This window comes from Paenibacillus sp. SER-28 (genome assembly GCF_052906305.1).
This window is the reverse complement of record NZ_JBRECM010000002.1, coordinates 173,014-403,699: the sequence shown is the minus strand read 5'-3', so window position 1 is coordinate 403,699 and position 230,686 is coordinate 173,014. Positions and strand designations below refer to the sequence as shown.

211 protein-coding genes, 1 tRNA gene, 2 pseudogenes, 1 riboswitch and 1 other annotated feature (1 of these 216 cut by a window edge) are annotated in these 230,686 nt (G+C 45.9%); of the genes and pseudogenes, 42 read left to right on the top strand and 172 right to left on the bottom strand.

Going from position 1 to position 230,686, the window contains the following annotated elements; all coding sequences use genetic code 11:
• The 4 genes from ACUYLD_RS07235 to ACUYLD_RS07220 form a co-directional block, all read right to left on the bottom strand.
• Positions 1–35, bottom strand: the 5' portion of a protein-coding gene (locus tag ACUYLD_RS07235) for a pseudouridine synthase (RefSeq protein ID WP_023989197.1). Its footprint begins 724 nt before the window's first position; 35 of the gene's 759 nt are visible here — the first part of the coding sequence; it begins with the start codon at positions 33–35; the stop codon falls past the left edge of the window.
• A gap of 78 nt (positions 36–113) precedes the next feature.
• On the bottom strand, positions 114–644 hold the full coding sequence (locus tag ACUYLD_RS07230) for a spore maturation protein (RefSeq protein WP_013310760.1): 531 nt from the start codon (positions 642–644) through the stop codon (positions 114–116).
• 7 nt (positions 645–651) lie between these two features.
• Positions 652–1,395 (bottom strand): nucleoside recognition domain-containing protein, encoded by a 744-nt coding sequence (locus ACUYLD_RS07225; RefSeq protein ID WP_446674691.1) that lies wholly within the window; start codon positions 1,393–1,395, stop codon positions 652–654.
• A 59-nt stretch (positions 1,396–1,454) separates the two neighbouring features.
• Complete coding sequence (locus ACUYLD_RS07220) at positions 1,455–2,717, bottom strand: D-alanyl-D-alanine carboxypeptidase family protein (RefSeq protein ID WP_446674690.1); 1,263 nt, start codon at positions 2,715–2,717, stop codon at positions 1,455–1,457.
• A gap of 217 nt (positions 2,718–2,934) precedes the next feature.
• Between ACUYLD_RS07220 and ACUYLD_RS07215 the strand changes: the two genes are divergently transcribed.
• On the top strand, positions 2,935–3,654 hold the full coding sequence (locus ACUYLD_RS07215) for a protein-glutamine gamma-glutamyltransferase (protein WP_250268715.1): 720 nt from the start codon (positions 2,935–2,937) through the stop codon (positions 3,652–3,654).
• A gap of 95 nt (positions 3,655–3,749) precedes the next feature.
• Here ACUYLD_RS07215 and ytfJ read toward each other — a convergent pair whose 3' ends face one another.
• The 20 genes from ytfJ to ACUYLD_RS07115 form a co-directional block, all read right to left on the bottom strand.
• Complete coding sequence (gene ytfJ / locus ACUYLD_RS07210) at positions 3,750–4,241, bottom strand: GerW family sporulation protein (protein ID WP_061829234.1); 492 nt, start codon at positions 4,239–4,241, stop codon at positions 3,750–3,752.
• Positions 4,242–4,407: 166 nt separating this feature from the next.
• Positions 4,408–5,121 (bottom strand): DUF2953 domain-containing protein, encoded by a 714-nt coding sequence (locus ACUYLD_RS07205; RefSeq protein ID WP_250268716.1) that lies wholly within the window; start codon positions 5,119–5,121, stop codon positions 4,408–4,410.
• A gap of 167 nt (positions 5,122–5,288) precedes the next feature.
• Complete coding sequence (scpB, locus tag ACUYLD_RS07200) at positions 5,289–5,900, bottom strand: SMC-Scp complex subunit ScpB (protein ID WP_013310766.1); 612 nt, start codon at positions 5,898–5,900, stop codon at positions 5,289–5,291.
• Positions 5,869–6,663: a segregation and condensation protein A gene (locus tag ACUYLD_RS07195; protein ID WP_103048712.1), complete on the bottom strand. Its 795-nt coding sequence runs from the start codon at positions 6,661–6,663 to the stop codon at positions 5,869–5,871. Before ACUYLD_RS07195 ends, scpB begins: the two co-directional genes overlap by 32 nt.
• A 173-nt stretch (positions 6,664–6,836) precedes the next feature.
• Positions 6,837–7,301: a 6,7-dimethyl-8-ribityllumazine synthase gene (gene ribH, locus ACUYLD_RS07190; protein WP_446674689.1), complete on the bottom strand. Its 465-nt coding sequence runs from the start codon at positions 7,299–7,301 to the stop codon at positions 6,837–6,839.
• A gap of 79 nt (positions 7,302–7,380) precedes the next feature.
• Positions 7,381–8,064, bottom strand: coding sequence for a 3,4-dihydroxy-2-butanone-4-phosphate synthase (ribB, locus tag ACUYLD_RS07185; protein ID WP_302057459.1), 684 nt, complete (start codon positions 8,062–8,064; stop codon positions 7,381–7,383).
• A gap of 60 nt (positions 8,065–8,124) precedes the next feature.
• Entirely contained in the window at positions 8,125–8,790 is a 666-nt protein-coding gene (gene ribE, locus ACUYLD_RS07180) for a riboflavin synthase (protein ID WP_165177259.1), read from the bottom strand.
• Between the two features lie 330 nt (positions 8,791–9,120).
• Positions 9,121–9,294: riboswitch (FMN riboswitch) on the bottom strand.
• A 68-nt stretch (positions 9,295–9,362) separates the two neighbouring features.
• Positions 9,363–9,830 carry an IDEAL domain-containing protein gene (locus ACUYLD_RS07175; protein WP_446674688.1) on the bottom strand — a complete coding sequence of 156 codons (468 nt, stop codon included), beginning with the start codon at positions 9,828–9,830 and terminating at the stop codon, positions 9,363–9,365.
• A 219-nt stretch (positions 9,831–10,049) separates the two neighbouring features.
• The gene (locus tag ACUYLD_RS07170) at positions 10,050–12,338 is read right to left on the bottom strand and encodes a thiamine pyrophosphate-dependent enzyme (protein WP_446674687.1); all 2,289 of its coding nucleotides are present in this window, start codon (positions 12,336–12,338) and stop codon (positions 10,050–10,052) included.
• Positions 12,338–13,351 carry a 2-oxoacid:acceptor oxidoreductase family protein gene (locus ACUYLD_RS07165; RefSeq protein WP_190297512.1) on the bottom strand — a complete coding sequence of 338 codons (1,014 nt, stop codon included), beginning with the start codon at positions 13,349–13,351 and terminating at the stop codon, positions 12,338–12,340. The genes ACUYLD_RS07170 and ACUYLD_RS07165 overlap by 1 nt, the downstream gene beginning before the upstream one ends.
• Positions 13,352–13,602: 251 nt before the next feature.
• Entirely contained in the window at positions 13,603–14,037 is a 435-nt protein-coding gene (locus ACUYLD_RS07160) for a peptidylprolyl isomerase (protein WP_013310775.1), read from the bottom strand.
• 161 nt (positions 14,038–14,198) lie between these two features.
• Entirely contained in the window at positions 14,199–15,566 is a 1,368-nt protein-coding gene (gene lysA, locus ACUYLD_RS07155) for a diaminopimelate decarboxylase (protein WP_254325391.1), read from the bottom strand.
• 110 nt (positions 15,567–15,676) lie between these two features.
• Positions 15,677–17,362 (bottom strand): spore germination protein, encoded by a 1,686-nt coding sequence (locus ACUYLD_RS07150; RefSeq protein WP_250268719.1) that lies wholly within the window; start codon positions 17,360–17,362, stop codon positions 15,677–15,679.
• A gap of 25 nt (positions 17,363–17,387) precedes the next feature.
• Positions 17,388–17,810, bottom strand: coding sequence for a stage V sporulation protein AB (locus ACUYLD_RS07145; RefSeq protein ID WP_039271000.1), 423 nt, complete (start codon positions 17,808–17,810; stop codon positions 17,388–17,390).
• Positions 17,807–18,460, bottom strand: a complete 654-nt coding sequence (locus ACUYLD_RS07140) for a stage V sporulation protein AA (RefSeq protein WP_039270998.1) — start codon at positions 18,458–18,460, stop codon at positions 17,807–17,809. Before ACUYLD_RS07140 ends, ACUYLD_RS07145 begins: the two co-directional genes overlap by 4 nt.
• Positions 18,461–18,636: 176 nt before the next feature.
• Positions 18,637–19,392, bottom strand: a complete 756-nt coding sequence (gene sigF / locus ACUYLD_RS07135; protein ID WP_023989213.1) for an RNA polymerase sporulation sigma factor SigF — start codon at positions 19,390–19,392, stop codon at positions 18,637–18,639.
• Positions 19,393–19,403: 11 nt separating this feature from the next.
• Positions 19,404–19,859: an anti-sigma F factor gene (gene spoIIAB, locus ACUYLD_RS07130; protein WP_039270996.1), complete on the bottom strand. Its 456-nt coding sequence runs from the start codon at positions 19,857–19,859 to the stop codon at positions 19,404–19,406.
• A complete protein-coding gene (spoIIAA, locus tag ACUYLD_RS07125; protein ID WP_013310782.1) occupies positions 19,856–20,209 on the bottom strand; it encodes an anti-sigma F factor antagonist in 354 nt (117 codons plus the stop codon). Before spoIIAA ends, spoIIAB begins: the two co-directional genes overlap by 4 nt.
• A 96-nt stretch (positions 20,210–20,305) precedes the next feature.
• Positions 20,306–21,499 (bottom strand): D-alanyl-D-alanine carboxypeptidase family protein, encoded by a 1,194-nt coding sequence (locus ACUYLD_RS07120; protein ID WP_061829243.1) that lies wholly within the window; start codon positions 21,497–21,499, stop codon positions 20,306–20,308.
• Positions 21,500–21,712: 213 nt separating this feature from the next.
• Positions 21,713–23,356 (bottom strand): glycosyl hydrolase family 28-related protein, encoded by a 1,644-nt coding sequence (locus ACUYLD_RS07115; protein WP_430151130.1) that lies wholly within the window; start codon positions 23,354–23,356, stop codon positions 21,713–21,715.
• Positions 23,357–23,560: 204 nt separating this feature from the next.
• Here ACUYLD_RS07115 and ACUYLD_RS07110 point away from each other — a divergent pair, with 204 nt between their 5' ends.
• On the top strand, positions 23,561–24,772 hold the full coding sequence (locus ACUYLD_RS07110) for an O-antigen ligase family protein (protein WP_039270991.1): 1,212 nt from the start codon (positions 23,561–23,563) through the stop codon (positions 24,770–24,772).
• Positions 24,773–24,896: 124 nt separating this feature from the next.
• Here the strand turns inward: ACUYLD_RS07110 and ACUYLD_RS07105 are convergent, their stop codons facing one another.
• The 7 genes from ACUYLD_RS07105 to ACUYLD_RS07075 all read right to left on the bottom strand — a co-directional run bounded on the left by ACUYLD_RS07105 (position 24,897) and on the right by ACUYLD_RS07075 (position 30,504).
• Positions 24,897–25,721 (bottom strand): purine-nucleoside phosphorylase, encoded by an 825-nt coding sequence (locus ACUYLD_RS07105; RefSeq protein WP_446674686.1) that lies wholly within the window; start codon positions 25,719–25,721, stop codon positions 24,897–24,899.
• Between the two features lie 72 nt (positions 25,722–25,793).
• Positions 25,794–26,738: a site-specific tyrosine recombinase XerD gene (gene xerD, locus ACUYLD_RS07100; protein WP_446674685.1), complete on the bottom strand. Its 945-nt coding sequence runs from the start codon at positions 26,736–26,738 to the stop codon at positions 25,794–25,796.
• 105 nt (positions 26,739–26,843) lie between these two features.
• Complete coding sequence (locus ACUYLD_RS07095) at positions 26,844–27,086, bottom strand: YqzK family protein (RefSeq protein WP_069289838.1); 243 nt, start codon at positions 27,084–27,086, stop codon at positions 26,844–26,846.
• Between the two features lie 166 nt (positions 27,087–27,252).
• Positions 27,253–27,750: a ferric iron uptake transcriptional regulator gene (gene fur / locus ACUYLD_RS07090; RefSeq protein WP_039270985.1), complete on the bottom strand. Its 498-nt coding sequence runs from the start codon at positions 27,748–27,750 to the stop codon at positions 27,253–27,255.
• 99 nt (positions 27,751–27,849) lie between these two features.
• Positions 27,850–28,503, bottom strand: a complete 654-nt coding sequence (gene spoIIM, locus ACUYLD_RS07085; RefSeq protein ID WP_023989222.1) for a stage II sporulation protein M — start codon at positions 28,501–28,503, stop codon at positions 27,850–27,852.
• A 188-nt stretch (positions 28,504–28,691) separates the two neighbouring features.
• Positions 28,692–29,888, bottom strand: a complete 1,197-nt coding sequence (locus ACUYLD_RS07080; protein WP_446674684.1) for an endonuclease Q family protein — start codon at positions 29,886–29,888, stop codon at positions 28,692–28,694.
• Positions 29,889–29,892: 4 nt separating this feature from the next.
• The gene (locus tag ACUYLD_RS07075) at positions 29,893–30,504 is read right to left on the bottom strand and encodes an NUDIX domain-containing protein (RefSeq protein ID WP_061829249.1); all 612 of its coding nucleotides are present in this window, start codon (positions 30,502–30,504) and stop codon (positions 29,893–29,895) included.
• A 125-nt stretch (positions 30,505–30,629) separates the two neighbouring features.
• Between ACUYLD_RS07075 and mciZ the strand changes: the two genes are divergently transcribed.
• Entirely contained in the window at positions 30,630–30,773 is a 144-nt protein-coding gene (gene mciZ / locus ACUYLD_RS07070) for a Z-ring formation inhibitor MciZ (protein WP_446674683.1), read from the top strand.
• A 71-nt stretch (positions 30,774–30,844) separates the two neighbouring features.
• On the opposite strand, the gene ACUYLD_RS07065 is transcribed toward mciZ, so the two are convergent.
• Complete coding sequence (locus tag ACUYLD_RS07065; RefSeq protein WP_446674682.1) at positions 30,845–31,978, bottom strand: tripeptidase T; 1,134 nt, start codon at positions 31,976–31,978, stop codon at positions 30,845–30,847.
• A gap of 85 nt (positions 31,979–32,063) precedes the next feature.
• Here ACUYLD_RS07065 and prli42 point away from each other — a divergent pair, with 85 nt between their 5' ends.
• The gene (gene prli42 / locus ACUYLD_RS07060) at positions 32,064–32,168 is read left to right on the top strand and encodes a stressosome-associated protein Prli42 (protein WP_023989226.1); all 105 of its coding nucleotides are present in this window, start codon (positions 32,064–32,066) and stop codon (positions 32,166–32,168) included.
• 120 nt (positions 32,169–32,288) lie between these two features.
• Here prli42 and lipB read toward each other — a convergent pair whose 3' ends face one another.
• The 6 genes from lipB to ACUYLD_RS07030 form a co-directional block, all read right to left on the bottom strand.
• A complete protein-coding gene (lipB, locus tag ACUYLD_RS07055; protein ID WP_039270978.1) occupies positions 32,289–32,987 on the bottom strand; it encodes a lipoyl(octanoyl) transferase LipB in 699 nt (232 codons plus the stop codon).
• A 45-nt stretch (positions 32,988–33,032) separates the two neighbouring features.
• Positions 33,033–34,424, bottom strand: a complete 1,392-nt coding sequence (locus ACUYLD_RS07050) for a dihydrolipoamide acetyltransferase family protein (RefSeq protein WP_446674681.1) — start codon at positions 34,422–34,424, stop codon at positions 33,033–33,035.
• An 88-nt stretch (positions 34,425–34,512) separates the two neighbouring features.
• Positions 34,513–35,499: an alpha-ketoacid dehydrogenase subunit beta gene (locus tag ACUYLD_RS07045; RefSeq protein ID WP_039270974.1), complete on the bottom strand. Its 987-nt coding sequence runs from the start codon at positions 35,497–35,499 to the stop codon at positions 34,513–34,515.
• Positions 35,500–35,501: 2 nt separating this feature from the next.
• Positions 35,502–36,530, bottom strand: a complete 1,029-nt coding sequence (locus ACUYLD_RS07040) for a thiamine pyrophosphate-dependent dehydrogenase E1 component subunit alpha (protein WP_039270972.1) — start codon at positions 36,528–36,530, stop codon at positions 35,502–35,504.
• 140 nt (positions 36,531–36,670) lie between these two features.
• Complete coding sequence (gene lpdA / locus ACUYLD_RS07035; RefSeq protein WP_134904810.1) at positions 36,671–38,092, bottom strand: dihydrolipoyl dehydrogenase; 1,422 nt, start codon at positions 38,090–38,092, stop codon at positions 36,671–36,673.
• A 126-nt stretch (positions 38,093–38,218) separates the two neighbouring features.
• The gene (locus ACUYLD_RS07030; RefSeq protein WP_013310799.1) at positions 38,219–38,452 is read right to left on the bottom strand and encodes a hypothetical protein; all 234 of its coding nucleotides are present in this window, start codon (positions 38,450–38,452) and stop codon (positions 38,219–38,221) included.
• A gap of 208 nt (positions 38,453–38,660) precedes the next feature.
• Here ACUYLD_RS07030 and ACUYLD_RS07025 point away from each other — a divergent pair, with 208 nt between their 5' ends.
• Together ACUYLD_RS07025 and ACUYLD_RS07020 are read left to right on the top strand one after the other, a co-directional pair.
• Positions 38,661–39,257, top strand: a complete 597-nt coding sequence (locus ACUYLD_RS07025) for a thymidine kinase (protein WP_254347456.1) — start codon at positions 38,661–38,663, stop codon at positions 39,255–39,257.
• Positions 39,258–39,427: 170 nt separating this feature from the next.
• Complete coding sequence (locus tag ACUYLD_RS07020) at positions 39,428–40,204, top strand: sporulation protein (protein ID WP_250268730.1); 777 nt, start codon at positions 39,428–39,430, stop codon at positions 40,202–40,204.
• 108 nt (positions 40,205–40,312) lie between these two features.
• Here the strand turns inward: ACUYLD_RS07020 and ACUYLD_RS07015 are convergent, their stop codons facing one another.
• The 33 genes from ACUYLD_RS07015 to ACUYLD_RS06855 form a co-directional block, all read right to left on the bottom strand.
• A complete protein-coding gene (locus ACUYLD_RS07015; RefSeq protein WP_446674680.1) occupies positions 40,313–40,717 on the bottom strand; it encodes a hypothetical protein in 405 nt (134 codons plus the stop codon).
• 354 nt (positions 40,718–41,071) lie between these two features.
• Complete coding sequence (locus ACUYLD_RS07010) at positions 41,072–41,626, bottom strand: hypothetical protein (RefSeq protein ID WP_446674679.1); 555 nt, start codon at positions 41,624–41,626, stop codon at positions 41,072–41,074.
• A 117-nt stretch (positions 41,627–41,743) separates the two neighbouring features.
• Positions 41,744–43,444 carry a methyl-accepting chemotaxis protein gene (locus ACUYLD_RS07005; RefSeq protein ID WP_446674678.1) on the bottom strand — a complete coding sequence of 567 codons (1,701 nt, stop codon included), beginning with the start codon at positions 43,442–43,444 and terminating at the stop codon, positions 41,744–41,746.
• A 296-nt stretch (positions 43,445–43,740) separates the two neighbouring features.
• On the bottom strand, positions 43,741–44,490 hold the full coding sequence (locus tag ACUYLD_RS07000; RefSeq protein WP_446674677.1) for a class I SAM-dependent methyltransferase: 750 nt from the start codon (positions 44,488–44,490) through the stop codon (positions 43,741–43,743).
• A gap of 348 nt (positions 44,491–44,838) precedes the next feature.
• A complete protein-coding gene (gene spo0A / locus ACUYLD_RS06995) occupies positions 44,839–45,642 on the bottom strand; it encodes a sporulation transcription factor Spo0A (protein ID WP_023989239.1) in 804 nt (267 codons plus the stop codon).
• A 216-nt stretch (positions 45,643–45,858) separates the two neighbouring features.
• Positions 45,859–47,019 (bottom strand): SpoIVB peptidase, encoded by a 1,161-nt coding sequence (gene spoIVB, locus ACUYLD_RS06990; RefSeq protein WP_446674676.1) that lies wholly within the window; start codon positions 47,017–47,019, stop codon positions 45,859–45,861.
• A gap of 123 nt (positions 47,020–47,142) precedes the next feature.
• The gene (gene recN, locus ACUYLD_RS06985) at positions 47,143–48,861 is read right to left on the bottom strand and encodes a DNA repair protein RecN (protein ID WP_028540598.1); all 1,719 of its coding nucleotides are present in this window, start codon (positions 48,859–48,861) and stop codon (positions 47,143–47,145) included.
• 58 nt (positions 48,862–48,919) lie between these two features.
• Positions 48,920–49,369, bottom strand: coding sequence for a transcriptional regulator AhrC/ArgR (gene ahrC, locus ACUYLD_RS06980; protein WP_013310809.1), 450 nt, complete (start codon positions 49,367–49,369; stop codon positions 48,920–48,922).
• A 16-nt stretch (positions 49,370–49,385) separates the two neighbouring features.
• Positions 49,386–49,862: a hypothetical protein gene (locus tag ACUYLD_RS06975; RefSeq protein WP_235309554.1), complete on the bottom strand. Its 477-nt coding sequence runs from the start codon at positions 49,860–49,862 to the stop codon at positions 49,386–49,388.
• Between the two features lie 155 nt (positions 49,863–50,017).
• The gene (locus ACUYLD_RS06970) at positions 50,018–50,869 is read right to left on the bottom strand and encodes a TlyA family RNA methyltransferase (protein WP_023989243.1); all 852 of its coding nucleotides are present in this window, start codon (positions 50,867–50,869) and stop codon (positions 50,018–50,020) included.
• 76 nt (positions 50,870–50,945) lie between these two features.
• Complete coding sequence (gene dxs / locus ACUYLD_RS06965; RefSeq protein WP_254349958.1) at positions 50,946–52,844, bottom strand: 1-deoxy-D-xylulose-5-phosphate synthase; 1,899 nt, start codon at positions 52,842–52,844, stop codon at positions 50,946–50,948.
• A 107-nt stretch (positions 52,845–52,951) separates the two neighbouring features.
• Positions 52,952–53,875, bottom strand: a complete 924-nt coding sequence (locus tag ACUYLD_RS06960; protein ID WP_254325377.1) for a polyprenyl synthetase family protein — start codon at positions 53,873–53,875, stop codon at positions 52,952–52,954.
• Positions 53,847–54,107, bottom strand: a complete 261-nt coding sequence (gene xseB, locus ACUYLD_RS06955) for an exodeoxyribonuclease VII small subunit (RefSeq protein ID WP_013310814.1) — start codon at positions 54,105–54,107, stop codon at positions 53,847–53,849. Before xseB ends, ACUYLD_RS06960 begins: the two co-directional genes overlap by 29 nt.
• Positions 54,097–55,461, bottom strand: a complete 1,365-nt coding sequence (gene xseA / locus ACUYLD_RS06950; protein ID WP_446674675.1) for an exodeoxyribonuclease VII large subunit — start codon at positions 55,459–55,461, stop codon at positions 54,097–54,099. The genes xseB and xseA overlap by 11 nt, the downstream gene beginning before the upstream one ends.
• A gap of 12 nt (positions 55,462–55,473) precedes the next feature.
• On the bottom strand, positions 55,474–56,331 hold the full coding sequence (gene folD, locus ACUYLD_RS06945; protein ID WP_446674674.1) for a bifunctional methylenetetrahydrofolate dehydrogenase/methenyltetrahydrofolate cyclohydrolase FolD: 858 nt from the start codon (positions 56,329–56,331) through the stop codon (positions 55,474–55,476).
• A 37-nt stretch (positions 56,332–56,368) separates the two neighbouring features.
• Entirely contained in the window at positions 56,369–56,818 is a 450-nt protein-coding gene (gene nusB / locus ACUYLD_RS06940) for a transcription antitermination factor NusB (protein ID WP_039270947.1), read from the bottom strand.
• A gap of 135 nt (positions 56,819–56,953) precedes the next feature.
• Entirely contained in the window at positions 56,954–57,187 is a 234-nt protein-coding gene (locus ACUYLD_RS06935; RefSeq protein WP_023989248.1) for a DUF2273 domain-containing protein, read from the bottom strand.
• Between the two features lie 15 nt (positions 57,188–57,202).
• Entirely contained in the window at positions 57,203–57,742 is a 540-nt protein-coding gene (gene amaP, locus ACUYLD_RS06930) for an alkaline shock response membrane anchor protein AmaP (RefSeq protein WP_013310819.1), read from the bottom strand.
• Between the two features lie 73 nt (positions 57,743–57,815).
• The gene (locus ACUYLD_RS06925) at positions 57,816–58,229 is read right to left on the bottom strand and encodes an Asp23/Gls24 family envelope stress response protein (protein WP_013310820.1); all 414 of its coding nucleotides are present in this window, start codon (positions 58,227–58,229) and stop codon (positions 57,816–57,818) included.
• A gap of 125 nt (positions 58,230–58,354) precedes the next feature.
• Positions 58,355–59,698, bottom strand: a complete 1,344-nt coding sequence (gene accC, locus ACUYLD_RS06920; RefSeq protein ID WP_039270945.1) for an acetyl-CoA carboxylase biotin carboxylase subunit — start codon at positions 59,696–59,698, stop codon at positions 58,355–58,357.
• A gap of 60 nt (positions 59,699–59,758) precedes the next feature.
• Complete coding sequence (gene accB, locus ACUYLD_RS06915; RefSeq protein WP_039270944.1) at positions 59,759–60,250, bottom strand: acetyl-CoA carboxylase biotin carboxyl carrier protein; 492 nt, start codon at positions 60,248–60,250, stop codon at positions 59,759–59,761.
• Positions 60,251–60,388: 138 nt separating this feature from the next.
• On the bottom strand, positions 60,389–61,213 hold the full coding sequence (locus tag ACUYLD_RS06910; RefSeq protein ID WP_446674673.1) for a SpoIIIAH-like family protein: 825 nt from the start codon (positions 61,211–61,213) through the stop codon (positions 60,389–60,391).
• Between the two features lie 62 nt (positions 61,214–61,275).
• Positions 61,276–61,917, bottom strand: a complete 642-nt coding sequence (gene spoIIIAG, locus ACUYLD_RS06905; protein WP_029517255.1) for a stage III sporulation protein AG — start codon at positions 61,915–61,917, stop codon at positions 61,276–61,278.
• A gap of 16 nt (positions 61,918–61,933) precedes the next feature.
• Positions 61,934–62,704: a stage III sporulation protein AF gene (spoIIIAF, locus tag ACUYLD_RS06900; protein WP_235309547.1), complete on the bottom strand. Its 771-nt coding sequence runs from the start codon at positions 62,702–62,704 to the stop codon at positions 61,934–61,936.
• 39 nt (positions 62,705–62,743) lie between these two features.
• Entirely contained in the window at positions 62,744–63,934 is a 1,191-nt protein-coding gene (gene spoIIIAE / locus ACUYLD_RS06895) for a stage III sporulation protein AE (protein ID WP_039270939.1), read from the bottom strand.
• A 12-nt stretch (positions 63,935–63,946) separates the two neighbouring features.
• A complete protein-coding gene (gene spoIIIAD, locus ACUYLD_RS06890) occupies positions 63,947–64,336 on the bottom strand; it encodes a stage III sporulation protein AD (RefSeq protein WP_039270937.1) in 390 nt (129 codons plus the stop codon).
• 8 nt (positions 64,337–64,344) lie between these two features.
• Positions 64,345–64,548, bottom strand: a complete 204-nt coding sequence (gene spoIIIAC / locus ACUYLD_RS06885) for a stage III sporulation protein AC (RefSeq protein ID WP_010345636.1) — start codon at positions 64,546–64,548, stop codon at positions 64,345–64,347.
• Between the two features lie 12 nt (positions 64,549–64,560).
• Entirely contained in the window at positions 64,561–65,079 is a 519-nt protein-coding gene (gene spoIIIAB / locus ACUYLD_RS06880) for a stage III sporulation protein SpoIIIAB (RefSeq protein ID WP_029517252.1), read from the bottom strand.
• Complete coding sequence (gene spoIIIAA / locus ACUYLD_RS06875) at positions 65,072–66,067, bottom strand: stage III sporulation protein AA (protein WP_446674672.1); 996 nt, start codon at positions 66,065–66,067, stop codon at positions 65,072–65,074. The genes spoIIIAB and spoIIIAA overlap by 8 nt, the downstream gene beginning before the upstream one ends.
• Before the next feature lie 411 nt (positions 66,068–66,478).
• Positions 66,479–67,732, bottom strand: coding sequence for an aspartate kinase (locus tag ACUYLD_RS06870; RefSeq protein WP_134903284.1), 1,254 nt, complete (start codon positions 67,730–67,732; stop codon positions 66,479–66,481).
• Positions 67,733–67,928: 196 nt separating this feature from the next.
• Entirely contained in the window at positions 67,929–68,486 is a 558-nt protein-coding gene (gene efp, locus ACUYLD_RS06865) for an elongation factor P (protein ID WP_029517249.1), read from the bottom strand.
• Between the two features lie 33 nt (positions 68,487–68,519).
• Positions 68,520–69,593: a M24 family metallopeptidase gene (locus ACUYLD_RS06860; protein ID WP_061829060.1), complete on the bottom strand. Its 1,074-nt coding sequence runs from the start codon at positions 69,591–69,593 to the stop codon at positions 68,520–68,522.
• An 81-nt stretch (positions 69,594–69,674) separates the two neighbouring features.
• On the bottom strand, positions 69,675–70,256 hold the full coding sequence (locus ACUYLD_RS06855; RefSeq protein WP_254349962.1) for a YqhR family membrane protein: 582 nt from the start codon (positions 70,254–70,256) through the stop codon (positions 69,675–69,677).
• Between the two features lie 271 nt (positions 70,257–70,527).
• On the opposite strand from ACUYLD_RS06855, the gene ACUYLD_RS06850 reads away from it, so the two are divergent.
• From ACUYLD_RS06850 to ACUYLD_RS06840, 3 genes are all read left to right on the top strand, one after another.
• Positions 70,528–71,529 (top strand): ABC transporter substrate-binding protein, encoded by a 1,002-nt coding sequence (locus ACUYLD_RS06850; RefSeq protein ID WP_446674671.1) that lies wholly within the window; start codon positions 70,528–70,530, stop codon positions 71,527–71,529.
• 175 nt (positions 71,530–71,704) lie between these two features.
• The gene (locus ACUYLD_RS06845; RefSeq protein WP_254325369.1) at positions 71,705–72,697 is read left to right on the top strand and encodes a DUF1385 domain-containing protein; all 993 of its coding nucleotides are present in this window, start codon (positions 71,705–71,707) and stop codon (positions 72,695–72,697) included.
• Between the two features lie 7 nt (positions 72,698–72,704).
• The gene (locus ACUYLD_RS06840) at positions 72,705–73,025 is read left to right on the top strand and encodes a hypothetical protein (RefSeq protein WP_039270926.1); all 321 of its coding nucleotides are present in this window, start codon (positions 72,705–72,707) and stop codon (positions 73,023–73,025) included.
• 117 nt (positions 73,026–73,142) lie between these two features.
• Here the strand turns inward: ACUYLD_RS06840 and ACUYLD_RS06835 are convergent, their stop codons facing one another.
• From ACUYLD_RS06835 to mntR, 3 genes are all read right to left on the bottom strand, one after another.
• Positions 73,143–74,132, bottom strand: coding sequence for a patatin-like phospholipase family protein (locus ACUYLD_RS06835; protein WP_039270925.1), 990 nt, complete (start codon positions 74,130–74,132; stop codon positions 73,143–73,145).
• 95 nt (positions 74,133–74,227) lie between these two features.
• Positions 74,228–75,970, bottom strand: coding sequence for a family 10 glycosylhydrolase (locus ACUYLD_RS06830; protein WP_446674670.1), 1,743 nt, complete (start codon positions 75,968–75,970; stop codon positions 74,228–74,230).
• A 136-nt stretch (positions 75,971–76,106) separates the two neighbouring features.
• A complete protein-coding gene (gene mntR, locus ACUYLD_RS06825; protein WP_007430946.1) occupies positions 76,107–76,532 on the bottom strand; it encodes a transcriptional regulator MntR in 426 nt (141 codons plus the stop codon).
• Between the two features lie 251 nt (positions 76,533–76,783).
• Here mntR and splB point away from each other — a divergent pair, with 251 nt between their 5' ends.
• Positions 76,784–77,848, top strand: coding sequence for a spore photoproduct lyase (gene splB, locus ACUYLD_RS06820; RefSeq protein ID WP_446674669.1), 1,065 nt, complete (start codon positions 76,784–76,786; stop codon positions 77,846–77,848).
• Here the strand turns inward: splB and ACUYLD_RS06815 are convergent.
• The 8 genes from ACUYLD_RS06815 to adhE form a co-directional block, all read right to left on the bottom strand.
• Entirely contained in the window at positions 77,841–78,557 is a 717-nt protein-coding gene (locus ACUYLD_RS06815) for a cytochrome c biogenesis CcdA family protein (protein WP_250262059.1), read from the bottom strand. The genes splB and ACUYLD_RS06815 overlap by 8 nt on opposite strands.
• Positions 78,558–78,722: 165 nt before the next feature.
• Positions 78,723–80,741, bottom strand: coding sequence for a methionine--tRNA ligase (gene metG / locus ACUYLD_RS06810; protein ID WP_250261062.1), 2,019 nt, complete (start codon positions 80,739–80,741; stop codon positions 78,723–78,725).
• Positions 80,742–81,155: 414 nt separating this feature from the next.
• The gene (yidD, locus tag ACUYLD_RS06805; protein ID WP_446674668.1) at positions 81,156–81,446 is read right to left on the bottom strand and encodes a membrane protein insertion efficiency factor YidD; all 291 of its coding nucleotides are present in this window, start codon (positions 81,444–81,446) and stop codon (positions 81,156–81,158) included.
• Between the two features lies 1 nt (position 81,447).
• Entirely contained in the window at positions 81,448–81,939 is a 492-nt protein-coding gene (locus ACUYLD_RS06800) for a Fur family transcriptional regulator (RefSeq protein ID WP_013310843.1), read from the bottom strand.
• A gap of 253 nt (positions 81,940–82,192) precedes the next feature.
• Entirely contained in the window at positions 82,193–84,415 is a 2,223-nt protein-coding gene (locus ACUYLD_RS06795; RefSeq protein WP_446674667.1) for a copper amine oxidase N-terminal domain-containing protein, read from the bottom strand.
• A gap of 219 nt (positions 84,416–84,634) precedes the next feature.
• Positions 84,635–85,393 (bottom strand): pyruvate formate-lyase-activating protein, encoded by a 759-nt coding sequence (pflA, locus tag ACUYLD_RS06790; protein WP_446674666.1) that lies wholly within the window; start codon positions 85,391–85,393, stop codon positions 84,635–84,637.
• Between the two features lie 51 nt (positions 85,394–85,444).
• A complete protein-coding gene (gene pflB / locus ACUYLD_RS06785) occupies positions 85,445–87,706 on the bottom strand; it encodes a formate C-acetyltransferase (protein WP_061829055.1) in 2,262 nt (753 codons plus the stop codon).
• A gap of 328 nt (positions 87,707–88,034) precedes the next feature.
• Positions 88,035–90,647 carry a bifunctional acetaldehyde-CoA/alcohol dehydrogenase gene (adhE, locus tag ACUYLD_RS06780; protein WP_061829054.1) on the bottom strand — a complete coding sequence of 871 codons (2,613 nt, stop codon included), beginning with the start codon at positions 90,645–90,647 and terminating at the stop codon, positions 88,035–88,037.
• Positions 90,648–90,905: 258 nt separating this feature from the next.
• Here adhE and ACUYLD_RS06775 point away from each other — a divergent pair, with 258 nt between their 5' ends.
• Positions 90,906–91,622, top strand: coding sequence for a Crp/Fnr family transcriptional regulator (locus ACUYLD_RS06775; protein ID WP_013310849.1), 717 nt, complete (start codon positions 90,906–90,908; stop codon positions 91,620–91,622).
• Positions 91,623–91,760: 138 nt separating this feature from the next.
• On the opposite strand, the gene ACUYLD_RS06770 is transcribed toward ACUYLD_RS06775, so the two are convergent.
• The 8 genes and pseudogenes from ACUYLD_RS06770 to ACUYLD_RS06735 form a co-directional block, all read right to left on the bottom strand.
• Positions 91,761–92,528 carry a dioxygenase family protein gene (locus ACUYLD_RS06770; RefSeq protein ID WP_446674665.1) on the bottom strand — a complete coding sequence of 256 codons (768 nt, stop codon included), beginning with the start codon at positions 92,526–92,528 and terminating at the stop codon, positions 91,761–91,763.
• 741 nt (positions 92,529–93,269) lie between these two features.
• A complete protein-coding gene (locus ACUYLD_RS06765) occupies positions 93,270–93,614 on the bottom strand; it encodes a winged helix-turn-helix transcriptional regulator (protein ID WP_034095058.1) in 345 nt (114 codons plus the stop codon).
• Between the two features lie 245 nt (positions 93,615–93,859).
• Positions 93,860–94,591, bottom strand: coding sequence for a ThuA domain-containing protein (locus tag ACUYLD_RS06760; RefSeq protein WP_250268741.1), 732 nt, complete (start codon positions 94,589–94,591; stop codon positions 93,860–93,862).
• 19 nt (positions 94,592–94,610) lie between these two features.
• Entirely contained in the window at positions 94,611–95,579 is a 969-nt protein-coding gene (locus ACUYLD_RS06755) for a sugar phosphate isomerase/epimerase family protein (protein ID WP_061829051.1), read from the bottom strand.
• Between the two features lie 77 nt (positions 95,580–95,656).
• On the bottom strand, positions 95,657–96,739 hold the full coding sequence (locus tag ACUYLD_RS06750) for a Gfo/Idh/MocA family protein (RefSeq protein ID WP_446674664.1): 1,083 nt from the start codon (positions 96,737–96,739) through the stop codon (positions 95,657–95,659).
• Complete coding sequence (locus tag ACUYLD_RS06745; protein ID WP_446674663.1) at positions 96,732–97,499, bottom strand: sugar phosphate isomerase/epimerase family protein; 768 nt, start codon at positions 97,497–97,499, stop codon at positions 96,732–96,734. The genes ACUYLD_RS06750 and ACUYLD_RS06745 overlap by 8 nt, the downstream gene beginning before the upstream one ends.
• 18 nt (positions 97,500–97,517) lie before the next feature.
• Positions 97,518–97,688, bottom strand: a complete 171-nt coding sequence (locus ACUYLD_RS06740; protein ID WP_233903743.1) for a hypothetical protein — start codon at positions 97,686–97,688, stop codon at positions 97,518–97,520.
• A gap of 2 nt (positions 97,689–97,690) precedes the next feature.
• Positions 97,691–97,983: pseudogene (locus ACUYLD_RS06735) on the bottom strand (Gfo/Idh/MocA family protein); the annotation flags it as partial.
• 166 nt (positions 97,984–98,149) lie between these two features.
• Between ACUYLD_RS06735 and ACUYLD_RS06730 the strand changes: the two are divergent.
• Entirely contained in the window at positions 98,150–98,968 is an 819-nt protein-coding gene (locus tag ACUYLD_RS06730) for an AraC family transcriptional regulator (RefSeq protein ID WP_061829048.1), read from the top strand.
• 84 nt (positions 98,969–99,052) lie between these two features.
• Here the strand turns inward: ACUYLD_RS06730 and ACUYLD_RS06725 are convergent, their stop codons facing one another.
• From ACUYLD_RS06725 to ACUYLD_RS06705, 5 genes are all read right to left on the bottom strand, one after another.
• A complete protein-coding gene (locus tag ACUYLD_RS06725) occupies positions 99,053–100,537 on the bottom strand; it encodes an alpha-N-arabinofuranosidase (RefSeq protein WP_446674662.1) in 1,485 nt (494 codons plus the stop codon).
• Between the two features lie 320 nt (positions 100,538–100,857).
• Positions 100,858–101,136 (bottom strand): hypothetical protein, encoded by a 279-nt coding sequence (locus ACUYLD_RS06720; protein ID WP_029517224.1) that lies wholly within the window; start codon positions 101,134–101,136, stop codon positions 100,858–100,860.
• Between the two features lie 97 nt (positions 101,137–101,233).
• Positions 101,234–101,554, bottom strand: a complete 321-nt coding sequence (locus ACUYLD_RS06715) for a hypothetical protein (protein WP_446674661.1) — start codon at positions 101,552–101,554, stop codon at positions 101,234–101,236.
• Between the two features lie 72 nt (positions 101,555–101,626).
• Positions 101,627–102,571, bottom strand: a complete 945-nt coding sequence (locus ACUYLD_RS06710; protein ID WP_446674660.1) for a Gfo/Idh/MocA family protein — start codon at positions 102,569–102,571, stop codon at positions 101,627–101,629.
• A 167-nt stretch (positions 102,572–102,738) separates the two neighbouring features.
• Positions 102,739–103,428, bottom strand: a complete 690-nt coding sequence (locus ACUYLD_RS06705; RefSeq protein ID WP_025722249.1) for a TerC family protein — start codon at positions 103,426–103,428, stop codon at positions 102,739–102,741.
• Between the two features lie 352 nt (positions 103,429–103,780).
• Here ACUYLD_RS06705 and ACUYLD_RS06700 point away from each other — a divergent pair, with 352 nt between their 5' ends.
• Together ACUYLD_RS06700 and msrA are read left to right on the top strand one after the other, a co-directional pair.
• Positions 103,781–104,398: a TVP38/TMEM64 family protein gene (locus ACUYLD_RS06700; protein ID WP_322159657.1), complete on the top strand. Its 618-nt coding sequence runs from the start codon at positions 103,781–103,783 to the stop codon at positions 104,396–104,398.
• Positions 104,399–104,576: 178 nt separating this feature from the next.
• Complete coding sequence (gene msrA / locus ACUYLD_RS06695; protein ID WP_446674659.1) at positions 104,577–105,548, top strand: peptide-methionine (S)-S-oxide reductase MsrA; 972 nt, start codon at positions 104,577–104,579, stop codon at positions 105,546–105,548.
• 104 nt (positions 105,549–105,652) lie between these two features.
• Here msrA and ACUYLD_RS06690 read toward each other — a convergent pair whose 3' ends face one another.
• Positions 105,653–106,348 carry a lipid II flippase family protein gene (locus ACUYLD_RS06690; RefSeq protein WP_446674658.1) on the bottom strand — a complete coding sequence of 232 codons (696 nt, stop codon included), beginning with the start codon at positions 106,346–106,348 and terminating at the stop codon, positions 105,653–105,655.
• Positions 106,349–106,363: 15 nt separating this feature from the next.
• Between ACUYLD_RS06690 and ACUYLD_RS06685 the strand changes: the two are divergent.
• Positions 106,364–106,493: pseudogene (locus ACUYLD_RS06685) on the top strand (DUF2188 domain-containing protein); the annotation flags it as partial.
• Positions 106,494–106,687: 194 nt separating this feature from the next.
• Here the strand turns inward: ACUYLD_RS06685 and ACUYLD_RS06680 are convergent.
• The gene (locus ACUYLD_RS06680) at positions 106,688–107,392 is read right to left on the bottom strand and encodes a YitT family protein (RefSeq protein ID WP_013310869.1); all 705 of its coding nucleotides are present in this window, start codon (positions 107,390–107,392) and stop codon (positions 106,688–106,690) included.
• A gap of 460 nt (positions 107,393–107,852) precedes the next feature.
• Positions 107,853–108,743, bottom strand: coding sequence for a DMT family transporter (locus ACUYLD_RS06675; RefSeq protein WP_322159653.1), 891 nt, complete (start codon positions 108,741–108,743; stop codon positions 107,853–107,855).
• A gap of 302 nt (positions 108,744–109,045) precedes the next feature.
• On the opposite strand from ACUYLD_RS06675, the gene ACUYLD_RS06670 reads away from it, so the two are divergent.
• The 4 genes from ACUYLD_RS06670 (at position 109,046) to ACUYLD_RS06655 (ending at position 113,328) form a co-directional block, all read left to right on the top strand.
• Positions 109,046–109,447 (top strand): hypothetical protein, encoded by a 402-nt coding sequence (locus tag ACUYLD_RS06670; protein WP_446674657.1) that lies wholly within the window; start codon positions 109,046–109,048, stop codon positions 109,445–109,447.
• A gap of 216 nt (positions 109,448–109,663) precedes the next feature.
• On the top strand, positions 109,664–111,127 hold the full coding sequence (locus ACUYLD_RS06665; RefSeq protein WP_440722616.1) for a spore germination protein: 1,464 nt from the start codon (positions 109,664–109,666) through the stop codon (positions 111,125–111,127).
• Between the two features lie 66 nt (positions 111,128–111,193).
• On the top strand, positions 111,194–112,210 hold the full coding sequence (locus tag ACUYLD_RS06660; protein ID WP_446674656.1) for a GerAB/ArcD/ProY family transporter: 1,017 nt from the start codon (positions 111,194–111,196) through the stop codon (positions 112,208–112,210).
• Positions 112,207–113,328 (top strand): Ger(x)C family spore germination protein, encoded by a 1,122-nt coding sequence (locus tag ACUYLD_RS06655; RefSeq protein ID WP_446674655.1) that lies wholly within the window; start codon positions 112,207–112,209, stop codon positions 113,326–113,328. Before ACUYLD_RS06660 ends, ACUYLD_RS06655 begins: the two co-directional genes overlap by 4 nt.
• A gap of 14 nt (positions 113,329–113,342) precedes the next feature.
• On the opposite strand, the gene ACUYLD_RS06650 is transcribed toward ACUYLD_RS06655, so the two are convergent.
• Positions 113,343–115,868 carry a transglycosylase domain-containing protein gene (locus ACUYLD_RS06650; protein ID WP_446674654.1) on the bottom strand — a complete coding sequence of 842 codons (2,526 nt, stop codon included), beginning with the start codon at positions 115,866–115,868 and terminating at the stop codon, positions 113,343–113,345.
• Between the two features lie 216 nt (positions 115,869–116,084).
• Between ACUYLD_RS06650 and ACUYLD_RS06645 the strand changes: the two genes are divergently transcribed.
• On the top strand, positions 116,085–117,353 hold the full coding sequence (locus ACUYLD_RS06645) for a DNA polymerase IV (protein ID WP_440722613.1): 1,269 nt from the start codon (positions 116,085–116,087) through the stop codon (positions 117,351–117,353).
• Positions 117,354–117,508: 155 nt separating this feature from the next.
• Here the strand turns inward: ACUYLD_RS06645 and ACUYLD_RS06640 are convergent, their stop codons facing one another.
• The 4 genes from ACUYLD_RS06640 to ACUYLD_RS06625 form a co-directional block, all read right to left on the bottom strand.
• Positions 117,509–117,796, bottom strand: coding sequence for a stage VI sporulation protein F (locus tag ACUYLD_RS06640; RefSeq protein WP_061829033.1), 288 nt, complete (start codon positions 117,794–117,796; stop codon positions 117,509–117,511).
• Positions 117,797–117,907: 111 nt separating this feature from the next.
• A complete protein-coding gene (recG, locus tag ACUYLD_RS06635; protein ID WP_069289870.1) occupies positions 117,908–119,956 on the bottom strand; it encodes an ATP-dependent DNA helicase RecG in 2,049 nt (682 codons plus the stop codon).
• Between the two features lies 1 nt (position 119,957).
• Complete coding sequence (locus tag ACUYLD_RS06630; protein ID WP_250261042.1) at positions 119,958–120,827, bottom strand: DegV family protein; 870 nt, start codon at positions 120,825–120,827, stop codon at positions 119,958–119,960.
• Between the two features lie 50 nt (positions 120,828–120,877).
• Positions 120,878–122,662, bottom strand: a complete 1,785-nt coding sequence (locus ACUYLD_RS06625) for a DAK2 domain-containing protein (protein ID WP_250261041.1) — start codon at positions 122,660–122,662, stop codon at positions 120,878–120,880.
• Positions 122,663–123,170: 508 nt separating this feature from the next.
• On the opposite strand from ACUYLD_RS06625, the gene rpmB reads away from it, so the two are divergent.
• Positions 123,171–123,359: a 50S ribosomal protein L28 gene (gene rpmB, locus ACUYLD_RS06620; RefSeq protein ID WP_013310881.1), complete on the top strand. Its 189-nt coding sequence runs from the start codon at positions 123,171–123,173 to the stop codon at positions 123,357–123,359.
• Between the two features lie 224 nt (positions 123,360–123,583).
• Here rpmB and spoVM read toward each other — a convergent pair whose 3' ends face one another.
• The 19 genes from spoVM to ACUYLD_RS06525 form a co-directional block, all read right to left on the bottom strand.
• On the bottom strand, positions 123,584–123,664 hold the full coding sequence (gene spoVM / locus ACUYLD_RS06615; protein ID WP_010345573.1) for a stage V sporulation protein SpoVM: 81 nt from the start codon (positions 123,662–123,664) through the stop codon (positions 123,584–123,586).
• Between the two features lie 392 nt (positions 123,665–124,056).
• Positions 124,057–124,725, bottom strand: a complete 669-nt coding sequence (gene rpe / locus ACUYLD_RS06610; RefSeq protein WP_446674653.1) for a ribulose-phosphate 3-epimerase — start codon at positions 124,723–124,725, stop codon at positions 124,057–124,059.
• Positions 124,726–124,729: 4 nt separating this feature from the next.
• On the bottom strand, positions 124,730–125,647 hold the full coding sequence (gene rsgA / locus ACUYLD_RS06605) for a ribosome small subunit-dependent GTPase A (protein ID WP_348620009.1): 918 nt from the start codon (positions 125,645–125,647) through the stop codon (positions 124,730–124,732).
• A gap of 73 nt (positions 125,648–125,720) precedes the next feature.
• Entirely contained in the window at positions 125,721–128,000 is a 2,280-nt protein-coding gene (pknB, locus tag ACUYLD_RS06600; protein WP_446674652.1) for a Stk1 family PASTA domain-containing Ser/Thr kinase, read from the bottom strand.
• Positions 127,997–128,773 carry a Stp1/IreP family PP2C-type Ser/Thr phosphatase gene (locus ACUYLD_RS06595; RefSeq protein ID WP_069289875.1) on the bottom strand — a complete coding sequence of 259 codons (777 nt, stop codon included), beginning with the start codon at positions 128,771–128,773 and terminating at the stop codon, positions 127,997–127,999. Before ACUYLD_RS06595 ends, pknB begins: the two co-directional genes overlap by 4 nt.
• Before the next feature lie 6 nt (positions 128,774–128,779).
• Positions 128,780–129,820, bottom strand: a complete 1,041-nt coding sequence (rlmN, locus tag ACUYLD_RS06590) for a 23S rRNA (adenine(2503)-C(2))-methyltransferase RlmN (protein ID WP_013310887.1) — start codon at positions 129,818–129,820, stop codon at positions 128,780–128,782.
• 187 nt (positions 129,821–130,007) lie between these two features.
• Positions 130,008–131,423 carry a 16S rRNA (cytosine(967)-C(5))-methyltransferase RsmB gene (rsmB, locus tag ACUYLD_RS06585; protein WP_446674651.1) on the bottom strand — a complete coding sequence of 472 codons (1,416 nt, stop codon included), beginning with the start codon at positions 131,421–131,423 and terminating at the stop codon, positions 130,008–130,010.
• Positions 131,420–132,379 carry a methionyl-tRNA formyltransferase gene (gene fmt / locus ACUYLD_RS06580; protein ID WP_250239381.1) on the bottom strand — a complete coding sequence of 320 codons (960 nt, stop codon included), beginning with the start codon at positions 132,377–132,379 and terminating at the stop codon, positions 131,420–131,422. The genes rsmB and fmt overlap by 4 nt, the downstream gene beginning before the upstream one ends.
• 6 nt (positions 132,380–132,385) lie before the next feature.
• Complete coding sequence (def, locus tag ACUYLD_RS06575; RefSeq protein WP_446674650.1) at positions 132,386–132,883, bottom strand: peptide deformylase; 498 nt, start codon at positions 132,881–132,883, stop codon at positions 132,386–132,388.
• Positions 132,884–133,015: 132 nt separating this feature from the next.
• On the bottom strand, positions 133,016–135,592 hold the full coding sequence (gene priA, locus ACUYLD_RS06570; protein WP_446674649.1) for a primosomal protein N': 2,577 nt from the start codon (positions 135,590–135,592) through the stop codon (positions 133,016–133,018).
• A complete protein-coding gene (gene coaBC, locus ACUYLD_RS06565) occupies positions 135,592–136,896 on the bottom strand; it encodes a bifunctional phosphopantothenoylcysteine decarboxylase/phosphopantothenate--cysteine ligase CoaBC (protein WP_061829022.1) in 1,305 nt (434 codons plus the stop codon). Before coaBC ends, priA begins: the two co-directional genes overlap by 1 nt.
• Before the next feature lie 90 nt (positions 136,897–136,986).
• Positions 136,987–137,190: a DNA-directed RNA polymerase subunit omega gene (rpoZ, locus tag ACUYLD_RS06560; RefSeq protein WP_013310893.1), complete on the bottom strand. Its 204-nt coding sequence runs from the start codon at positions 137,188–137,190 to the stop codon at positions 136,987–136,989.
• 122 nt (positions 137,191–137,312) lie between these two features.
• Complete coding sequence (gmk, locus tag ACUYLD_RS06555) at positions 137,313–137,885, bottom strand: guanylate kinase (protein WP_013310894.1); 573 nt, start codon at positions 137,883–137,885, stop codon at positions 137,313–137,315.
• Positions 137,886–137,899: 14 nt separating this feature from the next.
• Entirely contained in the window at positions 137,900–138,160 is a 261-nt protein-coding gene (gene remA, locus ACUYLD_RS06550; protein WP_005548256.1) for an extracellular matrix/biofilm regulator RemA, read from the bottom strand.
• Between the two features lie 56 nt (positions 138,161–138,216).
• Positions 138,217–139,104: a YicC/YloC family endoribonuclease gene (locus ACUYLD_RS06545; protein ID WP_013310895.1), complete on the bottom strand. Its 888-nt coding sequence runs from the start codon at positions 139,102–139,104 to the stop codon at positions 138,217–138,219.
• Between the two features lie 35 nt (positions 139,105–139,139).
• A complete protein-coding gene (locus tag ACUYLD_RS06540; RefSeq protein WP_446674648.1) occupies positions 139,140–141,026 on the bottom strand; it encodes a bifunctional homocysteine S-methyltransferase/methylenetetrahydrofolate reductase in 1,887 nt (628 codons plus the stop codon).
• A gap of 147 nt (positions 141,027–141,173) precedes the next feature.
• Positions 141,174–142,196, bottom strand: a complete 1,023-nt coding sequence (locus tag ACUYLD_RS06535; protein WP_250261034.1) for a hypothetical protein — start codon at positions 142,194–142,196, stop codon at positions 141,174–141,176.
• Between the two features lie 192 nt (positions 142,197–142,388).
• Entirely contained in the window at positions 142,389–143,222 is an 834-nt protein-coding gene (gene dapF / locus ACUYLD_RS06530; protein WP_250261033.1) for a diaminopimelate epimerase, read from the bottom strand.
• Between the two features lie 109 nt (positions 143,223–143,331).
• A complete protein-coding gene (locus ACUYLD_RS06525) occupies positions 143,332–146,130 on the bottom strand; it encodes a calcium-translocating P-type ATPase, SERCA-type (protein ID WP_446674647.1) in 2,799 nt (932 codons plus the stop codon).
• 229 nt (positions 146,131–146,359) lie between these two features.
• Between ACUYLD_RS06525 and ACUYLD_RS06520 the strand changes: the two genes are divergently transcribed.
• Positions 146,360–148,105 (top strand): Rqc2 family fibronectin-binding protein, encoded by a 1,746-nt coding sequence (locus ACUYLD_RS06520; RefSeq protein ID WP_446674646.1) that lies wholly within the window; start codon positions 146,360–146,362, stop codon positions 148,103–148,105.
• A 93-nt stretch (positions 148,106–148,198) separates the two neighbouring features.
• Here ACUYLD_RS06520 and ACUYLD_RS06515 read toward each other — a convergent pair whose 3' ends face one another.
• The 9 genes from ACUYLD_RS06515 to ACUYLD_RS06475 all read right to left on the bottom strand — a co-directional run bounded on the left by ACUYLD_RS06515 (position 148,199) and on the right by ACUYLD_RS06475 (position 157,499).
• Positions 148,199–149,068 carry a PHP domain-containing protein gene (locus ACUYLD_RS06515; protein ID WP_446674645.1) on the bottom strand — a complete coding sequence of 290 codons (870 nt, stop codon included), beginning with the start codon at positions 149,066–149,068 and terminating at the stop codon, positions 148,199–148,201.
• A complete protein-coding gene (locus ACUYLD_RS06510; protein WP_446674644.1) occupies positions 149,068–150,024 on the bottom strand; it encodes a selenium metabolism-associated LysR family transcriptional regulator in 957 nt (318 codons plus the stop codon). Before ACUYLD_RS06510 ends, ACUYLD_RS06515 begins: the two co-directional genes overlap by 1 nt.
• 210 nt (positions 150,025–150,234) lie before the next feature.
• Positions 150,235–150,672, bottom strand: coding sequence for a hypothetical protein (locus ACUYLD_RS06505; RefSeq protein WP_023989315.1), 438 nt, complete (start codon positions 150,670–150,672; stop codon positions 150,235–150,237).
• 230 nt (positions 150,673–150,902) lie between these two features.
• Complete coding sequence (locus ACUYLD_RS06500; RefSeq protein WP_023989316.1) at positions 150,903–151,163, bottom strand: YlbG family protein; 261 nt, start codon at positions 151,161–151,163, stop codon at positions 150,903–150,905.
• A 39-nt stretch (positions 151,164–151,202) separates the two neighbouring features.
• Entirely contained in the window at positions 151,203–151,643 is a 441-nt protein-coding gene (locus tag ACUYLD_RS06495; RefSeq protein ID WP_061829012.1) for a YlbF family regulator, read from the bottom strand.
• A gap of 108 nt (positions 151,644–151,751) precedes the next feature.
• A complete protein-coding gene (locus tag ACUYLD_RS06490) occupies positions 151,752–153,776 on the bottom strand; it encodes a helicase-associated domain-containing protein (RefSeq protein ID WP_446674643.1) in 2,025 nt (674 codons plus the stop codon).
• A gap of 6 nt (positions 153,777–153,782) precedes the next feature.
• A complete protein-coding gene (locus ACUYLD_RS06485; RefSeq protein WP_250268769.1) occupies positions 153,783–155,603 on the bottom strand; it encodes a DNA repair helicase XPB in 1,821 nt (606 codons plus the stop codon).
• Positions 155,604–155,780: 177 nt separating this feature from the next.
• Positions 155,781–156,209: a CBS domain-containing protein gene (locus ACUYLD_RS06480; RefSeq protein ID WP_023989320.1), complete on the bottom strand. Its 429-nt coding sequence runs from the start codon at positions 156,207–156,209 to the stop codon at positions 155,781–155,783.
• 84 nt (positions 156,210–156,293) lie between these two features.
• Positions 156,294–157,499, bottom strand: coding sequence for a M20 metallopeptidase family protein (locus ACUYLD_RS06475; RefSeq protein ID WP_250268770.1), 1,206 nt, complete (start codon positions 157,497–157,499; stop codon positions 156,294–156,296).
• Between the two features lie 249 nt (positions 157,500–157,748).
• Between ACUYLD_RS06475 and ftsW the strand changes: the two genes are divergently transcribed.
• The gene (ftsW, locus tag ACUYLD_RS06470; RefSeq protein WP_061829008.1) at positions 157,749–159,008 is read left to right on the top strand and encodes a putative lipid II flippase FtsW; all 1,260 of its coding nucleotides are present in this window, start codon (positions 157,749–157,751) and stop codon (positions 159,006–159,008) included.
• Positions 159,009–159,232: 224 nt separating this feature from the next.
• On the opposite strand, the gene ACUYLD_RS06465 is transcribed toward ftsW, so the two are convergent.
• Positions 159,233–159,598: an Asp23/Gls24 family envelope stress response protein gene (locus ACUYLD_RS06465; protein ID WP_013310912.1), complete on the bottom strand. Its 366-nt coding sequence runs from the start codon at positions 159,596–159,598 to the stop codon at positions 159,233–159,235.
• Positions 159,599–159,790: 192 nt separating this feature from the next.
• Between ACUYLD_RS06465 and cax the strand changes: the two genes are divergently transcribed.
• The gene (gene cax / locus ACUYLD_RS06460; protein ID WP_069289890.1) at positions 159,791–160,861 is read left to right on the top strand and encodes a calcium/proton exchanger; all 1,071 of its coding nucleotides are present in this window, start codon (positions 159,791–159,793) and stop codon (positions 160,859–160,861) included.
• Between the two features lie 141 nt (positions 160,862–161,002).
• Here cax and ACUYLD_RS06455 read toward each other — a convergent pair whose 3' ends face one another.
• The 5 genes from ACUYLD_RS06455 to ACUYLD_RS06435 form a co-directional block, all read right to left on the bottom strand.
• Positions 161,003–161,293, bottom strand: a complete 291-nt coding sequence (locus ACUYLD_RS06455; RefSeq protein WP_007431028.1) for a YlaN family protein — start codon at positions 161,291–161,293, stop codon at positions 161,003–161,005.
• 141 nt (positions 161,294–161,434) lie between these two features.
• Positions 161,435–161,677: an HPr family phosphocarrier protein gene (locus ACUYLD_RS06450; RefSeq protein ID WP_446674642.1), complete on the bottom strand. Its 243-nt coding sequence runs from the start codon at positions 161,675–161,677 to the stop codon at positions 161,435–161,437.
• A gap of 89 nt (positions 161,678–161,766) precedes the next feature.
• Positions 161,767–162,882 carry an aminopeptidase gene (locus tag ACUYLD_RS06445; RefSeq protein ID WP_013310916.1) on the bottom strand — a complete coding sequence of 372 codons (1,116 nt, stop codon included), beginning with the start codon at positions 162,880–162,882 and terminating at the stop codon, positions 161,767–161,769.
• Between the two features lie 75 nt (positions 162,883–162,957).
• On the bottom strand, positions 162,958–163,782 hold the full coding sequence (locus ACUYLD_RS06440; protein ID WP_446674922.1) for a hypothetical protein: 825 nt from the start codon (positions 163,780–163,782) through the stop codon (positions 162,958–162,960).
• Between the two features lie 218 nt (positions 163,783–164,000).
• On the bottom strand, positions 164,001–165,986 hold the full coding sequence (locus tag ACUYLD_RS06435) for a diguanylate cyclase domain-containing protein (RefSeq protein ID WP_446674641.1): 1,986 nt from the start codon (positions 165,984–165,986) through the stop codon (positions 164,001–164,003).
• Between the two features lie 436 nt (positions 165,987–166,422).
• Here ACUYLD_RS06435 and rpsD point away from each other — a divergent pair, with 436 nt between their 5' ends.
• Positions 166,423–167,022: a 30S ribosomal protein S4 gene (gene rpsD, locus ACUYLD_RS06430; RefSeq protein ID WP_061829003.1), complete on the top strand. Its 600-nt coding sequence runs from the start codon at positions 166,423–166,425 to the stop codon at positions 167,020–167,022.
• A gap of 78 nt (positions 167,023–167,100) precedes the next feature.
• On the opposite strand, the gene ACUYLD_RS06425 is transcribed toward rpsD, so the two are convergent.
• Both ACUYLD_RS06425 and tyrS read right to left on the bottom strand, forming a co-directional pair.
• Positions 167,101–167,970: an AraC family transcriptional regulator gene (locus ACUYLD_RS06425; protein ID WP_254349993.1), complete on the bottom strand. Its 870-nt coding sequence runs from the start codon at positions 167,968–167,970 to the stop codon at positions 167,101–167,103.
• Between the two features lie 201 nt (positions 167,971–168,171).
• Positions 168,172–169,425: a tyrosine--tRNA ligase gene (gene tyrS, locus ACUYLD_RS06420; protein ID WP_446674640.1), complete on the bottom strand. Its 1,254-nt coding sequence runs from the start codon at positions 169,423–169,425 to the stop codon at positions 168,172–168,174.
• Between the two features lie 66 nt (positions 169,426–169,491).
• Positions 169,492–169,758 (bottom strand) — a binding site (T-box leader).
• A 135-nt stretch (positions 169,759–169,893) separates the two neighbouring features.
• On the opposite strand from tyrS, the gene ACUYLD_RS06415 reads away from it, so the two are divergent.
• A complete protein-coding gene (locus ACUYLD_RS06415) occupies positions 169,894–172,917 on the top strand; it encodes a transglycosylase domain-containing protein (protein WP_446674639.1) in 3,024 nt (1,007 codons plus the stop codon).
• 123 nt (positions 172,918–173,040) lie between these two features.
• Here the strand turns inward: ACUYLD_RS06415 and acsA are convergent, their stop codons facing one another.
• Complete coding sequence (gene acsA, locus ACUYLD_RS06410; protein WP_446674638.1) at positions 173,041–174,756, bottom strand: acetate--CoA ligase; 1,716 nt, start codon at positions 174,754–174,756, stop codon at positions 173,041–173,043.
• Positions 174,757–174,995: 239 nt separating this feature from the next.
• Between acsA and ACUYLD_RS06405 the strand changes: the two genes are divergently transcribed.
• Entirely contained in the window at positions 174,996–175,628 is a 633-nt protein-coding gene (locus ACUYLD_RS06405; protein ID WP_061828998.1) for a GNAT family N-acetyltransferase, read from the top strand.
• Between the two features lie 12 nt (positions 175,629–175,640).
• Here the strand turns inward: ACUYLD_RS06405 and ACUYLD_RS06400 are convergent, their stop codons facing one another.
• The 4 genes from ACUYLD_RS06400 to ACUYLD_RS06385 all read right to left on the bottom strand — a co-directional run bounded on the left by ACUYLD_RS06400 (position 175,641) and on the right by ACUYLD_RS06385 (position 178,457).
• Positions 175,641–176,339: a 5'-methylthioadenosine/adenosylhomocysteine nucleosidase gene (locus ACUYLD_RS06400; RefSeq protein ID WP_061828997.1), complete on the bottom strand. Its 699-nt coding sequence runs from the start codon at positions 176,337–176,339 to the stop codon at positions 175,641–175,643.
• Between the two features lie 114 nt (positions 176,340–176,453).
• The gene (ccpA, locus tag ACUYLD_RS06395; RefSeq protein WP_061828996.1) at positions 176,454–177,461 is read right to left on the bottom strand and encodes a catabolite control protein A; all 1,008 of its coding nucleotides are present in this window, start codon (positions 177,459–177,461) and stop codon (positions 176,454–176,456) included.
• 106 nt (positions 177,462–177,567) lie between these two features.
• Positions 177,568–177,909, bottom strand: coding sequence for a bacillithiol system redox-active protein YtxJ (gene ytxJ, locus ACUYLD_RS06390; RefSeq protein WP_061828995.1), 342 nt, complete (start codon positions 177,907–177,909; stop codon positions 177,568–177,570).
• 101 nt (positions 177,910–178,010) lie between these two features.
• Entirely contained in the window at positions 178,011–178,457 is a 447-nt protein-coding gene (locus tag ACUYLD_RS06385; RefSeq protein WP_446674637.1) for a hypothetical protein, read from the bottom strand.
• Between the two features lie 338 nt (positions 178,458–178,795).
• On the opposite strand from ACUYLD_RS06385, the gene ACUYLD_RS06380 reads away from it, so the two are divergent.
• Positions 178,796–179,332, top strand: a complete 537-nt coding sequence (locus ACUYLD_RS06380; RefSeq protein ID WP_446674636.1) for a type 1 glutamine amidotransferase domain-containing protein — start codon at positions 178,796–178,798, stop codon at positions 179,330–179,332.
• A gap of 249 nt (positions 179,333–179,581) precedes the next feature.
• On the opposite strand, the gene ptsP is transcribed toward ACUYLD_RS06380, so the two are convergent.
• The 4 genes from ptsP to aroA all read right to left on the bottom strand — a co-directional run bounded on the left by ptsP (position 179,582) and on the right by aroA (position 185,271).
• Positions 179,582–181,327, bottom strand: coding sequence for a phosphoenolpyruvate--protein phosphotransferase (gene ptsP, locus ACUYLD_RS06375; RefSeq protein WP_446674635.1), 1,746 nt, complete (start codon positions 181,325–181,327; stop codon positions 179,582–179,584).
• The gene (locus ACUYLD_RS06370) at positions 181,324–183,207 is read right to left on the bottom strand and encodes a glucose PTS transporter subunit IIA (protein ID WP_023989337.1); all 1,884 of its coding nucleotides are present in this window, start codon (positions 183,205–183,207) and stop codon (positions 181,324–181,326) included. Before ACUYLD_RS06370 ends, ptsP begins: the two co-directional genes overlap by 4 nt.
• A gap of 303 nt (positions 183,208–183,510) precedes the next feature.
• Positions 183,511–183,945: a CoA-binding protein gene (locus tag ACUYLD_RS06365; RefSeq protein WP_254329785.1), complete on the bottom strand. Its 435-nt coding sequence runs from the start codon at positions 183,943–183,945 to the stop codon at positions 183,511–183,513.
• 33 nt (positions 183,946–183,978) lie between these two features.
• Complete coding sequence (gene aroA / locus ACUYLD_RS06360; RefSeq protein ID WP_061828990.1) at positions 183,979–185,271, bottom strand: 3-phosphoshikimate 1-carboxyvinyltransferase; 1,293 nt, start codon at positions 185,269–185,271, stop codon at positions 183,979–183,981.
• A 270-nt stretch (positions 185,272–185,541) separates the two neighbouring features.
• Between aroA and ACUYLD_RS06355 the strand changes: the two genes are divergently transcribed.
• Positions 185,542–185,847: a rhodanese-like domain-containing protein gene (locus ACUYLD_RS06355; protein ID WP_010345522.1), complete on the top strand. Its 306-nt coding sequence runs from the start codon at positions 185,542–185,544 to the stop codon at positions 185,845–185,847.
• Between the two features lie 248 nt (positions 185,848–186,095).
• Here ACUYLD_RS06355 and gndA read toward each other — a convergent pair whose 3' ends face one another.
• Entirely contained in the window at positions 186,096–187,502 is a 1,407-nt protein-coding gene (gndA, locus tag ACUYLD_RS06350; RefSeq protein WP_013310934.1) for an NADP-dependent phosphogluconate dehydrogenase, read from the bottom strand.
• Between the two features lie 173 nt (positions 187,503–187,675).
• Complete coding sequence (locus ACUYLD_RS06345; RefSeq protein WP_061828989.1) at positions 187,676–188,275, bottom strand: hypothetical protein; 600 nt, start codon at positions 188,273–188,275, stop codon at positions 187,676–187,678.
• 279 nt (positions 188,276–188,554) lie between these two features.
• On the opposite strand from ACUYLD_RS06345, the gene ACUYLD_RS06340 reads away from it, so the two are divergent.
• On the top strand, positions 188,555–189,187 hold the full coding sequence (locus ACUYLD_RS06340) for a YktB family protein (RefSeq protein ID WP_235309488.1): 633 nt from the start codon (positions 188,555–188,557) through the stop codon (positions 189,185–189,187).
• Between the two features lie 25 nt (positions 189,188–189,212).
• Here the strand turns inward: ACUYLD_RS06340 and ACUYLD_RS06335 are convergent, their stop codons facing one another.
• Positions 189,213–190,496: an MFS transporter gene (locus ACUYLD_RS06335; protein WP_446674634.1), complete on the bottom strand. Its 1,284-nt coding sequence runs from the start codon at positions 190,494–190,496 to the stop codon at positions 189,213–189,215.
• Between the two features lie 187 nt (positions 190,497–190,683).
• On the opposite strand from ACUYLD_RS06335, the gene ACUYLD_RS06330 reads away from it, so the two are divergent.
• Positions 190,684–192,159 carry an aminotransferase class I/II-fold pyridoxal phosphate-dependent enzyme gene (locus ACUYLD_RS06330; RefSeq protein ID WP_061828985.1) on the top strand — a complete coding sequence of 492 codons (1,476 nt, stop codon included), beginning with the start codon at positions 190,684–190,686 and terminating at the stop codon, positions 192,157–192,159.
• A gap of 107 nt (positions 192,160–192,266) precedes the next feature.
• Here the strand turns inward: ACUYLD_RS06330 and ACUYLD_RS06325 are convergent, their stop codons facing one another.
• Together ACUYLD_RS06325 and ACUYLD_RS06320 are read right to left on the bottom strand one after the other, a co-directional pair.
• A complete protein-coding gene (locus ACUYLD_RS06325) occupies positions 192,267–192,572 on the bottom strand; it encodes a DUF1292 domain-containing protein (RefSeq protein WP_061828984.1) in 306 nt (101 codons plus the stop codon).
• A gap of 79 nt (positions 192,573–192,651) precedes the next feature.
• Positions 192,652–193,209, bottom strand: coding sequence for a hypothetical protein (locus ACUYLD_RS06320; protein WP_013310940.1), 558 nt, complete (start codon positions 193,207–193,209; stop codon positions 192,652–192,654).
• A 200-nt stretch (positions 193,210–193,409) separates the two neighbouring features.
• On the opposite strand from ACUYLD_RS06320, the gene ACUYLD_RS06315 reads away from it, so the two are divergent.
• Complete coding sequence (locus ACUYLD_RS06315; protein WP_250268782.1) at positions 193,410–194,168, top strand: MBL fold metallo-hydrolase; 759 nt, start codon at positions 193,410–193,412, stop codon at positions 194,166–194,168.
• Between the two features lie 121 nt (positions 194,169–194,289).
• On the opposite strand, the gene ACUYLD_RS06310 is transcribed toward ACUYLD_RS06315, so the two are convergent.
• Together ACUYLD_RS06310 and ACUYLD_RS06305 are read right to left on the bottom strand one after the other, a co-directional pair.
• Positions 194,290–194,526, bottom strand: coding sequence for a DUF3892 domain-containing protein (locus ACUYLD_RS06310; protein WP_016822393.1), 237 nt, complete (start codon positions 194,524–194,526; stop codon positions 194,290–194,292).
• Positions 194,527–194,613: 87 nt separating this feature from the next.
• Positions 194,614–195,057, bottom strand: a complete 444-nt coding sequence (locus tag ACUYLD_RS06305; protein WP_061828982.1) for a GNAT family N-acetyltransferase — start codon at positions 195,055–195,057, stop codon at positions 194,614–194,616.
• Positions 195,058–195,198: 141 nt separating this feature from the next.
• Between ACUYLD_RS06305 and ACUYLD_RS06300 the strand changes: the two genes are divergently transcribed.
• Positions 195,199–195,270, top strand: a tRNA-Val gene (locus ACUYLD_RS06300).
• A gap of 216 nt (positions 195,271–195,486) precedes the next feature.
• On the opposite strand, the gene nirD is transcribed toward ACUYLD_RS06300, so the two are convergent.
• Together nirD and nirB (ACUYLD_RS06290) are read right to left on the bottom strand one after the other, a co-directional pair.
• Positions 195,487–195,816, bottom strand: a complete 330-nt coding sequence (nirD, locus tag ACUYLD_RS06295; protein WP_254325323.1) for a nitrite reductase small subunit NirD — start codon at positions 195,814–195,816, stop codon at positions 195,487–195,489.
• Positions 195,817–195,828: 12 nt separating this feature from the next.
• Positions 195,829–198,261, bottom strand: coding sequence for a nitrite reductase large subunit NirB (gene nirB / locus ACUYLD_RS06290; RefSeq protein ID WP_446674633.1), 2,433 nt, complete (start codon positions 198,259–198,261; stop codon positions 195,829–195,831).
• A gap of 445 nt (positions 198,262–198,706) precedes the next feature.
• Between nirB (ACUYLD_RS06290) and ACUYLD_RS06285 the strand changes: the two genes are divergently transcribed.
• The gene (locus tag ACUYLD_RS06285) at positions 198,707–199,309 is read left to right on the top strand and encodes an ANTAR domain-containing response regulator (RefSeq protein ID WP_061828979.1); all 603 of its coding nucleotides are present in this window, start codon (positions 198,707–198,709) and stop codon (positions 199,307–199,309) included.
• A gap of 19 nt (positions 199,310–199,328) precedes the next feature.
• Entirely contained in the window at positions 199,329–200,402 is a 1,074-nt protein-coding gene (locus tag ACUYLD_RS06280; RefSeq protein ID WP_061828978.1) for an anthranilate phosphoribosyltransferase, read from the top strand.
• A 123-nt stretch (positions 200,403–200,525) separates the two neighbouring features.
• Here the strand turns inward: ACUYLD_RS06280 and nasC are convergent, their stop codons facing one another.
• Together nasC and nirB (ACUYLD_RS06270) are read right to left on the bottom strand one after the other, a co-directional pair.
• On the bottom strand, positions 200,526–202,706 hold the full coding sequence (nasC, locus tag ACUYLD_RS06275; RefSeq protein WP_446674632.1) for an assimilatory nitrate reductase catalytic subunit NasC: 2,181 nt from the start codon (positions 202,704–202,706) through the stop codon (positions 200,526–200,528).
• Between the two features lie 83 nt (positions 202,707–202,789).
• Positions 202,790–204,964, bottom strand: a complete 2,175-nt coding sequence (gene nirB, locus ACUYLD_RS06270) for a nitrite reductase large subunit NirB (RefSeq protein WP_446674631.1) — start codon at positions 204,962–204,964, stop codon at positions 202,790–202,792.
• A 417-nt stretch (positions 204,965–205,381) separates the two neighbouring features.
• Between nirB (ACUYLD_RS06270) and ACUYLD_RS06265 the strand changes: the two genes are divergently transcribed.
• The 4 genes from ACUYLD_RS06265 (at position 205,382) to ACUYLD_RS06250 (ending at position 211,868) form a co-directional block, all read left to right on the top strand.
• Positions 205,382–206,623 carry a nitrate/nitrite transporter gene (locus ACUYLD_RS06265; protein WP_069289905.1) on the top strand — a complete coding sequence of 414 codons (1,242 nt, stop codon included), beginning with the start codon at positions 205,382–205,384 and terminating at the stop codon, positions 206,621–206,623.
• Between the two features lie 378 nt (positions 206,624–207,001).
• Positions 207,002–208,720, top strand: a complete 1,719-nt coding sequence (locus ACUYLD_RS06260) for an NAD-dependent malic enzyme (protein WP_023989354.1) — start codon at positions 207,002–207,004, stop codon at positions 208,718–208,720.
• 99 nt (positions 208,721–208,819) lie between these two features.
• Positions 208,820–209,779, top strand: coding sequence for an AEC family transporter (locus ACUYLD_RS06255; protein ID WP_254350004.1), 960 nt, complete (start codon positions 208,820–208,822; stop codon positions 209,777–209,779).
• Positions 209,780–210,104: 325 nt separating this feature from the next.
• Complete coding sequence (locus ACUYLD_RS06250; RefSeq protein WP_061828450.1) at positions 210,105–211,868, top strand: methyl-accepting chemotaxis protein; 1,764 nt, start codon at positions 210,105–210,107, stop codon at positions 211,866–211,868.
• 95 nt (positions 211,869–211,963) lie between these two features.
• Here the strand turns inward: ACUYLD_RS06250 and ACUYLD_RS06245 are convergent, their stop codons facing one another.
• The 7 genes from ACUYLD_RS06245 to ACUYLD_RS06215 all read right to left on the bottom strand — a co-directional run bounded on the left by ACUYLD_RS06245 (position 211,964) and on the right by ACUYLD_RS06215 (position 222,516).
• Complete coding sequence (locus ACUYLD_RS06245; protein ID WP_446674630.1) at positions 211,964–213,016, bottom strand: glycoside hydrolase family 53 protein; 1,053 nt, start codon at positions 213,014–213,016, stop codon at positions 211,964–211,966.
• A 103-nt stretch (positions 213,017–213,119) separates the two neighbouring features.
• Positions 213,120–215,207 carry a beta-galactosidase gene (locus ACUYLD_RS06240; RefSeq protein WP_446674629.1) on the bottom strand — a complete coding sequence of 696 codons (2,088 nt, stop codon included), beginning with the start codon at positions 215,205–215,207 and terminating at the stop codon, positions 213,120–213,122.
• A 28-nt stretch (positions 215,208–215,235) separates the two neighbouring features.
• On the bottom strand, positions 215,236–216,114 hold the full coding sequence (locus ACUYLD_RS06235; RefSeq protein ID WP_029517680.1) for a carbohydrate ABC transporter permease: 879 nt from the start codon (positions 216,112–216,114) through the stop codon (positions 215,236–215,238).
• A 27-nt stretch (positions 216,115–216,141) separates the two neighbouring features.
• On the bottom strand, positions 216,142–217,032 hold the full coding sequence (locus ACUYLD_RS06230) for an ABC transporter permease (protein WP_069289908.1): 891 nt from the start codon (positions 217,030–217,032) through the stop codon (positions 216,142–216,144).
• A gap of 244 nt (positions 217,033–217,276) precedes the next feature.
• Complete coding sequence (locus ACUYLD_RS06225) at positions 217,277–218,959, bottom strand: extracellular solute-binding protein (RefSeq protein WP_254350007.1); 1,683 nt, start codon at positions 218,957–218,959, stop codon at positions 217,277–217,279.
• Between the two features lie 136 nt (positions 218,960–219,095).
• Positions 219,096–220,721 carry a response regulator transcription factor gene (locus ACUYLD_RS06220; protein ID WP_446674628.1) on the bottom strand — a complete coding sequence of 542 codons (1,626 nt, stop codon included), beginning with the start codon at positions 220,719–220,721 and terminating at the stop codon, positions 219,096–219,098.
• Positions 220,696–222,516, bottom strand: coding sequence for a sensor histidine kinase (locus tag ACUYLD_RS06215; RefSeq protein WP_446674627.1), 1,821 nt, complete (start codon positions 222,514–222,516; stop codon positions 220,696–220,698). Before ACUYLD_RS06215 ends, ACUYLD_RS06220 begins: the two co-directional genes overlap by 26 nt.
• A 114-nt stretch (positions 222,517–222,630) precedes the next feature.
• Here ACUYLD_RS06215 and ACUYLD_RS06210 point away from each other — a divergent pair, with 114 nt between their 5' ends.
• A complete protein-coding gene (locus ACUYLD_RS06210; protein ID WP_172828254.1) occupies positions 222,631–222,783 on the top strand; it encodes a hypothetical protein in 153 nt (50 codons plus the stop codon).
• A 5-nt stretch (positions 222,784–222,788) separates the two neighbouring features.
• Here the strand turns inward: ACUYLD_RS06210 and ACUYLD_RS06205 are convergent, their stop codons facing one another.
• Positions 222,789–223,226, bottom strand: coding sequence for a NucA/NucB deoxyribonuclease domain-containing protein (locus tag ACUYLD_RS06205; RefSeq protein ID WP_302057298.1), 438 nt, complete (start codon positions 223,224–223,226; stop codon positions 222,789–222,791).
• 140 nt (positions 223,227–223,366) lie between these two features.
• Here ACUYLD_RS06205 and ACUYLD_RS06200 point away from each other — a divergent pair, with 140 nt between their 5' ends.
• Together ACUYLD_RS06200 and ACUYLD_RS06195 are read left to right on the top strand one after the other, a co-directional pair.
• On the top strand, positions 223,367–223,561 hold the full coding sequence (locus ACUYLD_RS06200) for a hypothetical protein (RefSeq protein ID WP_061828457.1): 195 nt from the start codon (positions 223,367–223,369) through the stop codon (positions 223,559–223,561).
• A gap of 388 nt (positions 223,562–223,949) precedes the next feature.
• Positions 223,950–224,252 (top strand): hypothetical protein, encoded by a 303-nt coding sequence (locus ACUYLD_RS06195; RefSeq protein ID WP_061828458.1) that lies wholly within the window; start codon positions 223,950–223,952, stop codon positions 224,250–224,252.
• 69 nt (positions 224,253–224,321) lie between these two features.
• Here ACUYLD_RS06195 and ACUYLD_RS06190 read toward each other — a convergent pair whose 3' ends face one another.
• The 5 genes from ACUYLD_RS06190 to ACUYLD_RS06170 all read right to left on the bottom strand — a co-directional run bounded on the left by ACUYLD_RS06190 (position 224,322) and on the right by ACUYLD_RS06170 (position 230,539).
• A complete protein-coding gene (locus tag ACUYLD_RS06190) occupies positions 224,322–226,208 on the bottom strand; it encodes an Ig-like domain-containing protein (protein ID WP_446674626.1) in 1,887 nt (628 codons plus the stop codon).
• 120 nt (positions 226,209–226,328) lie between these two features.
• Positions 226,329–226,751 carry a hypothetical protein gene (locus tag ACUYLD_RS06185; protein WP_061828460.1) on the bottom strand — a complete coding sequence of 141 codons (423 nt, stop codon included), beginning with the start codon at positions 226,749–226,751 and terminating at the stop codon, positions 226,329–226,331.
• A 16-nt stretch (positions 226,752–226,767) separates the two neighbouring features.
• The gene (locus ACUYLD_RS06180; protein WP_013310967.1) at positions 226,768–227,436 is read right to left on the bottom strand and encodes a uracil-DNA glycosylase; all 669 of its coding nucleotides are present in this window, start codon (positions 227,434–227,436) and stop codon (positions 226,768–226,770) included.
• Positions 227,437–227,695: 259 nt separating this feature from the next.
• Complete coding sequence (locus ACUYLD_RS06175; protein ID WP_446674625.1) at positions 227,696–228,358, bottom strand: S-layer homology domain-containing protein; 663 nt, start codon at positions 228,356–228,358, stop codon at positions 227,696–227,698.
• A 120-nt stretch (positions 228,359–228,478) separates the two neighbouring features.
• Positions 228,479–230,539: a glycosyl hydrolase 115 family protein gene (locus tag ACUYLD_RS06170; protein WP_446674624.1), complete on the bottom strand. Its 2,061-nt coding sequence runs from the start codon at positions 230,537–230,539 to the stop codon at positions 228,479–228,481.
• Between the last annotated feature and the right edge of the window lie 147 nt (positions 230,540–230,686).

Genomic DNA, 230,686 nt, shown 5'->3' with positions numbered 1-230,686 from the left:
CCAGCTTGGGCCAATATTTTCTGCAATCTTTCCATGTTCGCTAATTCACCTCATGCTAATGATACCCATCCATGAGCAAAATCACAACCCCCGTTCAAAAAACGATGCAGAAATTAAAATACAAGCAGGCAAATGGCAATGGCTGCCACAAAACCAACCACATCTGAAAATAGTCCTACCTTCAAAGCATACCGTCCATTGCGGATACCTACCGCACCAAAATATACAGTTAGCACATATAGCGTCGTGTCTGTGCTGCCCTGAATCGTTGAGGCGATCCGACCGATCATGGAATCCGGGCCATAAGTGCGAATTAGATCCGTCGTGAACGCAAGTGAACCGGTGCCCGTCAATGGACGAAGCAAGCCTAAAGGCAGTACCTCACCGGGTACACCCCAGTGTTTAATCCATGGGGTTACCCAGGAGATCAAATAGTCTAAAGCGCCGGATGCTCGAAAAATGCTAATCGCCACCATCATGCCTACAAGATGAGGAATAATGCTGATGGCGGTAGAAAAGCCGTCTTTGGCTCCATCTACAAAAGAATCGTAGACAGGTACCTTTTTAGCATATGCATATAAAGGAATAAAAGCGAGAATAACCGGAATGGCCCAAGTCGATACGAGGTTTATAAAATTAAGCATGCCTCCCTCATCCTTTCCAAGTGGTGTCCCTGCCCTTGGCAGCCGTGATTCCCGTTCGCGGAACGGCAGGTGAAGATGCGGGCAGCGTCGTTGAAGAGGCAGCAGATGTTGGTGCTGATGAGGTGAGTGATGCCAAGGATGTCTGGGACGGCGGAATCGCTGGAGGACGGCGGCGCAATTCTCGACTACGGTACCAACGGTCCGCCGCAATTGCGGCAAAGGTGGCTATTGCGGTCGCTACCAGTGTCGTACCGACGATTTCTGCCGGATGTGCGGAATGAAAATTAAGCCGTATCGCGATCAACGTCGTAGGAATAAGCGTAATACTGGCCGTATTCAGGGCGAGCAGCGTACACATGGCTGGTGTGGCGGTTTGCTTATCTGGATTGAGCGTCTGCAACTCTTGCATAGCCTTGATTCCCATCGGTGTGGCTGCATTCCCCAGACCCAGCAAATTGGCGCTCATATTGGACAAAATGTAACCCATAGCGGGATGATTACGCGGAACATCAGGGAAGAGAAAGGCAACCAAAGGAGAAAGCAGCTTGGATATTTTCTGTAAGAGCCCACCATCTTCAGCCAGCCTCATCATTCCCATCCAAAACACCAGCACACTTATCAGTCCAAAGCACACTGTAACCCCCGTAGTTGCCCCGTCAAAAGCTGCTTTCGTCACCACCTCAATATTTCCCTGCGCGGCGGCAAATACAAATCCAATACAAATCAAAGCCACCCATATGAGATGAATCATGGCTGATTCCTCCTTTTCCCAATGATGTGACACGTCCCAGCTCTAATTTCCTGCTTGCCCTAGGCTCCAAACAAATTTTTTAGGATTTCGTTCCATCTGCTCGTCCAACCTTGTTGCTGAGTATTGTTCGCAGGATCTTGTGCAGTTGGAGCCTCTTGCTGTGGATGTACGGTACTTTGAGCAGGCAGCTTACTACCTTTTTCATACACAGGAACAGAACCGATAAGTTTACCTTCCAATAGGAATTCGACCCGCCCTCGTAAGCCAAAAGATACGTCCGCTCTGTCTGCAGAAGCAGAATTTTTATACAACACCAGTCTTTTGTGCAACTGGGTCTTCTCACCATCATGTAAAGGATAGGCAAAGCTTGTACCTGTTAATAGTGGGTAACCATCGATAGGTTGCTGCTTGTCCGTAATCGGGATGAGCGGATAATATCGGAATCCGTAATCAAGCATACGTGCATGATCGTTCCAATCGTCCCCGTCATTCAAGGTAACGGCAGCGAGCTGGCGACCGTCCCGTGTGGCAGAGCTGACCAGACAGCGAAACGCTTTTTTGGTAAAGCCTGTTTTCACACCGTCAGCTCCCTCATACAGCCGCAGCATTTTGTTTTTGTTGTGCCATGAGTAGTCCCAAGAATCGTTGGGATTCGGTGCTTTTTTCAGTTCTGTTTTTACGATACGGGCAAAAGTTGGATTATGCAGCGCATAAGCAGTTAGCCGGGCCATATCATTGGCTGAGGAATAATGTCCCTCGGCATCCAGCCCGTGAGGATTAGCAAAATGTGTATGGCTTAGCCCAAGCTGAACCGCCTTGTCATTCATCAAATGGACAAATCCCTCTTCTGTCCCCCCCACATGCTCAGCAATGGCAGAGGCTGCATCATTACCAGAACGGAGCATTAAGCCGTACAGCATATTTTCCAGCGACATTTGTTCACCCATTTGCAGAAAAAGCGAGGAACCTTCTTTGGCATACGCGGTAGGACTCACCTTTACCCGGTCCTGCAAGCGTCCATGTTCAATGGCCACAATTGCAGTCATAATTTTGGTCAGGCTGGCAATACGTAGCTCCCGGTCACCCTCGGTAGAATATATGATTCTTCCTGATGTGACATCAATTAAAGAAGCAGCCTGTGCATGGGTTCCTAATACAGGCGGCGCTGCTTCTGTTGTTATCGCTCCCCGAACGGGCTGTGGACTCAGCAACGTAAGCGACAATGACAAAATAAGCAGAAGCACCAGCGGCAAAACAAATGCGCGTGCCTTATTCAAGAAATGGCTGTGGTCCGCGTGAATGTGTTGCTTTTTTTTAAACATTTGGATTCCTCCGGTTTTGAGCAAGTCTTGTACCATTCTATGTCCAAGCTGTTCAAAGTATGTCCACCTTTATAACAGAAAATTCCTTTACGGGACAGCCATTAGCCGCTCTCTTTTTGCTCTCTTTTTGCTTTCTTTCTGCATAAACCAAGCAACTTGCCCTCCCGAGTACATATATATTAGTTACCAAAGTTAAATATGGATCGGGGGTTACATCATGCTGCGTCTCCAGTTTGAAATGATTTTAAGATCGCGGATTGTAGAGTCCGCAGAAGCATTGCATCGAAGCGGTGTATCCTTTGCCACTTTTGCTACAGCACGTTGCAACCAGCAATTTTGGGATTTAACGGAAAAGGGTGGTTTTCAGATTAAAGCAGGTGTCACTCCGGCACAGGGGATCAGAGACATTTTTTCAAACGGTCATCAATACGCTTTTGAATGTGCAACAGCTATGGTTATTGTGCTGTACAAAGGAGTGCTGGATTCCATTCTGGAAAGTGAGTTTAATCGGATTTTTGCAGGTATGCTGCTGTATGACTGGCATTATGACAGTGACCTCAGGCTCATACAGCAGCAAGGGAGTCATAAAGCAGCTCCTGGCGATATTCTGTATTTCAACAATCCAGATGTGTCATCTGAAACATTGGAATGGAAAGGAGAAAATGTCGTTAAGCTGAAGGAAGACTTGTTTTATGGACATGGGATTGGCATCTTGCCGGCGAAGGGTATTATCGATTCCCTGAATCAACATCGTCGGCCGGAAGCCACGGTATCTGCTTATTTGACGAATGAAGTGGTCTATCCGGACTTCATCTACTTATCGCAGTTCGCTACCGAAGGAAATCGAAAAAATGAATTGTCACTGCATACTTTGTATCACCAGGAATACAGTCACCGTATACATGCTGTCATTGGGGGAAGGCAGTATATTCTGTGATAGGGCCAAGTGTAAGCAGAAAAGAAGGTATTCCTTAGCCTATACTCGGCTTTGGGATACCTTCCGGAGAGAACGCTTTTCATTTCCAATGACTTTTACAAGTAAGCCGGTCCAGAATTACTTTGATCAATATTAATATCTACAGGTACCTGTGGGGGTGGAGTCTGCACGTTGTCGCCTGCATTCCGGAAGATAGACTGAACCTTATCAATCAGGTATGGGGTGGAGTCAATGAGTTTCTCAATCAGATGCGTTTGGTTGTCCAATGGAACGATTTGTGCCCCCTGTTTGCCAACAACCAGAAAAGCAATGGGATGAATAGATACACCACCACCGCTACCGCCACCAAAAGGATGAACTTCCTTCCCGCTATGATTACCGGAAGCCGAGGAAGTATGAAGTGCCTCTTCGTCTACGTTAAAATCACTTCCCCCGGCAGCGAAACCAAATCCTACCTTACTGATTGGCAAAATAACGGAACCATCGGGTGTTTCCACCGCGTCTCCCACAATCGTATTCACGTCTACCATGGCTTTGATGTTTTCCATTGCGGTTTGCATGAGCCCTTGAATCGGGTGATCTGACATGATTAATTCCTCCTCTGCTTATCTCAAGCGTAGATTGCCTTTTCTTTCGCTATTGTGCGCAGGAGTTCAAGGAAATATGTATGTCCTCCGATTCGGTTATGCCTTAATCTGGAGGACACTGAAATCCCAAAGTTCAGAAAGATTAAGTTTCACCACATTTCAAAGTTTATCTTTCATTGTTAGCTTGAAGATCTTCATTTTTTTTGAAAAAAACCCGCTTCCATGCCTCGGGTCCACCCGGAACGCGCCATATGCGGTAAGATAAGATGAGCATGGAGAAAATTAAATAGCCGAGCGATACGTTTGCTTCACAGTTCAAAGTGGTGGTAAAACGCAAGCGATCCACCCAATACGGCACAACATACAGCTTAGGGGTACAATCCATGCGCACAAAGCTGGAAGCAAAACCGATCAAGGTCGTTTTTAATCCCCACAAAATACCGGTTGAGGTAGCTGTATAAGCCGCGTCAGCAAGACTAATGTTGGTGGACCACTCCATTTTGGACATCGTCACATGTGCCAATGTATGTCGCAACCATCGATTGAAGGATTTCGTTCCCTTGAGCAAAACCCGTATATCATATATAAATTGCTTGATTTTTTCTGTATCAATATTACCGCTATCCACGGAAGCATCCGTTTTATGTATGTTTTTGTTGCGATCAAGCCGATAGAGAAGCCCTTTTTTCAAACCTGTTATGAGAATGGCCGGAACATCGTAATTTATTTTAATCATCCCGTATAGAAATCTGATCTCTAGATGCGCCCGATCATCATTGTCATGTTTGGCAATATCCAGCTTCAATCGAATACGAGAGAGCAGAATAGCCAGCACAAGTAATATAACGACGATGATGGCGATACTGATCCATTTCCACACTGGCGAGTCCTCCCTACCTTTTTGCTATAAATATCATGGCAAAAATAGTATGACCGTTCGCCGGAAAATCATGCATCTTAAAATACCAACAGCCAGCCCCTAAATACTTGAGGACTGGCTGTCTATTTGAAATTTTACATAAGTGAGCCGCAAGATCCGGATGAACTTTATTGGGATTCAAGATCCAGATCGTTGGCTGCAGGCTGGCTGCTCTCCAGACGCTCGAACAATAATTGAGTCTCTTCCTCCAAATTGTCCGAATCTTCGAACAACTCCGGTTGTGGTAGATCTGCCAAAGAGCCCAGACCGAAATAATCCAAAAATGATTTCGTCGTTCCGTACAATATTGGCCGTCCGATGGCTTCAGCTCGACCTTTCTCTTCAATGAGCTCCTTGTTGACCAGTGTATGTATGGCCCGCTCGGATTTGACACCCCGAATCTCTTCGATTTCAACTCTTGTAATGGGCTGGCGGTAGGCCACAATGGCCAGCGTCTCCAAAGCAGCTTGAGACAGTGAGGCACGTGCCGGAGAGTATGCGAGCTTTTCAAAGTAAGGTGCATGTTCGGATAAAGTTGCAAGCTGATAATGACCGGCAATACGGACAAGTTGCAGGCCTCTTCCCCCCTGCTCCATGTCCTGCTTCATATCTTCCAGGCACTGTTCAACCAGCTCTTGCTGCTGCTCTACAATGTCGGCGATCTGCTTGGTGGACAACCCTTCCTCTCCTGCGAGAAACAGCAGTCCCTCAATAATTGATTTCAGCTTCAGATAATCCATTAACCCGTAAATCCCCTCTCCACTCCATTACAATATCATCGAAAAGCTTCTCCTGATAACAGAAAATTTGCTTCATTTTCATCAGTTCAAGGATAGCCAAAAAGGTCACAACCACTTCATGCCGATACATATCCTCATGCATCAGCTTGGAGAACAGCAGCCGTCCTCCATTCCCCACCATCTCTAAAGCTCCAATAACTTGCCGGATACGATCCTTGACTGATATTTCATCCCGATGAACACGGGTTACCGTCGTACGTCGTTCTGCTTTGCGCAAAGCACGCTGAAAGGCCGCAACCAAATCGCTTGCATGCAGCCCATGCACCGGATTTGCGGGTTCAGTGGGCAGGAATGCGCTTAGATCTTCTGGCTCCTTGCCATAAATTAGACTCCGCTCCCACTCACGTTCACTTAGATGGCGAGCAATCCCTTTATATTTACGATACTCCACCAGCTTGCGGACCAGTTCCTCACGTGGATCATAATCCTCTTCCTCATAAAAATCCAAATCGTCATATTCCATCACAGGTGGCTTGGGAAGCAACAATTTACTCTTAATAGATAAGAGCGTCGCCGCCATCACCAGAAACTCGCTCGTAATGTCCAGTTCCAGCTCCTGCATACTGTGCAAAAAAGCCATATACTGATCAGTAATATCGCTAATCGGGATATCCTGAATGTCGATCTCGGCTTTATCAATCAGATGCAACAGTAGATCCAGCGGACCCTCGAATGTTTCCAGCTTGTAATTTACGACTGTCAATGTGCTTCCCCCTGCCTTACTCCAATCATCATTCAACAATACCTTTCCCTATAGCACTTATGCTCTACGTTATCAATCCCTCTTTCTGTAGTATATACGTCATCGCCTTGCTTAACAATCCAATCCCTTTTTCACCTTGCAGTTTATAGCGTTCTATTCAGCTATTCCTATCATTAAAATTGCTTGCCGAGATTGGCCATTTCAATCGCAGCCAGTGCAGAATCCCAACCTTTATTACCAGCCTTTGTACCTGCTCGTTCAATAGCCTGTTCAATGTTTTCTGTAGTCACTACACCAAAAATAACGGGCACTCCCGTTTTCAGGTTGCTCGCTGCCACACCCTTGGCCACTTCATTGCAGACGATATCATAATGTGAAGTAGAACCACGGATGACCGTACCCAGCGTAATTACGGCATCATATTTGCCGCTTGCAGCCATTTTTTGTGCAATCAGTGAAATTTCAAATGCACCCGGTACCCAGGCTACATCAATTTCATCTTCCTGTGCACCATGTCGTTGAAGTGCGTCAATTGCGCCGCTTAACAGCTTGGTCGTAATAAACTCATTAAATCTGCCTACCACAATACCATATTTTAAACCGTTCGATATGAGATTACCTTCTAGAAAACGTGCCATGTTTAATCAACCTCTCTTAGTTTAATTATTTAGGGACTTCGGACAATACTTCAGATTTACTTGGAACCAAGATGTATTTTTACAATGACAAACGACGACGGTAGTCCACCAAATGCTGAATACTGATCAGCTTCAATTGATGTCGCTTGGCGACCACTGCCAGATCAGGCAGGCGGGCCATTGAGCCATCTTCCTTTATAATTTCGCAAATGACCCCAGCAGGCTTGAAGCCACTGAGTCGGGCCAGATCAACAGCCGCTTCAGTGTGACCAGCACGCTGCAAGACACCACCATCGCGAGCAATCAGCGGAAACATGTGACCAGGCTTGCGGAAATCACTGCCTGTGACTGCTTCGTCTGCCAAGGCGCGTACAGTCAAGGAGCGCTCGGCCGCTGAAATACCCGTTGTTGTCTTCATATGATCTACCGATACCGTAAAGGCAGTACCGTGGAAATCTGTATTTTGCTCTACCATAGGATGCAATTCCAAGGCCTCGGCTCTTTGTCGTGTGATTGGTACACAGACCAACCCGCGACCTTCTGTAATCATAAAATTAATGACCTCAGGCGACGCTTTTTCAGCCAAAGCGATAAAATCGCCTTCATTTTCGCGCTGTTCATCATCCACTACAATAACAACTTTACCGTTTTTCAAGTCCTCCAACGCTGCTTCGATGGAATCCAAACGAATCTCTTCGTCATGTTCCAACTCGCCATGCTCTATGACGTTTGCCATTGCACTTGTTTGGCTACCTCTATCCATAACACTTTCCTCCTTATGTCTTGTGCCACGAATGCTCCTAAACAGGCTTACCCTTCAATATCAGGCAAAGCCGTGTTTCGCCAAATAGTCCAAACTGAGAGGAGCTTCTTCTACCCTCTCCGCCTCCGCTGCACCTCTGTAATTTAAAAGCTGTTCTACATATTTGCCCAAAATATCGCATTCGATATTGACGGTATCTCCCTCACGTTTGGCTTGTAAGGCCGTTTCGGATAAGGTATGGGGAATAATGGATACGGCAAAGGTATCTCTCGTACGCTGTGCGACTGTGAGGCTGATACCATCAATTGTGATTGACCCTTTGAGAAGAATATATTTAAATAATGTTTGATTTTTAGGCTCAATTTCGAACACAACTGCATTCTGATCTGATGTTACCCCGCGAATCGTTCCCGTCCCGTCCACATGTCCTTGCACGATATGTCCTCCGAACCTTCCGCTCGCCGCCATCGCTCGCTCCAGGTTGACTCGGCTGCCTGATCTCAACTCTTTCAGATTACTGCTGCGAAAGGTTTCCGGCATCACATCAACCTTAAAGTCTTTCGTACCGATCTGTATCGCCGTCAGGCAAACGCCATTCACTGAGACACTGTCTCCTATTTTCAAATCGCCCAACACCACGGAACCCGAAATCCCCAGCACCATCGCTTCACCGCTTTTGGAAATCGTTTGAATGCGACCCACTTCCTCGACCAATCCGGTAAACATGCCTTCACTCCTTTCCACTACATTTCAGTTTATCCCTAATTCATCAGCTATAAGCGCAAAAAACCCCCAGTTCGGATTCAATCCGTCATGGGGGTGATGAGAGTCACATTTGTAGTATACAAGCGCAGTTCATATGCATCTTAAGACGACATGAAATCATAGGTTTGCCAATAGAAAGCATGACTGAGGATACAACCAAATACGCTCTGAACATCATCAAAAAGAAAGCTTAAGCAAGCTATCGCCCGATGCTGTCCTACAACGAAATAAGCCGTACGCACAATTGGGTATGCTAAAAATCGGCACATGTCACGTCATGCACATGCGCTTCGTATCCTTCTCCCATCCAGACTATACTGTCGGTCCCGGATTTGCACCAGGTCCACCTTCTGCCGATCATTCAGCATCCGGGTCACGGACTAAGCCATGCTGTTTCTCACAAAAACGATCCACAAACATGTCATCACCGCCGGTGGGGAATTTCGCCCCGCCCCGAAGGATCTTGCTCTTATTTAATTGAATTAACATTAAACTTGTTACGTATATTAGCACCGACTTCTAAAAAAAGCAAGTTATCTAATAGAAGCTCCTGCTTTGGTTTTGACATATTGGCTGGAGAGTTCTTCAAACCAGGTTTTATCATTCATATGAAGCGCCAAGTCAATCAGATCGGCCAGTTCCTCGACCCCCAACTCTGTTGCATGATCAAAGGTAATTACGGCTGAAGCAACCGGTCCCCGTCCTTCCTCAGAACATGCTTCATAATCCAGTCGCACATCAACATGTCCGTCAATAAACTCGCATTTCAGAAAATAAATAATTTCGCACATTAAAATGGGGCGTACCTGTGTTTCTAACACGCAATCCATCACCTTGGCAGAATAATGCTGGTTCGTCAGCGTGAATTTGTGTTCTGTCGCTGCCAGCGTAGCCCGTCCAAAATCATCCGTAAACTTTAGCTCCACTGGCTTGATGTTCATAACCTTAGGGATCTGCTTCTTTATAATTTCGATTATTTCAACTGTATTCAGCTTAATCATTACCTGCACCTCATTGCATCTTAAAATTCAGAAGAAAACTTTTTAACGTGCCTCTTATAGGCCTCCACTCCTATATCGGAAATCATTACCTGTTTTTTTATGCTTCAACCCATAAACGACAAAAAAGATTCTTTGCGCAATAAACGCAAAGAATCTTGATTGAACCACTACAGTAACAGCGGCTAACAATGTTAATCGATGATTATGCAAAAAACGTAATTATAGCTCTGAAATTTCATGTTTCTTTTTCAGGATAGTCCAGCGACGCTCAATCTCCTGCTCAAAGGTAGCCAGCGTAGCCTCCTCCTTGAGAAGATGCTTCGTTTTACCCATTAATTTCAACCATTCAGCAGCTGGAATCCGTTTTCCCTTGTCTTCCGGATTGTACGTAATCGTTGTACTGCCTTGCTCTATTTCGTACAAAGGAAAGAAACAAGACTCGACTGCAGCGCCCACAATGCTGGTGCCCAGTCTATCTTCGGATTTCCAATTCAGCGGGCAGGCGCACAGGATCTTACCATAGGCCGTACCCACGTTGTTCGCATACCATTGAGCCTTGGCTGCTTTGCGCAGCATATCCTGCGGATGACTTTCAGCTGCTGTAAAAGCATACGGAATATTACAAGCAGCCATGATTTGCACGGTATCCTTGTGATGTCCTTGCTTTCCTTTTTGCATTTTCCCTACACCCGACGTACTGGTCATGTGACCAACCGGAGTGGAGTATGATTGCTGTGAACCTGTATTCATGTACCCTTCGTTATCATATTCCAGCATGATCAGCTTATGATTACGCAGAGCCGCGCCAATCGCAGAACCCATACCTATATCCATCCCACCGTCACCACTGATCATGATAAAGGTTGGATCGTCCGACATTTCAATTTCATTACGGCGCTTCATTTCCATATAAGCTTCCAGCGCTCCTGAAAGTGTAGCGGCCCCGTTTTGAAAAAGATTGTGGATCATCGGTTGTTTGTGTGATGTATATGGATACCCTGTCGTCGTCACATAAACGCAGCCTGTCTGGAACAACACGACAATATCCCCTTCAATACCTTTGAAAAACAGTTCCAGCGCAGACAATGCCCCACATCCTGGGCAAGCCCCGTGACCTGGTGTAAGACGGCGTGGTTTGGTTGTCAACGACCGCAGGGGTGGCACCTTGACTTTGAGCTTCCCGGTCGCCTCGTCCGGCGTAACCTGAATCAGGCCCGTACGGTATGCATTGCCACGTGGCGGCTGCATAACTTGCGGCATCACCTTGTCCGGTGAACCCGGATTAATACCGTAATAATCAAAGGGCTTCTCCGCTCGTCCGGCCTCTGCCGCCTCAATCGCAAGCTGGAAGAACGCCTCTGCATCTTCCGCATAAAAATCCTTGCCGCCCAAGCCAAAAATACGGCTCAACACGAGTGTCCGATTCAGTGGGTCCTCCTGCAAGGCCGCCTTAATTTCATGCGTTAAATTCCCGCCGTCTGCCCCATATGAGTCTGCACGTTCACCTACCAGCAGCGCCTTGACATCACGTAAGGCTTCCCGCAGATGTTCGGCTGGGAACGGTCGGATGATATTCGGACGTATCACACCAGCTTTAATCCCGCGCGCACGGAGTTGATCCGCCACATCCTTAGCCGATTCAGCCGCCGAATTCAACAGGAATACCGCGACCTCAGCATCCTCCATTTGATACAGATCTAAGATCGGGTATTCCCGACCGGATAAAGCAGCATATTCTGCTGCTACCTGCTCATATACTCCTTCTGACAGCTTCAGTGCTTCGGACAGCTGAACATGATTATTCGTCAGGTCATCACCGTTCATATGCGCACCTACGGTAACAGGATGATCAAAATCAGTAATATTCGGATAATTTAAGTTCGGGTTAGGACCTACAAAACCGCGCACGGTCTCAGCATCTTCAAAATATTGCACTTTACGTTTTTGATGGGACGTATAAAAACCGTCATATGCAACCATTACAGGTAGCCGAACATCGCTATGCTCTGCGATTTTTAGTGCCATGATGTTCATATCATACACAGCCTGTGGTGTACTTGCCGTCAAAATGACCCAGCCTGTATTCAAACCATAGTACAGATCCGAATGATCCCCACGAATATCCAGGGGACCACTGACAGCTCGTGTCACCAGATTCATAACCATTGGAAAACGGGTACCTGACTGAACAGGTAACTGCTCCAGCATGTACAGGAAACCTTGCGAACTAGTGGCGTTCACAACCCTCGCTCCCGCTGCGGCAGCTCCATAACAAATCCCTGCCGATCCGTGTTCTCCGTCTGCTGCAACCAGCTTAATATTATGCTGACCTCTCGTTCTCATCTGATCCAAATACTGCGCTACCTCAGTAGATGGAGTAATCGGGAAATATCCCATCATATGATAATTAATCTGCGCAGCCGCCGTAGCTGCCATTTCATTACCGGATTCGAACGTTGTCACTTGCGCGGCGCCTGTCTGTTTGAGTTCTTCCTCTAGTTTTGCCATTACGCACGCCCTCCTTCATATACCGGAAATTGGTGGGCAACTCGATTCTGTTCCGCCCATCCCCATTGCTCACGGCGCGAGCTTAATGCCCCCGATGGGCAAATATCTACACATTTCAGACATCCTTTGCAATACTGGTAATCAATCCCTTGCAAAAATGGCATCATTCTTCCGCGTTTGTCAGCTTGTTCTTCCCATACAAAACAGTAATCGGGGCAAATCGAATCACACTTGGCACAATGGGTACATTTATCAGCTTCATATTCAGGCACATACCCCTGGCGTGAACCACTAACATCTCTCGTCATGCTGTTGCCCTGAGTTGCAATAACGCCCCCCAGTAGTTGCGTTTCGTATCCCAGCAGTGGCTGCGGACGTTCAAAGACCCGATCCTCTGCGTCATCAGTAACTGGATATACGTGCAGTTCCATTTCCTCATACCCCCGGTTAAACGTACGGAGATTAGGTTCCACTAACAGTGGATTTTTCTTTTCAAAGGTACTGCGTATAACCGATCTCATCGCTTCCGGGTCCAGGAAATCACAGACACGGAACAAGGCACCGAGCATGGACGTATTTAGTTTGGTCCGCTCTTCCAGTGCGATGCCCATCGCATCCACCACCGCTAGTGTACCGGATACCAGTCCCAAATCAGCCCGTATTTCTTCTGCTGGACGCGTGGAATTAACCACTACAATCCCATCCGCTGGCAGTCCGCTGATTACATTTACCGTTTTGTATAACGTTTCATGGAAAATGCCTACCACATGCGGTTGCTCAATCGGACTGTGATCCCGAATATCGACCTCCGGCTCACAGAAGCGGACGAAGCTTTTAACCGGAGTTCCCTTTTTTTCCGAACCGTAGGACGAAAAATTTGAAGCATTCAGCCCCAGACCAAGCACCCCGGTTTCGGCCAACATTTTGCCAGCCAGATTAGCGCCGAGTCCACCAATGGATTCCAGCCGGATTTCAAAAAATCCGAGTCGATTTGTGCGCGTTAAAATAGACAATGTGATAAGCCCCCTTCTTTTCCAATCCTTACTGAGTTTGAATACTCATATAAAATAAATGGAAAATGCATTCTTATCGAAAGGCTATCACAACACTTACTTTTCGAATGTGATCTTACGCACTGTAACGCCTACGTGATTGCGAAAATCAATAAACCGTCAAACAAAAGACAACAAAAGCCGCCCTGTCCAAAGACAGAACGGCTTAGGTGCAACGCTATTTGAAAAAGATCATGTAATTAACGGTAAAATTACACGTCAAATACTTTAACCTCTTTCATTTTGTCGCCTTGTTTTACAGCATCAATGAATTCCATACCTTTGGTTACTTTACCAAATACAGTATGTACTCCATCTAAATGTGGTTGTGGAGCGTAGCAGATAAAGAATTGGCTGCCACCTGTGTTGCGACCTGCATGAGCCATGGACAGAACGCCTTTGGCATGCTTTGTTGTATTCGTAGCTGTTTCACAGTCAATCGTGTAACCAGGACCGCCTGTACCGTTACCGATTGGACAACCACCTTGAGCAACAAAGCCCGGAATGACACGGTGGAAGCTCAAACCGTTGTAGTAACCGCTGTTTGCCAGCTTTTCAAAGTTAGCAACGGTGTTTGGAGCTTCTTCTGGGAAAAAGTCAATTTCAACGATACCGCCGTTTTCAAGATCTATTCTACCTTTTTTCATTGTTTGTATCTCCTTTTCAACCTGTTTTGAGAACTAAATAACATCAAGTTCCAGTTTACTATGAATTGCCGCGCTTAGCAAAGTCTTGTCCAAAAAAAGAGCCATTGTCCCCGGTGTATTATTACCGACTCAATGGCCTGCTTGATCTTACAATTCTAAAATCAGGACGAAACGGTAATCTTGGCGTTGGGCTGAACCACTGGACTAGCTTGATCACGAATCAAGCGCTGTGGCACAACATCGTTGCGTACGATATCTTCGTAGGTTTCCCGACGCACTACCAACTCGGCCTCACCGTTGCTGACAAATACAACTGCTGGTCGACGTATTCGGTTATAATTACTCGCCATGGAGTAATTGTAGGCTCCGGTTGAGGCAACAGCGAGCAAATCGCCGCTATTTATACGAGGCAGCTCTACATCCCAAATCAGCATATCGCCGCTTTCACAGCATTTGCCCGCAATGGACACCGTTTCTTCGTTCGTATCCTGCGCTCGATTAGCCAGCATCGCTTCATACTTGGCCTGATACAGTGCAGGACGTGGATTATCTGTCATCCCGCCATCTACCGAGACATATTTGCGTACCTGCGGGATATCCTTGATGCTTCCTACCGTATATAAGGTCGTGCCTGAATCGCCTACAATACTGCGTCCCGGCTCAATCCAAATTTCTGGAAGTTCATCGTAAAGTCCTGAAAAATAAGTTTTCACCGCTTCGCCGATAGCCTGTACATAGGTTGATACTTTCAGTGGTGTGTCCTCTTCTGTGTAGCGAATGCCAAATCCCCCACCCAGATTAATCACTTTGAAAGAAAACTGAAGCTGTTCCTTAATTTCTCTGGAAAAAGCTGCAACCCGTTCAGCAGCCATTTGGAAGCCATTCACTTCGAATATTTGCGAACCGATATGAGAATGTACCCCCAGCAGGTTAAGATGGTCTAGCTTGATAGCCTGTTCCACTGCTTGGCGTGCTGTACCGTTTCCAATGTCAAAGCCAAATTTCGAATCTTCTTGACCTGTGGCCATATATTCATGCGTATGCGCCTCAACCCCTGGTGTAACCCGCAGTAAGATATTCACCTGCTGTTCTTTCTCGGAGGCAAGGGCCTGCAACAAATGCAACTCCATTTCGCTATCGACGACGAAGCAGCCAATTTGCGCATCTAACGCCATTTCAATTTCTTCCGGTGTTTTGTTATTGCCGTGGAAATGGATTCGCTCTGCCGGGAACCCTGCTTGTAGCGCAGTAAACAATTCTCCACTGGAAACTACGTCAAGTGACATCCCTTCTTCAGCAGCTAAAGCGCACATCGCCATAACACAAAACGCTTTGCTTGCATAAGCGACTTGAAACTTCAATCCGGTTTCACGAAAAGCTTCTATATACTCCCGGCAGCGCCGGCGGACTAACTGTTCGTCAACAATATATAGCGGTGTGCCAAAACGCTCTTTCAAAAGTGTTGTATCACAACCGCCGATTTCCAAATGTCCATTGCTGTTAATTTTACTGCTTCCATGCAAATACATGTTCTGGCGCCTCTCTTTCTGGAACAAGCTAGTCATATTCCATCGAATGTTTACACCAGTATAGCAAAAAAAACATCAAGAACAATGGATTTTTATGCAGATCATTTATATTAATGCTCTTGTCCATTGCCTGAGTTCGAATCTGTGTCGGCATCCGTATGGGGCATACGCGTATTGTCCCTCGTTTTGTTAGATGACGGGCGGTTAGGTGCATCTAGTACAGGCATGCGGAACAAGATGGAAGCTAACGCTTTGGCATTAAAAGGAATGAACGGCCACAAATACGAAGAATTATATGACCGATGCAGCGTCAGCATCAAAATGATCAGTGTCGTACCCACGACAAAGCCCGGTACGTGAAAAATTGCAACAGCAACCAGCAGGAATAGTCGAATCAGTCTATTCGCCAGCCCTAGCTCGTAGCTCGGTGTTGCGAACATTCCTATGGCAGCGACAGCCATATACAGCACGACCTCATTCACGAAAAGTCCCGTCTGAACCGCTATGTCACCGACTAGAATGGCTGCGATCAAGCCCATAGCGGAAGCCAGTGGTGTCGGAGTATGCACAGCCGCCATTCGCATAAGATCGACCCCTAGTTCCACGATGATAAACTGTGCAATCAGCGGAAGATGTGCTTCCTTTTGAGGACCGATAAAATCGAGAAACGCCGGTTTTAATTCGGGATTGATGACCATTAGCAGCCACATGGGAAGCAGAAACATCGAGGCAAATATGCCTAAAAAACGTACCCAGCGCAAATAACTTCCCATAAAAGCAGTTTGCCGATTCTCTTCTGCATGCTGACACAAGTCAAAAAAAGTGGTAGGCAAGATCATCACGCTGGGTGAGGTATCGACGAAAATAACGAGCCTTCCTTCCATAATATGCGAAGCCACGACATCTGGTCGCTCCGAATATCGTACTAATGGATATGGATTCCAACCTTTATTGATAATCGTCTCCTCTAATTGCTTATCGGCCAGAGGAATACCATCCAAATTAACATTTTTAATTTTGTCTCGTACAGTATCCACCATCACCTTATCCACAATATCGTCAATGTAGCCCAAACATACGTCTGTTCGGGTTCGACGTCCGACCTGCATTGCCTCAAATTTAAGTCCTGGATCCCGCAAACGTCGGCGCACCAAACCTACATTTGTAAGCATTGTTTCAGTAAACCCGTCGCGGGCACCGCGCACAACCCGCTCCAAAGAAGGTTCCTCCGGACTACGCACCGGATAATTACGAGTATCCAGAATAAGGGAAAATCGTTCGCCTTCCATGAAAAAGGCACTCATCCCTGTCAGCACCTTGTTAATGACGACAGACATCTTATCTGTCTTCTCCACCTGAATATGTGGAATAAAATTTTCGAAATACGCTTGTAGTCCATCCGAAGAGAGATTATCCGGCGTCAGATAGGTAAGACGCTTTAGCACTTCAAGCATGATCTGATCTTTCGCAAAGGTATTTAGGAACAGATATCCGGTATGACGCCCACCCAGTGTCATTTCCCTGAATACCACATCAAAGGTCTCCCCCAAACCTAATACTGTTTCAAGTGTATTCTTATTATCCTTCATCCTCGGCGATATATCATCTTCGTTCTGCCAGTAGCGAACGGACTCCTCTACGTTATCAGACCGCTCACTCTCTTTTTTGTGTTTAAAACGTGCGGATTCCTGCGCCTGCTTTTCCTTCCATGGACTCAACTCTTCTCCGTCAGTATGATATTCCTTTCCGATTCCCCCGTCTTCTTGATGTTGCTCTTGATCCGCTCTGTGATCCATATTCCTTGCCCCCTCGCTTTCGTTGTTAACGGTTGTATACAAACCAGTCAAATAAGGAACCCGTCACCTTGCCAAGCACCATTGCCATTAATAGGCCAAACATATACACGGTCATGTGGAGTCGCTTGGCGAGTATAGGCAGGAGATTCAACACCTCCGTTAAAGCCGCGGCGAGCAAACCAATAAACACTCCGCAAAACAACCCAGGTATCCATGTAAATATGCCCGGTAGTGGCAAGCAAATGTTCCAAAAATCGACCACAGTCCCCAGCACTGAACCTATAATCATTGCCTTTTCGTATGCACGTGATTTTTTATACGTACGGGTGAGTTGTGCTAATCGCGGCATGATATCCAGCACAATAAAAAAAGCAATTACACCGCTACCCACCGCAAGGCCCCCAGCAATACCTAAAATAATCTGAAGTGCAGCCTGTACAAATATCATGGTTTCTTATCCTTTGTGTGCAAACGGGCCATCTTTTCATACTCCTCTGCCACAACATACTGATCCACATTTTCCTGGTACAGATACATTTCCACCTCCAGCGGCGTCGGCTCCTCGTTCCAATTTTTCTTGAACAAGTGATTAAAAAAAACGATCATGCCAAAGCCGATGCCGATCGAGTAAGCAATTTGAAACAGGTACGGATGTTCATCTTTATGTCCCGTAATCATCTCCACAATCCGAACCTGTACCTCCATCATGCTAACGTCGGCATGAAAATTCATAATTGTCAGCGCAGAACCAAAAAACAGAAGCACCCATACCAAAACAAACAGTATTTTGGACGGCTTACGGGGTTTCTCCACGAGTTCCACAAGTACATGTGGCTTCCCGAGAGATTCAACTACGACCCCCGGAATATGATCTCTAATTTTTGCTATGATCTGCAGCATGTCTATCAGTATCAGATTACCGTCCTGGTGCTGCGGCCGCTTGAGAACAAGCTCAAGCAGATCCTTTTCCCATTCAGGATTAGTCAGCAGATGGGCTACATCACCCAAATGTAAATCCTGCCCTTGTATCATGCGAACACGGCTGCGGAGCCGCAAGTAGACAATAGGAGCTACTGTAGGAGCCGGACTATGAGTCATCCGATCCCCTCCTTATCCTCGTAATTATCGATTAGTATGGAACGAAGCGAGGAAACCTATTCTGTGTATTGTCTTTTATCCCACGCAAAAAAGAGTACCCCTGGCCATTAAAATGGCTTTGGAATACCCTTTTTAAATACGTAAGCATAAAGATTTCACTAAGATCCTGACTGTTATTATTGGGCAATCTGATCGCGGATCAGTTGTAAAATCTTTTTTTCCAGCCGTGATACCTGTACCTGAGAAATACCAAGCCGACTTGCAACCTCTGATTGAGTCTGATCCCGGTAATAGCGCAGGTACACAATCAACCGCTCCCGCTCAGATAGTCCGCCAATGGCTTCATTGAGTGCCAGCTTGTCGAACCACCTTTCCTGTGATTCGTCAGCAATCTGATCCATAAGTGTAATTGGATCACCGTCATTTTCGAACACCGTTTCGTGAATGGAGGTAGGCGGCTTATTGGCCTCCTGCGCAAAAACAACATCCTCCGGTGTCACTCCCAGCTCATCAGCAACTTCCTTGACTGTAGGCAGACGGTTGAGCCGTTTGGATAGCTCGTCTTTCATTTTGCGGACCTTATTGGCCGTTTCCTTCAAGGAACGGCTAACTTTGAGTGTACCGTCATCACGCAGGAACCGTTGAATCTCACCGATAATCATCGGTACTGCATATGTTGAAAATTTGACTTCGTAGCTGAGATCGAATTTATCCACCGATTTTAACAAGCCGATGCAACCAATTTGAAAAAGATCGTCAGGTTCATACCCCCGGTTCATAAAGCGCTGCACGACAGACCAGACGAGCCGGATATTACTATTGACCAGTGTCTCACGAGCCTCATTATCACCGGATTGACTCAGTGCAATAAGCCGCTTGACTTCCGCATCCTCCAAATAGCTGTGCGAAGTTTTTTTTCCTCCTGCTTCCATAGGATCAACTCCTAATTATATAAAGCTTTCTTGGATTCAATCCTTTTCTTCATCCGGACCGACGTGCCTCCGCCCGGCTCACTGACTGCTTCAAACTCATCCATGAAATTTTCCATAATCGTAAAGCCCATGCCGGAGCGTTCCAATTCAGGTTTGGACGTATATAGAGGTTGCTTGGCAAGTTCCAGATCTTCAATTCCTCGGCCTGCGTCCTCAACAACCAACGTAATCACGTCCGCTTCAATCCTGACTTTGATCGTTACGACACCTGACGGGTCGCTGTCATAACCGTGAATAATGCTGTTTGTCACCGCTTCAGACACCACGGTTTTCAAATCACTTAGCTCATCCATTGTGGGATCAAGCCTAGAAATAAATGCCGCGACAGCCACACGAGCAAATGCTTCATTCTCCGATTTGGCAGCAAACTGCAAGCTCATGAAATTGTTACCCGTGCCTTCTCTCATGACACTACCTCCAGTTCCGTGAGCGCATTTCCCTCGTTGTCATATATGGGCATGATTTTGAACAGCCCGGACATATCCAGCAGTCGGTGTACTGGCGGATTGACATCACAGACTGCCATTTTCCCGCCCTTTTGCTTGATCAATTTGTACCGTCCCAAGATAACGCCAAGGCCGGAGCTATCCATAAACTGAAGATTCTTCAGGCTGAGCACAATATGCTCGCATTGCCGACGCTGAATCGCCTCATCCATTTGCATACGGACCATGTCCGACGTATGGTGATCAAGCTCACCAGACAGCCTTACAATCAGTACCCCCCGGTGATGCTCCATTTCAATTTGCAGGTTCATGCTTACTCACTCTCCTCCCGGTCATGGACAAGGATTTCTACGTAGCCGCAGACGATTCCTGCCCTCCGACAAAACTAGAAGAAAACCCCGTAAAATCTACAAAGAAAATAGGTTCGACATGGTACGTTTAAACAATTTCCACCATCCGGCCTTTTCAATAGCCACAGGCGAAGTGATATTAAACTCCTTAAGACGTTGTCCATCCTGATAGACGACCAGCTTACCGATTGGGTCACCAGCCCGGACAGGAGCTTTGAGGCTTGGGGCCAGTTGTAATTCATGACGCAACGTTTGTTTGTTGCCACCTTTTTTCACCAACACGCTGTAAGAACGCTCAGCCTGAATTTTCAGCTCTGGCAATACGCCTTTTTCAACTTTTACACTACCCAGCAATTCACCCGGCTTGTATATGGATTTCATTGTATATTGAGAAAACGCATAGTCGAACATGGAAGATACTTCATTGTTGCGTATCTTCGTATTCGGCTCCCCAAGCACGACAGCTACGACACGCAAGCCATCACGCTTCGCAGTAGCGGAAAGACAGAACTTTGCTTCTCCCGTATAGCCTGTTTTCAGCCCGTCTGCTCCAGTATAGAAACGGACAAGCTTATTCGTATTCACCAGCCAAAAGGGTTTTACCGAGGATTTGCGCAAATAGTCCTGATAGGCTCCCGTATATTTCGTAATTTGCGGGTATTTCAACAACTCCCGGCTCATAACCGCAATATCATGCGCAGAAGAATAGTGATTCTCGACAGGCAAACCGTTGCAATTGGCAAAATGGGTATCCTTAAGCCCGAGCTGCTGCACCTTGGCGTTCATCATGTCGACAAAAGCCTGCTCAGACCCTGCAATTTTCTCAGCCATCGCCACAGAAGCGTCGTTGCCGGAAGCCATCGCGATTCCCTTCAGCATCTCATCGACCGTCATTTCTTCTCCCGGCTCCAAGAAAATTTGCGAGCCCCCCATTGAAGATGCATATTCGCTGGCACGAACTTTATCGGTCAGCTTAAGCTTGCCATCCTGAATGGCCTCCATGGTCAGCAACATCGTCATAATCTTGGTGATGCTCGCTGGAGGAAGCTTTTCACGACTGTTTTTTTCATAGATGACTGTGCCCGTATCTGCATCCATCAGGATCGCCGAGAGAGCCTGGGGAGCTAGCTCAGCCGCTGATCCCTCTTTGGTTTTGCTTTCAGGTATGCTTTCTTCGGCCCAACCGCCGACAGGGACGGCAGTCAAGGCTACCAGGCAAGCCAGGATGAACGCCACCACTTTTTTCTTCACAATCGGTTCCCTCCTCAACATATTGGCGTAAAGCACCGGAGCCCATTTACTTAACCCTCCGGCCTATTCGCGTGCTGCTAACCATTGTCGTCAGAATGAAAGAAAAATATTCCATATGGATAAAAACATCAAATAGCACCAAGCTGAGTCAGCATGGTGCACATTTTCCAATATATAAAAAGACAGAACATCTATCGTCTGTGAAATAATGGTTTAAATTCGGCTTACGGTGAGATATGTGATACCGCCACCCGGTAAAATATCCATTGTATATTGACTAAACACCCGTATATCAATAAAAGAATTCGCTTCCAGCCTAAGTTCCATTGCTCCACTCAATGCACTATAGTTCAGTCCGCCGATAACCCTATCATCGAGATAGGCATAGGCGGAGCTCCCGGCAAGCTGCTCATCATTCAGGTGAAGTGCCAGCCGTGTGCGATTACCATCCACTTGAGGATCGGTCGAAATGTAGACTTGTATTCTGTATTTCCCAGCTCGCTTGGCTCGCCATCGGCTATTCGCCGCGTCGAATTCAATCAGCTCATCATGGTTGATTTGATTGAACTTTACCTTCTGCCAGCTACCTGCGGGGAGATTTTGCCTTGCTCCCAGGTAGGCTTTAACAAAGGTTTCGTCCAAATGCTCAATTCCGTTGTTCGAGTATTTCTCGACCAGCAGCAAAGCCTGCCCTGTCCCATTGTTCTCGTCATAACGATTATTGCTATAGCTAAAATCCAAATGTGAGCGAAGTGTCACCTGCTGTGTGGAAGAGCTGCCAGAGAAAGAAATAAGCTGCTTTAGATTACGGGGATACCCTCCCACCTCGTCCACCAAAACTTTTTTGCCAATGACCACATCCACAAAATAGTTACATACGGATTGGGTGTCATCGAATTTGTCCGCTATCGCTAAAATGGAGTCACGCAAGGCCACATTTTTCGTTTCTTTGGTAGCACCAATTTGAATAAAAGAAGGCACTGTCATCTTATGCTCTCTGCTTAGTCCCTCAAACCAGCAGCCTATAAATTCAGCGTTCATAAAATCATTAATTAGAATGGGAATATCATTGGAACTTCCATCCTTAATGTGCTGGCTAGCCAAAAATCTGGCTCCGTTGGAGCTGTTCAGATCCAATGCCGTATCGTTCCCCAATGTAAAAAGCGCTATGCTAGTAAACTGTGAACTTCTATTCTGTAAGTGAATCCCTGTTTTATTGTAATTAATCTCCGTGCATTTAAATAAATTCACATCACTTTCGTAGCCCCAAAAAGCCGTTTCAAAATGCTCAATTAGGACGTTATCTAGGGCAACTCCGCCGCCCTTCCAATCCTGAATACCTAAAGTACCTTTGCCATAATATCCACGCTTCACTGACTGCGAAAACGGATTATTTAATGTGGATCTGTCAGCCCCCTCGTACCGGATCGATAAGTCATGAAACTGCACATTTTGAAATCCGCTAAACGATGGTAGACTTTCATCTCCAATTTGAAAACAAGGACCCGTACCATAATATTCAATCGACGTAACACCTTTGCCTTGTCGGTATCTGCCCTTATGAATGCCAAAAATGCGCACACCCTGCTTGCGAATCTGTAGGGTAGAGGTTATTTTGTACCGTCCACTGGGGATGTGAAGAATGGAATAATCGGGGGTCTTATTAATCAACTCCTGCAAAGCTGCCGTGTCATCCTGAATACCATCACCAGCAGCTCCAAACCAACTTACGTTTACACTGCGTTCAATGAATTCTTTTTCAATGGTTTTAAAATTTTCATTTAATTGCTGCGGCGTTAAGTCTTTGCCTGTACCACTCAAATTCAACTTCAAACGGTCTGTAAAATGATCCGCCACCCGAACACCCCCAGGTTTAAAAACGTAAAAAGTTCCTTTTCAACCAAGCCGAAGAATTCTTCATTTTCTTAGCATGGACTGAGTATATGCACAATAGGGCTTGCTCTAGGCTTGAGAAAAATGAAAATAAATATTTTATTATTATTGTACAAGAAGATACGTTTTGTATATTATAGATACATAATGTATCTAGGTGGTGAAATCGTGAAACATGTACTTACCGTAGCTGGTTTACTGGCTTTTTCGATTCCTTATGCTTGTCAGGGTTTGTCCCCCAGAGTTATCACGATTTCCCTGCTTATTCTGTTGTTCAGCTATACCATGCTACTACCTTCACTCAAGTCATTGATCGCAACCTTAGTCGACAATCCGTTGCTGACTTTACTCATGCTGTACATCGCTGCCTCCTGTTTATGGGCTGAACAAGAGCAGACCTCTTCCTTGCTGATGGTTCTCAAATTTCTTGCCTTCTCTACCTTTGGACTCTATTTGGTCACTCATTATACAACACAGGGCTGCATTCGCCTCTTAGTCGTTACGTTAAGTATTTTGAGCATACTCAATCTACTCGCCGTTTTGCTCGTTCCCTCCTTTGCTATTCATGGTGGCGTAGAACATACTGGGCTATGGAAGGGCATCTCTGGTCATAAAAATACACTTGGAACTCTCTCTCTGTTAAGTTTTGTTTCACATGTTATTTACTTTTTCAGGGGTAAACATAAAGTTTTGCATATTGGCTTCATCTTACTCAATGCCTTATTGCTCATCGAGTGCCAATCTACCACCTCTTTGGTGCTGACATCTTCGCTCTTCGTATTTATATTGTTTATATTGCTATTCAAGAGAATCCGAAGCATTGCATTACGCGGTTTCTTCATTAGCTGTTCCTGCTTGTTCGTTCTTTTGGGTTTGGTATTCATCTTTACTTATGGAGATGCGATTGCGTCGGAATTTGGAAAAACAACGACCTTAACTGGAAGAACGGAAATCTGGCAGGGGATTGGTGGTGCTATTCAGAGCCATTACTGGTTCGGACATGGTTACGGCTCCTACTGGGCAGCCCGGCCCAGTATCTATGCGAATGGAATTCGATTTGATCTGACAAGCAGCCATAGCGGTTTCCGAGATCTGTGGATCGATGTGGGCCTTACAGGACTACTGGCAACCATTACACTCGCCATAACCACTTTATTTAAATTCAGAATTGGTAAAGCAGATATGTATACATGGCTAACGGCAGCGGTTTTTTTCCTTTTTATCGTATTGAATAATATAACGGACAGCCGTTTCCTGAACTCGCTATCTATTTACTGGATTATTTTTATGGTTATTGTGATCAAGGTGCAAGAACGACATAAACTGGCTGTAGCAGAAAAAGCGAATTCAACTGCATTGAGCACACAGCCTCTTCATTAGGAGATCATACTCAGCTCAACCGCTGTATGTGAAAAAGAACCCCGTACCCACGCCAACAAAAGGCGTTCGGATACGGGGTTCTTGGGATATATGTCCACCGCTTCGGTTGAACATGATCCCCAATCTACATTTGTGGAATAATCGCTAGTACAAGTTTTAAAAATTGCTCACGTACCTTCTCTGCCGTCTCCATCACTTCACCATGGGACAAAGGTTGATCCAGAATGCCTGCGGCCATATTCGTGATACAGGAGAAGCCCAGTACCTCAATACCTGCATGACGGGCTACAATAACCTCAGATACGGTCGACATACCCACCGCATCTGCGCCCAGTGTACGCAGCATAACGATTTCAGCAGGCGTTTCATAGTTAGGGCCCAGCAATCCAGCATATACACCTTCTTGCAGGCTGAAGCCCTGTTGGTTAGCCGTTTGCTTAGCAATTTCACGCAAGCGGCGGCTGTACGCCTCCGACATGTCTGGAAAACGAACGCCCAGACCGGCATCGTTCGGTCCGATCAGCGGATTTTGTCCTGTCAGATTAAGATGATCCGAGATGACCATCAGATCGCCTGGTTCGTAGGAAGTATTTACACCACCTGCTGCATTCGTCACCAGCAGACTTTGAATCCCCAATTGCTTCATCACCCGAACTGGGAAAGCCGTCAGTTGCGGGCCATAGCCCTCATACATATGGAAGCGCCCTTTCATCATGACGACAGCGCGACCTTCAATTGTGCCTAACAGTAATTCTCCCTCATGACCTTCTACTGTCGATACAGGAAAATGGGGAATATCCTGATAAGGAATACTAATTCCATCCTGAATTAAATCGGCCAGAATACCGAGACCCGATCCCAGAATAAGACCAATCTCTGGACGTATTCCGCTTTTGGCACGGATATATTCTGCTGCTTCCTGAATTGTAGCTTGGTTGGCTGTTGACATTAGTATCTCTCCTGACTTGTACAATCGTAAAGTTATAGTCATTATCACATTTTCTATGAAAGTAAAGTATCGTTACGTTCGATCTTTGCTTTCATGAGAAGTGCGGTTGCCGCCGTGCGGGTGATGCTTCTCATATACTTCCTTCATATTCCGTCTGGCCGTCTGCGCATATACCTGCGTCGTTGACAGATCAGCATAACCCAGCATTTCCTGTACAGAGCGTAAGTCCGCTCCGCCCTCCAGCATATGTACCGCAAAGGAATGCCGCAGCGTGTGGGGCGTGATATCCTCGCTTATGCCTGCTTCCTGGCCGTACTTCTTAATCATTTTCCAGAAGCCCTGTCTACTGAGACGCTGTCCAGATACGTTCAGGAACATGGCTTCCTGCTCTACCTGAGCTTCTTCACCCTGCCCGGATCTCAGCAATAATAGACGCTGCTCATCCATGTAGGCTTGTGCCCACTGTGATGCCTCACGGCTGATCGGTACAACACGCTCCTTGCCTGCCTCGCCGCCACAGTGCACAAAGCGCAGATCGGTGCGCACATCACGCACGTTAAGGGCAATCAGCTCCGATACGCGAATGCCCGTCGCATATAACAACTCCAGCATCGCCTTGTCTCGCACCCCTTGCGGGGCAGTCACATCTGGCGCGGCCAGCAAACGCTCTACCTCATCCTGCGTTAGCACCGAGGGCTTCTTTTTAGTCGCTTTAGGCAGCTCCAGCAGAACGGACGGATCATGGATCGTAATTCCCTCCCGAATAAGAAAATGAAAAAAGGAGCGAATGGAGGCGACACTACGTGATATCGTCGCCGCAGCTTTTCCCTGTTCCTTCAAACGGCCCAAATACAGTACCAGATGTGACCGTTGGACGTTATCCGGCTGCTCAATTCCACAGCTTTCTGCGAACTCGACAAACTGCTGTACGTCTCGTTGATACGCTTCCAAAGTGCTGCGCGACAAACCCTTTTCCTCTTCCATATATTGAGCGAAAGGTTGAATGTACATTTTCATGAGTTCCAAAAGTCTCCTTGTTCTACATACAGCGGTTCAGTCTCAGCGTCTGCTTCTTCGTGTGCTGCCTTCATTTCATAAGCTCATCAAGACCGATTACTTAGACTATTCACCATACCAGTAAAAGAAACGTAAACGTTCCAACACTGCTATTCGATGCTCGGACCCTTCATTTACTTTTTGTCCGCCAAATACCTTAACTGCATGTCCTTCCGGTATTCGGTAATGATCTACAGGTGTTATCCAATCTGTAAAGAGCCTGAGGCTAAAAAAGAGCATACATGCCAGCACCCCGAACAAGATTACCAAACGCAGCCATTTTAGTCCTCTCCGCAACGATAGTACCATGTGAATCAGCCGCCTTTTCCCCAGAATATGGCCCTAATTAGGACTCTCTATGGAAGGGTATGACAAGCTATTCCTTTTTATACCGCTTAATCCCGAACAACAGATCCCGAACCAAAAAAGCTCTCCCGAACGCATCTTCGTCGGTGAGAGCTTGGGTAGTCAGCTTTTAGTCCTGAGATTTGTTTTTTTTGGATTTGCCCAAAGATTTCTGAGCGGTCGTATCGTTCTTCGCCTTACAACGATAACAAATACCGTGGAAGTCCAAACGATGATCCACTACGGTAAAATTATATTCCCGTTCCAGGCGCTCCTCCAATGGTCCAAGCCAATCTTCCAGTATTTCATCTACACTGCCACACTGCACACATATCAAATGGTGATGGTGATGTTTGGTTGTATCGCCGCGCAAATCATAACGCGCAACGCCATCACCAAAATTAATTTTCTCCACGACATGCAGTTCACTTAGCAGTTCTAGGGTACGGTATACGGTTGCCAGACCGATTTCGGGAGCTTTCTCTTTGACGAGCATAAATACATCTTCCGCACTCAGATGATCATCTTCGTTCTCAAGTAAAACTCTGACGGTGGCTTCCCGCTGAGGCGTTAGTTTGTAGCCCTGGGATTGTAGTTGCTGCTTAATTTTTTCGATCCGTGCTTCCATGTGTCTCCCTCCCCCTGCAAAGCTACTGCCTACTGCACTTTTTTCACTCCTATTATTATAGGGGGTCTATACAAATAAAGTCAAACATTTTGAAACGGATTAAGATGACACGGAAGCTGTCAGCATAGGAGTGACCCATTGCATCATAACCGGGGTGATCCAAGTTTCAAAGGACGCGCTACCAATAAGAAGCACCATCATCACAGCAGTCAATCCTGCGTAAGACAGCAACGGACGCAGCATTCCGTCTGACGGCCGGGTAGCGAGTATTTTGGTTTTGATCATATGGATGGAAAAAGTCATCGCAGCCACGCTGCAGACGAGCAGTACCGGAATCACGAGCAGGTTATGGGGAGCAACTGAAACCAAAGAAAATAGCAGTCCTTTCCACGAATATTGCCCCACCATATAACCTACTGAAAATCCGATTAGCACACCCTTGAGGAAATTCAATACAAGAATGCCCGGTAGACCAATAACCGAAAGGCCACACACCCAAATTAGGCCGACCCATTTCAGATGTAAAGATACGCTATCCCAAAAGGTCGAGGCCGCCTGCGAATCAGCGAAGCCCTGTTCGTTTTGATTGACCGTTACAAAAAAATCCTTCAGGTAACGGGACAAATCCTGTAACTGCTCCAGCGAGAGCGCGTTTACCATAAGTGCACCAAAGACGACTCCCACCAGAAACAGCACAGCCAAGAAAACATAATACGGCGTCTGATCCTTTAACGTATGACGAAACCATTGCATCGGCGTCCTGCCCCTTTCATCTGCTTGTTTGTCCAAAAAACAACCGTAATCCGACGGCTGATGGCTAGAAGTGGGGCAGCTTTCGCTGCAGATCAAACATCACGAATGATGTGCCAAGCCAGCGGCATAGATAATTTATGGTTATGAACAAGCAGACGCTGATATGCCTTTAGAGGGACAAGACTTTACTAGGACTTAGCTATTTTGCCGTATGTTCCACCACCACCGGATACAAGCGACAGTCGCCCCTCGCGTGAAAGCACAATTTGCTCTGCCAGCACTTTTCCGACGACTGCTACTAACTCCTCCTGTGTAACCTCATGTAAAATATTCATTTCTGTTCCAAATGCAGCCAGTAGCTGGTTCAGCTTGGCTTTGCCCAGACCTGGAATAAACTCCAGTGGAATCTGGTAAATGTACGGCGGACGATGGGACGGAATCATGGGTTGCTCACGGTCGGCAATGCTCCATATTCGATCCAACACACCTCGCACAAGCTTGGTATGACCACAGTCAGGACAACGTTCATCCGCCATCTGTTGCTCGTCAATAATCGTACCGCAGCTTTGACAGTAAGAACGATGGTATTTGCCCAGTTTCGGATTTAATCCGTAATTGGCACGCACCCGTCGTCCTTCCCGCCGCTCCAAAGCCATTCTAAATTCATCAAAACACGGCTTTGCCAGTGATAATTTATTGTATTCTCGTCCGATTTTCCCAAGTGAATGGGCATCTGAATTTGTGAGAAAGCTGAAGCGATCCAGTTCCGAAATCAAACCGGCCATAGATGAATCTGCGCTCAGCCCCAGCTCCACCCCACTAATGAGCTCCATATCCAGCAGTTCTTCCATACGAGCCGCTGAACTGCCGTATATGCCCTTATGAGGAGTAAAGACGTGCGCAGGCACCATAATGCCTCCACGTCCGTAAATTTGCTGCTGCAACTCGCGTGGCGGTGCATAGATTCGTTGTGAGCTGAGATTAACATTTTTCATATGCCGAGCCAGCCATTGGGTAAAATCCTCCATCGCCGCCAGATCTGGAAAATAGGCCAGTACGTGCGCCTCAGGACGACCTTCAGCACGTATTTCCAGCTCCGTGCCAAGGAGAATGACCGTATCCCGGTATGCGATACCTCCGCCGCTGATTTCCTTCATTTCACCCGTATGTAAATAGGTACGAATATCCTCCTGTACATTAGGTGCATGGCAGTCAATGATACCGATCAGCCCAATTCCTTTGCGACCGGAGGCTTCCTTAGCTATGTTGGCAAAGGTCAGATCGCGACTGCCACTAATTTTGACCGGATTTCCCTTCTCTGTTCTGCCAATATGAATATGCAAGTCTGCAAAGTAGTCGTTAAGTTCTACTATATTTTCATCCATACGCTCAGAAGCTCCCTGTAAGTTGGCGGAGTTGCCATGCATAGACGGCCAGAATCGTTTTAGCATCACTAATCCGTCCTTCACGAATGAGCGTCTGTGCTTCTTCCAGCGTCACCTCAAACAGCTCCAGAAATTCATCCTCATCCGGTTCCATCTCACCTAACTCCAGTTCTTCGGCCACATACAGATGAATGATTTCATCCGCAAAGCCAGGAGAGGTATAAAAGGAGTGCAGCAGCTTCAACGACTTAGCAGTATAACCTGTCTCTTCTCTCAGCTCACGCCCCGCTGCTTCCATCGGGTCTTCACCCCGCTCTAGCTTACCTGCAGGAATTTCTACCTCACAGCGCCCCATCGCCTGTCTGTACTGGTCCACGACCAGCATTTTCCCTTCATGTAGAGCCAAAACAGCCACCGCACCTGGATGCTTTACGATCTCTCGCTTGCCAGTGGAGCCGTCGGGAAGCTCTACCGTGTCTACCTGTAATGTAATGACCTTTCCCTCAAAGATAGGCTGTGTGGACACGGTCTTTTCCTCCAGCGCAGGATTGGAATAAGGCTTGCGATGTGCATCGTTTGTTGGATTGTTCAATTGTCCGTTCGTTTGCTCGTTCATCGGTAAGTTTCCTCCTTCATATCTATCTTTCTTTATTAATTATCACCAAAGTTAGTCTAACTTGTCCACTTTGTACATATGCTGGTGGTAGAATAACAAACTTCCTGTCCTGAGGAGATACAGAAATGAAAAGCTACCGTACTGAAAGCACCCTCCATATCGTTGGTAAAGCCTGGCAAATTCAAGCACTCTTGCGTCAATGGCAAAAGGAACATGGACCTAAAGCCACCATCGCTTCGCTAGCTGTTCCAAAAAAGGTTCAGGTCTAAAGACGAAGGAACGCTGTTCCTGTCTTTAACCTGAACCTTTTTTCAGTATGTTGCAAGTGTATAATACAAATTTATTTTGTGGTTTCTTGAATCAGAGCTACGACAACTTCAGCAACCTTCACCAGGTCATCGGCCTTAATCTTTTCCTCTGTTGTATGGATGTTCTGGTAGCCCACAGCCAAATTCACCGTTGGAATTCCAAGCCCGTTGAATACATTAGCATCTGAGCCACCACCGGAATGGAAGGTTGGCGTTTCCAGTCCCAGTCTTTGAATCGCACGCTGAGCAACCTGTACAACTTCATCATGCTCCGTAAAGCTGAATGCCGGATAGATGACTTCACTGCGGAACTCTCCCTGTGCACCAAATTCACGTGTGGTGGTTTCCAGTGCTTCACGCATATGCTGGATTTGATGATTAACCTTTTCTTGCACAATACTACGTGCCTCTGCACGGATCAATACAAAATCGCAGACCACATTTGTCGCACCGCCGCCCTCGAAACTGCCAATGTTAGCGGTCGTTTCCTTATCAATCCGTCCTAGTTTCATTTTAGAAATTGCTTTAGAAGCGACCTGAATGGCACTAATGCCATCTTCGGGATTTACCCCCGCATGAGCGGACTTCCCAGTTATCTTCATTTCAATACGTGCCTGCGTTGGGGCAGCTATACAAATAGAGCCGACCTCACCATTTGAATCCAAAGCATATCCGAAATCAGAATCTAGCACTTCCGGCTTCATCGCCCGTGCACCCATTAATCCAGATTCCTCGCCAGCCGTAATCACGAACTGGATTTGACCATGTTGAATATTCTGCTCGCGCACGACACGAATCGCCTCGAACAAAGCAGCAATTCCCGCCTTGTCGTCAGACCCCAGAATCGTTGAACCGTCACTACGAATCCAGCCATCCTCACCCAACTGCGGCTTAATGCCTTTACCCGGAGTAACGGTATCCATGTGGCAGGTAAAAAACAATTTGGGTGCTTGCTCCACACCTTCCGCTTTCCAGGTGACGATCAGATTGCCTGAACCATGTCCGGTTCTTTCACGAGAATCGTCTTCCATTACTTCCAGCCCGAGTGCATTAAACTTTTCTTTTAGAACACGTGATATTTCCTGCTCATTTTTCGTTTCGCTATCCACCTGTACGAGTTCCATAAATTCCTGTACGATTCGGTCTTTTACTACTTTTACTGTCATTAAACTTTCCTCTCTTTCCCGATTACGCTACAATACGGATAGATGTTCTTATCTATGACTTAAACCTATCCTAAAGGAGTTACACATGTCGAACAAAAAATGGGTTCGTTTTTTCGTCTACATTATGCTCGCAGCTATGATTGGTTCTACGCTGTTCATGGTAATTGAGCCGTTTATTATGCCACTATAATAAATTACCGCTCAAGGTATCCGGCTGCTCTAAGGCACTATTGAAGCCTTGAAGTGGACGAGCTGTTACGTAAAGCAAACAGGCGGGCTTCCGTGTAGATACACAATAGCCCGCCTTACTTTATTGGAAAGAATGCGTTTGCCATTGCGCAACAAATGAAAATTGCTGTTCAAAGTACGGTACAATTTCCTTCGCAATCTGCTCCACCGATATAGGCTTCTGTATGCAGTCCTCCAATGATGTCACACCGTATTCCTGAATTCCGCACGGGACAATACCCTCAAAGCCCTCATGCTGTATCCCTGATTTGATGTTAAAGGCAAAGCCATGGCTGGTTACGAAGCCCCGACGGTGCTTACACTTGTTGAATTTGACACCAATGGCCGCAATTTTAAGATTCCCGATCCATACCCCCGTATATTCAGGCTTACGGCTTCCCTCAACTCCATAAGATGCCAACAACCGGATGATCACTTCTTCCAGACTTCGAAGGTATCCGTGCAGATTCAACGCCTCCCGGTTGCCGAGCATAAGTAGAGGATATCCGACAAGCTGCCCCGGCCCATGATATGTAATATCTCCCCCACGGTCAATCTGAAAGACGCTGATTCCCTGCTCCTTCAGTTGCTCTGGTGTGAGGAGCAGATGTTCAGGATGCCGCTGAGAACCAATCGTATAGGTCGGCGGATGCTGGAGAAGCATAAGCGTTTCTCTTGCCTCTCCTGCATCCAGCTTTCCCACGATCTCCTTCTGGACATCCCATGCATGGGCATATTCCATCCTATTCGTATAGGTTACATCAAGCGGTCGTCTGTTCACGGCCTGTCACTTCCTCTCCGTACATTTCCCCCACTGTTCGGATGATTAGTACAGCTTCGTATCTAAGGTGTAGCCTTCTAGATTTTCTTTAACCCGTTGCAAGAATCGTCCGCAAATCACCCCGTCCAAAATGCGATGATCCAGCGACAAGCACAAATTAGCCATCGAGCGGACCGCAATCATATCATCAATAACCACGGGTCTTTTGACAATGGATTCAAAGGTAAGAATTGCAGCCTGCGGATAATTAATCACCGGATAAGATAAAATTGAACCAAAGGAGCCTGTGTTGTTTACAGTGAACGTTCCGCCTTGCATGTCGTCCAGTTTGAGCGTGCCTTCCCGGGTTTTACGTGCCAAATCGTCAATTTCACGAGCTAATCCAGCAATATTTTTCTGATCCGCTTTTTTAATAACAGGGGTAAGAACGGAGTCCTCCGTACCTACGGCTAGCGAAATATTGATGTCTCTTTTGACGATAATTTTGTCCACTGCCCAGACCGAATTCATAATCGGATATTCCTTGATTGCATTCACGACTGCTTTCATGAGGAAAGCCAGATACGTAATGTTAATGCCTTCTTTTTGCTTAAATTCGTTTTTGATCTTGTTGCGGAGCATCACCAGGTTGGTCACATCCACCTCAATCGTCGTCCAAGCATGTGGAATTTCGGAAACGCTTTGTCGCATATTGCGAGCAATTGCACTGCGAATGGGTGTAACATCAATAAAATACTCGGATCTGTTATTGTTGCCACCCTCAACTTCGATCACAGGGGCTTTTGGAGCCTCCGTCAAATGAATCCCACTGTTACGAACCGGAATAGCAGGGTCCATATTTTGAATCGGTGTACCTTGCTGAGTGGCAGACTGCTGTCTTCCTGCAAAAGGAGAGCCTTGTCCTGATGTCGCCGCAGTCGGCTGTCCAGATACTCCAGTGGGAGCAGAACCGCCCTGCTGCACATAATTCAGCACGTCTTTGCGGGTAATTCTTCCCCCCATGCCCGTGCCTGGTACTTGGCTTAAGTCCACATTATGCTCAGCAGCCAGGGTTTGCACCGCTGGGGAAAAACGTCCTCTCATGGACTGATCCGATCCAGCACTCTGCTGAGATTGTGTTTGTACGGTACTTTGAGATGCTGGTGCAACAGGTGTCGCCCCTGATGCCGCCGCAGGTGCAGCCGACTTCGTCTGGATACGGCAAATCAACTCTCCTACCGCTACTGTCTGACCTTCCTCTGCCAACAGATCACCCATAATGCCGTCCAACGTGGATGGGATTTCTGCATTCACTTTATCTGTAATAACCTCGCAAATCGGCTCGAATTGCTCTACCGTTTCACCAGGTTGTTTGAGCCATTTGGCAATTGTCGCCGATACGAGCGATTCTGCCAATTGTGGCATGGTCACGTCGTTCCATTGTGTTTGGTCTGACATTTTTTCAACTCCTTAACATCATAGGAGGGCGCGTTTTACCGCTACCCCCGCTATACTTTTGGAATGCTTTCGTCCAATCTTCCCTATATTAATACATTGCAAGACGGCGCATGGCTTCCTTAACTTTATCCTTGTTTAACATATAAAACTTCTCCATCGGTGGACTGATCGGCATGGCTGGTACATCAGGAGCACATAGACGCTCAATCGGCGCATCCAGCTCGAATAGACATTCCTCATTAATAATAGCCGATACCTCGGCACCGATGCCGCCCGTTTTGTTGTCCTCATGCACGATTAATACCTTACCTGTATGTCGTGCAGCCTCAACAATGGCTTCGCGGTCTAGCGGTTGGAGTGTGCGCAAATCCACAACATGTGCGGTAATGCCCTCTTCCTTCTCCAATTCCTCAGCAGCCTGCATGACAAAATGCAAAGGCTGGCTATAACCGATGACCGTAATATCGTCACCCTCACGTAATAGATTAGCCTTGCCAATTGGAACGATATAATCATCCTCAGGCACTTCACCCTTGATCAGCTTGTAGGATTTTTTATTTTCAAAAAACAGCACCGGATCAGGGTCACGAATGGCTGCTTTCAGCAATCCTTTTGCGTCATAAGGGGTAAATGGAGCAACAATTTTCAAACCCGGCGTACCAAAAAAGATCGATTCTGGACACTGAGAGTGATACAAACCGCCAAAGATCCCACCACCGATTGGCGCGCGGATTACCACAGGACAGTTCCAATCGTTGTTAGAGCGGTAGCGGATTTTAGCAGCTTCACTAATAATCTGATTGGTCGCCGGAAGCATGAAGTCCGAATATTGCATTTCGGCAATCGGCTTCATTCCGTACATGGCCGCACCAATCGCAACCCCGGCAATAGCCGACTCAGCCAATGGCGTATCCATGACACGTTGCTCACCGAATTGGTCCATAAGCCCCTTTGTCGTTGTAAAGACGCCGCCCTTCACCCCGACATCCTCACCTAATACAAAAACCGTTTCATCCTGCTCCATCTCTTCTTTCATAGCAAGACGAATCGCATCAATATATTCCATAATCGCCATCGTTACCGGCCCTCCCCATCGCTATCTGCATACACATGCAGCAGCGTATCTTCGGGCTTTGGAAAAGGCGCTTGATCTGCATATTCAATCGCTTCCTTGACTTCGAGCAGCAGCTCAGCCGACAGATCCGCATCCTTGGCCTCATCCCAAATGCCGCATTCGATCAAGTAGCTTTTCATACGGGCTACGCCATCCTTGGCCCAGTTCTCATCCACTTCCTCCTTGGTCCGGTAAGCCAGATCATTATCCGAGGTGGAGTGAGGAGACAGTCGGTACATCATGGCTTCGATCAGCGTAGGACCTTCGCCGCGGACAGCACGTTCGCGTGCTTCCTTCACCGCAGCATATACGGCCAATGCATCATTACCATCGACTCGAATCCCTGGAAATCCATATCCCAAAGCACGGTCGCTTACCTTGCCTGCCAACTGTTTATGAATCGGAACCGATATCGCATATTGATTGTTCTCGCACATAATAATGACTGGCAGCTTTTGTACACCAGCAAAATTACAGCCTTCGTGAAAATCTCCCTGATTGCTGGAGCCTTCTCCAAACGTAACAAACGATACAAAATCCTTTTTCTGCATTTTGGCAGCCAAAGCTACACCTACTGCATGCGGAACCTGTGTTGTTACTGGGCTGGAGCCTGTCACAATACGCAGCCGTTTACTACCAAAATGTCCTGGCATCTGGCGACCACCGCTATTGGGATCATCTGCCTTAGCAAATGCCGACAGCATCAGTTCGCGCGGCGTCATTCCTACCGCAAGCACGAATCCATAATCCCGATAATAGGGAAGAAAATAGTCCTTTTCCCGGTCAAGGCCGAAAGCTGCACCTACTTGTGCCGCCTCTTGTCCAATGCCGGAAACGTGGAAATTAATTTTCCCTGCCCGTTGTAGGAGCATGTTGCGCTCGTCAAATCTTCTTGCAAGCAACATATATCTGTACATATCAATAACTTGTCCGTGAGTAAGTCCCAGCTGTTCATGTCTGAAGCCAGCGTCTACAGCGCCTTTAGAACTCATTGAGGCACCTCCTTAAGTGTCAAACATCCTACTTCCAGTACCTAGTACCATCTTGTCTTAAAACCTGGTACTAAACTTTGACTAACTCCATTATAATCCTTTTCTCCCCAAAAAGAAAAGCACCGATTTATTTGAAACGTTTATATGCCAATCGCCTGTCCATCAACGGCCAACATCGCTTCTCCCAAAATCTCCGACAATGTCGGATGCGGGTGAATAAGCTGTCCGACTTCCCACGGCGTAGCATCCAGCAGTTGCGCAAGAGCCGCCTCGCTGATCAGGTCCGTCACATGCGTACCGATCATATGTACACCGAGAATATCATTGGTCTTCTCGTCGGCCACTACTTTGACGAAGCCGTCCCGACTGCCGTATACTAGCGATTTTCCGATAGCTTGAAAAGGGAACTTCCCTGTCTTCACCTGATGTCCACGCTCGCGGGCTTCTTGCTCCGTTAAGCCGACGCTTGCGGCTTCAGGACGTGTATAAATACACCGCGGAATCAGATGGTTAGGTACACTGTGAAAATCTTCGCCCGCCAGATGATGAACCGCCTGCAAACCTTCATGGCTCGCTGCATGCGCCAGTTGTAAGCCGCCGATGCAATCCCCAATGGCGTAAATATGTGGTTCATTCGTCTGCAAATGTTCATTAACTGAGATAAAGCCACGCTCTACGCGGATATCCGTATTTTCCAGCCCGATATTTTCCACATTTGCCTGACGCCCTACAGAAATGAGCAGTTTGGAAGCGCTGAGGGTTTCGGTTTCTTCCCCTTTTTGCACGTCAATCTGCACACCTTCCTCATCTTTGCCGTATGTTTTAGCCAGCACTTGTGAACCCGTCAGCACCTTGACACCACGTTTGGTTAACAAGCGCTGCATTTCACGCGAAACGTCTTCGTCTTCAGTGGGAATAAGTCGATTCGCAGCTTCAACCACCGTAACCTCCACGCCAAAATCATTTAGCATGGAAGCCCACTCCACGCCAATAACACCACCGCCCACGATAATCAGGGATGCTGGCAGCTCTTCCATCGTTAACGCTTCGTCACTGCTCAGAATAAATTCGCCATCTGGCTCTAGTCCGGACAGCACACGCGGGCGTGATCCTGTTGCAATAATGAGATGTGCAGGAACAATCGTTTCCATCTCACCATCTTCTAGTTCCACGGCAACTGCCCCGCTTTTTGGAGAAAATATAGACGGACCAATCACGCGTCCCTTACCGCTCAGTACCGTAATTTTATTTTTACGCATCAAAAATTGAACGCCCTGATGCAGCTGTTCCACAACGGCTTCCTTACGTTCCTGAACCTTGGGAAATACAAGCTGTGCTCCCGATGTCTCGATACCGTATTGTGCACTTTCTTTAATCGTGGCATATACTTCCGCACTGCGTAGCAAGGCCTTACTCGGAATGCAACCACGGTGCAGACAGGTTCCGCCAAGCTTGTCCTTTTCGATGATAACCACTTCTTTGCCTAGCTGGGCGGCACGAATGGCTGCTACATACCCCCCGGTTCCTCCACCCAAAATAGCGACATCACAATGTATAGTCATGTTTCTCCTCCAATAACAATTGATTATATATAGCTTATTGTACTCTCTTTATTTCACTGTACAAAATATAGCGTTTAGGCATAGGCTACAAAAAAGCTAACCCTTTAATCCAGATTTCTTTCCATATCATTCATACAGCGCATCTCGTAATTTGGTAGACATCCTTGGACTTTGTGCTGATTTGGCTCGCAGCGCCTTGCGAAATGATTCATTTTGCTTGCGCAGAAAGTTCAGCTCTGTCTCCAGCTCCGTGATGAGTTCTAGAGCTTGCGGGCTGATCAGCCCTTGCTCCAGTAATGCTCCTTTTTTGGCACTATAATCCGTATTTTTTTCGTCCATGCCTTTCACTCTTCCCTTCATTCCACTACGCTTCACCATATCATGCCCGCGGCGGCAGAGCAATGACGACCACATTTACGTTTTAGGAATGGACATACAAAAACATGTCGAAAATCAATATATTTTCTCTAGTCTGTATACGGCTGGTTATGGTAATCTATAATGGCGTTTTCTTTCGGAGAAGAAGATTTACAGTGTTATGTACATGTTACAGAGAGGGGAATTCGCTTTGCCTACAGGACGAATTACGATTATTACAGGCCCCATGTTCAGTGAAAAATCCGGCGAATTGATTCGCCGCTGTCAAAAACTAATCCAATACGGGCATCGTAAAGTGATAGCTTACAAACCCGCTGAAGATAACCGCTATGCCGAGGACGAAATAGTAAGCCGGATCGGATATCGGCTGCCCGCTATCTCTATCCCAAGAAAACTTACAGATGAGCTCGTTCAGCGTATTTTGCAAGAAACAAAAGATGCCGACGTGGTTGCCTTTGACGAAGTCCAGTTTTTCAGTCGTCATATTATGTCGCTCGTACAAGAGCTAGCTTATTGCGGCAAGCATGTAATTGCCGATGGGCTGAATCTGGATTATCGAGGCAAGGAGTTCGGCTATGTCGGTGGTCTGCTCGCCATGGCGGATGACATCGAGAAGCTGACTTCCTTTTGCGCTGTATGCGGTAGCTCGGAAGCAGTATTTACGCAACGTATGGTAAATGGTAAACCTTCCACTGTGGGACCTATTGTGATGATCGGCGACTCTGAGGCTTATGAGCCTCGTTGTCGAAATTGCTTTATACCTCCTCATAAAGTGAACTGCGATTAGTGGACAGGTAGATCGACAAGCTGCAATATGCTACGTGAGTACCAGTGACTTTTTTCTTGAATTTTTTTGGAACGAATCGAACCATTGCCCCGTATATCCGGTTAAGCTGTACAAGTTTTTAGTTTTCGTTTGTATATCATGACCATGAGATTATCTGGGGGGACGGAATAATGAGTTTTTTTAACAAAATCTTAGCAAGCGCAGGAATCGGTTCAGCTAAAGTCGATACGCTGGTGGATCAAGCTGTATATGTGCCTGGGGAAGAACTTAGTGGCATCATGCGCATCAAAGGCGGCAAAATTGATCAGGAAATCGGCAAAATTGACATTGAGCTCAAGACTGAATATATCGTGGAGCACGATGATAAAAAAACTATCAGCACCTGCTGCATTGCACGGATTAAGGTATCTGACGGCTTTCATCTAGAACAAGGACAGGAGCTTGAAATTCCTTTTTCCTTCAGATTGCCGTTGGAAACTCCTGTTACTCACGCCAAACAGCCCGTCTGGCTGGAAACAGCATTAGATATTGGCATGGCTTTGGACCCGACCGATCGTGATTCACTCAAAATCGAGCCACATCCCTATATGAATACAGTGTTTGAGGCGGTTCACCTGTTGGGATTCCGATTCCGCTCCTCCACCTGCGAACGTCATCCTAAGCTGGGACGCGGCGTTCCGTACGTACAGGAATTTGAATTTACGCCCGGATCAGAATATGCACGTGATATCGAGGAGCTAGAGCTGATTATGCAGTTAGAACCCGAGGGTGTGCATGTGCTTGTAGAAGTAGACCGCAGGGGCAGAGGGTTATCTGGTTGGCTTGAGACTGCATTTGATATGGATGAGCGCCATGCCTGGTTGAGCTTAAGCCGGGAAGAGCTCTCCTATGGACCAGATCACATAGCGGATGCACTCGAGGAACTAATTGACAGGCAAATTAGATAACAATGTAAAATACAAACAAAAAACTCCTAACCAATTTACTACATCGGTTGGGAGTTTTTATTAATTAAAAGAATTCTTTTAATGATGGTCCTCAATCGTCTGTATAGACTAAAGTGGCAACATATCCTGTCTTTCCGCCTTATGCTTACACTCTTTGCATACCCCATACAGCGATCCATTGTCATCCGCATAGAAGGTTAATTTGTCTTCTTTTTTACAAAAGGAGCATTTTTGCTTGCCTGTGCCCTGGATAGAGTCAGACAGTCCAAACCCAGTTTGGGCCTGAATACCTGCTGCTTTTGCATTCGTGCGTGGACCGGAAGACACTTTAGACTTAGATTCATTACCGGTACGGGATTGTCGAGCGGACTTACGAGGACGAAATTCAACGACATTACTGCCCCGCTGTTCATTCAATTGTTTGTTGCTGCTGGAACTACGCCTTACTTTAACAATCCAACCCAATGCCACCAACAACACGCCGAAGAACACCCAAGTCAGACTATTCCACATGCTCTCATTCCCGCCTTTGCTTTAGAATCAATTGGGTTAATACCACTAGCCCGTTCAATGCGATGACTTAGCCTATAGCTTTATTCATTGAAATATACCCGTGTATACAGCCTCTGTGCTGTTCATCCGATTGTCTCCATATAAAAATCGTACCCTCCCGTGCAACATCCGACTCGCCTCTAACTGAGCATATTAGGTAAATCATCTTTCCCTGAGGAGTACATTGACCCGTTTTACAAATTGTACATCATCCTTCTGAAAAACGATAATATCCCCTCTATGAAGATCGTTCTCCTTATCATAATGCTTATCTACTGCCCAATGGTGAGAATAAAAATGGCCCAGATGGCTACATTACTCCCCTTGATAATAAAAATCAATGAATCTTTTCGTCAACGGATTAAACTTATCAAAGCGTTTGCGATGCGGTAAAAAGCCTGACTTATGTACTTGTTCTGCTAGTGTTTCTACATGTTCAAATCGCTTGAAAAAGGGCAACGCGAAAGCGTAGATATCTTCAACGATCTCTTGGATCACCCGTTCTCTTTCAGCTTCTGTGGACACAAGGTAATCCCTGTTTTCCGTATATTTCTTGGTGAGAGCAATCAACTCACTGTGAAAACAAGCGCCAGTACTATACTTCTTTTTTATTCTTTTGGATTCTACGATAATATAAACTTTTAATGCACCATATTTAGTCGCACCAAAACTAATTTCAAATATAAATTCCTTGGTTTCTTTTTTCAAAACTTTTCTGCTTTTCAGATATTTAAAATCACTCAAAAATGGTGTAGCTATAATTTTGTCTATCGCTAACTGACGTAGTTCACTTGCTTTAAGTTCAGTCTTATTATCCATCATGTCACTCCAACCCAAAGAATTTCCCACTATTATATCATATCGTTCCAATTACAGGCTCCTCATATCTCCACCCTTTAATCACAATATATTAATAAAAAAAAACAGAAAAAAGCCGCTCACAATAGAGCAGCTAGTTCCTCTTAAACATAAAAAGCAGTATACGAATTATACTTTGAATTTACCAATTTGCCCTTGCAGGTCTTCCGCCATTTGGGACAGATTTCTTGCAGAAGAAGCAATTTCCTCCATAGATGCCAGCTGTTCCTGAGTTGCGGCAGATACGTGTTGTGTCCCTGCTGCGGCTTCTTCAGCAATCGCTGAAATTTGTCTGACAAAACCAACAATCTCATCAGTACTTGCAGACATTTGTTCTGATCCGGCAGAAACCTCTTCAATTTCACTGGCCACTTTATTTACGGTTTCCTGAATGAGTTCAAAGGATGCGCCTGCATTTTGTACAACTTCACGACCTGTCATGACATCCTTCCCGTTGGACGCTACCGCTTCAATAGCATGGGTAGTATCCTTTTGAATCAATCCCACAAGCTCCGTAATTTGTTGAGCAGAATGAGCCGATTGTTCAGCCAACTTGCGAACTTCGCCTGCAACTACAGCAAATCCGCGACCATGTTCTCCTGCACGGGCCGCTTCAATCGCAGCGTTCAAGGCAAGAAGGTTGGTCTGACTAGAAATATTGGTGATAACATCAATGATCTTGCCAATTTCGTCTGAGCGCTCTCCCAATCCAGCCATGAGATCTGCCAATCCATTCATCGAATCATTCACGGCATTCATCTGCGTAACTGCCTGTTGAATCATCTGGTTACCTTCAGCCGATTTATGGGCCGCATCTTGCGCAGATGCGAATACATTTTGCGCGCGGATGGCGATTTGCTCAACACCGATAGACATTTCCTCAATAGCTTGGGACGATTTCGTCACCATATCTACCTGGTCTCCTGTTCCAGTAGCTACTTCTTGCACCGTTTCGGTTATTTGTGCAGAAGCTTGGCTATTTTGCTCTGCGCTGGCCGTCAATTCTTCTGAGGAAGTGGTTACCAGCTCAGTCGTCTTACTCACAGATTGAATCAGTTCACGAAGGTTCTCAACCATGACATTAAAGGAATGTGCCAACGTACTGATCTCATCCTTGCCCTTCACAATGATAGCTTCACTTGTAAGATCACCCGATGCGATACTTTCAGCAGCACGACTGATTCGCAAGATAGGTTTAGAAATAATTTGGGCTATGATGATTGCCATGATCAATGCTAATATAACGGCTGCTATACTCAAAACGATGACCAGTTGTCTACCTGAAATAAAGTTGTCAACAGCTTCTTTCGTAGTCTGTTTAGATCCATCTGCATTCAATTTAATGAGCTGACTGATCATATCGTTTGAACTATACCATAACTTATAGGACTCTTGATGAAGGATGCTTGATTGAGTGTAATCATTAGCTTTCCCCGCTTCAATCATTTCTGGCAACTTAGCCAAATACTCCGTATAATTTTTGGAGAATTCTTCATACATTTCACGTTCTTTAGGGGTAGCAATTAATTTTTCGTATATTTTTCGATCGTCCTCAACCTTTTTTAAAATCTTATCATATTCGGCCTGAACCTTCTCCATTTCTTCTGGGTCACGTTCTACAATAATGTTTAATGAGATCCGCTCTACATCAGATATATCACCATTTAGTGTTCCCAGGATGGTCACACTTGGCATCCAATGGCTATCAATTGCCATCGAAGTGTCGCCTAAATTTTTCATTTTTGAGATAGATGTTGTACTAATGACAATCAATAATATTATTACCGCAAGAAAACCCAATATCAATTTTGTTCGAATGTTAAATTTCATATATTCGCTCCTCAGTTCTCTTTATATTAGATACTATATCGACAAGAAACGACACATTGTTTATATCAAATTTAAAGAGAATTTCAGAACTGTTTACAAAAGGGAAATTTTTCTTCGTGATGGTTAGTGCAACTGATTCAGGTTTATTTTATAAACAGTGTGAAGGGTATTATGTCTCATAATTCCCAATGATTCTGCCATTTAGCGAGGACGATGCTGAAAATCTTTATTCGCTCATTCCATCAAACTTAAAAAAAGGATACCCAATACCCAAAAAACGGGTATCCCTTTATGTTTTACTTCCTAGCAATCACCATAAATCGTTCTGAATTTGTCCTTATTCCTAATTCGGTTTGATTGTCCAAAATAAATTGTTGGAGTATTTGAAAATCAATTTCTTCTTCTCCGAAGTTGGGAATAATTGATGTGTGTTTCAAGAGAAATATTAAGTCTGCAGGAGTCTGATAATATTCGGTTGCATTGAATTCAAATGACTGTATGTCCTTAAAGCCCGCGTCACTTAATTCGGTAATATATTGAGCTTTTAACGAGTCTTTCTTAGCACCCCATGCCTGTCCTCTTCCAAACGCTTCTTTAATATTTAATTTGTCGTTTTCACTTACTTGCTGTGTCAGGAACATACCACCCTTTACTAACACCTTTGCTATTTCTTTTGCATAAAAACACGAATGTCTAGAAGAGATTACATTAAAGAAATTCTCAGGAAAATTTATATTTTCAGCATCCATCTGGAGAAAACGAACATTTGCTATGTCTGATTCAGCAGAATTCTTGGTTGCTGTTTCAATCATTCCAGTGGAATGGTCAATCCCAACTAGAAGTAATGCAGAATCTGCTATTGATAAAATCGCTTCCCCGCCGCCAGTACCGATGTCAAGCAATATATCCGACTTCTTGCATGTCTTCGCTACTTCATTGTAGAAGTCCCATTTTACTCCTTCGGAGATACATTTCACATGGCTGAAATTCCATCCGTTGATTTTTCCAATCTTATTATAAAACTCTTTATACTCTATTGAATTCATTTTCTTTCCACCTTCCAATTAAGGATAAATACTACGGGATAGCAGACCGATATCATTCAGTATTTTAACAACTTTCTACCTTAATAGAACGACCACTGATAGCATGAAAATGATGATAATTGAAGAAAACTTTAAATTGTCCAATTGAAATTCAAAATCGTTTATAAAAAATACCGCCTATTTACTGGTTCTTGGAAGAACCAATAAATAGGCGGTATTAGTTGTCTACTATTCAGAAGTTTATCGGATCGGGTCGGCTGTTTTGGAAATTAATAGCCATCCCTGCAATTATCATTGATAAACGTAAAACCACAAAAATCCCTTGCTTCATCAATCATTCTGACCCTTTCAGGACACCTTGTTCTCAATTCTCAGCTTATCTGCTACCATCGCTATGAACTCTGAATTGGTTGGTTTGGACTTACTGATATTAATGGTGTACCCGAACAGGTGTGAAATGCTGTCGATATTTCCACGGGTCCATGCTACCTCGATAGCATGACGAATGGCGCGTTCTACGCGAGATGCCGTCGTTTTGAACTTTTCGGCGATTGCCGGATATAATGTTTTGGTGATGGCTCCCAAAATTTCGATATTATTGTACACCATCGTAATGGCTTCGCGTAAATATTGATAGCCCTTGATGTGAGCTGGTACACCAATTTCATGTATGATGGCCGTGATACTGGCATCCAGGTTTTTCGTCTTACCCATAGGTACAACGTTGGACCGCATGGATGAAATGGTCACCGGACTGCTGCTAACTAACTGCGGCCCCACTAATTGGCGAACACGGTTAGCCAGCACTTCCATGTCAAACGGCTTCAAAATATAATAAGATGCCCCGAGCTGTACGGCCCTCTGTGTAATATTTTCTTGACCGAATGCAGTCAGCATAATGATTTTCGGCTGTGGAGTCAGGTTCATTTCTCTTAAACGCTCCAATACACCGAGACCATCCAGATGAGGCATAATAATATCTAAAATAAGTACATCAGGTATGTTGCGGGATTCTGCGATGCGTTGGAGCACTTCTTCGCCGTTATAGGCGATTCCTGTAACTTCCATATCCTCCTGATCGGAAATATATTCAGCAAGCAAATTCGTAAATTCCCGGTTGTCATCAGCCAACAATACCTCAATTTTTTGCAATGTACTTCCTCCTCATTGAGTGATATTCCATTGTGATATCTGTTTACAGTATATAAATATTTCTTGTCGGAGTATATGATTTCGACATCGAATTATGAATTCCTTCTGTCGAAAATTATTTTTATTTATTTTTTTTATACTTTCTATTATAATTAATTCTTTATCTTGCAAATATGAGTTATTCCCCTGCTTTTCGACAAAAAAATCTTAAGGCCACTAGCTCGCCTTAAGATTAGAAAATGATTTCAAGCTTACGTTATTCTGCATGATTCCTGCATCGCGCAGCATCCATTCGATAAAACAACCGTAACCTGATTTAGGATCATTCACAAATACATGTGTCACAGCCCCGATAAGCTTACCATTTTGAATAATCGGACTACCGCTCATTCCTTGCACGATTCCCCCGGTCTTATCCAACAGCTTTGGATCTACAATGCGAATCACAAGTCCTTTGGTTGCTGGTTTGTCCTGCTGAGAAATGTGTACAATTTCCGCCTGAAACCGCTGAATTTGTTGACCTTCCAGTACAGTCAAAATTTCTGCCGGTCCTTCCTTTACTTCATTCGCAAGAGCCACCGGAATAGGAGTTGAATACAATCCATATTGCGGCTCATCTGACATTTTCCCAAAAATTCCGAAATTCGTATTTCGTTCAATATTTCCTAATACCCGATGATCTTTGAGAAAATGAGCGCGTTTTTCTCCTGGTTCCCCACTTTGGCTTTTCGCAATTGACGTCACATTGGACTGCACAATCTCTCCGCTCCCCACGACAATAGGGGTTTGGGTATTCATATCGGTAATTACGTGGCCCAATGCCCCGTATACACCTTGGTCCGGTGCGTAAAACGTTAATGTACCTACACCTGCAGCCGAGTCTCTAATGTACAACCCAAGCCGCCACGCTTTATCATCTTGATCATATGCTGGTGTTAACTTCGTGGAAATCGTCTGCTCTCCTCGACAAAGTGTAATGTCGAGCGGCTTTTTATTCTTACCTGCTTCGTCTACTGCCTCAGCAACCCTTGCCAGGCTATTGAGTGGTTTGCCGTTCATGTGTGTAATCCGATCCCCTAAGCGAATCCCCGCTGTTTCACCAGGTGACACCTTACGATCATTACTTTCTTGAATGATATGGTGACCGACGACAAGCACTCCTGAAGATTTTACTTTGACCCCAATCGTCTGCCCCCCCGGGTATACTTTTAAATCGGGAACTACACTTTCTTGGGTTGTCCTCATGCTTTTAGAGCCGAACAAGTCCAAAGAAGCTTGTGGAGGCAGCGCAGCTTGCACATGCTGAGCGTTACCGATAGAACACATAAGAAAAACAAGCAAAAGACCGAGCAATTTGATCCTGGAGTAAAAATTCAATGGCTGTCACGCTCCCTTTGCTTCTTTCGCTTGACGAGTAAAGGTGGTCGCCAATTGCGTACCTATAAGGTAACCTTGCCCCCAGGCTTTTATAACTGTTAAACATTACGCCAGCCGCTCTTTTCAGGCTTTCTTTCCTTCCGCCAAATTCAGCATTTCCTGTGCGTGATGCAAAGTTTTTTCGGTAATTTCCACACCGCCCAGCATCCGTGCCAATTCCTTGACACGCCCGTCCTCCGTAAGTCCCTCAATTTGAGTCATGGTCCGTCCATCATGGACATTTTTCTCAATAAGGTACTGATGATCTGCCATACATGCCACCTGTGGCAAATGAGTAATGGAAAAGACCTGACAAACGGAAGATAAACGATATAGCTTCTCGGCAATGGATTGAGCTGCACGACCACTCACCCCAGTATCCACCTCGTCAAAAATGAGTACTGGAATTTGATCATGACGCGCAAAAATACTTTTCATCGCCAACATGATACGTGATAGCTCACCGCCTGAAGCGATCTTACCAAGTGGACGTAGTGGCTCACCTGGATTGGGGGAAATAAGAAATTCCGCATTATCAATGCCCTGCTTGGTAGGTCTTACCTTCAGACCTTTATACTCATATCCGCGTGGATCTTCAATCGGATCGATGCGCACCTTGAGTGACGTTCTTTCCATCTGCAGGTCTTTTAACTCCTGCTCCACTTGCTCTGCAAGCTCTTCAGCACAAATTTCGCGTGCTTCTGTAAGCTCTTCCGAAATCTCAAGCAAATCGGAAAGCAACTCATCCCGTTTTGCAATGAGCTGCTCCAACCGCTCATCTTTATTTTCCAGCAGATCGGTTTCCTGCTCGATACGGCTATAGTATTCCAAAATCTGCTCTATACTATCACCATATTTTCGCTGTAATCCGGTAATTTGATTCAAACGTTGCTCCACTTCATGCAGCTTACCTGGATTAAATTCAATATCCTCACGATAAGAACGTAATTGGAATGCTGCGTCCTCCAACTGGTAAAAAGCAGACTGAATCTGCTCCGCAATGGGCTGAAGGCTTTTGCTGTCATAGCTTTGGACATCGTTTAATCTGGACAACACGTTATTGATCGTATCCAGTCCACCTCTGCCGCTTAGCAGTTCGTATGCTCCTGATATCCCATCCATCATTTTCTCACTATGGGATAGCTTGACCCGTTCCTCTGCCAATAATTCATCTTCTCCCAATTTCAACTCCGCCGCAGCGATCTCTTCTAATTGAAATCGGTACATATCCAAAAGCTGATAAGCCTTTTGACTGGAGCTTTGCAGTTCTCTTACTTCTTTTTCCGCTTTGACAAAAGCATTGTAACGCTCCCGATAAAGCGTTTTGACCGGACCGATGACCGAATCACCGAACGTATCCAGCAGCGCCAGATGGCGATCTGCACGTAGCAGGCTTTGATGCTCATGTTGCCCGTGGATATTGACGAGTTGCTCACCCACCTCACGCAGCATCGTTAAATTAACCATCTGGCCGTTAATTCGAGAAGAACTTTTCCCTTGAACCGTAAGTTCGCGACGAATCAGCAAATGCTCCTCTGCATTAGCCTTAATCCCTTGTTCCTCAAGTGTATTCCAAACTGGATGTTTTACCGGCAGTTCAAATAAGGCTTCCATCTCTGCTTTATCACAACCGTAACGCACTAAATCAGCAGAGCCCCTACCGCCTGCAATCAGCCCAAGCGCATCGATAATAATGGATTTACCAGCACCTGTTTCCCCGCTCAACACATGAAACCCTTTATAAAAATGAACATCGACGGCCTCTACAACCGCCAAATTCCGTATAGACAAAGTGACCAGCATCGTTCTTTCACCTCTATGATGTACAAATTAAAACGCCTAATATGCGTAGCCATTATAATTAGGAAATGTAGCCCATAAGACGATTCACGATAGCTTCGCTGTTTTCTTCCGATCGGCAAATAATCAAAATGGTATCATCCCCGCTAATCGTCCCCATGATCTCGGACCATTCAATATTGTCCAATAAAGCAGCAATCGAGTTGGCTGTTCCCGGCAGGCATTTCATCACAATCAGATTGGTTGTGTAGTCAATATGCAAAAAGTTATCGACCAACGTACGTTTCAGTTTCTGGGCCGGATTGTAACGTTGATCTGAAGGCATCGAATATTTATATCTGCCATCGTCCATTGGAACCTTGATGAGCAGCAACTCCTTGATATCACGTGATACGGTCGCCTGAGTAACCTGAAAACCAGCCTTACGCAATGCTTCAACCAGATCATCCTGCGTCTCAATCTCATGTTGTGAAATAATTTCCCTAATTTTAATATGTCGTTGACCCTTCATATAATCCTCCTATGGATTAACCTTCATATTCCTCTTCTTCGAGGTCTTCCACTAATGTAATAAGGCGAATACTTCGCTCGTCCGTATCAACGTACAATACACCCGCGCAACCCGGATAGAGCAATAAATACGGCATGAGCCTGTCCCTTAAATCAGGACCACTCCACTCCATTGGTTTCTTGCGGCGTGACGTTTTGACCATATATGTCGAACCGTTTCGTACAGCCACGTAGTCTATAAACAAACGGCTATACACGGTATGTCCATTCACTTTAAAAGCAAGCGGTATTTTCATCTTCCCGCCCACTACTTCATATCCTGCTTCTTCGAGTAGGTCTGTGACAGGCCCTTCGTCCAAGTCCTCGTTAATCGGTATCGTCTTTAGTACAAGCGGCCCTGGCTCCTTCAACCAGGCACGTAGGCTATACAAAGCCCATATCCCTAATATCACCCCGATTACAGCGATGATAACCGTATCATATCTTGTGTCCATGGACCGATCACCTCATGGACATATTCTAGGACAAGATGTAAAATCCCTTTTCCTTTGTACATCTCATTATAGGCGAACGTGAGTTCTATAATCAATCCCTCACACCAAAAAGAGGTTCCCTTAAGTTCACAGAACTCATGGAGAACCCCTGAATGTTACTTACGCGATGGACCATTATTAAAAGTCTGACCTGCTTCCTGAACGGTACGTTCAATCAGTGGTCTGAAATCCATCTTCTCCAGCTGCGATTCTGCAGCAGGAAGCCCATCCAAACGCCAATGCGCTAAAAATTCAATATTGCCTTCTCCACCTGTAATAGGCGAATAAGCCAAACCTTGCAGCGTAAGTCCAAGCTCATGTGCAAACATCAGAATGGTCTGCAACACTTCTTTATGCGTAGCAGGATCACGGACCACACCGGATTTTCCAACCTTTTCGCGTCCAGCTTCGAATTGCGGCTTGATTAGAGCTACAATATCAGCAGGTTGATGCAACAAGGCAAGCAACGGGGGCAAAATAATACGTAATGAAATAAAGGAAACGTCAATACTAGCGAAATTCGGCACGGAACCATTCAAATCCGCGGGTGTCATATATCTGAAATTCGTTTTCTCCATTACGCATACTCGTTCATCATTACGAAGGGACCAATCCAGCTGGTTATAACCCACATCAATGGCGTATACGTATTCAGCTCCATGCTGAAGCGCACAATCCGTAAAACCTCCAGTGGACGAGCCAATATCCAGCATTGTCCTGCCCTTCATATCCAGCTCAAATTGACGGATGGCCTTCTCCAGCTTCAATCCTCCACGGCTTACATACGGATGCACCGAACCCTTAACTTTAAGTTCGCTGGCGCGTGGTACCTTCATCCCCGCCTTCTCGATCCGTTCGCTGTCCGCCAGCACTAGCCCAGCCATAATCGCAGCTTTAGCTTTTTCACGGCTTTCAAAAAAGCCTTGTTCTACAAGTAATACATCAATGCGTTCCTTCGGAACAGACATGTTAATCTCCCTTTAGGCAGCCAGGCTGCTCTTGTCATACTTTTTATAAACGTCATGGTCTTCACTTCAAGTTACCCTATACGGATTGTCCCATGCCATATGCTGGCTCAGCAGCCCATTTACGCAGCTTTAAGCATACATCTTCAATGGTAAGACCTACTTCAGCACGCTGCTCTTTGATGGAGCCATGCTCCACGAACAGATCGGGAATCCCCATTAGGCGCACCTGTGCCTCTTGTATTTCGGCTTTAGCGTAAAATTCCAGTACAGCGCTACCCAAGCTTCCTGCTTCAGAAGCTTCTTCCAATACGATCAGCTTCGTATGCTGACGAGCCAGCTCACGCAACATATCCTCGTCCAAAGGCTTCAGGAAACGGGCATTCACGACGCCCACTTGCAAACCTTCCCGTTTCATCGCCTCCGCAGCCTCTGTCGCCACCTGGAGCATCGGTCCTGATGCGATTACAGCAAAGCCCTCGCCTTTACGCAGGAGCTCCCAACTGCCGATGGGAATAGCCTGTAATTCTTTATCCATCGGCACGCCAACCACATTAACACGCGGGTAACGATAAGCAATTGGACCATCTTCATAGTCGAGCGCTGTTTTCATCATATGGCGTAGCTCGTTCTCATCCTTTGGCATCATAAGCACAAGATTCGGGATATGACGCAAGAATGCCACATCAAACACGCCATGATGAGTTTCCCCGTCAGCCCCAACAAAACCTGCACGGTCAATCGCGAACATTACGTTCGCATTATGACGACAGATATCATGCACAATCTGGTCATAAGCACGCTGCATAAAAGTGGAATACACCGCAAACACCGGCTTCATCCCTTCCATTGCCAACGCAGCACACATGGTAGCTGCATGCTGTTCAGCAATGCCGACGTCAATCATACGGCTAGGAAACTCTTTACTAAACGGTACCAATCCTGATCCGCCAGGCATAGCGGGGGTGACCGCAACGATGCGCTCATCCTGCTCAGCCAGCTCAATCAACGTTCGACCGAAAATTTCCGTATACATCGGATTACCTACAGCTTTGAGTACCTGACCCGATTCAATTTTGTAGGGACTGATTCCATGCCATTTGTGTGAATCTGCTTCCGCAGGTTTATAGCCCTTGCCCTTGGTTGTTACGACATGCACCAATACAGGGCCAGTGACATTATCAGCCTGCTGGAAGGTTTCGATTAGCTTCGACAAATCATGTCCGTCCACTGGACCGAGATACGTAAGTCCCAGTTCCTCAAACAGTACACCAGGCACCATCATATATTTAAGACTGTCCTTGACACGGCCAGCCGATTTGGCAAGTTTACCGCCGATCGCGGGTATTTTTTTCAGCAAAACTTCCAGCTCATCTTTTGCTCGCAAATAATGACGGTCTGAGCGGATTTTGCTCAAATAATTATGCATGGCCCCTACATTAGGTGCTATGGACATTTCGTTGTCATTCAGAATGACCATTAAATTTTTGCGCTCATGACCGATATGATTCAACGCTTCGAAGGCCATCCCCCCAGTCAACGCTCCGTCTCCGATCATTGCAATGACTTTATTGTCCTCGCCCTTCAAATCTCGAGCCAAGGCCATTCCCATTGCCGCCGACAGAGAAGTGCTGCTATGACCGGCTTCCCAAACATCATGCTCGCTCTCACTTCTTTTTACAAAACCACAAAGTCCATCACGCTGACGAAGTGTATCAAAACGGTCCATTCGCCCTGTCAATATTTTGTGTACGTAGGCTTGGTGCCCAACGTCATAAATCATCTTGTCCTTTGGACTGTTATAGCAATAATGCAGGGCGATCGTGAGCTCAACCACTCCCAGATTCGATGCCAGATGCCCCCCAGTCACGGACAGCTTCTCAATCAAAAAGCTCCTGATTTCCTCGGCTAGAGAAGCCAACTCCTCAACCGACAGTGATTTCAGATCGCCTGGTTGCTTTATGTGTGGAAGCAGCACGCATATCTCCCCGCTTTCCTTCAAGTTTGTGTGTAAAGTTAACAAGTATTATATCACACTTTTTAACTGTGCTTAAACGCAGACAAGTCAAAACAGCTCTAACGCAACTAATGATCACGCTTCATCAGGTAATCCGCTATCTCCAGCAAACGAGAAGAATCGGGAATACCGCTCTCTGTTATCACTTTTTTAGCAGATGCGGTGAGTTCCTCCACCTGCCGCAAAGATGCGTCCATACCAATGAAATACGGATAGGTAACCTTCTCCTGCTCAACATCACTTTGCGTTTTCTTACCCATTTTGCTCTCATCGCCTATGAGGTCCAGTATATCGTCCTGTATCTGAAAAGCCAGCCCCAAGTCTCGTCCAAAGCGGCGAAGCGCCTCTAATTGACTCTTGTCCGCCCCACCAATCCGTCCACCTGCCAAGAGCGAGAAAATAATTAAATCAGCAGTTTTATGAAGATGGATATATTCCAGTTCCTCGATCCCCGTCATTCCTTGCTCGCCTGACATATCGGCGACCTGTCCGCCTACCATGCCCCGCGCGCCACTCATTTCGGACAAATCCTCAACAATGGACAACAGCGAATCGGATGAAACACCGTGACGTCGTCCTGCTTGCACAATGCTGTAAAAGGCATGGGTCAACAAAGCATCACCCGCAAGGACGGCAACCGCCTCGCCGTATACCTTATGATTCGTCAGCTTACCTCGCCGATAATCATCATCATCCATGGCGGGCAAGTCGTCATGAATGAGAGAGTACGTATGTACCATTTCTACCGCACATGCCACTGGCAACGCAGCTTCCCTGCTTCCACCGAATGCTTCAGCAGCAGCGATCACAAGCAGAGGCCGCAGCCGTTTTCCGCCTGCGGTGAGTGAATAATTCATAGATTCTCGAAGAACATCGGGAATGTTCCAATCGGCCGGGAACTGCTCGGTCAGTGCAGACGAAACCGCATCCGCCGTCCCGGTCAAATATTCCTTGAACGACGGTCTATTCAAGCCCTTCACCGCCGTTTTCATCTAATCCGCCGCCAAAAGGCTTCTTGCGCAAATCTCCATCCTCTTCCACGATCATTTCAATTTTACGTTCAACCTGCTCCAGCTTTTGACTGCAAAGCTGAGACAGCTTCATCCCCCGCTGGAACAAATCAATGGCTTGCTCCAGAGGAACGTCTCCATGCTCCAGTTGTCCGACAATTTCTTCAAGAGCGGCCATAGCCGCTTCAAAATTCAATTCCGTTTCATTCGCCACCGTGCTTCGCGTCCTCCTTCATTCCCCATACTTGGCAGTCCAACTGCCCATCACTCACTTTAATCTTGATGGAATCTCCCGGCTGTACGTCTTTGAGCGACTTAATCAGCCGTTTCTCCTGCTCATCGTATACCAAGCTATAGCCTCGGGCCATGACTTTGAGTGGGCTCAGCGCATCCAGCTGACGAATTCCCGTGTGCAACTGCTGCCGTCCCGTTTTCGTAATAGCACGCATCGCAGACTCCAGCTGACGTTGCGCCATATCCGTCTGCTTGCGTGCCGAACGAATTTGTTCACGCGGATTAAACCGCTCTAGTACCTGACGCATACGTGCATTCTTTTCTGCGTTTAAGCGTGAACGGTTACCCACTGCGCGGATTAGCCGCTGATGCAGCATGTCCATTCGCTCTGCATGCTGTAGCATATAGCGGCGTGGGTGCAGCAGGACTGGTGAACGCTGAAGTCTCGCCAAGCGTTCGCGGCTGGTTTCCAGCCGCTGCCGGAGGGCGTTGCGCAGGCGTTGCTCACGCTGGAGCAGCTGATCCCGTAGCTCTGCCTGATTAGGCACAGCCAACTCAGCTGCTGCGGTTGGCGTTGCTGCACGCAAGTCAGCCACAAAATCGGCAATGGTAAAATCCGTTTCGTGTCCAACTGCCGAAATAACCGGAATGACCGATGCGTAAATGGCGCGCGCAACCGCTTCCTCATTAAACGCCCACAGTTCTTCCAACGAGCCACCTCCCCGTCCGACGATCATCACCTGAACCTCTTGCATACGATTCATAGCTTCAATTGCCTTGACGATCGAGGGTGCGGCACCTTTTCCTTGTACAAGCACAGGATACAACACTATTCCAGCCTGCGGGTATCGCCGTTGAAGTGTCGTAATAATATCACGCACAGCCGCTCCGGTCGGTGACGTAATCACGCCAATGGTTGCCGGATGGGCAGGGAGATTACGCTTACGAGCAGTATCAAACAGTCCCTCTGCATCCAGCTTTTGCTTGAGCTGTTCGTAAGCCAAATAAAGGCTTCCTATACCATCAGGCTGCATTTGAGTCGCATAAAACTGATATTGTCCATCTCGTTCGTACACGGATACGTTTCCCCGGGCAATAACACGCGTACCTTCTTTCGGTACGAAGGGAAGCCGCTGATTATGGGTTGCAAACATAATCGAACGTATGCGGCTCCCCTCATCCTTGAGCGTAAAGTACATGTGACCACTCGAATGATGCGTAAAATTAGAAATTTCCCCGCGTATCCATACATCAGACAGCACCTGATCCGATTCCAGTTTCATCCGGATATAACGATTCAGGTCCTTTATAGAGTAAATACGTTGTTCAGCCATAGGCAGCTGCCCTTATGCCAAACCGTGCGACCGCTTGGCCGCTACAAGCGTATTTTGCATCAACATCGTAATCGTCATCGGGCCTACTCCGCCGGGAACAGGCGTAATCGGACCAGACACTTGCTTCACGCTCTCAAAATCAACGTCCCCTACCAGCTTTCCGTTCTCCAGACGGTTCATCCCCACATCTATCACTACCGCTCCGGGCTTCACGAACGAAGCATCAATAAAGTTGGCTTTGCCGATCGCAACGACTAAGATATCCGCTTGTCGACTTAGTTCCGCGATATTCGCTGTACGAGAGTGGCACATCGTAACCGTAGCATTTTCACGCTGCAACAATAAAGACACCGGCTTGCCTACGATATTACTGCGACCAATAACTACCGCATGTTTACCAGCTATCTCCACTCCAGCACGCTTGATTAACTCAATAACTCCAGCAGGAGTACAAGGCAATAGACTATCGTCACCGATGACCAAATTCCCTACGTTCACCGGATGGAATCCATCCACATCCTTCTCCACTGCAATCGCGTCAATGACAGCTTTTTCATGAATATGCTTTGGCAACGGCAGTTGAACCAAAATCCCATGGATAGTACTTTGATGGTTCAGCTTGTCCACTAGTTCCAGCAGTGCTTCCTGCGAAGTATCTGCTGCCAGCCGGTGAACCTCTGAGTAATAGCCGAGATCATGGCACGCCTTTTCCTTGTTTTTAACATACACCTGCGAAGCGGGATCTTCGCCTACCAATACAACAGCCAGTCCCGGTTGAAAGCGGTGCTCTTTCAGACGAATGACCTCTTGCTGAATGCTTGCGCGAATATCCTGAGAGATTTGTTTACCATCAATGATCGGTGCTGACATGTTTAACCACTCTCCAACCTGATTCAGTAGTCTCTACTTAAAAACGTGCTTTCAATTGCTCCAGTTCTTGAATTACTCGTCCAAGTACACCATTAACAAATTTACCGGATTCCTCGGTACCAAAGTGCTTCGACAACTCAATCGCTTCATTAACAGCTACCTTGGCTGGAACATCCTCACGGAAAATCATCTCATATGCCGCAAGTCTCAAAATTTGACGATCTACACGTGAAAGTCTGCTGATCTGCCAGCCTTTTAGATAATCCACCAACAGCCCATCAATGGCTTCCTTGTGCTCCCACGTACCCCGCACATGCTCTAAAACATACGCTCTTAACACTGCCGCGTCTTTAACGACAACTTCCGCTTCGTTTTCCTCAGCGGCTTCCTGAAGCAACATGTCCACGGCTGCTGCCGCATCCACTTCATTCATTTCCATATGGTACATACTCTGTACCGCTAATTCCCTCGCCAGACGTCTTTTCATGCCCTGCCTCCTACGCTTGCCTATATCTATTTTTCATTCTAACCAATTTCCACAAAAAAACCTGTGAACGCATCCTCCAAAACGTTGGGCGCAAAGAAGCTACAGCTCTATTTTGGAGAACACGTATCACAGGGTTCATTTAAAAGGACGCCAACGCTGCGACAACCAATCGCCCCATTCCTTCCAAGGGAGAAATGAACCAAGCGCTGAATCGCTACGTCTTCCTAGCGTATATCCGATGAACACCATCAATGCAAAGAACAACATATTCCAAAAGCCTGCCCACAAATAAATAAAACCGAAAAAAATACCAGCCGTGATCCCCATGATCCGGCCCTTGTAACTTCCCCATATTTCTTTCCAGGGCATCAGGGAAAATCACCTCTATTCCACACGACTCTTAAAGCTGGGTGACTGAGAAACATTAGCGATGTACACCGACACATTGGACACAGGAATTCCTGTAATTTCTTCCACATGATCGTGTACCCCCTTTTGTACCTCGGAGGTTAACACCGGAATGGAGCTTTCCCCGTCTACAACCGCCCGAATCGTAATATCAAGTCCCGATTCCAACACGCGAACGCGTGCTTTCAAATCCTGCATCCCGCGAAATCGGGAAGCTGCTTTGAGGCACAGATTTTCAATGGTGTCCACTGAAATCTGAATGTCACCATATTCCGTTCGTTGATCAATAGAATGCTGTACGGTTTGGTTCCGTCGAATAGAGATATAAAAAAAACGAAGACTCAATAACAACAGAACCCCTGCAATAATCAGGCTGGTAAACCACACCACTCGCTCATCCTCAATACTTAAAACATACGGAATGGCCCCGCTCAGGAGGAGGATGGCGAGAATGGAAATAATTCCGATACTTAAGCTGTACAAGAACAGCAGAAGTCTGTCCATAACTTTAGCCACGAAACGCACAGCCTCCTTAAATTAGAGTAAACCCTCGACCCATAAGGGTCGGGGGTTTGTACAAAGTATCGCTCTATTTAACCCGTCCGGCGCCCAGCACTTCCGGCTCTTCTACTTTTTCGGCATTTTTGAATTGAACATCATGAATTTGCACGTTCACTTCAACAACGTTAAGACCTGTCATGTTCTCAATCGAACGCTTAACATTATGCTGAATAGCAGCAGCCACCTCAGGCAGACGGTTACCGTACTCAATAATGACGGAAACGTCTACAGCAGCTTCACGCTGTCCGACTTCCACTTTTACACCTTTAGATAAATTTTTGCGGCCTAGCAGTTCGGCAAACCCACCAGCAAATCCGCCACTCATTCCCGCTACGCCTGGTACCTCAACGGTAGCCAGTCCGGCAATGACTTCAATAACTTCTGGGGCAATTTGAATCTCCCCAATTTCTGTACGTTCGAATTCGGTTGGCACTGTGCTCATACCTTCAACACCTTTCGGTCAAAATAAGTTTCATTCCAGCTTTGGATTTCAAAGCAGACATGCTCACTTATTATCCATACTATATCATTTGGCGTTCATTATGACAAACTGAGGAAATATACCGATTAAACTTCGTTTTCCTCCAAAAATTTAATATCAAAATCGCCTCTAATAAAGGTCGGATGCTCTAGCAAGCGCTGATGAAAAGAAATCGTTGTGGGTATGCCCTCAATAGCAAACTCAGACAAAGCCCGCTTCATTTTGGCAATTGCATCTTGCCGTGTAGGTGCCCACACAATCAGCTTGGCGATCATAGAGTCATAATAAGGAGGAATGCTATAACCTGGATATGCTGCGCTGTCTACCCGTACTCCAGGACCGCCTGGAGGCAGATAAAATCCGATTTTACCCGGTGCAGGCATAAAATTGCGATCCGGGTCCTCAGCGTTAATACGGCATTCTATCGCCCAACCATTGATGGTGACTTCTTCCTGCGTAAAGGAAAGCGGATGTCCTTCAGCGACAGAAATCATTTCCTTAATCAGGTCTACACCGGTAATCATTTCTGTTACGGGATGTTCTACCTGAATACGTGTATTCATTTCCATGAAATAGAAATTATTGTCCGGGCCAAGCAAAAATTCGAGAGTACCTGCACCAGAGTATTGAACGGCCAAAGCTGCACGAACAGCTGCCTGACCCATTTCTTCACGAACATCCTGCGATATTACAGGACATGGTGCTTCCTCCAACAACTTCTGACGACGACGCTGCACAGAGCAGTCCCGTTCGCCCAAATGGGCAACATTACCATGCTTGTCCGCTATGATCTGTATTTCCACATGTTTCATACCGGTCAAATATTTTTCTAGGTACACACCCGCGTTGCCAAATGCTTTTTGCGCCTCCTGCTGAGCGGTAGTGATTTGCTGAATAAGGTTATCCTCATCTTCGGCGATACGAATACCTTTACCTCCGCCACCTGCTGTGGCCTTGATAATTACCGGATATCCGATATCACGTGCGATGCTGATCGCATCCTGCAAATCCTCAACCAGCCCGTCTGAACCCGGAATAACCGGAACTCCGGCATCCTTCATGGTCTGCTTGGCTACGGCCTTATCTCCCATTTTGTTAATGGCTTCAGGAGAAGGACCAATAAACGTAATATTACACGATTCGCAAATTTCAGCGAAGTCTGCGTTTTCCGCCAAAAATCCGTAACCTGGATGAATGGCATCACATTCAGTCAATGTAGCAACGCTCATCAGGTTCGTAAAATTAAGGTAGCTGTCCTTAGATAGCGTCGGTCCGATACAGTAAGCCTCATCTGCGAGACGCACATGTAACGAATCCTTGTCAGCTTCCGAATATACGGCAACTGTCGAAATATTCATCTCGCGGCAAGCGCGAATGATACGAACCGCAATTTCTCCACGATTTGCAATCAATACTTTTTGAAATGTCATGACTTTACCTCCCTGGGAGCAGTCTTGCCGAACCCTCAAAAGAGGGTTCAAACAAGCTTTTTACTCCGGTTTCACAAGGAACAATGGCTGGCCATACTCGACCAACTGTCCGTTTTCGGCCAAAATTTCCACAATTTCGCCCTTCACTTCAGCTTCCAGCTCATTCATCAGCTTCATCGCTTCAATGATACATACCGTTGTTTTTTCGCCCACTTTGCTGCCAATACTTACATACGGAGCCGTATCCGGGGATGAAGAACTATAGAAAGTGCCTACCATCGGAGATACGATTTTATGTAGATTGCTTGCATATTCCCTCGGTTCCCCAGCAGTTGCAGGTCCAACATCGGACTGTACTTGTGGATTTGGAATAACAGCTTGTGGTGCCACTGCATAAGTAGGTGTTGCCACAGGAGCCTGTACCGTAACGATCTCGCTTTTGCCAGGTTTTCGGATCAACAGGCGAGTTCCTTCATTTTCAATTTCAAGCTCATGCACAGACGTTTCATCCACCAGCTTGATCAATTCCTTAATCTCGCTTAATTTAAACATCTCTATTAATCACTCCTTCAGCATTTTGCCGGTTGCTGATTACATTGTTGAAACAGCTTTATGTATTATATCACAATCATTAAAAATAGAAAGAGCCCGGAATAATGCAGAAATCCGGGCTTTTTCGCGTTTTTTGTCTTATTGTGTAACATACTGGACACTGATCTTATCCTGCGTTACGTCCAGTTCCTTCATGACTTTATCAACAATTGTTACCGCTTGCTTAGCATCCAATTTTTCACTCAGAACCACTACTTTGTATTTATCAGCATCTTCCTCACGGACGACCGCATTGGCGAACTGCTGCTGAAGCTCTTCTTCAATTCCAGTAATTTTAGCCTGCTTATCTTCAAGTACATGTAATTCCTTTTGAGCCTCCGCGGCTTTCTTTGGTGTGCTGTCGTTCATTGCGGTAGTCAGTTCATCATTTTTCTTCTGATTTTCCACGTCCCGTTCCAGCAAATAGTTGTCAATCACAGCTGCTGCTGTAGGTTGGGCAGCTTGATCGGTTGCCACTTGATCCAGTACCTGCTGGTCGGTTTTGGCTGTAGAGGCTGCTTTGTCGTCACTTTGTGCTGTCGCGTCCGTTTTAGTCGCAGTTGTGTTTTGATCGGATGTCGCTGGTTCAGTAGTAGGGGTAGCTGCCGTATCTTTATCGCCTTTTGAGTTTTCTGTTGCTGGGTCAGTTGTGGAAGCCGTATCCGATTTTGTGGAAGTTGCTGATGCTCCATCAGTTACTTCTCCATTCGTCACTACTTCATTTACCTTCAGTTCGTTCAATTGTTCCTCTGCCTTCGTCGTTGCTTCCTGTGCAGCATCCTGCTTAACCTTGCTCACTTGCTCGCTATCGGCTACTGGTGGATTTGCAGGGCTTGAGTCCTCCGTAAACAAATAATACGCAGACAGCACGACCATTAAACTCAGCATGGACACCAGCCAAACGGTTTGTCTTTTATTATTCATGTTCCGTCCTCCATATTCATTAATGGTTTAAAATATAAACTTCTTTGTTCTTAAATTCCAAATTACCCCTGTTTGCGCGGTACGACTGAAATTTTGTAGGAAGGTACATTTAGTCCCTTCTGTACAGCATCGACAATTAGCTGCTTCACTGTAGGGTTTTCTGCCCCCATAGCCACAACAAGCACTCCCCTCACCTGCGGTTTTACTTTTTTTGTCACAATCGGGGTGTGCTGGCCACCTGATGACTCATAGGTGACAATCTCGCCATCACGTGTATATTGAGTAGTGTGTCGTTGTCCGCCATTGGCGTCCGTCTCGTTGTTCTCTTCCTGCATGTCCTTTACATTGCGTTGAACGATAACTTCTTCGGTGGAATCTACCGTAACCATGACATCGACGGTTCCTACGCCAACAATCTGCTCCAGCATCTGTTTCATATTGTCCTCAAAAACCTTCTCGATCCCGGCAAAGGAACTTTCTTCACCTGTTGTTGTCTCTAACGTAGGCTCATTTTTCATCACGCCAGGCGGCTCACGGCCTACGTTTTCTGGATCAACCTTTTTCACATTAACGAATGAATTAAAAAGCATGATCGCTACACCGATAAGGCCAAGTATAAGCAGCCAACGAAATGAGTTGAATCTTTTCGCCCCATCCGCCCCTCCACCCAGCCATTGCTCCAGCTTTTTCAGCCATTTGCTCATTTCTGCTCACCTCCTGTTACCATTCATGTGTTCCATCCTGCGAAGAAACCACCTGAACATTTTTGCTGTCTATCCCCCATTTTTCACGTAGAAGTCCTGTAATTAAGCCAAAAGCTTTCGTATCCGTTGGCTTTCCGTCCTCAGCAGTTTTATCAGGATTACGATCTTCTTCTCGCGTTCCTTCATTAAGTTCTGAATTTTTTGTATGTGTCGGTTCCACACGAATATTCACTGTCTTTTCGGCTACAGGCTCCACCATTATCGGCTTGGCATCTGCACCAGGCGAGACGTCTGTGTTGTTCTTTTCTTTTTCTGGCTGCTGCTCTGCCAATTTGACCACTACCGACTGGACACCCGTTCCTGCCTCCAGCTCCGATTCCTTCTGTTGAATCTTTGCAAGGGTAACCTGGACCGACTGAATTGCTAACCCAGTATATTGTTCCAACTGTCCTTTCATTTCCTTAGCTACCTCTTTGCCGGCCCATTGCATGGAGCTTTGTTCTTGCTGTTGCTTCAACTGGCTGCCTTTTGCTAAAATCTCCTCCAATGTCGGTTCCCTCTTGCCTGTCTCAGCCTGACGTTGAAGATCCAATGCTCGCCCTAGAACCTCGGAGGGGCTGCTACTCAGTAAGCGCACGACCGGAGACAGCAACGTCAGCAAAATAAGCAAGCTGAGAACGAGTTTGACATACCTTTCCATAGATCGGCTCGGTAAGATCATATCGACAAAAGAAGCCAGCAACACGATTAGCACCAGTTCCTTAAGCCAGCCTCCCAGCCAGGTCACTTCACTCCCCTCCCCCCTTGTTGGTTTACATGCATTGGTTCACCTCATCATGACCGTCATATTGCCTGCTGCGAGCATGACTGTAATCGCAAGGAAAGACATTAATCCCACTGCCGCCAGCGCCGCGAAAACATAAATCATGCTCTTGCCGATTGCATCCAGACATTCCACGATAGGCGTATCACCCAAAGGCTGCATGATCGCTGCTGTCACTTTATAAATGAGAGCCAGTGTCAGAATCTTGAGAGCGGGAAAGGCGCACAGGAACAAAATAATAATGACTCCTACCAGACCAATGGCATTTTTAACGAGCAGCGAAGCCGAAATGACTGTATCTGTCGCATCTGCCAACGCCTTGCCGACCACCGGAACAAAGCTACCTGTAATATATTTGGCTGTGCGGATCGTTAATCCGTCAGTAACTGACGAAGTCAAGCCTTGTACCGAAATGACTCCCAGAAATATGGTCAGCAGCACTCCCAGCACTGCTACTCCAGCGTTCCGCATCAGATCGGCTAGCTGGGTCAGCTTGTATTTGCCCGTCAGCGAGTTGACCAAGTACAGCACAGCCGAGAAGAACAGCAGCGGGAAAACCAGCGTATGAATGACTGTTCCGACTGTGTTGATCATAAATACAATCAGCGGGTGGGTCACCGAAACTGTTACGACGTTCCCCATCGAGGCTAACATGGTAAACAACAAGGGCAACATTGCCATCATGAAGTGAATCATGCTATCAATCGCTTCTTTGGCATAACCAATCGCTACACTAAAGCTATTAATCGCCAGAATGATAATGACCATGTATACGATAGCGTAGGCCACTTTGCTGACCTGTTTGCTTTCAAAAGCGCTTTGCAGCGTTTCCAGCACCATACTCATAATGCTGAGCATGACGATGGTGACGAGCAACTTGGCATTTACTCGGATTTCATGGATGAAAAAATCAGCTATAGCGCTCAATACACCCTTTATGCTGAATCCTTCACCGCCTGGAAGCAGCATGTCCATGAAGGAAGGCGTTTTCTGATCAGGGAAAAATCCGCCGTATTCCTGCATGAGCCCGTCCCAATAATGTTCTACTTCATCTTTGGGCATTTGCTCCGCCTGCTGTCTGATCCATTCGTTAGTCGGTGTATCTGCAAAGAGGACCGCAGCTGAGGCACACCAAAGACATAGCAACAACATCGCAATTACTTTGAGATTCGGCATGCCCCCTAGCCTTTTCATGGCATCACCCCCTCAGGCGGGCATCAGCTTCAGAATGGTATCAATAATAATGCTGATAATCGGGATTGCGAGCACCATAATGAGTACCTTTCCGGTAAGCTCAATTTTGGAAGCAATCCCGTCTTGTCCTGCATCCCGAACGATTTGCGCTCCAAATTCAGCAATATAAGCGATACCGATTATTTTCAATACGGTTTTAAAATAGATCATATCCATGCCCGAAGACCGAGCCAGTCGCTCCAGTACAGAAACCACAGATCCGATCTTGCCAATCAGCAGCAAAAAAATGACGATTCCCGCAGCTGTTGCAATCAAAAAGGCAAACATCGGCTTCTGTTCCTTAATGACTAAAATGAGGACTGTGGCAATGAGGGCGAAGCCCACCACCTGAATGATTTCCATGTGTCCACCTACTGAAAAAGAAAGATAGATTTGATCTCTTGCAGAAGGTTATCCAGCATTCGCACCACCATGAACAGGACCACGACGAAACCGATGACCGTTACCCAGTGGGCCATGTCTTCTTTGCCCATTTGCTTTAATACGGTATGAATCATAGCGATAATAATGCCAATTCCGGCAATCTGGAAAATCGCATTCACTTCTAAATTCATTCGAGCACCCCGCTAATAGATCAAAATGACGATCAATGCTCCGATCAGCAGTCCCAGGCTCCTGCTCATACGCTCGTACCTCACCTGATCTGCCTGCGCCTGCGCTTCCTCATGGGATAACTGCTGGATGGTCAGCGCAATGTGCTTGATCTGGTCTTCACGGTCGCTGGTTCCAAGACTGTAAGCAAGCTGCCGCATCGCTTCCTTCTCGGCTTGCTTCATAGAGGAACGGCTCCACGAGTCTTCAATGGCTTTATGCAAGCTTTCTCTGGCAGTCAGGCCAAAAGAGGGGTGCATCCAGCGTGAGGCTTGCTGAAAGAGAGTGCGCAGCGGCTCTCGCAAGGGCTCTCCTGTCTTGGCGAAAGCATCTGGTAGCGGAGACACCCCGTAGGAAACCTCGGTGGTCAGTCTTTGCAGCGCAAGAATCAACTCCCTGATTTGCCGCGGCCTCATCGCAAACTGCCTTGCCCGCTGCCAGCCTGCAAGCGTAGCGGCCAGTATAACCAAGGCGGCACCCAGCAACTTAAGCATAGGAGATGCCCCCATTCTGCCCTTCTCCAGGCAGTGTAATCCTGCGTTGCTTGGCATCTGCCAGCCGGAATGAGACGCCCCGGCTCGTCCGCTCCAGCATGACGTAGAGTTGAAACAGCTCTTGCCCTGTAGTTAATCCAGCAAAAGCAGGCCGGGTCGCCATTTCAGCCACATCGCGACCATGTGCGGAAGCAATGACTGCAATGCCTGCATGAAGCGCTTCGCGCACCGCCTCCGCATCTTCCGGTCGTCCGATTTCATCAACAATGAGGACATCCGGTGACATCGAGCGGATCATCATCATCATGCCTTCTGCTTTCGGACATCCGTCCAATACATCGGTGCGAGGCCCGACATCAAAACCGGGGATACCTTTGTGACTGCCAGCGATCTCAGAGCGTTCGTCTATAATGCCTACCTTGAGTCCATTCCGTCGCCCCCCATTGCTTTCCATCCCTCCGTAACTGAGTTGCCGAGCTAAGTCCCTAAGCAGTGTCGTTTTGCCATGCTGAGGAGGGGACAAAATGAGGGTGTGCCGGATTTTCCCGGACATTCGATCTGCTACATAAGGCAATATCCGATCAGCTATGCCAGGAATTGCACGAGCAATTCTTACATTAAAGCTGCTTATATCCCTCAAATGTTCCACTCGTCCTCGGTTGAGCACGGTTCTCCCTGCCAAGCCAATACGATGACCGCCAGGGATCGTAATAAACCCTTTACGAAGCTCCTCTTCCATGGTATACAGGGAATGATTGCTGATAAAATCCAGCAGTCGGTGGGCATCCTCACGGTCAGGCTTATAGGCTTCTACATGGTTCAAAGTCAGCCGACCCGCAAACGTTACAAAATGATGATCACCATTTGCATTAATTTCCAACGGCCTTCCTTCCCTAACCCGGATTTCTTCCAGTTGCTTAAATACCGTTTCCGAAAGCCTTCCGAGTATACCGTGCAACGGTTCAGGAAATAACTCCAGCCATTCCATACCGATGCCGCCCCCTCACAGTTGTCCTTTTTCTTTAAGACAAGTCTATGGTTGACTCTCGCTTTTTATGCCGAAAATATATTGAAAGCCTAGGCAAACTTTTGCTAACTCCTATCAACGCTCAACAGACCTTTCCCCCGCTTGTTAAAGCACCATTCTCTAATTCGCACAAATAAAAAAGGGCCTCTCAAAGCCTTGTCGGCTAAGGGATACCCTTGGGTAGAAAAGATAGATTCAGCAAAAAAGAGGCTGCCCCTCAGTCTAACTCTCACTGATGGAACAACCTCTTAACCTACTGCTGTATTCTATGATTTATCAAACTATAAATAGAGGACTTATAATGTATCAACCTTTACCTGTCATAGCATCGTTCACATTAGACATATTCATGTCTAGATCACGTTGCAGTTATTAACGACGGTCTTGCGGTCCACCCACAAACGCTTGCTCCTCGGTGTCCAGGTTATAAGCTGTATGCAACGCCTGAATAACCTCATGAAGCTTACCCGCTTCAATTACACACGATACTTTGATTTCAGATGTGCTTACCATTTTAATGCTAACGCCTTGCTCTGCCAGTACGGCAAACATTTGCGCAGCAACACCTGGATGGCTAACCATTCCTGCACCTACAATGGATACCTTCACCAGGTTTTCCTCAGACGTTACTTCACGGTACGGAAGCTCTCCACGAATACCTTCCAGCGTCTTCAGTGCTGCTTCACGATCCGTCAGAGCTACTGTAAAGGAGAAATCTGCTTTACCAGCTTCGACCCCGCTCTGTACAATAATGTCTACATCAATTTTAGCTGCCGCCAGTGTTCCGAATACTCTCGCCAGTACACCGGGGATATCGGCGACGCCCAAAATACTGATTCTTGCTACATTTTTATCATATGCAATCCCACTGACTACAACGCCTTGTTCCATTACTGCATCCTCCTTCACGACCGTTCCTTCATTATGGTTAAAACTGGACCGCACAATCAGCGGTACCCGGTTATGTTTGGCATATTCTACCGCACGAGGATGCAATACAGCTGCACCCAGATTGGCTAATTCCAGCATTTCATCATAAGAAATTTCTTTTAGCTTACGAGCCACTTTCACGATCCGTGGATCTGTTGAATATATACCGTCCACATCCGTGTAAATTTCGCAGGCATCCGCTTGAATCGCCGCCGCCAGCGCAACGGCCGTCGTATCAGAGCCACCACGTCCCAGCGTCGTAATGTCTCCCTCTGCAGACATCCCTTGGAAACCAGCTACAACAACGATCTTGTTGCTGCTCAGTGCATCCAGCACACGCTGAGGTTGAATGTCCGTAATCCGTGCTCGACCAAAGTCAGATTCAGTACGGAAACCAGCCTGCCATCCCGTAAACGATACCGCTTCATGACCCAACTGCTGAATAGCCATCGACAATAAGGCGATTGAAATTTGCTCACCTGTCGTCATCAACATATCCAACTCACGTGCAGGCAACTGCTCATTCAACAATTTGGCCTGGTCAATCAGTTCGTCTGTCGTGTCTCCCATTGCGGAAACAACCACTACACATTGATGCCCTTCACTCTGTTTCTCAACAACGCGTTTTGCCACGCGCTTCATGCGCTCCGTGTCACCGACGGAACTGCCTCCGAATTTCATGACATACAAAGACAACGATATTCACTCCCTCAGACTCAACAGTATGTAACCTTGAGATGGCACCAAACGACTGAACGTGACATCCTGCGGCATAACTTTAGTTCAGTATAATACGAAAGTGCTGTGTGGAGCCAATGTTTTTTAATATTAGTGCTTATAAAAATATCCCCTGCCCTTAAAAAGGACAGAGGAAATCTAAAAGTTGCAAATTTTATGCGCGAGACATGTATTTGCCGTCACGTGTATCAATCAACAATACGTCATCTTGGTTAATGAACAAAGGAACTTGAACATTCAAACCCGTTTCCAGTTTGGCATTTTTGGTAGCACCTGTAGCCGTATTACCTTTAATGCCTGGCTCTGTTTCGATTACTTTCAGTTCCACGCTTGTAGGCAGGTTAATACCCAGAATTTCGCCGTTATAGCTGACGATATTTACATTCATGTTTTCTTTCAGGAAGTTAAGCTCCCATTTCAGTTGATCGCTGGACAATGTGAATTGATCATATGTTTCATTATCCATGAATGTATGGTCGTCTGCACTAGCGTACAGATAAGATACACCACGATTTTCGATTTGTGCCCGACCGATCGTTTCACCCGCACGGAATGTACGTTCAACGGTGTTACCGTTACGCAAGTTTTTCAACTTGGAGCGTACGAATGCTGCACCTTTACCCGGTTTTACGTGTTGGAAATCCAGCACCGTAAAAATATCTCCGTCTACCTCGACGGTCAAACCTGTTTTAAAATCATTAACGTTAATCACTAAAATACCCCTCCTACAGGACTGTTATCGTTATTAAACGACTGTAAATTCTTTGCTCGAATGTGTTAATACTTTGATGCCGCTATCTGTAATAACGATATCATCCTCGATCCGTACACCACCCAATCCAGGGACATAGATACCTGGCTCGACCGTTACCACCATACCCGGCTCCAGAATATCATCACTCGCCTTCGACAGACGTGTAGATTCATGTACTTCAAGACCCAGACCATGACCTGTACTGTGCCCGAAATTGTCTCCATAGCCATGGCTCGCAATAATATCCCGGGTCAGTGCATCCGCTTCACGGCCTGTCATGCCCGGCTTAATATGTTCGAGTGCGTGAAGCTGCGCCTTAAGTACAATATCGTAGATTTCGCGCAACTGGGGCGCCAAATCCCCTTGTGTAGCCACTGTACGTGTCAAATCGGAGCAGTAGCCATCCAGCAACGCACCAAAATCAAACGTAATCAGCTCGCCTGCTTGTACTAACTTAGCACTGGCTACGCCATGAGGCAATGCCGAACGAACCCCGGAAGCCACAATTGTGTCAAATGAAGAGGATGTAGCTCCCTGCTTGCGCATGAAGAATTCCATTTCCAGATCCAGCTCACGCTCGCTGACACCTGGCTTGATGTAAGGTAAAATGTGTGCAAATGTAGCATCTGCCAAATCCGCTGCCCGCTGCATCACTTCCAGCTCTTCTGCATCCTTGTACACTCTTAACTTCTCCACAATGCCCGACACCGGAACCAGTGAAATAGGTGACAAATCTTCGCTATAAGCTTTATGCGTCGCAACAGTTACCGCATCTTGCTCGAAGCCTGTTTCGCTGATCTGATGGGAAGACAGCAATTCTTTCACCGTTTCCATGACCTGTGCAGCGTGCTGCACCACCGTAAAGCCTTCGGCTTGTTCGGTCGCTTGCGTCATATAGCGAAAGTCAGTCAGCAAATAGCTATGGGATTCCGTAATCAGCACATAACCCGCCGAACCTGTGAAGCCTGTCAAATATCGACGATTGACAGGGCTAGTAATTAGCATAGCCCGCAGATTATGCTCGCCCAGCGCCTGCCGCAGCTTTAACACCCGGTCATTCTTCATCTTTCATTCCGCTCCCCTCTGTCAAATAACCAAATGCTATTTTAACACAGGGAATAGGCGCTTGAGAAGTTTTTGTTACGTTCAGCCCTCAGCTTTCTCAGGCTCGCGCTTTCTTTCATCCGTATACTCGACAGCAACAGTATATCCGATAAATAGTCCCCACAGCATAAACACACAAATTTCCGTATATAAGGAATTCCATGTTAACCGATTAGGAGGATTCATCATCCCTAACTTAGGACCTGTTAATACAAATAAAACAACCCACCAAATCAGGCCATATACAATTCCGGGTAAAGGACCCTTAAATCTGCGCAGCAACAGAGTGTACACCAGTGAAGCTACGACGGATAATGCAATAAAAAACAGTAGCCCTACTAGGTGCCCCGCCATGGTGTTCATAAACGAATGCTTGAAAAAAGGCTCTGCGAGAAAGCCAGGCGCTACTACCGTAAAGTGCAATTTATAAAACAGCCAGCGCAGCAATCCCCAGAGCAAACCCGCAAAAAAACCCAACTCAAGTGCAAAAGGAATGAGAGGCGTATGTATTTTGCCTGACTGCTGACTGCCTCCACCACTGTCGTTATGATTACGTTGATCCTGAGATTCGCGAGACTGCTCCTGTTCATGGCCTATCTTGGGTATAGAGTAGGTTTCACTCATGTTGTTTAATCCCCTTTCAAGATGCAAACTTTTTTCATGGTAAAGACTATTGCAATCGGAAATTCATGTACTTCCAACGGATTCTGCATTCCCATTTTGCTAGGTAGTATGCTCAAAAGGAGGATCGTTTAACAATGAACCGGAATGCAGAATAATAGCAGCTTACCAGTTAAGCGTTTTGCATTGACAAAATTTCAATCCTCTATCATAATAAAATGATGAAAATGATAATCATTATCATTTTCTAAAACATATACGGGAGAATGCTTCTATGAAAAAGGGACTCATTGGCATTTTATTATTAATGGTTTTTACGCTCACTTTGGCAGGTTGCGGAGCAGCCGACAAAGCATCGGATAAAGATCAGGCACCCACGTCGGGTAGCAAACCGACTGACACAGCGACCGGTCCTGTGACGGTAAAGCATAATCGTGGTGAGATCACGCTCAGCAAGCCCGCACAGCGTGTCGTAGTACTGGAATGGACATTTACAGAGGATTTGATTGCATTGGGCGTTCAGCCAGTTGGTAATGCTGACAATGCCAACTACAAGGTGTATGTGACACCGGAGGCGGCTCTGGACAGCAATGTGGTCGATGTCGGTACTCGTAACGAGCCGAACCTGGAGGCGATTGCTGCATTGAAGCCGGATCTGATCATTTCCAATGTTGATGGGAATGAAGCTATCTATGATCAACTCAAGGCCATCGCTCCGACGATCGAATATAATCTGAACGATGGTAACGGCTACGATCATGATAAAATGGTAGAAATTTTTAATAGCATCGCAGTCGCTCTTGGAAAAGAAGACAAAGCTAAGCAGGTGCTTGCCGAACTGGATCAGCATTATGCTGAAGCCAAAGAAAAGCTCGCCGCTGCTGGCAAGTCAGATTATCATTATATACTGACACAGGCTTTCACTTCGCAAAATGCGGCCAGCCTCCGTATGTTTTCGGATAATTCAGTCGTCGTGGCAACACTGGCGAAGATCGGTATGATTAATGATTGGAAACCGAGCAAAGTTGAACAGTATGGCTTTTCAACTGTAGGCATTGAAGCTCTGTCTGCCGTTCAGGATAGCAACTTTATCTATATTGTGCAGCCGGACGATAATGTTTTCGGTGCACCCATGAAAAATAATTCGGTTTGGAACGGTCTAAATTTCGTTAAAGAAAAACGTACCTATTCACTGAGCGGTACGACATGGACGTTTGGCGGCCCTCTCTCTTCAAAAGGACTGGTTGACCAGGTTGTCGGGGCGATTACGCAATAGGTTGTTCCCAAATATTCATTCGGTTTTATAATGATTAGCATTTATGTGAGCAGTCTGACGCTCCATAAATGCTTTTTTTATAAGCCTGTGGTTACACCAGTTTCATCTAACTAGATATTCCCTTCCAAATTCGATACAATATACAAAAAAGCATGTATTAAGAGAGGTGAGACGGTTGTCACAAGCATCCAAGCCTGTGAGCTACGGCGGTCAGGCAGTCATTGAAGGTGTCATGTTCGGCGGCAAGCGTGTCAATGTCACGGCAGTTCGCCGCAAAACTGGCGAAATCACATATTTGGAAGTACCACGCAAGGAGCAATCCTGGGTATCCAAATTCCGCAGAATTCCTTTATTGCGGGGGATTGTAAGCATCATCGACTCCAGCGCCAAAGGTACCAAGCATTTAAACTATTCAGCCGATGCGTATGCTGATGATGAAGTAGATCCGGAAGAACGCGCTGAGCAAAAGAAAAAAGAAGAATCTCGCTGGAGTCTGAGTATGATGATCGGTGTAGCGGCAGTCGGGATTATCTCCTTTTTGTTCGGCAAAATTGTGTTAACCCTCGTTCCGGTTGTTGTAGAAGACTTCCTGTTCGACGGCTTGTTTCACAGTCAAATTTTGCATAACCTCGCCGAAGGAGCTATTAAGCTGATTCTGTTACTGGCTTATTTATGGGGTATTTCCCAAACTCCGTTAATTAAACGATTGTTTCAATATCACGGTGCAGAGCATAAAGTAATTACTGCATTCGAAGCTGGGGAAGAACTAACTCCGGCCAATGTACAAAAATACAGTCGTCTACATTACCGCTGTGGTAGTAGCTTTATTATGCTGACTGTGATCATCGGGGTGCTTGTCTATTCCTTATTTACCTACGATAGTCTGTGGGAACGTATGGGGCAACGGCTTTTACTACTTCCGATCGTACTGGGGCTTTCTTTTGAATTCCTCAAGCTAACCAATGCCCTTCGTGAAATTCCGGTACTTCGTTATTTAGGTTACCCCGGTCTGTGGCTGCAACTACTTACCACCAAAGAACCGACTGATGATCAAGTGGAGGTATCTATTGCCTCATTTAAGCGTATGCTTGAATTGGATGCTGAGTTGGAAAATGTACCTGTAAAGGAGACCTTCAACAGTCCGGTCCTTGATCCTGTGAAAGGATGAGTGAATAATGAACAGACATGCCGTTATTTTCTGGCTTACCCTTGCTTTGGGTGCATATGGGATTGTGGATATGCTATGGAGAGGAAGCTGGGGCTTTCTCATAAGTTTACTAATTCCCGTCCTTGTTTTTGCAGTTATATTTCTGCTATACAAATACCTGCCAGGACAACGTAGCCGTACTCCCAAAATCAAACCCTCTGTGCGTACCATGGCCAAAACAGCCAACGCACGTAAGCAGCAAACTACAGGCAAGCGCAAAGCGTATCCTTTTCATGTGATTGAGGGTTCCAAGGGAAAAAATGAAGAAGAACAACCTAAATATCATTAATGATAATCATCCTTTAAAATGTAGCACATAGGAGCCATCACCCGCGTATTCAAATATGACCGGGAAGAGGCTCCTTTTTTACACCCTTTTAAATTAACTTTAACTGCGAGTTAGTGTTTATTTCATAGCGTACATGGTATCCTTCATCAATTGATACTTGCTATACTGCTGCTGGTAAGAAGTAATGCTCCATTTGTGGAAAAAAGCATCCCCAGCCTGCACACCGGAAGCATACAACAAATCACTTTGCTCTGTAGAAATGTTAAATTGTGCAGTGCGTATACCCAATGTTGGAATCTTAATTGTCCGATACCGATTCTCCTGCTCAATATATCGCTCATCGTGTGCTGATAGCATGGTATCAAAAATAGCCTGCAGCATGGTCAATGGACCCCGTATATAAGAAACTTTGGTCTCCGTACCCGTTTTGCCCACCATTTGAAACCCTACCGTTGGAATCGTTTTGGCCTCACGTTCATTTACAGGCTCATCAAAAAGCCACAAAGGCAAATTGCTTAGTAAAGCCCCATCAACTACAAATACAAATTGCTGAGAAAAAGTCTTTCCCTTGGCAAGTGCAGAATCAAGCCTTAACATAACAGGATCAAAAAAATAAGGGATACTTGTGCTCATCCGAATGGCTTTAGCTACCTCCAGTGAAGAGGGATTGATACCAAAACGTTTGATATCCTCAGGAAGCACCAGAATGCGTCCATTCGTAATATCTGATGCAATAATGCGCAATTTGCCAGGAGGTAAATCCGCGAACGTACGCACTCCCTTAGCTCGTAACAGCTCACGTACCCAGTGCTCCAGTGCCTCCCCTGAGTAGAGCCCTTTTTTAAGAAAGATACGAGCTGCTGGTCCAACCCACTTAATATTGAACACTGGAGAACGTCGTAACAACTTGACCAAGGGGGTTTTCTCAATTACGGCTTTCATTTCATCCGCAGAGTATCCCGCCGCCAATAAAGCAGCTACAATAGAACCTGATGATGTACCTGCCAAACGATTGAATACAATTCCATGCTCCTCTGCAGCCTTAACTGCACCCGCCAGCGAAATTCCCTTAACCCCTCCACCCTGGAACACAGCATTGATCAGCATAGATCAAAAAACCTCCGTTCTCTTGGGAGTAAGCAGTTCTACTGCTTATGTATGAGAACGGAGGCCCAAATAGAACCTATATGATCCAATTTATATCACATTTGATAATAATTTTGAAGAAGCTGAATGAGTCCGTATGGATTTTTACGCAAATGCTGTGCACTAAAGTAAATATCGCCTCTGACCTGTTTATAATCTTCGTTCAGTTCAAGCTGCTTAATTAGCTCTTGAGCCGTTTGCCAGCCCTTTTCAGGGGTGCCGATCTTATACGGAGAATGACCGATATACAGCTTAACATCTGTGTTTTTGACCTCATTGGACCACCATGCGACAAGCTTGTCATATCCCGCCGCCGGGAAACCGATACTCCAGTAAATTTGTGGAGCTACATAATCAATCCATTCTTTGTTAATCCAGGTTCTTACATCCGCAAACGTCGTATCGTACGCTGTAACGCCTGCCTTCGTGTCTGAACCCGTTAAATCCTGAGATTTGTTACGCCATACCCCAAAAGGACTAATTCCAAATTGAACTTTAGACTTGCTGCCATGAATACTTTTGCCCAAATCGCGGACAAAACTGTTCACATTATCTCTCCGCCAGTCGCCCTTGTTAGAGATTTTGTTGGCATTATATGCTTTGAAGGTCGCATCATCATCAAAAGTCCCGCTGTAAGGATAAAAATAATCGTCCAAATGGACGCCGTCAATATCATATCCGTTCACGACCTCCATAATCGCCGCAATAACATGCTGACGTGCAGCCGGAATTCCTGGATTGATGTACAATTGGCTACCATTCTTAACAATCCAGTCCGGGTGTTGATTAGCCACATGGTTTGCAGCCAAACCGCTGGTTGTTCCTGTGGAATTCGCACGGAATGGATTAAACCAAGCATGAAATTCCATCCCTCGCTTATGCGATTCGCTAATCATAAATTTCAAGGGATCATAGCCTGGATTTTTACCTTGGGTGTTGGTCAAATACTTGCTCCATGGTACGAGACTCGACGGATAGAGCGCATCACCGCTGGCACGAACCTGAACAAATACCGCATTGATGCCCATCCCCTGCAAATCATCGAGCATTTTAGTAAACTCCTGCTTTTGCTTCTCGGAGCTACTTCGGGCAGCGGAAGAAGGCCAATCTCCATTAATGGTAGAAATCCATGCTCCACGCATGGAAGTTGAAGCCTTTACCTGAACAACAGTTGCCTGTGAAGAACTTGAACCGTTCTCACTAGTAGACGTTGACGGTGAAGTGACAACCGCCTGCTCATCATCGATAGCTCCCTGATCTGTACTTACACTGTCCTGATTGCTAGATGCAGACGTATCTGATATGGAGCCGCTGCTTCCCGCAGAAGTGTCCCCGCCAGTAGAGACACCTTCCTTACCACTGCTTAACGTAATGACTCGCTCTGAAGCTTGCCAATCTACTTTTAATCCCAACTCTTCCCCAACAAAACGCAGTGGCACCATGACTCTCCCGCTTGTCATACGGGCAGAGGCATCCAGTCGAACTGACTTGCCATTCACTGTAGCGCTTTGTGCACCGTTCTCCATAGATATATTTTTGTTCTGTGCTGTAATCGTTACCGTACCGGACGATTCCGACCAGTTGACCTGAGCGCCCAATCCCTCACTAATCACTCGCAAAGGAACCATCGTAACATTGGCTCCCTGTACAATATACGGTGACGCGTCACTTTGCAGGGACTGTCCGTCCAATATAATTTCAATATCACCAGTTGGAGCTGCTTGAACTCCAGGAACGATGGCAGTCTGCACTGCTAAGAGTAGACCTGCAGCCAACGCCACTATTTTCTTTCGATTCATATTATTACAATCCTCCGCTAACCCTGTTAATTTTAACCCCTATCTTGTCCTGCTATATAATGGATAGACGCTAATAACCGGATATTTGTTGCGGTCGGGACAAATAAAAAAGCATCGTCCGTAAGGACAGATGCTTTTAGGAATCTCCACTCAATTCCTTGTGTATGTCATGAAGCTGGCGCAAGCGATCTTCATCCCGGCGAAAATATTCGACCAATGTTTCGATACGGGTGATGGAATCCCAGCTGAGATGATGCTCAATACCTTCCACATCTTTATATATCAGGTCCTTGTCAACCCCAATCATATCCAGAAATTGCTCTAATAACTGATGGCGATCAACCAACCGTTTGCCGACCTTTTTCCCTTTCGGTGTCAAAATCAGTCCCCGATACTTCTCATATACAAGATAATCGTCCTTATCCAACTTCTGAATCATTTTGGTGACAGACGAAGGATGCACCTCTAACCCCTCTGCGATATCCGAGACACGAGCATAGCCCTTCTCATCAATCAGTTGGTAAATGCGTTCCAAATAATCTTCCATGCTTGGCGTTGGCACTTGTTTCCCTCTTTTCTGTTATTGAACGGGCGCTTACCGCCTTCATTTCCTGCGTTAAACCTACTATGTAATGATACATGTTATCATTGCCCATTGGCAAGTCTCATCCCTTCACTCACAGCTATTGCCACGATTTGTTCAATTTAAGCCGGGCACACTAATATCGTCGTCCTGTATCGTTTATTTCTGCGGCAAAATGTTAAAGTTGGACACCAGAGCACTGTGGATTTATTTCGAAAGGAGCGTTAGCCATGTCTACGCTTGAGCGTACTCCTGTCCAAACCAGAGGAACCAAGCCATTTTTGCCTGACCTGGTGTTTTTTGAGCCAGACGCACTGAATTATCCCAAGGGCCAGCGTATTATGGATTGGGTTAAAGCCAAGGATATTCCGTATCGGATGACTACCTCTCACAACCGAATTACCAATTTACCAGGTGAAACTGAAGTTGAAAAGTACCGAATGGCAAAAAAAACTTTGGTAGTCGGTATCCGTAAAACGTTGACTTTTGACCAATCCAAGCCCTCTGCCGAATACGCTATCCCCATTTCGACTGGTTGCATGGGGCACTGTCACTACTGTTATTTACAAACAACCTTGGGAGCAAAACCGTATATTCGTGTATATGTCAACACTGACGATATCTTATCAGCAGCTAAAGCTTATATCGAGGAGCGTGCGCCTGAAATTACCCGTTTTGAAGCAGCTTGTACCTCCGATCCGGTTGGTTTGGAGCATATCACCGGAACGCTTGGAGACTTGATTCGTTTCATGGCAGATGAGGAATTTGGTCGTCTGCGTTTTGTTACTAAATATCATCATGTTGATCCATTGCTGGATATTAAACATAATGGTCATACTCGCATCCGCTTTAGCATTAATTCCGATTATGTAATTAAACAGTTTGAACCTGCAACTTCACGCTTCGAGGAACGTATTGAAGCCGCGGGCAAAATCGCACGAGCCGGTTATCCACTGGGGTTCATCATTGCACCCATCATCTGGTATGACGGCTGGGAAGAAGGCTACGGCGAGTTGCTGCGCAAATTGGGAGAAACCTTACCCGAGCATGCTACAAAAGATTTGACGTTCGAATTAATTCAGCATCGCTTCACCAAAACATCCAAAGCTGTCATCGAGAAACGTTATCCGAAAACCAAGCTGGAGATGGACAAAGAGAAACGCAAGAAAAAATGGGGCCGCTGGGGACAAAACAAATATGTTTATCCCGATGAACAGCAAAATGCACTACGAGAGTTTATCACAGAGCGCATTTTTGAACATTTCCCTTTAAGTCGTATTGAATATTTCACATAACTAGCATCCAATCTGGGGTAATCCGTTGTAAAAATAGCGTTACATCAGTCATATGATCCGTTACCAGTAAAATGCCAGTGATAACAAGTAGTATGCCACCTGTTTTGATTAGGATGGAGGTATAGCGAGAGGATAGTCGAACAGAGCCTGCCAGCAAAGCTAATACAAAAAATGGAATTGCAAAGCCAAGCGCATAGCCTGTAATCAGCTTGAACCAAATGTGATGCTCTACTGCCGCCAAAGCGATAATAGCTGTTAGCATGGGACCGATACAGGGCGACCAGCCTGCCGCAAACCCAATTCCGATCACAAAGGAACCGGCGTACCCGGCAGGTTTCCATGTCCAGCGAAGCTTATGCTCCCTCATTAGAATCAAAGGACGCACCACACCAAGAGATACCAGTCCCATTAGTAAAATAAGTAACCCTGCTACCACTCTTAGCGTATCCCCATAATTGGCAAACCATTCTCCAAGCAACCCGACACTTGCACCCAGTGAATAGAAAACGACCGAAAAGCCCAATACAAAAGCAAGTGTATGTCCCATCGTACGATAACGAACCTCGGCCTTGTGCCTTCCTTCAGCCAGTTCACGCGCAGACATCCCTGTCATATACGATAAATAAGATGGATACAGCGGTAAACAACACGGTGAAAAAAAAGAAACCAGTCCGGCTACGATCGCCAACCCGGCGTTGATATTTGTCATCATATACCCTCCCACCTGTCTTAAGTGAACACGAACAAACAAGCCCTGCCTACTAAAACATACGTGTAGCGGGAGCAAAATATGATGCAAGCCAAAAAGCGCATGCCCAGGAAGAATGATTCCCGGACATACGCTCGTTACGTTCTTTTATTTTTATATAGCGTACTACTTTACAACTGCACCATTCGGCATACCTTCCGGTACGGTGGCCAGCGTAAGCTGATCTCCATGTGATGCTGCCAAAATCATACCTTGCGACAGCTCTCCCCGAAGTTTTACTGGCTTCAGATTGGTCACACAGATCACCTTGCGTCCAATGATATCTTCAGGCGTATAAAACTTCGCAATCCCTGATACAACTTGCCGCTGCTCATAACCAAGATCAAGTTGGAGCTTCAACAGTTTATCGGCCTTCTTCACAGGCTCGCAGGCGACGACCTGAGCAACGCGCAGTTCTACCTTGGCAAAATCCTCAATGCCAATCTCTTCCTTTGCCTCCGGGGCTTCCTGGCTCGCCTCAGATGCATTTTGCGGTTGAACTTGTGCAGTAGCTTCTTCCGGTTTCTTCCCCCCGGTCATTGCTTCCACGATAAAAGCAACCTCTTGCTCTGAATCCAGACGTGGGAAGATCGGATTACCTTTGACCAGCTGCGTTCCTTCCGGAATACGACCAAACTCCTTGCCGCTATCCCATGTAGTCAGCTCACCTTGGCTAATACCGAGCTGTTCCCAAATTTTATGAGGAGCACGGGTTAAGAATGGCTGGAGTAAGATGGAAGCGATGCGCAAGCTTTCTACCAAATGCAACATAACAGATGACAATTCGCGACGTTTTCCCTCATCCTTAGCCAAGTTCCATGGTTGCGTCTCGTCAATATACTTGTTGCTGCGGCTAATAAATTGGCTAATCGCCGTTAATGCCACGGAAAACTCCATGTTTTCCATAGCTTCTTCTACTTTGCTATAAGTCGATGTTGCCATGTCTTCCAAAGCTCCGTCGAATGCTGTTACATTCGCTTCATAAGCCGGAACCTTGCCATCAAGATATTTATCTACCATCGCCACGGTACGATTCAATAAGTTGCCCAGATCATTTGCCAAATCCGAATTAACTCGATCTACAAAACTTTCTGGTGTAAATGTTCCGTCTGCCCCAAAAGGCACCTCGCGCAGTAAGTAGTAACGAAGTTGGTCCAGACCATAACGGTCAATCAATGTCACCGGGTCTACAACATTGCCTTTTGATTTCGACATTTTACCGTCTTTCATGAGCAGCCAACCATGTGCAAATACTTTTTTAGGCAACGGAAGATCCAGCGCCATCAGCATGATCGGCCAATATATCGTGTGGAACCTTACAATCTCTTTACCTACGATATGCACATTTGCAGGCCAGAATTTATCATACAACTCGGTATTGGAGGAGCCATAACCCAAGGCTGTGATGTAGTTGGAAAGTGCGTCAATCCACACATACACAACATGCTTCGGATCCCCCTTCACCTTAATGCCCCAATCGAAGGTAGTACGTGATACAGCCAAATCCTCCAGACCCGGCTTGATGAAGTTATTGATCATCTCTTTTTTACGTGATTCCGGCTGGATAAACTGTGGGTTCTCTTCATAAAATTGCAGCAACCGATCAGCATACTTGCTCATACGGAAAAAGTAACACTCTTCCTTGACCAGTTCTACAGGGTGTCCACTATCCGGGCTTTTTCCTCCAGCCACATTGCCTTCGGCGTCCTTCACCACGTCAACCAGCTGAGTTTCTGTGTAGTACGTCTCGTCAGGGATGCTGTACCAGCCTTCGTATTCTCCCTTGTAAATATCGCCTTGCTTCAGCAAACGATCAAAAATTTCCTGTACGACAGCCTTATGACGTTCCTCCGTAGTACGGATAAAATCGTCATTGGAAATGTCGAGCTTCCGCCACAGTTCTTGAATACCTGCCACAATATCATCTACGAAACGTTGCGGCGTTTTGCCTGCTGCACTCGCTTTCTGCTCAATCTTCTGACCATGCTCATCCGTTCCTGTCAAATAGCGCACTTCATAACCACGTAGCCGCTTGTAACGGGCCATTGCATCTCCCGCAACCGTCGTGTAAGCATGACCTATATGTAGCTTGTCGCTCGGATAATAGATCGGTGTCGTAATGTAAAATGTGTTCTCATTGGACATGTGTGTTGCCTCCTGTTTTGTTCACGGCAGCTCGATAAGATCTGCTGACATGATGGTACTCCAATTCATGAATTTGGCACAAATTGGGCACAAAAAAGACCCCCGCCCCTATGGGACGAGAGTCACCTCACGCGTTACCACCCAATTTTCCTGTATCCTCGCAGACTACAGGCTTCACCGGTCACATCTGACCGCCCATTAACGCTGGAACACGCCTCCCCCTTACGCTTGCCTCCCAAGCACTAATAACTGTGGCAAATACGCTCGAAAAAGGTTCCTCCAGGACCATATTCAGGCTTCGCTCCAGACCGGTTTGCAGCTAGCCCCGGCTCTCTGTACTAGGCGGTTTACCCTACTCATCCCTTCGCAGGAAAACAATATTAACCAAAATATAACCAAATCCGCATAGCGCTGTCAAGTCAGACCCTTCTTGGAGTGGGTAGCCAAACGATCTTCGCTAGACCTATCTGTTCCCTTTTTTGCAGGAGGGACCAAATCTACGCCGCCCGGATGAAAGGGATGGCACTTGGCTATACGCTTCGCAGTAAGCCATGAACCTTTGAGCGCACCATGCACCTCTACCGCCTCCAACGCGTACGCCGAACACGTTGGATAGAACCGGCAGGTAGCCGGCTTTAACGGTGAAATATAGGAACGATAAAACTTAATCGGAGCCTGTGCCACTCTGCGTGTGGTGATTTTCATTTCAGTAGCCCCCGTGGCTGTGAGTGTGACTGCTCGTCTGTCTGAATCCCCCATCCGAATTACTATCAGTATGCCCATTCTTCTGTTGACAATCTTTGCAATAACCAAAAATTTCAAACTTGTGCTCGACGATTTGGAATTGATCCGTTGTATCTGTCATTTGCATTGGACAAAAAGAAATCGGTAATGTTTTCTGACAGCTCAAGCAAATCATATGGTGATGGTGATGATGCTCATTACAGCTCACCTTAAACTTCATTCCATCCTCAAAAGATACCTGTTCCAACACACCCAATTCCTGCATTACACGCAGATTACGATAAACCGTATCAAAGCTAAGTCCACTGTACTTCTTACCCATATATTCATAAACGTCTTTGGGGGACAGATACCCTTCATTCTCGGAAAATAACGTGGCCAACGTCTTGCGCTGATCTGTAATACGCAGCCCCTGAGCGGACATTGTTGCAATAATCTCATCCTTTGTCAGCATGCGTTTCACCCTCCCCTGTCTGTAGTTTCAGGTTTTCTGATGCAGGCTTAGGCTTGCATCTATTTATTATACCACGATTAAAGTCAATATTATAAGAGATATTCGTATCTATACATAAGAAAAAGACGCTCTCCGGCGCTACGATTAAATTCGCAGCAGGAGAACGCCTATATTCTGCAAGTGACATCGACTTTTAAACGGTGAATGACGAGACTCAAGGTCTAAGCCGGTAAACAGCACCGGTTATTTCATATTAATTTTTAATAGCTGGCAAAGGCATAACTACTACGGAAACCGGCAAGTTACTTCCTGCAGCAGCAGTGAAATACATCTCTACACTTTCCTCGATATGCCCTGTGCGATACAGCACACTCATCTCATTTGGAGCCCATACTGCGCCGTTCGTCGGGATACCCACAACCTGATTGTTTACCATCGCATAGCCGGAATATTCGCCTCCACGCGGGTTGAACGTAATCAGTGAATACGGCGCTACATGATCCAATTTAACTTTATATACAACACCAAAATTACCGGCATTGGAAGCAGAAGAGCCGTCCAGACCGTCCGTACCAATCAGGTTCGGATCTACCTTATTATCACCAAGAACGATACGTTGAGCTGTTTTACCAACCTCTTCGGTATAATTGAGCGAGATATCTGCATTAGCGTATGTTCCACGGTTATGAATACCGTCCTTAGGCAGTTTAGCTAGAGTAGGCAACACGGTTAACGGATCTACATTTGCATCTAACACAATAACCGTGTATTGAATCGGTTGATCCGTATACAAATCAGATAACAAAGATATGACTTGTTTTTGCTTGATTTTTTGTGCATTCAAATCCTCTAAAATAATGCGGCTTTCGCCAGGATTTAGAACTGAGCTAGAACGCTTGCTTCCATCCTGCATGGATTGAAAATATCGTTGAATTGAGACTTTACCCGCAGCCGTGGCAAATTCAGATGGTCCAGCAAAACCAGAATTTTCGACATTCATGTTGGCAGGAGTAATATTGTTGTTAGTTGCAATCACGTACATTTTCACATCTCGACCCGTTTCATTCACATGATGGACGAGTATGCGCGTGCTGCCTGATCCGGTTTCCTGATACACAATTCCGTCCTGGAATACACGTTCCGGGCTGTTAGCACGGATCAAAAGACGCGGAGAAGATGTACTAGTCAAAGGAATGGTAGCCATGGTAGGCACCTGACTGCCGTCTACTGTATATTTATCACCATATGGTGTGAAGATTTTATTGAAATCATCTTCGTTGTACAGCAATTCATTCGTAATTTTAATTGTTTCACTTTTGGTACCTGTTGCGCCGTGTTTATCAGTCACGGTGAGTGTGATTGTTACATCACCTGGTTGGAAGAAGGCAAGTTTCTTATTCTCCCAATCACGCTTAGTGATTGCATTCTCATCATCTGTACTCAGGTCGGTAATGGTGATTTTCTCACCCATTTTGTACTCTTTTTTATCAGTTGTAAACAGAGCCACTGGCGGCTGATTTGGTGGTCTTACTGTAATTGTAACTGAGTAAGGATCACTCCAGTTCCCAGCAGAGTCAAGAACAGAATAGGTAACTACATATGTACCCGGCTCCTGAAATACGTCCTGCTTACCTTCCCAACGTTGGTTCACAATCGGAAGACCTGTAGGAGAAGATTCCTTCGTCAAATACGTAACTTGGGTTTCGCCCGCATAGATATCTTTTTGTTGAACCGTGAAGGAAGCTTTAGGTTTCTGATTCAAATCCATGATAACTTGTTTAGTCGTATTATTCACAGTATAAGGAATATTTAAGGCCTGTGTAATCGAGGTCAATGGCACCATAAATACGTTCTTTTGCTGAAAAGCCGGTCCCTTCATTTGTCTGGCTTCACCGTTAACCGTATAAACCTTGCTGTCTGTTTTGAAGCGCATGACATTTGTTCCTTGTGTGATTACGGTTTCTTTGGTGGCAGTGTCATAACTAAACTGCAATCCGACACGGCTGACAAGTGAACGGATAGCTACATAGGAAACTCCGTCCTTCACGGTCATCGGCTGAGTTGCTGTGTACACCTGTCCGTTTTGTTCCATTTTCGCGCTGTTTAAGTACAAAATCAATTGATTAGCACCCATGGATGTTGGAGCTCCACCAGGATTGGTGATCGTTCCGTCTCCACCGTATACATCATTGGAAACGTTCGATCCGTTGGTTGTATCCGTAGGCAGGCCAGTCAATGGATCATTGGATACGCCTGTGTTATTAGGTGTCACCGTGTCATTTCGTGTGCTAGTTCCATCTTGATCTCCGATGCTATTCTGAACGCCTGAATCAGCAACATTGGCCTGAGCCTGCTGTGCGCTAACCGAATCGGTGGATTGAACGGTTGTTGATGCTGCTTCTGCTCCTACAGGGGCTACTGCGGCCACCTGAGCTACCGCAAGGGCGGTGAGCATGGTCCATTTCTTGAAATTCATTGTCTGTCTCCTTCTATCACCAAATTATTATCATTCCCGTAAAAAGTCATACTATTAGACGCGTCAGTTGTTAAAAAGTTTCTGGAAATTTTGCTGATCATGAAAAAAAGGGAACTTTCTCCTGTGACTGCAAAAAATTCAACAACAAAAAACCGCCGCCCATCTGACCTGATGTGGCGGCGGCTTCATTACTAGGAAATAGCTTTTGAGCCATTTACATTATGATGGACGACAGACAGTATTCTTTCCTGCAGTCTCCAGACGACCCTCTTCAATGAGTCGATATGCACGTTGAACTTCTTCATCTGTAGGAGATGGAACTCCCTCCAACGGATACTCCTTACCAAGCATTTCCCATTTGTAAACACCCATTTGATGGTAAGGTAAAATTTCGAATTTTTCGACTCCGTTCAACGTTCCGATAAACCGTCCCAAATTCAATAAATCTTGCTCGTCATCATGAATACCCGGTACAAATACGTGTCTAATCCACATTTTGCGCCCTTGCTCAGACAACCAGCGAGCCGTACTCAGCATACGGTCGTTAGACTTGCCTGTAAGCTTAATATGCTTGTCATTGTCAATATGCTTAATATCCAGTAGCACCAAGTCTGTTACGTCCAGCAGTTCATGGATACGGCCCGCGTCATTAAATCCGTTACTGTCCAGTGTCGTGTGCAAATTCCACCGACGTTTCACTTCTTTGAACAGCTCTGCGACAAAATGAGCTTGCAGCGTCGGTTCTCCACCGGATACGGTCAATCCGCCTCCTGAAGAACGGTAATAGGCTAAATACGGCTCAATCTCAGCCAATACCTCCTCCAACGTCATCGGATTACCTTCATTCAAGGCCCAAGTGTCCGGGTTATGGCAATATTGACATTTCAACAAGCATCCTTGCATAAAGAGCACGAAGCGGATGCCGGGACCATCGACGGTCCCGAAGGTTTCCAATGAGTGTATGTGACCTTTCAACATGTTGCATCATCCTTCCCGCATCCGCTATGCGTGCGTCATTGTAATACTTATTTACATTGTACCGTGGAAAGTACGGTTAATAACATCCAATTGTTGTTCACGAGTCAGCTTGATAAAGTTAACGGCATAGCCGGAAACACGAATCGTAAGCTGTGGATAGTTTTCTGGGTGCTCCATTGCATCCAACAGTTGTTCGCGAGCAAACACATTGACATTCAGATGATGTGCGTGGCTTCCAAAGTAGCCATCCATCATCGAAACAAGGTTTGTTTTGCGTGTTTCTTCTTCTTTACCCAGTGCTTTAGGCACGATGGAGAAGGTGTTCGAGATACCATCCAGACTGTGTTCATAAGGCAATTTGGCTACGGAACTCAGAGATGCCAAAGCACCTTTTTTATCACGGCCGTGCATTGGGTTTGCCCCTGGTGCAAACGGTTCGCCTGCTTTACGTCCATCCGGTGTTGTACCTGTTTTCTTACCGTACACCACGTTGGAAGTAATAGTCAGTACAGATTGAGTAGGAACCGCATTACGATAAGCTTTATGCTTGCGAATCATGCTCATGAAGCTTTCTACCAGTTCCACAGCGATGTTATCTACACGGTCATCGTTGTTACCGTAGCAAGGGTATTCGCCTTCAATTTCAAAGTCAACAGCAATCCCTTTTTCGTTACGGATTGGTTTAACTTTTGCAAATTTAATGGCACTCAAGGAGTCGGTAGCAACTGACAGACCCGCAATACCACAAGCCATGGTACGGAGAATATCACGATCATGCAACGCCATTTCAATGCGTTCGTAGCTATATTTATCATGCATGTAGTGAATAACATTCAAAGTGTTCATGTACAGTTTTGCCAACCATTCCATCATAGGTTTGAAGCGGCTCAACACTTCTTCATAATCCAGAACTTCACCTGTAATGGCTGGGAATTCAGGCCCTACTTGGACGCCAGATTTTTCATCTTTACCACCGTTAATTGCATACAGCAGAGCTTTAGCCAAGTTGGCACGAGCACCAAAGAATTGCATTTGCTTACCGATTTTCATTGCCGATACACAACAAGCAATACCATAATCGTCTCCATAAATTGGACGCATCAGATCGTCATTTTCGTACTGAATGGAGCTAGTTTCAATAGAAACTTTCGCACAATACTTTTTGAAGCCTTCAGGCAATTTTTCCGACCACAGTACAGTCAGGTTCGGCTCCGGTGCAGGTCCCAGATTGTAGAGGGTGTGCAGGAAACGGAAGCTGTTTTTAGTTACCCGAGTTTCTCCAGTTACGGACATACCACCAATGGACTCAGTAACCCAAGTTGGATCTCCACTGAACAGTTCATTATAGTCAGGTGTGCGCAAGAACTTAACAATACGCAATTTCATAACAAAATGATCGACCAGTTCTTGAGCTTGTTCTTCTGTCATTGTACCCTCTTCCATATCACGTTGAGAGTAAATATCAAGGAAGGAAGATACACGTCCTAAGGACATTGCTGCACCATTTTGTTCTTTGATTGCTGCAAGATATCCAAAATATACCCATTGGAAAGCTTCTTTCGCATTGTTAGCAGGTTTGGAAATATCAAAACCGTGCTCAGCAGCCATTTGTTTCAGTTCATTCAAAGCACGAATTTGTTCGGAAATTTCCTCACGAAGACGAATTACGTCTTCTTCCATGGAATCAACTTCAAGGCTTTTCAGTTGCAGCTTTTTATCTTGGATCAAGAAGGCTACACCATACAAAGCTACACGACGATAGTCACCGATAATACGACCACGACCGTATGCATCTGGCAGACCAGTAATGATACCAGCTTTACGGGCTGCTCTCATTTCATCTGTATAAGCGTCAAATACACCTTGGTTGTGAGTTTTACGAATATGAGTGAAGATATCAATGATACTTTCTGGTACTTCAAAACCATAGGCTTTACAAGCGTCGATCATCATCCGAATTCCACCAAACGGCTGCAAAGAGCGTTTGAATGGAGCATCTGTTTGTACACCGACAATTTGCTCTTTATCCCGGTCTAGATAACCCGGTTTATGTGAAATAATAGTGGATGGCGTATTCACGTCTACATCAAGCACGCCGCCGTTTGCCAACTCTTTTTTAGTAAGATCGGATACAATATCCCACAATGCAGTTGTGTTGGCGGTAGGACCAACCAAAAATTCTTCATTGCCAACATAAGGTAAGATATTAGTTTCAATAAAATCGTTGACGTTGACTTCTTTAGTCCATTTGCCTTTTTTAAAACCTCTCCAGCCAGATTGTTGCTCTTGTAATTCTCTCTCAATCACCGACATGTAAATCCCTCCAAATTGTTTGGTCTTCCGGACTTGTGATTTTTTTCACGATAAAGCTATTTCTTGAGCCCGGCCTTTTCACCGATGCCTTACGCTCAGTGTCGGGACCTTTCTTACACCCTTATTGTAGAATAATGATAGAGTGTAGTATGTGACAAAAATCACAATATGAGTGATTTTTGTCACTTTATTTTCCCTAGCTTCACGCCTATATCCTTAGCCTTGCCGTTCACCTCCCTTCCCAAACCAACAGGCCCTCTATATAGAGAGCCTGCATCGGTATTGAACGAGAAAATGCTTTTTCACAAGCCTCTTCGTACCTATTATATTATTGGTCAAAACGTCCGTAGAAGGCATTGCGATAGACATCAGCCAACTCAGTAACCAGTGGCAACTTCGGATTCGCAGTTGTACATTGATCTTCAAATGCGCGGTCAGCCAGATAGTCTACACGTGATTCGAAATCCTTCGCATCGAAACCGATTTGTTGGAACGATTCCTCGATACCAAGTGTTTTGTTCATTTTACGGATCGCTTCGATCAAGCTGTTAACCCCTTCTTCGGTGGTGCGTGCAGGCAGTCCCAGTATGCGCGCGATTTCTGCATAACGCTCATCCGCAACAAAGTGCGAATATTTAGGGAACGAAGCAAATTTTGTCGGTTTTTTCGCATTATAGCGAATGACGTGCGGCAATAAAATGGCATTCGTGCGGCCATGCGCTGTATGGTATTGTCCACCCCATTTATGTGCAAGACTGTGGTTAATGCCCAAGAATGCATTAGCAAATGCCATACCAGCAAGTGTAGAAGCATTATGCATTTTTTCACGAGCCAGCTTATCACCAGTCAGAGCCGATTGTTCTAGGTATTGGAATACCAATTGAATGGCTTTAATTGCCAGACCATCTGTGTAGTCATTAGCCATTACGGACACGTAAGCCTCGATAGCATGTGTCAGAACATCCATACCTGTGTCCGCTACAGCTGTTTTAGGTAGCGAATATACAAACACTGGGTCAATAATTGCCACATCAGGAGTCAACTCATAGTCAGCCAGTGGGTACTTCGTGTCGCCCAGGTTTTTGTCCGTAATTACTGCGAACGATGTAACTTCGGAACCTGTACCCGAGGTTGTAGGGATAGCTACAAATTGTGCTTTTTGGCCCAGACGTGGGTACTTGTAAATCCGTTTACGGATATCCATGAATTTTTGTTTTAAATTATTGAAATCAGTATCTGGATATTCATAGAACATCCACATGCCTTTAGCCGCATCCATTGGGGAACCGCCGCCCAGTGCGATGATGCAATCCGGTTGGAAACGTCTCATCATTTCAGTACCACGTTCTACTGTAACTGTCGATGGATCTGGCTCTACTTCAGAGAACACTTCGATAGCTACTGGTGTTTGGCGTTGATGCAGATAATGAATAACACGATCTACATATCCAAGTTGTACCATCATAGGGTCTGTGATAATGGCTACACGTGTGATATCAGGCATTTTAGCAAGATACTGTGTCGAGTTTTTCTCAAAATAGATTTTGGAAGGTACTTTGAACCATTGCATATTCACCGTCCGTTTCGCCACCCTTTTCACATTAATCAAATTGACTGCCGATACGTTCGACGAAGTCGAGTTACGACCATACGAACCGCAACCGAGTGTCAACGAAGGAAGGTTGGTGTTGTAAATGTCGCCAATCGCACCATGTGTGGAAGGTGCATTTACAATGATACGTCCTGTTTGCAGACGGTTTGCGAAGCGAGCGATAACGTCCTCATCGTTCGAATGAATAGCGGACGAGTGGCCCATGCCCCCGAATTCCACGACTTCAGCAGCACGTTGAATACCTTGTTCCGCATTTTTTACTTTATAGCAAGCCAATACAGGACTCAATTTTTCCGCAGACAATGGGAATTTTGTTCCTACCCCTTCAATCTCAGCGACCAAAATTTTAGTTCCTGCTGGTACTGTAATACCACTCATTTCAGCAATTTTCACAGCAGACTGCCCGACGATAGCTGGGTTCACTGCACATTTCTCGACATTCATAGCTCCTTGAGTGAGCTTAGCTGCTTCTTCTTTATTTACAAAATAGCAGCCGTTAGCAATCATCAATTTTTTCACTTGTTCGAAGATTGGCTCTTCGATAATAACCGCTTGCTCGGAAGCACAAATCATACCGTTGTCGAAAGATTTAGAGAGGATGAGATCGTTCACAGCCTGCTTGATGTCTGCTGTTTTTTCAATAAAGCAAGGCACGTTACCTGGGCCTACACCCAGAGCAGGTTTACCGCAGCTATATGCCGCCTTAACCATGCCTGATCCACCAGTTGCCAAAATCAGCGCCACATCAGGGTGGTTCATCAGTACATTGGTCTTATCCATCGAAGGTGCTTCAATCCATTGAATACAATCAGCTGGAGCACCATGTTTAACAGCTGCTTCGAGCAAGACGCGGGCTGCTTCCGCACTACACGATTGAGCAGATGGATGGAAACCGAAAATGATTGGGTTACGTGTTTTAATGGCAATCAGCGCTTTGAACATCGTAGTCGAAGTCGGGTTTGTCACTGGAGTGATCCCCATGATAATGCCGACTGGCTCTGCTATCTTTTGAAAACTGTCAAAATCATTGTCCTCAATGACACCGACGGTTTTTTCATTTTTGATACTATGATAGACATATTCTGTTGCAAACATGTTTTTGGTGATTTTGTCCTCGTACACACCGCGTCCTGTTTCTTCAACAGCCATCTTCGCCAGGTACATGTGTTTATCCATCCCTGCGAGTGCCATAGCTTGTACGATTTCGTCAATCTGTTCCTGATTCATACTCATGAAAGCTTGCTGTGCCCGGTTCCCCCGGTCAATCAGCGTTTGAATATACTGCTCTGCGCTTTGCTCTTTTTGGATAACCTCGTTTTTAACAGCCATTTCCCTCATCCTCCTGTTATCTCGTGTACTATCTCTTGTTCACGCACTGATCGTAACACAGCTTTTCAAGATATATTGTGATTTTTTTCACAATCTATTTAAAATTTTATTTTATGAAGTGAATTTAATCACAAAGTTTGGAATTCTGCCACTTTTACCCCCTCTTCTTGCCCCAAAAACGCATTGCGCAGGTATATAATGAATTTGAATTGATCAAGTTGCAGATAAAAAACATAGGATACAAAGGGGAAATGGACGATGAGAAACCCTACAAATGTAATGGAAGCCCGCGGCAACACCTGTTGCTTCTCGGAGGCCAGCTTCAACCGGTTGCAAGTGATGATGAAAGATCGAGTTATGCCTGAAAGCTCGCATCTGTTCTGGGAAGGAGATACAGCGGATAAGCTGTTTTATATTAAGCGCGGACGCGTGAAAGTAACCAAAACAACGGATGAAGGTAAGGAACTTATTCTATATATGTATCAAAGCGGTGATCTTGTTGGTCAAGCCGATCCTTTTTTCGGTACTAAGCATTCCTTTTCTGCTGAGGTTCTGGAAGACAGTGATATTGGCGTAATCGATCATACAGATCTGGAGCTGCTTATTTGCCAGCATTGTGATTTTGCGATTGACTTTATGAAATGGATGGGTTCGCATCACCGCATTACTCAGACTAAGTTCCGCGATTTGATGATGTACGGCAAGCCAGGTGCTTTATGTTCAACACTCATCCGTCTATGCAATACCTATGGTGAGCCTCACGGCGAACATATCCTGATTCATAAGAAAATTACTCATACTGACTTATCTAATATGATCGGTGCGACTCGGGAAAGCGTAAACCGGATGCTTAGTGATTTACGTAAGAAAAATGCAGTAGAATACGATAACGGCATGATTGTTGTCAAGGATTTGGAAATGCTGCAAGGCGTGTGTCATTGTGAATTGTGCCCTCGTGAGATTTGCCGGATATAATAAATCGTTATTTATGTAAAAGGGAGTGTTAAAAGCCATTATAGCTTATAACACTCCCTAATTTATTTCCACTCCCCTACTTATACAGAAGCAGTAGCGAAGCATTTTAACAATAGTCCTTCTTCTGGCAACACACTTTTAAAACTGTAAGCATAGATAACTTAAATTCCCCATCTCATAGCTTCTATGGATGATCTTGACTTTGTTTGCAGGATTTCCACTCCCCATCGCAATAAACAACGGTATAAAGTGCTCTGCTCTTGGTACCGCCTGACGAGCATACGGTGCTTCGCTTTTATAGTGATCCAAAGCCTCTATATCTCTACTTTGCACTTTTTCAATAATCCAATTATCAAAATCTATAGCCCAAGGTTCTGTTTTCGTTTCCCCCCATTTGACGATACGCAGATTATGAACAGTCACGCCACTGCCAATGACCAGAATATCCTGTTCTCCCAGTCCACGTAGCACTTCACCAATGACATATTGTGCTTTGGGCGAGAGATATGGATTTACAGAGATCTGAACTACCGGAATGTCTGCCTCAGGATACATACGATGCAACAATGTCCAGGATCCATGATCCAGTCCCCTCACCCGATCAGTTTGTACGTCAATACCCTTTTGTTCATATAATTTTTCCAGCTTATTGGCCAGTTCGACAGAACCATGTGCTGGATATTTCACCGCGTACAGTTCCGGTGGGAAACCACCAAAATCATAAATGGTATCGTACACGTCATCCATCGAACTGATCGTCAACGTTTGCGCTTCCCAATGAGCAGTAAAGATAACAACCGCTTTAGGACGAATACTTTTCCCCAGTTGCTCTAAAAATGAAGTATAGTCCGTCTGTTCAATAGCAAGCATCGGTGAGCCGTGGGCCAAAAATAAAGATGGCATCATATAAAGATCCCCTTGTCTTCAATAATTTATTTTATTCATTAAGTAACTTTATGTAAGTAATAGTACATAAGTAACAGAGTTATGTCAACACAGACTCCAACATACACTTAGATCAGTGATTCCATAAATAAAGATTGATATAGGTATAAGGTCATAGTAATATGTAACTAATAAATTTCAAAATTTCACTATACTTCGATACAAAGGACTGGTTTCTATGGAGATACATACTTCTAATTGCCCAAAATGTGGTTCCGTTTTTCGTCAGAACCTTAGAAACCTGTGTAGTACTTGTATTCAGGAAGAAAATATATTCTTAGACCGCTGTTCTAACTATCTATGGAAGCATCCTTCTACTCATACCCGCCAGCTCAGTGATGTAACCGGCACACCTATAGAATTACTCACAGACTGGGTAAGAGCAGGCAAGTTTCCCTCCACATACAGTCAGCTCGATTATCCTTGTGAGTCCTGCCGTTCCCCTATTTATGCAGGAAGACTTTGCCATTCCTGTCTGGGTACATTCCGTTCGGCCGCGCTGGATATTCAAACCCGTGTGCCCCGCCGTGCAACAGCAGCATTATTCTCAGTTGCAGGGCGCGTCAAAGGCTATTAAGCCGTGCTACCTATGCACATCATTTCTGTGATATGGATAAGTAGTCCTATACACAAAATAAAAAAACAGCCTTTTTCCTAGGAAAAGGCTGTTTTGCTATGAGAAACGCTTATTTAGTTTGGTGCTCATCTAATCCATTCCTCAGCCCAAAATTGAATCTGTTCCATAACCGGCTGAAGTGCACGGCCTTTGGTTGTTAGCTCGTATTCAATGCGGACAGGAGTTTCCGGATATACATGACGTGTAAGAATTCCTTCATTTTCCAAATCTTTCATCCGCTCTGATAACATTTTGTCACTCATTGTGGGAATCAGATTGGAAATATCCTTAAACCGCTTAGGACCGCTCATCATGGATTGAATAATTAATCCATTCCAACGCTTGCCCAAACATGAAAAGGCGGTTTCAAAACGCGGACACATTTTTGTACATTGCGGTTGACTCTCCAAATTTTTCACCTTCTTTTGCATTTCGGTTTGATAAAGCTTTCCTTTTGTTAGTATATATCATTTTAGCATACTTTATCCCGAAAGAAAACACTTTCTTCTTAAATTAAATACCTGCGCCGATAAAGTTGCCATGACCAAAACTGATTATACAACAAACTAACACAGCAGGTATATGTCTAAATCGTTAAATACAAAAAGGCGGAATCCCAAGAGGTTCCGCCTATCAATCTGTTCATTATACACTCATCCATATGTGATGATTGTCATTATACCAACACTCCACCGAGAGGTCTTACAGGTTCACTTCTACCATATATTGGTTTGTTAATACTTGTCGGAGAAGTCCAACGAATGCTGTTGGCGATTACTTTCAAAATATCAGGCTGGTAATAAGTCGGATAGGTCTCATGACCTGGGCGGAAATAGAATATCTTACCGCTACCTCGGCGGAAGGTACATCCGGTTCTAAATACTTCGCCGCCTTCAAAGTTACTAACAAATACCAGTTCATCCGGCGTAGGAATATCAAAGAACTCGCCATACATCTCTTCCTGCTTCAACAAAATTTTGGCATCTATGCCTTCTGCAATGGGATGTGACGGATTCACCGACCAAATAATCTCCTGTTCACCTGCCACCCTCCATTTCAGGTCACAGCTAGTGCCCATTAGGGCTTTGAATGGCTTGGAAAAATGGCCTGAGTGCAGCACGATCAAGCCCATTCCTTCCTGCACTCGCTCGACAACACGCGCCGTAACTTCATCGCTCACCTGATCGTGGGCTTTATGCCCCCACCACAGCAGCACATCTGTGGAATTCAGAATATCTTCTCCCAAACCATGCTCGGCATCATCACGCAGAGTAGCTGTTCGAATGGCAAATCCCTCTCCTGCCAGGCCGTCAGCCAACGCTTTGTGTATCCCATCAGGATATATCTGTTTGGCTTCATCATTCAACTTTTCGTTCAAAAATTCATTCCAAATGGTGACGTTAATCATCAACATTTCCCCCTATAGGTTAGACCCACCACATCTCGCTCAGCGGTTCTTCAATTAGTACCTGGCGAAGATTGTGGACGGCCTTAGTAAAGCCTTCCTCCACGGACATCAGACCATCTTCATGCTCAATACTCACTACATAATCGTATCCCACCAGACGCAGGGCACTGATAATATCTGCCCAGGTTTTTACATCATGCCCATAGCCCACAGTTCGGAACTGCCAAGCACGATCTAGCATTTTCGTATATTCCTGCATATCGGTAAGTCCATATTTATTTACATTGATCGGATCAATCGTCGTATCCTTGGCATGAAAATGGTGAATGGCTCCCTCTCGGCCCAAAATTTGAACCGCCTGCACTGGGTCAATTCCCTGCCACCACATATGGCTCGGATCCAGATTAGCACCAATAACCTCTCCCGCAGCTTCACGCAAACGAAGCAAGGTCGCTGGTGTATGAACGGAGAAGCCCCCGTGTAGCTCCAGCCCAATTTTAACATGATGATCTGCTGCAAATTTCCCCGTCTCGGTCCAGTAAGGAATAATTTTATTCTCCCATTGCCACTTCAACACTTCCTGAAAATCATTAGGCCACGGAGCCACAGGCCAGTTTGGATATTTCGCATCCTCGTGATCACCCGGACAGCCAGAGAAAGTGTTCACAACTGGAACTTCCAGCTTTTCTGCCAATCGAACGGTTTTAAGAAACGTATCATGATCAGCCTGGGCCAAATGCTTTTGCGGATGGAGAGGATTGCCGTGACAGCTAAGCGCACTAATCGTTAGTCCGCGGGACTCTACTGCCTTTTTGAAATTTTTGAGCGCTGTATCATTCTCCAGCAACTCATCCGGCTTACAATGCTTATCCCCAGGGTTGCCGCCTGTACCGATTTCTACAGCATCCAATCCTTGAGAAGCCACATAATCCAGCGCCTCCTCCAGCGAACGTCCGCCAAACAACACCATAAATACTCCAAGTTTCAAAAGAAATCCCTCCCTGTATCATATGTGAAAAAAGCTGCTTTCATTATAATGATGGTCTATTCGGGATAATTACGGGCTTAGTCAAAATAGACAGCTTTCCCCGTACGAGCCGATTCATAGATAGCTTCCAAAATTTCAGTAACAACCAGTGCCTGTTCCGGTTTCACAAGAGGTTCTTTGTCGTCCAGAATAGATTCGATCCACAGACGGGCTTCGCGGTCTGCTTCATTTTCCGTTTCTCCAGAGTAAAAGGCAACACCGCCTGCATCCAGATCTATTTTCGTATCAAACAAGCGGCTGTTCTTTTCCCCGTTAATGCGCAATCCATCCTGCATATCGGCTCCGCCTTCGGTACCGCATAACTGCGTCTTCGCTTCGCCAAACTCTACAACGTTCAATGCCCAGCTGGACTCTAGTACAATCGTAGCTCCATTTTGCATCGTAATAAAACCAAAAGCTGAGTCCTCTACCTTAAATTCCTCAGGATTCCAAGGTCCAAAGGCATTTGCTGCATCTTTACGATCCCCTAGCTTATGGAAGGTTGAACCTAGTACGCTTTTAGGCTTGTAATTATCCATCAGCCAGAGTGTCAGGTCGAGTGCATGCGTGCCAATATCAATAAGGGGGCCACCGCCCTGCTTCTCTTCATCCAAGAATACTCCCCAGGTCGGAACCGCACGACGGCGTAAAGCAATGGCTTTGCCCAGATAAATGTCTCCAAGCTCCCCTTGTTCGACCAATTGCTTCAGATACAAACTATCATCACGATAACGGTTTTGATACGCAATAGACAGCTTTTTACCTGTACGGTTGGCCGCATCGAGCATTTCCCGTGCCTGCTCCGCAGTTTTAGCCATCGGTTTTTCACACAGCACATGCTTACCTGCCTCAAGCGCCGCTACGGTAATTTCCGAGTGCGAGTCGTTGGGTGTACATACATGTACGACTTCAATGTCTTTATTTTCTAACAGCTTACGGTAATCGCTATAAACTTGCGAGCCTTCAACTCCAAACTTTTCTGCTGCCTCTTCAGCGCGCTCCTGAATGATGTCACAGAATGCAACGATTTCTGCACGCTTCTGCTTGGCAAGACTCGGCAAGTGTTTGCCGTTGGCAATCCCTCCACAACCAATAATCCCGATTTTGAGTGTTTTAGACATGAATATTTCCTCCCTGAGCTGCGTATTGTTGGAGCCATTTAATGCTGGTTTCAATGCTTTCGATTGGAGGGTTTGAGCAGAAATCCTGTTCTACGACGATCCAATCCACACCTGCCTGAATAGCGGCGTCTGTAATGGCCTGAAGCTGCACTTCGCCTTTGCCAAGCTCTACAGTTACTGCTTTTTGTTGCTCGTCACGTGCCATATCCTTTAAGTGAATGATAGGCAGGCGTCCATTATAACGTCCGATGTATTCCACTGGATCATAGCCCCCATAGTATACCCAACAAGTATCCATTTCGACCTGTAACAAATCATCGGAAACCGCATCATATAAAGCATCGAATACCGGGCGATCATTGATTTTTTCTGTCAATTCAAAATCATGATTATGATAAGCCAGTATCAAGCCCTGTTCTTTCAATTTTTCACCAATACGATCCAAATTAGCAAAAAGTTCATCCCACTGTCGCTGTTCTTCGGTTAAATAAGGAACAATTAGGTATTTATTTCCCAATTCTTTGTGGTATGCAATCTCCTCATCCAAATGATCCAGCAAACGAGAATATTGTATATGAGTTCCGACAACTTCCAGATTCAGCTCATCCAAAAGCGCTCTGACATCCTTGGCATTGCGTCCGAAAAAGGTATGAAATTCTACCCCTTTATAGCCAAGCTCCGCTACCTTGCGCAATGTACCTTCAAAATCCTGTTCAAGCTCTTCCCTTACTGTGTACAATTGCAATCCTACTTTAGCCATTCCCCTTCACCTCTTTAATTAGGATGAATTTTCCATTATATCTGTTCCATAATACAAATCCTCGTCCGGTTTGAACGTGCTTTCCATCGTAATGTGATTGCCTTCCAATGATGAGCGCTGAAAAGCATGCATGGCTTCTAACACATGGTAGGCCAGTTCAGCATTGGCACGATGGTCCGTGAATTTCAATGCGCCAAAGGCTTTTCACTGTACACATGCTTGCCTGCCTCTAGTTTCGCCACATCTGACCGTGCATGGCTGCCAGGCACGGTCAGATTAAATACAAGCTCAACTCAGGCTGACGAAGCAATTCATCCACTTTGTATACGTTTTCAATGTTGAATTCATCGGCCCTCTCCTTGGCCCTCTCATCCAGTAAATCAGCGACGGCCACCACTTCAATAAGTGGGCTCTTTTGGAGATTTTCAAGATATACCGAGCTAATAGTACCGCATCCGATAATCCCGGCCTTCATTCGTTCCACGTCGTCACACTCCTTGGCCTCCAACATGTACTTTCTCATCTAACATGTAAGCTTTACAGTTCACATAGTATTCTATTTCTGTTTCGTTTAAAATGAATAATATGATTAAAACATGAACAATCTGGTCATTATTTGAAACAGCCATATGCCCAAAGGAGTCATCATCATGTCTATCGTCGAGCCTTGTCAGGTTCTTACCGCAGGCTATTCCTTCCATCGAAAGCCCTTTTATTCGAACCAGCCTGATGGGATCAAAAATTATTTATTCCGTTTGCAAACAGATGGACGCTGCCAGGCCCGCATTAACGGGGAAATGACACGGATTGAGGCGGGTGACCTACTGCTATTCAATCCTACCGAGCCTTATGAACTGGATATTCATAGTGAGTTGAACCCCATGGGAGAGCAGGTCGTGGAAAGTGGAGATTATCACATTTTTTTCGGTGGTTCCTGGGTAGATGAGTGGTGGAACCATCATAAACGACCCAACAGAATTAAGGTTCAGCTCACAGAAGCCCTGCTTGGCCTATTTCGTCAGCTTGTGATGGAGCAACGACGTATTTCTAATCCTTACCCGGAAATATCAAGTTATTACATACGCATTTTATGTTTGGAGTTTGACCGTATGCTATCCGATCATCCTATCGCTACTCATCATAACTATCTTGCGTATCAGATTAAAAATTATATTGAAGAAAACGCATCCTCTAACTTCAAACTGGATGACGTGTCTTCACACGTCGGTATCAGCGTATCCCGAGCAGTACATCTGTTTAAGGAAACATTCGATACGAGCATTATGCAGTACACGCTGGACATCAGGCTAAACATGGCGAGAGAACGAATCATTTTCAGTCCCATGTCACTGGAACAAGCCGCCGAATCGTCAGGATTTGCAAATTACACGTATTTTCACCGTGTATTTCGTTCCCGCTTCGGTATGTCGCCCAAAGAATTCAGGGTGATTCACCGCGAGCAATTGTAGGACAAAGAGAGCGTTCACCTGAACGCTCTCTTTGTTCATAACCAATAATAGTGAATACTGCTTACATACCACGACCCAGTTTTTTTACGGAGCAATTGTCAGCATCACTACCGACATTGGTGGCAGTGTAACATCCAAATGCTGACCTTGCAGCTGATAGGATGTGAAAGTTTCCTTTTTCACACGCTCTGGCTGATCAAACGTATTATGTGCCTGCATATCGTCGCTGGCAAGGACAACACCGCTGATCTTTTTAATCTCTTCCAGTCCTCTTAGCTCCAAATTCAAGTTTGCCGACTCGCCCGGATGGACGTTGCAAAAGCTAATATGAATATTGTCATCCTGCGCCTTGGAGGCGGACACGCTTACTTGTGGGATGGAATCTCCGTCATATTCATAATCGCCTACCTTTACATGAACAGCCAGTGCTTGCGCATCCTGATGCACCTTAAACATTTCAAATACATGGTATGTCGGCGTCAACAGCATAGCAGGGCCTTCAGTCAGAACCATGGCTTGCAATACATTAACCATTTGAGCAATATTCGTCATCTGTATTCGGTCATGGTGATTATGGAAAATGTGTAGATGCAGCCCAGCTACCAGTGCATCGCGCATCGTATTTTGCTGATACAGGAAGCCTGGATTGGTTCCCGGTTCAGTCAGGAACCAGGTTCCCCATTCATCGACGATCAGTCCGACCCTTTTGTCAGGATCATATTGGTCCATAATGGCTGAATGACGAGTAATCAATTCATCCATATGCAATGATTTTTTCATCGTCTCAAACCATTCCGCTTCATCAAAACCGACTGCTTGCCGTTTCCCTTCCCAGTTTCCCGGGATCGTGTAGTTATGAAGGCTCAAACCGTCCATAAGATGCCCTGCTTCGCGCATCAGCACTTCGGTCCAACGATAATCATCCACATTCGCCCCACCTGCGATCCGATAAATGCGGTTCTCGCCATAGTTACGGACATATGTCTGATAGCGGCGATACAGGTCGGCATAATATTCTGGACGCATGTTACCGCCACAACCCCAGTTTTCGTTACCCACTCCAAAATATTTGAGCTTCCATGGTTTCTCACGACCGTTTTCCTGACGCCATGCAGCCATAGGGGACTCTCCATCGAAGGTCATGTACTCTACCCACTCCGACATTTCCTGAACTGTACCACTGCCGACATTTCCACAAATATAAGGCTCTGCATCTAACAGTTCGCACAATTGAAAAAACTCATGTGTGCCAAAATGATTATTTTCAACCACACCGCCCCAATGCGTATTTACCATTCTCTTACGGTTTTCTTTTGACCCGATACCATCTTTCCAATGATATTCATCGGCAAAACAGCCTCCCGGCCAGCGCAGCACAGGAATGTTCAGCTTTTTCAGGGCTTCCACCACATCATTACGAATTCCGTTTGTGTTCGGAATCGGTGAGTCCTCTCCAACCCATATGCCTTCATAAATGCAACGTCCAAGATGCTCAGCAAATTGTCCATAAATGTTTTTATTAATAATGCCTTGTTTCCAATCGGTATTAACAACAATAGAACCCTTCACAACAAACCCTCCCCAAAAATATTAAGATTGTTGGAACACCCGCACAAATGTTTGCGCTTTCATTTTGGCCTAAATATCACTTATACCACCGATTTTCTTTCGATCATAATTTTTACGCATCATTACTTTCAGTAAACATTAATATAAATATTAATAATTAAACAAAAACATTTCACGTGTTTAATATATTTTATTGTCTACTTTTTGTCAATCGTTAAGATAAGGTCCAATCAAACCAAAAAGCCTGCCATTAAGGCAGACCAAGGTATGACTATTTTAACCCGTAATCCAGGTTCAGCCGAGCCTGAGCATGGTATCTTTTAGGCTGTACCTATCCAGCGTGAACCATGGTAACTTGGACAATTTTGAGCTGCCGCCAAAGCACGTACACGAACAATACTTCCGCTGATACCACATGTATGCCCGGACATTAACTCTTCACATTGTGAGCAGGCCAACAGTCTGGCTTCGTACACTTCATCATTTACACATTCCATTTTGGGTCTCATGTTGGTTAGAATTCTGGTAATTTGCTCTTCCGATATCGAGATATCTCTTTCACAGCCTTTACAAGTACTTGGCACAGGTATATCTTCCATCGTAAGCTTATCCTCCCCATCAACAATGTCTTAAGTAAATATAGTTAAGTCCATGATGCCATAAATGATAACAGTATATTCTCTATTCTGGCTAGCCCTATTTCCGTTCAGACGGAAGGCCCGCAGCCGCCTCAGATACGACCATCGCCAAGTCCTCATTTCCGAACATGGACAGTACCCGTAATACCGTATCCAGCGGAATATCACCCGCTTCTTCACGCGATACAGTCAACTTGCGTACTCGTAGCAGACGCTCGTTGCTATCCTGATGCGGATATGCTTCACTATATAGTTCCTCTGGCTCCAACCCATGATTGATACACCATTGCGCAAACACAAGGATCATCATATCTTCTTCTTGCTTATAGTTTTCAATGATGGCTTCTTCTAGCTGCTTACCACGGTTATCTTCTTCCATTCATTCATTTCTCCTTCAACCTAATTCTTGATGTCTGTCTGGACTGTTAAGATCACGTTCGGACGTTCCATATTAATTACTCAAACGGCTGATCAGCTCGTCAGCCAGCATATGGCTATCCAATACTTTTCCAGCCCGTACAGCACACTCCTCTGGACGATGAATATGCTCCAGAAAATGATTTACGACTCCGGTGAATCCCCGTCTTTCCAAAATCGTATCCCAGCTTCCAAAAGCTTGCGTTAGTGGTGAATGATTTTTTTGCATAAAAACAGCCTGTTCCATATTTGTTACTTCAACAGACCGTCCTGCCCCGTGAAGCTCCAGCTTCTCTATGTCAGCTCCTGCCTGTCTACTCATACTGTAGCTTCCGGTAGCATTCCCCAGACGTACGGTCCCGAACGCAGCTTCCATATATCCTTCACTCGTCGTATTCAGACTACTATGCAGCAGCTCATAATCATCGCCACCCAGCCACAAAAGCAAATCAAGCATGTGAATTAAATCATCATAAACCGTCTGTGCCGCCGGTCTTCGGTCATATCCAGTACGGTGTTTAATGGCCGCACATTGACTGAATCCACCTGCTTCTTCTAACCATGCTTTAGCAGCTACATAATGCGGGGCAAAACGTCGATTAAAGCCCACCGCCAGCAGCACGGCCTGCGCTTCCGCAAAAGCGGTCATTTCCAGATTCTGACGAACATCATAGGACAACGGTTTATCGACATACACGGCAATCCCTTTTTCAATACACGCCATAACCAGATCAAAATGAGCTTCGGTCGCGGCATGTATAAATACAGCTTCCGGTTCCCATGCTAGCAGCTCCTTCACATCTGTCGTTCCTCTTGGCAACCTATATTGCTCCATAATGAAACTCACCGGCTCCTGTGAACGGTTCATGACACCTACAATATCTACACCTTGGTGTGCTGCCAGTAACGGTAAGTATACTTTTCGAGCAATACCACCCAGTCCTGCAATAGCTACTCTTGTCTTCGTTTGCTTGTCCATATCGTTCCCACCTCTAATCACTCATTCATCTGTTGTCTAGTTTACATGGAAGTCTGCTGACAAGCAAAGAAAAGAGACTGCTCCCGGTCCAGTTGGAGGACCTAACGGAACAGCCTCTATGGCATGAACGTTCAGCTTCAGCTAAGTTTACTTCAGTGTAAGTTAGCTTAGGCGTGCTGCGCTTGCTTTCTTGTTTTTTCACTTTTAATTTTTTTAACACGCATCCCAATGGCTACAACCAGAACCACAACCAGAACCTCAAAGCCGTATTTAACGACCCCGTTCATAAACCAGTGCGCAATCAGCGGTTCCGCCACCACCATTTTGGCAGCAGTATAAGCCAGTACAGCAGCACCAATCGTAATAACTACTGGGTAACGTTCAGTCAGCTTCAAGATAATCGTACTTCCCCACACCATGATTGGAACGGAGATTGCCAGCCCCAGTATAACAAGCAGCATGTTTCCATGAGCTGCTCCCGCAACAGCAAGTACATTGTCGAGGCCCATCATCGTATCCGCGATAATAATCGTGCGGATCGCTGCCCACATTTGATTCGTAGCTGAAATTTCATGTTTTTTCTCTTCGACCAGCAACTTATAGGCAATATAGATAAGTGCGAGTCCCCCAATCAAACGCAATCCGTAAATTTGCAATAAATACGTGACCAGCACTGTAGCAATCACACGAATGATGACCGCTCCGACCGTCCCCCAAATAATGACCTTCTTTTGATTGGCCTTATCAACATTGCGAGCCGCCAAACCGATTACGATCGCATTGTCACCAGCTAGCACCAGATCAATGATAATGATGGATACTAATGCGGTTAAAAACTCAATTGACAAAAAATCCATACGTTTCTCCCACCTTTTTTTATTTATTTGTTATACTGTACATAGTTCAGCGCTTTATACTAAAAAAGCGCCATTTCACGGAATCCGGAAACGGCGCTTGACCCAAATTTGGCATCAAAAAAAGACCATTTACCCGGATTCCTAAAATCCTGGCAAAGGTCTCGCTTACAACATTACGTTGCCAATAAAGCCGGGGATTAAAAATCCCGTAATGACGACTTTACTCGTTGAGCTACTCCCCTTTGGGAACTATTCTGTTAGTGGCAGTATAGCACACATTATTGGGAATGTGAACCCTATTTTTTTCTGTATAAGCGATAAGCCGAACAGGGATATTGAAAGAGGTATGTAAATGAAAAAATGGCTACTCGTCACGGCTTATGTTTCGCTGCTTTGCATCGCGTTTATCTACAGATATGATTGGCTCGCCTGGGCGGACAAGCAGACCTCCTTTCCAGTTCTGCTACTACTCGCATTTTTATTCGCGCTAATTCCGTTTGTGCCTTACAAGCTGATTATCGCCTCCATTGCTTATGCCGCAGGCCCCTGGCAAGGTGCTCTGATCTGCTGGCTTGGCACTACATTGGCTGCGTTGGTCGTTTTCACTGCAGTACGTACCCTGTTCCGTGACAAAGGACGTGCCTATTTGAAGCGGGTTCCCGCATTGGAGCGCTTCAATCGAGTCATGGAGAGGGAACCTTTTGCTGCTGTTCTGCTGGCTCGCCTGATTCCAGTCATCCCCCAAGCAGCGGTAAATGTATACGCTGGAGTAGCAGGGTTTCCGTTCTGGAGCTTTATCCTAGGTACAGCTATTGGCAAGCTTCCCGCAATTGCGGTGTATGCTTATGCTGGCGGCACCTTTGCAGAACACCCAATTACCGGTTTGCTCATTTTGGTGCTATATACTGCACTGGTGGGCGGCGCCTTTATACTCTACCGAAAAAGGCTTCAACGCGCCAGCAGAACATAATGCGATGAGTTTGCCACCGTCTCTGTAGGAAGTTTCATTGCGATTTTTAGGACATAGCCATTTACACTACGGTTGGTTTCTGACGTTTCGTTGGATTTTGCAAAAATCTCGTATATAATTTAATTGTAAGCTATTTAAATAAAAACTAATTAAACATTCTCAGATTGGAGTGACAAATATGAGCACCAACAATCCACACACGGTAGAAAAAGCAACTTTTGCAGGTGGCTGCTTCTGGTGCATGGTTTCCCCTTTTGAGGAATTACCTGGTATTTTGAAAATTAGATCTGGATACACAGGGGGACATACCGAAAATCCTACCTATGAAGAGGTATGTTCTGAAACAACGGGGCATGTGGAAGCCGTACAGATTACATTTGATCCACAAGTTTTCCCGTATGAAAAGCTGTTGGAGCTCTTCTGGCAGCAGATTGATCCGACGGATGAAGGTGGACAGTTTCATGATAGAGGTTCATCCTACCAAACGGCTATCTTCTATCATAATGAAGAGCAGCGAATCAAGGCAGAAGCTTCTAGAGAAGCTTTGGCTCAAAGTGGCCGCTTCGACAAGCCGATTGCTACACCGATTCTGCCTGCGGCCACTTTTTATGAAGCAGAAGAATATCATCAAGACTATCATAAGAAGAACCCCGCTCATTACAAACGCTACCGCAAAGGTTCGGGACGTGAAGATTTTATCGAGCAAAATTGGTCCGGCAAGATTGATAAATCCGATCTTAAAGATCGGCTGACGCCTATTCAATACGAAGTAACACAAAAAAACGCGACCGAGCGCCCTTTTCAAAATGAGTTTTGGGATCATGAGGGTGAAGGCATTTACGTGGATATCGTATCAGGAGAGCCCTTGTTCAGTTCATTGGACAAATATGATGCAGGTTGCGGTTGGCCCAGCTTTACCCGTCCGCTGCGCAGCTACAATGTCAAAGAAAAAACCGATCTCAGCCATTTTATGATCCGTACCGAGGTGCGAAGTCGTGAAGCAGACTCCCATTTAGGGCATGTATTCGATGATGGTCCAGGTCCAGATGGTTTGCGTTATTGCATCAATTCTGCCGCGCTCCGCTTTGTGCCTCAAGAAGATTTGGAGCATGAAGGATACGGAGCATATAAGTCATTATTTGAAAAGTAAATAGCCATAGAATCATTGGGGCTGACCCGCGATCTATCTTTAATAGATGATCACAGGCCAGCCTTTTTGGGATATGGCCGCACATCATTACGTAAGCTAGCAATTTAACTCATTACCCATCCAAGCCAAATGGCTAGCGGTACTAGCAATAGCTGAGCTAATAAAGTACCTGCCAAACGCGAGATGATCATCCAGCCGTACATGCTGTTCATCCGAGTTAAGGGTAGCTCCCCTCGTAGCGTTTTCTCCGACAGAACCGCCAATCTTGGATCAATTAACAAGGTCAGTAATACCGTTGCGACGCCATTGATTAGGCCTGACGACATTGACATGGCTGTACCTTGAGCAGGCCACAGGAATGATGCATATAAAGCAGATACTACTCCAGTTGTATAAATGGCAGTAACAGCTATATTCAGAATAATTAGACGCTTGGGTATCGCTCCGCCAATCAGTGAGGTTAGCATGGACCAGGTAGGGCGCTTTATGTAGTAGCCTGCATGCTTCCAGCGACTTCGCAGCATTAAATGACGCACCAAAGCCGGAATAGATCCGGTATGCTCCAAATGCACAATCCATCTGGCTGACATGCGTACCACTGTTGGATACAATAAAATAGCAAGCATGGTTCCAACGGTTGCTGCCAGCAGTACCCCATGCATATATAGTTCCAGTCTAATATCCGTTCCGCCCACTTGTGCTGCAGCTTTAGCCTGATCGACCATCCCTCCGAGTAAAGGCCCCTGCGCCATGTTAGAGGTGCGTGAAACCAACAGCAGCATTCCCCTTGGAACAAACATGATTACCCTCCATCCATGAAAAACCTGGAACCTAGGGTGCGAGAAAAAGCCGTTGATATTGCTAACGCTCTACTCCGTGACGGCTATGAAGAAGGACGCTCGATTGCGATTGCCACTTCCCAAGCCGAGGAATGGAACGATAATCATCCAGCCGAGCAAGATGAGAAACCTAAAAAACATGAAAAACAGCATTCAAGCGAAAATGTACACGACCATCATTCCGCTTCTTCCGATGAGAATGGACGCATCCATTCTACTTTAGAGCCTTCCTGATAGAAGCTGAATACAGCGAAAGGGTGTTACGAAAGAAGATTTCTCTCCTGACGTAACACCCTTTCCTTATTGACGAAGGCTGTGGACGACCGGCACTGTTTTGGCAACTACCTTTTTAGCGGGAATAGCCGCTGGCAGTACCTTTTTCACAGGTCGGTGCAGTTGGAACGTGGTCGTCCATGTAATTATTTTTCCGGCAAGCCACACAGCCAGTATTGTAAACATTGTTTCCTTCATAGGCAGATACAACAGTGATAATCCCAATACGATGATGTCACTGACAATAAACACGTTGCCGATTTTCCACCCGCGCCACTCACTGATCAGCAGAGATAAGATATCATCGCCCCCGGTTGCTCCACCGAATCGCAGTACGATTCCGGCTCCCAAACCTGTAAGCACCCCACAAAGTAGAGCAGCTATCAGCAGATTTCCATGTAGATCTATAACCAGAGTCGAATACTTCTCAAATCCTGCATAAAACAGTGAAAAAGCGACGGCTCCGATTAACGCAAGCAGCATAAATCTTCTGCCCTTCAGTACCCATGCCAGCAATATGACGGGAATATCAAGCAGCAACATACTCCATGCTGGAGATATGCCAAACGCGTAATGTCCCAGCAGGGCCAAGCCTGCAAATCCGCCTTCTGACAAATGATTCTGAGCATTAATGTGATAGTACGTAAAAGCTAAAATGCATGTTCCGAGCAACATGACAGCAATCTGTCTCAATGCTCCATTGTTCACGATAGATTCGTAAGTTTTCCTCATACAGGCTCCCTCGGTTTCTCGTAAGTTTGATGTGGATGAACCCACTCTTACGGAAGCTACCGGATAAGATGTGCCTGGAGGACTTGGTCCTTCGCATGTACAATCCCCTCTTCCGCAGAGTTGGCTTTCGCAACTTGACGTTACTCCGCGGAAAAGCTAAGTATAAGACAGATCAAATCGTTTCCAAATCGTCCTTTGGGGAAGTATCCTTCGGGGACACATGGTATCCTGATCCTTTCTTTTGTGGAATAAAACTCCGACATTTCTGTGGTGCATATAATTCTATAATTTATTATACCACACCTTGTCACCTGCTAAACAGCTTGCTTTTTTGCTGCACCATATTTTATTTTATGTGTGAGCATGCTTTATTGTATGTGCGAATTAACGTATTATACCGAAGGTTTGGCGAATGTACATTTAATATAGCCCAAAGCGTATTTTATTTCTGTTTAGATTATTATCCACTTAATTTGGCGGTTCTACGCTGGTTGGCCATAAACACCCCTCCAAGTATAAGGACAAGTCCTGTAAGAACATTCCAGCCGATATGTTCATTCAGGAGCAAAAAGCCCCATACGATGGCACTTACTGGCACAAAATACGTCACCGAAGAAGCAAATTCCGCGCTCCCCCGCAAAATCATGTAATTGAACAAAATATATGCTACTCCTGATCCCAAAACTCCCAGCCCTATAAGGGAACCCAATACACCTGGATCAGAAACAATCGACAAATTAGGTCTCTCCACAATTGCCATCATAATACCACCCCCTACCGCCGCACCAAACAGTGTCGCAAAGGTAGCCTGATACATGGAAAGATTGGAGAGAAAACGTTTGGAGAGCTGTGTTCCAAATCCATAGCAGAGAGTCGCAAGCAGCATACACCCAAAACCCACAGGGTCAACAGAAATAATAGATGCAGGATTAATACCCAATAAAATAATAATTCCTACAAAAGCGAGCCCCATTCCTAACCACTGCATCCGATGAAAAATAGCCCCGAAAAAAACAAGCCCCACCAACATGGTCCATATTGGCGTGGTGGCATTCAATACAGAAGCCATGCTGCTAGCTATTTTGGTCTCGCTAAAACCGATCAATGTCCATGGCAAAACCATGTTGACCAAAGCTACCAGAGTAACCGATTTCCACGGAATGCTTTTAATTTTAAACGGCCTGCGCATAAGTAGCATTAATAAGACGATAAAAATAAGTCCAAAGCTGGATCTAAGAAATACAATAGTCCACGGTCCTACTTGATGTAGCAACAACACCTTGATAAACATAAACGAACCGCCCCAAATGAGGCTCAACAATAATAAAGCTGCATATAACGAACGTGACAATATGTATACCTTCTTTCTCCACTTTCTTAAGTTAAATAGTAGAGGCTGACCGCAGTCAGAACGATCTCCCCTTTTATGTAAGTTTTTATCCATTAGCTTAACATAAACTCTGTTTGACTGTCATTGGCGATAAACTCAAGAATTCTTTACACAATGGCACATGGGTATCGCTCTTTACCACTTTTCCAATAATTGAGGATTGCTTTAGCCTTGGAAAAATACCTATGATGAGATATAAACAGAACACACGTTCTATATAATGATTATATATTGTATTCTTACTCGGAGTAAAGGAGATTTTTATGCCAAGCCAAAAGACACTGAACCACAAGAATAAAGCTCCTTTGCCTTCTGAAGAAGACGCAGGGCTAGTCAAGATCTGTGTACTTCTAACTCTTGTGCTGGATGTGCTGGAACGAGACATTCGTATTATACATACCTCCCCTCTAAAAATGCCTGATTTGTATGTTCGTAGCCTGACTGGAGTACAACAGCGTGTAGCTGTTCAATTAGCAGAGACAAAGGCGCGAATGAAAACACTAGGGGTTAAAATATACAGCGAAATCCGAAATCGTGAAGGCGTAGAGGTTTTGTATGTATGCCGCGGCTATCAAAGACGATTTTTCATGCTTTCATCCTTTGCCCGCAGCGAGGTCCGGCGGAAACTGGGACACTATCTAGGAATTGATCCGACGCAAGATTAAGCCCCCTTGTAATCTAGTCTCTAGTTCTTGCACGATTACATTTCATTCCTTGCAAAATAACCAACCCATTTCCCATTTTCAACCTAAATTCTAGTATAAAACTATTGCATTACGCAAAGTGAAGGTGATTCAAGAATGGATAAGTCACCAGATCATGGATAAATTCAATCCATATGGCACACATTATGCCTATCTCATCCAAAAAGGAGGGCTCTCTTGGCTGGACATGACGCAGCTTCCGTTGAATTAAACAGAAATGTTTCCTTTATTGAGCAAGCCCTTTTTTATACGGATGATTTAAAAAAACAGGCAATTTCCGTTGACGGCAAAGACGGTATGCTGCTCTATATTGATTCGCTCGTAGATCAGGAGATGATTCAAACTCATATTCTGAGTGCCTTATATGAGAAAATCGATGCAGTCTCTCATCAAATGTTCACCACCTTAAGCAGTCAAAAAGACACCGACCTTCAAAATGCTACTGATTCGCTTATTCAGGGATATTGCATTTTTATGATAAATGGGGCGGAAGAATTTTTTATCCTTTCTTCCGAAAAGACGTATGCTCGCAGTACGGACGAACCAGAAAACGAAGGGGTTATTCGCGGACCGCACAATGGATTCATTGAGCAGTTATCCATCAATCTGAATCTGATTCGCAAACAAATTGTCACACCGTCGCTGGTTGTACGCTACTTCTATGTGGGATCTAAAACCCGGACTAAAATCGCTATTGTCTATGTTCAAGACTTGGCTAATCCTGAGCTAGTGGAAGCAGTGAAAACGAGAATTAAAGCGATCTCCTCCGATATGGTGCTCCCCCCCGGTTTTATTCAAGAGTTTATTGAGGACAACCCTTTTTCCCTCTTCCCTCAACAGCTCAGCACGGAACGACCGGATCGTGTGACCGCCAATCTAATGGAGGGACGGATAGCGATTTTGGCTGAAGGTAGCCCTACTGCTCTAATAGCTCCCGTCTCTTTTTTTGCATTTTATCAAAGTCCAGATGATTATCACGGCCGTTGGATTATTAGTTCATTTCTAAGAACGATTCGAATGATGAGCTTTTTGATCGCTTTTACGCTGCCTGCCATTTACATTGCGACGATTGCTTTTCATCCAGCTATTTTGCCACTAGAGTTGGCGCATACCATTAAAAAATCACTGGAAAATGTTCCATTCCCAGCGATTGTGGAGGCTATGCTGCTTGAATTGATCTTTGAGGTGCTACGAGAAGCCGGGGTTCGTCTACCCAGTCGGGTTGGCCAAACTATTGGAATCGTTGGTGGTCTCGTCATCGGAGATGCTATCGTTCGGGCTGGTCTCGTGTCGTATACGATGATCATCGTCGTCTCGTTAACAGCCATTTCTTCTTTTTTAGTGCCTTCTCATGAAATGAGCTCAGCGGTTCGTATCCTTCGTTTTCCGATGATGATTGCTGCAGCCTTGTTTGGATACATTGGCATTGCTTTCGGTTTGCTTTTTCTTACTATCCACCTTTGCAAGCTGGAGACCTTTGGTACGCCCTACTTTGCTCCTCTTGCACCATTCCGGCTCGGTGATATGAAAGATGTTTTTATCCGCTTTCCAATTTGGACATTTCATCAGCGACCATATGATTCCCAAGCCCAAAAATTGAAGCAGCAGAACGACTCTAGGAGCTGGAAACGACGTGAATAAAGAAAGTACCATTGCATCGGGTCAACTTTTTTTCTCATCATCAAGTTTGAGATTGGCGTAGACATTTTGTCACTTCCCTATCAGATGCACCTTTCAGCTAAAGGAGGGGGTTGGATATCTGTCATTATTGGCGGCCTTTTGATTCAACTCATTATTTTGATGTGCTGGCTTCTGCTAAGACGTTTTCCCTCCTCTTCGATTTATCAAATATTAACCCAAATTACTGGTTGCTGGATTGGAAAAGCATTGACTGTGGCTTACATCGCTTACTATCTGCTTATGGGTACCTCCGTTCTTGTGAACGCATATGACGTCATCAATCGCTGGATGCTGCAATATACTCCCCGTTGGGCTATACTTGCCCTGTTTTTGTTCAGTAGCATATATCTGGTTCGCGAAAATTTAAGAACAATTGCTCGAGTGCTTGTTTTAATTTCATTTCTGATTTTTCCCATGATGCTGTTAATTAGCTATGGTATAAAGCAGTCCAACCCGCTTTATCTGCTACCTCTGACTGAGGCGGGATGGCCCCGTATTATTGTCGGTTCAAAAGAAACGCTCCTAGCGATGTTTGGTTTTGAGTTCATTCTTGTCGTCTTTCCCATGGTTGAGGGCAAAAGTATAGGCAAGCTCAAGTCAATTTTGGCAGCTAACGCGATCGTGGTACTATTGTATTGTTTTACTGTATTTACCTGTACAACCGTATTCAGCCCCCAACAGCTTGAATTAATGCCGGAGCCAGTCATTTATTTGCTCAGATCCATTCCACTGGGAACGATGGATCGGGTCGATTTTATTTTTCTGCCAATTTGGCTCATTTCGATCTTTGGCGCTATAAGTGGTTATTATTATGCGGCGTCTTACGGAATAAGCTATCTATTCAAGCAAAAGAGTCACAAAAAGGCGGTTCCCTTTGTTGTGCTCGCCTCATGTTGTATTGCCTATTTGCCTCAACGAAGAGAAGATTTCGAGCTTATTGGTTCCATAGCCAATAATTCTGCTTATATTTTCCTAATTGTGTTCCCTTTTCTGCTGCTGATCCTATCGTATCTCTTCAAAAAAAAGGAGGGACCTGAAACATGAAAAAAAAGAGCAGAGAGCTTGGAATGCTAACTCTACTCATTTTTATAACAGGCTGCTGGGATCAGGACAATTTGAAGGATGCCCGATTGGCAAATGCATCGGCTTATGATCTCACTCCTGAAGGTATGTTGTTGCAAACGCTAGAGGTTGTAGACGATTCTCAAAGCAATCAAGGTAAAAGCACCAATGAAATTCACTCAGGCACCGGCCATTCCGTTCGACAAAGTACAGACAAAATCCGAGCCAAAGTAACCGGGGATATCCGCTTTTTCAAATACGGAGTTATTCTGTATGGTACAAGCTTGGCCCGAAAAGATCTATATCCCTATCTGGATGTGCTGTATCGTGAGCCTGACCATCCGACTTCCCATGTCAAGGTAGCTATTGTAGATGGATTAGCTGGAGAAATAATAGATCAAAAAGGCATAGGTAACCTCTTAATTGGCGAATTTATAACCAAAAAAATCAGAAGCCTTGAGGAAATGTGTATGTTCCCGGAAATGACACTGGAGACACTGCTCCCCCCAATGCTTGATCCGGGTCAAGATTTTGTGCTTCCCTATCTTTCCAAAGAAGGAGAAGATATTACAGCACGTGGAATTGCCTTATTTCACGGACAAAAATTCACAGGAAGCCTAAGTAATGAGCAAGGTGTTTTATATGTCCTGATGACTGGAAAGTGGAAACATACAGCTCGCTTTGTAAAAAGGATACATCCAGGATCTGTCGGTGATGTGCAAAATTTTATTACGTATCAGGCTAACATTCAGAATGTCAAACGTAGCCTTAAAGTGAAGGTTCAGTGCGATGGACAAATTGATGTGGAGCTTAACCTGAAATTGCCTGTCGATATTGTTGAATATGCACGCAATCATCTTCAAGATAAAGCTAACGTACGGCGTCTGAACCGTCAACTTTCCGAAATCATGACCCAGGATGCGGAACAAATTATCCGTACACTTCAGGAAAATGGATGTGATGCCTTTGGCGTAGGCAGACAGTTGATCGCTCATCATCCAGCAGTATGGAAAAGTGTAGATTGGAATAAAGAATATCCCAATGTCCGTTTTCATCCGCAGGTCACTGTAGACATTGTCGGGAACGGCATTTTAAACTAAACCGTTCCTGTCGTTTAGTTTTTGGGTTGATCAGATATTATTTCTGGATAAATAACTTCATCAGATTGGGTTTTTGGAGTCTCACTCTGGCTTTCCGATTCAGAAGGAGTCCCCTGTTCGTTTTCAACAGAAGGTTGCGAAGTATCTGTTGATGGCACATCGTTATTCTCATCAGGCATTTCTATCTCTGTGTCTGCGTCAGGAACAGCAGGATCCGTTTCCTCTGGTGGAATTTTCTCTTGATCTATTGCAGGTACCTCAACCTCTGGGACTTCTTTTTCCTTGATATCTGGTTTGGACGGGACCACTGGTCTAGCAGAACGCGGAAGGTGTTCTCTTCCAACTTCAGTAGGCACATACTTTTGATTAAACCAGTCAGTCACGAGTTGACCCGATTGACGGGAATAACGCCCTGGCAGCTTACCTGTAAGGCTAGAAACCGTAACTCTTACAACACCTTCCGGCCGTATAAAGTGCTTATTCTTAAAAAGTTCAGGCTGGTCCTTGACCGCCTCATTCATGATCAGTGCCCACACTGACTGTGCTCTGGAATGGCCTTCTTGAGATAATGTATTAACCTGTTGCCGATAACCAGCCCAGACGCCTAGTGTAACGTCAGGTGTGTATCCCATAAACCACACATCACCAAAGTTTTGTGTTGTACCGGTTTTACCGGCGATATCAATGGCACCGTAGCTTTTAAAAGCATTTTGCAGGCGTTTACCAGTTCCCCTCGGATCTGATATAACAGTTTTAAGCATATCCGTCATCAAAAATGCGGTTTGCTGCGAATATACACGCTTCGTCTGCGGTTTAAATTCATATATGATCTTCCCGTTGGCATCCGTAATTTTGCTAATCAGATGAGGTGCATTATATACACCCATATTGGGAATCGTTCCATATGCTGCGGTCAGTTCCTCGACGGATACCCCTTTGCTTAGTCCACCCAGAACCCCTGTCTGAGCATGTTCATCCTGCGGCTGAATCGTCGTAATTCCAAGAGAACGCACAAAATTCCAAGCATTTGGAATTTTAACTTCATATAAGAACAGCCTCAGTGCAGGGATATTGATTGACCGATTGAGTGCTTCACGGGCTGTCATAAGCCCCTCGTACCGTCTGTTATAATTTTTAGGAATATGATAACCTTTACGCCCGTCTTTCAATATGATTTGTGAATCATCAATAAGACCGGCTGGCTGAGTGTATCCCTTTTCCAATGCAGGTAAATAAGCAGCAATAGGCTTCATGGCAGAACCGGGCTGACGTGTCATTTGAGTTGCATAGTTCATTTGCTCGGTATTAAAATCCCTGCCCTCGATCATACCGAGTATAGCCCCTGTTTTATGATCAATCATGATTGCTGCAATCTGCTCTAATCCCTTCTTCTTACTGTATGGAGAAAAGTTTTGTGGATTGGCTGCAATCTGCCGCATATTGTTATAAATTTTCTTATTTATCGTTGTATAAATTCGATATCCGGACCGTTGCAACTCTTCTCGCGTATTTTGAAGAAGCTCGGCATGCTCAGGCTTGGAAATCTCGGATGCCGTGATATCCGGATTTTGCTGGAGCGCTAACAATTGGGCGGCTTCTCGCTCTGTCTCCAGCATTAAATAAGGGAATGTGTTATAACTTTTTTCGCGATGTGGCGCAAGAGTGGCTTTCACATCAAATTGAAGCGCCTCGTTATATTCGGATAGCGTAAGTTTACCTGTTGCCAGCATTCTTCCCAACACGACACGCTGGCGCTCCATCGCTTTATTGAAGCCTTCTTCATCAAAGTTCCCTTTACCATCAAAAGCGGAATAAACAGATGGCAGTTGGGGAAGACCTGCCAAATAAGCCGCCTGAGCAATATGAAGCTTATGTAGATCACTTACATTGAAAATCCCTAACGAAGCAGACTTGATTCCATATAAATTGTAACCAGCGGAACCATTACCAAAGGGCATTTTGTTTAAGTAAGCCGTTAATATTTTATCCTTACCCATAAAACGCTCCATACGCAGTGCCAGCAGCATTTCCTTCACCTTGCGGCTGTCCGTCTTATCCAGACTGAGAAAAACCCTTCGGGCTACCTGCTGCGTCAGTGTGCTGCCGCCTGTTTGGCGGTTTTCATTCAAAAGCTTCTGCTTAACAGCACGAGCTGTTCCCTTTAAATCCACACCACGATGCTCATAAAATTGGCTGTCTTCCGTTGAAATGAGGGCATCCACAATAGACTGAGGGACATCCTTCAGATCAACGAGCTGTCGATCCTCCTCCATGCGCATTCTTCCAACCGGAGTTACCTGATCATTAAAAAATACAAAGCTGGTCAGAGCGTTCTCATTTACCTTTTCATATATCAACTGACGTGATCGTACAGGTTCATCATGAACCAGTGCCGCTACATAACCGGATATAAGACCTCCAGCAAATAGCACTCCAAGTACACCCGCAAACGAGAACCACTTGATATTAATCAGCAAAACTCTGCCAAAAATACGCCACCTACTGCGTTTTTGAGATGATGGTCGACGTTTTGGGTTCATAAAAATGGTTTTCTCCCCTCAATATTCATTCATTTCCACTTGTTTTTGCTCAAGATATTATGATACGCCATGTTAGGTTTTCCGTAAACTGTAACGTTCCAAAAAATACATTTGTATTAGGAACACTTGTTCTGTATATAATACTACTACAAGAGTATACATTCAAGAATATTTTGGAAGGATGATCCACACATATCAGGAAAGGAGGTCGGATTTTTGGAGGAACGCAGAAATAGAACCATATTCTTATCGGACTGCCAAAGTTTTTATACCAGCATCGAAAAAGCAGATGATCCCAAATACCAACATAAGCCACTCGTTGTGGCCGGTGACCCTGCACTTCGTTCAGGCATTATTTTAGCTGCGTGTCCGCTGGCCAAAAAATACGGTATATCTACAGCAGAACGTCTGGGAGAAGCGGTGAAAAAATGTCCTGACCTTATCATTGTACGTCCGCGTATGCAGCATTATATCGATGTCTCATTAAAAATAACAGAAATTTATAATGAATATACGGATTTGGTTGAGGTTTTCAGCATTGATGAACAGTTTCTGGATATGAGCGGAAGCCTCTCTCTGTTCGGGGATCCGGTGAGTATTGCAAGTGAAATTCAGCAAAAGGTACTGGCACAAACAGGAGTATGGATTCGAATTGGTATCGGCTCCAACAAAATGCTGGCTAAAACCGCAACAGATATATGGGCTAAAAAAAATGACAGTGGCATTTTCTTGTTGTCTACATCCGATATTGCAGCGTTGCTATGGCCTCAGCCAGTACGTCTTATGTTCGGCATCGGTTCGCGAATGGAACGGCATTTGGAGAAGCTTGGACTACACACCATTGGAGATATCGCACGTACTCCCTTACCTCGGCTACAGGACAAATTCCGGTCTCATTTCGGTAAGCAGTCCGATATTCAGGCAGAGGTAATATGGCGAACTGCTAACGGGATCGATCACAGCCCGGTCAAGCCGGAAACATTTAATACACCTCCCAAATCCATCGGTCATATGATGACTCTTCCTCGAGACTATCTCCAGCCTGCGGAAGTGGAAACCATCCTGCTTGAACTAACAGAGGAGGTGTGTCGGGACGCCCGCCGCAAAGGATATATGGGCTCGGTTGTGACTGTTCATTGTATATGCAGTCCCTACGAGGCACCAACCGGATTCTCCCGACAAATGAAGATACCCGATCCTACAAACCATACCCAAAAGGTATATGAAACCGTTAAAAAAATCTTTTATACTTTTTGGAATCATATGCCTGTGAAGCGTGCAGGAGTTACTTTAAGCGGATTGGTGGATGATCAACTGTATCAACTGGATTTTTTTGAGGATCAGGAGCGATCCCGTGCTTTGGAAAAGGTGACGGACACTTTAAAGGATCGGTACGGTCAGTCCATCATCATGCGCGCATCGTCGTTAACAGATGCCGGGCAGGCCATGGAACGGTCTATCAAAATTGGCGGTCATTACAAATAAAAAATCTCATGATAAGCTCACACTAGCTATTGCCCGGGGAATGAACTAACTAAAACAAACCAAAAAGGATCGCCTGATATCAGGCAATCCTTTTTTTTATCTGTGCTTCACAAAAAAACATGGAGAGCGCTTCGAAGCACCTCTTCAAATAGCAATCAACGGAACATTCCCCACAGCTTGATTAGATGGAATGTATTGGACGGATCAATTTTTTGTGCCAATACGAAGGCGGTCAATTGCTCCTCCTGCGCAGCCGTCAAACGCTCGTTTAAAATAGCAGAAGTGGTCTTCACAAGATGACGCACCTTAGCTTTATTTTGCAGGTCCGCTTTAGTTACACCTTCGATCTGCTGCTTAACCCGATCCTTGAGCGCACGATTCTTCATTTTCAACTTAATCCGCTCCACCAGTTGCGGACTGATTCCATATTGCTGATAGCTCAATGTTGCCACACCTCCCATATCATTCGGTCATTCCCAAATATATGACGGCCAGCCTGTCCATTGTGCCTATCTGTTTAAAACGTTTAGAACAACCTCATGATTCATGGTGGATTAGTCGATGAGATCTCCCTGGAAAATCTGCTCTTTTTGCAAATAACCGCGAAGTGCTTCATACTGCGGAGATGTCCAAAAGGACGCATCCTTGATCAGATCAGTTGCATCCTCACGCGCCTTTTCCAGCACCTCAAAATCCGCTACCATATCTGCTAAACGAAACTCGGGTAGTCCACTCTGCTTGGTGCCAAAAAAGTCACCCGGCCCTCTCAAATCCAGATCGCGTCTAGCCACCTCAAAACCATCGTCCGTATCGGTCATAACCTTCATCCGCTCCTGACCAACCTCCGACTTAGGATCAGCGATCAGTACACAATACGAGGCATGTGCTCCCCTTCCGACACGTCCACGTAATTGATGTAACTGGGACAGCCCAAAACGATCCGCATCCATAATGATCATTAGCGTCGCATTGGGGACGTCTACCCCCACCTCCACAACTGTCGTTGAAACGAGCAACTGAACCTCATTCGCATAGAAAGAACGCATAACTTCTTCCTTTTCTGCGGGAGTCATTCGTCCATGTAATAGCCCAACGCGGTAATGCGGAAAAGCCTGTTGCATTTGAATATGCAAATCAATGGCATTCTGTACGTCCAGCTTCTCCGACTCTTCAATCAACGGGCAAATCAGATAAGCCTGCCGTCCCTGATCTACCTCGCGGGAAATAAAACCAAGTACCCGATCCATCAGTTCGTGCTTCACCCAATAGGTGGAAATTGGAATACGCCCCTTCGGCCGCTCTGACAACGTAGAAACATCCATATCGCCAAACGCAGTGATGGCCAGCGTACGAGGGATCGGTGTGGCCGTCATCGTCAGCACATCGGGATTATAGCCTTTGCGACGCAGTACACTACGTTGGTTCACTCCGAATCTATGCTGCTCATCCGTTACAACAAGCCCAAGCTGGCGAAAATATACATCTTCCTGAATGAGAGCATGGGTGCCTACTACAATGTCCAGTAGACCCATTTGGAGAGCAGCTAGCAGCTCCTTACGCTTCTTCCCGGTTGTACTCCCAGTCAGTAGGCCCACACTGATTCCAAAGGGCTCAAACAGCTTGTGAAGCGACCTCATATGCTGCTCGGCCAATATTTCGGTTGGCACCATCAGCGCTCCCTGAAAACCCGAACGTACTGTGGCAAATAAACCGATGGCAGCAACAACTGTTTTACCTGACCCAACATCTCCCTGAAGCAAACGGTTCATACAATAAGGTGAGCGTAAATCGTGCAGTATTTCAAGCTCTACCTTCTTCTGTGCATCCGTTAATTCAAAAGGCAAAGCCCTTACAAATTCACGAATCGTGGCGTTATCCACCGTATGTACCACCCCGTCCGCTCGACCACGATTTAGCGCCCGGAATGCCTGCATTTTCAGTTGAAATAAAAATAGCTCCTCATACACCATCCGCCGACGAGCCTCTTGCCCCTCGCGGTTGTCCTGAGGCTGGTGTATACCCGCGATAGCCTGCTTGCGCGGCATCATACTATATTTGCGTACAAGCAACTCAGGCAATATTTCGGGGATCATTTCGCCAAACTGCTGGAGCGTCTGATTCATCGTTTTTCGCATCCAGCTTTGCGTAATCTTGCCGCCTATAGAGTACACCGGTTGAAGCGTCCCCGAGCGGGCTACTCCTTTATCAGGAAACTCAGAATCTGCAACAGTCATCTGCATACGTTTGAGATCCCATTTACCAGTCACCACAATTTCACGACCTGAGGTTAGCTGCTCCTTCATGAAATGCCGATTAAACCATGTCGCGGTAAACATCCAATCCTCGGCCATCAATTTACAAGTCAACCTTGATTTGCGCCCGTAACGCTGAAGCACCGGAATGCCCATAATTTTGGCCTGTACCGTAATCTTATCTCCGTCCTTCACTTCGCTTAGCGAGCGCAGTCGGTAATCTTCATACCGAAACGGATAATATTCCAGCATGTCCTGTATGTTAGAAATGCCAAAAGCGTGAAGCTCTCCCTCTTTGAGAGCACTCACGCCATGTATTTGTTTTAAAGGTATTTGATCCAATTGCAGCATATTACCTCTCATCTCCGGCCGGCCATACAAAAATGCCAATCGTTCCTGGCCCTACATGGGTCCCAATCACAGCGCCAAGTTCAGTATATATTCGATCCCCCAGCTCAAAATGCTCTGCCAGCTGAGCCACGAACGCTTCTGCCGCTGAGCGATCTGCCGTATGACCCACAGCAATATTAATTTTTTGGCCTTTTAAATCCCGCTCCAGTAGTTCAATAATTCGTGCTGTCGCTTTTTTATGCCCTCTCGCCTTATCAACCGAATAAATAATGCCTTCTTTGTCAATCGAAAGAATCGGCTTAATGTTAAGCAACGTACCAACCATTGCCGCTGCCTTGCCAATACGTCCGCCTTTTTTTAAGTATTCCAGGGTATCCACCAGGAAATATAAACAACGGCGCTCCCCACGACGTTCCACAGCCCGAACAATATCAGCCGGGGAGTGTCCGGCAGCCGCCAGCTCTGCCGCATAAACCACTAGCATGCCGTATCCGTATGAAGCTGATTTGGAATCCACCACAGTCACTCTATGTCCATGCTTCTCCAGCATGGATTTGCCCAGCAGAGCAGACTGATACGTTCCGCTCACACCCGAGGATAAATGGATAGAGATAACCTGGCTCTCGGGGTATTGTTCCAACAGCGTCGTGTATGTCTCCAAAAAACGGGCTGGTGAAGGCTGTGACGTCGTAGGCAGCTCATCAGCCCGTACTAGTTCGCTGTAAAACTGCGACGCTGACATCTCAATGCCGTCCAGGTAAGCTGTGCTGCCGAACATCACTGTCAAGGGTACAACAACTATACCGAGACGGTCTGCTAATTCTTGTGGAATATCAGCCGTGCTATCCGTCAAAATGATGGTACTGCTCATCAGTCAGACCTCCTTTTTGTTGTGGACTTCCATGGGCGTGCTAAAGCACATCAGGTTTCCACTGAGAACAAATAAGGATAAATCGGCTGACCACCTTCATGAACTTCCACTTCAGCATCCGCATAATTTTCTTCAAGCCATGCAACAAGCTGATCTGTGTCTTCTTGATTTGCGTCTGAACCTGTGAGAATCGTAACAATTTCATCGCCATTCACCAGCATTTTCGCTAGCAAAAGACGGGACGTTGCCATTAAGTGTTCCTCGGTCGCTACAATTTTGGAATCCAGAATACCGATGTAGTGCCCGGCTGTAATATGCAGGTCATCAAGTGTCGTATCCCGTACCGCGTAGGTCACTTGGCCAGACTTCACCCGGGTGACTGCGTCACGCATATTGTCCTGATTTACCTCAAAAGCCTCTTCCTCCTGGAAGGCAAATGCTGCCGCAATGCCCTGAGGAATTGTTTTGCTCGGAATAACCGACACCATACGTTCCATCTCTAGCAGTTCACGCGCTTGTTCTGCCGCCAAAATAATATTGGAATTATTCGGAAGAATAAAAATATGTTGAGCCGCAATCGAGCGCGCCGCATTAACGAAGTCCTCTGTGCTCGGATTCATTGTCTGGCCGCCAGAAAGGACAACATCGACGCCTAAACTTCTGAAAATATCAGCAATTCCTTCACCGGAAGCCACAGCTATAAAACCAAAGGATGCCAGTTCATGAGCTGGGGGCTCAGACGGCTCTTCCTCACGTGCAGGCTCTGTTGGTATTTCAGCAAACCACTCAGGCTCAGGAGCAACATCCATACCCGCAGACAACAAATCACGATGCTGCTCGCGCATATTTAAAATACGAATCTGTGTAATTTCTCCGTAACGCAGTGCCAAATTCAGCACTTCACCAGGAGCCTTAGAATGCACGTGAACCTTGATAACATCATCGTCTGAAATTACGATAATAGAATCACCATCTACGGATAACGCTTTCCGGAAGGCTTCTTCATCAAAATCGGTACCTTGCGCTTCGCCCAATTGTCGATTAATAAAAAACTCCATATCATACAAAAATTCAATATTATCCGTTTCGAGCTTCGCTTGCGCAGAAATCGGCGCATCTGGGGAAGGAACAACTGCAGTAGCAGTAGGTCTCTCCGATACGTGAGGAGCAAAAACCGGGCGTACATTATCACTTTTTGCAGTTGGAGACGTCACCAAGCCGCTTCCAATATGTTGCATAAAGCCTTCATAAATATACACAAGGCCTTGCCCACCCGAATCTACAACTCCTACTTGCTTCAGTACAGGGAGCATGTCCTGCGTCATGGCAAGCGTTTCCTTCGCTTTGGCAAGCACTTCTTCCATCAATTCCGTGATGTCGTTCGTCCGGCGCGAGAAAAATACAGCATGCTTGGCCGCTTCCTTCGCCACGGTAAGAATTGTACCCTCCACCGGCTTAACCACCGCCTTGTAGGCCGCATCCACCCCGCTCTGCAATGCCGATGCGAACTGAAGGGTATTCAATTCCTCGTATGGGGCAGCGTAACGGCTGAAGCCACGAAACAACTGAGACAGGATAACCCCTGAATTGCCGCGGGCTCCCATCAGCAAACCTTTGGATAATATGCCGGACATGACACCGATGGAGGAAGAATCCCCCCTCTTTAATTCCGTTACGCCCGCGCTCATCGTCAAATTCATGTTAGTTCCCGTATCACCGTCTGGCACCGGGAATACATTTAGTGAATTGACATGTTCCGCATGCTGCTGTAATTGTTCCGCCCCGGCTAAAACCATTGCGGTAAAATCTGTTCCATTCAAAGAACGATTACTCAAGAGAATTCCCCTTCCTAGCTTAATACACTTGTTTTACTATCAACCTTCACCACACCTTATCCAGCTGTGCCTACAGGTTCAATTAAATTATACTAAAGCCAGACGACGAATACGAATGTCACACTTTCATAAGCTCTTGTACTCACGTCTGGTCGCTCTTCTACAGGTCATATAAAATGAAAAACCAGTCAACTGCCCAACATAAATCATCGGCTGGAATGATAACTATAGTCCCGCCTCTGAACCGCCGGCATGACTGGAATAAGAATTCACATTCCATTTAAATACAAAATAATCGCAGCAATAACTATCCCATATTGTACTATAATGCGAAAGAGAAATAAATAAAGTTTTTGAATCAGTTGACGGAGCTTTTTTGACTATGATATTATATTTAAGTATTGTTTTGTTCAGGTTAGTGACTTACAAAGTCCGGCTGACCCAGTCGGCCTGAAGAGAGACCCGTTCCATATGGAATTTGGTTATTTTCAGAATAGGAGGTGGAATCATGTCTCGTAAATGTTCTGTAACAGGCAAAAAGCCTGGCAGCGGTAACCACGTATCTCACGCTAACAACCGTAATCGCCGTACTTGGGGCGTCAACGTACAAAAAGTTCGCATTCTCGTTAACGGTAAACCGAAACGCGTTTATGTCAGCACTCGTGCATTGAAAGCCGGTAAAGTGACTCGCGTGTAGTCGTAAAAAAATATCGTTATAAACAAAAGGCACCTCGTTTTAAACGGGTGCTTTTTTGGTTATTCGAAAAGTAATATCCATCTGGTTCAGGAAAACAAAATGTCAGGCACCTTCCCGTGCGTTCCAATCTTTTACTACCGAGCTACCTATCTGTTATGCCCGGGAAGCGTGCCCTGTGTACCTCTAGCTTTCATCCTACATCCTGTGTTTACATTACGTTGAATTCAGTTTTTCTGGAATGTATTCAAAATGGCTTTAACGAATCCACCCAGAAATTTTGGCAGCTTGATTGTGTAAAACTTCATGCCTCACCCTCCCCATCATCCTCCTGCATCCGTTCTCTGTAGTTTATGCAACCTATCAAGGGTTGTTGCAAACCACAAAAAAAGGCTACATGAGAATCCCGCTCATGTAACCATATTTATGCACAACCATCCCAGGCTATACCATCAGACAAGTCCGCGAACATAGAGATATGCTGAGAGTATGAAAATAAACAGGATATAATAAAGTACGCTGCACACCACAAAACCTATTCGTAAACCACGCCGTTCATTTTTCCGAAAATAAAACAGGACAATTAGAACAGCCAAAAGTGAAAGAACGGCATTCCAAGGAGCCTTCACTAGCGAGAAGCAGCTAAGGGTCAACCCCGTCGCCATGCTCGCTACAGTCATCCACAATGCTTCGGTCAGCTTCACTTGGACAAACGTGCTGCACTGTCCCGAATCGCAGCAATAGCCGCTGCGCGGTCTGCTCTGCCGAATACCGCACTACCAGCCACCAGCACGTCAGCCCCCGCTTCAAATACGGCTGGTGCCGTCTCCTCCGCAATACCTCCGTCTACCTCGATATGTACGTCTGGACGACCCAATTCGTTCAACCAAGCACGGATTTGTCTGATTTTATTTAACGTCTCTGGAATGAAGGACTGACCTCCAAAGCCAGGATTGACCGTCATTACCAGAATCATATCCACATTTGGCAGCACTTCCTTGATCGCATATGGTGAAGTACCTGGATTGAGAGCCACTCCAGCCAGAGCGCCTTGCTGCTTGATCAAGTGAAGGACACCATGCAAATGAACACAGGCCTCAGCATGAACAGTGATGATATCGGCTCCTGCTTTTACGAAATCGCCAATATAGCGTTCAGGATGCTCAATCATCAGATGAACATCCAAGGGAAGAGTCGTGTGCGGACGAATAGCCTGAACGATAGGTGGGCCCAGTGTAATATTGGATACAAAATGTCCATCCATTACGTCCACATGAATCCAGTCTGCCCCTCCTGACTCAGCTTCCGCAACTTCACTGCCCAAGCGAGCAAAATCAGCGGATAAAATCGACGGTGCTATTTTTAACATATACTCAGTACCTCCGCTTTTTTTCTTTTAATTCCTGATAGAACTGCAAATAGCTATCATATCGTCCCTGTGAAATATGTCCTTCTTCCAGGGCCTCTCTTACTTTACAGCCAGGCTCATGAATATGGGTACAACCTCGAAATTTACATCCTTCCGCATACTGCTGGAATTCACGAAAACAGGGAGATAGCTCATCCACACCCAGCTCCAGAAAATCCAGCTGGCTAAACCCCGGTGTATCTGCTACAAATCCTCCGTTGTCTAGAGGAATCAGTTCCACATGACGAGTCGTATGTTTTCCTCGGCCCAGCTTATTGCTTATGGCGCTCGTCTCCAACGTTAACCCAGGCTCTAGAGCATTAAGCATGGAAGACTTTCCTACACCTGACTGCCCGGAAAACACGCTGATTTGACCAGCCAATAGCTTCTTAAGCTCAGCCGTCCCTTCTCCGGTACGGGCACTGGTTACCAGCACTTCATAACCGATCTTCTGGTATATTTCCTGAACGGCCAGCACGGTGTCATCCTCTGAAGGGCTGCCTTCATACAAATCGCGCTTAGTCAGACAGATAATCGTATCCAGCCCGGCGTGCTCAATATGGACTAAAAATTTGTCCAGTAAAGGCAGGTTTAAATCCGGCTCACGCAATGAAAACAGCAGCACGGCAAGCGTGGTATTGGCTACCGGAGGACGTATTAGCTCCGTCGTACGCTTTCTAATCTCCTTGACCATACCTTCCCCGTTTTCAGTCAGTTCGTAAACGACCCGATCACCAACAAGAGGCGTAATCTCTTTTTTCTTAAAAATGCCGCGTGCTCTGCATTGTACCGTAGCTTCGCCAGATACCGGACGCCCATCCTGATCCAGGCTGGAGACATAATAATATCCGCTAAGCGCCTTGACGATCAGACCTTCAGGCATGTGTAAGATGTCCTCCTTCATAATGTTCAAGTTTCATTGCGTATAGCAGGTTGAGCATCTTCCTATTGCAAGTTTACTGATGCTGAACAGCCTCAATCACTTTTTCCTTCTTTTTGTGGGAAGCGTGGCCTGGGTTGTTTTTATAACTAACCGCCAACTCACTGCGCGTCCCCCCCGTGGAATTCGTTCCAGGAACAAAGGCGGAAGGGTCACCATTACTTCCCGTGCCCTCCTGATTGTTCAAGTCTCCTCCACTATTACCACTATCATTAGAAGCTCCCCCGCTATCACCTTCCTCGCCGTTTCCACTTCCATTCTGCGAGGAAGTACCATCAGGTGTATCCGTTGGTGAAGTTCCGGCAGGCGGAGCAATTTGGGGCATCGTCACCGTTCCATTTTTCGCCTCAATATATGAGACTGGATACGTATCAATAAAGTCGCCATCTCTAAATACTGAGACAACACTGTCTTTGTTCGGAGCCATTAGCAGGTTGATAGTGAACACCTGTGTCGTATTAATCGTACGGCTTCCCCATTCCTGATTTTCTCCACGTGCATCCGTATAAGTGATACGAATTTTGCTGTTTTTCCCCTCTTCCTTGGGCGCAACAGGCACATTAAATGCCAGCGTAATCGCTTCTGGCGGGTAACCAGTACTTACATAAATCGTAATTTCCGTATTTGGTGGCAGCTCACTGCCTGCCTCTGACGGCCATTGTTTGGTTACTCTTCCTTTTTCCTGCTCATAGCTAAATTCTTCTTTAATCGAGCCAACCTTCAGTCCTGCCTTTTTGACCTCATTTTCCGCTTGACTCTGCGTCTTCCCTACGAGACTTGGCATTTTTACAGTGTCAGCTCCCTTGCTGACTGTAAGCACAACCTGGACTGAATCCTTATCAAATGGCTCATTTGCAGCGGGTGTCTGACTAAGGACGGTCCCTGCGGCCTGATCACTGAACTGCTCATTTTGCTGAATCTGCGTCTCCTTAATTTGCTGGGCGGTCAGCAGCTTAACAGCATTTTCGTAGCTTTGGCCTTTGACATCCGGCATCGGGGTGAGCGGCTTGGCAATCCCGACTTTCAGACTAATCTTAGTTCCTTCCTTGACTAAAGAATCTGCAGGATAGCTTTGATAAAATACAACTCCAGGCGCGATTCCTTCTTTGTATTCATGCTGGATTGGCTCCTCAATGAGTAGCCCCGCTTTACTGAGATTAACCTTCGCTTGGTCTTCTGTTTGTGTCAATACACCTGGTACTTTTACCTCAGGCACGACCAGTACACTTTGCACATAGTACACCACTCCGCCCATGCACAGAAGTAACACCAACACTAGTGTTACCCACAAAATCGCTTTTTTTCTATTTTTCTTGGACGATTGCTTGCTCGGAAGCTGTTCAGACTCACGCGGTTGAGCAGGTACATCATCCCCGCTAGAAGACATCCCTAATTGTTGAGGCTTAATAGCCGGAATAACCCGTGTTTGATCCTCATCATCCAAATGTGTAAACTCCAGCTTGGATTCATTACGCCGTCCCGGCAGCAAACAGGTTTCCAAATCTTTTAGCATCTCGTCTGCCGATTGATAACGCTCTTCTGGATTTTTGCGCATGGATTTTAGAATGACATTTTCCACACTTTGCGGAATCAACGGATTAATTTTACGCGGTTCCTCAAATTCCTCTTGCAAATGCTTGAGCGCTACACTAATTGGACTTTCTCCCAGGAAAGGGAGCTGCGCCGTCAGCATTTGATATAAGACAATACCTAAAGAATATAAGTCCGATTTTTCGCCGGTGACGACACCCTTTGCATGCTCAGGTGAAAAATAATGAACAGAACCTACAACAGAACCCGTCTGGGTAATGGTCGTTGACGTAACGGCTCTAGCAATCCCAAAATCGGTTACCTTAACCCGTCCATTACGTCCAATTAATATATTATGAGGCTTAATGTCTCGGTGAATAATCTGATTTTGATGGGCATGCTCCAGCGCATCACAAATCTGGGATGCAATCCGTACTGCTTCATCCACTTGCAATGGCGCACGTTCTTTAATAATCTCATTCAAATTTTTACCTTCGATGCACTCCATTACAATATAATGGATTTCATCCTCTTGGCCGACATCATAAATACTGACCACATTCGAATGCGAAAGCGAGGCCGCAGACTGCGCCTCACGCCGAAACCGGCGAATAAATTCCTCATCATGAACAAATTGCTGGCGCAACACTTTAACTGCAACATTGCGATTCAGCAAAATGTCTTGAGCCTTATACACCAGCGCCATACCGCCGCCACCGATGCGCTCAATAATTTCGTATCTTCCCCCTAGCAGGTGCCCGATCATGCGTCACACCCCTTTTCACTCAATGAAACCGTGTCATCGGGCAATTCAAACAAAGCCACAGTAATGTTATCGTCTCCTCCGGCAAGCAGCGCCAGATGTAGCAGACGATCCGCACGCTCCTCCAAAGGATTCTCTGCGGCACCTACTACTTTACTGATTTGTTCTTCCGTTACCAGATTGCTTAATCCGTCGCTACACAGTAACAGTACATCGCCTTTTTCCAGCGCAATGGAGTCAATATCCACTTTCACCTCAGAATCAGTACCCAGCGCCCGAGTCAGCACATTGCGACGGGGATGGTTCTCCCGTTCTTCCTTACTGATCTGACCGTTTTTGAACAGCTCATTAACCAAAGTATGGTCTTCTGTAAGCTGACGTACCGCTCCTTTGGATATGACATAGGCGCGACTATCACCGATATGTCCGATAATTCCGGATGCATCGTTTAGTAAAACCGCAACAACTGTCGTTCCCATATTATGATACTTGTCATCGCGTGCAGCCGTCTGGAAGATGACTTCATTGGCATGCAAAATAGCGTCGCTGAGCGCCGCCGTCAAAGAATGTGCGGATAATCCGCTCTCCAGCGTCGCCAAATCAGCGGCAAGTGTCTCTACCGCAAGGCGGCTGGCCGTATCACCGGCCAAATGCCCCCCCATACCATCGGCAACAATCCCAAGAATATAGCCTTGCTCCAAGTGCCTGATCCAGGCAGAATCCTCATTCACCGAACGTACACGTCCGACATGGCTGACATGAACTGTTTTGATCAAATGGTTTCACCCCAACTCCATATGCTTTGCACGCAACTGACCGCAAGCAGCGGCAATATCGTGACCCTGTTCACGCCGGATCGTCACATTGACGCCTTTTTCGGCAAGAATACGTTGGAAATTAAAAATATCGCTGCGTGATGTGCGCACATACTTGCGCTCAGGCACATGATTGACTGGAATCAAATTGACGTGACACAGCATGTCCTTTAACACATCCGCTAGCTCTTCAGCATGTTCTGCCTGATCGTTTACCCCGCCAATCAGGGCATATTCAAACGAAATTCTCCGCCCCGTCTTAGCAAGATAGTAACGTAGAGAATCCATAACATCTTTAAAGGGATAACGCCGATTTACAGGCATCAGCTTCGAACGAAGCGCATCATTAGGCGCATGAATGGATATTGCCAGATTAATCTGGGTATCCTCGTCGGCAAATTTATAAATATTCGGTACAATACCGCTAGTCGACACCGTGATATGACGTTGACCAATGTTCAGACCTTTTTCATGAACCATTGTACGCAAAAACGTCATGGTCGCTTCATAGTTTTCAAAAGGCTCGCCTGAGCCCATAATCACGATGCTGCTCACTCGTTCATTCGTTTTATCCAAAATTTTCTGAGCCTGTACTACCTGTGCAGTAATTTCACCAGCTGTCAGGTTCCGTTTGAGGCCTCCGAGCGTCGATGCGCAGAAAGTGCAACCAATCCGGCATCCCACTTGCGTCGTTACACAAATACTGTTTCCGTAATTGTGTCTCATAATGACCGTTTCAATGGCATGATCATCGTGCAAACCGAACAAGAATTTTACTGTACCGTCCTTTGATTCCAACTTTGTAATTTCACTAAGCGTCACAAAACTAAATTGCTCCTCAAGCTTCTCTCTCAGCGCCTTGGACAAATTCGTCATCTCGCTGAAATCATTGACCCGCTTCACATACAGCCAGTCAAAAATTTGTCCGCCACGAAAAGCAGGCTCGCCATTGTTCTTGGCCCAGTCCTGAAGCTCCTCCAGAGTTAAATCATATATAAAAGGTTTCATCAATGTTTGCACCCGTTCCTTCTTCATTAAGTTCTGTTTGATCGTAGATCGTATTTTTCATTCTTCCTATTTTAGCACAAATCCCTGGAGGGGTAAAAATTTTTCATCTTCATGCAAAAAACCGCCGGAAATGTTCCGGCGGAATGTGGAAATACTGGTGGGCAGCTGCCTGGAATTCTCTTCCGCGCTATTTCACCCGACGCAGGCGCGCGATATAAAACCCGTCGCTGTGGAAATGCTGCGGTAACAGCTGTACCGAGCCTCCCTGAATACTATCCTTTTCGCGGCTCACGTCCGGGAAGGAATGACCCTCTGCCAATTCATACTCTGGATGTTCGCTTAAAAACCGATTCAATTGTCCTTCATTTTCGTCCGGTTCAATCGTGCATGTGCTGTATACCAGAATACCACCTGGCTTCAACAGTCCCGCCACACTATCCAGCAGCTCATGCTGAAGCTGTGTAATGTCGCGAACATCCTGCGCAGTTTTGCTCCAACGCAGGTCCGGCTTACGACGAATTACCCCAAAGCCAGAGCATGGTGCATCCAGCAAAATACGGTCAAAAGAAGCTGGAGCATATCGTTCCTTCAGTTCTAGCGCATCACCAGTGACTGTTTCCACAGCATCCAGGCCAAGTCGATTAGCCTGTTCACGGATTAATTGATGCTTATGGGCATGCAGATCATTCGCAACGATCCGGCCTTGATCCTTCATCAGCTCGGCCATATGAGCTGTTTTTCCACCTGGAGCGGCACAGCAATCCAGTACCAGCATGCCAGGCTCTGGAGCGACTGCTTCGGCAACGAGCATGGAGCTTTCATCCTGTACGGACAGCAAGCCGTCCGTATACCACGAGGTAAGCGCCATATTTCCACCGCTACGAACAACAATCCCATAGGGACTAACTGCGGAAGGAACGGCATCAAGCCCTTTTGAGCGTATCTCGTCCAGCAACTGATCACGGCTGATCATTGTCGTATTCACCCGTACGCTGACCGCAGGGGGCTCATTATTAGCCTGACAAATTGCCTCAGCAGTATCTGCACCGTATTGCTTAATCCAGCGCTTAACCAGCCACTGTGGATGGGAATGTTCTAATGAAATCCGTTCCTCTGGTGACAAATCGTCAGGAATACACAGCTTGTCCGGCTCACGCAACATGCTGCGGAGCACGCCGTTGACCATACCGGAAATCCCCTGATGCCCACGACGCTTGGCAATGGTCACCGCTTCACTAACGACTGCATGATCCGGAACTCGATCCAGATACACCACCTGATACACACTCATCCGCAGCAACGAACGTACCCAAGCCTGAAGCTTGGCCGTTCCTTTTTGAACAAATTTATTCAGGAAATAATCTAGTGTATTTCGGCGTGCGATTGTACCATATACAAGTTCCGTCGCCAAACCAGCGTCACTTGCAGATAAGCCTGCCTGCTGAAGCCGACGATTTAGCTCAAGATTGCTATATGCACCCTCTTGCTCCACACCGGTCAACACATCAAGTGCAACTTCCCGCGCCGTCTGATTGCGAGTCTTGCCGGATCTGGCACCCACTCCCTTGCCTTGGCCTCCCTGGCGGGAGTGACTCCCGCTCATCCGAGCACCGTGCCTGGCTTCATCTGTCCGCCGCGTGCAAAGGTTCCGGCATCCATAACCTTTTTGCCAGCCGGTTGAACCTGAGTCAGCCAGAGAGTTCCTTCGCCTGTCTGCACCTCAATGCCACGAGCGGTCAATTGAAGAACCGTTCCGGGTGCTGGAACATTTGAGCCACTCACTTCACTGTTTATGAAAGGCTGCTCAGCAGCCCAAATTTTAAAAACATTTTCCTCCCAAAGCGTAAACGCACCGGAAAAAGGAACCAGGCCGCGAATCCGGTTGTATATCTGCTGAGCATTGTCACTCCACGAAATACGCTCATCCTCGCGGTTCAGGTTCGGGGCATAAGTTGCCTCGTCCTCGTTTTGCGGCGTACGGTCTGATTGGCCTGCCAGCAACTTAGGCAGCTCGTCCTGCAAAAGCTTTGCTCCAGCTACGCTTAGCTTCTCAAAAATCGTACCCGAGGTATCCTCCGGCTCTATAGCAACCTCAACTCGCGATATCATATCGCCAGTGTCCAGTCCTTCCGCCATATACATCAGCGTCACACCTGTCACAGTTTCACCATTAATAATCGCACGCTGGATCGGTGCACCTCCCCGATAACGGGGAAGTAACGAACCATGCACATTCAGACAGCCGAACCGAGGCAGGTCTAGTACGGACTTAGGCAAAATTTGCCCATAGGCTGCGGTTACGATCAGATCAGGACGCAGCTCTGCCACCTGAGCCACCGCTTCTGGCTGGCGCAGGCGGGTCGGTTGCAGTACAGGTAATCCGCGTTTTTCTGCCGCTTCCTTGACTGGTGTAGGCGTCAATATTTTTTTTCGTCCCTGTGGCTTATCAGGCTGTGTAATCACACCAACCACGTTATAACCGTTGTCCAGTAACATGTTCAGCGATGGCACTGCAAACTCAGGCGTACCCATAAAGATAATACGAATGTCTTGACTCATCGAACCTCACTCTCCTATCTGACGGTTCGGTCCTGGCTGTTCCAGCGCAACCTCATATACTTTTTCTGCAATATCCGTGAACAAAATTCCATTTAAATGGTCAATTTCATGCTGAAAAGCACGAGAAAGCAACCCTGTCGCTGTAACGGTAATGGTTTTACCCTCGCGGTCCAGTCCCTTGACTGTAACCTTCTCGGCACGACGCACATCCCCGTTCAACCCTGGTATACTCAGGCAGCCTTCAGGACCCAATTCCTCCCCTTCTTCGGCCACGATCTCTGGATTGATCATTTTAATCAAACCATGCTCATCTCCAGCATCTACAACGATGAGACGCTTCAAAATACCTACTTGCGGAGCAGCAAGACCTACACCCTCCGCTTCATACATCGTATCTGCCATATCGTCGAGCAGCTTTTGCACGTTAGGCGTAATTTTAGTGACTTCCTTTGCTACTTTGCGCAATACGTCATCCGGCTCCAACACTATAATTCTAATTGACATGACAACAGAACACCTTCCTCTTTATGCTTCATTTAGGCCTAACTGTATTCATCACAAACGCGACTGCTACATTATCCTATGTACGGACGGCTTGTCCGCATTAATTGTGCTAATAACTTTTGTGGCAACACTCTACATAAGCATTTGCGGATCAACATCCAGACTAATCAGCAACTTTTGTGCCTGTGCTGATTCGGCCATTTCATCAGCTACTTGCTGAGCCAAACTAATCGCATCGATATTTCCACGCCATTTTATCATACATTGAAATCGGTATCTATTCTTGATTCTCGAAATGGGTGAAGCTACTGGTCCCAAAATGTCGAGTACATCCGATGTAAGACGATCCATATTCCCGAACCATCCCCGTTGTCTGGCTCGTCCCTGTAGTGTTGCTGAATAATTCTCAGCCAGCCGGACCAGCACCGGGAGTTGTTCATGAGAAAAGGTCACCAAAATAAGACGACAATATGGTGGATAGTGCAAATTGCGGCGGTGTTTCAATTCTTCCCTCACAAAAGAAGCATAATCATGGCGACTTGCGTGAATCACCGAATAATGCTCTGGAGTATAGGATTGTACAAATACTTCCCCTGGCAATTGATGTCTCCCAGCACGTCCAGCTACTTGTGTTAACAGTTGAAAAGTCTTTTCCGCGGCCCGAAAATCCGGTAAATTGAGAGCCAAATCCGCAGTAATGACACCAACCAGTGTCACATCGGGAAAGTCCAGGCCTTTGGCAACCATTTGAGTACCGAGCAGCACGTCCGCTTTTTTATCACGAAATTGCTTGAGGAGCTTTTCGTGGGCATTTTTTTCTGTTGTTGTATCAACATCCATTCGAACAACACGTATACCGGGGAATAGCTTCGCCAGCTCTTCTTCCACTCGCTGGGTACCTGTACCAAAATAGCGAATATGCTCACTACCGCACTCAGGGCAAGTCTGAGGCACGGGCTCGGAATAGCCACAGTAATGGCAACGTAAATTGTTCGACCGCTGATGATACGTAAGCGAAATATCACAATGCGGACAACCCGCGACATAGCCACAGCTACGGCACATGACGAACGTGGAGTGCCCACGCCGATTCAACAGGAGTACCGTCTGCTCCTTACGCTCTAACCGCTCTGCAATTCCATTATGCAACGCACGGCTGAACATAGAGCGGTTGCCAGCACGCAGTTCCTCACGCATATCCATGATATGTACTTCGGGTAACGTGTTCCCCAATGCGCGAGTTGGCATTTCAAGCAGCAACGGCGCAAACTCGTCGTTGCTTTGTGAGCGAGCCGCATAGTAGCTTTCCAGCGACGGTGTAGCCGAGCCGAGAATAACAACAGCCCCATGCTGATGGGCTCTGCGAATGGCGACATCACGCGCATGATATTTAGGTGTCTCTTCCTGCTTATAGGACGTTTCGTGCTCCTCATCCATAATAATAAGACCTAACTCACGAAAAGGCGCAAATACTGCCGAGCGAGCACCAATCGCCACTTTCACACGGCCTTCGCGTATTTTGCGCCACTCATCGTACCGTTCCCCCCCGGACAACCTACTGTGCATCACTGCTACCTGATCGCCAAACCGGCCTTTAAAACGCTCAACCATTTGTGGGGTTAACGATATTTCAGGTACCAGCACAATGGCCTGCCGATTCTGCTCGATACAACGCTGAATCGTCTGTAGATAAATTTCCGTCTTACCGCTCCCTGTGACTCCATGCAACAAATAAGCTCCTTGCTCACGTGTGTCCAGCTGGCGAATAATCCGTTCATATACTGACTGCTGCTCTGCTGTGAGAGGGAGTGGCTCTGTAGGCTTGAAGTGTCTGCCCCGGTAGGGGTCGCGGAACACTTCGACTTCCTCCAGCAACACATAGCCCTTATCTTCCAGCGCCTTAACCGTTGCAGCCGAGACACTCAGTGAGGTCATGACTTCCTTCAGCGACAAAGGCAGAAACTCGCTACGTTCCAGCAAAAAAGCAAGTACCTCCCGCTGACGCTGTGCTTTGGCAGAAAATTGCTCCAGTGCCGTTGATGCCTCGTCTATGCCAATAGCCAGATCAACGGATTTCATGGTCTTTTTGCCAAGTTTGTCTTTGATAACTTGACTTTCCTGAAGTACACCCCGGCGTAACAGGGATTTAATAACCTCCGCTTCCTCAGGGAAACGTCGACTGAGTTGCTGCAATGGGACTTGCTCCTTCTCCTGAATGAAGCTAACAATCCGACGCTCCGTCGGATCACTCATACCATCGTCGGTCAGAAGTGCCCATTCGAGTTCATCGCCCTGATTCGGTTGTATAGTACGTTGTGGATGCGTTAACTCATGCTGTTCCGCAATTGAGATATAACGTTCTGCTTTGCCCTTGAGCGCGGTAGGAATCATCACTTGCAGTGCCATAATTTGATTACAAGCATAACGTTCGCTCATCCATTTGCCCAGTTCGACTAGGTCGGCAGATAAGGGTGGTACCAAATCCAGCAGTTCCTGGATCGCTCTCATTCTGTATTTCGGTGGATCATCAGCTGGGACTACCGAGATGACAAAAGCCTGCACCGTCCGTTTGCCAAATGGCACAGCTACCCGACTACCCGCCTCAATCCAAGGTCTCATTGAGTCTGGTATCAGATAATCGAAGGTGCGGTCCGTATCCTTGGCAGGTACATCGACAATGACCTTGGCAACTAAATTGCCCGTCTCCATTAATGCAACACCCCACCCATGCGTCCCGCGGCTATAGTAAGCAACTTACGCGCGACTTCTTCCTTTGACTGTACAGGAATACGCTCTACGATCCCGCTTCGGTCATAAATTTGAACAGCATTCGTATCGACGCCAAAACCAGCACCATTCACAGTTACATCGTTTGCCGCGATCAAATCACAATTTTTACGTTCTAATTTATCTATCGCATACGTCTCCAAATGTTCGGTTTCAGCTGCAAAGCCAATTAAAAATTGATGTTTCTTACTCCGTCCGAGTGATTCTAAAATATCGACGTTCTTCACTAGCTCTAGCGTAAATACACTATCTTTTTTCTTGATCTTGGTCTGTGCAATCTCACGTGGTCGATAATCTGCAACTGCAGCAGCCATAACGACCATATCGCTCGTTTCCCATTGCTTTAATACAGCGTCGTACATGTCTTCAGCTGACTGGACTCTTTCAAGCATAATACCAGTAGGCGGTTCCGCGCTGGTATTGGCAGCAATCAAGTGCACCTCTGCACCCATCTCCTGAGCCACTTTTGCAATGGCAAAGCCCATTTTGCCAGATGAATCATTTGTGATATAACGTACTGGATCAATTCGCTCGATCGTGCCTCCAGCCGTTACAATGACTTTTTTGCCTGAAAGCACCGATTCATTCTCATTCACAAGTGACTCAGGCATTTGAGCCTCCATAGATGCGTCACCAAACCATCGTGGTTCAGACTTGATGGTGGTTTTTTGTTCCTGAGCTTGCTGATCAAAAAAACGCTCTATGGTTTGCACAATTGTGTCCGGCTCTTCCAAACGTCCTTTGCCAACGTAACCGCAAGCCAGTAATCCTTCACCAGGCTCAATCATCTTCACGCCACGTGATACAAGCGTCTCCATATTTTGCATGACTGCGGGATGAGTGTACATATGTACATTCATCGCAGGTGCCACCATAATAGGCGCTGTTGTAGCCAACAACGTTGTAGACAGCATATCATCAGCAAGACCATGCGCCATTTTCCCGATAATATTCGCAGTTGCAGGAGCAACAAGCACCAAATCAGCCGCATCCGCCAGATGAATATGGGATACGACTGATGGCTCTCTTTCATCAAATGTGTCACTGTACACCGGATTACGAGAGAGCGACTGCAGCGTAAGTTCGGTAATAAACTCCTTGGCAGAGGCCGTCATAATCACATGAACATCGGCGCCCTTTTGCGTCAACCTACTACACAGCGCTGCCCCTTTGTAAGCAGCAATTCCGCCAGTTATACCAAGAATAATAACTTTTCCCTTCAACATCGTTAACTCCCCCTGACCTAAAAAAATAACAACCTTGCGGTTGTCAAAGGAATTGGCATTGCGCCCGGTTATAATAGTTGTGTATAATTCTTACTCGTCTTCGCCGCTTTCAAGACGCAGATGATCCGCGTAAATCTCTTCCAACGCCACTCCAACCTGTTTGTGGGATTTAGGATTCTTGAGAGTCGTCTTTTCACCCTCGCGCAACTGTCTGGCACGACGTGAAGCCGCTACAACCAACGAATACTTACTATCTGCCTTTTTCATCATTTCATCAATGGAAGGATACAGCACGAATAGACACCTCTTCATGTAGTTTTGGGACTGTATAAGCTGAACTCCAGTGTACACCTTCAAGCTCAGCTTATACAGTATTATTTCTCTTTAAGTACGCTTGGCATATGTAAAGCCCTCGTTTAAGGATGAACCTTACAATGTTCGGCGATAATAATGGATTCTATTCGTTTACAAGCGAAATCAATCTCATCATTGACGACCGCATAATCATAGTGACGCAACAAATTCATTTCATCCACAGCTACCGACATACGGTGGTCTATGGTCGCTTGAGTTTCTGTGCCCCGTCCCCGGATTCTATCCTTTAATTCGTCTAGCGAAGGCGGAAGCAGAAAAATGAATATGCCTTCTGGAAATTTTTCTTTAACCTTTAGCGCTCCCTGAACTTCAATCTCCAGAAAAATATCTTTTCCCTGCGCAAGGGTCTGATCTACAAAATCACGTGGAGTACCATAATAGTTCCCTACATACTCAGCATACTCCAGCATTTCATCTCGTTCAATCATACCCAAAAATTCTTCACGCGTTTTAAAAAAATAGGTCACTCCATCCTGTTCGCCTGAACGAGGTGTTCGAGTTGTAGCAGAAACGGAGTATGTTATCTCTGGTAACTTGTCACGCAATGCGTTGCCTACCGTCCCTTTACCGACACCCGAAGGTCCGGATATTACAAATAATAATCCCTTAGCCATAGTACACTCCATTTTTATTCGTCATTGTCATCATCTTTAGTGGATAGGCGATGAGCGACCGTCTCCGGCTGCACCGCAGACAGGATTACATGATCACTGTCTGTAATAATAACAGCCCGCGTCCGGCGGCCATAGGTAGCATCAATTAGCATATGACGGTCCCTGGCTTCCTGTATAATCCGCTTGATCGGAGCAGACTCCGGACTGACGATGGAGATAATTCGGTTGGCCGACACGATATTGCCGAAACCAATATTGATCAATTTGATTGCCATATTCAGGTCTTTCCCCCTATACATGTGACTCTTGCAGCCGTGCCGCTACCAGGTAGCTACTCAATATTTGCAGCCTGCTCACGAATTTTCTCGAGCTCTGCTTTCATCTCAACGACCAAATTAACCAATGTGAGATGATTAGCCTTGGAGCCGATCGTGTTGACTTCCCTGTTCATTTCCTGGATTAAAAAATCTAATTTGCGACCGGCCGGCTCGTCTGACAGCAGCAATCCCTTGCACTGTCCAAAGTGACTTTGAAGCCGGGTAAGTTCCTCGTCAATATTGCTGCGATCCGCGAATAACGCAATCTCCATTCCGAACTTATGTTCATCAAGCGTAAATGAACCGTCCTGAAGCTCTTTAAGCCTGTGTTTCAGCCTGTTACGGTAGTCGCTCACAACATGAGGAGCCAGCACCGTCATTTCATGATGCAGAGATTCCAGACGTAAAATACGGGATTCCACATCTTGCGCCAAATGCCCGCCTTCTCGTCTTCTCATCTCCAGTAAACCTTGCAAAGCTTCATTCAAAGCCCGCTGTAGTTGCTCTTCCCAGTCCTCTTCATCTCCATGGCAAGCCTCTCCAGGCTCACCCAGAACGTCAGGCAAAGCAAGAATATCGCTTATCCCTAACGTTCCTTTCACTCCATAACGATCCGCCAGCTGCTCCGCTGCATGCAGGTAAGCCTGCACCACAGTGTCATTCAACCGCGCGGCGGGCATCTGTTCTTCATCGCGTTCCCTGTGGATGAAGACATCGATACGACCGCGTTTAATCTGCTGTTGAACCGTTCTTCTCAAGCCATCTTCGTATCGAGTCCATTCGCGCGGAATTCTCATCATCACTTCGCAATAGCGGTGATTCACCGATTTCAATTCCAAGCGCACTTTATAGCCCTCATAATGAAGGATGGCTTGACCGTATCCGGTCATACTCAATGACATCGGCATCACATCCATTATACTATTGTAATTGATTATTATAGTCGAAACAAGGGGGCCTGTGCACGGCCTGATTTTTGCCATACGTAAGAAGTCAGTTCAGCTGTCATTTCATAGAACATAAATGGAGTCATAAAATAGATACCATTAAAATGTTCCATTGCCGTATCAAGTAACTCCTTGGCAATAGACACGCCCATTGCTCGTCCTTCCGGACCCTCAAGACCAGACATACGTGCACGTACCTCATCGGATAACTGAATCCCTGGTACTTCATTGTGCAAGTATTCTGCATTGCGCCCACTAGCCAGCGGCATAATACCAATAAAAATCGGTACTTCCAAATGTCGTGTCGCTTCCGCGATGGCTGCAATCAACTCGTGGTCGTATACGGGCTGAGTCATAACATAATCGGCTCCGGAGGCAATTTTCTTCTCCAACCGCTGTACGGCTTTACCCAAATGCTTGACATTAGGATTAAATGCGGCACCTACCACAAAATTAGCTTTCTGCTTCAGTGGCTTACCGGAAAATGCGACACCATCATTTAATTGCTTGATCATGCGTATGATTTCAAAAGAGGTCATATCATACACCGAACTGGCGCCTGGCAAATCACCGAACCGCGCCGGATCTCCAGTAACCGCCAGCACATGGTCAATACCGAGCGCGTCAAAACCCATCATGTGGGATTGAGTACCAATCAGATTGCGATCACGACATGCTATATGAATTAATGGGCGCAAGCCTGTTTCAATACTGACCAAATGTCCAAGCGCCATGTTGCTCATGCGAGTGACTGCAAGCGAGTTGTCAGCTAGTGTAAGCGCGTCGGCCCCTGCTTTCTTCAATGCATGAGCACCTTGCATAAACCTTGTAATGTCCAGATCGCGCGGAGGATCCAGTTCTACAATGACTGTATGTCGTTCCTTAACCAGATCCACAATATTGGGCTCGCTGGTATGTCTGCCATTTCCTCGTTCCTCTTCATCTGCAATCTGCTCTGCCACTTGAAAGGACTCTTTCGACAAAGCTTCTTTTGAAGCCAGCGGAGGCGGTTGCAAACGGTTCAAGGCTTTGGAGATAGCTGCAATATGCTCCGGTGTAGTTCCGCAGCAACCACCGAGCAGCCTCGTCCCCAGGTCTACAAAGGACTTGGCACATTCTCCAAAATATTCAGGTGATGCACCGTATACATAGTGACCGTCCACATAATCTGCTAGTCCCGCATTCGGATATACGGACAGCGGTACAGACAAAGGGCCGTCCAGCTGCTCCATTACACTCATAATTCCCTGCGGACCCGAGTGACAGTTAAATCCAAGGATGTCTGCCCCCTCATTACGCAGCACCGAAAAAGCTTCCGCCACTAAAAAACCATCCTGGGTACGACCAACCTGATCAACTGCAAACTGACAAATTACCGGAATGTCACTGTATTTACGTACACTGTGAAGCGCAATGCGTATTTCATCCAGTGAATAAAACGTTTCGCACAAAATGCCGTCGACTCCTTCGGAGAGAAGGGCATCAATTTGCTGCTCATAGTTTCTTGCCAGCTCCAGCTTTGATATGTTAAGCCGTTTGCCCCCACATATGGAACCCACCGCACCTACCACATAATGTTCAGGTCTGGCCGCAGCTCTGGCAATTCTCACACCGGCACGATTGATCTCTTCTACCTTAGATTCCAATCCAAACCGGGCTAACTTATAATCATTTGCAGAAAATGTATTAGTCTCCAGCAATCGAGCTCCTGCACTTAAATATTGACTATGCACGTCTGATATAACGTCAGGCGAAGTGATGTTCAGTTCTTCGAAAGACGTATTTACTGGAAATCCTAGCTGGTATAAAAAAGTCCCCATTGCGCCGTCTCCGACAATAATTTCACGATTCAGCACAGTACGCAAATCCGGTTTCATGTCCTCTGCTCCACCCCGCTCTTTATTTTCATACTAATGTAACATAAAGAGACTACAAACATAAGCCAAAAACAAAAAAAGCCGCCCCATTCCACGACAATATGATATCAGGAGTGAAGCGGCTTAATTTATCTTTTCTATTTCCTACTACATTTTCCCATCGGAAGAATGGATAGAGTAAGCGTAAAAAGTCCCTTTTTTATTCACTTTAGCCACAATAGAATCCGTTCCCTTTTGCTGCTTGGAGAACGTATATTGATTCCCTTGAACTTTCACTTTATAGCCGGTCAAATTGATATGAAACAACATCTGAGCCTTGGGCTTGACTAGCTTCAAAGCTTCTGAGGCAGTATATTTCGGGCTTGCAAATGTTTTTTTGAAATCTGCGTCATCGTTCCAGTCTACCCCATAGGTGGATACGGCCAGCACTTTACCGGTTACCGCGCTAATTTTGACCTCACTCGCCTCGTTTGCATCCTCAAACGACCAGTATGAAAGTCCCTTCGTCTCGTCCTTGTACCGTGAAGCGTGCTGTACCTTGATTCGCTGTCCACTCACACGCTTAAATGTGTTCATTGCACGGTTCAGTAACACAGGGTCCACCTGCTTCAGGGCATAGTCCGCGTTGATGGTAATAGCGTTACCTCGATCCACATCCACATACAACGAGGAAGCTTGTTCTCCTGCACCCCAAAACACCCAGTAATTTGAAGGCTTGTTGGACTGATAAGGGGATTTGACCCGCCAAAATGCTTCAAATTGCAGAGGACGCTTGCTGTCAAACGCTTTGGCGCCGTTTAGCACTTTCGTCTTGAGTGGCGCGTTCATCGCCTTTCCCAAGCTGCTTATTTTATATCGTATGGTTGTAGAATCCACTCTGTTTTTTTCTTTATTATATTCTGTCTGCAACGTAGCAGTTCCGTCTTCCAGTTCGCCCTCTACAATCCAGGTTTTCCCCATATCTGTCACATCGTCAAATTGAAATGCTGTCTTTGAACCAATGAGTTCTTGCACCGCTTTTTCTAAACGGCTTACCACTGTCGGAGTTAGCGAGCCAACCTGCTTGTCCGTCGTTTCCGCGGCAGCAGGAATGGTCGCCGCCTGAACCGGAAGCGCGGTGGCTACAAATATGAGGACTGCAACTGCTGAAATCCAACGAAATTTCCGCACTATGAACGGCCTCCTTATTGTTTTTTCATTTTCTATATTATACATCGTTCAGGCGCCAAAAAAAGACAGAATATTGCCTTCTTCATCGTATTCCTTGTATACAGGGGCATGTAAGTCCAAAAAAAGAAGACCTCTAAGGTCTTCTTTTCACTCACTTCTATACTATTCATAGGCCAGTTACACGCTATCTTTTCAGAACAGACGACCTTCGTACACGATCTCAGCCGGGCCCGTCATATATATGTGATTATCTTCCTCGCTCCATTCGATATCCAGATCGCCGCCCTTCAGGCTTACAATGGCGTGACGGTCGCTGTATCCGTTTAGTACAGAAGCAACAAGCGTAGCACAGGCTCCGGTTCCACAAGCTAGCGTTGGTCCGGCTCCCCTCTCCCATACTCTCATATCTATATGCTTCCGGCTACGTACCGTGGCGAACTCAACATTTGTTTTTTTAGGGAACAACGGATGGCATTCCAGCTTCGGCCCCCAGGCTTCCAGATCAAAGCTTGGCGCATCCTCCACATAAATGACACAGTGCGGATTCCCCATAGATACAGCCGTAAAGCGAAAACCACTTCCTCCAGCTTCAATAGGCTCGTTAATTACGCTAGTCCGCTCTAGTGTAGTTGGAATTTTCAAACCCTCAAGAATCGGCTCTCCCATATCTACCTTCACCATACGAACAAGTCCGTTCTCTACAGTTAGTTCCACCTGCTGCACACCTGCGCCCAGGGTCTCGATCGTGATCTGTTCACGGTTGATATGTTTACGGTCATATACGTATTTGGCAGCACAACGGATAGCATTACCACATTGCTCGGCCTCCGAGCCGTCCGAGTTAATGATGCGCATGCAGAAATCCGCTTTTTCTGACGGCAATATATATACCAACCCATCGGCGCCAACACCAAAATGTCGATCACATAGCCGAACAGCTAATTCCGAGGCGTCAGACGGCAAATCCTGATGCCCAAACCAAACGATAAAATCATTACCTAGACCGTTCATTTTTGTGAATTCCATAGCTTACCTCCGCCGTTGCTGCTGATATCATGTTCCTCATAAAGCTTTGATCCCATGATATCATACAGGGCAATAGTGGGAAAGCGATGCGGTATGCATGACCCGATTACTAGGCTGAAAACTTCGTACGTCCTGCTGAAAAGTGTGTATTTCCGCCGCGACGACGGTTGCGTCGACCGCCCCATACACTTCCCGCTCCCATAAGAAACGTAGGAATCCCGGCTGCCACAATGGATAGCGCCCACTCACGCAATCCAAGCGGTACCGTTTTGAAAATAGGTTGCAGCACAGGCACGTACATAACCACCAGCATTAGCACTACGGAGGAGAGCACGGCAAGCACGAGATAACTATTTTGAAACGGATTACGATGGAAAATAGAACGGGAACTGCGGCAATCAAATACATGAATTAACTGTGCCAAGACTAGCGTAGCAAAGGCAACGGACTGTGCTTTGATCAATTGTCCTGCGTCATCCGGTGCAATACGTAATGTCAGCCAGAAGGCCGCTAGCGTACATAAACCAATCAACAAGCCACGACTAATGATTTTCCAGCCCAATCGACGAGCAAAAATATTTTCCTTTGCGCCACGAGGTTTGTGCTCCATAAGATCCTTTTCTGGCTGGTCCACCCCCAGAGCCATCGCTGGTAGGCCATCTGTTACCAGATTCACCCATAAAATCTGGATCGGTAACAAAGGTAATGGCAGCCCGGCCATCATGGCAAAAAACATCGTCAAAATCTCACCAACATTGGAGGCGAGTAGATAACGGATAAATTTACGGATATTCTCGTAAATATTCCGTCCTTCCTCAATTGCGGCTACAATGGTTGAGAAATTATCATCACTCAGAACAAGCGCAGCCGCTTCTTTGGTCACGTCCGTCCCCGTAATGCCCATGGCAATACCGATGTCCGACGCCTTTATCGCTGGAGCGTCATTGACACCATCTCCGGTCATGGCTACGACATGTCCGCGTCTTTGCAGCGACTTAACGATCCGTAGCTTGTGCTCCGGCGAAACTCGTGCATACACAGAGACGGCATCAACGGCTTTGTCCAGCGCCGCATCATCCATCGCAGACAATTCCTGTCCTGTCAACACATGGGATCCGCGCTGAAGAATGCCCAGCTGCTGTGCAATGGCCTCTGCAGTTGTACCGTGATCTCCGGTAATCATCACAGTGCGAATGCCAGCACGACGGCACTTGCCAATGGCTTCGCGAACCTCACGACGTGGCGGATCAATCATGCCTGTCAGCCCAATAAAGATCAGCTGTGCTTCAGCCTCCTCAACCGTGGAGACACGCTCATGCGAGCGGATATCACGGTAAGCGACACCAAGTACACGTAGCGCCTCCGAGGCCATTCCTTCGTTAGCCGCCAGTACCTTTTGGCGCAGCGTACCCGTTAACGGAACGACATTTCCTTCCCATAAAATATAGGAACACTGACCCAGCAGTACATCCGGGGCACCTTTGGCAAAGACAATGTGTCCTCCCTGGTGGCGTACGAGTACCGACATTCGCTTCCGATCCGAGTCAAAGGGAAATTCTCGCTCCCTTGTGTACAGCTCATATAGCCCTTGTCGCGTGACTCCGCCCTTGGCAGCTAACGTGATCAGCGCTCCTTCCGTCGGATCACCCTTCAGCTCCCAAACGGCGGACGGCGTCGGCTCTTTGGTTTTCTTTTTCGAACGTAGCTCCTCTGTATCGGCTTGAACAATTTCCGCATTGTTGCAAAGCACACTGGCTTGCAGCAGTCTACGCAGAGATTGTCCGTTTTTAAGATCGGCAGGAAGGTCTCTATCCATAATATGCCCGTGTGGGTCATAGCCCTCTCCCGTAACTCCCCAGAAACGACCGTCCAGCCATAGCTTGGTGACTGTCATTTTATTTTGGGTCAGAGTACCCGTTTTGTCGGAACAAATGACAGATGCACAGCCGAGCGTTTCAACAGAAGGCAGCTTACGCACAATCGCCTTTCGTTTAATCATACGCTGCACACCCAATGCGAGCGCAATCGTCACAATAGCTGGCAACCCTTCCGGTATAGCTGCCACAGCCAAGCTCACTCCAGCCAAGAACATGCTCATGGCTGGCTGTCCATGTAAAATGCCTGCTACGACAACGAGCACCGTTAGCGCCAACGCTACGATAATCAAAATTTTGCCCAATTGCTCCAATCTGTGCTGCAACGGTGTCTCCTGCGACTCCGTATTTTCAATCAAGTCTGCGATCTTACCCATTTCGGTACTCATACCTGTACGTATAACCATTCCTTGTGCGGTTCCTCTGGTCATCATCGTGCCCATAAAACCGATGTTTTTTTGATCCCCGAGTGGTACTTCGGCGGCATGAATAGGGCGGCAATGCTTACTCACCGGAACTGATTCACCTGTCAGGGCGGACTCCTCTACATCACAGCCGTTCGTACTCAACCACCTTACATCTGCGGGAATGCGATCACCACTTTCCAGCAGCACAATATCACCCGGCACCAGTTCTCTGGCCTGAACTTGAATTCGTTTGCCGCCCCGCAACACTTTGGCGGTTGGGGCCGACAGTTGTCTCAAAGCTCGCAATGAACGCTCAGCTCTGAATTCTTGTACAAAGCCGAGAATTCCATTCAGTACAACAATAGCTATAATGGTGATCGCGTCCAAATATTCGCCAAGCAGTCCGGATATCAGGGTCGCTCCCATCAATACAAGCATCATAAAATCCTTGAACTGATTGAGCAGCAGCAAGATTGCCGAAACTCGCTTCCCCTCGCTCAGCTCATTCCATCCTGACCTTTCTCTTCGTTCCGCAAGCTGTTCCTCCGAAAGACCCTGCTTCGGGTCGACTTCCAGACTTGTTGAAAGCTGTTCATTGCTTAATTGGTGCCAGTGTGCTTGTTCCATTCTCCCCAATTCCCTCCCGGTCAGATAGTCCGTTTCCGTCGGTTGTGCGTAGGATGGCTGCCCGTTATTATATTTTTGTGCCGCGATTGCTGATAAGCTGGACAGACTTTCTAGATTCAATCTATTCGGACAGGACCTGAAATATCACAAAGCCGCTTAAGTTTTGTCCCAAAGTTATGTATCATAGAAGGAAGGCGAAAATACATTTGCTTCAAAGGAGAACATAATTATGGCATTGGACGGAATCGTAACCCGCGCTATCGTACACGAACTGCAAGGAATCCGGGGCGGGCGCATTAATAAGATACATCAGCCAAATGATCGAGATATCGTGCTGAATCTGCGGGCACAAGGCGGAAGCGTAAAGCTGCTGCTGTCGGCTAATCCGACCTTCCCGCGTGTACATTTTACAGAACAAAGCTTTCTTAATCCGACAGAAGCCCCTATGTTTTGCATGCTCCTTCGCAAGCATTGCGAAGGAGGCGTTATTGAGAAAATCACGCAGGTGGGCATGGAGCGTATTATTCACATGGATATACGTCAACGTGATGAACTGGGAGATATTTCACTCAAACGAATTATCATTGAACTGATGGGTAGACACAGCAACATTATTTTGCTTGACCCGGAAACAGGCGTGATGCTGGATGGCATTCATCATGTCACACCGTCTATCAGCAGCTATCGGGTCATTATGCCCGGCTTTCAATACACGGAGCCTCCTGCACAAAACAAGCTGAATCCATTAGAAACGGAAGAGGCAGCCTTCATATCCTCGTATCAAACTGCGATCGAGGCCGAAGAAGCTCCCAAACGCTGGATCGTGAACACTTTTACTGGACTCAGTCCCCTCGTTGCTGAAGAGATACTAACTCGAGTAACTAATGAAGTATCTGGTGATAGTGATCGTTCACTATGGAGTACATTCAGTCACATCATGGATGACGTGCGGAATCATCGTTTTCAGCCAGTATCTGGACTAAACGCACAAGATAAAGTGATATTCTCAGCCATTCCACTGACGTTGATCCAAGAAGAACGTAAGGAGTACGCTACTATCAGTGAGTGTATGGAGGACTTCTTCGGAGAAAAAGCAGAACGGGATACGGTTAAGCAAAAGGTCAGTGACCTACTGCGGTTTCTGCAAAACGAGCGGAGTAAAAACGTAAAAAAACTCGACTATCTCCATCAGGATTTGGCCGAGGCGGAAGATGCGGATCAATTTCGCATTTATGGAGAGCTGCTATTCGCTTCGCTGCATGAGGTGAAAAAAGGGGACAAAGAAGTGACGCTCACCAACTTTTATGATGAGGAACAGCGTCCAATGACCATCCCACTGGACCCGCTACTCAACCCATCGGATAATGCACAACGGTATTTTAAAAAATACAACAAATATAAAAACAGCTTGGCTGTCATTGACGAACAACTGGAGAAAACGCACGAAGAAATCCGTTATATGGACAATCTTCTTCAGCAGCTAGCCCACGCCTCTATGAATGACATTGAGGAAATACGTGAAGAACTGGTTCAGCAGGGCTATCTCAGAGATCGGGTCAAAAAAGGAAAGAAAAAGAAGAAAAACGACCGTCCAACCCTGCACGTCTATACATCATCCGAAGGTATCGAGTTACTGGTCGGCAAAAACAACTTGCAAAATGAATATGTGACAAATCGACTGGCCGGACCAAATGACACCTGGCTGCACACAAAGGATATTCCGGGGTCACACGTCGTTATTCGTGCTGAGCAATTCGGGGATACGACGCTGGAGGAAGCAGCTCAACTCGCTGCCTACTTTAGCCAGGCCAAGCAGTCCAGCAGTGTGCCTGTGGACGCCACCCTGATTCGGCATGTACGTAAGCCCAGCGGAGCCAAGCCCGGCTTTGTCATCTACGACCATCAGCGTACGCTCTTCATTACACCCGATGAGGAACTGGTCAAGAAGTTGCCGAATCGCATCAAAAACGGCTAAGTCTCACCAGCCTATTGAATCCACAAAAAAAGCCCTTTGTTCTTTGCACGATACACTTCTTGTGTTCCATGCATAAGGCAAGGGGCTTTCTATTTACTTTTGTCCAACAGCAGCCTTCCTCAATTCCTCGACAACCCGATCTTCCACACTACGGCTACCCAGATCACCGTGGAAAATAACACCTTGGCGTGCACCGTGAAAATCCGAGCCGCCAGTTGCAATGAGCCCATATTGTGCCGCCATCGCAGTATATCGGCTCTCAGCCTCAGCATCATGGTCCGAATGTCGCACCTCCAAGCCCACAGGCTTCGCCTCCTCTATAATAGAGCGAACCAGCTCATCATTTCCGTATAAGCCAGGGTGGGCCACCACAGGTACCCCTCCTGCTTCACGAATCCAGTTTATGGCCTCCGCAGGCTCTACACGGGGTACAGACACATATCCGGGTGCTCCTTCCGCCAAGTAACGGTCAAACGCATCCCGCATATCCTTCGCATATCCCTTTTGAACCAGCGTATCTGCCATATGTGGACGTCCAATGCTTTCATCTGGTGCCAGCGGTCTGCCCATCGTAGCCACCACTTCATCCAGTGTGATTTCCACGCCCAGACTACGCAATTGACTCAAAATCAAATCATTACGGGTATCCCGCGCCTGGCGAAGCTTTTCCAACCGCTCCAAAAACACTTTATTGCTGTAATCCATAAAATAACCGAGTATATGAATATCCTTACCGCCAGCTCGAGTACTAATTTCCACTCCTGGCACCACAGTAATTCCTATGCGTTTTCCCTCCTTCAGAGCTTCCTCCAGACCAGCTACCGTATCATGATCTGTAATGGCCACACCTGCCAGTCCTTTTTCCTTGGCCCAGCGCACATTATCTGCGGGTGGCTGCATGCCGTCAGATGCTTGGGTGTGTGTATGTAAATCATATCGTTTTACGTTAATCTGCTCCTTCATTATACATCCTCCTTCTCTTTCACCTTTGCCAGCTCGTCCTGCGAGTCCCTCAGCACGTCCGTTCCCTGATCATGACGACGCAAGTAAGACAGGAAGGTGACTACCGGAATCGGTAACAACGCCGACTTCAAATGAATTGCATAAAATTCTCGTTTGAACGTGATATTTGAAATGTTCACAATTTTCAACAAACCGAGCGCAACTTCATGCTTCACCGAAGAAGGTGATAGCATGGTAATACCCAGTCCAGCCTCCACCGCCGATTTAACCGCTCCAGTGCTCCCCATCTCCATTACAATACCAAGTCGAGAGGCATCCACACCACGACTTTTCAGCTCATCTTCTATCACTTGACGTGTACCCGATCCCTTTTCTCTGGCTACAAAGGGATGCTTAAACACATCTTCCAGAACCACTTTTTTAGCCTTGGCCAGCGCATGTCCTGAAGGCACAATCAGTTTCAGTTCGTCCTGCATTACAGGTTCTACCACGATATCCGGATGCTGGACTGGGGCCTCAATCAGTCCTAAATTCAACTGATGTTTTAGTATATCATCCATAATTTGAGTCGTATTCATCACATTCATTGCCATGCGTATATGAGGGTATTCCTGGCCAAACGGCCCCAACATTCTTGGTACAATATACTCACCAATTGTTAGGCTGGCGCCAATATGCAATCTTCCCTCCAGCATGTGAGTAAAAGCAGACATCGCCTCGTCAGCTTCCCTAATCAGTTGCATGCTTTTTTTCGCAAAAGGTAGTAGTGTCGCTCCCGCCTCTGAAAGCTCGATTTTTTTAGTCGAACGTTGCAGCAGCTTCGTGCCGAAATAATCTTCCAAAGACTGAATTTGCATCGTCACCGCAGGTTGTGTCATATGCAGCGCTTGTGCCGCCGCCGAAAAGCTCCCACGCTCCGCTACGGTATAAAAAATGTGCAACTGATGAAAGTTCATACTGACAGCCCTCTCCCCTCTGATCTCTCTATTTTACCATAAGAAAAACATCTGTCGAAGCATTTCCAAGTAAACTTACTGAATTGGGGGAGTTTTATTGCTGGAAATAAAAAAAGCATGCAGCTGATAACTGCATACTTTCTACTCAAAATTGACGGTAATCATAAGTTCGGAGATTTTTTCATCTAGAGCCAACCGCCCAATCACCGTCTATTTTTGCTTACGAGTGCTTTTCATCAGTGTCATGCGCCGCGAATGGCGTAGCCATGAATAGTATGACTTCAAATCCCTTAATTCAATGGTCTCCGACATTCGACCCAAAAAGGTAATGACAATCATCTTGTGAAGCGGATTCCCCGCAATATCCATCTCGCCGGGCAACTCTCCAAATTCGGCCACGACGACCAGATCACCATCAATTAAATATACATCCTCTTCGTTATGATAGTAGGACTCCATCCTGTTTTGCTTCAGGCATTCCCAAAGCCAGGCGGCGATATGATTCGTCTCGGACTGTTTCTGCTCTATCCGATCTAAGTAGCGAGTTTTCGCATGATTTGTAATCACGATATCGGCGACTTTTTTATCGCCCATCTCCACGTAGAACGGTTCGTATGTACTCCATCGCTGCATTGCTTTGTCACGCACGGGATCACTCTCCCCACCAGATAGGTCTTTATATCTACCAATATATTCATATGTTACCTCAACAGACCCGGGACTACAAGTTACAAAATTGAAGTTTATGGGCGGTTTTTAAAGATTTTTTAGGTCTAACAGCATTAAGACCATTATGCAAAAGTCCTGACTTTACAAAAAAAAGCCAGCCCGTAGGCTGACCTTTTAAGAATATTTTACAATTTATAGATATTAGAAACTTATATTTCATATTCTTTCATCTTTTCCTTATCGTCGTTGTACTCCGTCCTAATCTCATTTCGAAAAGAACGCTCGACCTTACGCACATAGGAAAGTCTGCGAATATTTTTAACGGTGTCTTCTGCCCGATCCGCATTCATATATATAACTACATAATGCATACGCTTTGAAATAAAGTGGACATTTCCGTATTTCTCCAGATTGCGGGCAGCCTTGATATCGCTTACCCAAATGATGTACCCTGTCCGCTCGGCAAACATTCGCTTCATCTCCCCTCCACTCGGTATCATTCCTATGACCTATCCACAGGAGCATTTCCCTCCGCTGCCACATCCGCCCTTTTTCACATTCGGATCATTGCTCGGCACCTTAATGGTCTCGGACACGGAATATGCAATCGTTTCAGACATGGCATGAAGCATATCATCCAGCGCCTTTTCGGCTCGTTTGAACTCCTTAACCTCCACGAATTGTTCCAGTTCCAGCTCAACGACCTGCACTGCATCCTTCGCTTCATGATAGTTCGGATGAAAATGCCCAAAACGCTCCGTTTCCGCGAATAGCTCCTTTTTGGCATCCAGCTTGCGTACACACGCCTGAATAGACGGATTCAATTCCACACGCTGTTTCCAATATAAATAATCCGATACCTCAAAGGATCGGTTGACCATATCGCCCAATTCATAGGCGTTAATAAGCACTTCTGCCATATTGACCGTATTCAATTCGGCTACGCTCATGAATGTTCATCTCACTTTATATAAAGTTCTACCCTGTAAAAGTAGACTCATTTATCATACCACATCCTTCTTTTGAGAAGAAGGAGTTTCATGCACTTCCTGGCTCTACTATGTAAAAGGAACCAGCAACCGCATGTCTGACCATTCACTTGGCTGTAAGCTCGCTTGAGAAGGTGTTTCGTCATCCATTCCTGAGGCGTACCAGCCTGTGACACTCCATGGCGCACCGGGAACAACCGCCTCCGGTATCCATTTAACCTCTTTCCCACCGATTCGCAATCCCACAGCGGCCTGCCAACGGATCGCTTGCTCGATCAACTGCCGGGCAGTGGAAGTATGGTAACTCCTCCATTCTTTTGTCCATGAGGAGGGGACTGTAGATCTTTCTGGAAAATAGTCAGACGGATCAGGCAACATGTGCTCTTGTTCGTAAAAATGCAGCGTGCGCCCTGTATAAACCAAACCTGCTCTTCCCTCTTGGGAAAAGATAGGACGGGCCTGAATCGGGTCGGACTCCATTTCACTGTTGGGACTGCCTGAACTTATGTTCTCTGTTTCCGAAATCAATGGATAATGATGAGTTGGCTCGTCCACACCTTCCGGTTCACGACGTGGACCTAATCCAATTGCAGCAAGCGTTTTTCGTATTTTGACAGCAGAGCTCGCCGGAATAATAAAGTCCCTATCGCCCAGCCGTTCCAGTAATCCTTCCAGCGCGGGATGGCGTGCAACTATGTCTGCATCCTCCCGTGTGCCACATCGCAAAAGTGTTACCTTTGTAAAAGCGGTCCGTCCGACATCACCTGCCCACTGTTCTACCGTCATACGCACATGATTAGGCACACCTGTTCGGCTGTATTTATCCAGAAGAGCAGGAATTGCTTTGGCTTCCATCCCTAACTCGATTGCCTCTGTAACACTTTCTCTGGTGAGCCGGTATACTACCATCCGATCTCCTGTCACACGTTCACAGCAGCATTCCAGTCGCCAGCGCACATCATATGCCACATCTGGTGGAACCAATATTTCAAAATCAGGTTGTACATAAAAAGCACCATGCTCTTGATGTGTATCCTCGTAATTATTGGGACGAAGCATTTCTATCACAGATACATTCCAGCGAAAACACAGTTCACCCGATACAGTCTGGCCCCAATCGCCCATTCCAAAAGCAGTCAGGGCCTTAAGCCAACCCTTCAATTCCTCCATGAAAGGTTCATTGAAATTATAATCAGAGCCCGTTTCTCCCGCAAACCCTTCCGGATTTGAGATTGTAGGAACAAGGTCTAAAAGGGCACCATTCTTGGAATCCGCTCTGCTCGTACTCTCATGCTGGATTAGGCCTACCTGAAGCATCCATTGCAGCAGAAACTTGATAGATATCCACCCTTCTGTCCCTACATACTGGGAGACGGCACACAGCATATAGCGAAAATGCTGCATAGACGCTTCGGCCTTGCCGTATCTTTCCATGAGTGTAGCAAAAATATGCTTGCGCATTTGCCAAGCAGACAAACGAATCCAAGTCGCCAGTTCCGTTTCCTGAATGCGAAAAGATACAGTTTCTTTCACTAACAGCCCCAAACTGAGTAGCAAATCCATCATTACCACCGTTTGCACTGGATACAGCTCTGCATGCGCATAATGCAACCCAAGACCCATCAGGTCATCTGGGCGAAAGGGGGTCAGTTCATTCAATTTTTGCAATGATCGCTTATGTATGGTTCCTTTGGCCGTCAAAGGGACACCTTGCACCGCAATACGTGACAACGCATGCAGTAATTCCGACTCCAGGCCTGTCATTGATTCATGTACCGTTATCGGATGATCCGAATGCATCATGTTCATTGGATTTTGCTCTAACAACATATCGTACAGATCCGGTAGCCGATGAACCGGAATATATAAAATTCGTTCGCCCCACGATTTGGTAACAGCCTCCAGCCAGCCTCGGGCACGTAATCCACGTAGTGCCAGTTTCGTTTCGACTCCGCTTAACACTCCCCGGGTAAGCTGTATAGGTTCTTCTTCCTTCATGGGCTGTCCCGCGTACCAGATAAAGCATCGCCTAAGCACCAGTAGCTCATCCGATGAAAGCTCATTCCAGCTGTCTTGCGTGTTCGTTACGCCCATTCTTGATTAGGCCTCCTTTTTCTTCCCACGATCAGGCTTAGCATTCCGGCCTCCGTTAGCCTCTGTCACACTAAATCTGCGAACCGCATATTCATAGCCTTGCTCGATCAGAAACAACTGACGACGAGCTGCAAAATCCGTCTCCTTGCTATTCTCCGTCACTAGCGCATAAAAATAAGCTTTATTCTCGCCCGACTTTGGTCGCAAAATACGGCCCAGTCGCTGCGCTTCTTCCTGGCGAGAGCCAAAGCTACCCGATACCTCTATGGCTACTGCCGCATCTGGCAAATCCACCGCAAAGTTTGCAACCTTGGACACCAATAGGGTCCGAATTGTACCCTTGCGGAACGCATCGAACCAACGCACCCGCTCGGTCTGGCTCATTGAACCCGTAATCAGTGGGACGCCCAGCTCCTGAGCCAATATACGCAATTGGTCCAAATATTGACCAATAATAAGCGTGGGCAAACCGCTGTGCTGCTGCATCAGGCTACGCACCGCCTCCAGTTTGACCGGATTTTCGGCTGCAATTCGGTACTGCTGTCTGCCCTCCGCACGCATACTGCGCTCCAAGAGTTCAGCTGTCATTGGAAGCCGTAGCTCCACACAATCGACCTGAGCGATCCAGCCCTGTCGCTCCAGCTCCTTCCACGGCATATCGTATCGTTTGGGTCCAATTAAAGAGAACACATCCCGTTCACAACCATCCTCTCGAACCAGCGTGGCCGTTAACCCCAAACGACGGGTAGCCTGAATGTCAGCCGTCGCCCGGAATACTGGCGCGGGTAGCAAATGAACCTCATCATATATAATGAGTCCCCACTTCCGCTCACTCAGCAGTTTCATATGCTCAAAATCCCCATCTTTGGTACGACGGTGTGTCAAAATCTGGTAAGTTGCCACCGTAATCGGACGCACCTCTTTTTTCTGACCACTATACTCCCCGATGGAATCGGCAGGAATATCCGTCTTTTGCTTTAACTCTTCTACCCATTGCCGTACAGAAGTGGTATTGGATGTTAGAATAAGCACCTCGCACTGAAACCGATTCATTACGGCCATACCTATCACTGTTTTTCCGGCTCCGCATGGAAGCACCAGTACACCACTACCCCCTAAGCCGTCCGCCCCTTCAAACGCATCAGCGGCCTTTACTTGATAATCACGAAGCTGCAACTTCGTTTGTCCCTTTCCCAAGGTAAAACTAAGCTGATTCCCTTCAAGATAGCCTGCCGTATCCACAACGGGATATCCCAAGCGCGTTAATTCCTGCTTGAGCAAGCCCCGATTTTCGGGCGGGACCGATGCGCTTACCTCGTCAACGCGAAGTAAACCAAGCTGTTTTAGCTCTTGCTTGGTCAGTAGCTCATCCAGTAAAGCGGGGGTCTCTGCTTCCAAGATCAAGCGATCACCTATTGTATAGCTGTTGGCTTTCCCTGTCTTTATACCTCCGTCTGGCTCATGTTCAGCACGGTATGCGCCAATCGTATCTGTGCTATAAGTTCGCTCTTCTTCCGTACCCTCCCTTGAAAGCGTCAACGTCCCATAACGAGAAACGAGCTGTTCAATATCCTTCAACAAATCACGTGGAATATCCCAACGAGACATGGAGTTCAAACTATTTTGAATGTCCTCAGCACTCCATCCGAGGGCAGCTGCGTTCCACAAAGACAGTGGAGTGAGGTGATATGTATGAAAAGCGGACGGGCTTTTAACCAACTCCGCATAAATCTGCAACTGTGAACGAGCCCGTTCTGAACCGGGCAAGCCCATTTCCAGCAGAACGGTAAAATCACGTTGTACAATACAAGGATGTTCTGGATTCATAACTACCTCCTGATAATCTAACCATACATCATTTTAAAGTTATATAATAAATAGCTTATCCGTTTATTCGCATATCAACCAGAACAGCAAGGAGCCCAACCCATATTCGGGTTGAACTCCTGATTAGAAGCTCGGGGTAAAGACCTCCCCAAACCAATGCCTACCTTAATTATTCTTCTAGTGGACCTGCTCGGAAATATGACTAAGCGCCTCTCCAGCGTTGTCTGCAAAAATATTACGAACAGCCAAATCCCCGATCGAGACAATCCCGATCAGACGGTCACCTTCCGTCACGGGCAAACGACGGATTTGCTGCTCTGCCATCAGCTCAGCTGCTTGATCCACCGACATGTCCGCACTAGCTGTACGAATACCTGTTGTCATAACCGTATCAACCGAACCCGAACCTGAATTTTTAGCCGCATAGCCGCGAACGACAAGATCACGGTCCGTTACTACACCGATCAACTTATCACTGCCTTCGCTTTCCACAACCGGAATAAAACCAGTATCATTGTCCTTCATTTTGACCGCAATTTCATAAATATTGTCCTGCGGGGTAACCGTTACGCATTTTTTAGTCATAACTTCCTGAACTTTTTTCATGGGTACTCCCTCCTTTTCAAGAGTAGGGTACCCCATTTCATTCAGCTCATACTCCAGATTGAACCGTTCCCAATTCAACTCATTTTAGCCCTTAATTGCCCCTGCTTTTCGTTCCGCAGCGTATCCCGTAGACATCGCAATAAACAAACGAACCGCGTTAATCATAGCATCCTCATCAAAATCAAATTTCGGATGATGGTGTGGATAAACTGCTCCTTTAACTGGGTTACCCGCTCCTACGAACATGAAGCAACCTGGCACACGTTCCAAATAATACGCAAAATCTTCAGCAGGCATCAGCTTCGACGCTTCCTGTACATTCTCCTCGCCAAAAACAGATTTTGCTTCATTAAAGAAACGAGATGCTTCATGTGCGTCATTGACAACTGGTGGGTATCCCATAATATAGCGAACCTGTGCTGTTGTACCGTATGTTGCGGCTGTAAGCTCTGTCACCTCATGCAGTCGCTCCTTCATTACCGTTCGTGTCTCCTCATCAAACGTACGAATCGTCCCACTCAAGCGACACGTTTCTGCGATCACATTTTGCGCAGAGCCCCCTTGGATGGTTCCCACCGTCAGCACAGCAGGTCGCAAAGGGTCGACTGAACGGCTTACGATACTTTGCAGTTGCATAACAAGAGCTGAACCCGCCACGACACTATCATTAGTGGACTGAGGCATGCCACCATGCCCACCCTTACCTGTGATTTCAATATAAAAATCGTCTGCCGCCGCCATCAGCGGCCCTGCGCAACTCGCGGCCGTCCCGACCGGAAAAGGTGTCCATAAATGGATGCCATAAATGACATCCACACCTTCTAATACACCATCCTTTATCACACTGACCGCTCCGCCAGGCAGCAATTCCTCCGCAGGTTGGAACAACAACCGAATTTCTCCTTGCAGCTCGTCCCGGTTCAGACTAAAATAGTAAGCCGTTCCAAGCAACGCGGATGTATGTCCGTCATGGCCGCAAGCATGCATGGCTCCGTCCACGCTGGAGCGATATTCACATTCCTTTTCATCCTGAATCGGAAGAGCATCCATATCGGCACGCAGTAAGACGACAGGCCCCGATTTAGTACCACGAATGGTACCTACAACACCGTGTCCCCCTACCTGACGGCGAATCTCGATTCCCCAACTCTCCAACTTATCCGCTACAAAAGCTGCGGTTTTGCTTTCTTGAAAGGAAATTTCGGGATTCTTATGTAAATGTCTACGCCATTCCACCATGTTTTCTTGCAAACGATCAAACCAGGTCTCGTCTATCACATGTTGTGTCATTCTGCTCCACCTCTCCTTTTAAAGCATCGGGCAAGTTCCCGATTAATCATGCAGCGTCACCACGTATGCACCGCTGCTCTCAAGTCTTCATTTTTATCCTATTGTAGCAGATATGGAATTGTTGCGATATCTGTTGCTCCAGGGAGCTTGCAGAAGCCCATCAAACATAATATGATAAAATGGATAAACGATAAAATGATAACCGTCTGCGAGGAATATACCTTGTGGCGAATACCGGGGGAAGCTGATATGAGAAATACGAAGCCGGAGACTCGAAGAAGAGGCACACCGGATTTCCAATTGCTGATCCTCACTTTGTTACTGGTTGGATTCGGTGTAATTATGGTATTTAGCTCCAGCTCCAGCGTAGCTCTGCTGAATAAAGAATACAATTTTGATTCTTTATATTTTGTGAAGCGCCAATCTGCTTTTGCTGTACTTGGACTTTTTATTATGTTGGTAGCTATGAATATTAAGATGGAAAAATATAAAAAGCTTTTTGTACCTTTATTTTTCATAACTATATTACTGCTAATCATCGTTCTTTTTACAGGCTCACTTAACGGCGCAAAAAGCTGGCTCAGGTTTGGTAGTGTTGGATTCCAGCCAACGGAGCTTGCGAAAATTTCCATCATTCTTTACTTATCCGCACTCATCGTCAAAAAAGGAGATCGCTTTAGAGATCTGCGGACTGGCTATATACCTGTAACAGTCATTGTAGGCTGTGTTGCAGGACTCATCATGCTTCAACCTGATTTAGGTTCCTGCTTCATTTTGGTTGCTACGAGTGGTCTGATTATTTATGCCGGGGGAGCCAGTGTCAAGCATATTACAGCATCAATCGTCCTGCTCGTGCTAGGTGCTTCCATCGTATTTGGTATTGGGTCGTTGTTTGGAGGAGATTCTGGAACCACAGATGGACAAGCTGCTGCCCAGCAAGATTATAAAATCGGGCGCTTTCAAGCCTTTCTTAATCCCGAGAAATATAGACAAGGTACGGGATACAATCTGGTACAGTCCTTGCAAGCTATAGGTGAAGGCGGCTTAAACGGGTCAGGCTTTGGTAAAGGTATTATCAAGCTTCACTATCTTCCTAATTCATTTAATGATTTTATCTTTTCCGTAATCGGTGAAGAATTCGGATTTATCGGAACAGCCATATTCCTGATGCTATATTTGTATTTCATTTGGCGAGGCATGATCATTGCTCTGCGTTGTCATGATCCGTTCGGAACGTTGGTAGGCACCGGCATCATGGGTTTGATCGCCATTCAGGCCTTCATTAATATCGGCGGTGTAACCCAAACGATTCCAATCACTGGCGTAACGCTTCCATTTATCAGCTTTGGTGGCTCCTCCCTACTTGTCATGATGTTTTCCATGGGCATTATGCTCAGTATTTCTCGTGAGAACACCAAACAAGCGGTGCAGGAACGCACCACAGGGGTAGCTGTCCGTAATGAAGTACCCAATCGCTTTCAAACTCGTAGAACCAACCGTTTTCGCTAAAAAAGAACTTCCAAGGTCCACTTACAACGGTGGCTTTGGAAGTTCTTTTGGTTATGTATAAAATACGAGAGCCCTCTGCAAAAATGGCTATACTGTTGATTCACAAAACGAAAACTGGCGATTCTATAACCACCAGTTTTCGTGTTTTATTCGGGTTATCCCACGGAATTTCCCGACATGTATACAATTGGTTAAAAACATCAATTTGTCGGTTCCTGATTCTTTTACACTGCGTCGTCCTTGAACGCGACACCTTCCACTTTTACGTTCACTTCCACAACCCGCAAACCCGTCATACTTTCGACGGCTTCTCGCACATTTTGCTGAAGAATTCGGGACACCTCATGAATAGGTGTTTCGTAGAGCACGATAATACGTAGATCAATGGCAGCTTCCAGCTGTCCAACCTCCACTGATACGCCTTTTTGTACATTTTTACCGCTCAGCCTTTTGGCCCAGCCTTCCGATAAACCGCCTGACATTGCAGCAATGCCCGGTGTCTCTAATGCGGCCATCCCGGCAATTTTACCTACGACATCGTTGGAAATCTTGATGTTTCCTGCTTCCAGTTGTTGAATTTGCTCTGCCATGACCTATGTCCCCCTTCATCCATCCTTTATTTGTATTGTAAAGCCTCAGCCACTCCAAATGCAAACCCTACGTATGAAAAACAACTTTCGTTTACAACCTATATCATTTTGGGTATATTAATTTAGAAAATCCATACAAGTGACAGCTTTCGCCAAACTTGTACACATCTATTGATATCGAGGTGCTCTTCATTGAAAAAATGGTTATCTCCCGCTTTGCTCATAGCGACATTTGCTCTTAGCGCAGTCGCTCATTACACCCATTGGAATGCTATAGCCCAATTTGTCATTTGTGCAATTTCTGTTGTATTCGTAGCCGGTTTTCTCGGCAGGGCGACCGAAAGTGTCGCGCATTATGCTGGCCAACGTCTAGGTGGGTTCTTAAATGCCACCTTTGGTAACGCAGCCGAACTGATCATCGCCATCTTTCTCGTTAAAGAAGGTCTTTACGATATGGTAAAGGCCAGTCTTACCGGTTCCATCATCGGTAATCTGCTGCTGGTGCTCGGAGCAAGTCTGTTCGCAGGCGGTTTGAAGTACAAAGTGCAAAATTTCAATATATCGCTGGCTGGATTAAGTGGTTCTCTGATGATTGTGGCTGTTATTGCCTTGTTCGTTCCAGCTGTCTTTCTGAACACACACGTTATCACGGATAACGAATCAGATACGCTCAGCCTGATTGTCGCAGGCACGCTCATTGTCGCGTATATTGCGTGGCTTATTTTCTCTATGATTACGCATAAGGACTATTTAGCTGACGTGACCGAACAAAAAGATGAAGAATTGCCACATGAGCATGCCCCTGTGTGGTCCAGAAACAAATCCATTGCCTATTTGGTACTCGCTACCGTCATGGTCGCCTTTGTCAGCGAATGGCTGGTAGGTACACTGGAGGTGTTTACGACCCAATTTGGGCTCAGCGAATTGTTCGTAGGTGCCTTCCTCGTCGCTATTATTGGTAATGCAGCAGAACATAGCGCTGCTATTTTACTGGCGATGAAAAACAAAATCGGTGCATCGGTCGAAATAGCTGTCGGCAGCAGTTTGCAAATTGCGCTATTTGTTGCCCCTGTGCTGATTTTTGTCAGTTACTTTATGGGAAACACGATGAATATTGTTTTCACCACTATTGAGCTGGTCGCCATTGCTGTCGCTGTATTTATCGCCAAATCCATCACCCAGGACGGCTCAACCAACTGGTATGAGGGACTCATGCTACTGGTAGTGTATGTATTGTTAGGTGTATCCTTCTTCCTTGTGTAGCTTTTAAGGTTTTAAAATGTGCATTAGGATGGTGGAAGGGCGAGGCGCTTTTGCCATCCTAAAGGAACATTTTTTTAAAAAAAGGCATCAAAAAAAGCATGCTCTCAAACTCCGCATGCTCTCATCAATTCAACCGTCTTCCTAATTGGCCTTATTATTCATGGCCTCATATAGAATAGCCAGATTGCGTTCCAGCTCACTGACCAGCTGTTTACCTACCATTTCTGGAAGAAGTCCAGCGCGAACCGCAAAATCCACTTCCTTGGAAAATCCGTACATCTGAGTATCCAGCACTTCCTCATAGAGAGGGCAATAACGGGTTGCCAGATTCTCCATCTGTACTTCAATAAGCTTCTTTATTTTATCTGCATCTTCCTGAAGCAGATTAATAGCCTTGATATTCAATTGTTCCTGCAAATCAGATGAAGTCATGGATTCTTCCCCCCTATGTCTCAATGTCGCACAAGACGTCCTATCCTTAATATTAGACCAAATTGCAGGCTAATACAAGAACCTGACAAAAAAAGCATCCCTACAGTTACAGGTAGGGATGCTTTTGCTTCAAGAATAAAGTTAGCTGGCTACTGAAATATGAAGTCCGTGCTTCTCGAATACCTCGATGATCGCTTTCTTAGCTTCCTCCGCATCTGGTCCATGAACGTGTAGTTCATAGCTATGGCGGCTGACTAGGGTCGTAAACAAGCCCAGTATACTTTTCACATCAATATACTTATTTTCGGAATGAAGGACGATGGAAGAGGTGAACTTGCTCGCCGTCTGTGCAATTTCAACAACCGCCGCGTTATTATTGGACATAGAGATCCCTCGCTTTACTGAATTGTCATGTATCGTTACTCACCCATAATAATACATTGAAATCGCTTTCTCAGCAAGAACGGATATCGTTATTTTAAATTCTCAGGGTTTAATGGCTCCAGCTCAGGCAGAACAAAGATGCCGTCTTTACGAATCAAAACATCGTCAAAATAAATTTCACCACCGCCATATTCTGGACGCTGAATCAACACCAAATCCCAGTGGATCGATGAACGATTACCGTTATCCGCTGTTTCATAAGCTTGACCCGGTGTAAAATGCAAGCTGCCGGCGATTTTCTCGTCAAACAAAATATCCTTCATTGGATGTAAAATGTGCGGATTAAATCCGATGGCAAACTCGCCAATATAACGTGCTCCCTCGTCAGAATCGAGAATATCATTCAGCCGCTTCGTATCGTTACTCGTCGCTTCCACAATCTTACCATTTTCAAAACGGAATTTAACATTTTCAAAAGTAATACCATTATACAAGGTTTGTGCATTGTAGCTGATAGTTCCGTTTACGGAATCACGTACAGGCGCGCTGTATACTTCGCCATCCGGGATATTGCATTGACCTGAACACTTGATAGCTCCGATTTGCTTAATAGAGAAATTCAAATCCGTACCCGGTCCGCTGATCCGTACCTTGTCCGTCCGATTCATCAGGTCTGCCAATGCATCTTGAGCTTTGTCCATTTTTGCATAATCCAGATTACACACATCGAAATAAAAATCTTCGAACGCTTCTGTGCTGATATTCGCCAATTGAGCCATGCTGTCATTCGGATAACGCAGCACTACCCATTTAGTGTGTTTCACCCGTTGTTCGCTATGTACCGCATGCTGATAAATGGAATTATACATTTTCATTTTATCTTCCGGCACATCTGACAGATCATTTACATTTTCACCTGCACGTATTCCGATGTAGCAGTGCATTTGCTTCATCCGGTTAAGGTCAATCTCAGCCCAGGTCTCCAGCATCTCCTTTGTCGCGTGACGAAGCATGGCGCTCTGTACCTTACGGTCTGTAAGTTGTACAAAAACATTTCCACCTTTTTTACCAACTTCATGAATGATGGCGTTAAGCAAGTCGCGCTCTGTACCAATCATTTCGATCAATACATTTTCTCCAGGCTGCACTTCAACAGAGTAACCGACCAGATTTTCTGCCAGCTTAAGTATTCTAGGATCTTTCATGTAGTTCTCTCCTTCTCTATTTCATTCTTTTTGAACAATGGTTAATTCAAAATTCATTGTATCATGCCCGCCACGTTACTTGTAGTCCTTAAAAGTAACTCTGGTTATCAAAGCCTCTTGATGCAGCTCTTCATTCGCTCCTTGTCGGGAAATCCTGCATTCCGATGAAAGCTTTAAGGGTAAACCTGTTTGACGATCTATGGTCAGATGATACACAGTACGCACAATGGATTGCTCCAGCTGGTTGCTCATATCCTCACAACTTTGTGCCCATATTTGGCTCAACTTCTTTTGCAGTTCTCGATTCGTTCCTGTATGCTGCGTTTTTAATATCCCGATTTGAGGGTTTAAAGTATTCATTTCTTTTATTAAACGATCTTTCAACCAGCGCTTTGCCGAAGCTGATTCCGGTTCAATCCTCAACACCCAAGTTCCCCGGGCAGCTCCCGTTTCCATACGAATGCTCTTATTCAGTGTATTTAATTCCTCAAGCTCCTGAATCGGATTAAAGCGATTTAACATACCATTTCCAACCAGAGGAGGATAACCGGATGTCAGCGCAACCCATTTTCCACTCTGACGAAGAAAACGTTCTTGTGTAACATCATGCTCGGACTTACCTTGTTGCAGAGCTGCGTAGCCACCTTGCTTACCAAAAGCCACTGCAGAGCCCCAGTGCATGGTCAATTCATCGTGATTTCTTAGCCTACCGCGATATTCAAACTGCTTATTCGTCGGCAGACCACTGTCAGCTCTAATTGCAGTCCGTCCAGTAAACGTTACCATCTCTTTGCCGGCCATTCCTGCAACAGCTCTCTTAAAAATCTGCTCAGGAGTATATTGTCGATCCAGTGCACAACCACTTAACACACCTATTACAAGGAACACACAAACCTGCATCACCCATTGCTTTCTCCAATACATCCATCATCCGTCCTATCCTGAACATAACTGTACTCATGAGCAATAAGCCTGCTTCAAGGCAGTTATGCTACCTGGTTCACTTTATCGTGTTTTCCCTATAATTCAATCATACACACGATATAGCTACGTTTAGGATTACCTGTCTACAATGGGTTATGCAAGACAAAAAGAGAACATTCCCTATGGAATATTCTCTACACATTGGCTACATGATCAACAACTATTCGATTGCGTCCTTCATTTTTCGCTTCGTACAAGGCCATATCAGCCCTATAAAATAAAGATTCAATACTGATCTGCTCATCCAGCCAGTTCCATTCAGCAATCCCGCAAGAAACAGTCACCTGAGGCTCGGTTTCATGCTGTACACGGTAACGTATTTTTTCTGCATATTCGAGCGCCTGCTGAACCCCCAGCTGTGGTAAATAAATGGCAAGCTCCTCGCCGCCCCATCTGGCACATACATCCTCATCGCGAGTCGCCGAACGAACGATATTGCTGACGCTTTTCAAAATTTCGTCACCCGTCTGATGCCCATGCGTATCATTCACCTGTTTGAATTGATCAATATCTACCAAAATAAGAGATCCACAGAAATCCTTTTCCTGATGTTGCTGAATGATTTGGTCCACATAGTGACGTACATACAGACCTGTTAACATATCCATATTAGCCAACCGCCGCACTTCAGCGTGCAGCATAGCATTGGTTACCGCCAATCCGATATGAGGGGCTAGCATTTGTAGCATTTTGTAATTATCGTAAGAGAAAAAGTGTGGAAGCTTGCTGGACAATAGTATAACCCCTTTAGGAGTATCGCTGGTCTTCATAGGTACAGCCATCAAAGACTGGGAGTCTGTCGCATCCATAAAATGAGAGGATATCTTTCCATCCTTTCTATAGTCCGACACAATCACTGGTTCTCCTGTTAAGCGTATCAGCCCAGCAAATCCATCTTTAAGAGGGTAACTTTCCAGTCTTAAGCTTTCCACATTACTCGACATGACATTAAAACAGTTTCCATCCTGATCAAGCTGTACAATACAACAAAAGTCCGCCATGAACATTTTTAATAACTCCTGCACGGCAAATTCAAATATTTCATTTAACTTCAGGCTCTGATTCAAGCGCTGAACCAGTTCATTAATGAGACGCAATTCATGGATAAGTACATTCGATTGCTCAAGCAGCTTCGCATTTTCAAATGCAGTACCAGCCGTATCCGCCATCATGGCAATCAGCTCTACATCCACTTTTTTCATACTATCCGCACCCGATGGAAGAATCATATGGAAAACACCGTATACACCCTGCTTGCCACGTAATGGGATGGCGATTTCAGTTATTTCATCTTGTGTACCGACAGGCTCGTTCACAGCCATTTGCCCTTTCATAAATGCACGGACGCATACATCTTCATCCCGTTCATGCAGCAGCAAAGGTTTGACCTGCGGATTGCGACTGTGTCGATCCTGACTCATGTACAAGATGATATCTACATGGGGAAACAAATAGGCGATGCTCCCGAATACCTCATCCAGCACGCCTTCCACGTCAATTTTGTCATGCATCCGTTTTACAATCTGAAATAAAATAGAACGGCGTCTACCTTCACGATCGCTTCGATTCTGCATCCCAAGGATATCTTCCATAAATATGTACTCAAACTTCGAGTAAAAGCAGGATTTAAAATGTAAAGCAGCTACTAATAATGTGTCCTGATTTGAGACAGAATGTTGAGCAGGCCGTGTAAAACGAAGAGCGGCAAAGGGCTCCCTCTTATAATTACGACATAGTATGGGAACCATATACACAAACGCAAGGCTTCCATCACGAAGTTTGCGCTGGCTCACTTCCATCTCTCTAGATATGCAACAACGTTCGACCAAATCCAAATCCTCGTCATCATCTTCTTCCCTACCAGCAACACGAACACCTATAAAATTAAAAACAGCAGTATACTCTTCGTTAATCCAGGATATACCATTGCTCTGCTGTAACCAACTCCGATATCCTTGGACAAGAAGCTGATTAATATAGGGGAAATCATAGGGTGTCATATCCATGTTCTGGAGCCAGGCAAAAGACGTATATCCTTTATCATCAAACAGCGGAGCACCGCTAGCCTGGACTGTTTTACTGTCAAGCATTTGCTGATCCGTTGTTGAAAATTCCGACATATTAAGGCGCTCCTTCACAGCAAAGTTAGCTGTACCAAGACAGCGGCTATACACCACTATAGCTCATAATATGATCTATTTTACTCTCAACTTTAGAAATTTGCATCCATTTTTCAGAAATTCGTCCCACTTTTTTAGTTCTAAAGCCCTATCGACAAATTTTGACGTTTTCATTCTTTTTCTCTTCTTGACATTGACCTACTCTTACATATAGTATATATTATTGAAAAAGACTGTACGGCAGAACTATCTACTGTGCGGATCTTAAATTTTGGGCGTAACAGTTTGTGTCACCCTCATCTTTTTTGTTGCTGACAGGACAGCGGCTGAACTTTTCTGTCAGTAGTGCGTCTTACCTTAATAGGTAGCGCCGAACAAATTGGAGCGCAAAGAGAGCCCCAACTCAAATTTTAATTATGAAGGAGTTAACTCTATAATGGCACGTTACACTGGTCCTAAATTTAAATTGAGCCGTCGTCTCGGTATTTCTCTGAGCGGCACAGGTAAAGAATTGAAACGCCCTTTCCCTCCGGGACAACATGGTGCAAACCAACGGAGAAAAATCAGCAACTACGGTATGCAGCTTCAAGAGAAACAAAAGCTGCGTCACATGTACGGCTTGGGTGAAAAACAATTCCGTACCCTGTTCAACAAAGCTCAACACATGCACGGTATCGCTGGTGAAAACTTTATGTTCTTGCTGGAAAGCCGTCTGGACAACCTTGTATTCCGTCTTGGCTTTGCTAATTCCCGTGCAGGCGCACGTCAATTGGTAGCTCACGGTCACGTTACTGTGAACGGTAAAAAAGTTGACATCGCTTCTTACCAAGTAAGCCCTGGCGACGTGATCGGTCTTCGTGAAAGAAGTCGTTCCCTGTCTTCCATCAAAGAAGCTTTGGAAAACCGCAACCACTTGGCAGCTTACCTGGAGTACAATGACGCAGCTCTGGAAGGTAAATTCATTCGTTTGCCTGAGCGTGGCGAATTGTCCCAAGATATCGATGAAAAACAAATCGTCGAATTCTACAACCGCTAATCCTTGCATTAGCACCAAAAAGCACCCGAATTTATTCGGGTGCTTTTTTATATTCTCTATGCATCGAGCCTGAGGGTTTTATTCAATGGGGATGTATACCTTCATACTCAAATGATCTGGATAGCAGGAATTCATCACGTCCGTAATTTCAAAATCAGGCCCCTCCCTCCGTTCAAAATTAGAATTAGGAAGCCATGTGCCATAGATAAAGTCTCGTATATTCTGAACCCGTCCATCTGAACCCGAAGCGTCAAACTCAGCATACTTCCCTGCTGGAATCTCAATATATATGAAACCCTCTGCCAGTTCTTTTGACTCTTTTTCAACTGCCTCGCCCACCACAAATGAAAATGCACCGTTGTCTTCAAATCGACAGGCAACCCCATATGACATTCCCGGTGCAATTTTGTTCGGGATACACATAAAATATTCATTTGCTCCAAAGTGTCCATAAAATCCTGGGATTTCTTTATAGTGCTGCTCATTATTCAGGTTTGTTTTATATTCATATCCTACAATTTTGACCGTTTCGAGCTGCAATATCACCGGCTTATTCACATCCAAATCCCCCATCGTATTTTTTTGGTAGTCCAGAAAATTGATTTTACTTTGCCCAGGAAGCTCAATATCACCGTTACGATACTTCCCAGGGGTGATCCCAAAATTCTTTTCAAAAGCGCGGGTAAAAGCCTCTTGTGAGTTGTACTGATACTCAATAGCAACGTCCAACACTTTTTGATTGGATTGTTTTAGCTGTTCAGCCGCCTCGGACAATCTTCTCCTTCTTATATATTGTTGAACCGTAAAACCCGAAATGGCCTGAAAAACCCGCTGGAAATGAAAAGCTGAAAAGCATGCCTGTGAAGCAATATCGGCAATTTTTAGATCCTCCCGGAGATTCAATTCAATAAACTCAATCGCACACTGAATTCGTTTAAAGTAGTCCATATAATCCTTCCCCGCACTTGTAATTGTTTTGGTTATCGATCCTACACCCAAATTGTGCAACCCACGTTTTCATTATGTATAACTCTTTACCTACATGTTTGATTATTTGTGCTAAGTTTACCATGACTTTTCACTTTGCAGAAATAAAAAAGCAGCGCTGAGATCGATACAATCTCAGCGCTGCTTTTGAATATATTTTCATTATCCAAGCTTGATTTTAGCAAATTTCCGTTTACCTACCTGCACAATGTCGCCTTCCTTCGGCGTGTATGCTTCGTTGACATCGGTCCATTTCTCTTCGTTAATTTTGACCGAACCCTGCTGAATACTGCGCTTGGCTTCACCGTTAGATGCTGCAAAGCCCAGATGAGTCAGCAACTGGATCACACGAATGCCACCTTCTTCTAGCTGATCAGCCGTCAAGGTGAACTCTTCAATATCGTCAGGCAGCGCACGTTGCTGGAATACGGTCACAAAATGCTGCTTCGCTGCTTCCTCTGCTTCTTCACCATGGTACATGCGCACTAACGTTCCAGCCAGCTTCATTTTGGCATCACGTGGATGCACTGAGCCGTCCTTAACACCTTTCGCCAGCTCTGCCAGCTCCTCGTTGTTGATATCCGTTGCAAGCTCAAAATATTTCAGCATCAGCTCGTCAGGAACGGACATGGACTTCCCGTATATTTCGTTCGGCTCCTCATCAACACCAATGTAGTTCCCCAAACTTTTGCTCATCTTCTGGACGCCATCCAGCCCTTCAAGCAATGGTAATGTAATCGTAGCCTGCGGCTCAACTCCGTATTCTTTTTGCAGGGTTCTGCCCATTAGCAGATTAAACTTCTGATCCGTCCCCCCCAATTCAATATCGCTTTGGAGAGCCACGGAATCCATGCCTTGCATCAGCGGGTAAAAGAACTCATGGATGCTGATCGGCAATCCGTTTTGGTACCTTTTTGTAAAATCATCCCGTTCCAACATACGGGCAACCGTTACTTTGGCCGACAGGGTGACTACATCAGCAAAAGACATTGGCCCTAACCATTCGGAATTGTAGAATACCTTTGTTTTTTCAGGATCGAGAATTTTAAAAATTTGTTCCTTGTACGTTTGTGCATTACGCTGTACATCTTCCTCAGTCAGTTGCTTACGAGTTTCCGATTTACCTGTCGGATCACCAATTCTGCCTGTAAAATCTCCGATAATCAGGTGCACTTGATGGCCTAATTCCTGGAACTGGCGCAGTTTGTGCATAACAACCGTATGTCCGATGTGAATGTCGGGCGCAGACGGATCTAGACCCAGCTTAATTTTGAGTGGCTCGCCGCTAACGACCGATTTAATAACCTTACGCTTCAGCTCATCCTCCGGTACAATTTCCGCTACTCCACGACGTATCACCTCTAGCTGTCGCTCGACCTCTACCTGTTGCTCCGGCTTCAATTCTTCCCACTTCATCCTGTATACCTCCTATTTTTCATCCAAAATATAACATATTAAACAAACCAAAAAGCCCCTTTCATCCCAAGGGACGAGAAGGAGCTGCTCGCGTTACCACCCTAATTAAAGAAACGCATGTCAAAGACAGACATTTCTTTCACTTCATTCCTATAACGGGCCTACACCCGGTACTGGATTACTATGGCAGCTTCGCAAATCTGCAAATGCTTTCCATTCATCCAGACAGCTCCAGACGGTAATTCAAAGGAGGGACGCTACCGATTCACACCACCCATCGGCTCTCTGTACAACGTGAATCCGCCTTCTACTGAAGTCTTTCTCTGCTTTTCACGATATTTACTTTGACCTATTTATAACACACTGCTTTTATGTAGTCAACGACACCAAAAGACAGGCTTTTTAGCATATGGGTTCATTTTGTAATTTTATGCTATAATAATGGCTGTTATAAAGGAGGAAGACTTAATGGTTGAAGAAAAAAACAATGTATCAGAGCCAAAGCCTTCCCGCTTGCGGACAACCATGCGAAGGCTCGGCCGTGTCATAAAGTGGGTCGTCATCATCGGTTTTATGGGGGCACTATTTGCAGGAGGAGCCGCCGCCGGCTATGTTGCTTCTATTGTAAAAAGCGAACCCGTGCGTTCCAGATCCATGATCCTACAGGAAGTAGATAAGAATGCAATCACAGGCTTCGCTTATTTCAATGATGGCTCTCCCATCGGACAACTTCGGACAGAAGAAGATCGAAGACCTGTCACGTTTAAGGAGATTCCACAACTCGTCATTGACGCAGTCATTGCCATTGAAGATAATCATTTTTACGAGCATAAAGGTGTCGATCTGTCGGGAACGCTGCGTGCTGTGAAGCAAAAGGCGCTGCATGAATCCGTACAAACCGGGGGTAGTACCCTCACCCAGCAGCTTGCACGTCGTGTCTTTCTAAATCTCGATCGCACGGATGACCGCAAGGTCAAAGAAATTTTGCTTTCTCTGCGCCTTGAGCGCTTCCTAAGCAAGCAACAAATTATTACGGCCTATCTCAATAAAGTACCTTTTGGTAATGGTTCAAGCGGTTACAACGTCTTTGGCATTAAAGCAGCGGCCAAAGGTATCTTTAATGAGAATGATCTGAACGAGCTTAATATAGCCCAGGCTGCCTATCTAGCAGGTTTGCCACAGCTTCCTTCTTCTTATTCTGCTTTCAACGGTAAGGGTGAGTTTAATGAAGCTGGCTTTAAAAGAGCCATCAACCGCCAGCACCTGGTACTCAGTCGAATGCTGGAGGAGAACAAAATCAATAAAGCACAGTATGATGAAGCGATGGCTTTTGATATCAAAAAATCTCTCGCACCACGCACTGTTAAAGCTTATAACACCTATCCATACCTTATGATGGAAACAGAACGACAAGCTGCGCAGGCACTCATGTCTGTCACCAATCCGGGTCAAGCAGCTAATGCCAGTGCAGATACCAAGACAAAGGATGATAACGATTTACTCAAAGAAGCCGAACAGCAGCTTCGCACAGGCGGTTATATGGTGTACACCACCATTGATAAGAGCGTATACAAATCTATGCGTCAAATTGCAGAAAATAAAAACAACTTCTCTGCCACTAGTAAAACCAAGGGTGACGAACAAGCAGCGGCTATTCTGATTCAGCATAAAACAGGCGCCATTCTTGGAATGATGGAAGGTCGGGACTTCCAAAAGGAGCAGATGAATTATGCCACCCAGATGGTACGTCAGCCGGGTTCGGCAATGAAACCGATTGCTGCCTATCTCCCTGCATTGGACAGCGGTCTTGTGCAGCCTGGTAGTATCGTGGATGATGCCCCTATTATTTTGAAAGATGGCAGTAATGGATATCACATTCCGAAAAATTCTAACAACCGCTATCAAGGATTGGTCACGGCGCGTTATGCACTGAATCAATCGCTAAATACGATAGCACTCAAGCTGTTTAACGAAAAAGTAGGGATTAGCAATGCTTGGGCTTTTGCTAAAAAACTGGGTATCACCACCTTGGAATCTAGTGATAACAACGCCCAAACGGGTGTACTTGGCGGCTTAGCCCACGGGGTGACCGTCGAGGAACTCACGAATGCATATGGAGCCATTCCAAATGGCGGTGTGTTTAATGATGCCTATATGATCGAAAAGATTGTGGATTCGCAAGGCAATATTGTATATAAGCATCAGCCTAATCCTGTGCAGGCCTTCTCACCGCAAACCGCCTACCTGATGACAGATATGTTGCGTACAGCCGTGTCGGAAGGCACAGGCAGACTGGTGAAGCGGAACTTTGATCAATCCGGTAAGATTCCGATTGCCGGCAAGACAGGCACTACGCAATCCTACACTGATGTTTGGTTCGAGGGCTTTACGCCTGACGTCACACTGGGTGTATGGGTTGGTTACAAGCAACCTGTCAATAAGCTTGAAACGAAAGTCCAAAAAGAGCGGGCTCGCCGCTTATGGGCCCTAATCATGAATGAAGTAACAGCTAAGGATGCTCAGCTGTTCCAAACGGACAGCTTCAAGAGACCTGACGGCATTGTAAGCCGTACAGCATCCGCGTATGGTTCGGACATTTATAACAGTAAGTATCCACCTAAAAACAGTGAAAATGGTGTGAGCCGTGCGAAATATATTACCTACCAAGGTGTAAATTATATTCCACGCGATGGTACACCGGATGATATGTTATATGAACGGACCGTTAGGAAACGGGAAAAGTCAATCTCAGAATTGATTAAAGAGCTTCAGCAAGCCTTTAAGGTGATGAGACGACATAACTCGTTGTCCTATTATCTGCCTCAGGATGCAGATAAGGAAGCTCCTACTCAGATTGATCCACGCAAGGACGATGGAGCAGCCCCTAACGCTCCATCTAGCGTCAACGTAAGCTATAGTGACGGTAAAGCCATAATCAGCTTTAGCCCAAGCGGAAACAGCGACGTCGTAGGATACCGTCTGTATCGTTCTACAGATGGGGGTAGCTTCCAACGGCTTGGCAAGGTCGTTATGGCTGACGGCTCCAAGGTGTTTTCTGACAGCCCTGGAGGCAGCAGCTCCAGCTACTACGTGACTGCCGTTGATGTGGGCGGTCATGAGTCCGGGCCAAGCACGAAAGCAAGCGCAGCACCTGTGGTGCCACCTGCAGATTCTGAGTCTCCAAACGTTCCGGGCGAGGGAGGTGGAACAGGTGCGCAGCCTACAGAGGTTCCTACTGCCCCTGGACAGCCTCAAGCTAAAGCCGCTGGCTCATCCGTAGCGCTCCAATGGAGCGCAGGTAAGTCTGGGGACGCTATTACAGGCTATAACGTGTATTACAGCGAAAACGGTGCGGAGCCTTTTACAAACATAGGCTCTACCGCATCTACCAGCTTTGAATATAAGTCGGGGAAAAAGCCAAAAGGCTGGTTTCGTGTCACTTCCATGAATGCCATGGGGGAATCGGCTCCTTCCGGAGCCGTCCGTCCATAACTGAAGACAAAAGCAGAAAGTGATAGGTTGGGTGAAGATGAGATTCACCCTAACAAAAAGGGAGTCCCCTTAGCCATTAAGGCTTTGGAGACTCCCTTTTTTAATTCTAATATGCAGAGCACTTCAATCCTCTATGGTGGATAAGTCACCTGTAGGAAGGTTAAGCTCCCAGGCTTTCAACACGCGTCTCATAATTTTACCGGAACGGGTTTTGGGTAACTTTTCCTTAAACTCAATTTCGCGTGGAGCAGCATGAGCAGACAGCCCTTCCTTAACGAAGCGATAGATGTCCTGCTTTAAAGCTTCAGACGGTGCATAGCCTTCACGCAGTGCAACAAAAGCTTTGATAATCTCTCCCCGCACGGTATCTGGTTTTCCAATGACTCCTGCTTCCGCTACAGCAGGATGCTCCAGAAGCTTGCTCTCCACCTCAAAAGGGCCGATGCGCTCCCCGGAGGAGTTAATGACATCATCAATCCTACCCTGAAACCAGAAATATCCGTCCTCATCCATGTAAGCTGAATCACCCGATACATACCAACCAGGAAAGCGGAAATATTCCTGAAACTTGTTCGGATTGTTCCATATACGATTCATCATGGATGGCCATGGTGTACGGATCGCCAAGTGGCCCATCCGGTTAGGAGGCAACACCTGCCCTCTGTCGTCCAAAATAGCAGCCTGGATACCTGGGAGTGGCTTTCCCATCGAACCCGGCTTGATCGGCAGCTCAGGGTAATTACAGATCAACTGTGCTCCTGTTTCCGTCATCCACCAAGTATCATGAATGCGTTGTGTATACACTTGCCATCCCCATCGCACCACTTCTGGATTCAGCGGTTCCCCAACGGATAAAACATGCCGCAGACTGCTAAGATCATATTTGGAAACAATCTGCTCCCCTGCGCTCATCAGCATCCGAAACGCTGTAGGAGCACTATACCATATGGTCACTTCGTGACGCTCAATCGTGCGGTACCAGTCTTCCGGGCTGAAACGCCCCCCACGAATGACATTCGTCGCTCCATTTAGCCATGGAGCAAAAATACCGTATGATGTTCCCGTGACCCAGCCAGGATCAGCAGTACACCAATACACATCATCTTCCCGCAAATCCAGCACCATTTTCCCAGTATAGTAATGCTGAATCATTGCATTTTGCACATGATACACGCCTTTGGGCTTGCCTGTTGAGCCTGATGTATAGTGAATAATTAATCCATCTTCACGATTCAACCATTCTGGCTCAAGTTCCTCTGAGGATGTGAGCATTTCTGTCTCAAAATCGATAATTCCCTGCTCTCGTTCATCCATATCACCAACCACAAAAATATGTCGCAGCTCAGGAAGCTCCTCACGTTTTACCCGTGACAGAAGCGCAGGTGTGGTCACTAATGCTGCTGCCCCACTATCCTCCAATCGATCCTTAACCGCAGTTTCCATAAACGCCTCAAACAATGGACCGACAACAGCCCCTACCTTTAGAACACCAAGTAAACTAATAACCAGCTCGGGTGAACGCGGCATGAAAATAAACACCCGCTCCCCTTTACCAATACCGTATTTGCGAAGCACATTTCCGAACCTGTTAGAGCTAGCACGAAGCTGAGAGAAGGTGTAGGTTTCATGACGGTTTGCGTCACAATACAATAGTGCCGCTTTCTCCCCTCGTCCTTCCTGTACATGTCGATCAATGGCTTCATGTGCCATATTTACCTTGCCTGTTTCATACCACGTAAAATGACGCTCTGCATCTTCCCACTGAAAGTTGTTGTAAGCTTGTTCATACGGGCCCATGTTGGATGTGGGAACTACAGTCTGGAGTTCTTCAAACTTCATACGTTCAGCCTCCTCACAATAGATTAATGAGAATCACACAGAACAAGATAACGCTTACAAAATCAATAAAGCAGATGAAGTCCTTTGGTTTACTGATTGATTTAAATTGTGAACATTTTATGTCTAAAACAGTATATCATAGGTCAGGATGTGACGACCATCCTTTTCATTTAATTGTTTTTTTGCTATAAGTAGGGGATATGAGGAACGAGCTTATGGCGAACAAGGAGGGCGTACGCATGCAGCATTTAAAACTGTACCACTTGGATACGCTGGATCATAACGGACAAACAATCTATGTAGAAGGCCCCGTATCCGCGGATCAACTGCGTTCATTTCAAATGCACAAGCAATTAGATGCCTTTCGCAAACCAAAGGAACAGTTCGATGCATTAGTGGATATTTCGGAACTGCCAGAAGGCAGAATTATCATTGCCCACAACGGGGAAACTCTCCTGGGATATGTTACTTTTCATTACCCAGATGAGATGGAGCGCTGGTCGGAAGCTGGCATGAAGGATTTACTGGAACTTGGAGCTGTTGAGGTAGCCGATGACTATCGTGGTCTGGGCCTGGGTAGCCGAATGATTCGGATTGCCTTTGAGGACGGCCAGCTTGAATCTTATATTATTTTTACGACCGAATACTATTGGCATTGGGATTTAAAAGGCAGCGGTCTTTCCGTATGGGAATACCGCCGCATGATGGAACGTCTGATGAAAACTGTAGATATGGTCTGGTACGCCACGGATGATCCTGAAATATGCTCACATCCTGCTAACTGTCTGATGGTACGAATGGGAAAGGATGTGCCCCTTGCATCACAGGAGCAGTTTGATCATATCCGGTTTGTCCGAAGATTCATGTATTAAAAAATTATACCATTAGCCCAAATGCTTGAGCATGAACTCCACAATACGATGCGAACGATGTGAAGCTTCTACCGTAAATTCAGCATAATTAACGTGAGCCGATCCATCAGCCTTATCCGACATAGACCGTAGGACAACATAAGGCACAGCGTTCATATGAGCTGTCTGAGCCACAGCTGCACCTTCCATTTCGGTACAAGCACCGTCCATTTCCTGATGCAATGCAGTCACTAACTCACGACTTGCAACAAATTGATCGCCAGAAAGTACCTTGCCGACAATATAACGATCGCCAAATGATTTGCAGGCTTGCTCAGCTAGACTTACAAGCTCGGGATCAGCCACAAACTCTGAGGTGTCCTGATAAGGAATGACCCCTCTGGCATAACCCAAAGGCGTTACATCCATATCATGCTGCATACATGTTGATGAGATGACAATATCCCCAATGTTTAAATCGGGATGAACGGCCCCTGCCACTCCCGTAAATATAATCTGTTCTACACCAAAATGATCAATCAGGATTTGTGTTGTTACCGCAGCATTAACCTTGCCTACACCGGATTTGCAGACAACGACTCTTTGCCCGTGAATGATTCCTGTAGTGTACGTGATTCCAGCCTTGACCGTCTTGCTTGCTTCCGTCATCGCTGCCAGCAGCAATTCAATTTCTTCATCCATAGCACCCATTAATCCGTAAAGTCGGCTCATTACGCATCCCTCTATTCTTGGTTTGATGATGATGTCCATAAGAAGCTTTATATCCGCGAAAAAAGCTCCATCAAAGGAGCTTTCATCGAAGGTATATCCTATTCAGCACTGCGTCTAGTCTAAATAATTAACTGACAACCGCAAAATAGTTTCATGCGGCAAAATAACGCGAGGGTTCTCCACGTTTTCCTTTTTCATCAGCTTGGTCAGCAAACGCATCGCTACCGCACCCAAATCGTACATCGGTTGCGCGACGGTTGTCAGCTGAGGACGAACCATAGAGGCCATACGAATATTGTCGACACTGATTACCGAAAAATCATCAGGAACTTTCAATCCCTCATCCTGAATACTGTGGATCGCACCAATTGCCATCTCATCCGTAGCAGCAAAAATCGCACTTGGCTTCTTCTTTAGGCCGAGAAAATATTTCATTGCCTCGACACCGGATTCATAACGGTAGTTCCCGATTCGCACGAGATCCTCCTGATAATCAATTCCGGCTGTTTCCAGTGCTCTCTTGTAACCTTGGAAACGTGCATAGCCGTTTGCAGGGTCTTGAAGAGTACCACTGATCATTGCGATTTGACGGTGTCCATGGCGGATCAACGTGTTTACTGCATCATAAGCAGCGGCTTCATGGTCGATATCGACCGAAGGATAGCTTCCTTTTTCATCACTCGTTGCACATAGAACAATAGGGACCGCAGCTGTATGGAACGCCTGAATATGCTCGTCCGTTACTGTACCACCCATGAACAGAAGACCATCCACTTGCTTTTCAAGCAATGTGTTGATGACACGAATCTCTTTTTCTTTTCGCTTGTCGGCATTACACAAAATAATATTATAGTGATACATATTCGCTATATCTTCAATACCGCGCGCAATTTCTGCAAAAATTGAGTTCGATATATCCGGTATAACCACGCCGACGGTCGTTGTCTTCTTGCTGGCCAGACCTCTAGCGACCGCATTTGGACGATATCCCAATTGTTCAATCGCTTCGTACACTTTCTTGCGGGTCTGAGGTTTCACATTAGGATTATTGTTAACTACGCGGGACACTGTGGCCATTGAGACACCAGCTTCGCGAGCTACATCATAGATCGTTACCGTCACATTCCTTCTCTCCATTGCCAATAAATTTTCAACCGAATCCTAGATCAACTAATTAGAACCATGATACGACAAAATACTACTTTATGCAACGACAGCACACATTTATCTATGTGAGATGATCGTGGAGTGCACGGGCTGTAATATTCGAATGGGATGTATGCCAAACAGCCTCTCCGTCCTTGATTAAAATGGCCTGCGGGGATTCATGCTTCACCTGAAGCCTGTCCGCGGTTTCATTGGACACCGGCCGATCTTCTACTACATAAATGATACCGTATTCAATATTTTCGTTGGGAGCGCCATGCAAATAGGACTCCACTTCCTGATATGCGCCTGCACTTATCGGACAACGTGTGCTATGTTTAAAGAGAAGCAACGGCTTGTCTGATGACGCTTCCAGAGCCGTATTTAATTGTTGAACAGTAGTCATTTTTGTCATCGTCGCCATTGGATATACATTCCTTTCTGTGTCTTGTCGTATGGCCTATTCTCATCGTAACAAAAAGAACATGTAAAATCCAATGGTGACCATGAAAATTTTCATATTTTTTAGTTTTTTGTATTCGTAAATACCGATTTACTGGTAAAACCGGATAATTGAACCAATTTTCTCTCTACATCATTCATCCAATCTTCGTCTCCCAGACTTCTCGCATAGCGATAAAGATCCAATAAGAGATTAATTCGAAGCTCCATCCGCTCCTCCAAAGCAGATTGCCAATCCACATTGGGATTGTCCGCTTCCTCCAGTACAAGCTTGCGAATGATTTCTGCCAGTTCATTGTTGCGAGCAAAAGATATTCTCCGTGCTGTAGGTTTGCTCCCTAGACTTTGTAATAGTGTCTTAATGTCTTTCGTCACATGCTGCAAAACCTCACTGGAAAAGCATGACGAGCATGAGAATACAGGGACGTGCAAAATTTCAACCTTGCCCGCATAGATTACCTTTCGCAGTTCCAGCCCCATCGGTTTGCCACATTGACATTGCTTATGCATATAACCACCCCATTACGTAGGATCAAACTATACGAGGACCTCGTCAGAATCCAAATATACCTATCTACTAGTCTAATAAATATTTGTTAACTCCATTAAATCTATCATACCTTGTTTTATTTCGACTTTGGGACCTCAAATCCTTCCACAGATTGCAGCTATGAACAAATTACCAAAGCTTTGGCGGGTCAGAAAATGACGACAATTGCTGTCAAAGAGCAGACTACTAACATAAGAATCTGCGAAGGAATGGACTTCGGGCGTTCTTTTTCTTAAGATGTAAAAGTACAGATTACAAAACAGAGGTGTCATCATGTGACGCACGAAAGGATGGTTGGATGTCAAGACTTGCTGGAAAAAAGATTATCGCCCTAGTGGATGAGGAATTCGAGGATCTGGAGCTGTGGTATCCGATTTACCGTGTTCGTGAAGAAGGCGCAGAAGTGCATTTAGCCGGTGCGGAAAAGGGTAAAAAATATATTGGAAAATATGGCGTACCTGCTGAAGCGGAATATGCCTTTGAGGAACTGAATAGCAGTGATTATGACGGGATTCTCGTCCCTGGCGGTTGGGCACCTGATAAACTGCGCCGCTATCCCAAAGTAATTCAACTCGTACAGGAGTTTCATGCTGCTCATAAGCCGATTGGACAAATCTGCCATGCAGGCTGGGTACTGATCTCTGCTAAAATTTTGGATGGTGTTACGGTAACCTCCACACCAGGTATTCGTGATGATATGGAGAATGCAGGAGCTATTTGGAAGGATGAGGCAGTTGTAACGGATGGACATATTGTATCTGCTCGTCGGCCGCCTGATCTTCCACCTTACGGAAAAGCATTCTGCGATTTGTTAGCAGATAACACCCGGAAATAAGAGAATAAGTCCTGACACTCAGGACTTGAATAACCCAATCTAATGGAATCAGGATAATTGCTAATCATGAATTTTCCATAATCACAAGAGGTTGTCAACAAGATGAAAAAAAGAACCTTCAAAACCATGAATAAAGTGGTGTTGAAGGTTCTTTTTCATCTAAACCATGCTACGCCATTAAGGTTTGCTACGACAAACCTAACAGTACGGAGTTCGGCTTCTTCTGAAGATGTATACGGACATTACATATTACTGCCGTCCTGGCCCGGCCGGAGTGCAGCTGACATTAGCTGCGGTGAGCTTGTCTTCGATCGCTGCACCAGTGGACATGCCAAAGCAAACCTGAGCGACTATCGTTGCCTCAGATGCAGTCGTATTCAGCACACGATGCTTGACCCGCAATAAAGATTGGGGAGACATGCTGAGTTGATGTATCCCCAATTCCAGCCAAAGAGGAACGGACCGTTCATCTCCAGCCATCTCACCACATACACTCACATCAATTCCTGCTTGATGTGCCGCTTGTGCAGTCATGCGCAGCATTCGAAGTACAGCTGGATGGTATGGATGGTACATATGTGCAATCTGCTCATTCATACGGTCTACAGCCAGCACATACTGAACCAGATCATTCGTTCCGATACTAAAAAAATCTGTTTCAGCTGCCAATAGATCAGCGATCATCGCCGCAGCCGGTACCTCAATCATAATTCCTCGCTGAATATTCGGATTATAGGCAAGCCCTCTTGCATCCAAATCCGCCATAGCCTCCTTCAAAAGAGCATCTGCCTGGCGAACCTCCTCCACGGATGAAATCATCGGATACATTACCTTGATATTTCCCATTGCACTGGCTCGCAAAATTGCAGTCAACTGGGTTTTAAATAATTCCTTCCAATCCAGACTGATCCGTATAGCACGGTAACCTAGAAAAGGATTTTCTTCCTCTGGTAGTTGAAGATAGTCCAACGGCTTATCTCCACCGATATCCAATGTACGGATGACTACGGAGTGGTTTCCTGCCTTTTCCGCTATCAGCCGATATACTTCATACTGTTCCTCTTCATCTGGAGCAGATTTGCGATCCATGTATAAAAATTCCGTGCGGAACAGTCCTACACCTTGAGCGCCATGCTTCAAAGCTGCCTCCAGCTCTTTAATCGAACTAATATTGGCCGCCAGCCTCAGAGTGGTTCCATCCTTGGTCACGGCATCTACAGAAGCAAGTACCTGAAGCTGCTCTTTTCTGCGTCGCTGCTCGTCGCGCAAAATTTTATAATGATCAGTTACCGTTTTTTCCGGATTCACATAAACTTTGCCCAGGTCTCCGTCCACAACCATCATGTCTCCCGTTTGAACGGGCAAATTCAGATTGCTCTCTAGTCCTGAAACAAGTGGAATACCAAGTGCACGGGCCATGATCGCAGAATGCGAAGTTTTACCACCATTCATAGTTACAATCCCTAAAACATAGCTAGGATTCAAGTGTGCCGATTGGGAGGGTGAGAGCTCCTTGGCTACCAGAATATAGGGCTGTGTGTCCTTGGGAAGAGTCACCTCCGGTGCACCTAGCAAATGCTTGAGCAGCCGGTTCCCCACATCTTTGATATCGATTGCCCGCTCCTTCATATATTCATCGTCCAGTAAATCAAACATTGTCACAAAATGATCAATGGCTTCCTTCACGGCCACCTCGGCCGCCTTGTACTGACGCTCAATAATTCCACGAATTTCATTCATGAATTCCGGATCTTCCAATATCGCAAGATGAGCATCAAAAATGCTGGATTCTTCTGGCCCCACCATCTCTCGAAACTCATCCTTAATAAACTGGATTTCACTTTTGGATGTGCGTATCCCTTCATACAAACGTTCAAATTCCTTTGCAAGATCTACCGCATCCATTTTTTGATCAGGTAAATCCCACTCCCAGCTCGGCAGGACAAATGCCTTCCCGATTGCCACACCTGCTGCGGCGCCGATGCCTTCTATCATGTTTCTACCCCTCCAACATTCCTGTCATGCAGCACAACGGACATTACCGAGGCCTGACCTTTTTTCACTGTTTTAAACGGAGCAAAGCTCCACGACTTGACGCGATCTGGATTCGTGATGACCATAGGAGTCACCAGCGATGGAGCTTGCTCTCGCAGCGCCTGCAAATCAAATTTGATCAGCAATTGCCCCGGTTCCACCGTATCGCCTGCTTCTACCATAGCAGTAAAATTCCCTTTTAGCTGTGAAGTATCAATCCCTATGTGAAGCAGAACCTCAAGTCCCTCTCGTGTGGAGATGCCTAAAGCGTGCATGGTCGGATACAAGTGCATCACAGTACCATACACTGGAGACACAAGTTCACCACGTTCGGGAACAAAAGCAACACCGTCCCCGACCAGCTTCGTCGCAAAAATTTTGTCAGGCACTTCATGAATCGGTAGCATTTTTCCATGTACAGGAGCGTTGAACAAAATTTGAGGGAGATCACGCTCCATCAGCTTCGCGATTTCCTCACGAATCAGTTCTGAATACGTTCCGAATACAACCTGCAAATTACCCCCACCCAGATTGATAAGCCCGGCCGATCCCAAAGCCTTCATCGCTCCGGTATCAATCAGCCTGTCATTGTGGACGGTCAGCCGCAAACGTGTGATGCAGGCCTCTACCTGCACAATATTTTCCTTCCCGCCAAGTGCTTCCAAAATAAGCGGAGCACTATAAGGAATATTGCCGGCCCAATCCTCCAGAACCGAACCTTCCTCGCGCCCAGGAGTTGGAATACGGAACCGCCGGATAGCCCATCGAAACAGTACATAATACACAAGCCCGTACGCCACCCCCACTGGAATTAACAACCAGGCGTTATGTGAGAGATGAAAATTAAGGACATAATCTATAAAACCCGCCGAATAGGAAAATCCGTGATGAATATCCAGCTCAAAGGTAAGCCACATGGCCAGCCCAGACATAACTGCATGAACGAGGAACAAATAAGGAGCAGCAAACAAAAAGGCAAACTCAATCTGTTCCGACACTCCAGTAAAAAAGCAAACAAGCGCAGCTGTCAAAAATGTTTTTTGCACCTTTGGCTTCAAATCTTCACGCGCTTCCTGAATGATCGCCAGCGCAATGGCAGGGATGGCAAACATCATAATGGGGAACAACCCGGACATGAAATAGCCCGCTGTCGGATCGCCAGCAAAAAACCGGGGTAAATCGCCCTGTACAACGTTGCCAGACGGCGTTTTATATGTACCCAGTTGAAACCAAAAAATATTATTAAGCAGATGGTGCAGACCAAAGGCCGCCAGCAACCGGTATAGAATACCGTAGATAAACAGTCCAAAGCCGCCCAAGCTTGATTCCAGACCTACTATAAATTGCAGCCCTCTCTGTATGAGTGGGGCAATAATTAGCATGAGTCCTGCAAACACAGCCGAGAAGAGGCCAATAAGCAGCAGAACAAATCGGGTACCTCCAAAAAATTGAAGCACCTCGGGCAATTTGATGCTTTTGAAGCGATTATAGGCCACCCCTGAAATGACCCCCAAAATGATACCAATGAGCGTCGCCGGTTGAATGAGTCCGTTTCCAAATCTCAATGTGACCTGATCGTATATAGCCATACCAGCCAATGCTGCCAGTCCCGCCTGACCTGCCTGATTCGACATACCCAGGGCAACACCAACCGCAAATAAATATGGCAAAAAATAAAAAATCCCGTGTCCAGCCGCATTTGCCATATCAGACACCATAGGGAATCCCCATGTGGACCAAGGAAGGCTGCCGAGACTTAGCAATATTGCAGCGGCTGGTAGCACCATCGTCGGGAGCATGACAGCACGACCGAGCTGTTGTAAGGATCCGAGCCAATTCATGGCATTCCTCTCCTTTCTATCCCTGATGGTAAGCCGAATAAATACTTTTGTCAAAGCAATGATTCCATCTGCCAAAATATTTATTTACGCTACTACAGGTCAAAAACTATATCATCACAACAGATAACACTATGAATCCGTTTAGAGCATTTCATCATCAAGACATACATACATTATATGGATTCCTGAAAGTATAATATACTGTACCATATTCCTCGTTTCGCACCAAAAACCTTCAACCCTGTGAAGCAAGGGAAGAAGGTTTTTATTCATCTGCGTATAGCACAGATCACTGATCCATGTTTATCCTTTACGTACAGCTTGGGTCACTGAGTCCTCGACCTTAATGCAACGATCCATAATAACCGTCATTCCATGCTCCTGCGCAATGTCAGCGGCTTCCTGGCTTATAATTCCCTGTTGAAGCCACAAAATCTTAGCTCCAATAGTAGCTGCTTCACGCGCAACCTCTGCACAGTATTCACTGCGGCGGAATACATTGACCAGCTCCACAGGGTCAGGTACTTCAGCAAGACTGGCATAACAAGTCTCCCCAAGAATCGTTTGCCCTGCCGCCGCAGGGTTAACTGGAATAATCCGGTATCCCCGCTTCTGCATGGCATAAGAAACCATGTATGAGGTACGGTCCGATTTATCAGACAAACCAACAACCGCAATATTGCCTACTTGTTCCAAAATGCTTTTAATCTCTTCTCTTGACGGATTTTCAAAAGCCATTCTGTTCCCTCCTATTCGCATCTTCGTTTGTTTTTATTTTACCCATTCTACAGAAGCACCAAGCGTCGTTAGATGGTCAAAATACTGCGGATACGATTTGGCGACATGATGTGCATCCTTAATCACTAACGGCTTCTGTGCGCGCAAACCAACAATCGTCAAGGCCATAATAACACGGTGATCAAAGTGCGCGTTAATTTCCACGCCACCTTCGACACCCTCCGGTCTGCCATGTACGATAATTTCTGCTTGACGTTCTTCTACCCGAGCACCAGCCTTGGTCAGCTCATTCAAATAATCGGTAATGCGGTCACATTCCTTATACCGTAAATTCTCCACGTTATAAAAACGGGACGTGCCTTCAGCAAATACAGCCGCAGCCACCATTGCAAGCACAGCGTCTGTTGCAGCATCACCGTCAAACTCAACAGCTTTCAATCGGCCATTGCCCTTCACAACGACGGTATCGTTCTCATGTGTCAGTGGCACTTCCATCATACGCAGCACATCTACGATAGCGCGTTCTCCCTGTTTGCTTTGCTCTTTAAGACGATGGATGGTAACATCGGAATTCGTTACTGCAGCCGCCGCCAGCACCGCCGCACTCCCTGGATAGTCTCCCTGTACCGTATACGTACGTGGCTGGTAGGATTGCCGCCCCGGGACACGGAAAGACATGTAATCATCGCTTGCATGAATGATAATACCAGCTTCTTGCAATACCTCCAGTGTCTGCCCAATGACCACCTTAGATTTCAAATCATGCAGCACTTCGATTTCACTGTCTTCCTCCAGTAAAGGCGTAAGGAATAGCAGGGCGCTCAAATATTGTGAGCTAACCGAGCCGGACACCTGAATTTTACCGCCTTTCGCCTGACCACCCTGAATACGAATTGGCAACTTACCTTCACGATGATCTACTTTCACGCCCAGTTGCCCCAATGCATCGATTAAATCATCATGTGGTCTCTTGCCCAATGAGTCGGGATATGTATTAACAAATGTAACATCCGGACAAAGAGATGCAATACCCATCAAAAAACGGAGCACCGCTCCTGCGTTTCCCACATTCAATTCCTTCACAGCTTGAGGATGGCTACCAAAACCTGTAATCACTATTTTTTCATCATCCTCTTCCAGTACTGCCCCCAGATCGGCGATACAACGACGCATAGCATCACTATCTTCACTATGAGCTGGATAATAAATGGTACTTTGTCCCTCAGCAAGTGCCGCAGTGAGCAGATAACGAGTAGTGTAGTTTTTGGAGGACAGGGCCCCAATCTCTCCTTGCAAGGAAGGGGTAGGTCTAACGATAACATCCATAATGTACATGCTCCTTTTCAGTTCAAACCATCCTATTTTACGTTAATTATACAAGTTGTAGCATTCATTTCTCCACCCAAAAAATAAGAAATATTAATCTAAGTCCCCCAAGTTGAATTCCGTCGGTTAATTAATCTTTATCTGCCTTTAGGATTAAGCCGATTGACAGCCTAGAGATAGCTTAGCTATCATACATAGAGTGTGTGTGACATTTTGTACACGTCAAAAACATACGTAGCACCCAATATATATCAGAAAAGAGGTCCGGCCATGACGCAAATCGCCCTGATTGAACCTTCTGAGTTGCGCGCACGTCTGCAAGCAGGAGAGCAATTGCAATTAATCGACGTCCGCGAAGCGGAAGAAGTAGCGGAAGGCATGATTGAAGGTGCCAAGCACATTCCGCTCGGACAGCTTCCGGGTCGTCTTGAAGAAATTGAACGCACCGGTGAAATTATCTTTATTTGCCGGAGCGGTTACCGCAGTGAACGAGCCTGCGAATATCTACAGCAGCTAGGTTATGAAGGCTGTACTAACATGACTGGCGGCATGCTGCAATGGTCACAGGAGCAATAGAAAACCTGATTAACAAAAGAGACGGGAACCTTCTCGTCTTTTTTGTTTTGACTCAAAGCTTAGACGCGGTAATGCATTAAAATATTTTGTCCCTATCATACCATAGCGCCAAAAGATTACACAATCCTCTACTGCCATCATAATCGTATCCATAATTATAAATTAAAAAACGGAAGCTTCTTCTACCCATAGGGCAAGAAAGCTTCCGTTGTATTACATAATGCTATTCATGCATATCCGTCCGTTCATTAGAACCATTGATGATGGAATACGCCTTCTTTGTCCACACGTTTGAACGTATGGGCACCGAAGTAGTCACGTTGTGCTTGCAGCAGATTTGCTGGCAAACGCTCAGTGCGGTAGCTGTCATAGTATGCAAGCGCGCTGGAGAAGCCAGGCACTGGAATACCTTGGGATACAGCCACGGAAATCACTTGACGCCATGCATCTTGATACGTTTCAACCACATTTTTGAAGTAAGAATCCAGCAACAGGTTTTTCAAGGCAGGATCGCGGTCATATGCATCCTTGATGTTTTGCAGGAATTGCGAGCGGATAATGCAACCGCCGCGGAAGATCATAGCGATTTTTCCGTATTTCAAATCCCAATCATATTCATCGGAAGCTGCACGCATTTGAGCGAAACCTTGAGCATAGGACACGATTTTACTTGCAAACAGTGCTTTACGTACACTTTCGATAAATTCTTTTTTGTCGCCGCTGAAGGACTCAGCATTAGGACCGCTCAGCACTTTACTTGCCGCAATGCGCTCGTCTTTCATAGCAGACAAGAAGCGGGAGAATACGGATTCGGTGATCATGGACAATGGCACACCCAGATCGAGCGCGCTTTGGCTTGTCCATTTACCTGTACCTTTTTGACCAGCAGCATCCAAGATAACGTCTACCATTGGCTTGCCTGTTTCAGCATCATACTGGGAGAAAATGTCAGCTGTAATTTCGATCAGGTAGCTGTCCAGTTCCCCTTTATTCCATTCCGTGAAGATTTCATGAAGCTCTTCCGCATTCACATTCAGGACTGATTTCAACAAGTGATACGCTTCACCGATCAATTGCATGTCGCCGTATTCGATACCGTTATGCACCATTTTTACATAGTGACCAGCACCGTCAGGACCGATATATGTACAGCAAGGGTCGCCTTCCACTTTAGCAGAGATTGCCGTTAGAATCGGCTCTACCAGTTTATAGGCACTTTCCTGTCCACCCGGCATGATAGCAGGACCATTCAAGGCACCTTCTTCACCACCGGATACGCCTGTACCAATAAAGCGAAGTCCTTTTTCCTCCAGCTCCTTGCTGCGGCGCTGTGTATCAGGGAAGTAGGCATTGCCTCCGTCTATAATAATGTCGCCCTTGTCCAGATGAGGCACAAGCTGTTCAATCGTGGCATCTGTTGCTTTACCAGCTTGAACCATGATCAGGATTTTACGGGGGGATTCCAATGAGTTCACAAATTCTTCAATAGAGAAAGTACCCGTCAGTTTTTTACCTTCTGCTTCTTTGATAAGATCGTGCGTTTTTTCTGGAGAGCGGTTAAAAACCGAGACGGTGAAGCCTCTGCTCTCAATGTTAAGGGCTAAATTCTTACCCATTACCGCCAGGCCGATCACACCAATTTGCTGTTTTGCCATCTGGTTCCTCATCCTTTGCAACATATTTTGTCTTCTATATCGCCGCTTTACCGCATTACACTTTATGTGAATCGGAACACGTGCACTTCTATTTTAACGTTTTTGATGTAAGAAGTGAACCCCTGTCTATTCACAGATCAAAACACCCCATTTACATGAGGTGTTCAGATGTACTACGCTTCCATCATCAGCAGTTGGTGGGATAGCGTTTGCAGGCGTTCATGGCAATTCCCGATTTTAGCCGTATCTCCGTCTGTCATCGCTATAAACAGCTTCTCCAATTCATCGTCCACTTCCATTTTAAGCAGCAGCAGTCGGGTTTCTCCTTCATTGGAAGCGTACATATCCTCCATTTCCTGTGCGGACAGCACCGGCCCCTTCTGATAAATGACACGCTGCTTAAAGCCTGTAACCTCGACCAGACGAATGACCTCACCAAACAAAATATTTTCTACCAAAATATGATGATCCTTGACTCTTTTGACAATGGCATGACCTCGGGTGCTTCCAATCAGCTTCTCCAACCACTCAGCCAGCTTGGCATCGCGGATTACATAATCTCCAGCCAACTTGTAGTGTCCTGTGCGCAGCTGTTGAAAACGGAGCTTCACCAGCTTACGCCCGGTTCTCACCGACAAAACCAGGTACGACTCATCCTCGCTCCAGTACAGCGAATACCCTTCCGATATCAAATCCTTGATCAGATTATGGATATGCCGACGGCTAAACCGGAGCTCTAGATTGCAATATTCTACCTCACAGCCCTTGTTCACGGCATTCCCTCCTTTTTCAAGTCCGATTCAAGAAGTCCGGCTACAGCAAGCCTGCGGCTTTCCCGCTTGATCTTCCCTTGCTCTATTTTATACTTCATTTTATGTAAGGGTACTTGGTTATTTGACCTATTTTTATGAGTAACAGCGAACAATCCTACTTTTGCCTTATATGCTTGTTTCAAACCTAGTCTAAAGTCGGCCAAGCCCGGCGGCATTATGCTATAATTGGACATATTACGCCACTCGTTATGGCTTAACCCAGTTACAGGAGGAAAAGGAATGACATTTAGTGGATTTACTGCAAAGGACTTCGATGTTTTCGAAATACCGGGATTGGAGCCTCGTATGGAAGTGCTGATTCAGCAGGTTCGGCCCAAGCTGGAGGCAATTGGCGAGGAATTAGCCCCATTTCTGACGGACTTATGTGGAGAGCCCATGCACGTTCACGTCGCCAAGCATGCACGACGCAAAGTCAATCCCCCCAAAGATACTTGGGTAGCCTGGGCGGCAAATAAGCGCGGGTACAAGGCGCTGCCGCATTTTGAGGTAGGTATGTTCGCTTCCCACCTATTCGTTATTTTTGCAATTATTTATGAAAGTCCTAACAAAGCTACATTTGCCCAGGCACTCGAAGCCAATCTGAGCGATGTGCGCTCTAACCTGCCTGATCATTTTTACTGGTCCATGGATCATATGGCTCCGGAAGGCACAGAACAACAACATATGGATAATGAAGATTTTCAAACGATCATCCGCAAGCTGCAACAGGTAAAAAAAGCGGAGGTCATGTGTGGAATCCGTATTGACCGAGAAGATCCACTTGCCAGCGACGGGGCTGCATTATTACAGGCAGTGCGTTCTACCTTTGAGCATTTGCTGCCGCTGTACCGAATGTCTTTCTCGAAAGAGTAGCCCTCGCCGCTTTTCAAGGCGCTGTTCAGGCCTCCACAGTCTTCCTGCGTGGATTGCGCGCCAGAGCCAGGTGGCAGCCAAACATGAGCAGCATCACGACCCCACTGATGATAAATGGAGCGGTGTGTCCGACACGGTCCCATAGCACTCCTGAAACGAGCGGGCCTATAACCATGCCGGAGCCTTGAAGTGTTAAAAAAAAGCCCCACACCGTTGCTCGCTCGCTTTCCGGAATCAATCGGGCAAGAAAGGTGTTCCATGCAGGCAAAATGAGCGCATATCCCAAACCAATAAGCGCCACGGATACAAACACCAGCGGAATAGATCGAACGATTGAGAAGAAAAACAGCGTAATTCCGGCTAGCAAAAAGCCAACATGTAGAAAATACTCCGTTCCAAGTCTGTCGACCAACTTTCCACAAGGGATCAGGGCCAGCACAGTCACCCCACCGCCTGCAATCAGAAGCACGCTGTACAGGTTTGGTGAAATCCCGAGGTCCGTCCGAGCGTACAGCGTCAGTACGGGGCTGATCAAACCGATAACAAAAGACTGCAAAAATAGCGCCGGGTAAATTAACGGATTGACGTTAAGCTTTGTTTTGAGCACACCGATCGTCTCCTGGATTCCTTTCAGAATTTGCTGTTTCTGCTTTGTGTACCCATCAGACGACACTAAAGCGCTCTGTTCGAGGTCACCTTTATCAGGAGACCTTTTCGGTCCTGGCAGCATAAGAGCAACCAACAACAATACAATACTGCATCCTATCAAAATCATGAACACCATGCCGTAAGAATGCCCATAGTGGGATATGGCAAGGTTCATAATGAGCGGACCCAATCCCGTTCCACCCATAGAAGCAATTTCCAGTGTGCCCATCGCCGCGCCATTGCTGTTATTAGGCCCGGACATTTCGGTCGTTCCGGTCATAACACAAGGCCAGAGCGGAGAAGTACCCAGACCGAGCAGCAGACACGCAACGACGAGCCACACGGGCTCTGTCAATACGCTCAGCATAATAATCGCTACAAGCGTAAACAACAGTGCGGTCGACATCGTTCCACGGTAGCCGAGCCGTTCAGCCATCCAGCCCGCCGGTGCCCGGAACGCATTGTCTCCAAAATACTGAAGTGAAAAGGCCAAACCAATAATCCCGGCCGACAAACCAAGCGTTTCTCCCATATATACCGGCAGGATGGATACCAGAAGAGATCCTTTCATAAATTCGACCAGAAATACCAAAATCCACAATTTGGTAAAAAAAGGAGTCCACCACCGCTGCGAAGCTTTTTTTCTTCCTATTTGCCTCATCTAATCCACTTCCTCCACCTTCGTTTTTTGGCTGTATAGACCGGGTTCTCAGCCTACTCCACTCTTTCGCAAATAAATGCGCCCTCAATCGCTTGCATTCCTACTTCAAACTGCTATACTCAATTTTGTTCTATTATCACTTGCACAGGATTGTCGAAATCCTGCACGAAAGGTTGTGACAACACTAATGAATCAAAGCAACACCCCGCTTTTTACTGCTTTGAAAAAGCATGCTCAGAGCAACCCGGTTCAATTTCACATCCCAGGCCATAAAAAGGGAGTGGGAGCTGATTCGGAATTTCGCGAATTTATGGGGGATAATGCCTTTTCCATAGATATGATCAACATCGCTCCATTGGACGATCTGCATCAGCCATCAGGCGTCATCGAAGAAGCTCAAAAGCTTGCAGCAGAGGCCTTCGGAGCTGATTATACGTATTACAGTGTACAGGGGACAAGCGGAGCCATCATCACCATGATTATGTCGATTTGCATACCTGGTGATAAAATTATTGTACCCCGAAACATACACAAATCTATAATGTCTGCCATTATCTTTGCTGGTGCAAAGCCGGTATTTATTTCTCCAGTCAGTGATGAGAATCTCGGTATTCACCACGGGGTTACAACCAAGTCCGTACGCCGGGCATTGGAACGTCACCCTGACGCCAAGGGCGTCCTTGTTATCAACCCGACATATTACGGTGTGTGCGCCGATTTGAAGGAAATTGTAGATCTCGCTCACAGCTATAATGTGCCGGTCCTGGTCGATGAGGCTCATGGAGTACTGATTCATTTTCACTCTGATCTACCGATGTCCGCCATGGAGGCGGGAGCAGACATGTCAGCTACAAGCGTTCACAAGCTGGGTGGTTCCTTGACTCAAAGCTCAATTCTGAATGTAAATACGAAAAACGGATACGTTAACCCACAGCGTGTACAAACGATTTTCAGTATGCTGACAACAACGTCGACTTCGTATATTCTGCTGGCTTCGTTGGACACATCCCGACGTAATCTGGCCCTTAACGGTCATGAAATAGCACAACGCGCTCTGGAATTGGCTGAATATTGTCGTTCAGAGGTCAACAAGATTGAAGGGCTATATTGCTTTGGCAGCGAAATTCTTGGCACGGAAGCTACCTATGATTATGATCCAACCAAAATTACGGTTCATATCCGCCATTTGGGCCTTACCGGATACGATGTGGAGAATTGGCTGAGAGATCACTACAATATCGAGGTTGAGCTTAGCGATATGTACAATATTCTCTGTTTGGTGACCCCTGGTGATACCAAAGAGGAAATTGAAATTTTGTTGAAAGCTCTGCGTGAGCTGGCTTCTCTGCACTATTCCACAGGTCAGGAGCATGAGCTAGTTGTAAAGATACCGGATATCCCTCAGCTCTCCCTCATTCCAAGAGACGCTTTTTATGGAGATACGGAAATCGTGCCTTTCAAGGAATCTGCAGGTCGCATTATTGCAGAATTCATCTATGTGTATCCACCTGGTATTCCAATCTTACTGCCAGGAGAAGTTATTTCGCAGGACAATATTGATTATATTGTTGATCATGTAGAAGTAGGCCTGCCTGTTAAAGGACCTGAGGACCGAACAGTACATCAGGTGAAGGTTATCGTCGAAACTGACGCTATTTCATAATATTGAACTGTCAACACATGCTTAAAAAACATGTTGATAGTCAAGAAAAAAAGCCCCCATTCGGGGGCTTTTTTTCTTGAAGAGCTATACAGCTGCTACATCCAATTCTATTCGTATTGGGCAACAAGCTCGCTATATGCGGCTTCTACACGTTTCCACTCATCTTCGTCCTCAATATTGTAAAGCACCATTTCTTCGTTTTCTTCTTCCATACGAAGAATAATGCCATCCGCTTCAGGATTGCCTCGCTCAAGCAGAAGAGCATAAATGTGATCTTCTACGTCAAAGGTCTCTACCAGCACCATTTCTACATCTTTACCATTTTCATCAGTTAGCGTAAGAACCATTTCTTCATGTTCGTGGTCATGATCGTGGTTGCAGGCTTCACCGTGTTCATGTTTGTGATCACTCATGGAAATACCTACCTTCAAATTGTTTTATTTTCCCCCGTATCGTAACATGATCAAGGGTGCAGGTCAATTTGTGGTATGCCTAATTTATCGCTGTAATGACTTTTTCGGACACCAAGGTATAGCTGCCGTCTTTGCTCTCTTTAATATAGAAACCAACCCGGTAATTCCCTGCTGTTTTGAAATCATACGTAAAGTCGTTCGTACGGAACCAGAAGTTATCCTTTTGCGCTCCTTTGATATCTTGAGACTGAATATCCTTCACGTTGCCCGAAGGGTCGGTGATCGCTACCTTCACTCCGGAGATATCTGTCTTCAAGGTATCAATTTGACTAAATACATTAAATTTCACTTTATTGCCTTTATTCACGTTACCAAACACAGTATCTCCCTTGAACAGGAACATATGCACGTTCGGCTGGTCGAAAACAACTTTTCCACCGGATGGATCAAAATTGACAAGTCCATTAAAATCACGGATAGGCACATATGTTTTCCCATCAATGACAACTGCACCATCTTTTGACACTTCTCCATTAATAATCAACTGCACTTGGTCCTTGGCGGATTCCGCCGAAATGGCGGTCCCTCCCATTATTGAAAAGGCCATCATCAGGGCCATCACTCTTCTCCATTTCATAACTACTAATCCCTCCATCGTCATCTGTTTAAAACCTTCTGTCGTACATTTATACCTAGCTCAGCCGCACAAGTTGCGCTGTGTTTCACAAATTGTCCAAAGTTTTTACATAAGGAGCCAAATCTTTAGTTCCGGTAGCATAGGTGATAAAATACGACTGTAGAAGTCCTAGTACACAAAGTCTGGAGGATAAATCCATAATGAGCCTAACGATACAAATGCTTGGCACAGGAAGTGCCTTTGCCAAGCATTATTACAACAACAACGCGCTGCTGGACAGCGGAGAAGGCAAACTGCTGATCGATTGCGGTACAACCGCTTCTTTAGCATTACACCAAATGGACGTCCCTTTGCCTGATATTGACGCAATTTTAATCACACATATTCACGCAGATCATGTCGGAGGTTTGGAGGAATTCGGTTTTCAAATGAACATTCTCCATCGTCGCAAGCCTCTACTTTATATTGCCGAACCACTAATCTACCCTTTATGGGAGCATACACTCAAGGGCGGAATGTCACAGCAGGGCATGATTGACAAGCTTGAAGATGTATTCGAGGTAAACGTAATAACGCCTGGTGTACCCACTACATTAGTATCCGGTATTCAGGTGGAGCTAATCCCTACAAGGCATATTCCTGGTAAAAACAGTTATTCCATATTCATTAATGACCGCCTTTTTTATAGTGCAGATATGGTTTTTGACCCTGATTTGCTTCATCATCTGGTGCATGAACGAGGATGTCGGAGTATTCTCCATGAGGTTCAATTACAAGGCGCTGGAGAAGTCCATACGACATTGGACGAGCTGCTAAGCTTGGCGCCATCTCTTCAAGAACGGATTCATCTAATGCACTATAGTGATGATATGGAACAGTTCAGGGAGAAGGCAGGGGTCATGTCCTTTCTGGAGCAGCAACGAGTATATCAACTTACAGAGTTGGAACGTGCAGAGTAGCATACTAAATACAGCTTGAACAATTAACAAAAGCCGCCTGGCTTTCCTACAAAGGATAGCCAGGCGGCTTGCTGTTCTTGAATATAATGTTGAACTTGCATTCTAATGTTGCGAGTTAAGGTCAGAACAATGGCAGTTGATCCAGGTTATTAGAAGGATCTCCATCGGCATCTCCCCGAATTCGTTTGCTTCCATCCTTGGCCTTGAACACGTTAACGCCTGCAATTGAGCCTGCCTCAATCTCGTTCAATGCTTGGCTATAATCTAAAATCCGACCGGTAGATGTCTGAAAAGACGCAAGGTCGCCATCTCCGTTTTTACGTACTGCTGTAATTTGCTCCCGTTCTGTATTAGCCATGCTGTATCGCTCCTTATCCATAGTTTAGTGGAGGAACTTTTACTAGCATGCACATTGTACAGATTTGTATGCACCTTACGCTGTCGACTACAACTTTTTGCGCATACGTACATGCGGTATTCCCGCATCGTCAAAAGGTTCATCGGAGATCGTCTCATAACCGAGCTTTTCGTAAAACTTCTCGGCTTGACATTGGGCATCTAGCAGCGAGTATCTTAGCCCCAATTCACGTGCACGTTCCTCCAGTGCTAGTAGTAATACACGTCCATAGCCTGCGGCACGATGCTCCTTGAGAACGGCAATACGTTGCATTTTAGCTGTATCTTCCTCATAGTATGTCAACCGACCAGTGGCCACCATTTCACCATGTTCACAAATTAGCAAATGATGGGCCGTATCTCCCAGCTTGTCATAATGATCAACTTCTAAATCGAGAGGAACTTTTTGCTCTTCGACAAACACTTTGGTACGGATCGATATTGCCTGCTGTAGCTGCTCCTCTGTTGTTACACTTATAATTTCTGCGGCCATCATCTGTTCCCCCTATCATTAATTCCAAATTGCAAACTCGCTAAATTCGAATTATATATATAAATGCTCATGAAGTACAGGCTGACTTCTATTTTTCCACTTTACATATATGGTTAATACATGATATTATCTAGTAACCGCAGGACGGTAGCTCAGCGGGAGAGCATTATCTTGACAGGGTAAGGGTCATGGGTTCGATCCCCATCCGTCCTATTCGTCAAAAGCCTTGATACTCAAGGCTTTTTTGTTTGTCTCGAGATAAATCCAGTTATCCTGTGAAAAGAAAATAGGTTATTGACTAAGATTTAGTCAATAACCTATTTTTCAATCAAAACGATGCCTACTTCTTCAACAAAGCCTTTCACCTTGATCCTTCTATTATATAGAAGAAAAAAAAGCAGAACCTCCAGCACAATACGCATAGAACTCTTAGATTACGATATAAACCTCCCCGCTCTCACTGTCAATCTCCGTGGGGTAAGCAGTCACACATCCAGTATCCGGCTCTTGCACCCGGCCAGTGGAAAGGTCAACTTTCCAGTCATGGAGTGGACAATGGATCGTTGAGCCACATATCATTCCTTCGGATAACCGTCCCCCTTTGTGCGGACAACGATTCTCAAGCGCATGCACGCTGCCATCGCTCAGACGGAATACAGCTATCTCTGTATTATGAATGCGAACTGTCCTTGCTCCACGTCGGTCTATTTCGTTCAGATCAGCTATTCTGATTCTGTTGGTTGTCGTATTAGTCTCCATTTTGTCAGCCCCCTATTCCATTACTGGCTTAAGTTCCGGCAGTTGCACAAAATTTTTGCACAGCTCTTCGTTGTGAATAATTTCGTGCCACGGATCAGTCGTCGTGCTTAACGTCTCCTCAATTCTGGTCACCAGTTGCTTCCTCGTCTCTGCATTCGCGAGTGCCTGTTTGATGGATTCAACTCCGACCCGTTCCACCCAATGGGCTGTGCGTTCGTTCCAATTGGCCTGCTCGCGATAATACTGCAGATAGGCACCGGTCCATTCCATCACTTCATCCTCAGTTTTAACGGTACAAAGCAGTTCAGCTGCCCGAACCTTAATACCGCCGTTACCTCCAACGTAGATCCCCCAGCCACCGTCAATAGCAACGACGCCCAAATCCTTGATCGTCGCTTCAGCGCAGTTACGCGGGCAACCAGATACAGCCAGTTTGACTTTGGATGGCGCATTCAGACGTTCAAATGCCTTTTCCAACCGGATGCCCATACCCATAGCATCCTGAGTGCCAAAGCGACAAAAGGTGTTACCTACGCACGTCTTAACCGTTCGCAGCGTCTTTCCATAGGCATATCCAGACGGCATATCCAACTCGGCCCAGATCCCCGGCAAATCCTCCTTCTTCACACCAAGCAGGTCAAGACGTTGGCCACCCGTAAATTTCACCAGAGGCACATTGTATTTCTCTGCGACAGCAGCAATTTTCTTCAAGTCGGCAGGTGAAGTAACTCCTCCATAAATGCGGGGCACGACAGAATAGGTGCCATCTTTCTGTATATTGGCATGGTACCGTTCATTCGTGAATCTGGATTCCTTCTCATCCTCATAATCCAGCGGCCATAGCATACCTAGATAATAATTGAGGGCCGGCCGACATTTAGTGCAACCTTCCGGTTCGTTCCATCCCAGCACATTCATCACTTCTTTGACGCTCTTCAATCCCATCTCCCGAATGCCATCAATGATCGCTTCCCGGTCAAGCGTCGTACAACTACAAATTCCCTCTTTCATCGTTTCTCCGGCCTCTGCGCCTGCGTATAGCTGTAAGAGTCCCTCCACTAATGGCTTGCAGCCGCCACATGATGCCGATGCCTTTGTGCATGCCTTAATCTCCCCGACACTCCGGCAGCCAGCCGCAACCGCCTCTCCAATGTCACCCTTGGATACACCATTACATCCGCATACAATTTCGTCATCAGGCATCTGCTCTAGCATCATGGCGCCACTAGCTTCAGGTTGACCGGGATTGAAGCCAAGTAATAACTCTTTCTCTCGGCCAACCACCGACTCGCCACTTTTGATCAAAGAAAATAGCATGGCTCCGTCAGACGTATCCCCAAACAGAACAGCTCCGATCAGTTTTTCTTCCTTGATCACGATTTTTTTGTAGACGCCGCCAATATCATCCTGATAACGAAGGGAACGTGTTCCCGGTTCATCCTTGTAATCCCCTGCCGAAAACACGTCGACACCCGATACCTTCAACCTTGTCGAGGTAACAGAACCACTGTAGCCGGGAGTCTCCATTCCCGCGAGCCGCTGAGCCAGTACACCACCTTGCTCATATAATGGAGCAACCAGCCCGTAAGTGATTCCCCGGTGTTCTGCGCATTCTCCAACGGCGTAGATTCCGGGGATATTCGTTTCCATGTAATCATTTACGATGATGCCGCGGTTTACAGGGATTCCCGCCGACACCGCCAGTTCAATGTCTGGTTTGATGCCTACCGCCATAACGATCAGATCTGCTTCCAGCTCGCTACCATCGGCAAATTTCAACCCTTCCACGCGGCGACGCCCCGTAATAGCCGCCGTCCGCTTATTGACCAGAAAAGTCATTCCCTGCTCCTCCAGCTCGCGCCGTAGCATAAGGGAAGCAGCCTCATCCAGCTGTCGATCCATAATATATCCGTTAATATGAATAACGGTGACGTCCATCCCCAAGTTAAGCAGCCCCCTAGCTGCCTCTAGCCCAAGCAATCCGCCGCCGATGACGGCTGCTTTTTTGTGCGTCTTTGCGGTCTCCATCATCGTTTCACAGTCACGAATATCCCGGAAACCGATAACACCTTCCTTGTCGGCTCCTGGAAGCGGCAGAATAAAGGCTTTAGAACCTGTTGCCAACAACAACAAATCATAAGAGATGCATACGCCGGAGCGCGACGTCACCTGCTGCTTTTCCGGATCGATAGCTGTGACAGGATCATCGGTATACAATCGAATATTGTTGTCTTCATACCAACTCCAGTCGTTGATGACAATATCCTGCAAACCAGCCCCTCCCGCCAGAACGGAGGACAGCATGATCCGGTTATAGTTTGGATGGGGCTCGGCCCCGAATACCGTAATTTCATAGCTACCTGGTGCAAGCTTCAGCAAATGTTCGAGAGTGCGTATTCCCGCCATTCCGTTGCCGATCAACACTAACTTTTGGATATTGTTCATAAGGTCACTCCCCTTCCATTTGTATCCTTAAAACATAAAAAGCCTGCTTCACATATGGGGATTCAAAATATCCCTCACATGAGAAAACAGGCTCCATTGCCGTTTCATCGAATACGCCGTTGTATCCATCAGAGTATGGAATTAAAAAGTACTGTAGCTAATATATAATGGTTCAAATGATATGTCAACATTCCTTACGCAATATCTTATAAAAAATTATATTTTATCACCATGTAACATATCTATGACGTATAAAATATCACTCTCCTACAAAATTAGGATTGATTTTCAGACCAAAACACGCCAAAATGGTTTAAAAGTCCGTTTTAATTTGATGATGGTGAAAAAAATAAGCAAACAGATAAAATTTCATGTCATATTTGTTATCAATGAATACCATCCCCATCCCTAACTACCCTTCATGTTACAGAGAGGAGGAGCCCGCTTGCGTTCCTTGTTGGTAATTCACTTACATTCTGACCATGTATCTGAGCAGACACACGCCGTTTCCTCATGGCAGGCAGGACCTGAGTACCTTTTAGAGTCCAACGGATACCTAACTCTGCCCTGCCGCAATGAATCCGAAATCAAACAGCTAATCCTTAATGCAGATGCGGCGGTACTAAACATACCTGTCGGCACTATCAGCATATGGAGTGACAGGCTGGAGCAAGCCAAAGCGGTCCCATTGCTCTGGTGGTGCAGCGCAGAATCAGCGCTATCATCAACAGAGGCTTGTGAAGCTGATGTCACTGTCGATGGCATTCTAACCCCTTCAATGGCAGCCCATGAGCTGAATTGGGCTCTTCATTTTAGTGCCAAACGCTTTTTTGAACGCCAGCATTGGCAAAGTGAACGCAAGCAACTGACTGCTCGACTGGAAGAACGCAAATGGATTGATATGGCCAAAGGAATACTGGGGGAAGTAAACGGTATCCCGGAAGCTGAAGCATATGATGTGCTACGCAAAAAAGCAATGAACGAACGCAAACGTATCGTTGATGTGGCCATCTCCATCGTCAAAGCACAGCAAATGCTAAAAGCATAAATCTGAAAGGGGCCTGAACATGAATATCATTGAAATATTAAAAGAAGTGGGTCGCGGCAAAAGAGGCGCCCGAGATCTGAATTATGCCGAAGCCGAAGCTGCTGCCGAGCTTATTATGACCCAGTCGGCAACCCCTGCTCAAATCGGAGCTTTCTTTGCCGCGGAGCGCATTAAAATGGAGAGCGTTGCCGAGCTGGAAGCATTCGTAAACGTTTGCCGTAAATATACCCATCGCTTCCCGATGCAGGAAGGTATTGATTTTGCCGGTCCGTACGATGGCAGGAAGTCATCGTTTATCGCCACCTTCACAACAGCCTTCGTACTCGCCTCATGCGGAATACCTGTAACGATGCATGGCAGCGCACCTCTCCCTCCCAAATGGGGGGTTACGCTACCGCTTTTACTGCAGGAAATGGGGGTTACGTCCGGGAACATGACACGCGAAACCGCCATTCATGCCGCGAAGCTGACTGGTGTACTATTCATAGCCTCCGAACAGTGGTGCGCGCCCCTGCGAGATCTGCGGTCCATTCGCGAAGAACTGGGGCTTCGCACGGTGCTGAATACTGCCGAGAAACTGGTTGATTACGGTTCTTCCCCCTATATTGTATTCGGCGTTTTCCACAATACTGTGTTCGAGAAGACGGCGAAACTCATGCAAAATCTCAATTACCGCAGGGCTCTGATCGTCCAGGGGAGCGAAGGATCGGAGGACCTGTTCATCGATCGGCCGACCCGGACTTACCTGCTTGCTAACGGCGAGGTGTCACTACAGGTTATTGATCCAGAAATGTACGGGCTGGATTCGGTGGTACCAGAGCATAACTGGACCCCCGCTGAACAGCTGCGCATTACGGAGGAAGTGCTACAAGGTACAGCTTCTATAGCCTTTTCGAATCAAGTGTTACTCAACAGTGCGGTCCGACTGTTCGTTGCAGGACGAGTCGACTCCATAGAGGAAGGTTTGTATACCTGCAAACCGCTGCTAGAAAACGGGGACGCCTTGAATTTGTATAAACAATGGCGGGAAGCTATGCTCAGAACAGAAATAAAAACGGGAGCAAACATATCCGAAACCCGATTGCAATTATAATATCGGCCTCACGCAGTCTGTGATTGCAGGCCATTAACTGTCCAATCCAAAAAGGCCAGCCCTCATTCATACAATGAGGGCTGGTCTTTTATGCAATGAAAAAGTCACTTACTCCGTCCTACTCTAGAACTCAGACCATTCCCCATTATCTGCACTTGTTGCAACTGCAGCCAGATGAAGGGGACGAATACGTACAGCTGCCGTTTTGAAGCCAGGCATCCGGCAGAACGGATCAAGATCGGGTCGGGTCGCCCGATTTACATTTTGTATCCCGCCCCAATGCATGGGTACGAAGAGCGTGTCTTCGCGGATATGTGGTTTGATTCGGCTGCGGACAGTGAAGTTGCCGCGCTGTGATGCTATTTCTACCCACTCCCCGTCCCTGATATGCCAGCGTCGCGCTGTCCGCGGATGAATTTCCACATAATTTTCAATCTCTCGCGCGGCCAGCGACGGACTTCTGCGCGTTTGTGCACCGGTCAAATAATGAGCCAGTACACGGCCGTTCGTCAAAATAAGCGGGTACTCCTCTGATATCTCCTCTCCCGCTCCACAGCTTTCAACCACCGTAAAAACAGCCTTTTGATCGGAATGGGCAAAGGTTTCCCGAAACATCATATCCATACCGGCTCTGTCCGTAGACGGGCATGGCCAATATACTCCTTCTTCACGACGTAGCCTGTCATATGTGATCCCATAATAATCGGCAGGACCGCCCCGGCTGGCGAGCCGCAGTTCTTCAAAGATATGCTCAGCATCCCTGTAAGAGAAATAGCTGCCCTTGTTTAGCTTTGCAGCCAACTGACACAAAATGTTCCAGTCATCTCTAGCCTCGCCCGGTGCAGGCCTCGCCGCTTCCCGCAGCAGAACGCGGCCCTCCAGATTGGTCATCGTCCCCGTATTCTCCAAATAAGACGTCACAGGTAAAACAACGTCGGCCATCCGTGCGGTTTCAGTGAGAAACATATCCGCCACAACCAGCAGATTCAGCTTTTTGAGGGCTTCCTCCACCAGCCGGACATTCGGGTTAGATACAACAGGATTAGAGCCCATCACGAACAGAGCTTGGATTTCTCGCTGATGAACAAGCTCCATCATTTCATAGGCGGACACCCCTTTTCCCGGCAAACTGCTTGGTTCAACTCCCCACACGGACGCCACATAGAATCGATCTTCTTCATTCTCAATCGATCTGTAGCCAGGAAGCTGGTCAGCCTTTTGGCCGTGCTCTCTCCCCCCTTGCCCGTTTCCTTGTCCTGTGATAGCCCCATAACCGCATCCTTCCCTTCCTATCTTGCCAGTGGCCAGCACCAGATTAAGAAATGCACGCACCGCCATATGTCCATCTGTCTGCTGTTCGACACCTCTGGCCGTAAAAACGATGCCAGTCTCCACACCGCCAAAGGCACGTGCTGCCTGCCGGATCATTTCTACCTCAATTCCGCACAACGCAGCCGATTCGCTCAGATCCACACCCTTCAAATGAGTCAACAGCTGGTCATAGGCGTTGGTCCGCTTGCGGATAAACTCTTCATTCGCAAATCCTTCATCCACAATGACCTTTAGCATGGCATTGGCCAGCACAGCATCCGTACCCGGCTTGATTTGCAGGTGCAAATCGGCGGCCGCCGCCGTTGGTGTCGCGCGCGGGTCAATCACGATGATAAACGCGCCGTTTTCCTTCGCCTCGTGAAAATAAGGCATTAACGTCGGCTGGCATTCAGCGATATTTGTACCTGTGAGTACAATACAACGAGCTAATGGAATATCAGCCAATCTGCAGGTCAGTCCGCGATCAACGCCAAACACTTTACTACCAGCGGATGCCGCTGCCGACATGCAGAAGCGCCCGTTATAATCGATATATCGCGTACCTACAGCCACTCTTGCAAATTTACCGAGTAAATAGGCCGTTTCATTGGAGAGTGAACCTCCACCGTAAATTCCGATTGCATCGGCACCCTGTGTGGACAGTAGCGTAGAGAAACTGCTAGCTATAGTATCCAATGCCTCCTCCCACTTGACGGGAACAAGTTTGCCCTCTTTGCGTATGAGAGGCTGTACCAGCCTTTCCGCATGAGTCGCATGCTGATGCGCATTCATTCCCTTGATGCACAGCCTACCCTGCGAGGCTGCATTAGGCTTCCCTTCCGCCTTATACACTGTACGGATGATACCCGCGAGTGTCTCTGTACCCGTGCTAACGGTCATCTTACATTGCACGCTGCAAAACGGGCACTGCGTATCCATTACTGACGATACATGTAGCCCAGCTTCCGGTTTGCTTTCTCCTGACTGACACATCAAAGTCACCTCCCCTTCGCCATTTTTCGTGATTTTATTGTCTACACACGCTAGATATATCGCCACAACTCCAACTCAACCCGTCATCCTGTCAGCATTGTGGTCCGTAGGCTGCCCGCCAGTTCACTTCGAAGAGCAGCATCAAGCACACTTTCCCGTAGCGCCATAACACCAGTCCTTTCAATCCACTCCCACATTTTCTCCCCGTACCGGGCACTATGTCGGTATATTCGCAAGCAAACTGCAGCCAGCAGGACCGCTTCTGTCGGGTCCTCCTCCAATCCAAGCAGCTGCCCCTGGCGAACCGGATGCTCAGCATGACCACCGGCATAAACCTCCCAGCCTGCTGGAGATCGGGATATTCCAATATCGTGGACAAGTACACCTCCTGGATAATCCGATCCAGGGCAAACAGAAACTGTAACCAACGAGGGCAATGCGAGACTTCCCCATAAAGTTGCCAACCGCTCTCTTAGCCAGGCTACTTCTACAAATGCCTGATCCATCAGGTCCGACTCAACAAAAGCCTGATTCTCAGCATTTAGGTTCGTAAAGCACAGACCCGCAGAAGGCGCTTCTCCTCCGCACTGCTCGGCGACCTGAACCGCAACACCAGAACTTAATGGATTTGTCGCAGATCTGTCGCGCAACCCGAGAGATTCCAAATAATAAAGTACAGCCGGACGACATAATTCACACCCCTGCTGTCTGGTCCAACCGAGACGGGACACTATTTCCTTTGGTGTCTGACAGGCTGCGTCCACCATAGCTGTCTTAAGCGAATCATGATCGTAGTGCGTACATCCACACACAGGGACAACTTCTTGGGCGGTCGGAGTAACTACAGGCCCGGAAACTGTCGATCGGGACAAACTATTTTTGACCAGTGCAGCCACCAGCGGCCGACAGCCCCCACAGGAACCGGATGCTTTGGTCCGGCTTTTCACTTCTTCCACCGTCTTCAGCTTATCCGTGGCAATCGCTCGCAAAATAGCCCCCTTACTTACGCCGTTGCATGCACATACCATCTCCTCTTCCGGCAGTGCGGCTACCGCATCCTCTGCTCTGCTCTCGCTGTTATCCTGGGATGCAAGCTCTGTAGCCAACGCGCCGCGCCGTACCATACCGAGCAGGGAGTTACTTTCCGCCGTATCTCCGAATAAAATGGCACCAGTGACAGCACCGGCATGCATCATCACTTTTTTGTAAACCTCCTGCATCCCGTTATACTCCATGACCGCTATCTCGCTTCCCTCTTCGCGAATGTCTCCTACGGAAAATAGATGAATCCCCGCTACCTTGAGCTGCGCATACGGAACCGTCCCTTCATAGGGAGCCGTTTCACGACCACAAATAACTTTTGCCAGCACTTTGCCCTGCTCATATAGCGGCGCCACTAGCCCGTATGAAATCCCGCGATGCTCAGCACATTCGCCGACGGCATAAATACCGGGAATACTCGTGCGCATATAATCATCCACGACAATGGCACGGTTTACGGTCAGACCGCTGTCCTGAGCTAATTCGATATTCGGTCGGATACCAACCGCCAGCACAACCAAATCCGTTTCCAACCTGTTCCCGTCCGCAAATATCAATCCTTGCGCCCTGTTTCGGCCTATGATGTTGACCGTTTCCTTCGCCAAATGAAACCTCATGCCCTGTTGTTCCAGCTTTCGCTGCAGAAGCACAGCCGCCGTCCGATCAAGCTGACGGTTCATAAGATACTGCGCATTATGAACAACCTCAGTTTCCATCCCTAGATTCAGCAAGCCTTGAGCGGCTTCAAGTCCTAACAGCCCCCCTCCGATAACTGTCGCCTTACGGTATGTTTTGGCATATCTTGCCATAGTTTCACAATCATTCACATCACGAAAAGCGATTACCCCCTGTTTTCGAGCTCCGGGAATGGGCGGCATGAAAGGCAATGAGCCCGTTGCCAATATGAGCATGTCATAAGGTTCTTTGATGCCGGATTCCGTTACCACCATCCCGGCTGCAACATCAATACGACAGACGCGTTCACCCGCGTACAACTTTACCCCGTTCTCTTCATACCAGTCCCAGTCATGGGTAACGATGTGCTTAAATGAGCTCTCCTCCTGAAGCATTTTGGACAGGAGCACTCGGTTGTACCCGGGACGGGGCTCTGCACCAAATATCGTGATTTGGAACCGCTCTGGCTCCAGATCAAGTATTTCCTCCACACATTTAATGCCTGCCATACCGTTACCGACGACGACCAGTTTTTTCATCATATTAAACCAGCCCCATTCTCCGAATAAAATAAGACAGAAAAAGCCCTTCTCCATTCCATGGAAAAGGGCACCGTTGCCGTAAATGTCGGCACATCGTTGTGCCGATATGTATCTAAGATTACTGAATTGTGAAGGTTATGTCAATATTTAATACATGAGAGCTATATTTTCACCTTATATTTAATTTTTTACGTTTTTGTGTTATGTATATTGACATAAAACAGATCCCTTTTTATAATTTGATTAAAATCACTCCAACGTGATCATACCAAGTCGACTCACAATGAGGTGTGTCAACCACGGCAATGAGGCCGCAAACCGTTTCCTAGATACCATGTAGGGGCGATTTGCGGCTTTTTCATGTTCAAATTACATTTTGCAGACAAAGAACAACAATTAGAACAGGAGAGATGGAGAATGAACAAAAAAAGTTTCTGGAAAAGCGGACACAAGCCCACCCTATTTGGCTCCTTTCTGTATTTTGATATCAGTTTTATGATCTGGGGAATGATCGGCCCATTGGCCGTTGTAATTGCTAATGATTATCCAATGGACCCTGTACAAAAAGCCAATCTTGTCGCCCTACCTATACTTGGTGGTTCCCTGCTGCGGCTCGTGCTCGGATTCATGTCGGATTATATCGGTCCGAAGCTCACGGGACAGATTGGTATGCTTGTCACGATAATCCCTCTCTTGCTCGGCTGGCTGTGGGTTGATTCGCTAGAGCACATGTACGTTGTTGCCCTACTCCTGGGCGTAGCCGGAGCATCATTTGCAGCTGCGCTGCCGTTGGCCAGTCAATGGTACCCCAAAGAGCATCAAGGCTTGGCTATGGGAATTGCTGGTGCCGGGAATAGCGGTACCGTCCTTGCGACATTGTTCGCCAACCGCATTGCTCAACATTTTGGCAGTTGGGAAGCCGTTTTCGGATTGGCCATCCTCCCCATCTTAACCGTCTTCGTTCTGTTCAGTATTTTTGCCCGCAACAGCCCTCACCGCCCAGCACCAAAAAGTCTGTCGCAATATGCTTCGGTGCTCAAACAGAGGGATGCCTGGGTATTCTGTGCCTTTTACTGCGTGACGTTTGGTGGATTCGTTGGCCTTTCTAATTATTTGACTATTTTCTTCAATACCCAATATGGCCTCTCCGCGGTACATGCCGCCGATTTTGCGACCATTTGTGTGATTGCCGGAAGCTTCTTTCGTCCTGTAGGTGGCTTTTTGTCCGACCGGATTGGTGGTTCACGCATGTTAATGTACTTGTATGCAGGAGCCGGGATTATGCTCGCCGGCATTGCGTTTTTACCGCCACTTGCCGTGGTAGTTGTGCTGCTGTTCGTAGGCATGATGTGCCTTGGCGCTGGCAACGGCTCCGTATTCCAGCTCGTTCCGCAGCGGTTCGGCAACGAAATCGGGCTCATGACCGGTATCGTCGGCGCTGCTGGTGGCATAGGCGGGTACTTTCTTCCCCTTATACTGGGTCATCTGTACAAATTAACGGGTTCCTATATGCCAGGCTTCATCTCTCTGAGCCTAATCACGTTCTGTGCCTTTACCCTCGTCATCATAATGCAATTGAAATGGCGTAACAGCTGGATGCGACGCTCTGCTACAGTTACTGATGAAGCCGTCAAGCGCATCGGAGAATTAAATGCCTGATGTTCATTAAACATAGAGCTGCGAAGCATTGAATTGTCCCTCAACCATCCCTATAGCCAAAAAAATAGCTTAACTTCGTTTATATAAAATGAAGTTAAGCTATTTTTCATGCGCATTCAATCGAATCACACCTATAAAACTATGATAATTATCACATTAAATCAATATTTTCCGAAAATATTATGAAAATAAAATGAAATTTTCATTCAAAAAACATTGAAAATCGCTTTCATTTTCATAATTTTTCTTATGTAAACACTTATATAACCATTTTTCACACAACATACTTGTTCACTTGGTTTAAAATAAGGCGTATACTTGTTCACGAATTGTTCAAGGATTAACAAAATGTAATTTTTTAGAAAGAAGGAATTGAAAATGCGTGCTTTTCATTTTACGGAAGACGGATCTATCGAAACTAAATTAACCGGAAAAGATCTACTTGCCAACCCCCTGCTAAATAAAGGAGTGGCTTTTACCCTGGAAGAACGGAAACAGCTTGGACTTGATGGTCTCCTTCCTCCTACGATATTAACTATTGAGGAGCAGGTTCAGCGGGTTTACGAGCAATTTCAGAGCCAACCGGATAATTTGCGTAAAAATGTTGCGTTAAATGATCTTTTTAATCGGAATACCGTTCTTTATTATCGTTTGCTCTCTGAGCACCTAAGCGAAATGCTCCCGATTGTTTATACACCAACAGTAGGCCAGGCTATACAGGAATACAGTCATGAATATCACAAGCCTGGTGGTATGTATTTATCTATCGATAATCTTGCGGGTATTGGAGAGGCTTTTAAGAATTTGAACCTAGACCCTGATGATATCGACCTGATCGTAGCCACAGATTCCGAGAGTATTTTGGGAATCGGGGACTGGGGAGTCGGAGGTATTAATATCTCTATTGGTAAGCTTGCTGTGTATACAGCTGCTGCTGGTATAGATCCTAGCCGGGTGCTGGCAGTTGTTCTTGATGCAGGTACAAACAACGAGAAGCTATTGGAAGATCCTTTATACATGGGGAATCGTCATAAACGTGTACGTGGAGAACAATATGACCAATTTATTGACACTTATGTTCAAGCTGCACTTTCCTTTTTCCCGAATGCCCTGCTGCACTGGGAAGATCTGGGCAATGTCAACGCACGGAACATTATCAATAAATACGGAAATAGTATTCTGACTTTCAATGACGATATTCAAGGTACTGGAGCGGTTACGCTCGCAGGTGTGATGTCTGGTGTTCAATTGTCCGGAATCCCACTGAGCAAGCATCGGGTGCTAGTCTTTGGTCCAGGAGCTGCCGGAATCGGCAATGCAGACCAAATTAGCGCTGCCATGATGCTGGAAGGACTGTCAGAAGCAGAAGCAAGACGTAACTTCTGGGCTTATGATTACCGCGGCCTGCTCACCAACGAAACAGAAGGACTTTTTCCATTCCAGGTCCCTTATGTGCGTGATGTTGCAGAATGCCGTGACTGGGAACATGCTGAGGATGGCAAAATCCCTTTGCTTGAAGTCATTCGCCGCGTGAAACCGACGATTATGATCGGTACTTCCGGTGTTACTGGGGCATTCAGTGAGGAAATCGTTAAAGAAATGGCCAAGCATACAGAACGTCCTATTATTATGCCTATGTCCAACCCGACTCCACTGGCAGAAGCAACTCCGCAAGATTTGATCCACTGGACCGAAGGAAAAGCCCTCATTGCAACAGGAAGTCCTTTCGAGCCGGTGATCTATAACAATATTAAGTTTGAAATTGGGCAATCCAACAATGCTTTCGTATTCCCGGGTCTGGGTCTCGGCGCAATCGTGGTAAAATCCAAAATTATAACAGATAGCATGTTTGCAGCAGCTGCCCATGCAGTAGCTCAAATGGTTGATTTGTCGCAGCCTGGTGCTTCCCTGCTGCCAAAAATCAATGAGCTACGAGAAGTATCTGAAGCGGTAGCCGTGGCTGTAGCTAAGGCAGCAGTTCAGGATGGAGTAGCGCGTCATCAACCGGACGATATCGCACAAGCGGTTCGAGATGCGATGTGGGACTGCAAATATAAACCCATCAAACAATATGGTCAGGAAGCCGTCCTGGTTTAAAAAATAGCGAACAACATCAAATTTGTACTTGCATATGCAAAGTGATTATTTAATTGATGTCCGCCATTTTTGGCGGACATCTTCATTGGAGGCGACATCATGGCTACAGGTCATATTTTTATTATCTTAATTCCTATTTTCTTTGTCATTTTAATTGGTTATTTCGCAGGATTGTTCAAGGCCTTTAACCCTGCTTCTTCTAAGGGATTAAATACACTTGTGACGAAGTTTGCTCTACCTGCACACTTGTTTATTGGTATTACGACGACACCCAGAGAGACGTTGATTCAAAAGTGGCCCTTTCTTGTGGCTTTGCTACTTGGTGTAATCGGCTTTTATATTGTATTGCTCATTGTTTATCGCTTAATTGCCAAAAAAGGCCTGACTGAATCCTCCATGTTCGCATTGAATTCGACACAACCTTCTTTTGCATTCATGGGAATTCCGGTTCTGGGCAGCTTGTTCGGAAGTACGGCAGTCGCCATCCCGATTGCGATTACTGGGATCGTCGTTAATGCCATTCTTGATCCGCTTGCAAGTATTTTGGGAACGGTCGGTCAGCGCAAAACAACAGAATCCGACGGCACTAAAGGCAACTTATTTAAAGTCACTATGAAATCAGTCCTTCATGGACTCAGCGAGCCGCTTGCCTGCGTACCCTTGTTTGGTGTCGTATTGACTCTATGTGGATTCCACGCTCCGAAACTTTTGCAATCCATGTTTGATCAAATCGGCAATATTACTGCTGGTACAGCCCTATTTGCCATCGGGGTAACCATTGGTATCAAAAAGATTACGTTCAGTCCAAAAGCACTTAGCATCGCTGTGCTGAAAGCCATCGTGATGCCTATTGTTATGCTCGGTATTGCTGTTCTAATAGGACTATCCCATGAAGATGTAACCAAAGCCGTACTGCTTGTCGCTTTTCCCGGCTCGGCTGTGGCCGCTATGATTGCTACCCGTTATGAAACACTGGAAACGGAAGCTGCATCTGCATTTGTTATTAGCTCGGTCTTATCGCTCATTTCACTACCCTTACTCATTTCACTTCTTTTATAGGGACAGAAACTTAAGAACCCTCAATGCAATCCAGGTATTTATAGGTATAAAGCATACCCGTTTGCTCTCATTTATCTTATTTTTTAAATATTGTTCGAACAATAAAGTGATTTAGTAAGAATTGAGTTGGAAAAACAACATAAAATCCAGTTTTGCCGACAAGCGGCGGTCCCATCGTTTCATTCACTAGGGGCCGCCGTTCTTTTTGAATAACCTTCTACTCTCCCTTTTAATAAATACCTAACATTTAGAAAGCAAATTGTCGAAATATATATGGGGTAGGTTGTATATGAAACTAAATTGCTAATTCAAAGGAGAAGAAAACGTGAAAAACTTGAAGTGGAGAACTATGTCCTTTTTTGGTAAAAATCTATTAATCTCTTTTCTTAACATCGTATTAATAGGTGCTATTCTCATCACATCCAGCTATATACTTCAAAAGAACATTCTCACCACGCAGCTGCAAGACCAAGTTAAAGTATTGACTAAAAAATGGGCAGAAGATGTTGACAAAACAAAAGTACAACAAGCATTAAGCGAAAAAGATTATAACGGTTCTGCTCAACAGGATTTACGCAAATTCCTAGATTCTATCCACACATTTTATCCTAATGTTGCCCAAGCTTACATATTTGGCACAGAACTAACAGAAGGAAATCAAACCTCCATTATTGGCGTTCCTACAAATTTAGTCCAAGCTTTCCAAGACTCAAAGATGAACATTGGGGATATGTATACTCTTCCAGACGAAAATGTTCAAGGTGTAAATAAAATGCTTCAATCTAAAGACTCAGCGTTTAGCAGCTTTTATACTGACGATTTTGGCACATGGACGACCATTGTTTACCCAATTACAGATGAAAGCGGTAAAATCACAAGTGCGATATACTTTGACGTAGACGCGAGCTCTGTACCTAACGGACTTCATAAATTGCTTGTATATGGTGTTTCATTGCTCATTCTGTTCCTTGCGATCTTCTTAACGGTCCAATATTTACTGGTAAAACGTACCCTCTCCCCGATTCGTAGCCTGATGAAGGGCATTGAAGAAGTCAGCGAGGGGAATCTGAATGTAAAAATCAAGACAGGCGAGGACGACCTTGGCATTATCAATCAAAAATTTAATTCTATGATCAAACGCCTTAACGATACCATGGTGAAAGTACAGGATACGACGCAAGAAGTTACGGGATCTGCCCAGGAATTGTTAAGCATTAGCGAGAAAAACAGTACGAATACGAACGTCATTAACAGCAATATTCAGGAAATAACCCAGGGGCTTGAAGCTCAGGATCACGCAGCACTTGAAAGCTCCAGAGCTATGAATGAAATGTCGACAGTTATCCAAACGATTGCCGAAAGCTCCTCTTCCGTAGCCGATCAAGCTTATTCTATGGAAAAACGCTCCGTTGAGGGCAATCAGGTAGCCCAAAAGCTTTCCGCTCAAATGGACTCCATCTCCACTACAATGGAAAGTACAGCTGATTCCGTTAATGCGCTGCAGAACCGTTCTAACGAAATCAGCAATATCGTCAGCATCATTACAGGCATTGCCAGTCAAACGAATCTGCTTGCACTGAACGCTTCTATTGAAGCTGCCAGAGTCGGTGAAGAAGGCAAAGGTTTTGCAGTAGTAGCAGGAGAAGTGCGTAATTTGGCTGAACAGTCTCAAGAGTCTGCCAAACAAATTGCAGAGCTTATTGAAGAAATCCAAAAAGAAATTGAGCAGACTGTAAAAGGCATCAGCCTTGGTACAAAAGAAGTTCACATTGGGCTAGAAGTTACGAAGCAAACAGGCGAAATGTTCTCTGAAATTTTAGATGCGTCTAATAAAGTGTCGTCACAAATTCAAGAGGTATCCAGCGCGACGGAGCAGATTTCAGCCAGCACGCAGGAAATGTCAGCTACCTCTGACGAGCTGTCTTCGACAGTTAGCAAAACAGTCGACAGCAGCAAACAAATCGAGCATACCATTGGAGAACAGGCTGAGTCTATGGCTTCTATTGTCCAAGCTTCTGACAAGCTTACATTGATGTCCGGGGAGCTGGAAGAGCTCATTTCGTTCTTCAAGGTGAACCGGGAAGCCTAATTTTATAACTTCCAAGTAACTCAAGATAACAATAAAGAACCTCTAGTTTGCATAGAAGCGAACTAGAGGTTCTTTGATATACTCTTACATACTTCTTAATTTATAAACCCTTCCAAAGCTGAGGTTGGTTTACCGTCAGCCTGCCAAGCACCTTTGTTATAACCTTGATTATAACCTGGAGTTGCAGCCGGCTCCCAATAAAATACCCCTATACCCTTGCCGCCTCCAATGTTCCGAACCTTTGTTTTGATTGCAGAAATAAATGCCTTGGAAGCAGCAGGTTCGTTATATTCCATTCCGATTTCACTGATGACAATGCCTTTGCCGTATTTGGCAATGAGGTTATTGGCATTGGCAATCGTCTGGTCCACCTTCCCCTGCCAGTCAGAAGGAGACGGATACAGAGACAGCCCGATGAGATCAAACTGAGCTCCATTATCAATCAGCCCACCGATATTCCAGTTCAACACGGAACCGTTATCCCCGTTGGCTAAATGTACGATCGTTTTAGTACTGCTGCTAACCGATTTTACAGCATTATTACCTGTATTGACGAGCCAGGCATAGTTTTTCATGTTCACCGAAGCTTTGCCGTCTTCCCAGAGCATTCCATTGTTCGTCTCATTACCGATCTGCACCCAGTCCGGTATTACCCCCTTGCTTTTCATCGTGTTCATAACATAGACCGTATGAGACCAGACTGCATCCATAAGTTGTGTAAATGTGAAATTGCGCCACGCATAAGGTTTGTTCTGTTGCCCTGGATCTGCCCAGGAATCACTATAATGTAGAGTCAGCATCACGCTCATGCCCAATTTTTTAGCTCGCTGTGCCAGTTCTGCTGCCTTTTCGGCATTCATGTATCCGCTTGCATAATCTTTCATGTCAGGGTTTACCCACACACGGATACGTACCGAGTTGATCTGATAGTCATCCCGCAAAATTTGCAGTATATCCCGACGAACACCCTTTTTATCCTTCCAAGTCATACCTTGCGCTTCCATTCCTGCTACCCAGCTTATATCTGCTCCTTTGGCGAAAGCAGGGGCGGCCGAAGCCGCACCCAACCCCACAGAGCCCAACGGATACAATAAGCTGGATAACAAGATCAACATCGCAAATACCATAATGCGGTTACCTGTTTTCATAAGTACATCCTCCATTCAAATTGTATACTCCTCATTGCCTCTGACCAATCTACCAGCTCCCTCACTCGGGAAAACGATAGAGATCACACTTTAATATCATGTTCTATTTATTGCGCTCTGTCTTTAAAACCTTAACAGCGTAGGCATCCAATTGAACGCTACCGTCTTCTATCGCATGATTTTCAAGCATATCCGCATAAGTTCGTCCATCCAACGTAATCTTTTGCGGCTCATGCGTGAAATTCAGTATAAAAATATAATCATGAACCCCATCGGTACGAATCGCCGTATTCACTCCATGAGGCAACTTCACATTGAGCGCTTTACTGATTCCTGCATCATCAATTAAACTTCTGTAAAAATGACTGTGGAATAGTCCGATGTTGCGTGATGCGATGTAATAAGCCTTTCCCTGTCCCAAACGGTTCACCGTCAAAGCCGGACGGCCTGCATAAAAGTCTGAGCCGTACACAGCCAGTACCTCTGCACCCTCCGTATGAATGAGATCACACAATTCTACAGCTTCATACTCCCCTTGCAGATCCAGCTCATTGCCTTCAACCGGCAAAATGTGATTACGATCATGATCATGCAATCCGTCAATCTCTTCCGACCAGATCCCCAGCGTCTTACGAAGCGGGCCCGGAAAGCCTCCAAGGAAGCACAAATCATGTTCATCTACGATACCAGACCAATAGGTTGCTACGAAAACGCCGCCATTTTCAACAAATTTCTGTATACGCTCCCCCACACCACTGCGGACCATATACAACATCGGAGCTACCAAAAGTTTGTATTTGGAGAAATCTGCATCCATATGAATGACATCTACAGGCACACCCTGCTCCCAAAGTGCCAAATAATGCGCTTCAGCTGTCTCCTCATATTTCACACCTTTGTTCCGCGGTCCCTGTGAATCGTTGATTCCCCAACGGTTCTCCCAGTCAAAAATGACTGCGGCCTCCGCCGGTACAGTTGTACCGATAACCTCCTCCAGTTTTTCCAGCGCATTACCGACATGGGTCACATCCCCGAATACCCGAGTGTGCTCATGTCCGACATGATCGACAACCGCACCATGCAGCTTTTCACTCGAACCGCGGCTTTTCCGCCACTGAAAATATTGAACGGTGTCTGACCCGTGTGCCACAGCCTGTAAAGACGATAGCAGATGCATTCCCGGCCGCTTCAGCTTGCTAACGTCTTGCCAGTTCGTCAAACTCGGCGTACTCTCCATGAGCATCCAAGGCTTGCCTCCCTTGATTGAACGAATAATATCGTGCATCATAGCCACTTTCGCAGCTTGACGGCTATCATCTCCCTCACGGTCATGCCACGTCGGGTAACTATCCCAGGATATAACATCGAGCAGATCAGCAAACTTCCAGTAATTCAATCCTTCAAAAAACTCCATTAAATTGGTTGTGACTGGAATAGCTGGATTGGCAGCCTTGAGCGGCACAATCTCATGTTTGATAAAATCTGCGGTCTGATCGGTCACAAACCGTCTCCAGTCCAAATTCATAGCATGGACCTGTGTCTCACCATGAGGTGCCGGAGACTCAATTTGGCTCCAATCTGTAACTGTATGACTCCAAAAGGTCGTCCACCATGCGTGATTGAGTTTGTCCAGCGTACCGTATTTATCCTGGACCCAAGCGCGAAATGCCTCCTGACAATAATCACAGTGGCAATCTCCACCAAATTCATTGGAAATGTGCCAGCCAATAACAGCAGGATGGTTAGCATAACGCTCAGCCAGCTTCGTGTTCATGATACGCACTTTTTCCCGGTAAACAGGTGACGTAGAACAGTGATTATGGCGAAACCCATGCAGATTACGGACACGGTTAGCCTCCACACGCAGCACCTCAGGATATTTTTGTGACATCCAGGCTGGTCTTGCTCCACTCGGAGTGGCCAAAAACGCATAAATTTCGTTCTCAGCAAACGAATCCAGAATACGGTCCAGCCACTCAAATGTAAATACACCTTCCTCAGGCTCCAATGAAACCCATGAGAAAATGCCGACAGACATCACGTTACATTTGGCTAGTTTCATTAGACGGATATCCTCCGCTAACACCTCAGGGTAATGCTGCCATTGCTCCGGGTTATAGTCCGCTCCATGCAGCATACGTGGAACTCGCTCACTAATGGGAGGGTACTTGATTATGTTTTGATTCGTCACTACAAATCATCTCCTTCTATGAATTCTATTACTCTTTGACGGAACCTAGCGTCATGCCTTTAACAAAATACTTTTGTAAAAATGGATATACAATTAGAATAGGCGCTGCACCAATGAAAATCTGCGCTGCATTAACCGTCGTTTGAGAAAGTAATTCCATCTCTTTGGGACTCATGCTCATGGAACTCATGTCCTTCTGAATAATTACAGTTTGCAGGAACGTCGCCAGTGGATAATCCTTTGCATTGCTCAAATAGAGCAGACCGTCAAACCAGGAGTTCCAATGAAATACCATACTAAACAGCGCAATCGTCGCAATGGAAGGCATGGATATCGGTAAAAAGATACTAAACAATGTCCGAAAATGTCCTGCTCCGTCGATCAATGCGGCCTCTTCCATCTCTTTGGGAATTCCTCTAAAAAAGTTCAACATAAGGATGACCAGAAATGTGTTGACCGCTCCTGGCAAAACAAGTACCCAGAAGCTGTCCATGAGGTGGATCTTTTGAATAACCATATAGAATGGAACCAGACCACCGTTAAAAATCATGCTGAATACGAACAACCATGAATATACGTTTCGGCTACGGAACACAGATGTTTCCTTTGAAAGTGGATAAGCAGCTAAAAAGGTAATAAGCAGTGTTAAGCCGGTTCCCAATACAGTCCGACAGACAGAAATCCAGATGGAGTGCAGAAAAATCGGGTTATTCATCGTCTTCTTATAGGCTTCTAATGAAAATTGTACCGGCCACAGTCCAACCAGATTGGCATCTGCAGCTGATTTAGCACTAAATGATACCGCTAACACATGAATCAACGGAACGATACACATGATGGACAACATCACAAGCAAGCAAATATTAAACACATTAAAAATGCGGTATGGCGTTGTTTTATGATACATGACTCTCCCTCTTTCAGCCTCGTGGAATCAAAATATGCGGTAACCTGCCCATTTGTAAGCAAGTCGATAAGATATCAGAATGAGAATCATACTGATAACGGATTTGAACAACCCGATAGCAGTGGCAAAGCCCATTTCCCCATTGATTAACGCTGTCCGGTAGACGAATGTATCAATAATATCGCCTTTTTGGTAAACCAGCGGATTATAAAGGTTGAAAATCTGGTCAAAACCGGCGTTCAGTACATTGCCAAGTGCAAGCGTTCCAACAACGACTACCATCGGAATTAACGAAGGTACAGTGATGTGTAGCGTCTGTCTCCAGCGGCTTGCTCCATCCATTTCAGAAGCCTCATACAACGAAGGATTAATACCCGCCAGTGCAGCGAGAAATACAATGGTGTTGTAGCCGAACTCCTTCCATATATCCGATACAATGACAGTAAACCGAAACCAGTTGTTATCTCCCAGAAAAAAGATAGGCTGTATCCCGATACTACCGAGAATACGGTTCATAAATCCATCTGTAGCCAATAGGTCAATCAGAATTCCGCCCAAGATGACCCACGACAGAAAGTGTGGCAGATAAACCAGTGTTTGAATGGATCGCTGAAGTCCAACCTTGCGAATTTCATTCAGCAGTATAGCAAAAACAAACGGAACCACCAGATTGAAAAACATCTTTAACACAGCAATAATTAGCGTATTCCAGACGACTTGAAGACTGTCCTCCCGTTGAAACAAAAAGCGGAAGTTATCCAGTCCAACCCACTCGGAACCCGTTATGCCTAGCCAAGGTTTGTAATTTTGAAAGGCCATCACGATGCCGCCCATCGGAATGTAGCTGAATACAATTAAGAAAATGATGGCTGGCAGCAGCATGATATGAAATGGCCACGTACGTTGCAGACTTCTCATTGCAGTTCCTCCTGTAACTCTCATGGTATACTTCAATTATAAAAGCGTTTTCGCTGTCCCAACAGTTCAAAAAACCAACATACATGGCACAAAAGCAATCATTTTTTAAGCTCGCCAAACGAATAAAACTTTTTTTAATACACCATGATAGCGCATTCATTTTCACTCGATACGGGTGAAGCTGTAGTAAAAAGGCTGCCCACCTCGGGACAGCCTTCCTACTCTGTTACAACATCATTGGTTTTTACTTTTCGACGCTTTTATACCATTCGTTTACTTCATTTGTAATTTGTTCGCCACCAGCTGTTTTCCACGTTTGCACAAAGGTATCAAAAGCAGAGATCGGCTGCTTGCCATAAATAATTTCATTGAAGGTCTGACTTTCAATCTTATCCAGATAGTCCTTTTTAGCCTTCATAGTTGGCGTAGTAGGGCCCGTGAACAGATCTTTCATGGAGATATCCTTCTGTTCCATAAGCACTTTGGCAGCTGCGGGAGTATCTTTCCCGTAGTTCACCATTACATCTTTCTCCAGACGGGTCTTCGGTTCTGCGCCGTTAGCCAAACTTAACAAAGCCTTCATTTGGGCATCAGGTATACGCGCACCATCACGAACCAGCAAATAACGAATAGAGTTTACATAACCGCCTGGTATTTTATCGATAGACATTAGCTTTCCGCCCGCATCCAAATCATAATCGTAGCCCTTAAACAGCCCATTCGACAAATCGCCGTCCGGTTTGGCATTAGCATAATGGTCAAACAAATAATTTTGATAAGTGAAAAAAGCTTCAGGATGCTGCATTTGTTTGTTGATGAGTACAACACCATTGGTGTATTGCGTTCCGTGACGCATAGCTTTGTTGTCAGGACCCGCTGGAATCTTGATCGGCTTCCACACGGCACCCGGCGCATTTTTGACTGTATCCTGAAGCGGCCAGCCGCTCATCCAATATGGTCCAGGAATCATACCGGCTGTTCCTGCGACTGTAGGTTCTGCCGTTTTATTTTCATCCCACAATGCTGCTTCCTGAGGAATATATCCCTTTTTGAGCCACTCGCTCAGCTTTTGCAAACCCGGCTTCATGCCAGGCTGCACGGAGCCATATTCCAAACTGCCATTTGTGCCTTTGTTCCACTGCTGAGGTAGAGTGCCATATGCCCCGAAAATCCAGGATGGGTCACCCATCCAAGTGTTCATGGATGTTTTGAAACCGATGCTGAGCGGAATCACTTTGTTCGGAGCCAGTCCGTCCGGATTTTTATTTTTAAAGGCATCCATCACTTTCTCCAGATCATCCATCGTCTCTGGAGCCTTCATACCCAGCTTATCCAACCAATCTTGTCGTACCCACAATACATAATCATGGTTATAGGCAAAATCAAGCACAGGAATACCCATTTTCTTACCATCTCTGCTATACTGATTCCATACGTTTGTATCCTGATTCATCGCCTGCTTCCAGGAATCCGAAGCGTACTTGTCAAACAACGGACCCACCTCTGCAAACATACCAGAATCGATCATGTCTTGTGCCAGTTGCTCATTCTCCGTCCCCAGTACAACGACGTCCGGCATCTCCTGACCGGAGGACATAGCCAAACGCAGCTTTGTAGCAAATGCGCCATTCGTATCCGTGACGGACCAGAGTGATTTGATATTAATACCGAATTTCTCTTTAGCCCATTTGGTCGCAATGTTATTTTCGATAGATTCACCATTTTTAAATTTTAAGGCGGGATCTACACCCCATACCGTGGAAATTGTGACTTCTGGATTGTATTTTTCTTTGTATACGTTTTCAGTTTTAGCTGTGCTGTCCGCATTTCCATCATTCCCCGTACCTGAGCAGCCCACAAGGCCCACTCCTAATACCATAGTTGCGGCGAGCAACGACAACAGCTTTTTCTTCGAATGAACTCGCATATTGTTCCCCCTCTAAAAATCATTATCTACTCTTTTATTATAAGAGGGCTTTTCTTCACAGCCTATGTCACAAAATAAATATTTCTGCACCTTTCCCAACTGATCTTTGCTGGTTTCGTCCTTACTGGTCCCATCTTTACTGGTCCCGAAATTCATGCGGAGTCATTCCGTAATGCTTTTTGAACATCTTACTGAAATATTGGGGATTCTGGTAGCCTAGTTCTGTCGTAATTTCGTATATTTTTTTGTTGGAATATTTGAGCAAATAAAGAGCCCGCTCCATTCTCATTCGGATAATATAGTCACCCAGACCTTCTCCGGTTTCAGCTTTATAAATTTTAGACAGATAGACTGGATGAAGATAAACCTGATCAGCAATCGTCTTAACAGACAGCTCCTGGCCTTTATCCTGGGAGATGAGCTCCTGAACCTGCTTGACCACATAGCTTTTAGCGCTTTGCTCGCTTGCGGACCATTCAGATTTAAGTTTGTTCATCATGGAAAATATCCACTCTTTGAGGTGGGGGAACGAATGAACCATTTTCTGCGCATGTAACGGATCGAAGCCTACTTGATCCATCTGCGTAATGAAACGTCCTTGTTTGTGCGCTGTATACATAAAGGCGCTCGTCACCGAAATAAACAGCTCATATAAATGCTCGCGTGTATATCCCACCTCTTCCATTTTTCCAAATACACGGCTCACTTTCGCTTCGGCCTCGTCCCATTGCCTGGATTCAAGCAGATGAGTAAGCGTTGGGTGCATATAAAGCCCCTCCAGTGACTTAACTGAGCTGTGTGGCTGTTCTGTCTGTTCTTCTATGAATAGCAGTGTATCCGTCTCCTCCTGATGGTTCCAGTATAAGGATCTAATCGCTGTCTGATATAGCTTAGGTAGTTCCTCTGGAAACTTAAACCATCCGGTTAATGCAACGTAAATTTCCCCTTTCAAGTAATTGCTCACATTTTTTCGAAAGGTCTCAATCGCCGCACTCAAAAAACGATTCTGCTCATCCGCGCTCCGTTCAGGGAATGAATTCCAATTTCCTTCTATTAATACAATTAAGCAGTCATGCGGCGCTTTGCAATGCCAAACGTGAAAATCAGGTGCGAACACTTCTTCGGCAATATTTCCAATCGCATACTCAATTAAGGAGACTGAATGATAGTCCATATCAGAAAAATGCTTTCCTAGCTGAATAAGCAGCATACTGGCAGGATGTCCCGTGCGTAGCTTGATTTCGTACTCGGACATTTTGCTCTCTATTTTTGGTACTGGTAAATCACGCCCGAGTAGCAAATCATGCATCAAATGGGTCCGCAGTACACCAAAATCGTTTCTGCGGCTATATTGTAATTGATGAACCTTGTCAAATGCTTCCCATTCTTCCTTTAGCGAATCCATGGCGGCTGACACACATTTGATAAACTCATCATCATCTACCGGCTTTAAAATGTAATCAAAAGCCTTAAGCTGGAGCGCTTTTTTAGCATATTCAAAATCGGCATAGCCTGTCAGTAACAAACTCCGGATATGTGGCCATCGCTCGTTTACTTCAACAATCAACTCCAGTCCCGTCATACCAGGCATACGAATATCCGTAACCAGAATATCAATATCGTACGCTTCCAGCACATCCACTGCTGCTAATGCGGAAGCCGCTTGATGAACCCTCTCGATGCCTAGCGTCTCCCACGGAATGGTAGCTGCCAGACTTTCTGTTACATAACTCTCATCATCTACTAGTAATATCTGAACCATCTGGTCCCTCCGTTTTAACTATATTCGAATTTGGCGAAGGCCCAATTAAACCATTCGCATGCTCTCCTTCTGTTGAGATCGACCATTTTAAAACTGCACGCAATCCTCCCAATGGAGACAAAGAGAATTCCAGTCCTGCATCTTCTCCAAAATGTAATCGCATACGTTGATGCACATTCCATAGACCATATCCATGTTCCTCTTCCACAGGCTTGTCAAGCGTTGATGTCAGGGCAGTTATAGCCTCTCTACTCAAACCGAGTCCGTTATCATCCACAATCAGGTACATATACGAGCCAACACGCTCGGTTAAAATATGAATTACACCATCCTCCGCTTGAGGCTCTATCCCGTGCAGCACCGCATTTTCCACCAGTGGCTGCACTACAAGCGGCGGAATCAGCAGACTGCTAACCTGTGAAGAAACATGAATTAAGAACGTTAGCCTTGGCATACGCATCTGCTGTATGTTCAAATAATATTGAACAAATTCGACTTCCTCTGACAATGGAACTAAATCCCGCTCCTGTCTGGTTGTATATCGATAATACCTGGATAAATTATGAGCCATGGCCACGACCGCCTCATGATTGCGCAGCTTCGCCATACTTGTAATAAACGAAAAACAATTATAAAAAAAATGCGGATTGATTTGTGACTGGAGCTGCTTTAGTCGCGCTTCCTTGACATGTAGCTGCTCAACATACACCTTCTCAAACAGCTCCTGAATCTGTTCGACCATCAGATTAAATTGACTAGACAGGAAAGCAAACTCGTGACTCCCCCTTAGACTTAATCGAACAGCATAGTCTCCATCCTTTAGTCTCCGAAATGCCCGCACAAGCTGAAGAATCGGCACTTGTACCTGTGAATGAAGCAAGTAAGCGCCAATCAAGCCTACCAGCAGCGAGCCAACAACAGTTATATAAAACAGTCGATTCGATGAGTAAATCGGAGACATCATATTGGACAAAGGCATATAATCAATCAAATACCACCCCGTCGTTTGCGAAAGAACGGCATGAACCAGGTAGCTTTCTTCTCCAATTTTCACAGTCAGATTATCAACTTCATGGAGCCCCATTTTTTCTAATTTTGAAATCAGCTGTCCAGACAGCTCTTCATTGGCAGTACGATTATAGATCGCTCCTACGCCTTTTTTATAATAAAAAGGCTCCTTTCGGCCATCACCTTTGAAGCGGTCAAGCATATCCTGAATATTACTGCTGTCAAATTCAACTTTAATAATCGTGTTAGCGGTTTCGGGATTACCAAGCGAAGAAAACGGGGATAATGTATACAATGAAAATATAAATTGGTCTTTCCCGTATGATCTTTTTTTGGATACCTGCCAGCCGTCTTTTATCAGCTGATTTAGTTTTTTCTGGTCATATAAACCTGCTCCATTCTCCGATACAACTCGTCCAAGCGAAGGAGAATAGATACTCAGCCCGGTTCTCCAATTAGAAGAGCTTTCCTGAAGCCCAAGCTTGGTTTGAATCCGTTTGACCAGGTTAATTCCATCCAGATTGAGAACCTTGTCCTTCAAAAAAATCGCTTGAAAACTGGCTACATCGGGATCATGAATCAGCAGATGCGGCCAGGAGGAAATCATTTCAATATTCGTATTCACCTGGTTTTGAAAAAAAGTCAGCTGATTATAATTAGATTGATTCAGCTCCTCACGTAATACACCTGTCGTTGTCTGATTAGAATAGACATACAGGATCAGCACAGGTATAAGCAATACAATAACGATGGAGACGATTTTAGTATAAAAATTAAATTTAAACATGCGTTCTACACATCCTCTGCACAAAAAACAGGCATACTTAAATGGTATGCCAGAGCCCTGACCTTCGTTGCCGTCAGTACATACTATACATTATCAATGGTTGGCGGTGATAATATGTTTGATGCTAAGCAAATGGAATGGTTTGACCAACTATCCGCTGAAGACTTGGCCATTTTAGGTGCCGGCTTCAATACACTAGGTGATTTTTTTGATTTTCTGGCGTTGATTAAGGCCAGACAGGAAACAGCCCAAGGTAATAAAAAGTAATAGCACTATTTCACAACAAATTTCACACGAGTTCCATCCTCATACTCATCCAATTGGTGACTGACCCATGATCCTGCCCCACGATTATCCTTAGGGGCTATGTATTTGATATTTGCACCTTTGCCACCTTCTGAGCACATAGCCATCGGCCATTCGTCACGATCGTATCCTTTACGAGTGGGAACACCTGCAAGCGAATGCTTGCGATTTTGCTCGGCTCCTTCACGGTCAATTGTGCATACCGGTGATTTTCCCGCCTGAATGGCTTCCTTAATATGCTGCGCTGTTTCAGGGTAACGACCTGACGGGAATTGCAGCGTAACCTGAGCCGATGAAGGCGGGTTCTCTCCTGTCATTTTCGTAAGAAGATTGCCTCCTTCAAACCAGTACGCGCCCGCAGCTAGCAGCACTAAAGCTATAAAACTTAGCAATTTTTTCTTCAATTTCCCTCTTCCCTTCAAGCTATTCCAGTAGATACCTTCAACTAAGGTAATCCCCGGATTTTATTTTTTGTAACCCCTTACTGACTATAAAAAAAGGTTGAATATTCGACGACAAATAGTATAGAGAGGAGGTTGTACGAATGAACGATGAGATCAAACTGGCCGTGAGCCAAATGCAAGCCGTTGTAGTCCGGTTACTGAATGGAAGTACCTTAATTGGCTGGCCTAAGCTCCTATCTGACCAAGAAACTCAGCAATTCAAGCTCTACGATGACGAACACGTATATACGATTTCCGTTAATGACGTGGATACGGTCGCAAGAGTTATTGTATAAGATTACAGGGAGCGACTTAATGAGACATCCAGTGGACAAGCCCGAACAAAGCACACCACAGGAGAAGACTGATCAGAATCCCCCAAAATAAACCTTTAAAAAGCTTCATACCTTACTGACAACCTTTCCGACTGGGCTTTTTCCCCATTATAACATGTCAGAAAGACAGCTGTCGCAGCTTGCTCTTATATCATCTTCGTATCATATATATTAAATTTTAAAATCACGACACAAAGGAAATAACGAAATAATTCCGAAAATTATGCCTGATCACCAGTGAAAATGCAATCATGACATAATAAAAGTCACATTTTAATCAAAATTTAATGAAAGTTTTCCGAAAATGATGTATAATTATTGACATAACAAAACGCACGAGGTGATCATCATGGCATTATTAAACAGAGTTCATGAATTAAAATTGCAACTGCCTAACGAGCATCATAGCATTTCCCAATACGTGGAGCATGCATTGCATTCGATTGACAGTTTTGTGGAGCAACATCGTCAATTTGTAGCCGCTCAGGCTCTATATGGTGAAAAAATCAATGGTACAGAAGAAAGACTGTTCCGAGACACAATTTCTGAGATTAAAGCCCAACTGGTAGCTACTTTGGAAAAGACAGTTGAAGACTTCGCACACAAAGGCGATAAGCACTGGAAAAATCATTATCAGGACGGCGTAGAATAAGCTGAAAATAACCCCCGGTCTTTGGACCGGGGGTTATTTTATATAAGTGGATGTGGCAATATGCGTAGACTATTTTAACACTCTAGCCGATGTCGCTACAGTCTTACCACCATAAACTACTTTGATACTGGAACTTCCGGTATCAATCGCCTTCACCTGACCGCCAGTAACCTGTACGATCGACGGTTTGGAAGATGTCCATACCGCTGAGCTTGTCACATCGGTAGTTGCACCTGAATCATAAACTGCATTCACACTAAGCACTTGAGAGGAACCTTTAGGTAGCTTCAGGTTTTTATTGCTCAATACCAGTTTGAGCAGCTTAGGTGTGACCTTGATCTCAACGTTAAACGACTTATCCTGATATGTGCCCGTAATCGTTGCGTTTCCAATTCCAACGGCTTTAATGGAAGAGCCTTTTACGATCGCTACGGAAGCATTCGATGTTGTCCATTTCACTTTACTGCTCAGCGTAGCTTTTTTACCTTCCGTATATATACCGATGACTTTGATGGACTTACTTCCTTTCAAATTCATATCAGCACTCGAAAAGCTTGATGTCAATGTAGAAATGGCTCCTTCCACAATGACAGGTACTTTCACATATTTGTTCATATACATAGCCTTGATTCCAGAGTTACCGCCATTCACCGCTTTTACTTTACCATTTGCTACTGTAACTGCGGCTGTTGTACCTACCCAGCTTACCTGATTGGTAACATCAAGTATTCCGCCACCAGCCATGTGTGCTTTTACTGTCGGAATACTTGCTTCTTGGCCTGCAACCAATACGTATTTTTTCTCTGAAGCGGTTAGTTTAAGTACTTTGTATTGCACAGTCACTGGAATATCAAGTTTGAGTGCACCTACCGTTGCTGTCAATGTTGCACTGCCTGGGTTCACTGCAACTAGCTTACCATTTGCTATTTTAACTGCACTTTCACTGCTTAAGCTCCATTTTACATCGGATTGAACTGCTTTTTTTGCTCCATTGACCAAATAAGCAGATATACTCGGAAGAGAAGTTTTGCCTCCTGTTTCGAGAGTCAGACTGGCTTTGCTCGAAACCAGTTTTTCAACCGTTGGAAGTACATTAATCTTCAGAGTCTTGCTCAAACCGTGATAGGACGCTGTAATCGTCGAATTGCCTGCATCCATTGGTGTGATTTTACCTTGCTCGACTGTGGCAACCAGCGGATTAGAGGAAGTCCATTCTGCCGTGTTGGTTACATCTGTTTTGCCGCCAGTCAGGTTGACATCGGTTGCACTAACCTGAATTGGGGAGCTACCCAGAAAGACCGATTTGGCCCCAGTTGCACTCAATACTAACGCCTGAGAAGAAGAACGCACATACACAATCGTTTGTGCTTTAAGTTCATCTTTGCTTGCCTTAATGTAAGTCACGCCTTTGGCAAGTGGACGAACAAGACCATCTTCAACGGTAGCAACAGCCGCATTCGAAGAAGTCCATTCGACACCGGATACATTTTCCGTCCCACCTCCAGTAAGTACACCTTGAGCAGTCAATTGCTTTGATTCTCCGCCAATCGTCAAATTAATGGGACTAGACGGATTTAATTGCAGCTTGCTGTAAGGCGATTTTACTGTAATCGTTGTACTTACCGTTTGCTTCTCATATGTGGCAACAACCTTAATCTGCCCTTTTGACACAGGAGTAATGAGCCCCTTATCAACCTTTAAAATGCTTGAATCCCCAGAGATCCATTCTGCCTTTTGGGTAACATCTTCTTTGCCCTTTTCAGTCAATGACCACACTTTTAATTGAGCGGGGCTTCCACCCAGATTCAATGTAGTCGGATTTTGACTGTCCCACTGTACCGTGGAGGTCGTGCTCTCCTCAGCCCGGATCAAACCCGCTGGCCATGCTGCAAATACAAACATCAGCAAAGCAAGTAAGAAGGTACTCCGTTTGCTCATACGTTTCATACGCTCCATTCGTTTCTCTCCCTTAGTTTCATCTCTATAAAATAGGATAGAATTAACAATCCCATTACTTTTATCGGTTAGCAGCTTACTAAATTGAACCCTTCATCAAAAAAAGGTGAATAATTACAGTTAAAGTTCTCCACGCAGTGACCTTACCACAAACAAATGCTCTTCTTTAGATAAGGTTTGTCCATCTTCAAGGATTACATTGTGTGCCGAGTGACTAACCAGCTTTACGTTATAAGCAATCAGCTGATCTTCTCTCCAAATCGTCACCGCCGACTGAAAATGAATGGCATTATCAAACTGTAACGGAACACTCATTACATAACCGATAGCGTTGAGCTTCGCCGGATGGCGGCTTCTACGCTCACGCCCCGGAGGTAGCATGGTAATATATGTAATATTTTCAAAAGGAATAGCCAGCATTTTCGGGCCTAAAATAACGCACTTTCGTATATCATCCCATTTTTCAAGCGTGCCGCGCACCTTCTGGGTATGATCGTTGTTGCCGTGATATAAAATGACCTGACGTCCCTTCCATTGACGCATGTCCTCACCTCCAGTGCTAGCGGTTAGGAATCTCCCACCGAATCGGCTCCATTCCATGCTCCTGCAAAAATGCATTGGTACGCGAAAAAGGCTTGCTGCCAAAAAAGCCTCTGTGAGCCGCCAATGGACTCGGATGAACGGATTTCAGCACCAAATGCTTGCTGGTATTCACGAAGCTTGCTTTTTTCTGAGCATGGCTCCCCCACAAAATAAACACTGCTGGCTGCTCGCGCTCATTAATCGCTTCAATGACAGCATCCGTGAAACGTTCCCAACCTATTCCCTGGTGAGATTGCGGTTGTCCTTCACGCACGGTTAACACGTTGTTTAGCAGCAGCACACCTTGCTCAGCCCAAGGAACGAGGTATCCCTGATTCGGAATGGGAGTACCGATATCATCGCGAAGCTCCTTATATATATTTAGTAGAGATGGCGGTGTTCGCACACCAGGTCTAACAGAAAAGCTCAAACCGTGAGCTTGTCCCTCTCCATGATATGGATCCTGTCCCAATATAACCGCTTTGGTCAGATGAAATGGCGTTAATTTAAGTGCGGAAAACAAGTCTTCTTTTGGAGGATATACCTTATGTAACTTGTACTCTCGGGCTAACGTATACCTTAATTCATTAAAGTATGGCTTTTCGACCTCTTCTCGTAGTACATCATCCCAGTCATTTCCAAACATACCCCTGTCTCCTCTCAATTTGTAGATCTGTGAAAACGGTAAGCTTTTTGATCCAAAAAAATAAGCTGAACTCCTCATCCGGAGCCAGCTTATTTATTCGTTACCTGTGTTATATGCCGAAGGACCAGGAAAATATCCTTACGGTAATCAGCTACCGCAGGTCTAAATTCGATTTCCTTATTATAACATTAACGATAATGATGTCAAGTAACTGAAAGCTTAATTCCCTCAGAAGAAAAGCTCTTTATTGCTGTATTTATTACGATTTTGTATGAGCATTCAGGTATACCAATGCATTATATAACATAACAGCAGCTTCGGCACGTGTAATCTCGCTTTTTGGATGAAACTTTTCATTTGCATCCAAGGTATTGACCTTGTAGACTAGCGAGCGTTGAATGCTACCTTGGTAAGAAGGCTCCCGTTCGCTGTCATCCGCAATATTCGCAGGTGCGATTTTAATCATCGGAAGAGCGCCTGCTTTCTCCATGCCCTGAATCAGCATGTGGGTGAACTCTTCCTTAGTCAGAGCTTTGGCAGGATCAATATCCTTTGGAATAACCACACCATTATAATGAGCGTTGATAAAAGCTTCGGCGTACCATGCATTATCCTTAACATGGGTAAACAGTCTACTGACCTGTGGCTCCTTGTTCAAATCAATGGCGGCCAAACTGAGCTGGAATCCGCCGGAGATCAACTGAATGCCTTGGGCAGCGGTGACTTTAGATGACGGGAGAAACTGCGTGTCAGAGGCACCTTTGAGTAGACCCTGATCTTTAAGGGATATAATTTTTTCTTTACCACTTACGTTATCCAAATCCTTAAATTGACGGTCTGCCGCAGACATTTGACCACCAACGGAGAAGGACAAAATGGCTACAGTTGTAATGGCTGCAAATGCACTCTTTCTCATACTCATGTTAAGTTCCACCTTGTAGTTGAATTAAGCCGTTTGGCCATTAACAACTTCATTGACGTAGTATAAGCTGGAAAAGTTGCAGGCAGACGCTGTTGCTTCTTATGCTACATGCCTTCCTTTTTAATATAATACCTTCTCCAGACTGCGTGCCAACTCATCATCGGGAAGGGGCTTGCGATGCGTATTCTCTAGGTAGATATATTTCTCTGTTTCTGGCATTAAATATTGTTTGGACCACAGGAACATATCCGGACTGTCTCCCTGAAGACGAAGAAATCTCCGCACAGTGTCCGCATGAGAAATAGTGTTATCTAGATTGGTTAACCAATCTGCCCGGTAGAAATGCTCCCATCTTCCAGTTCCTGCGAGCGAAAGCGCTTCTTTACCCATTCTGTAGCTCCAAACGGCATGAGAAGCTTGTATAAATGCTCGTGGATAATCTTTTTCAAGGAACAGCCCATAAGCGCTACATAAGCTTGCCAGTCCACGTGAGCCACTTAGATGTAGTTCAATCTGCACAAGCAGTTGATTATACAGCCTGCGACATTCATCTTCAGACAACTGCTTCATGATTTGTAGACACCGCTCTCGCAGTTCAACCCAGTCCGGGATTGCCGACTCGGCTTTTTCCTTGAACCAGCGCACCTGTTCAGGAAAAGGCCTTTTTCCAGTAGCCCAGTACAGCCGTTCATCACTGCCTTCTTTGCCTTGTAGCCAATACCCCATAATTTGCCGAGCCGGATGGTGATAGAATTCCTCCCCTGCCCGATCATCCTTATGCGGGCCATAAACGATCGTACAACGGGAATAATCCCGGTATAATTGGGAAATCTCTTGAAGCTGACTACTGTACAGCCGTCCGATAAAATCAGTAAGCTGCTCTTCAGCATCCACTTCACCCTTCGTCCATAAATTTGCTACTAAATCCAGCGTATATACATGTGGCAAAATATTACCTGAATTGACCAGCAGGTACTCGTCCGCCCCTGAAGTAAACGCTGCTGTTAATTCCTCTACAATCAAGCTGGCTGAGGAGGGAAATTGGGTAAGATGGTTCGACGCTTGCAAGTCGTGGAAGGTCACATGGTAATATACTCCATTCTCGCCCCCATCCTGCGCCTCAGGCAATGCTGGTATACGATAATTAAGATTCCCATGGCGCCGAGATACCATTTTACCGTAACCATTGTCCGCCCATATTTTGATCACCCCTTCGGGTACTTCAATATGCCCCTGCTTGTATAACTCGGCAATCTCACCATACATCGCCATACAGCACACAGGATGCTCCACAAATTCACAGATCATATTGTACTGCTTGCGAACCACATACGAGATTAATTGTCCACGTTTGTCCGGCGTATTAAAGGAAGGATCATCTTCCCAAAAAGGCTTGTCACCCTGCCCGCGAAAAGATAATACCCATACAATCTTCTCTTCCTTTTGCCGTTCAATCGCTTCCTGCCACAGCTGTTCAAACAACTCGGGATGCTCTCTGTAGCTAGCTTGTTTACCCGGAAAGGCGCGCAAAAACATCTCCGCCCCCAACGGTTCAGCATGATGATGTGTGATCCATAAGCCCATGTCTGCTGCAAGCTTATGATGGATACCTGTGCGTGGTAAATCGGTTCCCGGAATCACCATATTTCCACCGCACCGCAGTAACGCTTCAAAAACGGGCTGCCACACCTGCTCCGTCGGTGGATAATCATCCTTCCAGCCAATCAAGCATACCTCATCATTGACAAACCATCCCCGATACCGGACCTTGGACGGTATACTGTCAACATTCTGACTCGGCATTACTATGGTATCCCGCTTAGGCGGGAGGAGCTCCGCCCAGAACCAGAACAGCTCCACACCCAGAGCGAAACGGCTGTAATGAAGCAGTCCATAAATAATTCCCAATTCATCACGGCCAATAATATGGAGTACCGTTCCCTTGCTACCAGCAACAAAACGCAGACAATAGCCCTCTGGCCAATGCGGACAGCTATCTCCTTCCTGCGCATAACGGATAATAATCGAGGGCTCTACTTCTGTTTGCAATGGCTCGCGGCCAAACACTTGCTTATGATCTCGCGCAATCATGTTCCAAGCGTGGGCAATGGGCACACTTTCATCGGTTTGAAGATTGTATCCGCTTTCAGATGAAATAGTCAGAGGTTCACAGGCTTTCATTTATTGTCATCTCCTATTTTTTTCAACTATGAGGATTCTTCTTGTCTTTATTTTATAGGTTGTCAACATACATATAAAGCTGTACCAACGTAAATATACCTTTTTTTCGATAAATCATTTGAGAGTTGAAGCTTCATTTGAGAAAGA

Bases quoted from the DNA above. Each gene is read 5' to 3' on its own strand.
- ACUYLD_RS07230 (WP_013310760.1), bottom strand. From the start codon at position 644: ATGCTTAATTTTATAAACCTCGTATCGACTTGGGCCATTCCGGTTATT.
- ACUYLD_RS07225 (WP_446674691.1), bottom strand. From the start codon at position 1,395: ATGATTCATCTCATATGGGTGGCTTTGATTTGTATTGGATTTGTATTT.
- ACUYLD_RS07220 (WP_446674690.1), bottom strand. From the start codon at position 2,717: ATGTTTAAAAAAAAGCAACACATTCACGCGGACCACAGCCATTTCTTG.
- ACUYLD_RS07215 (WP_250268715.1), top strand. From the start codon at position 2,935: ATGCTGCGTCTCCAGTTTGAAATGATTTTAAGATCGCGGATTGTAGAG.
- ytfJ (WP_061829234.1), bottom strand. From the start codon at position 4,241: ATGTCAGATCACCCGATTCAAGGGCTCATGCAAACCGCAATGGAAAAC.
- scpB (WP_013310766.1), bottom strand. From the start codon at position 5,900: ATGGATTATCTGAAGCTGAAATCAATTATTGAGGGACTGCTGTTTCTC.
- ribH (WP_446674689.1), bottom strand. From the start codon at position 7,301: ATGGCACGTTTTCTAGAAGGTAATCTCATATCGAACGGTTTAAAATAT.
- ribB (WP_302057459.1), bottom strand. From the start codon at position 8,064: ATGGATAGAGGTAGCCAAACAAGTGCAATGGCAAACGTCATAGAGCAT.
- ribE (WP_165177259.1), bottom strand. From the start codon at position 8,790: ATGTTTACCGGATTGGTCGAGGAAGTGGGTCGCATTCAAACGATTTCC.
- ACUYLD_RS07175 (WP_446674688.1), bottom strand. From the start codon at position 9,830: ATGATTAAGCTGAATACAGTTGAAATAATCGAAATTATAAAGAAGCAG.
- ACUYLD_RS07170 (WP_446674687.1), bottom strand. From the start codon at position 12,338: ATGGCAAAACTAGAGGAAGAACTCAAACAGACAGGCGCCGCGCAAGTG.
- ACUYLD_RS07160 (WP_013310775.1), bottom strand. From the start codon at position 14,037: ATGAAAAAAGGTAGAATAGATCTTGAAAACGGCGGTATCGTTGAAATT.
- lysA (WP_254325391.1), bottom strand. From the start codon at position 15,566: ATGTATTTGCATGGAAGCAGTAAAATTAACAGCAATGGACATTTGGAA.
- ACUYLD_RS07150 (WP_250268719.1), bottom strand. From the start codon at position 17,362: ATGGATCACAGAGCGGATCAAGAGCAACATCAAGAAGACGGGGGAATC.
- ACUYLD_RS07145 (WP_039271000.1), bottom strand. From the start codon at position 17,810: ATGATATTTGTACAGGCTGCACTTCAGATTATTTTAGGTATTGCTGGG.
- ACUYLD_RS07140 (WP_039270998.1), bottom strand. From the start codon at position 18,460: ATGACTCATAGTCCGGCTCCTACAGTAGCTCCTATTGTCTACTTGCGG.
- sigF (WP_023989213.1), bottom strand. From the start codon at position 19,392: ATGGAAGCAGGAGGAAAAAAAACTTCGCACAGCTATTTGGAGGATGCG.
- spoIIAB (WP_039270996.1), bottom strand. From the start codon at position 19,859: ATGAGAGAAGGCACGGGTAACAATTTCATGAGCTTGCAGTTTGCTGCC.
- spoIIAA (WP_013310782.1), bottom strand. From the start codon at position 20,209: ATGAACCTGCAAATTGAAATGGAGCATCACCGGGGGGTACTGATTGTA.
- ACUYLD_RS07105 (WP_446674686.1), bottom strand. From the start codon at position 25,721: ATGTCAACAGCCAACCAAGCTACAATTCAGGAAGCAGCAGAATATATC.
- xerD (WP_446674685.1), bottom strand. From the start codon at position 26,738: ATGAAAATGTACATTCAACCTTTCGCTCAATATATGGAAGAGGAAAAG.
- ACUYLD_RS07095 (WP_069289838.1), bottom strand. From the start codon at position 27,086: ATGGTACTATCGTTGCGGAGAGGACTAAAATGGCTGCGTTTGGTAATC.
- fur (WP_039270985.1), bottom strand. From the start codon at position 27,750: ATGGAAGCACGGATCGAAAAAATTAAGCAGCAACTACAATCCCAGGGC.
- spoIIM (WP_023989222.1), bottom strand. From the start codon at position 28,503: ATGCAATGGTTTCGTCATACGTTAAAGGATCAGACGCCGTATTATGTT.
- ACUYLD_RS07080 (WP_446674684.1), bottom strand. From the start codon at position 29,888: ATGGATGAAAATATAGTAGAACTTAACGACTACTTTGCAGACTTGCAT.
- ACUYLD_RS07075 (WP_061829249.1), bottom strand. From the start codon at position 30,504: ATGAACGAGCAAACGAACGGACAATTGAACAATCCAACAAACGATGCA.
- mciZ (WP_446674683.1), top strand. From the start codon at position 30,630: ATGAAAAGCTACCGTACTGAAAGCACCCTCCATATCGTTGGTAAAGCC.
- ACUYLD_RS07065 (WP_446674682.1), bottom strand. From the start codon at position 31,978: ATGACAGTAAAAGTAGTAAAAGACCGAATCGTACAGGAATTTATGGAA.
- prli42 (WP_023989226.1), top strand. From the start codon at position 32,064: ATGTCGAACAAAAAATGGGTTCGTTTTTTCGTCTACATTATGCTCGCA.
- ACUYLD_RS07050 (WP_446674681.1), bottom strand. From the start codon at position 34,424: ATGTCAGACCAAACACAATGGAACGACGTGACCATGCCACAATTGGCA.
- ACUYLD_RS07045 (WP_039270974.1), bottom strand. From the start codon at position 35,499: ATGGCGATTATGGAATATATTGATGCGATTCGTCTTGCTATGAAAGAA.
- ACUYLD_RS07040 (WP_039270972.1), bottom strand. From the start codon at position 36,530: ATGAGTTCTAAAGGCGCTGTAGACGCTGGCTTCAGACATGAACAGCTG.
- lpdA (WP_134904810.1), bottom strand. From the start codon at position 38,092: ATGACTATACATTGTGATGTCGCTATTTTGGGTGGAGGAACCGGGGGG.
- ACUYLD_RS07030 (WP_013310799.1), bottom strand. From the start codon at position 38,452: ATGAAGGGAAGAGTGAAAGGCATGGACGAAAAAAATACGGATTATAGT.
- ACUYLD_RS07020 (WP_250268730.1), top strand. From the start codon at position 39,428: ATGAGTTTTTTTAACAAAATCTTAGCAAGCGCAGGAATCGGTTCAGCT.
- ACUYLD_RS07015 (WP_446674680.1), bottom strand. From the start codon at position 40,717: ATGTGGAATAGTCTGACTTGGGTGTTCTTCGGCGTGTTGTTGGTGGCA.
- ACUYLD_RS07005 (WP_446674678.1), bottom strand. From the start codon at position 43,444: ATGAAATTTAACATTCGAACAAAATTGATATTGGGTTTTCTTGCGGTA.
- ACUYLD_RS07000 (WP_446674677.1), bottom strand. From the start codon at position 44,490: ATGAATTCAATAGAGTATAAAGAGTTTTATAATAAGATTGGAAAAATC.
- recN (WP_028540598.1), bottom strand. From the start codon at position 48,861: ATGCTGGTCACTTTGTCTATACGGAATTTGGCGGTTGTAGAGGCCGTC.
- ahrC (WP_013310809.1), bottom strand. From the start codon at position 49,369: ATGAAGGGTCAACGACATATTAAAATTAGGGAAATTATTTCACAACAT.
- ACUYLD_RS06975 (WP_235309554.1), bottom strand. From the start codon at position 49,862: ATGGACACAAGATATGATACGGTTATCATCGCTGTAATCGGGGTGATA.
- ACUYLD_RS06970 (WP_023989243.1), bottom strand. From the start codon at position 50,869: ATGTCTGTTCCGAAGGAACGCATTGATGTATTACTTGTAGAACAAGGC.
- ACUYLD_RS06960 (WP_254325377.1), bottom strand. From the start codon at position 53,875: ATGAAAACGGCGGTGAAGGGCTTGAATAGACCGTCGTTCAAGGAATAT.
- xseA (WP_446674675.1), bottom strand. From the start codon at position 55,461: ATGGCTGAACAACGTATTTACTCTATAAAGGACCTGAATCGTTATATC.
- folD (WP_446674674.1), bottom strand. From the start codon at position 56,331: ATGTCAGCACCGATCATTGATGGTAAACAAATCTCTCAGGATATTCGC.
- nusB (WP_039270947.1), bottom strand. From the start codon at position 56,818: ATGAAAAGACGTCTGGCGAGGGAATTAGCGGTACAGAGTATGTACCAT.
- ACUYLD_RS06935 (WP_023989248.1), bottom strand. From the start codon at position 57,187: ATGCCCTGGAAAGAAATATGGGGAAGTTACAAGGGCCGGATCATGGGG.
- ACUYLD_RS06925 (WP_013310820.1), bottom strand. From the start codon at position 58,229: ATGAGCACAGTGCCAACCGAATTCGAACGTACAGAAATTGGGGAGATT.
- accC (WP_039270945.1), bottom strand. From the start codon at position 59,698: ATGACATTTCAAAAAGTATTGATTGCAAATCGTGGAGAAATTGCGGTT.
- accB (WP_039270944.1), bottom strand. From the start codon at position 60,250: ATGTTTAAATTAAGCGAGATTAAGGAATTGATCAAGCTGGTGGATGAA.
- ACUYLD_RS06910 (WP_446674673.1), bottom strand. From the start codon at position 61,213: ATGAATAATAAAAGACAAACCGTTTGGCTGGTGTCCATGCTGAGTTTA.
- spoIIIAG (WP_029517255.1), bottom strand. From the start codon at position 61,917: ATGAGCAAATGGCTGAAAAAGCTGGAGCAATGGCTGGGTGGAGGGGCG.
- spoIIIAE (WP_039270939.1), bottom strand. From the start codon at position 63,934: ATGAAAAGGCTAGGGGGCATGCCGAATCTCAAAGTAATTGCGATGTTG.
- spoIIIAD (WP_039270937.1), bottom strand. From the start codon at position 64,336: ATGGAAATCATTCAGGTGGTGGGCTTCGCCCTCATTGCCACAGTCCTC.
- spoIIIAC (WP_010345636.1), bottom strand. From the start codon at position 64,548: ATGAATTTAGAAGTGAATGCGATTTTCCAGATTGCCGGAATTGGCATT.
- spoIIIAB (WP_029517252.1), bottom strand. From the start codon at position 65,079: ATGCTTAAGTTGCTGGGTGCCGCCTTGGTTATACTGGCCGCTACGCTT.
- spoIIIAA (WP_446674672.1), bottom strand. From the start codon at position 66,067: ATGGAATGGCTGGAGTTATTTCCTGAACCGTTGCACGGTATACTCGGA.
- ACUYLD_RS06860 (WP_061829060.1), bottom strand. From the start codon at position 69,593: ATGAAGAATGACCGGGTGTTAAAGCTGCGGCAGGCGCTGGGCGAGCAT.
- ACUYLD_RS06855 (WP_254349962.1), bottom strand. From the start codon at position 70,256: ATGAGTGAAACCTACTCTATACCCAAGATAGGCCATGAACAGGAGCAG.
- ACUYLD_RS06850 (WP_446674671.1), top strand. From the start codon at position 70,528: ATGAAAAAGGGACTCATTGGCATTTTATTATTAATGGTTTTTACGCTC.
- ACUYLD_RS06840 (WP_039270926.1), top strand. From the start codon at position 72,705: ATGAACAGACATGCCGTTATTTTCTGGCTTACCCTTGCTTTGGGTGCA.
- ACUYLD_RS06835 (WP_039270925.1), bottom strand. From the start codon at position 74,132: ATGCTGATCAATGCTGTGTTCCAGGGTGGAGGGGTTAAGGGAATTTCG.
- ACUYLD_RS06830 (WP_446674670.1), bottom strand. From the start codon at position 75,970: ATGAATCGAAAGAAAATAGTGGCGTTGGCTGCAGGTCTACTCTTAGCA.
- splB (WP_446674669.1), top strand. From the start codon at position 76,784: ATGTCTACGCTTGAGCGTACTCCTGTCCAAACCAGAGGAACCAAGCCA.
- ACUYLD_RS06815 (WP_250262059.1), bottom strand. From the start codon at position 78,557: ATGACAAATATCAACGCCGGGTTGGCGATCGTAGCCGGACTGGTTTCT.
- metG (WP_250261062.1), bottom strand. From the start codon at position 80,741: ATGTCCAATGAGAACACATTTTACATTACGACACCGATCTATTATCCG.
- yidD (WP_446674668.1), bottom strand. From the start codon at position 81,446: ATGAAAATCACCACACGCAGAGTGGCACAGGCTCCGATTAAGTTTTAT.
- ACUYLD_RS06800 (WP_013310843.1), bottom strand. From the start codon at position 81,939: ATGCTGACAAAGGATGAGATTATTGCAACAATGTCCGCTCAGGGGCTG.
- ACUYLD_RS06795 (WP_446674667.1), bottom strand. From the start codon at position 84,415: ATGAATTTCAAGAAATGGACCATGCTCACCGCCCTTGCGGTAGCTCAG.
- pflA (WP_446674666.1), bottom strand. From the start codon at position 85,393: ATGTTGAAAGGTCACATACACTCATTGGAAACCTTCGGGACCGTCGAT.
- pflB (WP_061829055.1), bottom strand. From the start codon at position 87,706: ATGTCGGTGATTGAGAGAGAATTACAAGAGCAACAATCTGGCTGGAGA.
- adhE (WP_061829054.1), bottom strand. From the start codon at position 90,647: ATGGCTGTTAAAAACGAGGTTATCCAAAAAGAGCAAAGCGCAGAGCAG.
- ACUYLD_RS06775 (WP_013310849.1), top strand. From the start codon at position 90,906: ATGAGAAACCCTACAAATGTAATGGAAGCCCGCGGCAACACCTGTTGC.
- ACUYLD_RS06770 (WP_446674665.1), bottom strand. From the start codon at position 92,528: ATGATGCCATCTTTATTTTTGGCCCACGGCTCACCGATGCTTGCTATT.
- ACUYLD_RS06765 (WP_034095058.1), bottom strand. From the start codon at position 93,614: ATGCAAAAGAAGGTGAAAAATTTGGAGAGTCAACCGCAATGTACAAAA.
- ACUYLD_RS06760 (WP_250268741.1), bottom strand. From the start codon at position 94,591: ATGATTAACGTCACCATTTGGAATGAATTTTTGAACGAAAAGTTGAAT.
- ACUYLD_RS06750 (WP_446674664.1), bottom strand. From the start codon at position 96,739: ATGTCTAAAACACTCAAAATCGGGATTATTGGTTGTGGAGGGATTGCC.
- ACUYLD_RS06745 (WP_446674663.1), bottom strand. From the start codon at position 97,499: ATGGCTAAAGTAGGATTGCAATTGTACACAGTAAGGGAAGAGCTTGAA.
- ACUYLD_RS06730 (WP_061829048.1), top strand. From the start codon at position 98,150: ATGTCTATCGTCGAGCCTTGTCAGGTTCTTACCGCAGGCTATTCCTTC.
- ACUYLD_RS06720 (WP_029517224.1), bottom strand. From the start codon at position 101,136: ATGGAAGATATACCTGTGCCAAGTACTTGTAAAGGCTGTGAAAGAGAT.
- ACUYLD_RS06715 (WP_446674661.1), bottom strand. From the start codon at position 101,554: ATGGAAGAAGATAACCGTGGTAAGCAGCTAGAAGAAGCCATCATTGAA.
- ACUYLD_RS06710 (WP_446674660.1), bottom strand. From the start codon at position 102,571: ATGGACAAGCAAACGAAGACAAGAGTAGCTATTGCAGGACTGGGTGGT.
- ACUYLD_RS06705 (WP_025722249.1), bottom strand. From the start codon at position 103,428: ATGGATTTTTTGTCAATTGAGTTTTTAACCGCATTAGTATCCATCATT.
- ACUYLD_RS06700 (WP_322159657.1), top strand. From the start codon at position 103,781: ATGAAAAAATGGCTACTCGTCACGGCTTATGTTTCGCTGCTTTGCATC.
- msrA (WP_446674659.1), top strand. From the start codon at position 104,577: ATGAGCACCAACAATCCACACACGGTAGAAAAAGCAACTTTTGCAGGT.
- ACUYLD_RS06690 (WP_446674658.1), bottom strand. From the start codon at position 106,348: ATGTTTGTTCCAAGGGGAATGCTGCTGTTGGTTTCACGCACCTCTAAC.
- ACUYLD_RS06680 (WP_013310869.1), bottom strand. From the start codon at position 107,392: ATGAGGAAAACTTACGAATCTATCGTGAACAATGGAGCATTGAGACAG.
- ACUYLD_RS06670 (WP_446674657.1), top strand. From the start codon at position 109,046: ATGCCAAGCCAAAAGACACTGAACCACAAGAATAAAGCTCCTTTGCCT.
- ACUYLD_RS06655 (WP_446674655.1), top strand. From the start codon at position 112,207: ATGAAAAAAAAGAGCAGAGAGCTTGGAATGCTAACTCTACTCATTTTT.
- ACUYLD_RS06650 (WP_446674654.1), bottom strand. From the start codon at position 115,868: ATGAACCCAAAACGTCGACCATCATCTCAAAAACGCAGTAGGTGGCGT.
- recG (WP_069289870.1), bottom strand. From the start codon at position 119,956: ATGCTGCAATTGGATCAAATACCTTTAAAACAAATACATGGCGTGAGT.
- ACUYLD_RS06630 (WP_250261042.1), bottom strand. From the start codon at position 120,827: ATGAGCAGTACCATCATTTTGACGGATAGCACGGCTGATATTCCACAA.
- rpmB (WP_013310881.1), top strand. From the start codon at position 123,171: ATGTCTCGTAAATGTTCTGTAACAGGCAAAAAGCCTGGCAGCGGTAAC.
- spoVM (WP_010345573.1), bottom strand. From the start codon at position 123,664: ATGAAGTTTTACACAATCAAGCTGCCAAAATTTCTGGGTGGATTCGTT.
- rpe (WP_446674653.1), bottom strand. From the start codon at position 124,725: ATGTTAAAAATAGCACCGTCGATTTTATCCGCTGATTTTGCTCGCTTG.
- rsgA (WP_348620009.1), bottom strand. From the start codon at position 125,647: ATGCCTGAAGGTCTGATCGTCAAGGCGCTTAGCGGATATTATTATGTC.
- pknB (WP_446674652.1), bottom strand. From the start codon at position 128,000: ATGATCGGGCACCTGCTAGGGGGAAGATACGAAATTATTGAGCGCATC.
- rlmN (WP_013310887.1), bottom strand. From the start codon at position 129,820: ATGAAACCTTTTATATATGATTTAACTCTGGAGGAGCTTCAGGACTGG.
- rsmB (WP_446674651.1), bottom strand. From the start codon at position 131,423: ATGAGCGGGAGTCACTCCCGCCAGGGAGGCCAAGGCAAGGGAGTGGGT.
- fmt (WP_250239381.1), bottom strand. From the start codon at position 132,379: ATGAGTCAAGACATTCGTATTATCTTTATGGGTACGCCTGAGTTTGCA.
- def (WP_446674650.1), bottom strand. From the start codon at position 132,883: ATGTCAATTAGAATTATAGTGTTGGAGCCGGATGACGTATTGCGCAAA.
- priA (WP_446674649.1), bottom strand. From the start codon at position 135,592: ATGGAGACGGGCAATTTAGTTGCCAAGGTCATTGTCGATGTACCTGCC.
- coaBC (WP_061829022.1), bottom strand. From the start codon at position 136,896: ATGTTGAAGGGAAAAGTTATTATTCTTGGTATAACTGGCGGAATTGCT.
- gmk (WP_013310894.1), bottom strand. From the start codon at position 137,885: ATGGCTAAGGGATTATTATTTGTAATATCCGGACCTTCGGGTGTCGGT.
- remA (WP_005548256.1), bottom strand. From the start codon at position 138,160: ATGGCAATCAAATTGATCAATATTGGTTTCGGCAATATCGTGTCGGCC.
- ACUYLD_RS06545 (WP_013310895.1), bottom strand. From the start codon at position 139,104: ATGTCATTGAGTATGACCGGATACGGTCAAGCCATCCTTCATTATGAG.
- ACUYLD_RS06540 (WP_446674648.1), bottom strand. From the start codon at position 141,026: ATGAAACCGGATTTGCGTACTGTGCTGAATCGTGAAATTATTGTCGGA.
- dapF (WP_250261033.1), bottom strand. From the start codon at position 143,222: ATGGAATTCACAAAAATGAACGGTCTAGGTAATGATTTTATCGTTTGG.
- ACUYLD_RS06525 (WP_446674647.1), bottom strand. From the start codon at position 146,130: ATGGAACAAGCACACTGGCACCAATTAAGCAATGAACAGCTTTCAACA.
- ACUYLD_RS06520 (WP_446674646.1), top strand. From the start codon at position 146,360: ATGGCATTGGACGGAATCGTAACCCGCGCTATCGTACACGAACTGCAA.
- ACUYLD_RS06515 (WP_446674645.1), bottom strand. From the start codon at position 149,068: ATGAAGGAGCAGATTAACGTAAAACGATATGATTTACATACACACACC.
- ACUYLD_RS06510 (WP_446674644.1), bottom strand. From the start codon at position 150,024: ATGAACTTTCATCAGTTGCACATTTTTTATACCGTAGCGGAGCGTGGG.
- ACUYLD_RS06500 (WP_023989316.1), bottom strand. From the start codon at position 151,163: ATGTTTGCCGAGCGGACAGGGTACATCATTTGGGTAAGCGATATCAAG.
- ACUYLD_RS06495 (WP_061829012.1), bottom strand. From the start codon at position 151,643: ATGAGCGTAGCCGAATTGAATACGGTCAATATGGCAGAAGTGCTTATT.
- ACUYLD_RS06490 (WP_446674643.1), bottom strand. From the start codon at position 153,776: ATGGGCGTAACGAACACGCAAGACAGCTGGAATGAGCTTTCATCGGAT.
- ACUYLD_RS06485 (WP_250268769.1), bottom strand. From the start codon at position 155,603: ATGAATCCAGAACATCCTTGTATTGTACAACGTGATTTTACCGTTCTG.
- ACUYLD_RS06480 (WP_023989320.1), bottom strand. From the start codon at position 156,209: ATGAAAAAAGTTCAGGAAGTTATGACTAAAAAATGCGTAACGGTTACC.
- ACUYLD_RS06475 (WP_250268770.1), bottom strand. From the start codon at position 157,499: ATGACACAACATGTGATAGACGAGACCTGGTTTGATCGTTTGCAAGAA.
- ftsW (WP_061829008.1), top strand. From the start codon at position 157,749: ATGAGAAATACGAAGCCGGAGACTCGAAGAAGAGGCACACCGGATTTC.
- ACUYLD_RS06465 (WP_013310912.1), bottom strand. From the start codon at position 159,598: ATGGCAGAGCAAATTCAACAACTGGAAGCAGGAAACATCAAGATTTCC.
- ACUYLD_RS06455 (WP_007431028.1), bottom strand. From the start codon at position 161,293: ATGACTTCATCTGATTTGCAGGAACAATTGAATATCAAGGCTATTAAT.
- ACUYLD_RS06450 (WP_446674642.1), bottom strand. From the start codon at position 161,677: ATGTCCAATAATAACGCGGCGGTTGTTGAAATTGCACAGACGGCGAGC.
- ACUYLD_RS06445 (WP_013310916.1), bottom strand. From the start codon at position 162,882: ATGAAAGATCCTAGAATACTTAAGCTGGCAGAAAATCTGGTCGGTTAC.
- ACUYLD_RS06440 (WP_446674922.1), bottom strand. From the start codon at position 163,782: ATGCAGGTTTGTGTGTTCCTTGTAATAGGTGTGTTAAGTGGTTGTGCA.
- ACUYLD_RS06435 (WP_446674641.1), bottom strand. From the start codon at position 165,986: ATGTCGGAATTTTCAACAACGGATCAGCAAATGCTTGACAGTAAAACA.
- rpsD (WP_061829003.1), top strand. From the start codon at position 166,423: ATGGCACGTTACACTGGTCCTAAATTTAAATTGAGCCGTCGTCTCGGT.
- ACUYLD_RS06425 (WP_254349993.1), bottom strand. From the start codon at position 167,970: ATGGACTACTTTAAACGAATTCAGTGTGCGATTGAGTTTATTGAATTG.
- tyrS (WP_446674640.1), bottom strand. From the start codon at position 169,425: ATGAAGTGGGAAGAATTGAAGCCGGAGCAACAGGTAGAGGTCGAGCGA.
- ACUYLD_RS06415 (WP_446674639.1), top strand. From the start codon at position 169,894: ATGGTTGAAGAAAAAAACAATGTATCAGAGCCAAAGCCTTCCCGCTTG.
- acsA (WP_446674638.1), bottom strand. From the start codon at position 174,756: ATGAAGTTTGAAGAACTCCAGACTGTAGTTCCCACATCCAACATGGGC.
- ACUYLD_RS06405 (WP_061828998.1), top strand. From the start codon at position 174,996: ATGCAGCATTTAAAACTGTACCACTTGGATACGCTGGATCATAACGGA.
- ACUYLD_RS06400 (WP_061828997.1), bottom strand. From the start codon at position 176,339: ATGAGCCGACTTTACGGATTAATGGGTGCTATGGATGAAGAAATTGAA.
- ytxJ (WP_061828995.1), bottom strand. From the start codon at position 177,909: ATGGCGACGATGACAAAAATGACTACTGTTCAACAATTAAATACGGCT.
- ACUYLD_RS06385 (WP_446674637.1), bottom strand. From the start codon at position 178,457: ATGCATAAGCAATGTCAATGTGGCAAACCGATGGGGCTGGAACTGCGA.
- ACUYLD_RS06380 (WP_446674636.1), top strand. From the start codon at position 178,796: ATGTCAAGACTTGCTGGAAAAAAGATTATCGCCCTAGTGGATGAGGAA.
- ptsP (WP_446674635.1), bottom strand. From the start codon at position 181,327: ATGATAGAAGGCATCGGCGCCGCAGCAGGTGTGGCAATCGGGAAGGCA.
- ACUYLD_RS06370 (WP_023989337.1), bottom strand. From the start codon at position 183,207: ATGAATTGGCTCGGATCCTTACAACAGCTCGGTCGTGCTGTCATGCTC.
- ACUYLD_RS06365 (WP_254329785.1), bottom strand. From the start codon at position 183,945: ATGGCTTTTGAAAATCCGTCAAGAGAAGAGATTAAAAGCATTTTGGAA.
- aroA (WP_061828990.1), bottom strand. From the start codon at position 185,271: ATGGATGTTATCGTTAGACCTACCCCTTCCTTGCAAGGAGAGATTGGG.
- ACUYLD_RS06355 (WP_010345522.1), top strand. From the start codon at position 185,542: ATGACGCAAATCGCCCTGATTGAACCTTCTGAGTTGCGCGCACGTCTG.
- gndA (WP_013310934.1), bottom strand. From the start codon at position 187,502: ATGGCAAAACAGCAAATTGGTGTGATCGGCCTGGCGGTAATGGGTAAG.
- ACUYLD_RS06340 (WP_235309488.1), top strand. From the start codon at position 188,555: ATGACATTTAGTGGATTTACTGCAAAGGACTTCGATGTTTTCGAAATA.
- ACUYLD_RS06335 (WP_446674634.1), bottom strand. From the start codon at position 190,496: ATGAGGCAAATAGGAAGAAAAAAAGCTTCGCAGCGGTGGTGGACTCCT.
- ACUYLD_RS06330 (WP_061828985.1), top strand. From the start codon at position 190,684: ATGAATCAAAGCAACACCCCGCTTTTTACTGCTTTGAAAAAGCATGCT.
- ACUYLD_RS06325 (WP_061828984.1), bottom strand. From the start codon at position 192,572: ATGAGTGATCACAAACATGAACACGGTGAAGCCTGCAACCACGATCAT.
- ACUYLD_RS06320 (WP_013310940.1), bottom strand. From the start codon at position 193,209: ATGAAATGGAGAAGAGTGATGGCCCTGATGATGGCCTTTTCAATAATG.
- ACUYLD_RS06315 (WP_250268782.1), top strand. From the start codon at position 193,410: ATGAGCCTAACGATACAAATGCTTGGCACAGGAAGTGCCTTTGCCAAG.
- ACUYLD_RS06310 (WP_016822393.1), bottom strand. From the start codon at position 194,526: ATGGCTAATACAGAACGGGAGCAAATTACAGCAGTACGTAAAAACGGA.
- ACUYLD_RS06305 (WP_061828982.1), bottom strand. From the start codon at position 195,057: ATGGCCGCAGAAATTATAAGTGTAACAACAGAGGAGCAGCTACAGCAG.
- nirD (WP_254325323.1), bottom strand. From the start codon at position 195,816: ATGGAGACTAATACGACAACCAACAGAATCAGAATAGCTGATCTGAAC.
- nirB (WP_446674633.1), bottom strand. From the start codon at position 198,261: ATGAACAATATCCAAAAGTTAGTGTTGATCGGCAACGGAATGGCGGGA.
- ACUYLD_RS06280 (WP_061828978.1), top strand. From the start codon at position 199,329: ATGAATATCATTGAAATATTAAAAGAAGTGGGTCGCGGCAAAAGAGGC.
- nasC (WP_446674632.1), bottom strand. From the start codon at position 202,706: ATGTGTCAGTCAGGAGAAAGCAAACCGGAAGCTGGGCTACATGTATCG.
- nirB (WP_446674631.1), bottom strand. From the start codon at position 204,964: ATGATGAAAAAACTGGTCGTCGTCGGTAACGGTATGGCAGGCATTAAA.
- ACUYLD_RS06265 (WP_069289905.1), top strand. From the start codon at position 205,382: ATGAACAAAAAAAGTTTCTGGAAAAGCGGACACAAGCCCACCCTATTT.
- ACUYLD_RS06260 (WP_023989354.1), top strand. From the start codon at position 207,002: ATGCGTGCTTTTCATTTTACGGAAGACGGATCTATCGAAACTAAATTA.
- ACUYLD_RS06255 (WP_254350004.1), top strand. From the start codon at position 208,820: ATGGCTACAGGTCATATTTTTATTATCTTAATTCCTATTTTCTTTGTC.
- ACUYLD_RS06245 (WP_446674630.1), bottom strand. From the start codon at position 213,016: ATGAAAACAGGTAACCGCATTATGGTATTTGCGATGTTGATCTTGTTA.
- ACUYLD_RS06235 (WP_029517680.1), bottom strand. From the start codon at position 216,114: ATGTATCATAAAACAACGCCATACCGCATTTTTAATGTGTTTAATATT.
- ACUYLD_RS06230 (WP_069289908.1), bottom strand. From the start codon at position 217,032: ATGAGAAGTCTGCAACGTACGTGGCCATTTCATATCATGCTGCTGCCA.
- ACUYLD_RS06225 (WP_254350007.1), bottom strand. From the start codon at position 218,959: ATGCGAGTTCATTCGAAGAAAAAGCTGTTGTCGTTGCTCGCCGCAACT.
- ACUYLD_RS06220 (WP_446674628.1), bottom strand. From the start codon at position 220,721: ATGGTTCAGATATTACTAGTAGATGATGAGAGTTATGTAACAGAAAGT.
- ACUYLD_RS06215 (WP_446674627.1), bottom strand. From the start codon at position 222,516: ATGTTTAAATTTAATTTTTATACTAAAATCGTCTCCATCGTTATTGTA.
- ACUYLD_RS06210 (WP_172828254.1), top strand. From the start codon at position 222,631: ATGTTTGATGCTAAGCAAATGGAATGGTTTGACCAACTATCCGCTGAA.
- ACUYLD_RS06200 (WP_061828457.1), top strand. From the start codon at position 223,367: ATGAACGATGAGATCAAACTGGCCGTGAGCCAAATGCAAGCCGTTGTA.
- ACUYLD_RS06195 (WP_061828458.1), top strand. From the start codon at position 223,950: ATGGCATTATTAAACAGAGTTCATGAATTAAAATTGCAACTGCCTAAC.
- ACUYLD_RS06190 (WP_446674626.1), bottom strand. From the start codon at position 226,208: ATGGAGCGTATGAAACGTATGAGCAAACGGAGTACCTTCTTACTTGCT.
- ACUYLD_RS06185 (WP_061828460.1), bottom strand. From the start codon at position 226,751: ATGCGTCAATGGAAGGGACGTCAGGTCATTTTATATCACGGCAACAAC.
- ACUYLD_RS06180 (WP_013310967.1), bottom strand. From the start codon at position 227,436: ATGTTTGGAAATGACTGGGATGATGTACTACGAGAAGAGGTCGAAAAG.
- ACUYLD_RS06175 (WP_446674625.1), bottom strand. From the start codon at position 228,358: ATGAGTATGAGAAAGAGTGCATTTGCAGCCATTACAACTGTAGCCATT.
- ACUYLD_RS06170 (WP_446674624.1), bottom strand. From the start codon at position 230,539: ATGAAAGCCTGTGAACCTCTGACTATTTCATCTGAAAGCGGATACAAT.